This is a genomic window from Photobacterium sp., assembly GCF_033720175.1.
Lineage (GTDB): Bacteria > Pseudomonadota > Gammaproteobacteria > Enterobacterales > Vibrionaceae > Photobacterium.
In genome coordinates, this window is sequence record NZ_JAWWDA010000007.1 from 1 (window position 1) to 230,686 (window position 230,686).

General features: G+C 48.9%; 235 protein-coding genes and 5 tRNA genes (1 of these 240 cut by a window edge). 87 read left to right on the forward strand and 153 right to left on the reverse strand.

All coding sequences use genetic code 11. The features are described from left to right. Positions 1 to 778 precede the first annotated feature (778 nt). The 38 genes from rplQ to fkpA all read right to left on the reverse strand — a co-directional run bounded on the left by rplQ (position 779) and on the right by fkpA (position 22,926). Entirely contained in the window at positions 779 to 1,165 is a 387-nt protein-coding gene (gene rplQ, locus R3289_RS09360; RefSeq protein ID WP_107283383.1) for a 50S ribosomal protein L17, read from the reverse strand. A 33-nt stretch (positions 1,166 to 1,198) separates the two neighbouring features. Further along, a complete protein-coding gene (locus R3289_RS09365; RefSeq protein WP_318925261.1) occupies positions 1,199 to 2,188 on the reverse strand; it encodes a DNA-directed RNA polymerase subunit alpha in 990 nt (329 codons plus the stop codon). Between the two features lie 23 nt (positions 2,189 to 2,211). After that, complete coding sequence (gene rpsD / locus R3289_RS09370) at positions 2,212 to 2,832, reverse strand: 30S ribosomal protein S4 (protein WP_107283385.1); 621 nt, start codon at positions 2,830 to 2,832, stop codon at positions 2,212 to 2,214. Between the two features lie 27 nt (positions 2,833 to 2,859). Continuing rightward, positions 2,860 to 3,249 (reverse strand): 30S ribosomal protein S11, encoded by a 390-nt coding sequence (gene rpsK, locus R3289_RS09375; protein ID WP_005370963.1) that lies wholly within the window; start codon positions 3,247 to 3,249, stop codon positions 2,860 to 2,862. Positions 3,250 to 3,268: 19 nt separating this feature from the next. After that, positions 3,269 to 3,625: a 30S ribosomal protein S13 gene (gene rpsM / locus R3289_RS09380; protein ID WP_107283386.1), complete on the reverse strand. Its 357-nt coding sequence runs from the start codon at positions 3,623 to 3,625 to the stop codon at positions 3,269 to 3,271. A 145-nt stretch (positions 3,626 to 3,770) separates the two neighbouring features. Beyond that, positions 3,771 to 3,884, reverse strand: coding sequence for a 50S ribosomal protein L36 (rpmJ, locus tag R3289_RS09385; RefSeq protein ID WP_005417265.1), 114 nt, complete (start codon positions 3,882 to 3,884; stop codon positions 3,771 to 3,773). 25 nt (positions 3,885 to 3,909) lie between these two features. Continuing rightward, the gene (gene secY / locus R3289_RS09390; protein ID WP_107283387.1) at positions 3,910 to 5,235 is read right to left on the reverse strand and encodes a preprotein translocase subunit SecY; all 1,326 of its coding nucleotides are present in this window, start codon (positions 5,233 to 5,235) and stop codon (positions 3,910 to 3,912) included. A gap of 22 nt (positions 5,236 to 5,257) precedes the next feature. Then, positions 5,258 to 5,692, reverse strand: coding sequence for a 50S ribosomal protein L15 (gene rplO, locus R3289_RS09395; RefSeq protein WP_107283388.1), 435 nt, complete (start codon positions 5,690 to 5,692; stop codon positions 5,258 to 5,260). A 5-nt stretch (positions 5,693 to 5,697) separates the two neighbouring features. Further along, the gene (gene rpmD, locus R3289_RS09400) at positions 5,698 to 5,877 is read right to left on the reverse strand and encodes a 50S ribosomal protein L30 (protein WP_107283389.1); all 180 of its coding nucleotides are present in this window, start codon (positions 5,875 to 5,877) and stop codon (positions 5,698 to 5,700) included. Positions 5,878 to 5,882: 5 nt separating this feature from the next. Continuing rightward, entirely contained in the window at positions 5,883 to 6,380 is a 498-nt protein-coding gene (gene rpsE, locus R3289_RS09405; protein WP_318925262.1) for a 30S ribosomal protein S5, read from the reverse strand. A gap of 12 nt (positions 6,381 to 6,392) precedes the next feature. After that, positions 6,393 to 6,746 carry a 50S ribosomal protein L18 gene (rplR, locus tag R3289_RS09410; RefSeq protein WP_318925263.1) on the reverse strand — a complete coding sequence of 118 codons (354 nt, stop codon included), beginning with the start codon at positions 6,744 to 6,746 and terminating at the stop codon, positions 6,393 to 6,395. Positions 6,747 to 6,755: 9 nt separating this feature from the next. Continuing rightward, a complete protein-coding gene (rplF, locus tag R3289_RS09415; protein WP_318925264.1) occupies positions 6,756 to 7,289 on the reverse strand; it encodes a 50S ribosomal protein L6 in 534 nt (177 codons plus the stop codon). A 12-nt stretch (positions 7,290 to 7,301) separates the two neighbouring features. Next, entirely contained in the window at positions 7,302 to 7,694 is a 393-nt protein-coding gene (rpsH, locus tag R3289_RS09420; protein ID WP_107283393.1) for a 30S ribosomal protein S8, read from the reverse strand. Between the two features lie 35 nt (positions 7,695 to 7,729). Then, a complete protein-coding gene (gene rpsN, locus R3289_RS09425) occupies positions 7,730 to 8,035 on the reverse strand; it encodes a 30S ribosomal protein S14 (RefSeq protein WP_107283394.1) in 306 nt (101 codons plus the stop codon). Between the two features lie 15 nt (positions 8,036 to 8,050). Next, positions 8,051 to 8,590 (reverse strand): 50S ribosomal protein L5, encoded by a 540-nt coding sequence (gene rplE, locus R3289_RS09430; RefSeq protein ID WP_107283395.1) that lies wholly within the window; start codon positions 8,588 to 8,590, stop codon positions 8,051 to 8,053. 15 nt (positions 8,591 to 8,605) lie between these two features. Then, entirely contained in the window at positions 8,606 to 8,920 is a 315-nt protein-coding gene (rplX, locus tag R3289_RS09435; RefSeq protein ID WP_107283396.1) for a 50S ribosomal protein L24, read from the reverse strand. Positions 8,921 to 8,932: 12 nt separating this feature from the next. Next, positions 8,933 to 9,304, reverse strand: coding sequence for a 50S ribosomal protein L14 (rplN, locus tag R3289_RS09440; protein ID WP_075762918.1), 372 nt, complete (start codon positions 9,302 to 9,304; stop codon positions 8,933 to 8,935). Positions 9,305 to 9,467: 163 nt separating this feature from the next. Next, complete coding sequence (rpsQ, locus tag R3289_RS09445; protein WP_318925265.1) at positions 9,468 to 9,722, reverse strand: 30S ribosomal protein S17; 255 nt, start codon at positions 9,720 to 9,722, stop codon at positions 9,468 to 9,470. Continuing rightward, positions 9,722 to 9,913, reverse strand: a complete 192-nt coding sequence (rpmC, locus tag R3289_RS09450; protein WP_107283398.1) for a 50S ribosomal protein L29 — start codon at positions 9,911 to 9,913, stop codon at positions 9,722 to 9,724. Before rpmC ends, rpsQ begins: the two co-directional genes overlap by 1 nt. Next, on the reverse strand, positions 9,913 to 10,323 hold the full coding sequence (gene rplP / locus R3289_RS09455; protein ID WP_318925266.1) for a 50S ribosomal protein L16: 411 nt from the start codon (positions 10,321 to 10,323) through the stop codon (positions 9,913 to 9,915). Before rplP ends, rpmC begins: the two co-directional genes overlap by 1 nt. An 11-nt stretch (positions 10,324 to 10,334) precedes the next feature. Next, positions 10,335 to 11,024 (reverse strand): 30S ribosomal protein S3, encoded by a 690-nt coding sequence (rpsC, locus tag R3289_RS09460; protein ID WP_107283400.1) that lies wholly within the window; start codon positions 11,022 to 11,024, stop codon positions 10,335 to 10,337. Positions 11,025 to 11,043: 19 nt separating this feature from the next. Beyond that, complete coding sequence (rplV, locus tag R3289_RS09465) at positions 11,044 to 11,376, reverse strand: 50S ribosomal protein L22 (RefSeq protein ID WP_107283401.1); 333 nt, start codon at positions 11,374 to 11,376, stop codon at positions 11,044 to 11,046. Positions 11,377 to 11,386: 10 nt separating this feature from the next. Next, on the reverse strand, positions 11,387 to 11,665 hold the full coding sequence (gene rpsS, locus R3289_RS09470) for a 30S ribosomal protein S19 (protein ID WP_107283402.1): 279 nt from the start codon (positions 11,663 to 11,665) through the stop codon (positions 11,387 to 11,389). Between the two features lie 20 nt (positions 11,666 to 11,685). Then, positions 11,686 to 12,510 (reverse strand): 50S ribosomal protein L2, encoded by an 825-nt coding sequence (gene rplB, locus R3289_RS09475; RefSeq protein ID WP_318925267.1) that lies wholly within the window; start codon positions 12,508 to 12,510, stop codon positions 11,686 to 11,688. An 18-nt stretch (positions 12,511 to 12,528) separates the two neighbouring features. Further along, a complete protein-coding gene (gene rplW, locus R3289_RS09480; RefSeq protein ID WP_107283404.1) occupies positions 12,529 to 12,831 on the reverse strand; it encodes a 50S ribosomal protein L23 in 303 nt (100 codons plus the stop codon). Beyond that, positions 12,828 to 13,430 carry a 50S ribosomal protein L4 gene (gene rplD, locus R3289_RS09485; protein WP_107283405.1) on the reverse strand — a complete coding sequence of 201 codons (603 nt, stop codon included), beginning with the start codon at positions 13,428 to 13,430 and terminating at the stop codon, positions 12,828 to 12,830. The genes rplW and rplD overlap by 4 nt, the downstream gene beginning before the upstream one ends. A gap of 16 nt (positions 13,431 to 13,446) precedes the next feature. Then, the gene (rplC, locus tag R3289_RS09490) at positions 13,447 to 14,076 is read right to left on the reverse strand and encodes a 50S ribosomal protein L3 (protein ID WP_107283406.1); all 630 of its coding nucleotides are present in this window, start codon (positions 14,074 to 14,076) and stop codon (positions 13,447 to 13,449) included. A gap of 13 nt (positions 14,077 to 14,089) precedes the next feature. Beyond that, positions 14,090 to 14,401, reverse strand: coding sequence for a 30S ribosomal protein S10 (gene rpsJ, locus R3289_RS09495; RefSeq protein WP_005501283.1), 312 nt, complete (start codon positions 14,399 to 14,401; stop codon positions 14,090 to 14,092). Between the two features lie 389 nt (positions 14,402 to 14,790). Further along, positions 14,791 to 15,261 (reverse strand): bacterioferritin, encoded by a 471-nt coding sequence (bfr, locus tag R3289_RS09500; RefSeq protein WP_318925268.1) that lies wholly within the window; start codon positions 15,259 to 15,261, stop codon positions 14,791 to 14,793. A gap of 281 nt (positions 15,262 to 15,542) precedes the next feature. Then, entirely contained in the window at positions 15,543 to 16,727 is a 1,185-nt protein-coding gene (gene tuf, locus R3289_RS09505; RefSeq protein ID WP_318925269.1) for an elongation factor Tu, read from the reverse strand. Positions 16,728 to 16,830: 103 nt separating this feature from the next. Continuing rightward, entirely contained in the window at positions 16,831 to 18,927 is a 2,097-nt protein-coding gene (gene fusA / locus R3289_RS09510) for an elongation factor G (RefSeq protein WP_318925270.1), read from the reverse strand. Positions 18,928 to 19,005: 78 nt separating this feature from the next. After that, complete coding sequence (rpsG, locus tag R3289_RS09515; protein WP_318925271.1) at positions 19,006 to 19,476, reverse strand: 30S ribosomal protein S7; 471 nt, start codon at positions 19,474 to 19,476, stop codon at positions 19,006 to 19,008. A 91-nt stretch (positions 19,477 to 19,567) separates the two neighbouring features. Continuing rightward, positions 19,568 to 19,942, reverse strand: coding sequence for a 30S ribosomal protein S12 (gene rpsL / locus R3289_RS09520; protein WP_107283411.1), 375 nt, complete (start codon positions 19,940 to 19,942; stop codon positions 19,568 to 19,570). A gap of 179 nt (positions 19,943 to 20,121) precedes the next feature. Next, positions 20,122 to 20,415, reverse strand: coding sequence for a sulfurtransferase complex subunit TusB (gene tusB, locus R3289_RS09525; protein ID WP_318925272.1), 294 nt, complete (start codon positions 20,413 to 20,415; stop codon positions 20,122 to 20,124). 7 nt (positions 20,416 to 20,422) lie between these two features. Beyond that, positions 20,423 to 20,779, reverse strand: coding sequence for a sulfurtransferase complex subunit TusC (gene tusC, locus R3289_RS09530; protein ID WP_318925273.1), 357 nt, complete (start codon positions 20,777 to 20,779; stop codon positions 20,423 to 20,425). Between the two features lie 23 nt (positions 20,780 to 20,802). Next, positions 20,803 to 21,195 carry a sulfurtransferase complex subunit TusD gene (gene tusD, locus R3289_RS09535; protein ID WP_318925274.1) on the reverse strand — a complete coding sequence of 131 codons (393 nt, stop codon included), beginning with the start codon at positions 21,193 to 21,195 and terminating at the stop codon, positions 20,803 to 20,805. Next, positions 21,192 to 21,881: a transcriptional regulator gene (locus R3289_RS09540; protein WP_413466693.1), complete on the reverse strand. Its 690-nt coding sequence runs from the start codon at positions 21,879 to 21,881 to the stop codon at positions 21,192 to 21,194. The genes tusD and R3289_RS09540 overlap by 4 nt, the downstream gene beginning before the upstream one ends. 223 nt (positions 21,882 to 22,104) lie before the next feature. Then, positions 22,105 to 22,926 (reverse strand): FKBP-type peptidyl-prolyl cis-trans isomerase, encoded by an 822-nt coding sequence (gene fkpA, locus R3289_RS09545; RefSeq protein ID WP_318925276.1) that lies wholly within the window; start codon positions 22,924 to 22,926, stop codon positions 22,105 to 22,107. A 194-nt stretch (positions 22,927 to 23,120) separates the two neighbouring features. Between fkpA and R3289_RS09550 the strand changes: the two genes are divergently transcribed. Next, a complete protein-coding gene (locus R3289_RS09550; RefSeq protein WP_318925277.1) occupies positions 23,121 to 24,098 on the forward strand; it encodes a hypothetical protein in 978 nt (325 codons plus the stop codon). A gap of 52 nt (positions 24,099 to 24,150) precedes the next feature. Further along, complete coding sequence (locus R3289_RS09555; protein WP_318925278.1) at positions 24,151 to 24,372, forward strand: SlyX family protein; 222 nt, start codon at positions 24,151 to 24,153, stop codon at positions 24,370 to 24,372. 141 nt (positions 24,373 to 24,513) lie between these two features. Here the strand turns inward: R3289_RS09555 and slyD are convergent, their stop codons facing one another. The 4 genes from slyD to kefG all read right to left on the reverse strand — a co-directional run bounded on the left by slyD (position 24,514) and on the right by kefG (position 27,815). Further along, positions 24,514 to 25,092, reverse strand: a complete 579-nt coding sequence (slyD, locus tag R3289_RS09560) for a peptidylprolyl isomerase (protein WP_318925279.1) — start codon at positions 25,090 to 25,092, stop codon at positions 24,514 to 24,516. An 85-nt stretch (positions 25,093 to 25,177) separates the two neighbouring features. Then, positions 25,178 to 25,384 (reverse strand): YheV family putative zinc ribbon protein, encoded by a 207-nt coding sequence (locus R3289_RS09565; protein WP_318925280.1) that lies wholly within the window; start codon positions 25,382 to 25,384, stop codon positions 25,178 to 25,180. 39 nt (positions 25,385 to 25,423) lie between these two features. After that, positions 25,424 to 27,226 (reverse strand): glutathione-regulated potassium-efflux system protein KefB, encoded by a 1,803-nt coding sequence (kefB, locus tag R3289_RS09570; RefSeq protein ID WP_318925281.1) that lies wholly within the window; start codon positions 27,224 to 27,226, stop codon positions 25,424 to 25,426. Then, entirely contained in the window at positions 27,216 to 27,815 is a 600-nt protein-coding gene (kefG, locus tag R3289_RS09575) for a glutathione-regulated potassium-efflux system ancillary protein KefG (RefSeq protein ID WP_318925282.1), read from the reverse strand. Before kefG ends, kefB begins: the two co-directional genes overlap by 11 nt. A 232-nt stretch (positions 27,816 to 28,047) precedes the next feature. Between kefG and R3289_RS09580 the strand changes: the two genes are divergently transcribed. From R3289_RS09580 to R3289_RS09600, 5 genes are all read left to right on the forward strand, one after another. Further along, on the forward strand, positions 28,048 to 29,976 hold the full coding sequence (locus R3289_RS09580; RefSeq protein WP_318925283.1) for an ABC transporter ATP-binding protein: 1,929 nt from the start codon (positions 28,048 to 28,050) through the stop codon (positions 29,974 to 29,976). Positions 29,977 to 29,994: 18 nt separating this feature from the next. Then, positions 29,995 to 30,465: a TIGR02444 family protein gene (locus R3289_RS09585; protein WP_318925284.1), complete on the forward strand. Its 471-nt coding sequence runs from the start codon at positions 29,995 to 29,997 to the stop codon at positions 30,463 to 30,465. Positions 30,466 to 30,645: 180 nt separating this feature from the next. Next, positions 30,646 to 31,623, forward strand: coding sequence for a hydrolase (locus R3289_RS09590; protein ID WP_318925285.1), 978 nt, complete (start codon positions 30,646 to 30,648; stop codon positions 31,621 to 31,623). Positions 31,624 to 31,711: 88 nt separating this feature from the next. Then, on the forward strand, positions 31,712 to 31,927 hold the full coding sequence (locus R3289_RS09595; RefSeq protein WP_318925286.1) for a YheU family protein: 216 nt from the start codon (positions 31,712 to 31,714) through the stop codon (positions 31,925 to 31,927). A 95-nt stretch (positions 31,928 to 32,022) separates the two neighbouring features. Beyond that, positions 32,023 to 32,892, forward strand: a complete 870-nt coding sequence (locus R3289_RS09600; protein ID WP_318925287.1) for a phosphoribulokinase — start codon at positions 32,023 to 32,025, stop codon at positions 32,890 to 32,892. Between the two features lie 230 nt (positions 32,893 to 33,122). On the opposite strand, the gene R3289_RS09605 is transcribed toward R3289_RS09600, so the two are convergent. Then, positions 33,123 to 33,527, reverse strand: a complete 405-nt coding sequence (locus tag R3289_RS09605) for an OsmC family protein (protein WP_318925288.1) — start codon at positions 33,525 to 33,527, stop codon at positions 33,123 to 33,125. A 272-nt stretch (positions 33,528 to 33,799) separates the two neighbouring features. Here R3289_RS09605 and crp point away from each other — a divergent pair, with 272 nt between their 5' ends. Both crp and R3289_RS09615 read left to right on the forward strand, forming a co-directional pair. Continuing rightward, positions 33,800 to 34,432 carry a cAMP-activated global transcriptional regulator CRP gene (crp, locus tag R3289_RS09610; protein WP_107283429.1) on the forward strand — a complete coding sequence of 211 codons (633 nt, stop codon included), beginning with the start codon at positions 33,800 to 33,802 and terminating at the stop codon, positions 34,430 to 34,432. A gap of 194 nt (positions 34,433 to 34,626) precedes the next feature. Further along, positions 34,627 to 34,830, forward strand: a complete 204-nt coding sequence (locus R3289_RS09615) for a hypothetical protein (protein WP_318925289.1) — start codon at positions 34,627 to 34,629, stop codon at positions 34,828 to 34,830. A gap of 66 nt (positions 34,831 to 34,896) precedes the next feature. On the opposite strand, the gene R3289_RS09620 is transcribed toward R3289_RS09615, so the two are convergent. The 8 genes from R3289_RS09620 to rpe all read right to left on the reverse strand — a co-directional run bounded on the left by R3289_RS09620 (position 34,897) and on the right by rpe (position 43,153). Next, entirely contained in the window at positions 34,897 to 35,691 is a 795-nt protein-coding gene (locus R3289_RS09620) for a DUF1338 domain-containing protein (protein WP_318925290.1), read from the reverse strand. Between the two features lie 54 nt (positions 35,692 to 35,745). After that, entirely contained in the window at positions 35,746 to 37,203 is a 1,458-nt protein-coding gene (gene astD, locus R3289_RS09625) for a succinylglutamate-semialdehyde dehydrogenase (protein ID WP_318925291.1), read from the reverse strand. Positions 37,204 to 37,229: 26 nt separating this feature from the next. After that, entirely contained in the window at positions 37,230 to 38,246 is a 1,017-nt protein-coding gene (gene astA / locus R3289_RS09630) for an arginine N-succinyltransferase (protein WP_318925292.1), read from the reverse strand. 200 nt (positions 38,247 to 38,446) lie between these two features. Next, positions 38,447 to 39,664, reverse strand: coding sequence for an aspartate aminotransferase family protein (locus R3289_RS09635; protein WP_318925293.1), 1,218 nt, complete (start codon positions 39,662 to 39,664; stop codon positions 38,447 to 38,449). Between the two features lie 328 nt (positions 39,665 to 39,992). Then, positions 39,993 to 40,577 carry an aminodeoxychorismate/anthranilate synthase component II gene (locus tag R3289_RS09640; RefSeq protein ID WP_318925294.1) on the reverse strand — a complete coding sequence of 195 codons (585 nt, stop codon included), beginning with the start codon at positions 40,575 to 40,577 and terminating at the stop codon, positions 39,993 to 39,995. A 129-nt stretch (positions 40,578 to 40,706) separates the two neighbouring features. Continuing rightward, positions 40,707 to 41,711 (reverse strand): tryptophan--tRNA ligase, encoded by a 1,005-nt coding sequence (gene trpS / locus R3289_RS09645; RefSeq protein ID WP_318925295.1) that lies wholly within the window; start codon positions 41,709 to 41,711, stop codon positions 40,707 to 40,709. A gap of 84 nt (positions 41,712 to 41,795) precedes the next feature. After that, the gene (locus R3289_RS09650; protein ID WP_318925296.1) at positions 41,796 to 42,479 is read right to left on the reverse strand and encodes a phosphoglycolate phosphatase; all 684 of its coding nucleotides are present in this window, start codon (positions 42,477 to 42,479) and stop codon (positions 41,796 to 41,798) included. 2 nt (positions 42,480 to 42,481) lie between these two features. Then, positions 42,482 to 43,153 (reverse strand): ribulose-phosphate 3-epimerase, encoded by a 672-nt coding sequence (gene rpe / locus R3289_RS09655; RefSeq protein ID WP_318925297.1) that lies wholly within the window; start codon positions 43,151 to 43,153, stop codon positions 42,482 to 42,484. Positions 43,154 to 43,323: 170 nt separating this feature from the next. Here rpe and R3289_RS09660 point away from each other — a divergent pair, with 170 nt between their 5' ends. Further along, positions 43,324 to 43,548 (forward strand): DUF2970 domain-containing protein, encoded by a 225-nt coding sequence (locus R3289_RS09660; RefSeq protein ID WP_318925298.1) that lies wholly within the window; start codon positions 43,324 to 43,326, stop codon positions 43,546 to 43,548. Here R3289_RS09660 and dam read toward each other — a convergent pair. The 9 genes from dam to pilM all read right to left on the reverse strand — a co-directional run bounded on the left by dam (position 43,545) and on the right by pilM (position 52,323). Further along, positions 43,545 to 44,381, reverse strand: coding sequence for an adenine-specific DNA-methyltransferase (gene dam, locus R3289_RS09665; RefSeq protein ID WP_318925299.1), 837 nt, complete (start codon positions 44,379 to 44,381; stop codon positions 43,545 to 43,547). The two genes, R3289_RS09660 and dam, sit on opposite strands and share 4 nt — an antisense overlap. A 121-nt stretch (positions 44,382 to 44,502) precedes the next feature. Beyond that, positions 44,503 to 46,035: an SPOR domain-containing protein gene (locus tag R3289_RS09670; protein WP_318925300.1), complete on the reverse strand. Its 1,533-nt coding sequence runs from the start codon at positions 46,033 to 46,035 to the stop codon at positions 44,503 to 44,505. A gap of 12 nt (positions 46,036 to 46,047) precedes the next feature. Beyond that, positions 46,048 to 47,127: a 3-dehydroquinate synthase gene (gene aroB, locus R3289_RS09675; protein ID WP_318925301.1), complete on the reverse strand. Its 1,080-nt coding sequence runs from the start codon at positions 47,125 to 47,127 to the stop codon at positions 46,048 to 46,050. A 20-nt stretch (positions 47,128 to 47,147) separates the two neighbouring features. Then, on the reverse strand, positions 47,148 to 47,666 hold the full coding sequence (gene aroK, locus R3289_RS09680; protein ID WP_107283445.1) for a shikimate kinase AroK: 519 nt from the start codon (positions 47,664 to 47,666) through the stop codon (positions 47,148 to 47,150). 161 nt (positions 47,667 to 47,827) lie between these two features. Then, on the reverse strand, positions 47,828 to 49,543 hold the full coding sequence (locus R3289_RS09685; RefSeq protein WP_413466692.1) for a type IV pilus secretin PilQ: 1,716 nt from the start codon (positions 49,541 to 49,543) through the stop codon (positions 47,828 to 47,830). A 25-nt stretch (positions 49,544 to 49,568) separates the two neighbouring features. Then, positions 49,569 to 50,087 (reverse strand): pilus assembly protein PilP, encoded by a 519-nt coding sequence (locus R3289_RS09690; RefSeq protein ID WP_318925302.1) that lies wholly within the window; start codon positions 50,085 to 50,087, stop codon positions 49,569 to 49,571. Between the two features lie 15 nt (positions 50,088 to 50,102). Further along, the gene (locus R3289_RS09695) at positions 50,103 to 50,687 is read right to left on the reverse strand and encodes a type 4a pilus biogenesis protein PilO (RefSeq protein ID WP_318925303.1); all 585 of its coding nucleotides are present in this window, start codon (positions 50,685 to 50,687) and stop codon (positions 50,103 to 50,105) included. Further along, positions 50,684 to 51,298 carry a PilN domain-containing protein gene (locus R3289_RS09700; RefSeq protein ID WP_318925304.1) on the reverse strand — a complete coding sequence of 205 codons (615 nt, stop codon included), beginning with the start codon at positions 51,296 to 51,298 and terminating at the stop codon, positions 50,684 to 50,686. Before R3289_RS09700 ends, R3289_RS09695 begins: the two co-directional genes overlap by 4 nt. Next, the gene (gene pilM, locus R3289_RS09705) at positions 51,295 to 52,323 is read right to left on the reverse strand and encodes a type IV pilus assembly protein PilM (RefSeq protein WP_318925305.1); all 1,029 of its coding nucleotides are present in this window, start codon (positions 52,321 to 52,323) and stop codon (positions 51,295 to 51,297) included. Before pilM ends, R3289_RS09700 begins: the two co-directional genes overlap by 4 nt. A 151-nt stretch (positions 52,324 to 52,474) precedes the next feature. Here pilM and R3289_RS09710 point away from each other — a divergent pair, with 151 nt between their 5' ends. After that, positions 52,475 to 55,048 (forward strand): PBP1A family penicillin-binding protein, encoded by a 2,574-nt coding sequence (locus R3289_RS09710; RefSeq protein ID WP_318925306.1) that lies wholly within the window; start codon positions 52,475 to 52,477, stop codon positions 55,046 to 55,048. A gap of 60 nt (positions 55,049 to 55,108) precedes the next feature. On the opposite strand, the gene oxyR is transcribed toward R3289_RS09710, so the two are convergent. Further along, the gene (oxyR, locus tag R3289_RS09715) at positions 55,109 to 56,008 is read right to left on the reverse strand and encodes a DNA-binding transcriptional regulator OxyR (protein WP_318925307.1); all 900 of its coding nucleotides are present in this window, start codon (positions 56,006 to 56,008) and stop codon (positions 55,109 to 55,111) included. A gap of 160 nt (positions 56,009 to 56,168) precedes the next feature. Between oxyR and R3289_RS09720 the strand changes: the two genes are divergently transcribed. From R3289_RS09720 to R3289_RS09730, 3 genes are all read left to right on the forward strand, one after another. Next, entirely contained in the window at positions 56,169 to 56,897 is a 729-nt protein-coding gene (locus R3289_RS09720; RefSeq protein ID WP_318925308.1) for a glutathione peroxidase, read from the forward strand. A gap of 98 nt (positions 56,898 to 56,995) precedes the next feature. Then, positions 56,996 to 58,447, forward strand: a complete 1,452-nt coding sequence (locus tag R3289_RS09725) for a dihydrolipoyl dehydrogenase (RefSeq protein ID WP_318925309.1) — start codon at positions 56,996 to 56,998, stop codon at positions 58,445 to 58,447. A gap of 143 nt (positions 58,448 to 58,590) precedes the next feature. After that, positions 58,591 to 58,857, forward strand: a complete 267-nt coding sequence (locus R3289_RS09730; RefSeq protein ID WP_318925310.1) for a DUF3624 domain-containing protein — start codon at positions 58,591 to 58,593, stop codon at positions 58,855 to 58,857. 92 nt (positions 58,858 to 58,949) lie between these two features. Here the strand turns inward: R3289_RS09730 and argH are convergent, their stop codons facing one another. The 4 genes from argH to argC all read right to left on the reverse strand — a co-directional run bounded on the left by argH (position 58,950) and on the right by argC (position 64,033). Then, positions 58,950 to 60,827, reverse strand: coding sequence for an argininosuccinate lyase (gene argH, locus R3289_RS09735; protein ID WP_318925311.1), 1,878 nt, complete (start codon positions 60,825 to 60,827; stop codon positions 58,950 to 58,952). A gap of 50 nt (positions 60,828 to 60,877) precedes the next feature. Continuing rightward, the gene (locus R3289_RS09740) at positions 60,878 to 62,092 is read right to left on the reverse strand and encodes an argininosuccinate synthase (protein ID WP_318925312.1); all 1,215 of its coding nucleotides are present in this window, start codon (positions 62,090 to 62,092) and stop codon (positions 60,878 to 60,880) included. 136 nt (positions 62,093 to 62,228) lie between these two features. Beyond that, on the reverse strand, positions 62,229 to 63,008 hold the full coding sequence (gene argB, locus R3289_RS09745; protein WP_318925313.1) for an acetylglutamate kinase: 780 nt from the start codon (positions 63,006 to 63,008) through the stop codon (positions 62,229 to 62,231). Between the two features lie 11 nt (positions 63,009 to 63,019). Beyond that, a complete protein-coding gene (gene argC / locus R3289_RS09750; RefSeq protein WP_318925314.1) occupies positions 63,020 to 64,033 on the reverse strand; it encodes an N-acetyl-gamma-glutamyl-phosphate reductase in 1,014 nt (337 codons plus the stop codon). Between the two features lie 678 nt (positions 64,034 to 64,711). Between argC and ppc the strand changes: the two genes are divergently transcribed. Together ppc and R3289_RS09760 are read left to right on the forward strand one after the other, a co-directional pair. Next, complete coding sequence (gene ppc, locus R3289_RS09755) at positions 64,712 to 67,342, forward strand: phosphoenolpyruvate carboxylase (RefSeq protein ID WP_318925315.1); 2,631 nt, start codon at positions 64,712 to 64,714, stop codon at positions 67,340 to 67,342. Between the two features lie 427 nt (positions 67,343 to 67,769). Beyond that, positions 67,770 to 68,339 carry a PadR family transcriptional regulator gene (locus R3289_RS09760; RefSeq protein WP_318925316.1) on the forward strand — a complete coding sequence of 190 codons (570 nt, stop codon included), beginning with the start codon at positions 67,770 to 67,772 and terminating at the stop codon, positions 68,337 to 68,339. 86 nt (positions 68,340 to 68,425) lie between these two features. Here R3289_RS09760 and metF read toward each other — a convergent pair whose 3' ends face one another. From metF to R3289_RS09775, 3 genes are all read right to left on the reverse strand, one after another. Continuing rightward, positions 68,426 to 69,322, reverse strand: a complete 897-nt coding sequence (gene metF, locus R3289_RS09765) for a methylenetetrahydrofolate reductase (RefSeq protein ID WP_318925317.1) — start codon at positions 69,320 to 69,322, stop codon at positions 68,426 to 68,428. 286 nt (positions 69,323 to 69,608) lie between these two features. Then, entirely contained in the window at positions 69,609 to 72,026 is a 2,418-nt protein-coding gene (locus tag R3289_RS09770) for a bifunctional aspartate kinase/homoserine dehydrogenase II (RefSeq protein ID WP_318925473.1), read from the reverse strand. Further along, positions 72,026 to 73,195 carry an O-succinylhomoserine (thiol)-lyase gene (locus R3289_RS09775; RefSeq protein WP_318925318.1) on the reverse strand — a complete coding sequence of 390 codons (1,170 nt, stop codon included), beginning with the start codon at positions 73,193 to 73,195 and terminating at the stop codon, positions 72,026 to 72,028. The genes R3289_RS09770 and R3289_RS09775 overlap by 1 nt, the downstream gene beginning before the upstream one ends. Positions 73,196 to 73,377: 182 nt before the next feature. Here R3289_RS09775 and metJ point away from each other — a divergent pair, with 182 nt between their 5' ends. Beyond that, complete coding sequence (gene metJ / locus R3289_RS09780) at positions 73,378 to 73,695, forward strand: met regulon transcriptional regulator MetJ (protein ID WP_107283464.1); 318 nt, start codon at positions 73,378 to 73,380, stop codon at positions 73,693 to 73,695. Between the two features lie 149 nt (positions 73,696 to 73,844). Here the strand turns inward: metJ and R3289_RS09785 are convergent, their stop codons facing one another. Both R3289_RS09785 and rpmE read right to left on the reverse strand, forming a co-directional pair. Continuing rightward, positions 73,845 to 75,095, reverse strand: a complete 1,251-nt coding sequence (locus R3289_RS09785; RefSeq protein ID WP_318925319.1) for a malic enzyme-like NAD(P)-binding protein — start codon at positions 75,093 to 75,095, stop codon at positions 73,845 to 73,847. A 303-nt stretch (positions 75,096 to 75,398) separates the two neighbouring features. Beyond that, on the reverse strand, positions 75,399 to 75,611 hold the full coding sequence (rpmE, locus tag R3289_RS09790) for a 50S ribosomal protein L31 (RefSeq protein ID WP_318925320.1): 213 nt from the start codon (positions 75,609 to 75,611) through the stop codon (positions 75,399 to 75,401). Positions 75,612 to 76,026: 415 nt separating this feature from the next. Between rpmE and priA the strand changes: the two genes are divergently transcribed. The 7 genes from priA (at position 76,027) to rraA (ending at position 83,967) form a co-directional block, all read left to right on the forward strand. Beyond that, complete coding sequence (gene priA / locus R3289_RS09795) at positions 76,027 to 78,243, forward strand: primosomal protein N' (protein WP_318925321.1); 2,217 nt, start codon at positions 76,027 to 76,029, stop codon at positions 78,241 to 78,243. 171 nt (positions 78,244 to 78,414) lie between these two features. Next, positions 78,415 to 79,419 (forward strand): DNA-binding transcriptional regulator CytR, encoded by a 1,005-nt coding sequence (gene cytR, locus R3289_RS09800; protein WP_318925322.1) that lies wholly within the window; start codon positions 78,415 to 78,417, stop codon positions 79,417 to 79,419. Between the two features lie 162 nt (positions 79,420 to 79,581). Continuing rightward, positions 79,582 to 80,157, forward strand: coding sequence for an SPOR domain-containing protein (locus R3289_RS09805; RefSeq protein ID WP_318925323.1), 576 nt, complete (start codon positions 79,582 to 79,584; stop codon positions 80,155 to 80,157). A 206-nt stretch (positions 80,158 to 80,363) separates the two neighbouring features. Further along, on the forward strand, positions 80,364 to 80,891 hold the full coding sequence (gene hslV, locus R3289_RS09810) for an ATP-dependent protease subunit HslV (protein ID WP_318925324.1): 528 nt from the start codon (positions 80,364 to 80,366) through the stop codon (positions 80,889 to 80,891). A 10-nt stretch (positions 80,892 to 80,901) separates the two neighbouring features. Then, positions 80,902 to 82,233 (forward strand): HslU--HslV peptidase ATPase subunit, encoded by a 1,332-nt coding sequence (gene hslU, locus R3289_RS09815; protein ID WP_318925325.1) that lies wholly within the window; start codon positions 80,902 to 80,904, stop codon positions 82,231 to 82,233. A 151-nt stretch (positions 82,234 to 82,384) separates the two neighbouring features. Further along, the gene (locus tag R3289_RS09820) at positions 82,385 to 83,290 is read left to right on the forward strand and encodes a 1,4-dihydroxy-2-naphthoate polyprenyltransferase (RefSeq protein ID WP_318925326.1); all 906 of its coding nucleotides are present in this window, start codon (positions 82,385 to 82,387) and stop codon (positions 83,288 to 83,290) included. A 191-nt stretch (positions 83,291 to 83,481) separates the two neighbouring features. Beyond that, positions 83,482 to 83,967, forward strand: coding sequence for a ribonuclease E activity regulator RraA (rraA, locus tag R3289_RS09825; RefSeq protein WP_318925327.1), 486 nt, complete (start codon positions 83,482 to 83,484; stop codon positions 83,965 to 83,967). A gap of 74 nt (positions 83,968 to 84,041) precedes the next feature. Here the strand turns inward: rraA and zapB are convergent, their stop codons facing one another. Then, positions 84,042 to 84,284 (reverse strand): cell division protein ZapB, encoded by a 243-nt coding sequence (gene zapB, locus R3289_RS09830; protein ID WP_318925328.1) that lies wholly within the window; start codon positions 84,282 to 84,284, stop codon positions 84,042 to 84,044. A gap of 757 nt (positions 84,285 to 85,041) precedes the next feature. On the opposite strand from zapB, the gene R3289_RS09835 reads away from it, so the two are divergent. From R3289_RS09835 to R3289_RS09860, 6 genes are all read left to right on the forward strand, one after another. Further along, the gene (locus R3289_RS09835) at positions 85,042 to 85,893 is read left to right on the forward strand and encodes an MIP/aquaporin family protein (RefSeq protein ID WP_318925329.1); all 852 of its coding nucleotides are present in this window, start codon (positions 85,042 to 85,044) and stop codon (positions 85,891 to 85,893) included. Positions 85,894 to 85,935: 42 nt separating this feature from the next. Beyond that, positions 85,936 to 87,447, forward strand: coding sequence for a glycerol kinase GlpK (gene glpK / locus R3289_RS09840; RefSeq protein ID WP_318925330.1), 1,512 nt, complete (start codon positions 85,936 to 85,938; stop codon positions 87,445 to 87,447). A 294-nt stretch (positions 87,448 to 87,741) separates the two neighbouring features. Then, positions 87,742 to 88,749, forward strand: a complete 1,008-nt coding sequence (gene glpX, locus R3289_RS09845) for a class II fructose-bisphosphatase (protein WP_318925331.1) — start codon at positions 87,742 to 87,744, stop codon at positions 88,747 to 88,749. A 184-nt stretch (positions 88,750 to 88,933) separates the two neighbouring features. After that, positions 88,934 to 89,554 (forward strand): metalloregulator ArsR/SmtB family transcription factor, encoded by a 621-nt coding sequence (locus tag R3289_RS09850; protein WP_318925332.1) that lies wholly within the window; start codon positions 88,934 to 88,936, stop codon positions 89,552 to 89,554. Positions 89,555 to 89,567: 13 nt separating this feature from the next. Next, entirely contained in the window at positions 89,568 to 90,311 is a 744-nt protein-coding gene (locus R3289_RS09855) for a ferredoxin--NADP reductase (protein ID WP_318925333.1), read from the forward strand. A 165-nt stretch (positions 90,312 to 90,476) separates the two neighbouring features. Further along, on the forward strand, positions 90,477 to 90,800 hold the full coding sequence (locus R3289_RS09860; protein WP_318925334.1) for a DUF3135 domain-containing protein: 324 nt from the start codon (positions 90,477 to 90,479) through the stop codon (positions 90,798 to 90,800). 58 nt (positions 90,801 to 90,858) lie between these two features. Here R3289_RS09860 and R3289_RS09865 read toward each other — a convergent pair whose 3' ends face one another. Beyond that, entirely contained in the window at positions 90,859 to 91,206 is a 348-nt protein-coding gene (locus R3289_RS09865) for a 5-carboxymethyl-2-hydroxymuconate Delta-isomerase (RefSeq protein WP_318925335.1), read from the reverse strand. Positions 91,207 to 91,624: 418 nt separating this feature from the next. Here R3289_RS09865 and tpiA point away from each other — a divergent pair, with 418 nt between their 5' ends. Next, positions 91,625 to 92,395: a triose-phosphate isomerase gene (gene tpiA, locus R3289_RS09870; RefSeq protein WP_318925336.1), complete on the forward strand. Its 771-nt coding sequence runs from the start codon at positions 91,625 to 91,627 to the stop codon at positions 92,393 to 92,395. Positions 92,396 to 92,555: 160 nt separating this feature from the next. Here the strand turns inward: tpiA and pfkA are convergent, their stop codons facing one another. Together pfkA and R3289_RS09880 are read right to left on the reverse strand one after the other, a co-directional pair. Next, complete coding sequence (pfkA, locus tag R3289_RS09875) at positions 92,556 to 93,518, reverse strand: 6-phosphofructokinase (RefSeq protein WP_318925337.1); 963 nt, start codon at positions 93,516 to 93,518, stop codon at positions 92,556 to 92,558. Between the two features lie 554 nt (positions 93,519 to 94,072). Then, entirely contained in the window at positions 94,073 to 94,558 is a 486-nt protein-coding gene (locus R3289_RS09880; protein WP_318925338.1) for a CpxP family protein, read from the reverse strand. A 196-nt stretch (positions 94,559 to 94,754) separates the two neighbouring features. Here R3289_RS09880 and R3289_RS09885 point away from each other — a divergent pair, with 196 nt between their 5' ends. The 3 genes from R3289_RS09885 (at position 94,755) to trmL (ending at position 97,388) form a co-directional block, all read left to right on the forward strand. Continuing rightward, complete coding sequence (locus R3289_RS09885) at positions 94,755 to 95,450, forward strand: response regulator (protein ID WP_318925339.1); 696 nt, start codon at positions 94,755 to 94,757, stop codon at positions 95,448 to 95,450. After that, entirely contained in the window at positions 95,450 to 96,811 is a 1,362-nt protein-coding gene (gene cpxA, locus R3289_RS09890; protein WP_318925340.1) for an envelope stress sensor histidine kinase CpxA, read from the forward strand. Before R3289_RS09885 ends, cpxA begins: the two co-directional genes overlap by 1 nt. A 112-nt stretch (positions 96,812 to 96,923) precedes the next feature. Next, positions 96,924 to 97,388: a tRNA (uridine(34)/cytosine(34)/5-carboxymethylaminomethyluridine(34)-2'-O)-methyltransferase TrmL gene (gene trmL, locus R3289_RS09895; protein ID WP_318925341.1), complete on the forward strand. Its 465-nt coding sequence runs from the start codon at positions 96,924 to 96,926 to the stop codon at positions 97,386 to 97,388. Between the two features lie 54 nt (positions 97,389 to 97,442). On the opposite strand, the gene cysE is transcribed toward trmL, so the two are convergent. The 4 genes from cysE to R3289_RS09915 all read right to left on the reverse strand — a co-directional run bounded on the left by cysE (position 97,443) and on the right by R3289_RS09915 (position 100,544). Continuing rightward, a complete protein-coding gene (gene cysE / locus R3289_RS09900) occupies positions 97,443 to 98,264 on the reverse strand; it encodes a serine O-acetyltransferase (protein ID WP_318925342.1) in 822 nt (273 codons plus the stop codon). Positions 98,265 to 98,456: 192 nt separating this feature from the next. Continuing rightward, positions 98,457 to 99,476, reverse strand: coding sequence for an NAD(P)H-dependent glycerol-3-phosphate dehydrogenase (gene gpsA / locus R3289_RS09905; RefSeq protein WP_318925343.1), 1,020 nt, complete (start codon positions 99,474 to 99,476; stop codon positions 98,457 to 98,459). 18 nt (positions 99,477 to 99,494) lie between these two features. Beyond that, complete coding sequence (secB, locus tag R3289_RS09910; protein ID WP_318925344.1) at positions 99,495 to 99,980, reverse strand: protein-export chaperone SecB; 486 nt, start codon at positions 99,978 to 99,980, stop codon at positions 99,495 to 99,497. 123 nt (positions 99,981 to 100,103) lie between these two features. Further along, the gene (locus R3289_RS09915) at positions 100,104 to 100,544 is read right to left on the reverse strand and encodes a rhodanese-like domain-containing protein (RefSeq protein WP_318925345.1); all 441 of its coding nucleotides are present in this window, start codon (positions 100,542 to 100,544) and stop codon (positions 100,104 to 100,106) included. Positions 100,545 to 101,205: 661 nt separating this feature from the next. On the opposite strand from R3289_RS09915, the gene gpmM reads away from it, so the two are divergent. From gpmM to R3289_RS09930, 3 genes are all read left to right on the forward strand, one after another. Further along, positions 101,206 to 102,747: a 2,3-bisphosphoglycerate-independent phosphoglycerate mutase gene (gene gpmM, locus R3289_RS09920; protein WP_318925346.1), complete on the forward strand. Its 1,542-nt coding sequence runs from the start codon at positions 101,206 to 101,208 to the stop codon at positions 102,745 to 102,747. Between the two features lie 16 nt (positions 102,748 to 102,763). Next, on the forward strand, positions 102,764 to 103,912 hold the full coding sequence (locus R3289_RS09925) for a peptidoglycan DD-metalloendopeptidase family protein (protein ID WP_318925347.1): 1,149 nt from the start codon (positions 102,764 to 102,766) through the stop codon (positions 103,910 to 103,912). 72 nt (positions 103,913 to 103,984) lie between these two features. Continuing rightward, a complete protein-coding gene (locus R3289_RS09930; RefSeq protein ID WP_318925348.1) occupies positions 103,985 to 104,707 on the forward strand; it encodes a divergent polysaccharide deacetylase family protein in 723 nt (240 codons plus the stop codon). Positions 104,708 to 104,776: 69 nt separating this feature from the next. Here the strand turns inward: R3289_RS09930 and R3289_RS09935 are convergent, their stop codons facing one another. Next, on the reverse strand, positions 104,777 to 105,424 hold the full coding sequence (locus R3289_RS09935) for a TetR/AcrR family transcriptional regulator (RefSeq protein WP_318925349.1): 648 nt from the start codon (positions 105,422 to 105,424) through the stop codon (positions 104,777 to 104,779). Between the two features lie 119 nt (positions 105,425 to 105,543). Between R3289_RS09935 and rfaD the strand changes: the two genes are divergently transcribed. From rfaD to R3289_RS09965, 6 genes are all read left to right on the forward strand, one after another. After that, positions 105,544 to 106,488, forward strand: coding sequence for an ADP-glyceromanno-heptose 6-epimerase (gene rfaD, locus R3289_RS09940; protein WP_318925350.1), 945 nt, complete (start codon positions 105,544 to 105,546; stop codon positions 106,486 to 106,488). A 15-nt stretch (positions 106,489 to 106,503) separates the two neighbouring features. Beyond that, complete coding sequence (gene lpxM / locus R3289_RS09945; RefSeq protein ID WP_318925351.1) at positions 106,504 to 107,460, forward strand: lauroyl-Kdo(2)-lipid IV(A) myristoyltransferase; 957 nt, start codon at positions 106,504 to 106,506, stop codon at positions 107,458 to 107,460. Between the two features lies 1 nt (position 107,461). Then, entirely contained in the window at positions 107,462 to 108,643 is a 1,182-nt protein-coding gene (locus R3289_RS09950) for an O-antigen ligase family protein (protein ID WP_318925352.1), read from the forward strand. A gap of 6 nt (positions 108,644 to 108,649) precedes the next feature. Beyond that, positions 108,650 to 109,396 (forward strand): glycosyltransferase family 25 protein, encoded by a 747-nt coding sequence (locus R3289_RS09955; RefSeq protein ID WP_318925353.1) that lies wholly within the window; start codon positions 108,650 to 108,652, stop codon positions 109,394 to 109,396. A 5-nt stretch (positions 109,397 to 109,401) separates the two neighbouring features. Next, complete coding sequence (locus R3289_RS09960) at positions 109,402 to 110,484, forward strand: glycosyltransferase family 4 protein (protein WP_318925354.1); 1,083 nt, start codon at positions 109,402 to 109,404, stop codon at positions 110,482 to 110,484. 123 nt (positions 110,485 to 110,607) lie between these two features. Then, positions 110,608 to 111,333 (forward strand): glycosyltransferase family 25 protein, encoded by a 726-nt coding sequence (locus R3289_RS09965; protein WP_318925355.1) that lies wholly within the window; start codon positions 110,608 to 110,610, stop codon positions 111,331 to 111,333. Between the two features lie 146 nt (positions 111,334 to 111,479). On the opposite strand, the gene R3289_RS09970 is transcribed toward R3289_RS09965, so the two are convergent. Together R3289_RS09970 and R3289_RS09975 are read right to left on the reverse strand one after the other, a co-directional pair. Further along, on the reverse strand, positions 111,480 to 112,256 hold the full coding sequence (locus tag R3289_RS09970) for a glycosyltransferase family 2 protein (RefSeq protein WP_318925356.1): 777 nt from the start codon (positions 112,254 to 112,256) through the stop codon (positions 111,480 to 111,482). Between the two features lie 4 nt (positions 112,257 to 112,260). After that, complete coding sequence (locus R3289_RS09975; protein ID WP_318925357.1) at positions 112,261 to 113,313, reverse strand: CDP-glycerol glycerophosphotransferase family protein; 1,053 nt, start codon at positions 113,311 to 113,313, stop codon at positions 112,261 to 112,263. 283 nt (positions 113,314 to 113,596) lie between these two features. On the opposite strand from R3289_RS09975, the gene waaA reads away from it, so the two are divergent. Further along, on the forward strand, positions 113,597 to 114,895 hold the full coding sequence (gene waaA, locus R3289_RS09980; protein WP_318925358.1) for a lipid IV(A) 3-deoxy-D-manno-octulosonic acid transferase: 1,299 nt from the start codon (positions 113,597 to 113,599) through the stop codon (positions 114,893 to 114,895). On the opposite strand, the gene R3289_RS09985 is transcribed toward waaA, so the two are convergent. After that, a complete protein-coding gene (locus R3289_RS09985) occupies positions 114,880 to 115,584 on the reverse strand; it encodes a 3-deoxy-D-manno-octulosonic acid kinase (RefSeq protein ID WP_318925359.1) in 705 nt (234 codons plus the stop codon). The two genes, waaA and R3289_RS09985, sit on opposite strands and share 16 nt — an antisense overlap. Before the next feature lie 92 nt (positions 115,585 to 115,676). Here R3289_RS09985 and R3289_RS09990 point away from each other — a divergent pair, with 92 nt between their 5' ends. After that, the gene (locus tag R3289_RS09990; RefSeq protein ID WP_318925360.1) at positions 115,677 to 116,723 is read left to right on the forward strand and encodes a glycosyltransferase family 9 protein; all 1,047 of its coding nucleotides are present in this window, start codon (positions 115,677 to 115,679) and stop codon (positions 116,721 to 116,723) included. Positions 116,724 to 116,760: 37 nt separating this feature from the next. Continuing rightward, a complete protein-coding gene (gene coaD / locus R3289_RS09995) occupies positions 116,761 to 117,246 on the forward strand; it encodes a pantetheine-phosphate adenylyltransferase (RefSeq protein ID WP_318925361.1) in 486 nt (161 codons plus the stop codon). A 68-nt stretch (positions 117,247 to 117,314) separates the two neighbouring features. Here the strand turns inward: coaD and R3289_RS10000 are convergent, their stop codons facing one another. The 7 genes from R3289_RS10000 to radC all read right to left on the reverse strand — a co-directional run bounded on the left by R3289_RS10000 (position 117,315) and on the right by radC (position 122,598). Next, the gene (locus tag R3289_RS10000) at positions 117,315 to 118,319 is read right to left on the reverse strand and encodes an NAD-dependent epimerase (RefSeq protein WP_318925362.1); all 1,005 of its coding nucleotides are present in this window, start codon (positions 118,317 to 118,319) and stop codon (positions 117,315 to 117,317) included. Positions 118,320 to 118,396: 77 nt separating this feature from the next. Next, positions 118,397 to 119,740, reverse strand: a complete 1,344-nt coding sequence (locus tag R3289_RS10005; protein WP_318925363.1) for a UDP-glucose/GDP-mannose dehydrogenase family protein — start codon at positions 119,738 to 119,740, stop codon at positions 118,397 to 118,399. Positions 119,741 to 119,854: 114 nt separating this feature from the next. Beyond that, complete coding sequence (mutM, locus tag R3289_RS10010) at positions 119,855 to 120,664, reverse strand: bifunctional DNA-formamidopyrimidine glycosylase/DNA-(apurinic or apyrimidinic site) lyase (protein WP_318925364.1); 810 nt, start codon at positions 120,662 to 120,664, stop codon at positions 119,855 to 119,857. 23 nt (positions 120,665 to 120,687) lie between these two features. Next, positions 120,688 to 121,176: a hypothetical protein gene (locus R3289_RS10015; RefSeq protein WP_318925365.1), complete on the reverse strand. Its 489-nt coding sequence runs from the start codon at positions 121,174 to 121,176 to the stop codon at positions 120,688 to 120,690. A 153-nt stretch (positions 121,177 to 121,329) separates the two neighbouring features. Next, positions 121,330 to 121,497, reverse strand: a complete 168-nt coding sequence (gene rpmG, locus R3289_RS10020; protein WP_002535344.1) for a 50S ribosomal protein L33 — start codon at positions 121,495 to 121,497, stop codon at positions 121,330 to 121,332. 16 nt (positions 121,498 to 121,513) lie between these two features. Next, positions 121,514 to 121,750 carry a 50S ribosomal protein L28 gene (gene rpmB / locus R3289_RS10025; protein ID WP_107283510.1) on the reverse strand — a complete coding sequence of 79 codons (237 nt, stop codon included), beginning with the start codon at positions 121,748 to 121,750 and terminating at the stop codon, positions 121,514 to 121,516. 173 nt (positions 121,751 to 121,923) lie between these two features. Further along, complete coding sequence (gene radC, locus R3289_RS10030) at positions 121,924 to 122,598, reverse strand: RadC family protein (RefSeq protein WP_318925366.1); 675 nt, start codon at positions 122,596 to 122,598, stop codon at positions 121,924 to 121,926. Positions 122,599 to 122,935: 337 nt separating this feature from the next. On the opposite strand from radC, the gene coaBC reads away from it, so the two are divergent. The 3 genes from coaBC to slmA all read left to right on the forward strand — a co-directional run bounded on the left by coaBC (position 122,936) and on the right by slmA (position 125,405). After that, positions 122,936 to 124,159 carry a bifunctional phosphopantothenoylcysteine decarboxylase/phosphopantothenate--cysteine ligase CoaBC gene (gene coaBC, locus R3289_RS10035; protein WP_318925367.1) on the forward strand — a complete coding sequence of 408 codons (1,224 nt, stop codon included), beginning with the start codon at positions 122,936 to 122,938 and terminating at the stop codon, positions 124,157 to 124,159. Further along, positions 124,146 to 124,601 carry a dUTP diphosphatase gene (gene dut, locus R3289_RS10040; protein ID WP_318925368.1) on the forward strand — a complete coding sequence of 152 codons (456 nt, stop codon included), beginning with the start codon at positions 124,146 to 124,148 and terminating at the stop codon, positions 124,599 to 124,601. Before coaBC ends, dut begins: the two co-directional genes overlap by 14 nt. A 213-nt stretch (positions 124,602 to 124,814) precedes the next feature. After that, positions 124,815 to 125,405, forward strand: coding sequence for a nucleoid occlusion factor SlmA (gene slmA, locus R3289_RS10045; RefSeq protein ID WP_318925369.1), 591 nt, complete (start codon positions 124,815 to 124,817; stop codon positions 125,403 to 125,405). Between the two features lie 151 nt (positions 125,406 to 125,556). Here the strand turns inward: slmA and pyrE are convergent, their stop codons facing one another. Beyond that, positions 125,557 to 126,198: an orotate phosphoribosyltransferase gene (gene pyrE / locus R3289_RS10050; protein WP_318925370.1), complete on the reverse strand. Its 642-nt coding sequence runs from the start codon at positions 126,196 to 126,198 to the stop codon at positions 125,557 to 125,559. Between the two features lie 115 nt (positions 126,199 to 126,313). Next, entirely contained in the window at positions 126,314 to 127,030 is a 717-nt protein-coding gene (gene rph / locus R3289_RS10055) for a ribonuclease PH (RefSeq protein ID WP_318925371.1), read from the reverse strand. Between the two features lie 304 nt (positions 127,031 to 127,334). Between rph and R3289_RS10060 the strand changes: the two genes are divergently transcribed. Further along, complete coding sequence (locus R3289_RS10060; RefSeq protein WP_318925372.1) at positions 127,335 to 128,198, forward strand: YicC/YloC family endoribonuclease; 864 nt, start codon at positions 127,335 to 127,337, stop codon at positions 128,196 to 128,198. A 298-nt stretch (positions 128,199 to 128,496) separates the two neighbouring features. Here the strand turns inward: R3289_RS10060 and R3289_RS10065 are convergent, their stop codons facing one another. Continuing rightward, on the reverse strand, positions 128,497 to 129,132 hold the full coding sequence (locus R3289_RS10065; RefSeq protein ID WP_318925373.1) for a response regulator transcription factor: 636 nt from the start codon (positions 129,130 to 129,132) through the stop codon (positions 128,497 to 128,499). Then, the gene (locus R3289_RS10070) at positions 129,126 to 130,916 is read right to left on the reverse strand and encodes an ATP-binding protein (protein WP_318925374.1); all 1,791 of its coding nucleotides are present in this window, start codon (positions 130,914 to 130,916) and stop codon (positions 129,126 to 129,128) included. Before R3289_RS10070 ends, R3289_RS10065 begins: the two co-directional genes overlap by 7 nt. 422 nt (positions 130,917 to 131,338) lie before the next feature. Between R3289_RS10070 and R3289_RS10075 the strand changes: the two genes are divergently transcribed. From R3289_RS10075 to R3289_RS10115, 9 genes are all read left to right on the forward strand, one after another. Then, positions 131,339 to 132,937 carry an FAD-binding protein gene (locus tag R3289_RS10075; RefSeq protein ID WP_318925375.1) on the forward strand — a complete coding sequence of 533 codons (1,599 nt, stop codon included), beginning with the start codon at positions 131,339 to 131,341 and terminating at the stop codon, positions 132,935 to 132,937. 8 nt (positions 132,938 to 132,945) lie between these two features. Then, positions 132,946 to 133,395, forward strand: a complete 450-nt coding sequence (locus R3289_RS10080; RefSeq protein ID WP_318925376.1) for a cytochrome c3 family protein — start codon at positions 132,946 to 132,948, stop codon at positions 133,393 to 133,395. 9 nt (positions 133,396 to 133,404) lie between these two features. After that, complete coding sequence (locus R3289_RS10085; RefSeq protein WP_318925377.1) at positions 133,405 to 133,974, forward strand: cytochrome c3 family protein; 570 nt, start codon at positions 133,405 to 133,407, stop codon at positions 133,972 to 133,974. 545 nt (positions 133,975 to 134,519) lie between these two features. Beyond that, entirely contained in the window at positions 134,520 to 135,146 is a 627-nt protein-coding gene (gmk, locus tag R3289_RS10090; RefSeq protein ID WP_318925378.1) for a guanylate kinase, read from the forward strand. Positions 135,147 to 135,195: 49 nt separating this feature from the next. Beyond that, a complete protein-coding gene (gene rpoZ / locus R3289_RS10095) occupies positions 135,196 to 135,471 on the forward strand; it encodes a DNA-directed RNA polymerase subunit omega (protein WP_107283518.1) in 276 nt (91 codons plus the stop codon). Positions 135,472 to 135,489: 18 nt separating this feature from the next. After that, on the forward strand, positions 135,490 to 137,595 hold the full coding sequence (spoT, locus tag R3289_RS10100; protein ID WP_318925379.1) for a bifunctional GTP diphosphokinase/guanosine-3',5'-bis pyrophosphate 3'-pyrophosphohydrolase: 2,106 nt from the start codon (positions 135,490 to 135,492) through the stop codon (positions 137,593 to 137,595). 86 nt (positions 137,596 to 137,681) lie between these two features. Beyond that, positions 137,682 to 138,389 carry a tRNA (guanosine(18)-2'-O)-methyltransferase TrmH gene (gene trmH, locus R3289_RS10105; RefSeq protein WP_318925380.1) on the forward strand — a complete coding sequence of 236 codons (708 nt, stop codon included), beginning with the start codon at positions 137,682 to 137,684 and terminating at the stop codon, positions 138,387 to 138,389. Positions 138,390 to 138,404: 15 nt separating this feature from the next. Beyond that, positions 138,405 to 140,486, forward strand: coding sequence for an ATP-dependent DNA helicase RecG (gene recG / locus R3289_RS10110; RefSeq protein ID WP_318925381.1), 2,082 nt, complete (start codon positions 138,405 to 138,407; stop codon positions 140,484 to 140,486). A gap of 407 nt (positions 140,487 to 140,893) precedes the next feature. Further along, positions 140,894 to 142,264, forward strand: coding sequence for a uracil-xanthine permease family protein (locus R3289_RS10115; RefSeq protein ID WP_318925382.1), 1,371 nt, complete (start codon positions 140,894 to 140,896; stop codon positions 142,262 to 142,264). 161 nt (positions 142,265 to 142,425) lie between these two features. On the opposite strand, the gene envZ is transcribed toward R3289_RS10115, so the two are convergent. Together envZ and ompR are read right to left on the reverse strand one after the other, a co-directional pair. Further along, entirely contained in the window at positions 142,426 to 143,757 is a 1,332-nt protein-coding gene (gene envZ / locus R3289_RS10120; RefSeq protein ID WP_318925383.1) for a two-component system sensor histidine kinase EnvZ, read from the reverse strand. A gap of 3 nt (positions 143,758 to 143,760) precedes the next feature. Continuing rightward, the gene (gene ompR, locus R3289_RS10125) at positions 143,761 to 144,480 is read right to left on the reverse strand and encodes a two-component system response regulator OmpR (RefSeq protein ID WP_318925384.1); all 720 of its coding nucleotides are present in this window, start codon (positions 144,478 to 144,480) and stop codon (positions 143,761 to 143,763) included. A 426-nt stretch (positions 144,481 to 144,906) separates the two neighbouring features. Here ompR and R3289_RS10130 point away from each other — a divergent pair, with 426 nt between their 5' ends. The 4 genes from R3289_RS10130 to R3289_RS10145 all read left to right on the forward strand — a co-directional run bounded on the left by R3289_RS10130 (position 144,907) and on the right by R3289_RS10145 (position 151,144). Beyond that, positions 144,907 to 145,950 (forward strand): SGNH/GDSL hydrolase family protein, encoded by a 1,044-nt coding sequence (locus R3289_RS10130; RefSeq protein WP_318925385.1) that lies wholly within the window; start codon positions 144,907 to 144,909, stop codon positions 145,948 to 145,950. Next, positions 145,947 to 148,049 (forward strand): methyl-accepting chemotaxis protein, encoded by a 2,103-nt coding sequence (locus R3289_RS10135; protein ID WP_318925386.1) that lies wholly within the window; start codon positions 145,947 to 145,949, stop codon positions 148,047 to 148,049. Before R3289_RS10130 ends, R3289_RS10135 begins: the two co-directional genes overlap by 4 nt. Before the next feature lie 120 nt (positions 148,050 to 148,169). Next, positions 148,170 to 148,640: a transcription elongation factor GreB gene (greB, locus tag R3289_RS10140; protein WP_318925387.1), complete on the forward strand. Its 471-nt coding sequence runs from the start codon at positions 148,170 to 148,172 to the stop codon at positions 148,638 to 148,640. 152 nt (positions 148,641 to 148,792) lie between these two features. Continuing rightward, positions 148,793 to 151,144 (forward strand): Tex family protein, encoded by a 2,352-nt coding sequence (locus R3289_RS10145; RefSeq protein WP_318925388.1) that lies wholly within the window; start codon positions 148,793 to 148,795, stop codon positions 151,142 to 151,144. Between the two features lie 151 nt (positions 151,145 to 151,295). Here R3289_RS10145 and R3289_RS10150 read toward each other — a convergent pair whose 3' ends face one another. The 3 genes from R3289_RS10150 to bioH form a co-directional block, all read right to left on the reverse strand. Then, complete coding sequence (locus R3289_RS10150) at positions 151,296 to 151,760, reverse strand: ATP-dependent Lon protease (protein ID WP_318925389.1); 465 nt, start codon at positions 151,758 to 151,760, stop codon at positions 151,296 to 151,298. Between the two features lie 33 nt (positions 151,761 to 151,793). Further along, on the reverse strand, positions 151,794 to 152,168 hold the full coding sequence (locus tag R3289_RS10155; protein WP_318925390.1) for a hypothetical protein: 375 nt from the start codon (positions 152,166 to 152,168) through the stop codon (positions 151,794 to 151,796). A gap of 114 nt (positions 152,169 to 152,282) precedes the next feature. Further along, the gene (gene bioH, locus R3289_RS10160; RefSeq protein WP_318925391.1) at positions 152,283 to 153,047 is read right to left on the reverse strand and encodes a pimeloyl-ACP methyl ester esterase BioH; all 765 of its coding nucleotides are present in this window, start codon (positions 153,045 to 153,047) and stop codon (positions 152,283 to 152,285) included. A gap of 36 nt (positions 153,048 to 153,083) precedes the next feature. Between bioH and R3289_RS10165 the strand changes: the two genes are divergently transcribed. Further along, positions 153,084 to 153,788 (forward strand): ComF family protein, encoded by a 705-nt coding sequence (locus R3289_RS10165; protein WP_318925392.1) that lies wholly within the window; start codon positions 153,084 to 153,086, stop codon positions 153,786 to 153,788. A gap of 124 nt (positions 153,789 to 153,912) precedes the next feature. Further along, on the forward strand, positions 153,913 to 154,491 hold the full coding sequence (gene nfuA / locus R3289_RS10170) for a Fe-S biogenesis protein NfuA (RefSeq protein ID WP_318925474.1): 579 nt from the start codon (positions 153,913 to 153,915) through the stop codon (positions 154,489 to 154,491). Positions 154,492 to 154,595: 104 nt separating this feature from the next. Here the strand turns inward: nfuA and R3289_RS10175 are convergent, their stop codons facing one another. The 6 genes from R3289_RS10175 to R3289_RS10200 form a co-directional block, all read right to left on the reverse strand. Continuing rightward, on the reverse strand, positions 154,596 to 154,985 hold the full coding sequence (locus R3289_RS10175) for a hypothetical protein (RefSeq protein ID WP_318925393.1): 390 nt from the start codon (positions 154,983 to 154,985) through the stop codon (positions 154,596 to 154,598). Positions 154,986 to 155,089: 104 nt separating this feature from the next. Next, positions 155,090 to 156,439, reverse strand: a complete 1,350-nt coding sequence (gene dinF, locus R3289_RS10180; RefSeq protein WP_318925394.1) for an MATE family efflux transporter DinF — start codon at positions 156,437 to 156,439, stop codon at positions 155,090 to 155,092. 128 nt (positions 156,440 to 156,567) lie between these two features. Continuing rightward, the gene (gene cyoE, locus R3289_RS10185) at positions 156,568 to 157,527 is read right to left on the reverse strand and encodes a heme o synthase (protein ID WP_318925395.1); all 960 of its coding nucleotides are present in this window, start codon (positions 157,525 to 157,527) and stop codon (positions 156,568 to 156,570) included. Next, entirely contained in the window at positions 157,520 to 158,590 is a 1,071-nt protein-coding gene (locus R3289_RS10190) for a COX15/CtaA family protein (protein WP_318925396.1), read from the reverse strand. Before R3289_RS10190 ends, cyoE begins: the two co-directional genes overlap by 8 nt. Positions 158,591 to 158,594: 4 nt before the next feature. Further along, positions 158,595 to 159,203 (reverse strand): cytochrome oxidase, encoded by a 609-nt coding sequence (locus R3289_RS10195; RefSeq protein WP_318925397.1) that lies wholly within the window; start codon positions 159,201 to 159,203, stop codon positions 158,595 to 158,597. Beyond that, positions 159,200 to 159,877, reverse strand: coding sequence for an SURF1 family protein (locus R3289_RS10200; RefSeq protein ID WP_318925398.1), 678 nt, complete (start codon positions 159,875 to 159,877; stop codon positions 159,200 to 159,202). Before R3289_RS10200 ends, R3289_RS10195 begins: the two co-directional genes overlap by 4 nt. A 26-nt stretch (positions 159,878 to 159,903) precedes the next feature. On the opposite strand from R3289_RS10200, the gene R3289_RS10205 reads away from it, so the two are divergent. Continuing rightward, complete coding sequence (locus R3289_RS10205; protein WP_318925399.1) at positions 159,904 to 160,113, forward strand: DUF2909 domain-containing protein; 210 nt, start codon at positions 159,904 to 159,906, stop codon at positions 160,111 to 160,113. A gap of 52 nt (positions 160,114 to 160,165) precedes the next feature. On the opposite strand, the gene R3289_RS10210 is transcribed toward R3289_RS10205, so the two are convergent. From R3289_RS10210 to lexA, 6 genes are all read right to left on the reverse strand, one after another. Further along, a complete protein-coding gene (locus tag R3289_RS10210; protein ID WP_318925400.1) occupies positions 160,166 to 161,068 on the reverse strand; it encodes a cytochrome c oxidase subunit 3 in 903 nt (300 codons plus the stop codon). 8 nt (positions 161,069 to 161,076) lie between these two features. After that, positions 161,077 to 161,571 carry a cytochrome c oxidase assembly protein gene (locus R3289_RS10215; protein ID WP_318925475.1) on the reverse strand — a complete coding sequence of 165 codons (495 nt, stop codon included), beginning with the start codon at positions 161,569 to 161,571 and terminating at the stop codon, positions 161,077 to 161,079. Between the two features lie 108 nt (positions 161,572 to 161,679). Beyond that, the gene (gene ctaD, locus R3289_RS10220; protein ID WP_318925401.1) at positions 161,680 to 163,284 is read right to left on the reverse strand and encodes a cytochrome c oxidase subunit I; all 1,605 of its coding nucleotides are present in this window, start codon (positions 163,282 to 163,284) and stop codon (positions 161,680 to 161,682) included. Positions 163,285 to 163,297: 13 nt separating this feature from the next. Continuing rightward, positions 163,298 to 164,446 carry a cytochrome c oxidase subunit II gene (coxB, locus tag R3289_RS10225; protein ID WP_318925402.1) on the reverse strand — a complete coding sequence of 383 codons (1,149 nt, stop codon included), beginning with the start codon at positions 164,444 to 164,446 and terminating at the stop codon, positions 163,298 to 163,300. A gap of 249 nt (positions 164,447 to 164,695) precedes the next feature. Continuing rightward, positions 164,696 to 165,493, reverse strand: a complete 798-nt coding sequence (locus R3289_RS10230) for a class I SAM-dependent methyltransferase (protein ID WP_318925403.1) — start codon at positions 165,491 to 165,493, stop codon at positions 164,696 to 164,698. Between the two features lie 157 nt (positions 165,494 to 165,650). Beyond that, positions 165,651 to 166,271, reverse strand: coding sequence for a transcriptional repressor LexA (gene lexA, locus R3289_RS10235; RefSeq protein ID WP_318925404.1), 621 nt, complete (start codon positions 166,269 to 166,271; stop codon positions 165,651 to 165,653). Between the two features lie 324 nt (positions 166,272 to 166,595). Here lexA and plsB point away from each other — a divergent pair, with 324 nt between their 5' ends. After that, positions 166,596 to 169,037, forward strand: a complete 2,442-nt coding sequence (gene plsB, locus R3289_RS10240) for a glycerol-3-phosphate 1-O-acyltransferase PlsB (protein ID WP_318925405.1) — start codon at positions 166,596 to 166,598, stop codon at positions 169,035 to 169,037. Between the two features lie 277 nt (positions 169,038 to 169,314). Here the strand turns inward: plsB and ubiA are convergent, their stop codons facing one another. Together ubiA and R3289_RS10250 are read right to left on the reverse strand one after the other, a co-directional pair. Beyond that, a complete protein-coding gene (ubiA, locus tag R3289_RS10245) occupies positions 169,315 to 170,178 on the reverse strand; it encodes a 4-hydroxybenzoate octaprenyltransferase (protein WP_318925406.1) in 864 nt (287 codons plus the stop codon). After that, on the reverse strand, positions 170,172 to 170,714 hold the full coding sequence (locus tag R3289_RS10250) for a chorismate--pyruvate lyase family protein (protein ID WP_318925407.1): 543 nt from the start codon (positions 170,712 to 170,714) through the stop codon (positions 170,172 to 170,174). The genes ubiA and R3289_RS10250 overlap by 7 nt, the downstream gene beginning before the upstream one ends. Before the next feature lie 168 nt (positions 170,715 to 170,882). Between R3289_RS10250 and R3289_RS10255 the strand changes: the two genes are divergently transcribed. Further along, on the forward strand, positions 170,883 to 171,299 hold the full coding sequence (locus R3289_RS10255) for a flagellar basal body-associated protein FliL (protein WP_318925476.1): 417 nt from the start codon (positions 170,883 to 170,885) through the stop codon (positions 171,297 to 171,299). A 106-nt stretch (positions 171,300 to 171,405) separates the two neighbouring features. Here the strand turns inward: R3289_RS10255 and glpD are convergent, their stop codons facing one another. The 9 genes from glpD to ftsY form a co-directional block, all read right to left on the reverse strand. Next, positions 171,406 to 172,947, reverse strand: coding sequence for a glycerol-3-phosphate dehydrogenase (glpD, locus tag R3289_RS10260; RefSeq protein ID WP_318925408.1), 1,542 nt, complete (start codon positions 172,945 to 172,947; stop codon positions 171,406 to 171,408). A 275-nt stretch (positions 172,948 to 173,222) separates the two neighbouring features. Continuing rightward, complete coding sequence (locus R3289_RS10265; RefSeq protein ID WP_318925477.1) at positions 173,223 to 173,984, reverse strand: DeoR/GlpR family transcriptional regulator; 762 nt, start codon at positions 173,982 to 173,984, stop codon at positions 173,223 to 173,225. A 97-nt stretch (positions 173,985 to 174,081) separates the two neighbouring features. Further along, a complete protein-coding gene (gene glpT, locus R3289_RS10270) occupies positions 174,082 to 175,452 on the reverse strand; it encodes a glycerol-3-phosphate transporter (RefSeq protein ID WP_318925409.1) in 1,371 nt (456 codons plus the stop codon). 327 nt (positions 175,453 to 175,779) lie between these two features. Then, positions 175,780 to 176,616, reverse strand: coding sequence for a rhomboid family intramembrane serine protease GlpG (glpG, locus tag R3289_RS10275; protein ID WP_318925410.1), 837 nt, complete (start codon positions 176,614 to 176,616; stop codon positions 175,780 to 175,782). A 3-nt stretch (positions 176,617 to 176,619) separates the two neighbouring features. Continuing rightward, complete coding sequence (gene glpE, locus R3289_RS10280) at positions 176,620 to 176,946, reverse strand: thiosulfate sulfurtransferase GlpE (protein WP_318925478.1); 327 nt, start codon at positions 176,944 to 176,946, stop codon at positions 176,620 to 176,622. A gap of 472 nt (positions 176,947 to 177,418) precedes the next feature. Continuing rightward, a complete protein-coding gene (gene rpoH, locus R3289_RS10285) occupies positions 177,419 to 178,279 on the reverse strand; it encodes an RNA polymerase sigma factor RpoH (RefSeq protein ID WP_318925411.1) in 861 nt (286 codons plus the stop codon). Between the two features lie 141 nt (positions 178,280 to 178,420). Beyond that, positions 178,421 to 179,347, reverse strand: a complete 927-nt coding sequence (gene ftsX, locus R3289_RS10290; RefSeq protein WP_318925412.1) for a permease-like cell division protein FtsX — start codon at positions 179,345 to 179,347, stop codon at positions 178,421 to 178,423. Further along, on the reverse strand, positions 179,337 to 180,005 hold the full coding sequence (gene ftsE / locus R3289_RS10295; protein ID WP_318925413.1) for a cell division ATP-binding protein FtsE: 669 nt from the start codon (positions 180,003 to 180,005) through the stop codon (positions 179,337 to 179,339). Before ftsE ends, ftsX begins: the two co-directional genes overlap by 11 nt. A gap of 3 nt (positions 180,006 to 180,008) precedes the next feature. Further along, entirely contained in the window at positions 180,009 to 181,373 is a 1,365-nt protein-coding gene (ftsY, locus tag R3289_RS10300; RefSeq protein WP_318925414.1) for a signal recognition particle-docking protein FtsY, read from the reverse strand. A gap of 84 nt (positions 181,374 to 181,457) precedes the next feature. Here ftsY and rsmD point away from each other — a divergent pair, with 84 nt between their 5' ends. Then, entirely contained in the window at positions 181,458 to 182,063 is a 606-nt protein-coding gene (rsmD, locus tag R3289_RS10305; RefSeq protein WP_318925415.1) for a 16S rRNA (guanine(966)-N(2))-methyltransferase RsmD, read from the forward strand. Next, positions 182,060 to 182,326 carry a DUF1145 domain-containing protein gene (locus tag R3289_RS10310; RefSeq protein WP_318925416.1) on the forward strand — a complete coding sequence of 89 codons (267 nt, stop codon included), beginning with the start codon at positions 182,060 to 182,062 and terminating at the stop codon, positions 182,324 to 182,326. The genes rsmD and R3289_RS10310 overlap by 4 nt, the downstream gene beginning before the upstream one ends. Positions 182,327 to 182,385: 59 nt before the next feature. On the opposite strand, the gene R3289_RS10315 is transcribed toward R3289_RS10310, so the two are convergent. The 5 genes from R3289_RS10315 to R3289_RS10335 all read right to left on the reverse strand — a co-directional run bounded on the left by R3289_RS10315 (position 182,386) and on the right by R3289_RS10335 (position 186,037). Then, on the reverse strand, positions 182,386 to 182,979 hold the full coding sequence (locus tag R3289_RS10315; RefSeq protein ID WP_318925417.1) for a YhgN family NAAT transporter: 594 nt from the start codon (positions 182,977 to 182,979) through the stop codon (positions 182,386 to 182,388). Positions 182,980 to 183,146: 167 nt separating this feature from the next. Continuing rightward, positions 183,147 to 183,389, reverse strand: coding sequence for a YecH family metal-binding protein (locus tag R3289_RS10320; RefSeq protein ID WP_318925418.1), 243 nt, complete (start codon positions 183,387 to 183,389; stop codon positions 183,147 to 183,149). A 103-nt stretch (positions 183,390 to 183,492) separates the two neighbouring features. Next, entirely contained in the window at positions 183,493 to 183,825 is a 333-nt protein-coding gene (locus R3289_RS10325; RefSeq protein ID WP_318925419.1) for a putative signal transducing protein, read from the reverse strand. 89 nt (positions 183,826 to 183,914) lie between these two features. After that, positions 183,915 to 184,538 carry a lysoplasmalogenase gene (locus R3289_RS10330; RefSeq protein WP_318925420.1) on the reverse strand — a complete coding sequence of 208 codons (624 nt, stop codon included), beginning with the start codon at positions 184,536 to 184,538 and terminating at the stop codon, positions 183,915 to 183,917. Positions 184,539 to 185,668: 1,130 nt separating this feature from the next. Beyond that, positions 185,669 to 186,037 carry a DUF4145 domain-containing protein gene (locus R3289_RS10335; protein WP_318925421.1) on the reverse strand — a complete coding sequence of 123 codons (369 nt, stop codon included), beginning with the start codon at positions 186,035 to 186,037 and terminating at the stop codon, positions 185,669 to 185,671. A gap of 257 nt (positions 186,038 to 186,294) precedes the next feature. Between R3289_RS10335 and R3289_RS10340 the strand changes: the two genes are divergently transcribed. After that, complete coding sequence (locus R3289_RS10340) at positions 186,295 to 186,627, forward strand: DUF2500 domain-containing protein (protein ID WP_318925422.1); 333 nt, start codon at positions 186,295 to 186,297, stop codon at positions 186,625 to 186,627. 33 nt (positions 186,628 to 186,660) lie between these two features. Here the strand turns inward: R3289_RS10340 and R3289_RS10345 are convergent, their stop codons facing one another. From R3289_RS10345 to rhtB, 3 genes are all read right to left on the reverse strand, one after another. Continuing rightward, on the reverse strand, positions 186,661 to 187,665 hold the full coding sequence (locus R3289_RS10345) for an acyltransferase (protein ID WP_318925423.1): 1,005 nt from the start codon (positions 187,663 to 187,665) through the stop codon (positions 186,661 to 186,663). 159 nt (positions 187,666 to 187,824) lie between these two features. Further along, positions 187,825 to 189,045 (reverse strand): EAL and HDOD domain-containing protein, encoded by a 1,221-nt coding sequence (locus R3289_RS10350; RefSeq protein WP_318925424.1) that lies wholly within the window; start codon positions 189,043 to 189,045, stop codon positions 187,825 to 187,827. 107 nt (positions 189,046 to 189,152) lie between these two features. Next, positions 189,153 to 189,770 carry a homoserine/homoserine lactone efflux protein gene (gene rhtB, locus R3289_RS10355; RefSeq protein ID WP_318925425.1) on the reverse strand — a complete coding sequence of 206 codons (618 nt, stop codon included), beginning with the start codon at positions 189,768 to 189,770 and terminating at the stop codon, positions 189,153 to 189,155. Positions 189,771 to 190,019: 249 nt separating this feature from the next. On the opposite strand from rhtB, the gene R3289_RS10360 reads away from it, so the two are divergent. From R3289_RS10360 to R3289_RS10385, 6 genes are all read left to right on the forward strand, one after another. Beyond that, on the forward strand, positions 190,020 to 191,048 hold the full coding sequence (locus R3289_RS10360) for an alpha/beta fold hydrolase (RefSeq protein ID WP_318925426.1): 1,029 nt from the start codon (positions 190,020 to 190,022) through the stop codon (positions 191,046 to 191,048). Positions 191,049 to 191,162: 114 nt separating this feature from the next. Next, positions 191,163 to 191,960: a Cof-type HAD-IIB family hydrolase gene (locus R3289_RS10365; protein WP_318925427.1), complete on the forward strand. Its 798-nt coding sequence runs from the start codon at positions 191,163 to 191,165 to the stop codon at positions 191,958 to 191,960. Between the two features lie 79 nt (positions 191,961 to 192,039). Further along, a complete protein-coding gene (locus R3289_RS10370) occupies positions 192,040 to 193,086 on the forward strand; it encodes a hypothetical protein (protein ID WP_318925428.1) in 1,047 nt (348 codons plus the stop codon). Positions 193,087 to 193,183: 97 nt separating this feature from the next. Then, complete coding sequence (locus R3289_RS10375; RefSeq protein WP_318925429.1) at positions 193,184 to 193,762, forward strand: tRNA-uridine aminocarboxypropyltransferase; 579 nt, start codon at positions 193,184 to 193,186, stop codon at positions 193,760 to 193,762. A gap of 138 nt (positions 193,763 to 193,900) precedes the next feature. Continuing rightward, positions 193,901 to 195,334, forward strand: coding sequence for a coniferyl aldehyde dehydrogenase (locus R3289_RS10380; protein ID WP_318925430.1), 1,434 nt, complete (start codon positions 193,901 to 193,903; stop codon positions 195,332 to 195,334). A gap of 90 nt (positions 195,335 to 195,424) precedes the next feature. Further along, positions 195,425 to 196,006 (forward strand): TetR/AcrR family transcriptional regulator, encoded by a 582-nt coding sequence (locus R3289_RS10385; protein WP_318925431.1) that lies wholly within the window; start codon positions 195,425 to 195,427, stop codon positions 196,004 to 196,006. A gap of 48 nt (positions 196,007 to 196,054) precedes the next feature. Here the strand turns inward: R3289_RS10385 and R3289_RS10390 are convergent, their stop codons facing one another. The 4 genes from R3289_RS10390 to ftnA all read right to left on the reverse strand — a co-directional run bounded on the left by R3289_RS10390 (position 196,055) and on the right by ftnA (position 199,639). After that, positions 196,055 to 197,242 (reverse strand): NAD(P)/FAD-dependent oxidoreductase, encoded by a 1,188-nt coding sequence (locus R3289_RS10390; protein ID WP_318925432.1) that lies wholly within the window; start codon positions 197,240 to 197,242, stop codon positions 196,055 to 196,057. A 169-nt stretch (positions 197,243 to 197,411) separates the two neighbouring features. Then, positions 197,412 to 198,527, reverse strand: coding sequence for a mechanosensitive ion channel family protein (locus R3289_RS10395; RefSeq protein WP_318925433.1), 1,116 nt, complete (start codon positions 198,525 to 198,527; stop codon positions 197,412 to 197,414). A gap of 174 nt (positions 198,528 to 198,701) precedes the next feature. Further along, positions 198,702 to 199,040 carry a universal stress protein UspB gene (gene uspB, locus R3289_RS10400; protein ID WP_318925434.1) on the reverse strand — a complete coding sequence of 113 codons (339 nt, stop codon included), beginning with the start codon at positions 199,038 to 199,040 and terminating at the stop codon, positions 198,702 to 198,704. A 71-nt stretch (positions 199,041 to 199,111) separates the two neighbouring features. Further along, complete coding sequence (ftnA, locus tag R3289_RS10405) at positions 199,112 to 199,639, reverse strand: non-heme ferritin (RefSeq protein ID WP_318925435.1); 528 nt, start codon at positions 199,637 to 199,639, stop codon at positions 199,112 to 199,114. A 263-nt stretch (positions 199,640 to 199,902) separates the two neighbouring features. Here ftnA and R3289_RS10410 point away from each other — a divergent pair, with 263 nt between their 5' ends. Both R3289_RS10410 and R3289_RS10415 read left to right on the forward strand, forming a co-directional pair. Then, on the forward strand, positions 199,903 to 200,325 hold the full coding sequence (locus R3289_RS10410) for a universal stress protein (protein WP_318925436.1): 423 nt from the start codon (positions 199,903 to 199,905) through the stop codon (positions 200,323 to 200,325). Between the two features lie 139 nt (positions 200,326 to 200,464). After that, positions 200,465 to 201,340, forward strand: coding sequence for a carboxylate/amino acid/amine transporter (locus R3289_RS10415; RefSeq protein ID WP_318925437.1), 876 nt, complete (start codon positions 200,465 to 200,467; stop codon positions 201,338 to 201,340). A 122-nt stretch (positions 201,341 to 201,462) separates the two neighbouring features. Here R3289_RS10415 and fre read toward each other — a convergent pair whose 3' ends face one another. The 6 genes from fre to trxA form a co-directional block, all read right to left on the reverse strand. Then, positions 201,463 to 202,173 (reverse strand): NAD(P)H-flavin reductase, encoded by a 711-nt coding sequence (gene fre / locus R3289_RS10420; RefSeq protein ID WP_318925438.1) that lies wholly within the window; start codon positions 202,171 to 202,173, stop codon positions 201,463 to 201,465. Between the two features lie 9 nt (positions 202,174 to 202,182). Further along, complete coding sequence (locus tag R3289_RS10425) at positions 202,183 to 202,464, reverse strand: 2Fe-2S iron-sulfur cluster-binding protein (RefSeq protein WP_318925439.1); 282 nt, start codon at positions 202,462 to 202,464, stop codon at positions 202,183 to 202,185. Between the two features lie 20 nt (positions 202,465 to 202,484). Then, entirely contained in the window at positions 202,485 to 204,365 is a 1,881-nt protein-coding gene (gene ubiD / locus R3289_RS10430) for a 4-hydroxy-3-polyprenylbenzoate decarboxylase (RefSeq protein ID WP_318925440.1), read from the reverse strand. A gap of 165 nt (positions 204,366 to 204,530) precedes the next feature. Further along, complete coding sequence (locus R3289_RS10435; RefSeq protein ID WP_318925441.1) at positions 204,531 to 205,526, reverse strand: hypothetical protein; 996 nt, start codon at positions 205,524 to 205,526, stop codon at positions 204,531 to 204,533. A 238-nt stretch (positions 205,527 to 205,764) separates the two neighbouring features. Further along, positions 205,765 to 207,030 (reverse strand): transcription termination factor Rho, encoded by a 1,266-nt coding sequence (rho, locus tag R3289_RS10440; RefSeq protein WP_318925442.1) that lies wholly within the window; start codon positions 207,028 to 207,030, stop codon positions 205,765 to 205,767. Between the two features lie 195 nt (positions 207,031 to 207,225). Further along, positions 207,226 to 207,552 carry a thioredoxin TrxA gene (gene trxA, locus R3289_RS10445; RefSeq protein WP_318925443.1) on the reverse strand — a complete coding sequence of 109 codons (327 nt, stop codon included), beginning with the start codon at positions 207,550 to 207,552 and terminating at the stop codon, positions 207,226 to 207,228. Between the two features lie 113 nt (positions 207,553 to 207,665). Here trxA and rhlB point away from each other — a divergent pair, with 113 nt between their 5' ends. Together rhlB and gppA are read left to right on the forward strand one after the other, a co-directional pair. Next, on the forward strand, positions 207,666 to 208,982 hold the full coding sequence (gene rhlB, locus R3289_RS10450) for an ATP-dependent RNA helicase RhlB (RefSeq protein ID WP_318925479.1): 1,317 nt from the start codon (positions 207,666 to 207,668) through the stop codon (positions 208,980 to 208,982). 9 nt (positions 208,983 to 208,991) lie between these two features. Next, positions 208,992 to 210,485 (forward strand): guanosine-5'-triphosphate,3'-diphosphate diphosphatase, encoded by a 1,494-nt coding sequence (gppA, locus tag R3289_RS10455; RefSeq protein ID WP_318925444.1) that lies wholly within the window; start codon positions 208,992 to 208,994, stop codon positions 210,483 to 210,485. A 60-nt stretch (positions 210,486 to 210,545) separates the two neighbouring features. Here the strand turns inward: gppA and prlC are convergent, their stop codons facing one another. Beyond that, positions 210,546 to 212,588, reverse strand: coding sequence for an oligopeptidase A (gene prlC / locus R3289_RS10460; protein ID WP_318925445.1), 2,043 nt, complete (start codon positions 212,586 to 212,588; stop codon positions 210,546 to 210,548). A 224-nt stretch (positions 212,589 to 212,812) separates the two neighbouring features. Here prlC and R3289_RS10465 point away from each other — a divergent pair, with 224 nt between their 5' ends. The 4 genes from R3289_RS10465 to R3289_RS10480 all read left to right on the forward strand — a co-directional run bounded on the left by R3289_RS10465 (position 212,813) and on the right by R3289_RS10480 (position 219,028). Continuing rightward, positions 212,813 to 213,652, forward strand: coding sequence for a 23S rRNA (adenine(2030)-N(6))-methyltransferase RlmJ (locus tag R3289_RS10465; RefSeq protein ID WP_318925446.1), 840 nt, complete (start codon positions 212,813 to 212,815; stop codon positions 213,650 to 213,652). 169 nt (positions 213,653 to 213,821) lie between these two features. After that, positions 213,822 to 215,192 carry a glutathione-disulfide reductase gene (gorA, locus tag R3289_RS10470; protein ID WP_318925447.1) on the forward strand — a complete coding sequence of 457 codons (1,371 nt, stop codon included), beginning with the start codon at positions 213,822 to 213,824 and terminating at the stop codon, positions 215,190 to 215,192. Between the two features lie 350 nt (positions 215,193 to 215,542). Further along, the gene (locus R3289_RS10475; protein ID WP_318925448.1) at positions 215,543 to 216,910 is read left to right on the forward strand and encodes a YjiH family protein; all 1,368 of its coding nucleotides are present in this window, start codon (positions 215,543 to 215,545) and stop codon (positions 216,908 to 216,910) included. A 351-nt stretch (positions 216,911 to 217,261) separates the two neighbouring features. Then, positions 217,262 to 219,028, forward strand: a complete 1,767-nt coding sequence (locus R3289_RS10480) for a hypothetical protein (protein WP_318925449.1) — start codon at positions 217,262 to 217,264, stop codon at positions 219,026 to 219,028. Positions 219,029 to 219,103: 75 nt separating this feature from the next. Here the strand turns inward: R3289_RS10480 and R3289_RS10485 are convergent, their stop codons facing one another. The 9 genes from R3289_RS10485 to R3289_RS10525 all read right to left on the reverse strand — a co-directional run bounded on the left by R3289_RS10485 (position 219,104) and on the right by R3289_RS10525 (position 226,016). Further along, a complete protein-coding gene (locus R3289_RS10485; RefSeq protein WP_318925450.1) occupies positions 219,104 to 220,045 on the reverse strand; it encodes an ABC transporter permease in 942 nt (313 codons plus the stop codon). A gap of 3 nt (positions 220,046 to 220,048) precedes the next feature. Next, the gene (locus R3289_RS10490) at positions 220,049 to 221,026 is read right to left on the reverse strand and encodes an ABC transporter permease (RefSeq protein WP_318925451.1); all 978 of its coding nucleotides are present in this window, start codon (positions 221,024 to 221,026) and stop codon (positions 220,049 to 220,051) included. A gap of 151 nt (positions 221,027 to 221,177) precedes the next feature. Then, positions 221,178 to 222,737: an ABC transporter substrate-binding protein gene (locus R3289_RS10495; RefSeq protein ID WP_318925452.1), complete on the reverse strand. Its 1,560-nt coding sequence runs from the start codon at positions 222,735 to 222,737 to the stop codon at positions 221,178 to 221,180. Positions 222,738 to 222,841: 104 nt separating this feature from the next. Continuing rightward, complete coding sequence (locus tag R3289_RS10500) at positions 222,842 to 224,560, reverse strand: ABC transporter ATP-binding protein (RefSeq protein WP_318925480.1); 1,719 nt, start codon at positions 224,558 to 224,560, stop codon at positions 222,842 to 222,844. Positions 224,561 to 225,194: 634 nt separating this feature from the next. After that, a tRNA-Pro gene (locus tag R3289_RS10505) sits at positions 225,195 to 225,271 on the reverse strand. A 47-nt stretch (positions 225,272 to 225,318) separates the two neighbouring features. Next, a tRNA-His gene (locus tag R3289_RS10510) sits at positions 225,319 to 225,394 on the reverse strand. Between the two features lie 9 nt (positions 225,395 to 225,403). Next, positions 225,404 to 225,480: transfer RNA gene (locus tag R3289_RS10515), tRNA-Pro, on the reverse strand. 194 nt (positions 225,481 to 225,674) lie between these two features. Further along, positions 225,675 to 225,751: transfer RNA gene (locus R3289_RS10520), tRNA-Pro, on the reverse strand. Positions 225,752 to 225,939: 188 nt separating this feature from the next. Further along, positions 225,940 to 226,016, reverse strand: a tRNA-Pro gene (locus R3289_RS10525). A gap of 356 nt (positions 226,017 to 226,372) precedes the next feature. Here R3289_RS10525 and R3289_RS10530 point away from each other — a divergent pair. Together R3289_RS10530 and smrA are read left to right on the forward strand one after the other, a co-directional pair. Further along, on the forward strand, positions 226,373 to 226,513 hold the full coding sequence (locus tag R3289_RS10530) for a DUF3149 domain-containing protein (protein WP_318925453.1): 141 nt from the start codon (positions 226,373 to 226,375) through the stop codon (positions 226,511 to 226,513). A gap of 126 nt (positions 226,514 to 226,639) precedes the next feature. Further along, entirely contained in the window at positions 226,640 to 227,221 is a 582-nt protein-coding gene (gene smrA / locus R3289_RS10535; RefSeq protein ID WP_318925454.1) for a DNA endonuclease SmrA, read from the forward strand. Positions 227,222 to 227,229: 8 nt separating this feature from the next. On the opposite strand, the gene R3289_RS10540 is transcribed toward smrA, so the two are convergent. The 4 genes from R3289_RS10540 to R3289_RS10555 form a co-directional block, all read right to left on the reverse strand. Next, a complete protein-coding gene (locus R3289_RS10540; RefSeq protein ID WP_318925455.1) occupies positions 227,230 to 227,844 on the reverse strand; it encodes a LysE family translocator in 615 nt (204 codons plus the stop codon). A gap of 94 nt (positions 227,845 to 227,938) precedes the next feature. Continuing rightward, positions 227,939 to 228,421 (reverse strand): Cys-tRNA(Pro) deacylase, encoded by a 483-nt coding sequence (gene ybaK / locus R3289_RS10545; RefSeq protein ID WP_318925456.1) that lies wholly within the window; start codon positions 228,419 to 228,421, stop codon positions 227,939 to 227,941. A 145-nt stretch (positions 228,422 to 228,566) separates the two neighbouring features. Beyond that, the gene (gene ushA, locus R3289_RS10550; protein WP_318925457.1) at positions 228,567 to 230,240 is read right to left on the reverse strand and encodes a bifunctional UDP-sugar hydrolase/5'-nucleotidase UshA; all 1,674 of its coding nucleotides are present in this window, start codon (positions 230,238 to 230,240) and stop codon (positions 228,567 to 228,569) included. A gap of 303 nt (positions 230,241 to 230,543) precedes the next feature. After that, on the reverse strand, positions 230,544 to 230,686 hold the end of the coding sequence (locus tag R3289_RS10555) for a Na+/H+ antiporter NhaC family protein (protein WP_318925458.1). Its footprint extends 1,213 nt past the window's final position; 143 of the gene's 1,356 nt are visible here — the last part of the coding sequence; the start codon falls outside the window, past its right edge — the gene reads right to left on this strand; its stop codon occupies positions 230,544 to 230,546.

Genomic DNA, 230,686 nt, shown 5'->3' on the forward strand with positions numbered 1-230,686 from the left:
GTTGAAGCATAAATTGACTGTGCCAATATCATTCCTCTGCAGGAATCATACTGTTCGGTCACTCAGTTCATTGATAAATCTTTCGACTTAACTTTTTCACGAGTGCCCACACAGATTGCATGGTCAAATTGTTAAAGAACAAACTTAACTAGGAAGCTAATACAATTCAGTATCGCACTCCATCATTAAGTGGACGGTCATTCTAGCGAATTAAGTTAACGTGTCAAACACTTTTTAAAACTTAATTTTCACTGGACTTTCATCCTACCGAAGGCTTGCAAACTTCTTATAAGAAGAAGGCGCTATCCGTATCGGTGAGGCGGCATTATAGGGGGTCATTTGACATTGGCAAGGGAAAATATAAAAATAAACACCAAGTGACCGAATAGCAACCATATAACGACTTTTAGGCTACTTTAACAACAATAGCCTACAGAGATCATTACCTCCGTCTTTTACACGACGGTAAGAGTCAATTTCTACTGTGTGATAGTATTGATCATAATTGATCGTGTTACAGCAAAATAATGTAGGACGGTATAGCACACAAAGCGAAGGGCTCACCAAGTCTTCATACTCTAAATATGGTCTGATTAAACTTGCTGATTTCGTTTCTAAATGATCTGTATATTCTGAATATATACACGGACAGGTGGATATTTCCGCTCAATATTATGAATGGTTTCAATTGTTGGCCATTGGAAATAATATGTCAGGATATTCAGGAAAAAAAAAGCCGAGTCTAAGACTCGGCTTTTTTAATTTAACGCGCTTTTGCTTATTCAGCAGCAGCTTCTTCCTGTGCTTCAGGACGATCTACAAGCTCGATGAAAGCCATTGGGGCTTTATCGCCAGTACGGAAACCGCATTTCATAATGCGAGTGTAACCACCTGGACGCTTAGTGAAGCGTGGACCTAATTCGTTAAATAGTTTCGCTACCACTTCGTTATCACGAGTGCGTGCGAATGCAAGACGACGGTTAGCAACACTGTCTGTCTTAGCTAGGGTAATCAATGGCTCAATTACGCGACGTAGCTCTTTTGCTTTTGGCAAGGTAGTCTTGATAATTTCGTGACGTACCAGAGAGCTAGCCATGTTGCTGAACATCGCTTTACGATGACTGCTGTTGCGGTTGAGTTGACGACCACTCTTACGATGGCGCATGACCTAATCCTTCTAACTAGATATCAGTAACTATTAATCTTCAGCGATTGATGCTGGCGGCCAGTTTTCAAGGCGCATGCCCAGAGAAAGACCACGCGATGCCAGCACGTCTTTGATTTCAGTCAAAGACTTCTTACCAAGGTTTGGCGTTTTAAGAAGCTCAACCTCAGTACGCTGAACAAGATCACCGATGTAATGGATCGCTTCTGCTTTCAAACAGTTAGCAGAGCGAACAGTTAGTTCAAGATCGTCTACAGGACGCAGTAGGATCGGATCGAACTCTGGCTTCTCTTCTTTCTCTTCAGGAACTCGTACATCACGAAGATCTACGAATGCATCCAGTTGTTCAGCAAGAATAGTTGCTGCACGACGGATAGCTTCCTCAGGATCAAGCGTACCGTTAGTTTCCATATCTATCACAAGCTTATCAAGATCAGTACGCTGTTCAACACGTGCTGCCTCTACGGCGTATGAGATACGGTCCACAGGGCTGTAAGTTGCATCAACTAACAGACGACCAATTGGACGCTCGTCTTCTTCAGTGTGAATTCGAGCAGAAGCCGGTACATAGCCACGACCACGTTCTACCTTGATGCGCATGCTAATTTCAGCATTGTCATCAGTTAGGTGGCAGATTACGTGCTCTGGGTTCGCAATCTCAACATCACCATCATGGGTGATGTCACCTGCAACAACAGGGCCTGCACCAGATTTGTTCAGAGTAAGGATAACTTCATCTTTACCCTCAACCTTAACGGCTAGACCTTTAAGGTTTAAAAGGATTTCGAGAACATCTTCCTGAACTCCCTCTTTGGTGCTGTACTCATGTAACACACCGTCGATTTCAACTTCACTTACAGCACAACCTGGCATTGAAGATAATAAAATGCGACGAAGAGCGTTACCTAGAGTGTGGCCAAAACCACGCTCTAGTGGCTCTAGAGTTACTTTTGCATGCGTCGAGCTAACTTGTTCGATATCAACAAGACGCGGCTTAAGAAATTCTGTTACAGAACCCTGCATTGTGTCCTCTCTTAACTATAGCCTTACTTAGAGTAAAGCTCGACGATCAGGTGTTCGTTGATGTCGGCAGACAAATCAGAACGTTCTGGAAGACGTTTGAACGTACCTTCCAGTTTGCTGCTGTCTACTTCGACCCAAGTCGGTAGTTCACGCTGAGTAGCAACTTCAAGAGCTGCTTTAATGCGTGCTTGGTTCTTAGCTTTCTCACGAATGCTAACAACGTCGTTTGCCGCTACCTTGAAAGAAGGAACGTTTACGACTGTACCGTTAACTAGGATCGCTTTGTGGCTTACCAACTGACGTGATTCAGCGCGTGTAGCACCAAAACCCATGCGGTAAACAACATTATCAAGACGACCTTCAAGAAGCTGAAGCAGGTTTTCACCTGTGTTGCCTTTAAGGCGTGCAGCTGCTTTATAGTAGTTACGGAATTGTTTTTCTAATACGCCATATGTACGACGAACTTTCTGCTTCTCACGAAGCTGAACACCGTAGTCAGACAGACGACCACGACGAGCACCATGTTGGCCCGGCGCGTTATCAATTTTACACTTGGTATCAATCGCACGTACGCCTGACTTAAGGAATAAGTCAGTGCCTTCGCGACGGCTAAGCTTCAGCTTAGGACCCAAATATCTTGCCATGTTCTTTCTCCAATATTCCTAGAAACGTTATACGCGACGTTTCTTAGGTGGACGACAACCGTTATGAGGGATCGGAGTCGCATCAACAATGTTAGTGATACGGAAACCCGCTGCATTTAATGCACGGATTGTAGACTCACGACCAGGACCAGGTCCCTTAACCATAACTTCCAGGTTCTTAACGCCATATTCTTTGGCCATTTCACCACAACGCTCAGCAGCAACCTGTGCAGCGAACGGAGTAGATTTACGAGAACCGCGGAAACCTGAACCACCTGCAGTAGCCCAAGAAAGAGCATTACCTTGACGGTCTGTAATGGTTACGATTGTGTTATTAAAAGAAGCATGGATGTGCGCTACGCCATCAGCTACTTGCTTGCGTACGCGCTTACGAGCGCGAGTTGGTTGCTTTGCCATTGTACTCTACCTTATCCGATTATTTTTTGATCGGCTTGCGCGGACCTTTACGGGTACGTGCGTTGGTTTTAGTACGCTGTCCACGTAGAGGTAGACTGCGACGGTGACGGATTCCACGGTAACAACCAAGGTCCATAAGACGCTTGATGTTCATAGAAACTTCACGACGTAGATCACCTTCTACTGTGTATTTAGCTACACCATCACGCAGTAGATCGATCTGTTCTTCAGATAATTCGCTGATCTTAACATCTTCAGCAATACCCGCTTCAGCTAAAACAGCCTTCGAACGAGTTTTACCAATTCCGTAAATCGCAGTAAGTGCGATTACAGAGTGTTTCTGATCAGGAATGTTAATGCCTGCAATACGGGCCACTATTCACTCCTAGTACTTTACAAGAATAACCACTGCAGAGCCCGTTTAGGATACGCAGTGGTGGTACAATTCTTTTGCACACACAAAAGATTGGTTGGCTAATTTAGCCAACCTACCTTCAATTTGCAAGAAATATTTCTGCTAATTAGCCTTGGCGCTGTTTATGCTTAGGCTCAACGCAAATTACACGCACAACACCGTTGCGCTTGATAACTTTGCAGTTGCGGCAGATTTTCTTAACGGAAGCACGAACTTTCATTGCTAAACTCCGTAAATGGATGATCTTAACGGCCATAGCCTTTAAGATTAGCCTTTTTCAATACTGACTCATATTGTTGAGACATCATATGTGTCTGAACTTGAGCCATGAAGTCCATGATTACAACGACTACGATAAGTAGTGATGTACCGCCAAAATAGAAGCGGACATTCCATGCAATCATCATGAACTCGGGGATCAGACAAATAAAGGTAATATACAACGCACCCGCTAGGGTTAAACGTGTCATCACTTTATCAATATACTTCGAGGTCTGTTCACCCGGGCGAATACCAGGTACGAATGCACCAGACTTCTTCAAGTTATCAGCTGTCTCGCGAGGGTTAAACACCAACGCGGTATAGAAGAAACAGAAGAAAATAATCGCAGTCGCATAAAGCATTACATAAAGCGGCTGACCTGGGCTTAGTGCAAGTGAAATATCACTTAACCAACCTAGGTTTTCGTTCTGACCAAACCACTGAGCCAGTGTGCCTGGAAACAGAATAATGCTTGATGCAAAAATCGCTGGAATTACCCCTGCCATATTAATTTTCAATGGCAAGTGAGTGCTTTGCGCGGCAAAAACACGACGGCCTTGCTGACGCTTGGCATAGTTAACGACGATACGACGCTGACCACGCTCCATAAACACTACGAAATAAATCACAGCGAAAGAAATTACTGCAATTAACAGTAGAAGAAGTACGTGCAATTCACCTTGACGTGCTTGCTCTACGGTCTGTCCAATAGCCGGTGGCAAACCTGCAACGATACCAGTGAAAATAATCACCGATATACCATTACCAATGCCGCGTTCTGTAATTTGCTCACCTAACCACATTAAGAACATGGTACCAGTAACCAAACTCACAACTGCAACAAAGTAGAATCCAAGGCCCGGATTAATGACCAGGCCAGGGATCATACTTGGTAACCCCGTCGCAATACCAATTGCTTGGAAGGTTGCCAAAACAAGCGTGCCGTAGCGAGTGTACTGGCTGATCTTACGACGACCAGATTCACCCTCTTTCTTCAATTCGGCCAAGGCCGGATGAACTACCGTTAGCAGTTGGACAATAATAGAAGCCGAAATATACGGCATAATGCCCAACGCTAAGATAGAAGCACGCTCAAGTGCACCACCAGAGAACATGTTAAACAGTTCAATGACGGTACCCTTTTGCTGTTCGAACAGATCGGCAAGTACAGCAGCGTCAATACCAGGAATAGGCACAAAAGAGCCTGCTCGGAAAATCAAGATAGCACCTAATACGAATAAAAGGCGAGTCTTAAGCTCTGCTAGGCCACCTTGTGCGCTACGAAAATCTTGTCCTGGTTGTTTAGCCATCTGTACCTCATCCTCGAGTTAATTATTCCTCGATTTTACCGCCGGCAGCTTCGATTGCAGCTTTAGCGCCTTTAGTCACGCGAAGACCTTTAACTGTCACTGAACGTGCAATTTCACCAGAAAGAACAATTTTTACAAATTTAATGTTCTTAGTGATAATGTTTGCATCTTTCAATGTAGCTAGATCAATCACGTCACCTTCAAGTTTCGCTAGTTCTGCTAGACGAACTTCAGCTGTTACCAAGCTCTTACGAGAAGTAAAACCGAATTTTGGTAGACGCTGTTTCAAAGGCATTTGACCGCCTTCAAAGCCTGGACGCACAGAACCACCTGAACGTGATTTCTGACCTTTGTGACCACGGCCACAAGTTTTGCCCAGACCAGAACCGATACCACGACCTACGCGCTTCGCAGAAGGCTTAGAACCCGCAGCCGGTGATAGAGTATTCAAACGCATTCTGATTACTCCTCAATTTTAACCATGTAGTGAACTTTGTTGATCATGCCGCGTACGCAGGCAGTATCTTCAAGCTCAACAGTGTGGTTGATACGACGAAGGCCTAAGCCACGCAAAGATGCTTTATGCTTCGGTAAACGACCGATAGAGCTCTTTGTCTGTGTTACTTTAATTGTCTTAGCCATGTCTATCACTCCAGAATTTCTTTAACAGAAAGACCACGCTTCGCAGCGATCATTTCTGGAGAGTTCATACCACTCAAACCATCAATTGTTGCGCGAACAACGTTGATTGGGTTTGTAGAACCGTATGCTTTAGCTAGTACGTTACGGATACCCGCAACCTCTAGCACTGCACGCATAGCACCACCGGCGATGATACCTGTACCTTCTGATGCAGGTTGCATATACACTTTAGAACCAGTGTGGCGACCTTTAACAGCGTGGTGTAGAGTACCGTCGTTAAGCGCGACAGTAACCATGTTACGGCGTGCTTTTTCCATTGATTTTTGGATTGCAGCAGGTACTTCACGTGCCTTACCGTAACCAAAACCGATGCGACCGTTACCGTCACCAACTACTGTTAGTGCAGTAAAGCTGAAAATGCGTCCGCCTTTAACCGTCTTTGATACACGGTTAACAGCGATCAGCTTTTCATGCAAATCTGATTGTGTTTTTTCGTTAGCCATCTTCCGCCTACCTTAGAATTTCAGACCAGCTTCACGAGCAGCTTCTGCTAGTGCAGCTACACGGCCGTGGTATTGGAAACCAGAACGATCGAATGCAACGCTAGAGACGCCTTTTTCAATCGCGCGCTCAGCAATAGCTTTACCTACAGCTGAAGCAGCGTCTTTGTTACCGGTGCTCTTAACTTGCTCACGGATCGCTTTTTCTACGGTAGAAGCTGAAGCGATAACCTCAGAGCCATTCGGGGCGATTACCTGAGCATACACGTGACGTGGAGTACGGTGTATAACCAGACGAGTCGCGCCAAGTTCAGCAATCTTACGACGTGCACGGGTCGCACGACGGATACGAGAAACTTTCTTATCCATAGTGTTACCTTACTTCTTCTTAGCTTCTTTAGTACGCACGACTTCGTCGGCGTAACGAACACCTTTGCCTTTATAAGGCTCAGGGCTACGGTAAGCGCGAATTTCAGCCGCTACCTGACCAACAATCTGCTTATCGGTACCCGTAAGTACGATTTCAGTTTGTGAAGGACATTCAGCTTTCATACCGGCTGGCAATTCATGCGCAACTGGATGCGAGAAGCCCAAAGTAAGGTTAACAGTGCTACCAGCAACGTTCGCACGGTAACCGACACCTTTAAGGGTTAGCTTCTTAGTAAAGCCTTCAGTAACACCAACAACCATGTTGTTAACTAGTGCACGAGCAGTACCTGCTTGTGCCCAAGCGTTAGCAACACCTTCGCGTGGACCGAAAGTAAGTGTGTTTTCTTCCTGAGAAAAAACTACTGCCGGGTTAAAAGTGCGAACTAGTTCGCCCTTAGGACCTTTAACAGTAACTTCCTGGCCGTTGAGTTTAACTTCTACGCCGGCAGGAATAACTACAGGTGCTTTTGCAACACGAGACATGTCCTACTCCTATTAAGCTACGTAGCAGATAATCTCACCGCCAAGGCCGGCTTTACGAGCAGCACGGTCGGTCATAAGACCCTTGGAAGTGGAAACAACAGCAATACCCAAACCACCCATCACTGATGGTAACGCACCTTTTTTCTTGTAGATGCGCAGACCTGGACGTGATACACGTTGGATTTGCTCGATAACTGGGTTAGCTTCGAAGTACTTAAGAGTAACTTCTAGCTCAGGCTTAACTTCACCAGTAACAGTGTAGTCAGCCACAAAACCTTCTTCTTTCAAAAGAGTTGCAATAGCAACTTTCAGTTTAGAAGATGGCATTTTAACAGCAACTTTTTTCGCTGCCTGACCGTTACGAAGACGGGTCAGCATATCCGAGATCGGATCTTGCATGCTCATAAGTCAATACTCCGTGATTCTAAATTGGCAGCTGATTACCAGCTAGCCTTACGCAGACCCGGAATCTCGCCTTTCATGCAAGCTTCACGAACCTTGATACGGCTAAGACCAAACTTACGTAGGTAGCCGTGTGGACGTCCAGTCTGGTTACAGCGGTTACGCTGACGAGACGAACTAGAATCGCGTGGTAGAGACTGAAGCTTAAGCACTGCATTCCAGCGATCTTCTTCAGACGCATTCACGTCACTAATAATAGCTTTTAGCGCCGAACGCTTTTCAGCGAACTTAGCTACAAGCTTGGCACGTTTAACTTCACGCGCCTTCATTGATTCTTTAGCCATTAGTAACCCTTACTTTTACTTACGGAATGGGAAGTTAAAAGCAGATAACAGAGCTTGAGCTTCTTCATCAGAACTAGCAGAAGTTGTAATCGTGATATCAAGACCACGGATACGATCTACTTTATCGTAATCGATTTCTGGGAAGATGATCTGCTCACGAACGCCCATGCTATAGTTACCACGACCGTCAAATGATTTCGGGTTTAGACCACGGAAATCACGGATACGAGGAACAGCAATTGAAATTAGACGCTCGAAGAAATCCCACATGCGTTCGCCACGTAGAGTTACTTTACAGCCAATAGGGTAGCCCTCTCGGATCTTAAAGCCAGCAACAGACTTACGAGCTTTAGTGATTAGCGGCTTCTGACCTGCAATAGCAGTCATGTCAGCAGCAGCATTCTCTAAAAGCTTCTTGTCGTTGATCGCTTCACCCACACCCATGTTCAGTGTGATTTTTTCGATCCTTGGGACTTGCATGATACTCTTGTATTCGAACTTGTCAGCAAGCTCTTTTACAACAGTCTCTTTGTAGTAATCATGCAGTTTCGCCATAGTACTACTCCAAACTTACTTAATAGTTACGCTATTAGACTTAAAGAAACGAACTTTTTTGTCGTCTTCAAATCGGAAGCCTACACGGTCTGCTTTACCGGTTTCAGCATTGAAGATTGCAACGTTAGAAACATCAATAGCTGCTTCTTGTTCAACGATGCCACCTTGTACACCCATTGCCGGTACAGGCTTCTGGTGTTTTTTAACAAGGTTAATACCTTCAACGATAACTTTACCGGTTGCTAGAACCTTAGTTACTTTACCTTTCTTACCTTTATCTTTACCGGTAAGAACGATAACTTCGTCGTTGCGACGGATTTTAGCTGCCATTTTAGTTACTCCTTACAGCACTTCAGGCGCTAGTGAAACGATTTTCATGAATTTCGCATTGCGAAGTTCACGCGTCACTGGGCCAAAAATACGAGTACCGATTGGTTGCTCTGTAGTATCGTTCAACAATACACAAGCATTACGGTCGAAGCGAATGACAGAGCCGTCCGGGCGACGAACGCCTTTACGGGTGCGTACAACCACCGCCTTCAGAACATCACCTTTTTTAACTTTACCGCGAGGAATTGCTTCTTTCACAGTAATCTTGATGATATCACCGATGTGTGCGTAACGGCGGTGAGAACCACCCAGAACCTTAATACACATTACGCGACGAGCGCCGGAGTTATCGGCTGCGTCAAGCGTACTTTGCATTTGGATCATGTTAGTGCTCCGCTTATTTTAAACATCTAGACCCATCGCGGGTCGGAATGCCTTTACTTCAAAGGCGGCGAATAATAACACCATTTTCGACCGATGGGTAGACAAAAAATAAACGACCCTAAATTTATTCAGGGCCGCTTGATCATTTCGTTGTCAAATTCGCTTAAATGCGAGCTTTTTCAACGACGCGTACCAGAGTCCAAGACTTAGTCTTAGACAGTGGACGACATTCACGAACTTCAACTGTGTCGCCTAGGCCACATTCGTTGTTTTCATCGTGTGCATGAAGCTTAGTCGTACGTTTGATGAACTTACCATAAATCGGATGTTTCACCATGCGTTCGATAGCAACAACGATAGACTTGTCCATCTTGTCACTAACTACACGACCGAGCTGAATACGGGTTTCTTCGCTCATTATGCGCCAGCCTTTTCAGTCAGAACGGTTTTAACACGTGCGATATCACGGCGTACAGCTTTCAGATTGTGAGTCTGCTGTAACTGACCAGTTGCAGCTTGCATACGCAAGTTGAACTGTTCACGTAGTAGGCCCACAAGTTCAGCATTCAGTTCTTCAACGCTTTTTGCGCGTAGATCTACAGCGTTCATCACATTACCGCCTTAATTACAAATGTTGTCTTGATAGGTAGCTTACGTGCAGCAAGTTCAAATGCGTCACGTGCTAGTGCTTCAGGAACACCATCCATTTCATAAAGAACTTTACCTGGTTGGATTTGGGCTACCCAGTACTCAACGTTACCTTTACCCTTACCCTGACGAACTTCCAACGGCTTGCTTGTAATAGGCTTGTCGGGGAAAACTCGAATCCAGATTTGGCCTTGACGTTTAACATGACGAGTCATAGCACGACGTGCAGCTTCAATTTGGCGTGCAGTCAAACGACCACGGCCAACAGCTTTAAGACCAAAAGTACCGAAGCTTACATCAGTACCGTTCGCTAGACCGCGGTTACGACCTTTAAAAGTCTTGCGGAATTTAGTGCGTTTAGGTTGCAGCATCAATAAACTCCTTATTTACGGCCTTTGCGTTGCTTCTTAGGCTTGTCAGCCTTTGGCTCTGCAACTGGCATACCGCCTAGAACTTCACCTTTGAAGATCCAAACTTTAACGCCGATTACACCGTATTGGGTGTGAGCCGAAGAAGTTGCGTAATCAATGTCAGCACGAAGAGTGTGTAGAGGTACACGACCTTCACGGTACCACTCAGAACGTGCGATTTCAGCGCCGCCTAAACGACCACCTACTTGAACTTTGATACCCTTAGCGCCAAGACGCATTGCGTTCTGAACTGCACGCTTCATAGCGCGACGGAACATAACGCGACGCTCTAGCTGAGACGAAATGCTGTCTGCAACCAGTTGACCGTCTAACTCAGGCTTACGTACTTCTGCGATGTTGATCTGAGCTGGAACACCAGCGATCTTAGACACGCGAGCGCGTAGCTTTTCAACGTCTTCACCTTTCTTACCGATAACGATGCCTGGACGAGCAGTGTGAATAGTCACACGGATGCTCTTAGCAGGACGCTCGATAACGATACGTGATAAAGACGCTTTTTTCAGTTCTTTAGTAAGAAACTGACGTACCTTGAAGTCGCCGTCTAGGTTGTCAGCGAACTCTTGGCTATTAGCAAACCAAGTGGTATTCCAAGGCTTAACGATGCCTAGACGAATACCATTAGGATGTACTTTCTGACCCATTGCTTTCTCTCCTAGTCTCTTAGCGGTCTGCTACAACAACAGTGATGTGGCTAGAACGCTTCAAGATGCGATCGGCACGGCCTTTAGCACGAGGCATAATACGCTTCATGGTAGGACCTTCGTCAACGAAGATTTTAGCAACATTAAGATCATCAATGTCTGCGCCTTCGTTGTGTTCTGCGTTAGCGATAGCTGAATCTAGAACTTTCTTGATTAGTTCAGCAGCTTTTTTGTTGCTGAACTGAAGAATTTCTAGAGCTTGAGCAACTGGCTTACCGCGCAGTTGATCTGCAACCAAACGAGCTTTCTGCGGCGAAATGCGAGCAAAGCGATGTTTAGCGATAGCTTCCATTACCTACTCCTTAGCGCTTCTTAGCTTTCTTATCTGCAGCATGGCCGCGATAAGTACGTGTTGGTGCAAATTCGCCTAGCTTGTGACCGATCATTTCTTCAGAAACGAAAACAGGAACGTGCTGACGACCATTATGGACAGCGATGGTCAAATTGATCATCTGTGGGATGATCATTGAGCGACGGGACCAAGTCTTAACAGGCTTCTTGTCTCCGCTTTCCACCGCTTTCTCTACCTTCTTCAGCAAGTGCAGGTCAATGAAAGGACCTTTCTTGAGAGAACGTGGCATGGCTTATCCTCTGATAATTATTACTTATTACGACGACGTACGATGTACTTGTCGGTACGTTTGTTCTTACGAGTTTTGTAACCCTTCGTAGGAACACCCCAAGGTGTAACTGGGTGACGGCCACCAGATGTACGACCTTCACCACCACCGTGTGGGTGGTCAACTGGGTTCATTACAACACCACGTACAGTTGGACGAACACCGCGCCAGCGTGAAGCACCAGCTTTACCTAGCTCACGTAGCATGTGTTCTGCGTTACCAACTTCACCTAGGGTCGCACGACCTTCAGAAAGAACCTTACGCATTTCACCAGAACGCAGACGTAGAGTCACATATGTGCCTGAACGTGCAATGATCTGAGCGTATGCACCAGCTGAACGAGCCAGCTGAGCACCTTTACCAGGCTTAAGCTCAACACAGTGTACAGTTGAACCTACTGGGATGTTGCGCATTGGTAACGTGTTACCAACTTTGATCGCAGCATCAGCGCCAGACTGGATTGGATCACCAGCTTGGATGCCTTTTGGTGCAATGATGTAACGGCGTTCACCGTCAGCGTAAAGCACTAGCGCGATGTTCGCACTACGGTTTGGATCATATTCCAAACGCTCAACTTTCGCTGGGATACCATCTTTAGTACGTTTAAAGTCGATCATACGGTAGTGTTGCTTGTTACCACCACCGATGTGACGTACTGTGATACGACCGTTATTGTTACGACCACCAGACTTAGATTTTTTCTCTAGTAGTGGTGCGTACGGCTTACCCTTATGCAGGTCAGAGTTAACCACTTTAACTACGTGGCGACGACCCGGGGAAGTCGGCTTACATTTAACAATAGCCATTCTTCTTTGCTCCTAGCCTTACTCTGCACTACCAGCGAAGTCGATGTCTTGACCTTCTTTCAAGATAACATACGCTTTTTTCCAGTCATTACGACGGCCTTCACGTGCACCTTGACGTTTGGTCTTACCCTTAGCAACAAGAGTATTTACAGACTTAACTTCAACCTCGAACAGTTTTTCAACTGCCGCTTTGATCTCTTTCTTCGTTGCATTAATTGCTACTTTGAACACGATTGTATTCGCGTTTTCAGCAGCAGTCGTTGCTTTTTCAGAAATGTGCGGAGCACGGAGAACTTTTAAAATACGCTCTTCAGTGATCATGCTAGCATCTCCTCAACTTGTTTAACTGCTGCTGCAGTCATCACGATTTTGTCGAAAGCGATCAAGCTAACTGGGTCGATTGTCGCTGCATCACGAACGTCTACCTTGTAAAGGTTACGTGCTGCAAGGAATAGATTCTCATCTAATTCGCCAGTTACGATTAGAACATCAGTCAGATCAAGCTCTTTAAGCTTTGCTGCTAGTTCTTTTGTTTTTGGTGCTTCTACAGAGAAATTATCAACAACGATTAGACGCTCTTGACGAACTAGCTCAGAAAGAATGCTCTTCATAGCACCGCGGTACATTTTTTTGTTAACTTTCTGGCTGTGGTCCTGTGGACGAGCTGCGAAAGTTACACCACCTGTGCGCCATAGCGGACTACGAATAGTACCTGCACGTGCACGGCCTGTACCTTTCTGGCGCCATGGTTTAGCACCACCGCCAGAAACGTCAGAACGAGTTTTCTGAGCACGAGTACCTTGACGAGCACCTGCTGCATAAGCAACAACCACTTGATGTACTAGAGCTTCATTGAAATCACGTCCAAAAGTAGTTTCGGAGACAGTGAGCGCATCAGCGCCTTTGACTACCAATTCCATTACTAACTCCTCGACCTTACGCTTTAACAGCTGGTTTAACGATCACGTTGCCACCTGTTGAGCCCGGTACCGCACCTTTAATAAGAAGCAGATTGCGCTCAGCGTCAACACGTACGATCTCTAGGTTTTGAGTCGTTACACGCTCAGCACCCATGTGACCAGCCATTTTCTTGCCTTTAAATACACGACCTGGAGTTTGACATTGGCCAATTGAACCCGGAGCGCGGTGAGACAAGGAGTTACCGTGGGTCATATCTTGAGTACGGAAGTTCCAACGCTTAATTGCGCCTTGGAAGCCCTTACCTTTAGATGTGCCAGTAACGTCTACTTTTTTAACTTCGTTGAACAGTTCAACATTTAGCTCAGCGCCAACTGCAAACTCTTCACCATTATCTAGACGGAATTCCCAAAGACCGCGACCAGCTTCAACACCCGCTTTTGCGAAGTGACCTGCTTCTGGCTTAGATACACGGTTAGCTTTCTTAGCACCAGTAGTGATCTGAATTGCATTGTAACCGTCAGTTTCAAGTGTTTTAACTTGAGTTACACGGTTAGCTTCAACTTCAACCACTGTTACTGGGATAGAAACGCCATCTTCGGTAAAGATGCGGGTCATGCCCACTTTACGACCGATTAGACCAATCATTTCTTATCTCCCCTTAACCTAGGCTGATCTGGACGTCAACGCCAGCAGCTAGATCTAGACGCATTAGAGCATCAACAGTTTTATCTGTAGGCTCAACGATGTCGATAAGACGCTTGTGAGTACGGATTTCGTACTGATCACGTGCATCTTTATTGACGTGTGGAGAAATAAGAACAGTGAAGCGCTCTTTGCGAGTCGGTAGTGGAATAGGACCACGAACCTGCGCGCCAGTACGCTTAGCTGTTTCAACGATTTCCGCAGTAGACTGGTCGATCAAACGGTGATCGAACGCCTTTAGGCGGATACGAATACGTTGGTTCTGCATGAGACAGAGCTCCAGTAAAATTTACACAAACAATATCGCCATTCACGCTCAGTTAAACGAGGGAATGTCGATTGATTTATGTGAAACCGTAGTACCCCTTTTGGGTACGTTGTCAGTCAATTTAATGACTGCGAACATAAGTCAGAGTATACATTACCAAGTCGTTTATGAGCGACTTCTTCCTCAACGCTTATTGGTTCACAACTATCTTTAACGAGACAGTGGCGTGCATTATACAGATCACACTTTTAAGCGCAAGCCTTGATCGATAAATAATCGTTCGAGTTACGAAAACCGATCTGATCTGAAAGGAAGTCCATCATTAGGCTTCCCTATCTTATTTCATCAATACGTTGTTAGGGTATCGACACTGAACTTGTACGCTGGCTTTAACCTGAAATTTGTGTCTGGCTATAATTCGCATTCCCTATTTTTTCAATCAGGTCTAGCTGGGTTTCAAACCAATCAGCATGCTCTTTTTCTTTTTGCTGGATATCCCGAAACAAGTCACAGGTAACGTAATCATGAACTTTTTCAGCATAAGCAATAGCATCATTTAGATCGAGCATCGCAGCCATCTCCAACGCTAAATCGCACTCCAGCATATCCTGGGGATCTTCACCAATATTGAGCTTGCCTAAATCGGGCAGATCCGGCAATCCACCTAACAACAGGATGCGTTTAATCAAGTGCTCGGCATGCTTCCTGTCATCTCGCGATTCATGCGATTCCTTGTTGGCAAGACGCGTTAAGCCCCATTCCTTATATATTCTTGCATGCAGGGCGTATTGGTTGATGGCGACTAATTCATTGGCCAGCACTTCGTTGAGGTATTTAATGATTTTCGGGTCGGTTTTCATGAGAAGGGGGATACTTTTTTTTCAGGTCTTTTAATAGTAGAACCAATTTCAAGAGTGTCAAAAGAGAGAGAGCCAAGATTGACTCGATTTTTGTCGCTTATGATAAATACCGGCTCGATGACCTTCTGGACCATACCGATACAGTTCCCGAATTTCGATCTCAAAGTGGGTCGATATCAGTCAGGTTCGAGCAATTAACTCCTTACTACACAGTACTAATTTACAGGCATAAAAAAAGGGAGCCCTTAGGCTCCCTTTCTGTGTCGTTCAATTATTGCAAATTAAGCAACGATTGTAGCAACAACACCAGCACCAACTGTACGGCCACCTTCACGGATAGCAAAACGTAGACCTTCGTCCATCGCGATAGGCGCGATTAGAGTAACAGTCATAGAGATGTTATCACCAGGCATTACCATTTCAACGCCTTCTGGCAGTTCAATAGTACCCGTTACGTCAGTTGTACGGAAGTAGAACTGTGGACGGTAACCTTTGAAGAAAGGAGTGTGACGACCGCCTTCATCTTTAGAAAGAACATAGATTTCTGAAGTGAAAGTAGTGTGTGGAGTGATTGAACCTGGCTTAGCAAGAACCTGACCACGTTCAACTTCGTCACGCTTAGTACCACGTAGAAGAACACCAACGTTCTCACCAGCACGGCCTTCGTCAAGAAGCTTACGGAACATCTCAACACCAGTACATGTAGTAGTGATAGTGTCTTTGATACCGATGATTGCAACTTCGTCACCTACGCGAACGATACCTTGCTCAACACGACCCGTTACAACAGTACCACGGCCCTGGATTGAGAATACATCTTCGATAGGAAGGATGAATGGTAGATCGATTGCACGCTCTGGCTCTGGGATGTAGTTATCTAGAGCTTCAGCTAGTTCAATGATCTTCTCTTCCCACTGAGCTTCACCGTTAAGTGCGCCTAGTGCAGAACCCATGATTACTGGGCAGTCATCACCTGGGAAATCGTACTCAGAAAGAAGTTCACGAACTTCCATTTCTACTAGTTCTAGTAGCTCTTCATCATCAACCATGTCACATTTGTTCATGAATACGATGATGTAAGGGATACCAACCTGACGACCAAGAAGGATGTGCTCACGCGTCTGAGGCATAGGGCCATCAGTTGCAGCAACAACTAGGATACCACCATCCATTTGAGCAGCACCTGTGATCATGTTTTTAACATAATCGGCGTGTCCTGGGCAGTCAACGTGTGCGTAGTGACGGCTTGGAGTATCGTACTCTACGTGAGAAGTAGAGATTGTGATACCGCGCTCGCGCTCTTCTGGAGCGTTATCGATAGATGCGAAATCTTTAGCAACACCGCCGTAAACTTTTGCAAGAGTAGTACAGATAGCTGCAGTTAGAGTTGTTTTACCGTGATCGACGTGGCCAATGGTACCAACGTTAACGTGCGGTTTTACGCGTTCAAATTTTTCTTTAGACACAATCGTGTTCCTTCCTAGTTAAGATACGCCCCCTACTAGGTTAGGGGACGCGTCCGAAGTTTGTATTTTAATGCGCCAACCGCAGTTGACGCAAATAATTCAATTATGTGCGCTCTGCGATGATGCCATCTGCAATGTTCTTAGGAACTTCAAAGTACTCATGAAATTCCATCGAGTAAGACGCACGGCCTTGAGTTGCAGAACGTAAGTCAGTTGCATAACCAAACATTGAAGACAGAGGGACCTTAGCATGAATGATTTTAAGGCCCGCGAGGCCATCATCCATACCTTCGATCATGCCGCGGCGACGGTTAAGATCGCCAACCACATCACCCATCCAGTCTTCAGGAGTCGTTACTTCAACTTTCATCATGGGTTCAAGAATAACAGGGTTTGCTTCTAGCGCACCTTTCCTGAATGCCATTGAACCTGCGATTTTAAACGCCATTTCGCTGGAGTCAACATCGTGATAAGAGCCATCGAACAGCGTCGCTTTCACGTCAAGAACAGGGTAGCCCGCAAGCACACCATTCTTCATTTGCTCTTCGATACCCTTAGATACTGAACCAATAAACTCTTTTGGTACAGCACCGCCGACGATTTCATCAACGAAGACGAAACCTTCACCAGGTTCAGACGGTTCAATCTTAAGCCAAACATGACCAAACTGACCACGGCCACCGGATTGACGTACAAACTTGCCTTCAACTTCTGTTTTACCACGAATAGTTTCGCGATAAGCAACCTGAGGTTTACCCACGTTACAGTCAACGCTGAATTCACGCTTCATACGGTCAACGATGATATCAAGGTGAAGTTCACCCATACCAGAAATTAACGTCTGGCCTGATTCATCATCGGTTTCCACTCGGAAAGATGGGTCTTCTGCCGCCAGCTTACTCAGCGCGACACCCATCTTTTCTTGATCAGCTTGCGATCTTGGCTCAACCGCGATCTGAATTACTGGCTCAGGAAACTCCATCCGCTCAAGAATAACTTTGTCATTCAGGTCGCACAGAGTATCACCAGTAGTTACGCTTTTAAGACCAATTGCCGCAGCGATATCACCGGCACGGATTTCTTTGATCTCTTCGCGTTTGTTCGCGTGCATCTGAACGATACGACCAAAACGCTCACGTTTCTCTTTCACAGAGTTGAAGACGGTATCACCAGTGTTTACAACACCTGAATAAACACGCATGAACGTCAATGTACCAACGAACGGGTCGGTTGCGATTTTAAACGCAAGTGCTGAGAAAGGTTCGTCATCGCTTGAATGACGCTCAACAGCATTACCTCGTTCGTCTTCACCTTTGATAGCTTTCACTTCGGTTGGTGAAGGGAGGTAATCGATAACTGCATCCAGTACTGCCTGAACACCTTTGTTCTTAAAAGCAGAACCACACGTTGCCAGCACGATTTCATTGTTCAGGGTACGATGACGAAGACCTGCCTTAATTTCTTCTTCAGACAGCTCACCTTCTTCAAGGTATTTATCCATTAGTTCTTCAGTAGCTTCTGCCGCTGACTCAACTAAGTTCATGCGCCATTCATCAGCAAGGTCTTGCAGCTCTGCTGGGATGTCTTCATGGGTGAAAGTCATACCTTGATCTTCTTCCGACCAATTAATGGTCTTCATTTTGATCAGGTCGATTACACCTTTAAATTCTTCTTCAGCACCAATGTTAAGCTGGATTGGCACTGGGTTCGCACCAAGACGGTTCTTAATCTGGTCAACAACCCGAAGGAAGTCTGCACCAGCACGGTCCATCTTGTTGACGAAAACCATACGCGGCACTTCATACTTATCAGCTTGACGCCATACGGTCTCAGACTGCGGCTCAACACCGGAAGCACCACAGAAAACTACAACAGCACCATCGAGTACGCGCAAAGAACGTTCAACTTCAATAGTGAAGTCAACGTGTCCCGGGGTATCAATAATGTTTACGCGATGCTCTGGAAACTGACCGTCCATACCACGCCAGAACGTAGTAGTCGCAGCGGATGTGATAGTGATACCACGCTCCTGCTCCTGCTCCATCCAGTCCATAGTAGCAGCGCCGTCGTGTACTTCACCGATCTTGTGAGATAGGCCTGTATAAAACAGGATACGCTCGGTAGTCGTTGTTTTACCGGCGTCGACGTGAGCACAGATACCGATATTACGGTAGCGCTCGATAGGCGTTTTACGAGCCACGGTTGTATCCTCTTACTAAGGTTAACCTTAGAGTATGGTTTAGACACAGCAGGAATCGCCTGCTGTGTCCATTTGCTATTACCAGCGGTAATGTGCGAACGCTTTGTTCGCGTCTGCCATACGGTGAACGTCTTCACGTTTCTTAACAGCAGTACCTTTGTTGTCAGCCGCATCAAGCATTTCGCCTGCTAGACGCTGAGCCATAGATTTTTCACCACGCTTACGCGCAGCATCAACTAACCAGCGCATAGCCAGTGCGTTGCGACGTACTGGACGTACTTCTACAGGCACCTGGTAAGTTGAACCACCCACACGGCGAGATTTAACTTCTACCGATGGACGTACATTTTCAAGAGCTTTTTCGAATACAGATAAACATTCTTCACCAGAACGCTCAGCCATAGTATCTAGTGCAGTGTAAACGATTTTTTCTGCAGTAGATTTCTTTCCGTCAACCATAAGGATGTTAACGAATTTTGCCAGCAGATCAGATCCGAACTTAGGATCTGAAAGAATTTTACGCTGACCGATTACGCGACGACGTGGCATGGATATATCTCCGTTGTCTTCTTCAGGTTATCCAAAACTTTTCAGTTTTTTCAAAATAATTTAAATGTTTGGCCTTACTTAACGGAATCCATTAAGACTTAGGACGCTTAACACCGTACTTAGAACGACCTTTCTTACGGTCGTTAACGCCTGCACAGTCAAGTGCACCACGAACGGTGTGGTAACGCACACCTGGTAAATCTTTAACACGACCACCACGGATAAGAACAACTGAGTGCTCCTGAAGGTTGTGACCTTCACCGCCGATGTATGAAGTAACTTCAAAGCCGTTAGTCAGACGAACACGACATACTTTACGTAGTGCGGAGTTCGGTTTTTTAGGTGTAGTAGTGTAAACACGAGTACATACACCACGCTTTTGCGGGCACGCTGCTAGCGCAGGCACGTTGCTTTTTACAACTTGCTTTACACGTGGCTTGCGAACCAGCTGGTTAATAGTTGCCATTAAATAGCTCCTGAAATATTACTTTCGTAAAATGTGAAAAATCTGCCTCCCAACAACAGGAGGACGCGAAATTTTAGGCGTCGCACAATAGGGTGTCAAGATGTATACAACGATCAATGATGTGATCATTTCTTAAACAATCATAAAAATTGACAGGCCATGCCGTATAAAGCGCGATTTCAGGCCCAATTCATCTGTGTTTCATGCTTGACGGAAAGCGATACAAAACCTTTGTAATCAATAACTTCAAAACAACAATCTACTTTTTCAATAATTCCTCGCGCCGAGAGATCTTCTTTCAGTAAATAAATTTTTACACCTGAATTTTTTATTGCCTCACACCAGAAATTTTCTCTTAATCCGGCGATTACTGCATCTTGGAGCAATAAAATCTCATCATCTTGGCTTATATAGCGTAGACAGCTTTGCAAAGACTGGGTATGAAAAGGGGATGTTGTGATGGTATGTAGCATGTCGCCCTCAGAAGCTTAGTATGCGTTGGCAATGTTGCAATTTTATCGTTATTTCGGCTTCATCCAGGACGGCCGCATCAATGATCAATTCTTCTTTTGCCATCCTCCGCTCCGCCATTGAGCGCCGACACACATAAATATTCTCAATATCGTATAAATCGAGCATTTTGAATGTTGCGATATAATCGCGGGATAGAATGGCGGCAGGCTGCTGCTTGTTCAGGAGCTGAAAAACCCCGTCGTCAAGAAAGAACAAATGTAAATCTTCACTGTAGGCTGATGTGGCCAATACCGCATCAAGACCTTCCCGACCACAGCTCTTACCATGCGGGGCACTTCGGAATACAAAGCCTAACGGTTTCATGTTGCTCTCTTAAAATAGGGCACTTAAAATTGAATCACACGATCAGCAGTCAGCAGCGCTTCCGCCAAACCGCCCAGTCCTGCCGATTCAAATCCTGCCGCCAGATTATTGCCCGGCAGCTGATTCTGTTCAGCCTCTTGCGCACTCACAATGCCACGACGCAATGCCGCTGCAACGCAGGTTTGCAACTCAATATTATGTTCTGCGGACAGCTGTTGCCAGGCGGCAACCAGATCAAATTCATCCGACGCGGGAGCTGTCAGCGCAGAACCATTATAAACACCGTCTTGATAAAAAAAGATCCGGGACAGTCGATGCCCCTGATCGATTACCGCCAGCGCAAATTGATAGGCTGAACGAGCCGATTGGCGGCCATATGCCGGACCATCAACCACCAAGACATAATTCAAGGTCATTTTTCGCCATCCTCAGTTTTTCGCTGACGAATATAGAGGTACACGGTGTGTTTGGAGATATTCAAGCGGTCAGCAACCCGATTAATGGCATCTTTAATATCGAAAATGCCCTTATCGTACAACTCCATCACAATTTGCCGGTTTTTGGCGTTGTTCGATACGCCTTTATCAGCATTAATTTCTTCAATCGTACGTTCGACAGTCTGATCCACCAACTCATCAACATCGCTGGCAAAGTTGACCGTTGAAGCCGCATGCTTCGCCTCATCGGTAGGCATGAAAGATTGCAGAATTTGTGAGAAAGGAGCATCGAGGTTGATGTTAATACACAACAAACCGATGATCCGCTTTTCACCGTTACGAATGGCAATGGTGATTGACTTCATCAAATCACCGCCTTTTGCCCGCGTGAAATAAGCACGAGAAAAATTACGTTCTGACCCTTCAATATCCCGTAACATCCGCAGCGCCAAATCGGTAATTGGCGATCCGACCTTACGCCCGGTATTTTCACCGTTGGCAATCTTGATTGCCGACGTATTCAGATCCGCTAATGAATGCAATACGATCTCACAAAACGGACCGATCAATGCCGCCAGGCCATCAACCACTGCTTCATAAGAGTGTAAAACAATATAGTCGTGCTCAGTGAAAGCGCGACTTTCAACCAAGTCACTTTCAATCATGACATCAGAACCAAAGTTATCTGTAGAGACCACTGTTCACATCTTCCTTGCAAATACCCATTACATTCATTATCAGCTCAACTTAGCGTCAATAGATAATCAATAGAATGGACATAAATTCAAACTTTGTTGCAAGTTTATCAGAATATCGATAAAAAAAGACCCGACACAAGCCGGGTCTTATCAAACTATTTGCAAAATTTATCTGTGATAAACACGTAAATTACTGCGTTTTAGCTTCCGCAGCGGGTTGTTCCGCTTTTACGATGTCTAGCAACTCAACTTCAAACACTAGCGTTGAGTTGGCAGGAATGCTTGGGTTGGCCTGAGATCCGTACGCCAGCTCTGGCGGGATAACAAACTTAAATTTAGAACCTACCGGCATTAACTGTACACCTTCTGTCCAGCCAGGGATCACTTGATTTAGCGGGAATGTCGCAGGCTGGTCACGCTTGTAAGAGCTATCAAACTCAGTACCGTCAGTCAGCATGCCTTTGTAGTGTACTTTGACCGTATCTGTTGCCGCGGGCTTTTCGCCTTCACCTTGCTTTTCGACTTGGTACAAAAGACCTGACTCAGTCTTTGCTACGCCGTCCTGCTTTTCAAATTCAGTCCGGAAGTCTTCGCCTGCTTTGAGGTTTTTGTCAGATTCCACTTTCGATTTTTCTGCTGCGATATCAGAAATACGCTTATCAAGCTCCTGCAGCGCCTGCTGTGTTTCTTCAGGCGTCATGCGGCTCTTGTTCGCAAAGACGTCACTCACGCCTGCTAGTACGTCATCACGGTTCAGTTCCAGGCCGAGCTCTTTTTGCTGGTCCAGGTTCGCCGCAAGGTATTGCGCAAGAGAGGCACCGATTGCATAAGCTGATTTTTGATCTTCAGAGGCAAACGCTTCTTTTGCTTGTTCAGCGGTTGCTGTATCTGCTGCTACCTGCTCTACTTTTGCAGGCTCAGCGGATTGTGTTTCCGCCGCTTTTTCATCTTGGCAGCCAACGGCCAGTAGGATTGTTGCAGCCAGAACAGACATCTTTAGAACAGGTTTCATGTATTTCTCCATCAGTCGATGAGGTAATGCCTCATTTTTTAGCTTTGCTTTCCACTGTAGGTGTGAAAAACATGCCATATCAATATACTACTACCAGTTTTATTAAGTAACTGCCTAACAATTGTGTTTGTTCAGTTATTTAATACGATTGATAGCATTCTTTACTTAGCAAAACAAACCGGAACCAGACCTTAATGCGTAAGATATTCCACAGAATTAGCATCATTTTGGTACTGATATTACTCAGTGGCTGTTTTTTTTCTGGTTCGGAAATCAAACGCTGGGTTTTAGCTCCTGAAGGCGCAACCAGTTTCAGCCTGAGCAGAGACGGACGATTTGCCCTTTTCAATTCAGCCCAACAAGGTATCGTGCTATGGGACCTACAGCAAAACAAAAGGTTAGCAGATTTTGGTTCTCAAGATCCACATCACAATACCGTCCTTTCCAGCACAATTTCTGACAACAACCGCTACGCTATTACCGCCACAGCACAGAACTTTGCGGTGTGGGATTTGGCCTGGGGGCAATCAGACGGTTTATGGTCCATTTCTGATGGCGTTATTCGCGATGTCGCTATTGCCAATAACGGTCAGCATATTGTCCTGGCGCTCTCTAACAGCAAAGCACTTTATATCGACTTGGGCACTGGACGTCGTCTAGAGTTCCTTGCACACAGAGAAAAAGTTAATTCTGTTGCTATTTCTGCCAACGGACAGTATGCCTTGTCTGGCGGCAATGATTATTTTGCGTATTTATGGGAAACCCGAACAGGCCAGATCATTTATCGTTTCGAACACACTTCCCGGATCAGCCGGGTCGCTCTGCAGCGTCATGGAAAATTGGCGCTAACGGCCGATGGGACCAATGATGTGTTTGTCTGGGATCTGACCAGCGGCAAGAAACAGGCAGAGCTTGCCGTACGCTTACGCCAACAGAATTTATCCAGCGCCCGTTTCTCCGAAGATGGAACACAGTTAGTCACAGGCACCCCTTCGCGACGCGTAGAGCTCTGGGATAGCGCGACGGGCAAGAATCTGGGACGCTGGGAAGCAGCCCCCCTACAAGATGCTAGACCACCGTCAGCAGTGGTGTATGATGTGGCCATTACAGCTTCCGGACAGGTGATCTCTGGTACCTCTGCGGGTATTGCCCAGGCTTGGACAACAGAATAAAACCAATCAGAGTCAGCTCTGGTTAGTATAACGTTTATTGGTATATAACCTCATGACTGATATTAAAAAACTACAGGCTCAGATTGATGAGCTGGAAATGAAGCAGGCTTTTCAGGAACAAACTATTGACGAGCTGAACCAGGCGTTAACCGATCAGCAATTCCAGTTTGACAAGATGCAGGTTCAGCTTAAATTCCTGGTTGGGAAGGTGAAAGGCTTTGAGACATCAAACATGGCCGAAGAATCTGAAGAAACCCCGCCACCGCATTATTGATCATCAGCAGAAGCGCGGTTCAAGCAACGAGGAATAAGGCTATCTTCTCGTAAACTGAATCTGATCCATAAAAACGGGAAGCCAAGGCTTCCCGTTTTTTATATGTTCTTAATTAAGACCCGCTCTTAACAAGCGTGCTTGTTAGTGAGAGCAGCCACAGCCGCCTTTTTCTTCGCCGCCGCAACAACCACCTTCTTCACCGTGGTCGTGATCATGGTCGTGGTCGCCGCAGCCACCGCCACCACAACAGCCGCCATCCTGATGGATGTGACCATGCTCGATCTCTTCTTCTGTCGCAGCACGCAATGCAACAACTTCCGCCGTGAACGTCAGCGTCTGACCGGCAAGCATGTGGTTACCGTCAACCACCACTTCATCGCCGTCGACTTCAGTGACTTCGACCGGGATTGGACCCTGATCAGTATCTGCCAGGAAACGCATCCCAACCGTAATTTCATCAACACCCTGGAATACGTCGGCTGGTACGCGCTGAACCATTTCCTCAACGTGCTCACCGTATGCATCTTCAGGAGCCACAGTCACTTCAAACTTGTCGCCGGCTTCACGACCTTCTAGCGCTTTCTCTAGGCCAACAATCAGATTGTTGTGACCGTGCAGATAATCAAGTGGTGCATCAGTAGTTGATTGATCGACTACGATGCCTTCTTCAGTTTTCACTTGATATGCCAAACTTACTACGATGTCTTTAACGACTTTCATGTTTACTCCGAAATTTGAGCCAGGTGTTGAGTTTGGTGTTAAGACGCTATAATACCTATCTTGGCACCATGATACTAGAGCCTGTTTATTCAGGTTTGAAAATGCCAATCACTTGCTGTTTTTTGTCTTTTCCATGCTGTTCGCTTTGCTCTACCGACTGGGGAAGACGACGGTCTGTATGCTGGCATTCAACACACTCGACGGTCTCAATATCATTTTCTCTCCACCAGCGTAAGGTGTCTTGTTTTTGACAAGCAGGACACTCCGCTCCAGCAATAAATCGTTTTTTCATAACCACTTCCATTTGCAAATCCAAACCACACAGTCTGAATTAATCCCAACCATTATGCCGATCACGCTCACCGCGCATCTCGCGATCAAAAATATCTTCCAGCTCTTTACGGGCCTCTTTCGACCGTGATGCCAGGTGAACATCTTCCGAGTGCTGTGGCAATAAATCCCGCAGCGCTGTAGTGTCAAGTTTACGGAAGTGTGCTTCTGCCCGTTTAGCTTTGTACGGGTGCATACCTAAAGATATGAGGGTTTGACGGCCTAAATCAAGCGCGCTGGCAAATGTTTCACGTGAAAAATTCTCGACCCCGAGGCTCAGTAACTGGTGTGCCTCGACCCGGCTCCGTGCACGCGCCAGCACTTTCAAGTTCGGAAAATAACGCTGGCACAGGGTGACGATCTCCATCACCTCGTCAGGTCCATCGGCGCAGATAATAATGGCTTCGGCTTTATCGGCCCCGGCCGCACGTAATAAATCCAGCTGTGTCGCATCGCCGTAATACACCTGGTAGCCGAATTTACGCAAAAACTGTATCTGGCTGGGATCCCGCTCCAGTACTGTCACCCTGATTTTATTGGCAAACAATAACCGCCCTACCACCTGGCCAAAACGACCGAAGCCGGTAATGATCACTCGCGGATCACGGTCAATAACATCGCTTTCCAGCGTCTCTGCGTCGGCTTTAAAAGTATGAATGAACCACTTCTTTTGCAGCAGCAGTATCAACGGAGTGGTCATCATGGAAATACTGACGACCACCAGAAGAAATGCGGTTAACGATTCACCCAGCAATCCATCCCCTTTCGCGGCGGTAAACAAGACAAACGCAAATTCACCGCCCTGGCTGAGTATTGCGGCCATCTGACTCCGTGACTTAGCTCGGATACCAAACAGTCGTGCCAGGCCATAAAGCAACAGTCCCTTGACGGTGACCAGCGCCACCACCGCCACTAAAATCAGCAGCGGAAATTCCAGTAACAAACCAAGGTTGACCGCCATCCCGACGGAAATAAAGAACAGCCCCAGCAACAAGCCCTTGAACGGTTCAATGGCAATTTCTAGCTCATGGCGATATTCACTCTCGGCCAGCAGCACACCTGCCAGGAATGTGCCCAGTGCCATTGACAGTCCGAGCGACTGCATCCCCAAACCAATGCCAATCACAAGCAGCAGGGCCGCAACATTAAACAGTTCGCGCACCCCGCTAAGAACCACCCAGCGAAACAACGGCCGTAGTAAATAGTGGCCGCCGACTAATAAGGCACCGATCCCACCGATCATCCAGGCAAAATCAAGCCAACTGCCGCCGCCGCCGCCAGCCAGCACCGGCAGGATAGCCAGCATAGGGATCACCGCGATATCCTGAAACAGCAATACCGCAAAACCGGATTGTCCGCTTTCACTGCCATCAAGATTTTGCTCTTCAATCACCCGCAATGCGATGGCCGTCGATGACAGCGCCAGCCCCATACCGACCACCAGCGCATCACGCCAGCTGATCTCAGGCAAAAACAGGCTGCCGGCCATGACAATCGCGGTGATCACAACGCTGGTCAGCACCACCTGACTACCGCCAAGACCGAGGATAGGCTTGCGCATCTGCCACAGTTTTTTGGGGTTTAGCTCTAAACCAATGAGAAACAACAGCAGCACAACACCAAACTCAGAAAAATGAAGGATGGCATCAACATCGGTGATCAGGCTCAGCCCCCACGGACCAATTGCGATTCCCGCCAGCAGGTAACCCAGAACCGATCCCAGGCCAAGGCGCTGGGCAATTGGCACCGCTACGACTGCCGCCGCAAGAAAAACCACACTGACGGATAACACATCATTCACCATTCGAATTCCCCTTATCCACGGTATAGGCATGTGTTCCTTGCTCGCTGTCAGCAAAAGGATCTGCCAACCAGGATCGGTAGGCCTGTGCATGTTGCTGACGTTCGCTAACGGGGATCCGCCGTGCCCAGTGCAGTACCAATGGCTCGATCCAGTTCATTTGGCACAAATCAGCGGTCAGCTCAAAGGGCTTAAGAATCTCAGCAATACTGCACCGGTTATAGCCATCCGGGGTATACGCCTCTGCCGCCCCTCCCGTTGTGACAACCGAACGCCAGTACTTACCTTTGGTAGATACCCCTTCGCCGTGGGCATAACCTTTGCTCAGTACCACATCAATCCATTCTTTGAGCAACGCCGGGCATGAATACATATAGAGGGGGTGTTGAAAAACGATGATGTCGTACTGTTCAATGAGTCGCTGCTCTTGCCCGACATCAATAAAAAAGTCAGGATAAGCACCATAAAGATCATGAATGGTAACATGAGGCAAGTCGGCAATACTTGCCAGCATCTCCCGGCTAGCAACCGATTCTTGCGGATCCGGGTGAGCAAATATTACCAGAATGTTAAGCTGGTCTTGTGTGGTCATATCTTTCCTTACCCCCTGCTTCCGGCGATCCTTTCAGGTATAACATTACCTTTATATACACATCATACATAATTGTTACTCGTGCAGATCGGATGAATCCAAATTCATAACCGCTTCTTTCTCATCATGCCGCATAATTACCACTGGGTTAGCAGTCATTGGCGGTTTGGTATAGACTGCCGCTCATTTCGTGCACTTTTTTTTGCGGAGCGGGCTACCCCCGACACTATCGATGATTACCTTTTCGGACATGCAACTTTTACGAGGCGGTAAAGTCCTTCTCGATAACGCCACTGCTACTATTCACCCCGGCGACAAAGTCGGGCTCGTTGGTAAGAACGGCTGTGGTAAATCTACCTTATTTGCTTTATTAAAAAATGAATTGAGTCTAGATGCCGGAAATTGCCAATTTCCGTCTAACTGGGAATTAGCATGGGTAGCACAGGAAACACCAGCACTTGAACGCAACGCCATTGAATATGTCATTGATGGCGACCGTGAATATCGTCAACTCGAACGTGATTTAGCAGCCGCAGAAGAGAGCAACGATGGAACGAAAGTCGCCGAACTTCATGGCAAGCTAGAGACCATTGGCGGCTACACGATCAATGCACGCGCCGCTGAATTGCTCGACGGTCTTGGTTTTTCCCAAGACCAAATGCAATGGCACCTAACCCAGTTTTCGGGTGGCTGGCGTATGCGTTTGAACCTGGCTCAAGCACTGTTATGCCGCTCCGATCTACTTCTGCTCGATGAACCGACTAACCACTTAGATCTCGATGCCGTTATGTGGCTGGAAAAATGGTTACAGAGCTACCGTGGTACCTTAGTACTGATTTCTCATGACCGCGACTTTCTTGATCCTGTGGTTAACCGCATCATTCATGTCGAGAACCAGACACTCAACAGCTACACCGGTAACTATTCATCGTTTGAAGTGCAACGCGCTGAAAAGTTAGTGCTGCAACAAGCGATGTATCAGAAACAGCAGAAGCAAGTTTCTCACATGCAATCGTATATTGACCGCTTCCGTTATAAAGCGAGCAAAGCACGCCAGGCACAAAGCCGAATTAAAGCACTCGACCGAATGGAAAAAGTGCTGCCAGCACAGCTTGATAACCCGTTTCTTTTTGAGTTCCGAGAGCCGCAAGCATTACCGAATCCGATCATGATGATGGATCAGGTAGCGGCGGGTTATAGCAATAATCTCATATTAGAAAAGATCCGCCTTAACCTGGTACCTGGTAGCCGGATTGGTTTGCTGGGTCGTAACGGGGCCGGTAAATCGACACTGATCAAGCTGTTATCTGGTGAGCTTCCAGCACAAGCCGGCGATTTAACCTACTCGCAAGGGGTGAAAATTGGTTACTTTGCCCAGCATCAGTTGGAAACATTGCGCCTTGACGATACGCCACTGCAGCATTTAGCACGGCTTGCCCCACAATCAACCGAGCAGCAGCTTCGCGATTACCTTGGTAGCTTTGGTTTCAACGGTGAAAAAGCCCTTGATAAAGTCGGGCCATTTTCTGGCGGCGAGAAAGCCCGATTAGTATTAGCACTGCTGGTATGGCAACGTCCTAACTTATTGTTGCTCGATGAACCGACTAACCACCTTGATTTGGATATGCGCCAGGCATTAACCTTTGCGCTGCAATCTTATGAAGGCGCCATGGTTATCGTGAGTCACGACCGTTATCTCTTAAGAGCAACGACGGATGACCTGTATCTGGTTCATGATCGTCAAGTTACCCCATTTGATGGCGACCTGACGGACTATCATAAATGGCTCGCCGAGCAGCAGCGTAATGAGCGTCGGGAGTTACAGGCCGCCAAACCTGACGTAACCAAAGAAAACAGCGCCGCATCACGTAAAGAACAAAAACGGCTGGAAGCAGAATTTCGCAAACAGACCGCGCCGTTGCGCAAGAAAATCACCAAGCTTGATCAGCAGATGGAAAAGCTGGGTGCTGATATTGCTGAGGCCGAAAACCAGCTCGCGGATCAGGCGATCTATGAAGCCGACAACAAGGCCCGGCTCCATGAGCAGCTAAGACGCCAGAGCGATGCTAAATCAGCGCTGGAAGAGGTCGAGATGGAGTGGATGGATCTGCAAGAGCAGGTGGAATCGATGGAGCAGGAATTTAACATTGGCGATCTTTAAGCCCGGCTATCTAACGCCATGACCTCGGAGTCATTACGCTTTTATCACCAGGATTTCTGGCAGTTCAGCCTGAGCCATTATGCTCAGGCTGGCGTCCAGTCAGCCTGTCTCTGCCTGCAAAATTGCTATCAGGGCAATGTTAACCTGGCCCTGCTGTTACACTGGCTCGACTGTCAGCATCAAAGCCTGTCGGACTATTGCCGACAACAACTCATCACCTGTCTAGGCCCCAGTGACAATCTACTGCAGCAGTATCGCACTATGCGTGATCAGTTAAAGCCACAACTGGGTGAAGCGGGATACAAGCAGCTACTGGCGTTCGAGCTGAAGCTGGAAAAAGGCCAGCAGCAGGCGCTTATCGCTCAGCTCAACCTCTGCATATTGCACTCTATGCCTCACCATGGCACCACCGATAACTTAAAAAGATATTGCAAACAGCTCGGTGCAAGCCAGTTATTCCCTCAGCTGACGGCAGTCACTCGCACCTAGGGCCAAGAACTGGAGTTTACCGCTCGATTCAGTCGCTATAAACTGGGGCCAGGCTTGCAGATACTGGCGAAAGTGTTAGAGAAAAGTCCAATAAATGATTTTCCCCTATAATGCCGGTGTAGTGCCAGACTAAAGTAACCAGCATAAGTTGAAAACATCACTTCAAACATGAGTGGAGCCATGATGCCTTTTAAGCCAGCGAACGGGCTGCGCAACGCCCATTTACAAACCCTGATCCCGCGATTCATCCGCCGCAAGCCTCTGTTTACCCCGGTGATTCAGCGCATTGAGACGCCTGACGGCGATTTCCTCGATCTGGCCTGGACAGCCCCTCCTGCTGAGCATCCCCGGAATAAACCGCTGATGATTCTGTTCCACGGCTTAGAAGGCAGTTTTAGCAGCCCCTATGCCAATGGCTTGCTCCATGCCGCCAGGCAACAAGGCTGGCTGGGGGTGATAATGCATTTTCGCGGTTGCAGCGGTGAGATCAACCGTCAGGCCCGCGGTTACCATTCGGGAGAAACCAGTGATGCCCGATTTTTTATTGACTGGCTGAAACAACAGTTCCCCGATGCCCCCTTATATGCTGTCGGGGTCTCGCTGGGCGGTAACATGCTGGTTAACTACCTGGCAGAAACAGGGGATGAATCTGGATTAACCGCTGCGCAGGTAATCTCCCCCCCGTTGGATTTAGAAGCTTGCTCAGAGCGAATCCAACAAGGTTTTTCCAGGATCTATCAACAGTACCTGCTTCACTCACTGAAAAGCACCTTAGCCAAGAAAATTATTGCCCTGCCTAATGCCATGCCCGTGGCAGCCGAGCAAGTACAGCATATTCAGTCATTGTGGCAATTTGACGATCAGGTTACAGCCCCCCTGCATGGCTTTAAAGATGCCGCAGACTACTACCAACAATGTAGCGGACTCAGTAAACTCCATCAGGTCAAAATTCCATTACGGATCATTCATGCGAAAGACGACCCTTTTATGACGCAGCGCGTTATTCCCCTGCAACCCTTGCCGGCGAATATTGACTATCACTTAACGGCAAATGGCGGTCATGTGGGATTTGTCTCCGGTTCCTGGCGCAATCCTGATTTCTGGTTGGAAAAGACGGTACCGGCATGGTTTAAGACGTTACCAGATCCCAGAGACTAGACTCGAGTCACGAATGTTGAGTACCGCTCTACAATCGATGAAATTAACAATATAATCAGCAGTCCAGTCAAGAACAGATGCAGTAACTATGATTATTCCCTGGCAAGATATCGACTCTGACACCCTAAATAATATGATTGAACACTTTGTGCTGCGCGAAGGCACTGACTACGGTGAGACCGAGCTCAACATGGAACACAAGGTGCAATATGTCCGAAAGCAGCTTGAATCCGGTGATGCGGTGATCGTCTTTTCTGAACTGCATGAATCTGTTGATATTAAACTCCGCAGAGATCTCAATTAGCGGATATCCTGCCCGCTTAAGGCCAACTTCTCCTTGACCCTGGCGCAACACCCTGTTAATAACTTTCATCGTAAACATTAACGACAGGGTATGTCATGTCTGCAAAACATCCGATTATTGCAGTAACAGGGTCTTCTGGTGCTGGCACCTCCACCACCTCAGAAGCATTTCGCAAAATGTTCAATATGATGAACTTCAATGCCGCCTTGCTGGAGGGAGACAGTTTCCATCGCTTCAGCCGTCCGGAAATGGATGTCGAAATTCGTAAAGCCAAAGAGCAAGGCCGCCATGTCAGTTATTTTGGCCCGCAAGCTAACGACTTCGCCCAACTTGAAGCCTTTTTCCGCCAGTATGGTGACGATGGCAGTGGTCAATTCCGTCGCTACCTGCATACTTTTGATGAAGCGGTTCCCTATAACCAGATGCCGGGATCCTTCACTCCCTGGCAGGAGCTGCCTGAAAATACGGATGTGCTCTTTTACGAAGGTTTACATGGCGGTGTTGTTGACGGTGAGATCAATGCTGCACAACATGTCGATTTGCTGATTGGGATGGTACCGATTGTCAATTTGGAATGGATTCAGAAGATCGTCCGCGACACACGTGACCGCGGCCATTCCCGAGAAGCTGTCATGGAGTCTATCGTCCGCTCGATGGACGATTACCTCAATTATATTACGCCGCAGTTTTCGCGCACCCATATCAACTTCCAGCGGGTGCCGACCATCGATACATCCAACCCATTCAGTGCCAAAGGCATTCCGAGTCTGGATGAAAGCTTTGTGGTCATTCGCTTTCGCGGCATTAAAAATGTCGATTTCCCCTATCTGCTCTCAATGATCCAGGGCTCGTTTATGTCAAGCCATAACACCCTGGTGGTACCGGGCGGGAAAATGAGCTTTGCGATGGAGTTGATCATGCGCCCGTTGATCCAGATGTTAATCGAAACCGGAAAGATCGGGTAAACCTGAGGCGAGTGGCGAGTAACGAGATGTGGGCTTCCCGTTACCCGACAGATATCTCCTGTGGTCCTGTGGTCCTGTGGTCCTGTGGTCCTGTGGTCCTGTGGTCCTGTGGTCCTGTGGTCCTGTGGTCCTGTGGTCCTGCAAGCAGGCTCTCCGAGCCATAGTTGGGGTCAAGTTGTGGTTCTTTCTCGAAACTCGAACCTAATGACTCGAAACTGTTTATTCGAAACTTAGCCCTTAACTATTTCATACGAATGCGTCATCTCTACCCCTTCGCCCAGCATCAGGCACACAGAGCAGTATTTCTGCAGTGAATCTGCGACGACGCTGGCAACCTTGGCCTCGTCCAGATCATAGCCAGTAACCACGAAATGCAGGTTAGCCGAGGTGAAAATACGCGGTGCCTGTTCACGGCGAACAGAAGAGATCTGCGCCTCACAGCCGGTGATTTTTTGCCCGGCAGACTGCAAACCGTCGACAACATCAACGGAACTACAGCCACCAGCAGCCATCAACACCATTTCCATCGGACTGGGGGCTTTTTCGCCCCCATTGCCATCCATAACGACACTGTGACCAGAATCTGTCTGGCCCAGAAAGGTCATCCCTTCTACCCATTTCACTCGTGATTGCATTGCTTTCTCCTTACTTTAAACAGGGTAATTATGCATTAACTAACAACTGTGTGATCATGTGCACACTTATGAGTACCAAATGGCCATATCTGATAGATCAATATCAAGAAAAAGGCGCCGAAAAAAGATAAACTCTCAAGTAAATATTCAAGTGAACTTGCAGCCTAGCGGCTGAATGAATATCCTAATCAGCGAACAATTCTATTGTTAGGCCCAGCCTTGAATTATATGGATGTCGTTGTTGGGCAACAAACGCAGAGGAAGTTAGAAATATGGTTCCAGGTAAACCTCAAACAGATCCAACTCTAGAGTGGTTTCTTTCCCATTGCCACATTCACAAATATCCGTCAAAGAGTACTTTGATCCATGCGGGAGAGAAAGCAGAAACTCTCTACTACATTGTGAAAGGTTCTGTTGCCGTATTGATCAAGGATGAAGAAGGCAAAGAAATGATCCTGTCTTACCTTAACCAGGGTGACTTCATCGGTGAGCTAGGCTTATTTGAAGAAGAGCAGGAACGTACCGCATGGGTACGTGCCAAGAGCCCTTGTGAAGTGGCAGAGATTTCTTTCAAAAAATTCCGCCAGCTTATTCAGGTCAACCCAGATATTCTGATGCGCCTTTCTGCACAGATGGCCAGCCGTTTGCAAATCACCAGCCAGAAAGTCGGCGATCTTGCATTCCTTGACGTCACAGGCCGTATTGCACAGACATTGCTAAATCTTGCAAAACAACCTGATGCAATGACTCACCCAGACGGTATGCAAATCAAGATCACCCGTCAGGAAATTGGTCAGATTGTGGGCTGCTCGCGTGAAACGGTAGGTCGTATCCTTAAGATGCTGGAAGAGCAGAATCTGATTTCTGCCCACGGCAAAACTATCGTGGTTTACGGCACTCGCTAACCGGCCTGCGAATAGGTTGATAAAAAGCCGCTGAATGCGGCTTTTTTTGTAACTGCGAAATATATAATTATCACCACAAGGCATAAAGAGATCGCAAAACGTATATTCTTTCGTACCCTTCACTGTTTATTCACTTGCCAATAATAACACCAGTGCTACATTGTGCATATTGACTACTTCAGAGGTGTCTTGATATGGATATCGAACGCTTTTCTCCACACACTCAGGTTCCTGCCCAGGCTGTCATTGCAGCCTTACCCGCGACTATTGAAATGACTGGCTTTAGCGGTCCTCGTCATTATCTTGAACAGCAAACCCTGTTCAGCCAGCGTCAACGCACCGTGCACGGTAAGGAGTTGTGGAGCCCTCCTTTAGATTGCCATCAAGCTAACCAATAACGGCAACAAAAAACAGCGGCCAAGACCGCTGTTTTCCCCTCGGTTTACTTTTACTGTCGCAATGCCTTACTCACTCGTACTTTCAAAGATCTTATCCGCCGACGCTTCAACAAACCCGCGGAACAGTTCACCATTCGCCTGAGGATAGCGCTTAGCAAACTCATAGAAGCCGCCCGGGATTATTTTTTCACCGTCAAGAAAATCGACCGCGACCTTGTCAGCCATCGTGGCCGACTGTTCCAGCATCACCTCTGGCCCCCCTTTCACTTCACCGCCCGCCTCATTAATTGCAAAACCATTGTGGCGCAGCAGATGGTTCACTTCACGGATCTCAGTGAACTGCTCAAGCTGGTTAATGCTGACGGTAAAATGATTGGCCCCGAAGCCATGTGCGGCGACCCAGCCCGCATACTCGCTTTCAGCCGATAACATCTCATACGTCGCCGAATCGATATCCCACAAACGGCCACAGCAAACAAACTCAGGATCATGAATTGCCAGCTCCGGTATTTGGTCAACCAGTCCGCGTACCGTCTCCTGCAACAGAGAAGAACACTGTCCCAGCAGCAGCTCGCTGATAAAGACTTTTGGTGCTAATGGGTTCGGATGCTCAAAATGCTCCGCATACAACTTTTTGGCTTCAAAATGATACTTACCACATGGCTTATAGCCAATGGCTATGAAAGGGGCGGCCAGCTTATCCAACCCCACTTTCGGCAGATTAAAGGTCCGCAGTGCGATGTGATCATTGAGCAGGGGTTCATCTTCGGTTAACAGATCATGTACCTTTGCTGCCGAAGGGCACAGACGTTGCGTATAGTCTTGCCACAGGGCATTAAACAATTGCTCCACTCTTTCCATGATGAATATCTCCCCTTGCTGATAATAATTGCCGTCATAAACGGGTATCGGTGATTACAGCTGAACCCCGGGTGACAGCTGTGCCGGCAGCTCTGTTTGTTCACCTTCCATCGATGCCATAGGGTAAGCACAATAGTCGGCGGCGTAATAAGCACTCGGACGCAGGTTGCCTGATGCACCTGGGCCACCAAACGGCGCATCACCGCTGGCTCCTGTCAACTGACGGTTGCGGTTTACAATACCGGCACGGATATGATCAATAAAATACTGCCATTCTGCATCATCGGTAGAAACCAGGCCGGCAGACAAGCCATAGCGAGTATCATTCGCCATCGCGACGGCCTGCGGCAGATCCTGATAACGGGCAACCTGAAGTAATGGGCCAAAGTATTCTTCATCTGGCAGCTCAGCAATCTGGCTCACTTCAATAATAGCAGGTGTGACTATCGCTCCCTGACCACGTTTCGCTTCAAGTAATAGCTTCCCGCCTAAACTTACCAGATTTGCTTGTGCGGCAATGATCCCGTCAGCCGCTCGCTCTGAAATTTGCGGCCCCATAAACGGTTGCGGTTCGGCAAATGGCCCATCAATTTTCAGCTGACCTGTCGCTTGAACCAGACGGTTCAGAATCGCGTCGCCTTCCGATCCTTGCGGCAGGTACAACCGGCGAGCACAAGTACAGCGCTGGCCGGCACTGATAAAGGCTGACTGGATAATCGTGTAGACCGTCGCATCAAGCTCGCCATAGGCTTTCGAGATCACCATCGGGTTATTGCCGCCCATTTCCAGCGCCAGCATCTTGCCGGGCTGTCCGGCAAACTGACGGTGCAGGATGTGGCCGGTATTGGCACTCCCGGTAAACAGCAAGCCATCAATCCCTTTCGAGTTCGCTAACGCCTCGCCCGTTGCACGTGCTCCCTGAACCATATTCATCACCCCTGCTGGCAAGCCCGCCTGTTGCCACAGCTTCATGGTTTCTTCTGCCACTTTTGGCGTCAGCTCTGAAGGCTTAAAGACCACAGTATTACCTGATATCAGGGCCGGCACGATATGACCGTTGGGTAGATGGCCGGGGAAATTATACGGGCCAAATACAGCCATCACGCCAAGCGGACGATGACGCAAAACTGCCGCCGTACCGGCGATATCTTTTTGCCTTTCACCGGTTCGCTCATGGTAAGCCCGCAGTGAAATGGCTATTTTACCGACCATGGCAGCAGCTTCCGTACGGGTTTCCCACAATGGCTTACCGGTCTCTTCAGCTATCGTACGGGCAATATGCTCACTGTGTTCTTTTACCAGCTCAGCAAATTTTTCCACAATAGCCTGGCGGTCAGCTAAACCTGTTTTACGCCAGCTCACCAGCGCTTCACGGGCACAGGTTACAGCCTGTTCAACCTGTTCCGGGGTTGCAGCCTGCCCTTGCCAAATCACTTCGCCACTAAAAGGGTTCAGTGACTGCATCGGCTCACCCAGCCCTGCCACCCATTTTCCCGCAATCCATTGAGTCATTATGTTCTCCTTTCTCTGCCCGTTATTTACTGGGCGATCAACCGCACCGGATCGCCGTTCTTAACCTGTAATGCTGCCGCCATTTCCGGGGTGACCAGCGCTACATTACGCTCACCATCGACCGCGATTTTGCCGACAGCAGCCCGGAAATTCGCAAACGAGGTATTACTCACCAGATAGTCATGCGAACTGCTGTGTGTACCGATTTCGACAGTACAACGCTGCGAATGGCGTACCGTTTCAATGTTGCGCACATCACACTCAACCGTCGGCCCGGCATCAAAAATATCGACATAACCACGGCAGCAGAATCCTTCGTTTTCAAGCAAACGCAGAGCCGGCCGGGTTTTCTCATGTACCTGACCAATCACCGCTTGTGCTTCCGGACTCAGCAGATTGACGTAAATAGGCAGTTTAGGCATCAAGTCGGCGATAAAGCCTTTTGCACCAATGCCGGTAAGGTAATCAGCATGGGTGAAATCGATCGAGAAAAAATGCTCTCTAAGCCATTCCCAGAAAGGCGAATGCCCCTCTTCATCTGACACCCCGCGCATTTCCGCCAGCACAGTTTCAGAAAAACGGTGCTTGTGCTCAGCCAACATTAAGAACCGGCACTTGGATAACAGGCGGCCATTCAAACCATGGCGCCATTCCGGCCGTAAAAACAACGTACAAAGCTCACTATTACCCGTGTAATTATTACCAAAAGTCAGTACTTTAACTACATTATGGACGCCAAGACGGCGTGAGGCATGTACGACCGTGCTGATGTGGTAGGTATAGAAAGGGATATCTAAGCCAATGGCGGCTTCTATTCCCGTCGTCCCTGCGATTTCTCCTGTTTCTGTGTCTTCAGCAACCATCAGGTAGCCTTCTGTGCCCGGCTCGGTAACGTCTTTGGCAAAGCTCTCGACTGAGTGGGAAATCCTGTTACGCAGAATTTCTTCGTTAACAGGCAGTGAAGTAAAACCATGACCTGACTCTTCTGCGCAGCGCATCAGCGCCGGATAGTCAGCTTCGGTAATAGGACGAATAACCAGCATCAAATTCCCTCCAGATGCAGGTGGCGGCAGGTGCCGCCAACCATAAATTATTGTAACGACATGCCTTGTTCTAACCACATGAATTGTTGTTACGACAGAATGTACTGTCTTCCTTCCCTTAATTTATGGGAAAGCGCATGGGAAAGGGGCAGTGCCAGGCTTTCCTGCCCATCACTGCCTGAGCAAATATCTTGACGATGTTACTGTGTATGAAGTTTAGCAATTGCGCGCTCTAAACGCGCCATTCCTTCATCTACGTCGGCTTTGTCTATCACCAGTGATGGCGTAAAGCGCACCACATTGGCACCAGCGACCAGCACCATCAAACCTTCTTCACCCGCGGCAAGCAGAATATCGCGAGCCCGGCCCTGCCATTTTTCATTCAGAGCGGCACCTAATAGCAGGCCTTTACCACGGATCTCCTCAAAGGTTGGGTACTTGGCATTTATTTTCGCCAGTCCATCACGAAACCATTGTTCGCGCTCTTTCACACCGGCCAGTACTTCCGGTTTGGTCACTTCATCAATCACGGCTTCTGCAACCGCACACGCCAATGGATTACCGCCATAGGTTGAACCATGCGTGCCGACTTTCATGTGTGACGCAAGCTCTGAGGTAGTCAGCATTGCACCAATAGGGAACCCCCCACCCAGCGATTTAGCAGTACTCAGAATATCCGGTGTGACACCCAACCCCTGGTAAGCATAAAAATCCCCGGTACGGCCGTTACCGGTTTGCACTTCATCAAAAATCAACAGTGCATTGTGTTTATCACACAACTCTCTGACCCCCTGAATAAACTCGGGGGTCGGGGAAATAATCCCCCCTTCTCCTTGCAACGGCTCCATCATCACCGCACAGGTGCGATCAGACATCAGCCCAGCTAAGGCTGCTAAGTCATTATAAGGGATGTGGGAGACGGCCTGTGGTTTAGGGCCGAAGCCGTCAGAGTAGGCCGCCTGCCCCCCCACCGTTACCGTAAAGAACGTACGGCCATGGAAACCCTGCTCGAAGGCAATAATTTCTGATTTCTCAGGGCCAAATTTATCCGCGGCGTAACGACGAGCCAGTTTCAGTGCCGCCTCATTGGCTTCAGCACCAGAGTTCGCAAAGAACACCTTTTCAGCAAAGCTGTGCTCTGTGAGCTTTTTCGCCAGACGTAAAGCCGGTTCGTTGGTCATCACATTGCTGAGGTGCCATAACTTATCGGCTTGCGATTTTAGAGCATTCACCATAGCAGGATGACAATGCCCCAGGCAGCTCACCGCAATACCACCGGCAAAGTCGATATATTCGCGATCGTCCTGATCCCAGACACGTGACCCCTGCCCCTTCACCGGAATAATCTGCATCGGGGAATAACAAGGAACCATGACCTCATCAAATAATTTACGTTCTACTTTTTGATCCGTTGCCATCACATTATCCTTCTGTGCACGCCGTCTTAAGCATAGTATTTACATTTTATTAACCAATTCCAATAGCAGAATATATTTTTTGTCTGACAAAGAAATTGCTTACACCCAGTTTATGTACATATTTATGCGGGATAAAGGAAAAGTTATTAAGTGGGGATTAGATAAAGCTGTTTTTCCACCTAGGAAACAAAGCGTGACGGAAAATAGGCGAGTGAATAAGATTGCTCGCAGTATTCAGCAAGAAAAGATAATAAAATGTTACAAATAGTGATAAAGATCGCGATTGTGAGGCCGATAAAAAACAGAAAAATGGCCATTCCTGCCTAAATCAAGTTATTTCACGCTGGAGAAAGTTCGCTAATAGCTGATGACCTTGCTCGGTCAGAATACTTTCAGGATGAAATTGCACACCTTCAATCGGCAATGTTTTATGGGCAATACCCATGATCTCATCAAACTGGCCGTCTTTTTCCGTCCAGGCCGTCACATCGAAACACTCAGGCAGGGTATCGGCTTTCACCACCAGAGAGTGATAGCGAGTGACCGTCAACGGGTTATTGAGCGAGTGGAAGACACTGCGGTCGGTATGGATCACCGGTGATGTCTTACCGTGCATAACCTGACGGGCACGTACCACTTCGGCGCCGAATACCTGAGCAATAGCCTGATGGCCTAAACAAACCCCGAGGATAGGTAGCCGGCCCGAAAAATGTTCAACCGCCTGGAGCGAAATACCCGCATCATCAGGGGTACAAGGCCCGGGGGAGATCACCAAATGAGTCGGATTGAGCGCAGCAATGCCGGCAATATCGATTTCATCATTACGCACCACTTTCACCGTCGCACCTAACTCGCAAAAGTACTGGTACAGGTTGTAGGTAAAAGAGTCGTAGTTGTCGATAATTAGCAGCATTGATCCATCAGCCCCGGGTGATTTGGCGGTCTATTTTGCTATAGGAAATAAGAAAGGCAAGCTTTACCAGACAACAGCGCTAAAAAAGGCCAGCATATGCTGGCCCCAATAATTACAGAATGCCCGTTATTACGGACGGGGAACGAACCCTACCGCTTCATACACTTTTTTCAGGACAACAGATGCGCGTGCTGACGCTTTCTCAGCACCTGCACTCATCACCTGATCTAAGAATGCGCGGTCTTCACGGTACTCTTTGTAACGGGCTTGCAGAGGCTCAACCATCGCCACAACGGCTTCTGCCGTATCTTTTTTCAGGTGACCGTACATCTTGTCTGCGTATTCTGCCTCGATCTGATCCAGACTCTTGCCTGTCACACCCGACATAATACCCATGAGGTTAGACACGCCCGGCTTGTTAGCAATATCAAACACGATACGCGCGGGATCTTCAGAATCGGTAACTGCACGTTTGATTTTCTTGGTGATCGATTTCGGGTCTTCAAGCAGGCCAATAACATTATTGCGGTTATCGTCTGACTTGGACATTTTCTTCAGCGGATCTTGCAGGCTCATGACGCGCGCACCAACCGGTGGAATATACGGTTCCGGAACCACAAACGTGTCGCCATACAGGTTGTTAAAACGGTTCGCAATGTCACGAGCCAGCTCTAGGTGCTGTTTCTGATCGTCACCCACAGGCACCTGGTTTGCACCGTAAAGCAGAATGTCTCCCGCCATTAATACCGGGTAGCTAAACAGCCCGCAATTGATATTATCAGCGTTACGCTGCGATTTATCTTTAAACTGGGTCATACGATTAAGCTCACCCATCTGGGTGTAGCAGCTTAGAATCCAGCCAAGCTGAGCATGCTCAGGCACATGGGACTGTACGAACAACGTGCTCTTTTCCGGGGTAACACCTACCGCAAGGCAAAGTGCCAGTGCGTCAAGTGTCGCTTCATAAAGTGCGGCCGGATCCTGACGTACGGTGATGGCATGAAGGTCAACCACACAGTATTGGCAATTGTAATCATCCTGCATCTGTTCCCACTGACGCAGCGCACCCATGTAGTTACCAATACTCAATTCGCCGGAAGGCTGCACGCCACTTAAAACAATGGGTTTACTCATGATGGGATTTTCCTATCTAACCTGACTAAGCCGCGACTCTATCGCCGCTGGCAGACATATCAAAAAAAGGCTTATTTCTAGAATCTAGATTCTAACCACTTCAGTCAGCTGGCTAAAGTGATCTAACACAATATCTGGCTCACTGGCACTGATTGGCTGGCCATAATTGTAACCATATGTGAGACCTACAACATAACATGTTGCTGCTTTAGCTGCCAAAATATCATTGCGGGAATCACCGACCATCAGCATCTCCGAGGCGGTCAGCTGATGTTTTTCCATCAACCAGTGCAACGCATAAGGATCCGGTTTCTTCAACGGAAAAGTATCGCCACCGACAACATCCGAAAAGTAATCACTGATACCATGTTGTTCCAGCAGGTGAGGAACAAACTGAGCAGGTTTGTTCGTCACAATTGCCATCGGGATCTTAGCCTGGTGGAAGGCAGACAATGTCTCTTTCACTCCGGGGTACAGGGCACTTTTGTGGTGGCCGCCCTCATCATAGAAGCGATCAAATAAAGCCCGGGCTTGTTGATGCAAGGCGGGATCAAGATCCGGCGCGACCTCATGGCTCAAGCTTAACGCCCTGCCAATCAGAATATCGGCACCGTTGCCGATCCAGAGGGTAACCTGCTCGACCGAGACGCCGGGACGGCCTAACGCTTGCATGGCCTTATCTGCCGCATCCGCCAGATCGGGAACGCTGTCGAGCAGCGTTCCGTCCAGATCAAAAGCAATAAATTTTATGCCTTCAAACAATTTCATTATCACTCAACCTTAGCCAGCTCTTCACGCATTGCATCGATCGCCGCTTTATAATCAGGTTGATTAAAAATGGCAGAGCCGGCAACAAACATATCGGCGCCCGCTTCTGCAATTTCGCGAATATTATCTACTTTTACACCGCCATCAATTTCTAGACGAATATTTCGACCTGATTCATCTATACGCTTACGTACTTCACGTAATTTATCCAGCGTGTTCGGAATAAAAGACTGACCACCAAAGCCAGGATTCACTGACATCAGTAGGATCATATCGACTTTATCCATGATGTGATCAAGAGAATGAAGTGGCGTGGCGGGGTTTAATACCACGCCGGCCTGACAGCCGTGTTCTTTAATTAGCTGCAGGGTACGATCCAGGTGTTCAGTTGCTTCGACATGGAAGGTGATCATCGTAGCGCCTGCCTTAGCGAAATCCGGAATAATTCGGTCAACCGGTTTCACCATCAGGTGCACATCGATCGGGGCTGTTATGCCATAATCACGCAATGCCTGACAGATTGGCGCACCAAACGTCAGGTTTGGTACATAGTGATTATCCATCACATCAAAGTGCACCACATCCGCACCCGCAGCCAATACTTTCTCAACATCTTCACCAAGACGTGCGAAATCTGCAGACAAGATAGATGGTGCAATCAAAAAATCCTTCATGTTCAGCCTCTATACGATACCAATGGTCACGGTTAAAATCGCCGCAATTCTACCCGATCCGGTTAACAATGTCTTAATAGATATATTCAAACGACGGTGATTCAGCATTAAGTGATGGTTTAGGTAGTAAGCTAAAAAGACCAGAACGAACGACTGGAAGGGAGAGAAAAATGCCGGAACAGAATGAAAACTCACCACCACAGAAAAGAAAAACAAAAAGAAGGCTGGCACTTAGCGTAGCTGCGGCTTTATTTGGTGTACAGTCAGATAAAAACCGCCAGCAGGACTTTAATCAGCGAAGTCCCTGGCCGTTTATTATTGGCGGTGTCATCGCCATTGTGGTTTTTGTCGCCTTGTTAATCGCGGTTACCCTCTCGGTCACCGCAATCCATTAATCGTTGTGCTGACAGTCTGTCGGTTTGAACAGGGCCAGTAACTCATCAACCTTATTACGCCCCGCACCATTACGACTGATCGTTCGCTTTACCTTCACCACCGACAAATCGGCGCCATGGTATAAACGCCGGGTCAGGGTGGTATCATGATTGGAAATCAATACCGGAATATCACGCTCGGTTGCCGCTTTTTCTGCCGCATCTGCCAGTGCAGCCTGATCATCCAGACTAAAGCCATTGCCCGCATACGACGTGAAATTAGCGGTAGTCGACAGCGGCGCATAAGGTGGATCGCAGTAAACCACACTGCCTTTGCGCGCTCGCGAAAATGTCTGGTGGTAACCCTCACAGACAAACGTGGCACGTTTCGCTTTATTGGCGAAATAATACATTTCATCTTCAGGGAAGTAAGGCTTTTTATAGGAACCAAACGGCACATTAAAGCCGCCTTTTTTGTTATAACGGCATAATCCATTAAAACCATGGCGGTTCATATAGAGAAAATACAGCGACCGCTGATAGGGATCCTGAGTCTGATTGAAAACATCACGAATTTCCAGGTATGCCCCTTTCTGGTTGTATTCAGGGGTGAACAGGGTTCTGACATCTTTAACATACTGATCTGGATTTTCTTTGAGGATATTATAGAGATTGATCAAATCCGGGTTTATGTCCGCCAGTAAATACTGTTCAAAGTCAGTATTCAGAAACACCGAACCCGCCCCGACAAAAGGCTCAATTAACTTACGCGCGGGTGGCAGGTGGCGTTGGATTTCCTCAACCAGAGAATACTTACCCCCAGCCCATTTCAGAAATGCACGATGCTTTTTCATTCAGCTAAACCTACCACCAATACCAAGACCCCTCGAAAGGTGGCGGATTGTACCTTATTTATCACCTTGTCTGATACCAATTACCGGAAATATCTACCACCAAACCGCAAGGATATTAAGATTATTTTACCCGTTCAATTTCGCGATGGATCTGGGCATAAGATTTTACCCAAGGCTGTACGGCCTGAACGCTTGTGGGCAGCTTGGTTTCAGCCCGGCGTGCGGTCACGATATCCAGGTAATCTCCGGTGATCACGATAAACCACGACTCACCATTACGGCGGGTTTCATACAGTGTGGTTATTTCACTGATATCATGTTCCGTGACAAACTTTTTTGCCGCCGCTAACGACTTCAATGCCGCCAACTGCAGCGTATAGTGACGACTGTCAATCGCCTTTAGCTCGCTGCCAAGCACGCTTACCGGCCGAAAGCCAGTTTCAGTCGCTGAAACCGCCGCAGGCTCTACCGTTTCAACCAGAGGCTCTGCTAACGTCGTCATTGCGGTTTCATTCGGTCGCTCTTGCTGATCGATGGTTTGCTGAGTAATGGCCTGTTCTCCACTGCCGCCGAGCGCTTGCTCCGATATCATGGCATCAACAACCTGTGATGGCACCACCACACGTTTGCTCTCATCATTACGCCCAACAGTTAAGCCTTCAAGCGACAGTTCAGGTGGCAATACATGAGAATCATTATTGATCCCATCTTGCGGTGACACAGGCTTAACGGTCGCCGGATCGCGTTTATCAGCTTCGACCAGTTCGGGTTCATCAAAACGGCCGGTGTTCAGGCTCGCAGATGATTCTTCTACCGCTGCCACATTGTCCGTATTAACGGCTGTTCTCATGCTTGTATTGGCTGTTGTCTCGTCATCGGCCGGGAACAGCCAAAAGACGAGACCCGCAGCAACAACCGCAAGCAGTACAATAAATAATGCGGCGGGTGAAAGAATACGCGATGACGAGTGGGTCATGTCTTTACTCTCTGTATGATCTAATTGCATTAAAGCACCCGGGCGAGCAGCCATGGTGGCGGCCTTTTCTCTGAGTACACGTCTTCCATTTGCATCCAGCTGATCGCCAGAAAGCATAACTTCGACAAAGCTTTGTACTTCTTGTTCAGTTAAATCAGAAATTTCTAACTCTAGCGGCAATTGCCCCTGACCATGAGAGACCTGATCTAAATATTTATTGAGCCGCCCGGGCTGACTCAACAGCAATACATTGATCTGCCACAGAGGTTCATTTTGCGCTTTTAGCACTAAAGCCCATAATTCAGCGATCATGGTAGGGCTGAGTAACTGGGCGTCATCAATCACTAGCAACACATGGCAGCGATTACCTTCCAGCATGCGTTCAAGGCTTTGCTCCAGGGGATCCTGGTCGTTAAACAATGGCTTGGCTACTAGCTGCTTCAATAAAATTGAGCGGTGCTGGCTATCTGTCTGGGTCGGATAACACGTCAGCAGTGCCTGATTGGTGTCGGCGGCACAATGCTCCAGATAGCGTTGTGCCAGCCAGGTTTTTCCTGCACCGTCACCACCAGTGACCTGAATGAGATTAGAACTAAAACGGGTTAAGAATTGAATTCGGGAAAGCAATTGGATCTGGCTGTCCAGATCCAATGTTCTAGCATTACTGTCGCTTGTCATTTCGGTTACAACTTAAGCATCAATCACACGACGCAGAACGTCGTGTGATACATCCGATACCACCTCTGCTGTACCAATTGATGTTGGTAATACCAGCCTCAACTGCCCTGATAATACTTTTTTATCTCGCATCATATGCTTGATAAAACTGTCAAAGTTCATCGAGTCCGGCGCATGAACAGGCAACTGTGCACGCTCATGCAGGCGGATAATACGGGCCACGTCACCTTGGCTCAGCAACCCTTGCTCGCAAGCAGTCTTTGCAGCTAACACGGTACCGGCCGATACAGCCTCACCATGCAACCACTGACCATAGCCCATTTCCGCTTCAATCGCGTGACCGAACGTATGGCCTAAATTGAGTAAAGCGCGGACGCCAGACTCTTTTTCATCGGCGGCAACCACATCGGCCTTGATCTGACAACAACGACCAATGGCATAACACAGCGCATCGTTATCCAATGCCTGTAGTTTTTCAATGTTCTGCTCTAACCAGACAAAAAATTCATAATCGGCAATAATGCCATATTTAATGACTTCAGCCATGCCTGCCGCAAATTCGCGTGAGGGTAAGGTTTGCAGGCAATAATTATCAATCACTACCGCTTTAGGTTGATAAAAAGCCCCGACCATATTTTTGCCCAGCGGATGATTCACGGCGGTTTTACCACCAACCGATGAATCGACCTGAGACAATAATGTTGTCGGTACCTGAATAAAATCTACCCCTCGCTGATAACTTGCCGCAGCAAAACCGACCACATCACCAACCACCCCTCCACCTAGCGCGACAATCACCACATCACGGCCATAATTACCTTCCAGTAAGAAGGTCATGATTTGGTTAAACGTATCTAACGTCTTGTATTGCTCGCCATCGGGTAACTCTAGCAGCGCAACCTCACACTCTAATGAGCGGATGGTTGTCATCACCTGTTCAGCATAAAGCGGCGCGACTGTCTCGTTACTAACCACGACGACACGTCGACCTGCACTGATTACAGGCGAAAACAACGCCGGGTTATTAAATAACTCGGCGCCGATAGAGATAGGATAGCTTCTGTCACCTAAATTGACGTTGATCCGTTCCATGGTCAGCTTCTCTTGTGTTATTAACGCTCTTCAATCATTTTGATGATTTGGTTAGCGACCACTTTCGCACTTTGATCGTCAGTGCGAACAACATAGTCAGCTACCTCTTCATACATCGGGTTTCGTTCCGCCGCAAGTGCCTCCAGCACTTCGCGTGGCTTGTCAGTCTGCAGCAGTGGGCGTTTTTTATCACGTTGTGTACGTGCTAACTGTTTTTCAATAGTAGTTTCCAGATAAACCACCACACCACGTGCAGATAAGCGATTACGGTTCTCTTTACTTGTTACAGAGCCACCGCCTGTCGCTAACACAATACCTTGCTCTTGTGTCAGATCATCAATGACAGCTTCTTCGCGAACGCGGAAACCAGCTTCGCCTTCAACATCGAAGACCCAACTGATATCAGCACCGGTACGTTCTTCAATGACTGTATCAGAGTCAAAGAATTCCATATGCAGTTGCTGTGCAAGATGTCTACCAATAGTACTTTTGCCGGCACCCATTGGGCCGACTAGGAAAATATTTCGTTTTTCAGCCATTTTTAGCAATTTTACGCGCGGTTAAGAAAACGACACCGCCCGCAGGCTATGAATAAAAGCCCGAGGCGCCAACTTCCTCACATATAATTCGTGATAAGACCGAAAATTATCTCAGGACTCACGACCATTTGGCAATAGCTAGAGCCCATCAAAAGCGAAGTTTACTGAAAAACGATCGTTGGAGTGACAAAAATCAATAACTCACGCTTACCCATTTCTTCCAAACTATGACGGAAAAGGGCCCCTAAAACCGGCAAATCACCCAATAATGGTACTTTTTCGACGGAGTTATTGATTTGCTGTTCATAGATCCCGCCCAGAACAACCGTCTCTCCATTTTCAACCAATATCTGGGTGCTGATGCGCTGAGTATTGATTGCGACGGCCTCTCCGGTGCCAGTACTGATTGTAGCACCCGGCTTATCCTGGGTAACAACCAGATCAAGCACCAGCTTATTATCCGGTGTTATTTGCGGAGTAACCATTAAGCTCAGCACGGCCTTTTTGAAAGAAACCGAGACCGCGCCACTGGATGCAGCCTCCAGATAAGGTATTTCCGTTCCCTGCTCGATATAGGCTGTTTGCTTGTTGGTCGTCACTAAACGCGGACTGGAAATAATTTCTGCCTTAGATTCAGCCTGCAGCGCTGACAACTCCAAATCGAGCAAGATATCGCCAATTTTGGCAACCTGAAAAGCAATACTCGATGCCCCGGTTTTCACCGCCGCTAAATTAACATTAAGAAAGTTATCAACGGTTGAGTCACCATCCAATAATCCGACGGAATCAAGATTATGTTCAATGGATCCCCCAAGCGTGAAGTCACCCTTTCGCTTCGAAAGCCCCCAGCGAACCCCGATCTCATCGACATCACCTTCATCCACCGTCACAATACGCGCTTCAATCTGGACCTGTTTTACCGGCCTATCCAGGGCGGCAACAATCGCTTTGATACCGTCAACACTGTCATTAATATCTTTGATTATTAATGCGTTGGTTCTCTCATCCACATGCAGGGAACCACGCGGGGACAACATGCTGATCCCCCCTTCACTACCTTGCAATAAGCTGGCTAAATCCGAGGCTTTGGCATAGCTCACCTGAATAAGCTCCGAACGCAGTGACGCCAACTCTTCTTCTTTGCGCTTTGCCTCCAGCGCTTTCTGTTCATTCTGTGCCAGCTCAGCCTTTGGCGCGATCAGCACCACCGATCCCTGAACTCGCTTATCCAGCCCTTTGGCCTGCAGAATAATATCCAGTACTTGTGGCCACGGCACATCATCGAGGCGCAGAGTCACATTACCCTGTACGGTGTCAGAGACGACCAGGTTAAAATCATTATATTCAGCAATAAGCTGCAGCACATTACGTACCGGCACATCCTGAAAGTTAATCGATATTGGCTTGCCTTTATAAGCCAGCTTCTGCTGTTGTACTTCGTCTTCCCTTTTTTGTCTGGCGCTGACCAACACGTCAAGCCTGGTGCCCTTCAAGGTATAATCATAGTTAAAAGCCGAGGTCATCTTAAGCACCAGCTTGACACCTTTGCCCGTCCGGAAGGTCTCTATCGAACTCACTGCCGTGGCAAAATCAGCGACATCCAGCACATAGATCATCTCATCCGCAATGCTGGTATCGACTATTTCAACGTGCAACTGGTTACCCGATTTCCGTATATCCACCAAAGTCTGCACTTTTTCCAACTGCACACTTAAACGCCCCCGCCCCTCCTTGTCGCGTTTAAAATCAATCTTGGTAACCTGATTATCCATTTTGCTGGCTGCGGCAACTGTCCATGCCATAGGAGCAATGCACAAACAGAGAACAAGCAGACGCACAATTTTTGCTGTCATGACTGTCGGAACATTTATTTTCATTCGTTTTTGAGCCTCTTCCTTGTCTTTAGGGCTGAGTCAGAGTCAGCTTCATTGGCCTTGTCAGCCAACAACCAACGCCATCGGGCAACGTTTCTTCAATCTCAATACTACGGGAACTAACACGCTGGACCTTGCCATGGTTTAAGCCGAGATAATGCCCTTCCCGAATTTTTACCAGCTTTCCTTCCGGGGTATAAATTAATGCCCAGAGCAAGCTGTCATCGCCAAGCACACCTTTCATCGTCAGTTGGCCGAGCGGATAGTTTTCCAGGGATGTTCGGGTTCGTTGTAAGTCCGGCTGCCAGCAGTCTTTGTTACTGCCCTCTTCGCGATCCTGCTGCTCAGGCCGAGGACGAACAAAGGGGATCCGGTGGCTGGTCATCACAAATTCGTCAGCAACAAACACAAACGGTTCGGGTAGCGGCTCAACGTTAGCTTTCGCCTCGGTATAAGCTTGTGAGATAAACGCCTGGATCGGTTCTTCATTGGCTTGGCACCCCAAAAGCAATAACGTCAGCGGTACAGTAAGCCATAATTTATTCATGGTGATCCCTGATAATTACTCGGAAGCTTTAAAGCGATAGGTACTGGCAGAGACTTTCAGCGACAACGTCTCTTGCTGCCCAGTTTGTTCGACCACTTTTAAATCAAAGTCTTTCAGCGTGACAATACGGGATAGCTTGGCAATCGATGCTGCAAACTGACCGATTTCCTCATAACTGCCGGTTAATTGCATATTCAGCGGCAGCTCGTAATACCATTGCAGTTCAATGCGCGGCGCCCATTGAATACGCTGGAACTCCAGCCCGTTTCTGATCCCGATATCATTGATGCCTGACAATAAGCTCGCCAGCTCTTTTTCTACCGGCAGCTGGTTGATCACGGTGTGGTAACGCTGCTCCAGCTCCTCAATCTGTTTTTTCAGTGTCGGCAACTCAGCGACCTGGGCGGCTCGGTCAATCAGCTTGACCCGTAACGCCATCTCTTGCTGCTTAAGGCTTACCAGCTCATGTTGCAACGGGGTCAGCCAGTACCAGTAACCAACTGCGGCGACAACGAGTGCCAGAAAGAGTACGACAACCGACTGCGGAATAATCGGCCAATCCGTGATTTCATCTAAATCTAAATCATGCCAGTCACTCACCCTTTTTCTCCTTGCGGGCGCTTCGGTTTAGGTTGCTCTTGCGCGGCAGCCGGATCCTCATCCGTGGCCCTGACCATGTTGAAAGACGCTTTGAAACGAGTGAGCTCCTCTGCATTTTTTCCTTTGGTTGCAATAATCGAATGCATCGCCACATTTTCCAGCCAGACTGAATGCTCTGCATTCGATAGCAGCGATGCCAACCGGCCATTCGACTCACCCACGCCATTGAGCGATACGTTTCCCGCTTTTAACGTTAAATCTTCCAGATAAACACCGGGAGGCACTAGTGCCGGTAACAGACTGAAAAGTTGAGTCACCCGATTCCGCTCTTGCTGAATATCAACAATCACCTGCAAACGCTTGTTTAACGCATCACGCTGTTTATCGAGCTCGGGTAAAAATGCCCGTCGCCGCTCCAAAACCGCAATCTCTTGCTGTAACCGCTGATTTCGTGACTGCTGTAATGCCTTTTGCTCAACGATATAACTGGCAGCCAACCAATGAACCGCCACAACCGTGGCGACGGCAACCACCAGCAGGGCGACAAAACGTTGCTTGTGTTTTTTCCGCTTATCTTCACGCCATGGCAGCAGGTTTAATTTATCGATCATTCGGCAAGTCCGCGAAGTGCTAATCCCGCCGCAACGGCATACTGGCTGTACCTTCCCGTAGAGATAACATCAAGTTTTCGACTGCTGGAAAAGCAACTCAACGGATTCATCCATACCGCCTCAATGCCCAGCCAGCGGCTGAGTAACTCATCAGAGACCACATCCTGGCCCCCACCACACAGCCAGAGACCTTTCAGTGCTGCTCGTGGATGGGTGGAGTTATACAGCTGAAATTGACGTTTCAGGTGATTGGCCAGTTGCTTGGTAAAACTTTCCATCACATCTGACGGTAATGAAGAAGGTTGTTCTGGCAATGAGAGCATCCGCATGTTGTCACCCCCCCCGACACTGGTGTCCGGGATCTGGCTGGTACCAAAGGCGATTTCTCGATGATAGGCCGCCGCGCCAGTGGGTTTAATACAGAATCCGGTCTGGCGCTTACCTATATCAACGACGCACCAATGATCATTCATTCCCGACGTTGTCCTGTAATGGTCGGCCAGCCACAGCAAAGCATGGGTTTGTAGCTCCATCACTTTCGGGCTTAGACCGGCTTTTTTAATCGCGGCAATACGACTATCGATGGTGTCTTTGCGTGAGGCAAAAACCTGATACGGTACCGTCATTGCCGGTGAGGCAAACGAATCGGAGACCAAGGGAAAGAAATCCATCCAGAGTTCTTCGACCGGAAAGGGTGACGAGGCTCCAAGTGCCTGAGAAACGGCAAACTCGGCCTCTTCGTCACTCAGATCAGCATCGAGCTGAATGACTTTACTGATCACTGCGCTATCGGGTAGGGCCAGCGTCACTTTTCTTGCGCCAAAAGGTAAGCGCTTTTTTAATTTACGCATCACTGACAATAAGGCGGTGGTGTTCACGCTATGCTGATCATTAATAATTCCAGAAGTCAGAATGATTTCAGCAAAGCCAGATAATTTCAGTTGGTCTTTTTTTTGATTCAGCACAACCGCTTTAACGCTGTGGTTGCCAATATCTATTCCGACACTTAATGGGTTACGAAACATACCGTGTTATGCTCCCTGATAACGGAAAAGCAAACTATTTCTAATAAACACCATCCAGTGGCATTAATTTTATTTCTGTTTATCTTTATACTATTGGTTGAAAGATAATGGATAATGACCGGTTGGACGATGGCGTAACGGGAAATCTCAAGTGAAGTTCATAAAGCGATTACTTATACTTGCAATGATTTGCATAACTCTTGGAGTCAGTACAATCTTTGGCTTTTACTTCTATGTAAAACCAGAGCTCCCAGATGTTGCAACACTAAAAAATATCGAGCTGCAAACCCCCATGCAGGTATTTAGTGCTGATGGACAGCTGATCTCACAATTCGGTGAGAAGCGGCGTATCCCATTAGAACTGAAAGACATTCCACCTCAAATGCTAAACGCATTTATTGCTACCGAAGACAGCCGTTATTACGAGCATCCGGGAATTGACCCGATAGGTATTGCCCGTGCCGCATTTGTCGTTGCCACTTCTGGTTCAGCCAAGCAGGGAGCGAGTACGATTACCCAGCAGCTCGCGCGCAACTTCTTTCTCTCTAACGAGAAGAAAATCATGCGTAAGATCAAAGAGATCTTTATCGCTATTCATATCGAGCAGTTGCTGAGTAAAGATGAAATTCTGGAACTCTACCTCAATAAAATATATCTCGGTTATCGTTCTTATGGGGTCGGGGCGGCGGCACAAGTATATTTCGGCAAGGAGGTCGGTCAACTGACGCTCAGTGAAATTGCGGTGATTTCCGGCTTACCCAAAGCCCCGTCAACCATGAACCCAATTTACTCGCTGGATCGTGCAACAACACGCCGCAATGTCGTCTTGGGCCGGATGTTTGATGAAGGCTACATTACTCAAAACGAACTGAATCAGGCGCGCTCTGAACCTATCACTGCTCGTTACCATGGCGCAGAAATTGAGTTGAATGCACCGTATTTTGCTGAACGCGCCCGTGCCTGGATGCTTGAACGCTATGGTGAGGATGCATATGTCTCCGGGATGCGTATCTACACCACCGTGAATGCAACCTTACAAAGGGCGGCGGAACGTGCCGCCATCAGCAACTTGCTAAATTATGATCAGCGCCACGGCTATCGTGGTGCCGTGGCGACACTGTGGCAACCCGGCCAAGCCGCATGGGGTACCACTTCAATCACCGAGCACCTGAATAAACAGCCTGCCTACGGTGACTTAGTCGCAGCCGTTGTCACCAAAGTAAATAGCCAGTCTGCCGAGGTTGTGATCAAAAGCGGTGAACACGTTAGCATCGAATGGGATGGCATGAAGTGGGCTCGTCAATTTATCACCGATACCCGTCAGGGTCCCGCGCCAAAATCTGCCACCGAGATCCTGACAACCGGTGAGCAAATCTGGGTACAGCAACAAACTCGCACCAGTGAAGACAATACCGAAAGTCAAGCCTGGATACTGAGTCAGGTTCCCGATGCCAATACCGCTTTTGTGGCCGTTTCACCGCACAATGGCGCAGTCTCGGCAATGGTCGGCGGCTTTAATTTTGTCCACAGTAAGTTTAACCGTGCTACCCAGTCAGTGCGCCAGGTCGGCTCGAGTATCAAGCCCTTTATTTATTCTGCTGCTTTAGATAACGGTATGACACTGGCGACCTTAGTCAATGATGCCCCCGTTAACCGCTGGGATCAGAGTCAGGGAACCGCGTGGCGTCCGAAAAACTCACCGCCAACCTATAATGGTCCGACACGTCTGCGCCTGGGCTTAGCCCAATCGAAGAACGTAATGGCCGTTCGGGTATTGCGGAGTGTCGGCCTAGATCAAACCATCAGTTACCTGACCCGCTTTGGCTTTAAACGTGAAGACTTACCTCGCGCCGAGGCCATCGCTCTGGGCGCCGGTAACTTAACACCGATAGAAATGGCACAAGGTTTTTCTGTTTTCGCTAACGGTGGTTACTATGTTGAGCCTTACTTTATTGAACGAGTTGAAGATCCCTATGGCAACCTGATCTATCAGGCCAACCCAAACATTGTGTGCAATAGTAAATGTCAGCAGGAACAACAGCAAGCAGGGGATCCTGTCGCGACCAGCCGAGCGGTGCTGAACGATATTGCCATTAGTGAGCAGGAACTGAGTACTGCCGGCAGTGATCAGGAACTCGATCAGCAGCAGGTTAACTACGCGCCTCAAGTAATTTCAGAGCAAAATGCATTTCTGGTGCGTGAGATGATGGAAAGTAATATCTGGGGCGGTGGTGACTGGCGCTATGGTTCTGGCTGGAATGGCACCGGCTGGCGGGGTCAGGTACTGAAGCGACGCGATATCGGCGGCAAGACCGGTACCACTAACGGATCGAAAGATGCGTGGTACTCGGGTTTCGGACCGAACATTGTCGCGACGGCCTGGGTCGGCTTTGACAGCCATAGCCGCGAGCTTGGCAGAGCGTCCTGGAACAATAATCTGGACAAAGAGCAGATTTCCGGCGGTGAGGCGGGGGCAAAAACAGCTCAACCGGCATGGGTCGAGTTCATGAAGGCCGCGCTGGAAGATGTCCCGGTTCAACGTAAGCAACTGCCGAATGATATCGTGACGGTGCGTATTGACCGTGAAACCGGCAAATTATCCAACCGTGATGATTTTAGCTCAATGTTTGAATACTTCACCAAAGGCTCAGAGCCAACCGAGATGGTGACTGAGGGCGGATCATACGGCGTGTTTGAATCAGAGAGCTCTGATGAACTGTTCTGAGTAACATCGGCTAATCAAGACCCACACAAAAAGAGCGCCGGAATGGCGCTTTTTTTGTACCTACTCCGCCAGCGCCGCAGGTATCTGCTCTTTGATCAACCACGCTATTTTTTCATAACGCTCCCGCAGCGGTGAGCCTGGCCGGTAAGCTAAGGTGATCAATCGGGTCGGTGCCGGATCATAAGCCCTAATATAACTGACACCATCACGACTGTGCGCTTTTGGTGTCGCCAGCTTCGGCAACAACGTAATCCCACTGCCTGCCGCTACCATGTTACGCAGCGTCTCTAAACTGGTCGCTTTAAATTGGCCGTCTTCTTTGGCGCCGGCAGCAAAGCAAAATCCCATCGCCTGATCACGCAAGCAGTGGCCATCCCCTAACATCAGCAAAGTTTCACCACTGAGGCTGGCCATATCCAGCGACGTTTTCTCTGCCCAGGGATGAACATCGGGAACAGCAACAACCATAGGTTCGTCGTACAATGGCAGCTCAATAAAATGTTCGGTTTCTTTTACCGCAGCCAGAATAAGGCAGTCCAGCTTGCCAGTTTCAAGCTGATGCACCAGCTGATGGGTTTGAGCCTCATGCAGGAACAATTCCAAATCGGGAAATGACTGCTTGAGGGTTGGGATAATCAACGGCAACAGGTACGGACCAACCGTTGGAATAAAACCGATATGCAGCGGGCCAGCCATACTTTCACCTTGCTGGCTTGCCAATTCGGTCAGAACTTTCACTTCCACCAAGACCTTCTGTGCCTGCGCCACCAGACTCAGCCCGGCATCGGTAAATAACACCCGGCGACTGGTACGCTCTAGCAACGAGACCCCTAATTCGTCTTCCAGCTTGCGGATCTGCCCGCTCAGCGTCGGCTGACTGACAAAGCAGGCTTCTGCCGCCTTTCTGAAATGTTTGTGCTCAGATAAAGCAACCAGATATTCAAGATCACGGATGTTCATGTGGCTTTTGCTCAACGATAGGAATTAACTATCAAAACCATAGCAGCAAACGATTGGAGCTATCAAGCCAGAAATCGCATAATCATCACATCAAAACGGAGAGCAGATTGATACGCTCCAATTGAACCAGACAAACAATTAAAATTTAAGGAATACGATTATGTTTACATCTAAAGAAGGTCAGGCTGTACCACAAGTTACTTTCCCAACCCGCCAGGGCGACCAATGGGTAAACGTGACAACAGAAGAGTTATTCGCAAACAAAACGGTGGTGGTTTTCAGCCTGCCGGGGGCATTTACCCCGACTTGTTCTTCAAGCCACCTGCCGCGTTACAACGAGCTGGCATCCGTTTTTTCTGAGCACGGTGTTGACGACATTCTGTGTGTATCAGTAAACGATACCTTCGTAATGAACGCATGGAAAGCCGATCAGGAAGCAGAAAACATCACTTTCATCCCAGATGGTAACGGTGAGTTTTCACAGGGCATGGGTATGCTAGTCGACAAAAAAGAGATCGGTTTCGGCCCGCGTTCATGGCGCTACAGCATGCTGGTCAAGAACGGTGTAGTAACAAAAATGTTCATCGAAAATGACGAACCAGGCGACCCGTTCAAAGTCTCAGATGCCGACACCATGCTGAACTACGTTGCACCAAACCACAAGATGCAAGAGTCAATCACTGTATTCACTAAGCCGGGCTGTCCGTTCTGTGCCAAGGCAAAACAGAATCTTATCGATAAAGGTCTTCAGTATGAAGAGGTAATCCTAGGTAAAGATGCAACGACAGTGAGCCTGCGTGCCGTATCAGGCAAGAGCACAGTACCTCAGGTATTCATCGGTGGTAAACACATCGGTGGCAGCGAAGAACTAGAAGCGTACCTAGGCTAATCCGGCCAAAGCAATAATAAAGTGGGTGGGGTGAGCGTACCCCACCATGACGGAGATTTAGGCCGGATACTGGCAAGACTTGACTGGAGAGAACCGAAATGAAAACCCTGAATGTTGATGTTGCAGTTATTGGTGGTGGTACTGCAGGCCTGGGCGCATACCGTGCAGCCAAAGCCCATACAGATAATGTAGTAATAGTTGAAGGCGGCCCTTACGGCACCACTTGTGCACGTGTGGGTTGCATGCCATCGAAACTACTGATCGCCGCGGCGGAAAGCGTTCACCAGATCGAAAAAGCACCGGGCTTCGGTATTCATCCACAGGGAGAAATCGTGATTAACGGCCGTGAAGTCATGGACCGGGTAAAGCGTGAACGCGACCGCTTTGTTGGCTTTGTGCTGGAAGGGGTTGATGAGATCCCTGCGGAAGACAAAATTTCTGGCTATGCCACATTTATCGACAACACGACCCTGGCTGTTGATGACCATACCCAGATCACGGCCAAGCGTATTGTTATCGCTACCGGCTCTCGGCCGGCTTACCCTGCAGCGTGGAATGAGCTGGGGGATCGCCTGATCATCAATGACGATGTATTTGACTGGGACGACCTCCCCCGCTCAGTGGCCGTATTTGGTCCGGGCGTGATTGGCCTTGAACTTGGTCAGGCGCTAAAACGCCTTGGGGTTGAAGTGGTAATGTTTGGCCTTGGCGGCCAGGTTGGCCCGCTCACCGACCCAGCTGTGATGGCCTATGCCGATAAAACCTTCAACGAAGAGTTTTACCTCGATGCCGATGTCAAACTGGACAGCATGAAGCGCCAAGGAGACGTCATTGAAATCAAATATTGCGGCAAAGATGGCGAGCTCAAAGAGATCACCGTTGATTACGTACTGGCCGCAACCGGTCGTCGACCTAACGTCGACAAGCTGGCGATTGAAAACACCACGCTTGAGCTGGATGAACGCGGTGTACCTGCTGCCGATCACTTCACTCTGCAAACGTCCGTCGACAGCATTTTCATCGCCGGCGATGCCAGCAACCAGCTACCGCTGCTGCATGAAGCTGCCGATCAGGCACGGATTGCTGGCGATAATGCCGGACGCTTCCCGGATATCCGCGCCGGACTGCGCCGCTCCACGATCTCGGCGGTATTTTCCGACCCGCAAATCGCAATGGTTGGTGAAACCCACAAGGAAATCATCACCCGCCTTGGCAACTGCGGTTGCTTCGAAACCGGTGAGGTGTCATTTGAAAACCAAGGCCGCTCACGTGTCATGCTGCGCAACAAAGGGGTGCTGCATGTTTACGGCGAACACGGAACCGGACGCTTCCTGGGTGCCGAGATGATTGGCCCGAATGCCGAACATCTGGCGCACCTGCTGGCGTGGGCGCACCAGAACAAGATGACCGTTGCCGAGATGCTGGATATGCCTTTCTACCACCCGGTGATTGAAGAAGGTGTCCGTACCGCCCTGCGTGACCTGAACGCCAGGCTGCACCTGGGTCCGGCAATGATTAAACACTGCCTGGACTGCGGCCCGGGCTGCTAATCAATAGAATGTACTGGTACCAGTAATACCGGTAAAAATATGCCCTCACCTGGTGAGGGCTTTCCGTTAGCGCATAGCTGAAAGTGTTTGCGCCTAATTAAGCGTACAATGCAGGTGTCATGGGGTGATTTGAGAACTAAACAATGGGATGTAACCGCTGCCGCAGTCGTGCTTTCAGCCAACAGGCGTTCAAACAAAAGTTAGGCCGTTGTCGCCAATGCATGGGGCAGCTAACCATGCTAAGTGGATTAAGTTGGGCCGCGTGGTGGTATTTCTACCGTAGCCAACCTGCCATGGTTGAATCTATCGCCCTCATCTTTGCCGCCAGTGCATTTTCACTGTTGCTCGCGGCCCACCTGCTGGTCGCCTTCATTCGGCGCCTACGTATCAGACCAACCGGGATGAAATAGTCTGAAATTCTTGTTATTAAAGAAAAAACCGGCTAATAGACCGGTTTTTATCTTTTAAGTCGTTTTATCCAAAAAGGCCGATAAATTCAGATTTAAGCCACATTCACGGTCGGAATAGCCAGTTCCTGATCCAGCCGCACCTCCAGTGCCACTTCATCGCAGGCATGCTGACGCGGGCAACGATCGCAATCTTTCATCACCTTTTCCGGCAGCAATGATTTAGATGTCGGTATAAAGCCCTGCTTCATAAAGAATTCTGGCACCCGGGTTAGGACAAAGACATTCTTAATCGCCATCTGGCGGGCCTTCTCAAGCAAATACTCGACAACCGCCTTGCCCTGCCCCTGATGCTGCCAGCCGGCTTCTATACCCAGCGAGCGGATTTCAGCCAGACCTGAATCATAAACATAAAGCGAGGCACAGCCTGTTACAGTACCGTGGTGTTCGGCGACCGCAAAAGAGCCGATATCGCGCACCAGTTCATTGCGTTTACGCGGCAGATTTTCACCCAGGCCAGCCCAGTAAACCACCATGCCTTCAATCGCGTCGAGATCAGTGAGACGAGCGCCGCGTACTTTCACCTCGGGTGAATAACGCTTCTCTAACCGCTTCTCAACCTGCCCAATCGCATAGTCGACCTGATTAGGCGCCACGCCTCCTAGCGCGCAACGCTTATCTAAGCATGACTCAATAGTCAGGATCGGATAGACATCCTCTTCAATTACCGCAGAAAATGCTTTCATCTCATCAAGTGACAGCTCTTCTAAGGCACATCCTTTAGCAATAGCGGCCACAACCGCTACCCCCACAATGTGGTGCGCCTCGCGGAACGGAATGCCTTTTGCCACCAGGTAATCCGCCAGCTCTGTGGCATTCGAATAGCCTTGCATGGCAGCTTCGAGAGTACGCTCTTTGTTAACCTGAATACCGTCAAAACAGAGTGCTGCCATTTCCATGCAGTCATTCCAGCTGTCTAGCGCATCAAAAAGACCTTCTTTATCTTCCTGCATGTCTTTGTTGTAAGCCAGTGGTAACGCTTTAACGGTCATCATCATACCCGTCATGGCCCCGTAGACCCGGCCACATTTACCTCGGATAAGTTCAAGAGCATCCGGATTTTTCTTTTGTGGCATCAGTGACGATCCTGATGTCACGGTATCCGCTAACTCAATGAAATTCGATTCACCCGAGTTATAGAAGATTAAGTCTTCCGCCATCCGTGACAGGTGCAGCATCGAAATTGACGCCGTCGATAGCAATTCCATCACATGATCGCGGTCAGAGACTGAATCTAAGCTGTTACGAGTCGCCCGTTGAAAACCAAGGCTATGGGCCAGCATTTCACGATCAATCGGATATGCCGTACCCGCCAGTGCGCCAGAGCCCAGAGGACAGGTATCAAGGCGATTTAACGCATCATGCAAACGCGAGTAATCACGCTCAAACATTTCAACGTAAGCCAGACACCAATGGGCAAACGTGACGGGCTGAGCACGTTGCAAATGGGTATAACCAGGCAGGACGGTGGCTTGATGCTCACGCGCCACCGACACTAGCTGATTTTGCAATTTATCAAGCATAAGAAGAAGCTCTTGCCCCTGCTGACGGCACCAAAGTTTCAGATCAGTCGCGACCTGGTCGTTACGAGAACGTCCCGTGTGCAGCTTCTTACCTAAATCACCGACTTTGCCGATTAGCTGTTGCTCAACCCAGCTGTGAATGTCTTCGGCATCAGAATGTAAAATCTGCTCCGGATCTTCCATCACGGCTAGTTTCAGCTCATTCAGCGCCAGCTCTAACCGCTGCTGCTCACCTTCCGTCAACACATCAACCTGGTGCAGTGCTTTTGACCATGCTATAGAACCAACGATGTCCTGCTCCGCCAAACGGTAATCAAAACGTAGTGAATCGTTGAACTGCTTAAACCGTGTGTCAGCTGCCTGACTAAAACGTCCGCCCCATAATGCCATGGTACTTCTCCTATGCTTCGCGACTCGACTTGCTCATTGCTTCAATGAAATTATTTTTGTTTTTTCAGTTCGTTCAACGCACGAATACGACTTGCCAGCGAGTAAAGACGAATAAAGCCGCCGGCATGACTGTGGTCATACACCTCATCTTCCCCGAAGGTCGCAAACTCTTCTGAGTACAAGCTGTTCAGCGAGCGTTTCTGAACCACAGTCGCCTGACCTTTATACAGTTTTACCACAACTTCGCCACTCACATCTTTAGCAAGTTCCTCGGCGGCGGCTAAAATCGATTTACACAGAGGGGTAAACCAGCGGCCATCGTAGATGAGGTGCGAGGCTTTCAAGCCGACCGTTTCACGGAACTCGTACGATTCTTTATCCAGCACGAGTTGCTCAACGGCACGCAGGGCTTCGTTCATGATGGTGCCACCCGGCGTTTCATAACAACCACGGGACTTCATGCCAACCAGACGGTTTTCAACGATATCGATACGACCGACACCGTGCTCGGCACCTTTTTCATTGAGATATGTCAGGGCATTAAATGGTGACATTGCCTTGCCGTCAACCGCAACGACTTCGCCTTTCTCGACCAGAATTGACACTGTTTCCGGGGTGTTTGGTGCGTCTTCCGGATCTTTTGTCCATACCCAGCATAGTTCATTCGGCTGGTTCCACGTATCTTCCAGCACACCGCCTTCGGTAGAGATATGCCATGCATTGGCGTCACGCGAATAGATTTTTTCCAATGTTGAAGTGCAAGGGATATCACGCTCTGCCAGGTAATCCAGCAGGGCTTCACGGCTACGCAGATCCCATTCACGCCAAGGTGCAATCACAGTAAGGTGCGGAGCCAGAGCAGCGAAGGCTCCTTCAAAACGAACCTGGTCGTTGCCTTTACCTGTACAGCCATGGCACAGTGCATCCGCCCCCACTTTCAGGGCACACTCGACCTGCGCTTTGGCAATGATTGGACGCGCCATGGACGTACCCAGGAGGTATTTCCCCTCATAAATCGCACCGGTTTTCAAGCTTGGGTAGATATAGTCTGCCACCATCTCTTCTTTCAGATCGGCGATATAACAAGATGATGCACCTGATGCGATGGCCTTCTCTTCAATGCCTTCAAGCTCTGCTGCGCCCTGGCCAACATCGGCAACGAACGCAACCACTTCACAGTCATAGTTCTCTTTCAGCCATGGAATGATTGCTGATGTATCCAGACCGCCGGAATAGGCTAATACGACTTTAGTTACCTTGCTCATGATGCTCTCCTCGTGCCCGCTCGACGGTCATCCCGTTCAGGCTGCTTTAAAATGTTCTGAAATAAATTGTTCTACAACTGTTTTTGTTAAAACCCCATTTCGACTGTACTGTTGGCAGTGACAGTGAATACAGGCTTTACACCGAAAATTTAGTACCGATACTCTGGCCATCAAATAATGCTGCCAGCCTGTCGGGATAACGCCAGGTGGCGACTTCAATCGGACGGCCTAAGGCTTTTGCCGCTTCAAAAGCCGCACGAACTTTTACGATCATGCCGTCAGTGATCACCGCTTGAGTGATCAAGGCTTCAGCTTGTTGCTCTGTTAGGCTCGGGATCAGGTGTCCCTTGCCATCTAATACGCCGCTGACATCCGACAGCAGTACCAATTCCGCATCGAGAGCGGCGGCGACAGCAACAGCCGCCTGATCGGCATTCACATTCATCAGTTCACCGTTGGCATTAAGGCCAATTGAACTGACGATAGGCAAATAACCCGACGCCATGATTTGGCTTACCAGGTCGCAGTTACCCGGCGCGGCCTTACCCACCGCCCCTAAGTCCGGATCCAATTCGGTGACCTGACACAGCCCGCCATCAGCCAGACTCAGCCCCACCGCCGAAACACCGGCTTTCATCGCTTGTCCTTGGAGTATTTTGTTCGCGGTTCCCGCCAATGCGCCGGCAATAAATGGGATCAGCTCTTTCGGCGTTACCCGAAGCCCTTCTTTCTTAACGGTCTCCAGTTGTAATTTCTTCATCAAATCATCAACCAGGTAACCGCCGCCATGTACGATCAGTAATGGACGCTGGGCGCTTTCCTGATAGTGATGAATGGCATCAAACAACTTTTCCAGCGTTTCATCACACGACAGCGCTGCACCGCCTAATTTAATAACCAAAGGGATCTGACTCATGGTGACGGCTCCTATACCAACGCAGTTAATTGCGCGAAGTCATTTCGAATATTTATGCACTGCACCGCCTGACTGGAGGCGCCTTTCCATAAATTATCAATCGCAGATGTTAAAATAATGTGCTGACCCTGTACTTTCCAGCCAATATCGCAGAAGCAGGTATTGACAACATTCTGGATACTGGCCGTTTGCTCACCCAGCAGCCTGACTGCATGGCCACCAGCAATCCCCGGATAGGCCATCGCCATTGCCTGCCCGACCTGCTCAGCCTCGACACCCGCCGCTAGCTTCGCGGTAATCGTCGCCAGAATACCGCGCTTGAAGCTGCCTAGGTGGGGAGTGAAAATCACTTCACTGCCGAGGTGGTTGGCAATTTCCGGTTGGTGGCGGTGACTGAACAGGCCATAAGCCTGTAAACTCACCTCACAAAAACTATTGATCATGGATGCTTTACGCCCTGCCCCCGACACCCCGCTCACCGCATTGATAACAGGCCATTGATTTACATCGAGCAAGTCAGCTTCAATCAGGGGTTTAAGCGCCAACTGAGAAGCCGTTGGATAACAGCCGGGCACCGCAATTAACTGGGCATGTTTAATCGCCTTGCTGTTCCATTCCGCTAAACCATAAACGGCCTGTTCCAGCCATTGAGGGTGCTGATGGACAAAGCCGTAATACTGATTATAGAACTCATCATCCTTTACTCTGAATGCACCAGATAAATCAAACACCTGACAACCGGCGGCCAGAAAAATCGGAGCCAGGTCATGGCTCACTTCATGGGCTGTTGCCAGTAAAACAATGTCCGCCTGCTCGGCAACCGCAGCCGGTTCAGATAAAGGTTGCAGCGGCAGATCCACGATACCCTTGAGCTGGCCATGCAGATCGCTGATGGGCTTATTGGCATCCAGGCTATTGGCCGAGACAAACAGGCCTGCCAATTGAAGATGCGGATGGACATGCACCATTTTTGCCAGCTCAGCGCCGGTATAGCCGCTGGCACCGATAATGAAGGTGTTCAACATAAGAAATTCCGTTTTATCTGCTTTGGTTTTTTGTAAAGCATTAGGTTTTGAAACAGTGCTGTTAACACAGCGAGTGATGGGGTGCACGAGAGGCACCAAGCGAATCAGACTTAGCGTCGTCGGAGGGAGTTCTGATTGTTGATCTTCGCTTGGTTCATGTTAATTTTTTCCTACTTCTGGCTTAAGAGCCCGGTTGCATTTGTTATCAATCAGCGCAAGAAAATACAAATAAATACTTATTCATCTTGCTTGCATTTATATTTTTACCGTCTAATCCTTAGGCTGTCAACAACAGAAGTAGAAAAAATGGTCATTTCAGGCTTTAGCTATGCTTATAAAGAGCGGATTTACCAATCGGTTCCTCGCTCTGCCAATATACGGTTCGAAGCAAAGCAATGAGACGGGCATATCTCTGGTCATCAAAAACGACAGTATTGCCGGAGGAAATTTTGCCGGCTTGCCATTTCACTGACAGTAAAATGACACAAATAATGTGCCACATGACACATATTGACGAAATAAACTTTCAGGACGAAAAGCAGAGTATGACCAAAATCAAGGTAGACTCGATTTATCGCCCGCAAATGCAATCACGGTTGACCTGAAAGTGGGATCGCGGATAGATTGTCACAATACTGTTGCAGATTGGATGTAACAAAATTACGAGATGGATACGATATGAAGGAAAAATACAGCGCGTTAAGAAGTAACGTAAGTATGCTCGGCCACATGCTGGGTAATACCATTAAGGATGCACATGGCGAGCCTCTGTTTGAGAAGGTGGAAACCATACGTAAGCTGTCAAAATCGGCTCGGGCAGGTAATGACGACGATCGCGCGAGACTGATCGATGAATTACAAAACCTCCCTGATGATCAGCTTCTTCCTGTTGCTCGTGCCTTCAGTCAGTTTCTTAACCTGACCAATATCGCCGAACAGTACCATACGATCTCACGCCACTGTGAAGAGCACATTTGCAGTCCGGATTCTATCGATTCCCTGTTTGGTAAGCTCAACGCCAATAATGTCAGTCAGCTTGACTCTATTCAGGCGGTGCGTGATCTGAACATTGAGCTGGTACTGACGGCTCATCCGACAGAGATTGCCCGTCGCACCATGATCCACAAACTGGTACAGATCAACAAGTGCCTGTCGAGCCTTGAGCTGAGCGAACTTTCTCACAGTGAACGCCTGCGCGTGGAGCAACGCCTAGAGCAGTTGATTGCCCAGGCCTGGCACTCTGACGTCATCCGCAAACAGCGACCGACGCCGCTCGATGAGGCCAAGTGGGGATATGCGGTGGTAGAAAACTCGCTGTGGCAAGCGGTGCCTGAATTCCTGCGTCAGTTTGACGAGAAACTGGTTCACCATCTGGGCGAAGGCCTGCCTCTTGATGCCTCACCGGTTAAATTTACCTCATGGATGGGAGGAGACCGCGACGGTAACCCGTTCGTGACCTCAGAAGTCACCCGAGAAGTGCTGTTGCTGTCCCGCTGGAAAGCCGCCGATCTGTACCTGGGGGATATCCAGGAACTGGTTAGCGAGCTGTCAATGGTCATATGCAACGATCAGGTTCGCGAGCTCGCCGGCGATGAGCATGAACCCTACCGTGCCATCCTGAAAAAATTACGCACCGAGCTGACCAACACCCGCGACGTGCTGGATGCCAAAATTCAGGGCCATGACGCGCCTAACCTTAAAGTGATCACTCATGTTGATCAGCTGTGGGATCCTCTGCACGCTTGTTACCAGTCTCTGCACGCTTGCGGCATGGGGATTATTGCAGACGGTCTGCTGCTTGACGTTCTGCGCCGTATTAAGTGCTTCGGCATTCACCTGGTCCGTCTTGATATCCGCCAGGAAAGTACCCGCCACTCTGATGTTATTTCAGAGCTGACCCGTTATCTGGGGATCGGCGATTACGATCAGTGGAGCGAACAAGATAAGGTGGCGTTCCTGATCCGCGAACTGGCGTCAAAACGTCCGCTGTTACCACGCGACTGGCAGCCCTCAGCAGAGGTCCAGGAAGTCATCGATACCTGTAACACCGTGGCCGAACAACCCCGCGAAGCGCTGGGCGCCTATGTGATATCAATGGCACGTACCGCTTCTGATGTATTAGCGGTGCACCTGCTGCTGAAAGAAGCAGGCTGTCCGTTCCGCATGGATGTCTGCCCGCTGTTTGAAACACTGGAAGATTTAAACAATGGCGCCGCCGTCATCAGGCAATTGATGAACATTGACTGGTACCGCGGCTTCATTCAGAACTACCAAATGGTGATGATCGGCTATTCTGACTCAGCGAAAGATGCCGGGGTGATGGCGGCAGGCTGGGCACAGTACCGCGCAATGGAAGAGCTGGTTGAGGTCTGTGAAGAGGCGGGGGTTGAACTGACTCTATTCCATGGCCGCGGCGGCTCTATCGGCCGTGGTGGTGCACCGGCACATGCCGCACTGCTCTCTCAGCCTCCTCGCAGCCTGAAAGGCGGCCTGCGTGTTACCGAGCAAGGGGAAATGATCCGCTTTAAGCTGGGCCTGCCGGATGTGGCAGTCAACAGCCTGAGCCTTTACACCAGTGCCATTCTTGAAGCAAACCTGCTACCGCCACCCGCACCAAAACAAGACTGGCGCGATCTGATGGACGTGCTGTCTGAAGTTTCCTGCGAAGCATACCGCAACGTGGTGCGTGGCAATGAGCAATTCGTGCCTTATTTCCGCGCCGCGACGCCAGAGTTAGAGCTGGGCAAACTGCCATTAGGCTCCCGTCCGGCGAAGCGAAACCCGAACGGCGGGGTCGAAAGCTTACGTGCGATCCCTTGGATTTTTGCCTGGAGCCAGAACCGCTTGCTGCTACCTGCCTGGCTAGGTGCCGGTGAGGCGATCCAGTACTCAATCGACAAGGGCCATGCCCAGCTACTCGAAGATATGTGCCGTGAATGGCCCTTCTTCTCGACCCGCCTGGGCATGCTGGAGATGGTGTACAGCAAAACCAATGTCGGCATTGCACAGTACTATGATCAGCGCCTGACAGATAAGTCATTGTGGCCGCTGGGTCAGCAACTGCGCGATCAGTTGCAACAAGACATTAAGACGGTGCTGAATGTTGAAAACAACGCGCACCTGATGGAGCAGGATCCGTGGGGTGCCGAAGCCATTCGCTTACGTAATATCTATGTCGAGCCACTCAACATGCTGCAGGCTGAATTGCTGTACCGGACGCGCCAGCAAGAAGAAATATCACCGATACTGGAAGAGGCGCTGATGGTCAGTATCGCGGGTATCGCAACGGGAATGAGAAACACGGGTTAATTTGCCGCACCGGAGAAAAAATCAGATAAAGGTCACTTCGTGTGACCTTTATTTTATCCTACCTGAACCGCCGTATCCCTGTTGAACACCATGATCTTATCGCCCAGCGTTTATTTTATTCTGACGCAATATTGAGACAAACGCCCAGCAATGTCTTGCACTAGAGTAAATGATGAACCTTGTGAAAGCAGGTGATGCAAAACCGATTGCAATGCCAGTCTGGATAAAGGTCACATGATGAGTAATTGACAGCCTAAGTGAATAAATTATTTATTCTGTCAGGTATCAGTATTGAGCATATTGATGATATCCTATGTGATCTCGATCAGGCAGTGCAACATGACGATTATAACAAACGCCAAAGAGCGAAGGGTAACGTCCGGTTGATTGTATTTTTTACTTTGCAGTATTTTATCGGATAGAAGAGATGTCACTACCACACGTAATTTTAACCGTGCTAAGCAATCGCGACGCAACCGGTTACGATATCACCAAAGAATTTTCACACAGCATCGGTTATTTCTGGAAAGCGAGCCACCAGCAGGTGTATCGCGAACTGAATAAAATGGCCGGCAATAACCAAGTAACCTGTCAGCTTGAACCTCAGGAAGGTAAACCGGACCGTAAGGTCTACTCGATTACCGATCTAGGCCGTCAGGCATTATTTGAATGGTTCCAGGAACCCGCTCGCAATCCAACGATCCGCGATGAGTTCTCGGCCAAGCTACTGGTTTGCGGTGTTCATAATTCAGAGCCAATGCAACAACAGCTTGAGGCGCTCATTGAAGAGTCTCACTCGCTAATGAACAACTATGAGGAGCTGGAAAAAGTCCACTTTGCTAACTACAAAGAAATGGATCGCCAGTCTCGTCTTGACCGCCTGACTCTTCGCCGCGGCATGCATAACCGCCAGGCGTGGATTAACTGGGCAGAAGAAGTTCTGGCTGAGCTGAAAGATCTGGATAGCGAAACAAGCAAGGTTGCGATCACCAAGTAACGGAATATCGCTATTTCGCCATACCGACTAAAAAAGCCGCTCAGAGCGGCTTTTTTATTGGCACCGATAGCATGTCCCTATTGGGATTAAGCCTCGACTCCTGGCTTTACGCCCAGGGTATGACAAATGGCATAAGTCAGTTCTGCCCGGTTAAGGGTATAGAAGTGAAAGTCTTTAACCCCTTCGCGGCTCAGAATTCGCACCATATCGATCGCATTGCTGGCACCAACCATCTGGCGGCTAAGCAGATCGTCATCCAGCCCCTGATATTGCTTCTCTAACCAGCCTGGAATTTTAACGTTGTTCGCCAGTGCAAATCGCTTGGCTTGCGTCATGTTGGAGACAGGCAGGATACCCGGCACAATTTCGACATCGATACCCGAGGCTGCACAACGGTCGCGGAAACGCAGATAACTTTCGACATCAAAAAAGAACTGAGTGATCGCACGGTTCGCCCCCGCATCGACTTTGCGCCTGAGGTTGATCAAGTCGGACTGAGCACTTTTCGCCTCTGGATGCACTTCCGGATAGGCAGCCACCGAAATATCAAAATCGGCCTCCTTACGTAGCAACTCAACCAGATCTGCAGCATACATATCAGGCTTTACGCCTTGTTGGGGTAAGTCTCCGCGTAATGCCACGATGTCGCGGATCCCATTGTTCCAGTAATCACGGGCAATGGTACGCAGCTCATCGCGGGTGGCATCAATACACGTCAGGTGAGGGGCCGCGATAAGCCCGGTTTGATCCTTAATCTCTTTAATAATGCTGTGAGTTCGATCCCGCTCACCCGAGTTGGCTCCATAAGTCACTGAGACAAATTTCGGCTTCAGCGTTTTCAGACGATGAATAGAATTCCATAGGGTTTCTTCCATTTTCTCACTGCTTGGCGGAAAAAATTCAAACGAAACATTAATGTCACCATTAAGATCTGCAATATTTTGATTTAACGAATCTAAGTGACTTGCGTGAGAATACCCCATAGTCAATCCCTTCCTATTCTGGCCTGCCCTCGGCCTATTCAGCAACAAATGTGACGTCTGAGAAATAACCGTTTAGACGTCTATATGTCTACAGAATGTCTTGTAACCAAATTAATGTCAACAAAGTGATCATGAATTTTTCTCAACTTCACATTGCATAAACTTCAACATCCCTTAAACACAAAAGCCCGCTACGGGCGGGCTTTTGATGGATATCTGGTGATTAATTCCATATTTGCGTTATACAGCGCTATATCCAGCCGAACAGGTCGCCGTTTGGCATACTCTATAACATCGCAGCCAGACGGTTAATATCAGATAACAATGCGCCGGCGGTAACATCACGCCCGGCTCCGGGTCCGCGGATCACCAACGGATTATCACGATACCAGCGGCTTTCAATGGCAAAAATATTGTCGCAAGGCAGTAAGTTGGCCAAGGCATGCTCTGCCGGCAACGCTTCCACCCCTACATGTGCTTTGCCATGCTTATCCAGACGCGCAACATAACGCAGCACTTTATCTTCTTTCTGGGCTTTGTTCAGACGTTCGAACAACAGCTCGTCAAGCAGATCGATCTGCTCAAAGAATCCGTCAAGCGTCAGCTCCGCCAGTTCTGCAGGCACTAGCGAGTCCACCTTGACCTGCTCCGGCTCTAACGCCAGCCCTGACTCACGAGCCAGGATCACCAGCTTGCGCATCACGTCGCTGCCGTCGAGATCATGCCGTGGATCCGGTTCGGTCAGCCCTTGCTGCCACGCCTGCTCCAGCAGTTGAGAAAAAGGCTGCGAGCCATCGAACTGCTGGAACAGCCAGGATAACGTTCCGGAAAAGATCCCCGATACCGCAATAATTTCATCCCCACTTTCACGCAAGTCCCGTACCGTGTGATTCACGGGCAGGCCCGCACCGACGGTGGCGTTATATAGCCAATGACGGCTGGTTTTGGCAAAGGCATCCTGCACCGCATGGTAATCGTCGCTCGAGGCTGAGCCCGCGACTTTATTCGCTGAAATCAGATGCAACCCATTTTCAGCCACACTGGGGTATTTGGCCGCCAGTTCAGCACTGGCCGTCACATCCAGCACCACCACGTCATCATAAGGGTTAGAGGCGAAGGTCGCGAGCAGCTCCCCGTCGGCGTACTCCACGGCTTCATCCTCGAACGCGCTAAGTGCACGCGTCGGTTCAATGCCCTGAAAATCAACCCAGTAACGGCAACTGTCAGCAACCCCGATTAAGGTAAAACTCATACCATGGCGCTTCTCGAGCTGTTCTTTCTCGGCAGCAAACAACTCAAGCCAGCGGCTACCAATATTGCCTTTGCCGCACAACACCAGGCCAATACGTTTCTGAGCCTGAAACAGGCTCTGATGAATACCGGCAATCACGTTTTCAGTATCGACCTTACGCAGCACCGCAACCAGGCTCAGGCCGGATTCCGCTTCTTCCATAAACTCCACCGGCAGCCTTTTCAACTGCTGATAGAAGCCGTGGCAATGCACGGGGTTATTGACCACACCCGCCCCTACCGCGGCAACCATTGAGAAGCCTTCTCGCAACCTCAACTCGGCAGCAATCCCACTGTCTTGCAGCAGTGCCAATACGCCATTCACCACCTCGCTGGTATATGCCAGCAAAATACGTCCCTGATCGGCCTCAGTGCTCTGTGCCAGCGGTAACAGTTGCGCCCGCAGCAAGGTACGAACCAGCTCGGCCTTTACGGGTTCAAGTTCATGTGAACGCGGGACATCTATTTCAATCAGGCATATCTCGTCTAACGAGGTGACAATTTTGGCACCACGCCCGGAAGCTAATATCCGCTCTACTCGGGTCGAACCGGATTCCGGTTGATGGCTGCTGCGCAAGGTTAAACCAATCGCACTCTGGGCAACCGGCTGTAAGGTTCGGCTATGCAGCACGGGGGCCGCCAGGCGGGCCAGTTCATTGGCTTCATCCAGGCGCAGCAGAGGCAGCAGGCAGGCATCACCGACTTTGCGCGGATCTGCGCTGTATACGCCAGCCACATCGCTCCAGATAGTCACCCGCGACACCTCCGCCAGGGCACCGATCACCGTGGCGGAATAGTCAGAACCATTACGCCCCAGCAACACCGTTTCTTGCTGCTGATTACGCGCCATGAAGCCGGTGATCACAATACGATGCAAGCTGTGCTGGGCCAGCTGCTCTTTCAGCAACGGCCAGGATTGAGCACGATCCACTTCCGGTTGAGCCACCCGCTCTGCGCGGAGGAAGCTTCGCGAATCAAGGTAAGTCGCCTGCATCTCATGGTGATTGAGTAAGGCGGCCAGCAATCGGGCAGACCACAGTTCGCCATGGCCTAAAATTGCCGCGTATACCGGTTCTGTCATATCCTGCTCATTGAGCTTAGCCAGGTTACTCAGTTCTAGATGCAGCTGGGTCAATAGCGCATCAGCAACAGAGCCGGTCACCAGCGCTTCGATTAATCCTTGCTGATACTGGCGCAAGCTCTGCAACGTCTCATGGGCCTGCCGCCCGTCTTTGCCGAGTTGTTCAATCCACTCAATCAGCTTATTCGTTGTTTTTCCGGCTGCTGAAACCACAATCAGATCTTCAACATCGGAATACTCTTGCAGGATCGCGGCGACCCGACGATAGCAGTCCGGATCGGCCAGGCTACTGCCGCCAAATTTATGGAGCTGGCGATGGGCTGGCTGTGTCATCATGCCCCAACCTCCGCCGTTTGCTTAAATGCCTGCTCAAGATCTGCGATCAGGTCGCGAGGATCTTCCAGGCCAACCGACAGCCGTAACAGGGAGGGCTTAATACCGGCTTCGGCCTGCGCTTCATCGGACATCGCACGGTGAGTCATACTGGCAGGATGGGCAATCAGGCTTTCCGTGCCCCCGAGAGATTCTGCCAGTGAAAAACAGTTAAGAGCCGCGACAAATACTTCCAGCTGACGCGGGCTGCCTGCCAGTTCAAAGCTGAGCATTGAACCAAACCCCTGCTGCTGGTGAACGGCAATATCATGACCCGGATGATCCGGTAACGCCGGGTGATAAATCTGCCCGACCAGCGCCTGAGTTTGCAGGTATGCCAGCACCTGGGCTGCATTTTCTTCATGCATTCTCATCCGGGGCACTAAGGTTCTTAACCCTCGCAGGGTTAAATACGCATCAAACGGCGCGCCTGTTGCCCCGATGCAGTTCGCCCACCAGGCAATATTCTCGGCTTGCTCCGGATCTTTGGCAATCAGGATCCCCCCCACCACATCAGAATGACCGTTGATATATTTCGTGGTGGAGTGGACCACAAAATCAGCCCCCAATTTTATCGGCTGCTGCAAGACCGGCGATAAAAAGGTGTTGTCAACCGCAACCAGCGCACCAGCCTGTGCTGCATGCCGGCACAAGGCTTCAACATCAAGCACCCGTAACAGCGGGTTTGACGGGGTTTCAACCCAGATAATTTTAGGTTTTTTCGCCAGTGCCGCCGCAAGTGCGGCCGGATCGGACTGATCGACAAACTCAACCTTGAAATCACCTTTATTGGCACGGGTATTAAACAAACGGTAGGTTCCGCCGTAGCAGTCATGCGGGGCAACAATTAAATCTTCCGGGCCTAACAGCGCTGAAACCAATAAGTTGATGGCTGCGGTGCCGCAACTGGTGACCACGCCTCCGGCCCCCCCTTCCAGTTCTGACAAGGCATCGGCTAACATATTGCGGGTCGGGTTACCCGAGCGTGAATAATCGTATTGGGGAGGCTCACCGAGCTCTGGAAAGCTATAGGTGGAAGTAAGATAAATAGGTGGAACAACGGCATGGTGTTGGCTGTCTGATTCAATACCGGCACGTACGGCGATGGTGGCAAACTGCTTGTCACTCATAATAACCTTCCTTGTCTCGGGCTAAGCCCTGTTCCCGAATAAAATTGCAGCAATCACATTAACTACATTTAATTGAGCCGTCAACACTTCTAGACGTCTATATGTCTTTCCTTATGGCAGTAAATCCCGCTAAAATTCGGAGATATAGTTATTTGATCCCAACATCGCTGAGAAGGTATAACATGGCAGAGTGGAATGGCGAATACATCAGCCCATACGCGGAACACGGTAAAAAAAATGAGCAAGTTAAGAAAATTACTGTTTCGATTCCATTAAAGGTTTTAAAAATACTGACGGATGAGCGTACTCGTCGTCAGGTAAATAACCTGCGTCACGCAACGAACAGTGAATTGCTTTGTGAAGCATTCCTGCACGCTTATACAGGTCAGCCGTTACCAACCGATGACGACATCCGTAAAGATTGCCCTGATGATCTGCCAGCAGAAGCCAAAGCCCTGATGGACGAAATGGGGATCAAATACGAAGACATCAATGAATAATCGCACAGCTACGCGATCGTAAGCCACCCGCTATCTCTATTTACCGATGATAGACTGATATAAAAAAACCAGCCAATCGGCTGGTTTTTTGTTATCGGCATAAAGCGATCTGTCGGTATTCAGTTTGCCGCTCTATTTCAAGAGCACTTTTATTTGTCTTCCATGTAGCCAACAGGCATCTCAATCTGGGCAACGCCCGAATCAATCGCCGCCTGGGCGACAGCTTTGGCCACACGAGGAAGCAAACGTGGATCCATTGGCTTGGGAATAATGTATTCCATACCAAATGCCAGCTTGTCGACGCCGGCGGCTTTTAATACTTCCGCAGGAACCGGCTCTTTGGTCAGTTCACGAATGGCTTTAACTGCGGCCAGTTTCATTTCGTCATTAATTTTGCTCGCGCGTACATCCAGGGCACCGCGGAAAATGAATGGAAAACAGATAACATTATTGACCTGGTTAGGATAATCAGAGCGGCCAGTCCCCATGATAAGATCATCGCGTACCGCATGTGCCAGCTCTGGCTTGATTTCCGGATCCGGATTGGAACAAGCGAAAACAACAGGCTTATCAGCCATCAATTTAAGTGCTTCAGGCTCCAATAAATTCGGACCCGATACCCCGACAAAGATATCAGCGCCTTCGATAACATCTTCCAGTGTACGTTTATCGGTATTATTCGCGAACAGCTGCTTATATTCGTTAATGTCATCACGGCGCGTATGGATGACCCCTTTGCGGTCAAGCATGTAGATCTTCTCGCGCTGGGCACCCGACTTGATCAGCAGTTCCATACATGCCACCGCCGCCGCACCGGCACCTAAACAGACAATAACAGATTCACTGATCTCTTTACCTTGCAGTTCAAGGGCATTCAGCATTCCGGCGGCTGTGACAATCGCGGTACCATGCTGATCATCGTGGAAAACCGGGACGCTACAGCGTTCAATCAGACGTTTTTCAATTTCAAAACAGTCTGGCGCTTTGATATCTTCCAGGTTGATCCCGCCAAAGGTATCAGCGATGTTGGCCACTGTATCAACAAACTCATCAATCGTGCGGTGCTTCACTTCAATATCAATAGAATCGAGACCCGCAAAACGCTTAAATAGCAGTGACTTACCTTCCATTACCGGCTTCGAGGCCAGAGGACCGAGGTTACCTAAACCCAGAATTGCCGTGCCGTTAGTAATGACCGCAACCATATTGCCTTTACCCGTGTATTTATACACATTCTCTGGATTTTTGGCGATTTCTCGAACAGGCTCAGCGACACCCGGGCTATACGCCAGCGCCAGATCTTCAACCGTATCTGCCGGCTTAGTAAGTGCTACTGCAATTTTTCCTGGTACTGGGTAAGCATGATAATCAAGTGCTTGTTGGCGAAAATCTTCAGACATAGTGTTCTGGGTCCTAAGTAAAAAGGAGAGCTTGATCCTAAATGAAAATGATGTTCAGTTCGATCTTGAGAGGCAGATCATATTCTATCGCGATAGAAAATCCTAGTTCAGTACAACAGGTCCAGCCAATTGGATGCTCATTTAGGATACTTATGCCGAAAAGCGGGTGGGAATTGTGCTACACAGGAAGAAAGGAGAGATAACGCAGCCAGGATGACTTAATAAAACGGTCGAAAACTCGTGAGCAAAATGAAAAAAAGGGATGCATATGCATCCCTTTTTTCGGAATTCATCTGGCTAATATTATTTAGCAGAAAGAGCACCGAAACGCTTGTTGAACTTGTCGATACGACCACCAGAGCTAACTTCACGCTGCTTACCAGTGTAGAATGGGTGACATTTGTCACACACATCAAGGTTAACATCTTTACGCATAGTTGACTGGAATACGAAGTTGTTGCCGCAAGAACAACGAGCGTTCACTGCTGAGTAATCTGGGTGGATACCTTGTTTCATGGGATAACCTCAAGCTAAGGCCGTGTCGCTCTCCCGATCCAAAGCCGGGCACCACACGTCGTTAAATACAGTATGCCGCAAATGCGACAAATTAGGCGGCGTATAGTAATCAATCATGCAGCCTAGATCAACCAACTCGCTACTTTTTTCATCACATTATTCATCGCCTGCTTGCTATGGCTCGATTTATACCCAAACGACGTCAAAATAGATCAACCCTGCCTGTTGCAATTGCCGGGAGAACTGCTTGTTACTGACAACATATGCCGGGCTACCTCCGTTTATTTATCCGTTTGGGATAAAGCGCCGGGCAAGGTACACTTCCCTGATAACATAAAAGTCTTCCTTCATTATAGATCCTGCAGCCGTTCAGCTCTCTCGAACTGGATAGCTACAGCTTTTTCAGCGGTTAGTTATGACACCCAAGATTGCCAAAGTGGCCCTTCCAGTTCCACTGGATAAAGCCTTTGATTACCTGGTCAAACCCGGCACATTCCCAGTCGTGGGTGGTCGGGTACGCGTTCCATTCGGGCGGCAGCAGCTGGTTGGACTGGTCATCGCCCTGACAGATCACTCTGATTTCCCGCTTAACCAGTTAAAACCTCTTAATACGGTGATCGATACCGCACCATTGTGGCAACCCCCGCTGTTCAGTTTGCTATCTTGGGCCAGCAGTTATTATCAGTATCCATTAGGGGATACCCTGGCCAACGCCATGCCGGCGTTACTGCGCAAAGGACGGAGTGCCTCTCCTGCCACCCTGAAATTCTGGACGCTGACCGAAGCCGGCCGGGATCAACCGCTAACGGCACTCAAGCGTGCGCCGCGACAGGCACAAGTGCTGAATATTTTGCGCCACGGCAACACCAGCCATGAAGCCTTACTGGCCGAGGAAGTCAGCTCTGCAACGCTGAAAAACTTGACGGAAAAAGGCTGGATTGCAGAGCAACAGGAAAAACCGCGCCAGAACAACTGGCACAACGATTTTGCCCTGACCGAAGAAAAACCCCGCTTGCATGAAGAGCAGGCCCTGGCCGTCGCCACCGTCAATGCCAATCCCGATTTTGGCTGTTATTTACTGGAAGGCGTCACCGGATCCGGCAAAACGGAAGTCTACCTCAATCTGTTAGAGCCGGTATTAGCCGCTGGCAAGCAGGCACTGATCCTGGTGCCCGAAATCGGCCTGACCCCGCAAACCATAAACCGTTTTCGCCGCCGTTTTAATGTTCCGCTGGAGACCGTGCATTCTGGCCTCAATGATACCGAGCGCCTCTCTTCCTGGCTCGCGGGGCGCGATAACCAGGCAGGGATCATTATCGGTACCCGCTCAGCCTTATTCACCCCCTTTAAGCACCTCGGCATCATCATTGTTGATGAAGAGCATGATGCCTCGTATAAGCAGCAAGACAGCTTGCGTTATCATGCCCGAGATCTGGCCGTCATGAGGGCCAATAAAGAAAATATACCCATCGTATTGGGATCGGCCACGCCGGCGCTGGAAAGCTTGCATAACGCCAAAACCGGTAAATACCACCACCTGCAGTTAACCCGGCGGGCAGGCAATGCACAGGTCGCCCGGCACGGCGTCTTAGATGTCAAAGGATTGTATTTGGAAGCCGGGCTATCCGCCCCTTTAGTGGCGCAAATGCGCAAACATTTAACCGCGGGTAACCAGGTCATTCTGTTTCTCAACCGCCGCGGTTATTCGCCGGCGATGATCTGCCATGAATGTGGCTGGCTGGCTGAATGTGACCGTTGTGATGCCTACTACACCCTGCATCAGCAGTCGGGGCAGTTACGCTGCCACCACTGTGCCACCCAACGTCCGATCATGCATCAATGCGAGAGCTGTGGCTCGACCCAGCTTCATGCGGTCGGGGTCGGAACCGAGCAGCTGGAACAACAGCTGGCGACATTGTTCCCTGAATACAAAACCGTGCGTATCGATCGCGACAGTACCCGCCGCAAAGGGGCGCTGGAAAATTACCTCGAGGCCATCAAGAATAATGAATTCCAGATCCTGATCGGCACCCAGATGCTGGCCAAGGGTCACCATTTTCCCAATGTGACCTTAGTATCGTTGATTGATGTCGACAGTGCGCTGTTCAGCAATGACTTCCGGGCATCAGAACGCCTTGCCCAACTGTTTATTCAGGTTGCAGGCCGTGCCGGACGCGCCAGTAAACCGGGTGAAGTTCTGCTGCAAACTCACCACCCGGAGCATGCCTTGCTGCAAGCTTTGTTGCACAAAGGATATGATCATTTTGCCGATAACGCGCTGCTTGAACGCAAACAAGCCTTGCTGCCACCTTATACTCATTTGGCACTGTTTCGCTCAGAAGCCAATAATAGCGACCATAATGTCCAGTTTTTGCAGCAAGTTCGCAGTATTTTCGAGTCAAACCCGCTATTTAGCCAGACCGATGAACACCATAAAAGCTATGTCATGGGGCCAAATCCCGCCCCTCTGGCACGCCGTGCTGGTCGTTATCGCTGGCAGTTGTTACTGCAAGCCCCTGATCGTAAAACCCTGCAACGCATGTTGACCATTGCCAAACCCGCGATTCAATTACTGCCTCTTGCCAAGAAGGTTCGCTGGTCAATTGATGTCGAGCCACAGGATTTAACTTAAAACAAGCAATGCGATACAGATCACATTGTTAATGTAATTTATGCTATTGAGGGCATGTTTAATCGCACTCTTAGCGCCTACAATAACAGCCTTGTCGGCATAGGTATCAGCTCTATTTGGCTAGGGTCCTCCGGCAATATTATGAGAGAAATAATAGGAGGAACTGCAATTATGGCGACAATGAAGGATGTTGCCCAGCTTGCCGGTGTCTCAACAGCCACGGTTTCCCGTGCCCTGATGAACCCGGAAAAAGTCTCGGCCTCGACCCGGAAAAAGGTCGAACAAGCCGTTATGGAAGCTGGCTATTCGCCCAATTCACTAGCTCGGAATCTTCGCCGCAACGAATCAAAAACCATTGTGACAATTGTCCCTGATATCTGTGATCCCTACTTCACAGAAATCATTCGCGGCATTGAAGAAGCCGCGATGGAACATGGCTATCTGGTTTTACTTGGTGACAGTGGGCAGCAAAAGGTCCGCGAAAATTCCTTTGTTAACCTGGTGTTTACCAAACAAGCGGACGGCATGTTATTGCTCGGCTCCGATTTACCCTTTGATGTCAGTAAACCCGAGCAGAAAAATCTACCGCCTTTGGTAATGGCGTGCGAATACGCACCAGAGCTGGAATTACCCACCGTTCATATCGATAATTTAACCGCCGCGTATGAGGCCGTTAACTATCTGACTCAGATGGGCCACAAGCGTATTGCCCAAATATCCGGTCCGGATCAAGCGCCACTATGCCAGTTCCGATCTCAGGGATATCAGCAAGCACTCCGCCGGGCTGGCATTGAACTCAACCCGGCCTACACCATCAAGGGTGACTTCACCTTTGCCGCTGGTGCCCGTGCAGTCACGGCCCTGCTATCACTGCCTGAGCCACCGACGGCCCTGTTTTCCCACAGTGACGTCATGGCTATCGGGGCAATGCAGCAAGCAAAGCGCCTGGGATTGCGTGTACCGCATGATCTGTCAATTGTCGGATTCGATGACATTCAATTCGCAGAATACTGCGATCCACCGCTTACTACCGTTTCCCAGCCACGTTATGAAATCGGCCGTCAGTCGATGTTAATGCTGCTGGAGCTCTTAAAAGGTAAGGAAGTACAGGCAGGTTCTCGCTTACTGGATGCCAAGTTGGTCATACGGGAAAGTGCCGCACCGCCCGCACATTAAGTGGCAGTCAGATATACGGTGAGCTTATGAGTTTTGGCATAAGCTCACAAATATCTGCAACAGACCGACGTTTGCCCTCATCCAACGCCACAGAAACACTGGTCAGCCACCGTCCAAGTTTGTAACATAGGGTTATTATTTTGCCGTTATATTGTCATCATTGTGGCCACTAAAGATTATGTAAAACGCGGACGCTCGCCCAAAAAGCCAGCCCGCCACAATCGTAAAGCGCCAGTATCCAATGGCTTCCCTATTAAATGGGCCATCATTGCCCTGATCCTTGTCAGTGCTCTCGGTTATGGCTTGTATTTCCTATCTAGCTCACCGGCTCCCAAGCCAGCCCCTGAGCCAACAAAACCGGTAGCAGTGAAACCAAAGCCTAAACCACTGACTAAAGCCAAAGAGACGGCTTTACCGCCCAAACCAGAGGAAAAATGGCGCTATATTGAAGAGCTGGAAAATAAAGAAGTCCAGGTTGAATCAAAGCAAGCCCAGAAGCCAAGTCGGCCGTACCTGATGCAATGCGGAGCGTACCGCAGCAAAGATCAGGCAGAACAGCGCAAGGCGATGATTGCTTTTCAGGGGCTTGAGAGCCAGGTGAAAACCAGCCAGGGTGAAAAAGGCAACTGGTATCGCGTCATTCTTGGCCCATACCCACAAAAGCGTAAAGCCGAAAGCGATCGCAACATGTTACGCCGCGCGGGAATTGAGCCATGTGCTATCTGGTTTTGGGAGTGATCGCCGATCAGGCATAAGCCTGACCACCCCAAGCGCGACTTAATATCTTTACCAAAAGGATGCCTGAGCATCCTTTTTTGTTATCTGCGACCTCCAATTGACAACATCGTTTATCACTTTTGGCTTGAAAAATTATTCTTTCATCCCAACTATAGTAATAACATCGATACCGGCGCTGCGCCGGAGAGAACCAAAGAGGTTAGACCGTGACAACAATCGTATCTGTACGTCGAAACGGTAAAGTCGTTATTGCCGGTGATGGCCAGGTTTCCCTGGGCAACACTGTGATGAAAGGTAACGCGCGCAAAGTACGCCGTTTATACAACAACAAAGTTCTGGCTGGCTTTGCTGGCGGCACTGCCGATGCCTTCACTCTATTCGAGCGTTTTGAGCGTAAGCTTGAAATGCACCAGGGCCATCTTCTTAAAGCGGCGGTGGAACTGGCCAAAGACTGGCGCACCGACCGCATGCTGCGTAAACTCGAGGCCCTGCTGGTAGTCGCTGATGAAACCGGCTCATTGATCATTACCGGCAATGGTGATGTAATTCAGCCAGAAAACGACCTGATTGCTATCGGCTCAGGGGGGAATTTTGCCCAGGCGGCAGCAACCGCCCTGTTGGAAAACACCGATTTAAGTGCCCGCGAAATTGCCGAGAAAGCACTGTATATCGCTGGCGACATCTGTGTGTTCACCAACCACAATCATACCATTGAAGAGCTCGATACTAAGTAAGGAAGCCGCTATGTCTGAAATGACTCCTCGCGAAATTGTTCATGAGCTTGATCGCCACATTATCGGTCAGGACAAAGCCAAGCGTGCCGTTGCTATTGCACTGCGCAACCGCTGGCGTCGGATGCAGCTTCCTGAAGAGCTGCGGGTCGAAGTAACACCAAAAAATATTCTGATGATTGGCCCGACAGGCGTCGGTAAAACCGAAATTGCCCGCCGTCTGGCAAAATTAGCCAATGCGCCTTTCATTAAAGTAGAAGCGACTAAGTTCACCGAAGTCGGCTATGTTGGTAAAGAAGTCGAAACCATTATTCGCGATCTGACCGATGTTGCGGTAAAAATGACTCATCAGCAGGCGATGGAAAAAGTCCGTTTCCGCGCTGAAGAGCTGGCCGAAGATCGTATTCTTGACATCCTGCTACCTCCGGCACGTGATGCCTGGGGCAAAAATGAAGAAGCTGACAATAGTTCTGCGACTCGCCAATCATTCCGCAAGAAGTTGCGCGAAGGCAAGCTGGACGACAAAGAGATCGAAATCGATGTCGCAGCACCGCAGATGGGCGTTGAGATCATGGCGCCTCCTGGCATGGAAGACATGACCAACCAACTGCAGGGCATGTTCCAGAATCTTGCCGGTAATACCACCAAAAAGCGTACGATGAAAATCAAAGACGCAATCAAGGCGGCAACCGAGGAAGAAGCGGCAAAACTGGTTAATCATGAAGAGCTGAAAGAGCATGCGATCTACGCGGTAGAGAACAACGGTATTGTCTTCCTTGATGAGATTGACAAGATCTGCAAACGCGGTGAAGCATCCGGCCCGGACGTTTCTCGCGAAGGCGTCCAGCGCGATCTACTTCCTTTAGTTGAAGGCAGCACGGTATCGACCAAACATGGGATGGTAAAAACTGACCATATCCTGTTTATCGCTTCCGGCGCGTTCCAGATGGCAAAACCTTCAGATCTGATCCCGGAACTGCAAGGCCGACTGCCTATTCGGGTGGAACTTGAAGCCCTGACCAGCGGTGACTTCAAACGTATCCTGACAGAGCCCAATGCATCGCTGACAGAGCAGTACATCGCGCTGATGGCAACGGAATCGGTTAATATCGACTTTACTGAAGACGGTATCAACAAAATTGCGGATGCGGCATGGCAAGTTAACGAGCGCACAGAAAACATTGGTGCCCGCAGACTGCACACCGTCATGGAACGCCTGATGGAAGAGCTGTCTTTCGACGCGACAGAAAAGTCGGGTGATAAGTTCATTATCGACGAAACCTATGTTATCGACCGTTTGGGTGAGCTGGTTGAAGACGAGGATCTGAGCCGCTTTATCCTTTAGATCTGATCCATAAAGCTGCGATTGAAAATGCAGAAAACGGCGTCATTCGACGCCGTTTTTTTGTTCTTAAACAAACATTATGGCGATAAAGTTGCCCATCTCTGTGTTTTCGCCATAATACCCTTTCAACAATTCGCTAAGTAACGACATTATGAAATCATCTTCACTCGCAATCTGGCTTGATGCCGCAAGGCCCAAAACCTTGCCATTGGCCGTCGCATCGATTCTATGCGGCAGCGCAGTGGCAGGATGGCAAGGACGTTTTTCTGCATCAATCACAGGCCTCGCCCTGCTCACCGCTCTTTTACTCCAGATTTTATCAAACCTGGCCAATGACTATGGTGATGCTGTTAAAGGCACGGATAATGATGCCCGTCTTGGCCCGCAACGGGCTGTTCAGTCCGGCTTAGTGACGCCTGGTGCAATGCGTAATGCCATGGTACTGAATATTATCCTGACGATAGCCAGTGGATTGAGCCTGATTTTCCTTGCCTGTAATAATTTACAGGACATGTTTGGCTTTATGTTATTAGGTTTGATGGCGATTGCAGGCTCTATTGCCTACACCGTCGGCAATAAACCTTATGGTTACCGAGGCCTGGGCGATCTGTCCGTGCTGATGTTCTTCGGCTGGCTAGGTGTTGCCGGCACGTATTATCTGCAGGCCGGTTCGATTGATTCGATCATTATGCTACCCGCCACCGCGTGTGGCCTCTTGGCTGTCGGTGTACTTAACATCAATAACTTGAGAGATATCGAGAATGACCGAGCCTGTGGAAAGTTAACGTTAGCGGTACGCATGGGGCCGGACTGGGGACGCAAGTACCACCTGTTCCTGTTAGCCGGTAGCGTCGTCTGCTTAACCCTGTTTGCACTCCTGGAGCTGCACTCACCGTTTGGCTGGTTATTTATTTTCAGCTTTCCGCTGCTGTTCCAACACGGCAAACAGGTATTTCAATCAGCAGATGGCGCAGCACTGCGCCCGATGATGGCGACGATGGTGAAATGCGCGTTACTGACCAATCTCCTGTTTGCTGCGGGCGTCATTCTGGCTTAAGCGCCGTATTCATCACAAACGATCGCTGACACCGCACATACACTCAGGCAAGAATCAGTCATTAAGAATGGACGCCGGTTACCATTACATCCTTGTTGCAATGCAAGCACAGCTGGTTATAATTCCACCAGGCCAATGATGTTAAGTTAACCAATCTCCCCTTTTCTTTTGCCACAACAAGAAGCTAGCTTATGGAATATAATACCTCCGAACTATGCGATATTTACCTGGAACAGGTGGATGTCGTTGAGCCAATGTTCAGTTCTTACGGCGGGCGAAGTTCCTTCGGCGGCCAGATTTCTACAGTAAAATGCTTTGAAGATAATGCATTGATCCGCTCGGTACTGGAGCAATCCGGCATTGGCCGCATATTATTGATTGACGGTGGTGGCTCGTTACGGCGTGCATTGATTGATGCTGACATTGCCCAGCTTGCTGCTGACAATGAATGGGAGGGGTTAGTTGTCTACGGCTGCGTGCGCCATGTCGATGATCTCGATGAGCTCGACATTGGTATTCAGGCTCTGGCTTCAATACCGGTAGGGGCCGATAAACAAGGTGTAGGAGAAGCCGATGTTGCCGTCAATTTTGGTGGTGTCACTTTCTTGCCGGAAGACCACCTCTATGCTGATAACACTGGGGTGATCTTATCGCCTGAACCGCTCGATATTGAGTGACCCGCAGTGCCATCAAGGTACAAGATACCATCATGTACCTGAGATAAAAAAACAGAGCCAATCGGCTCTGTTTTTTATTCTACGTGATCCATCTTACCCAGCAGTGTGCGAACGCGCTCTTGCCATGCTTGATGATCATTCTGTAGTTTCTGGTTATCCTGCTCTAATACTTCACGGTTTGAACGTAGTTCTTGCGTTTCTGCAGTCAGGCTTTCGTTTGTTTCTTTTAATTCTTCAATTTCCATTTGTAGCAGAGAAATTGTATCAACAGCCATTTGTACTTTGGCTTCCAGCTTTTCCAACATTTCTAAAGACATATTGTTCACCTGATCTAAGCCCATATCATTCCCTTAAACCGTTAAGGTAATACCACACGAGCATGGTTTATATTCGTTGCTGCGCCTATTCTAGCGAGGCAGCCGCCATCTGGCATCCTCTAATCCATCCCTTTTTTGCAAATGGATGAATTTCACCCAATCTTGATAGAAATTGTACCTTGTTCTTCAAATCAAATTGCCTAAAAAAAAGCTTTGAGCTTCGCTGCCTTTGCCATTGTAACGGCCTCAGTAACAAAACAAGTTAATTCTCTGTTATAAAATTTCTATTTTTCTCTCCGCTCCAGTCTGTTGATCCCCCCGTGACTGGAAACTGGCCACAGCGCTAAAAATAACACCACCTCAGTTACAGAATGCTTGAAATTGCGATCTAACTCAATTTTCATGCAGCGCTTGCGTGCTAATTTTTATCGTGATCGTATCTCTCTTGGAGAAATCCAAGAACTTGCCCTCTTGGCATATCCGACCTAATTAAGGTCGGATTTTTTATTTTATCCAGTCATTTATACCAAAAAAAACCCCACCCCAGCCCTAAAACTCACATTCCATTAATACATATCAGCGTCAACTCACCAAAAGCGCAAACGATTGGCTTTCGCTCGGAATAACCCTCTTTTTATGCTCGAACGCACATTTTTAGTTCAATTTTATTCCAATAATAGATATATGCGGTACATTAACGCTCGAATAACAACTATAAAGCAATCCCCCTACAATCTATCGACAAAAGGACTGAGAAATGGCTAACTCGAAACAACACACGCTACTCGGTGAGTGTCTCGCCGAGTTTATAGGAACCGGTTTATTGATCTTCTTTGGTGTCGGCTGCGTTGCGGCACTGGTGCTGACTGGAGCAGAATTTGGCCAATGGGAAATAAGCATCATGTGGGGCTTAGGCGTCGCAATTGCCATCTACTGCACGGCGGGCGTATCAGGCGCACACATCAACCCCGCAGTCACTATCGCTTTAGCCCTGTTCCATGGGTTTGATAAGCGTAAGGTTGCCCCTTATATCGTGGCGCAACTATTTGGTGCGTTCTGCTCCGCAGCTTTAATTTACGCCCTTTACAGCAACCTCTTTACGGAATATGAAGCTACCCACCAAATTGTACGCGGCACCCAAGCCAGTCTGGCCACTGCCGGTATTTTCTCAACTTATCCGCATCCCGCGCTTTCATTCAGCGGTGCTTTTGCGGTTGAGTTCGTTATTACGGCAGTACTGATGTTCGCTATTTTAGCCATCGGCGATGAGAAAAACGGTGCGCCACGCGGCGCGATGGGTCCGCTGCTTATCGGTATCTTAATCGCTGTCATTGGTGGCTCTTTAGGTCCGCTGACTGGTTTTGCAATGAACCCAGCCCGTGACTTCGGCCCTAAATTCTTTGCCTTCCTGGCAGGCTGGGATGAAATGGCACTAACCGGAGGCAAAGACATCCCCTACCTGATTGTGCCGATCCTTGCACCAATCTGCGGTGCAGCCTTCGGGGGCTGGCTCTACCCTAAAGCCATCGAGCTTTACCTTCCTGGCAACAGATGCACCATTCCGAACCAGTGTGAAGGTGCTGACGGTCAAGAAACAGCCAACGCTTAATTACCTCTATACCCTATAATAAAAAGTTAAAGGACATTCATTATGACTGAACAAAAGTATATTGTTGCGCTTGATCAGGGTACCACCAGCTCCCGCGCCGTTGTGCTGGATCACGACGCCAATATTGTTTGTACGTCACAACGCGAATTCACCCAGATCTACCCTAAAGCCGGTTGGGTGGAACATGATCCTCTAGAAATCTATGCGACCCAAAGCTCGACTCTGGTTGAAGTTCTGGCTAAGGCGGGGATTCGTTCTGATCAGGTCGCTGGTATCGGTATTACCAACCAGCGTGAAACCACTATTGTCTGGGATAAGAACACCGGAAAACCCGTTTACAACGCCATTGTCTGGCAGTGCCGCCGTACCGCAAGCATTTGCGAAACCCTGAAAGAGCAAGGGCTGGAAGAGTATATTCGTGAGAACACCGGCCTGGTTGTTGACCCATACTTCTCAGGTACCAAAGTCAAATGGATCCTCGACAATGTTGAGGGCGCTCGCGAAGAAGCGGAAGCCGGCAACCTGTTGTTTGGTACTGTCGATACCTGGCTGATCTGGAAAATGACTCAGGGGCGCGTACATGTCACTGACTTCACCAACGCCTCACGTACCATGCTGTTTAACATCAACACCCTGCAGTGGGATGAAAAACTTCTGACGGCAATGGATATTCCGCTATCTATGATGCCGGAAGTAAAATCCTCTTCTGAAATCTACGGCCAGACCAATATCGGCGGTAAAGGCGGGACCCGTATTCCAATCTCTGGGATTGCCGGCGATCAGCAGGCGGCTCTGTTCGGCCAGATGTGTGTTGAAGCCGGTCAGGCAAAGAATACCTATGGTACCGGCTGCTTCCTGCTAATGAATACCGGTAAAGAGAAAGTCACCTCACACAACGGACTGCTGACGACCCTTGCCTGTGGCCCTAAAGGCGACGTCGCTTATGCCCTTGAAGGTGCGGTGTTTATGGGCGGTGCATCCGTTCAGTGGCTGCGTGACGAAGTTAAGCTGCTGGGTGATGCCAACGACTCTGAGTATTTCGCAGAAAAAGTGGGCAGTGCTAACGGTGTCTATGTTGTACCGGCCTTTACGGGCCTCGGCGCACCATACTGGGACCCGTATGCGCGTGGCGCCATTGTTGGCCTGACGCGTGGCGTGAATGCTAACCATATCATTCGTGCAACGCTTGAAAGCGTCGCCTACCAGACTCGTGATGTCTTAGATGCCATGCAGGCAGACTCCGGTATTAAGCTTGCGGAGCTGCGTGTTGATGGGGGCGCGGTAGCCAATAACTTCCTGATGCAGTTCCAGTCAGACGTACTGAACACTGAGGTTGATCGACCCGTCGTAACCGAAGTGACTGCGCTGGGCGCGGCTTATCTGGCTGGTCTGGCTGTTGGTTTCTGGGACAGTCTTGACGAACTGCAAGACAAAGCTAAGTTAGATCGCAAGTTCCTACCATGTGCAGATGATCAGAAACGTAACCGTCGTTACCGCGGCTGGAAACGTGCGGTTGAATGCGCGAAAGGCTGGGCACTGGAAGACGAAGAGTGATCCCGTGTTAGGGTTTTATTTAACAACGCGTTACTCAATAAAGCCTAGCCAGATCCATTAACCGGCCCATTTACGGTTCCGTTTAAAGCAAGGCCTGCAACTGCAGGCCTTTTCTTTGCACTGCTTTTTCGCCCTTCCCCCGCGGCGCAAAACAGTCGCTAAAATGCCTCGCTGTATTCGATTTGAAGAAACGCAAACGTTTCACTGTGAGCTATGATAAAATCGCCGCCAGTTGAAACACCAATCAAAGATACCTAAATATCCAAACCCACTGATTCTATTTCTGGAGTAACCATGAAGCGCGATTTAGCGATGGCATTTTCTCGTGTAACTGAAGGCGCAGCCCTGGCTGGCTACAAATGGCTTGGCCGCGGCGATAAAAACGCTGCTGACGGCGCGGCGGTAGAAGTAATGCGCACCCTTCTGAACCAAACCGAGATTGAAGGTGAAATTGTTATTGGTGAAGGTGAGATCGATGAAGCCCCTATGCTTTACATCGGTGAAAAAGTCGGAACCGGTGGTGATGCTGTCGATATCGCGGTTGACCCGATTGAAGGGACTCGCATGACGGCGATGGGACAAAATAACGCACTGGCAGTACTGGCTGCAGGTGAAAAAGGTTCATTCCTTAAAGCGCCTGATATGTACATGGAAAAGATCGTTGTAGGTCCTGGCGCTAAAGGGTGTATCGATTTGGCCTTGCCACTGATTGACAACCTGAAAAATATTGCCGACGCATTAGGTAAGACACTGGACACCCTGGTTGTTACCACACTGGCTAAACCACGCCACGACGAGACGATTGCCCATATGCAAGAGATGGGAGTACGCGTTTTTGCTTTCCCTGATGGTGATGTGGCAGCCTCTATCCTGACTTGTATGCCAGACAGCGAAGTTGACGTGATGTACTGCATTGGTGGTGCACCGGAGGGCGTGGTATCTGCCGCTGCCATTCGTGCGCTGGGCGGTGACATGAATGGCCGCCTGCTGCCTCGTCATCAGGTAAAGGGTGATAACGAGGAAAACCGCCGCTTAGGCCAAATCGAAATCGATCGCTGCCATGAAATGGGGATTGAGCCAAATATCGTGCTACGTATGGAAGACATGGCACAGAGTGACAATGTGATTTTTGCCGGTACCGGTATCACGAAAGGCGATCTGCTTGAGGGTATCAGCCGTCAGGGCAACATCGCGACCACCGAAACGCTGTTAATTCGTGGTAAGTGCCGTACGATCCGTCGTATTAAATCGACTCACTACCTGGATCGTAAAGACGAGGCGATCAAAGGGCATATTCTGTAATATCCCCCTCCAGATTACCAAGGGCGTGCTCAGGCGCGCCTTTTTTGATCCAGCAAAATATGGCAAGTTACTCTATTCTTACTAAGTAAAGCCGTTGCTTTATTTACCATGCTGGTTACATAATATAACAAACCTCCCCTCGGTGGTTTGGGTATAGCGGCAAGCAAGGAATAGACAGGTTGACATGAAAACTATAGATAAAATCCTCTATCATATGAAACGGGAAGGGGCTGTAACCGCCAAGGTGCTGGCACAGGAATTCAGCCTCACCACGATGGGGGTACGGCAGCATCTTCAGGGACTGGAGGATGACGGTTTGGTTGATTTTCAAGACGTAAAAGTCAAAGTTGGCCGGCCAACTCGACACTGGAACTTGACCGCCAAGGGACATCGCCGCTTTGCCGATCGCCATGGCGAACTCATTATTCAAATGATTGATTCTGTCGAAGATATCTTTGGCACCCAAGGCTTAAACCAAATCATAGAGCGTCGAGCGAATCAAACTTTTGAACAATACCAAAAGGCATTAGCAAGCCGTTCAACTTTAAAAGAAAAATTAGAAATACTGACTACACTGAGGGAGCAGGAAGGTTACATGGCTGAACTTCAGCAAGACGGTAACGATTTTATTTTGGTGGAAAACCACTGCCCGATTTGCCATGCCGCACTCCGCTGTCCTTCGTTATGTAAAACAGAACTCTCTGTGTTCCAGCGCCTGTTGGGTGATGAATATCAGATCGTAAGAAGTGAACACATTATTGCCGGAGAGAGACGCTGCGCTTATCGAATTCTTAGTTCTAAATAGTGAGGAGAATATTATGGCTGACTGGATCCCTGCAGAGGTAATAAACAACCGTCATTGGAACAATGACCTGTTTAGCCTGGTCTTACACGCTAACATCGAACCCTTTAAAGCCGGCCAGTTCACCAAGCTCGGCTTAGAAATCAATGGCAAAATGATCCAGCGCGCGTACTCCTTTGTCAACCCGCCGAGCGACAACCAAATCGAAATCTATGCCACCCGGGTAGCCGACGGCCTGCTCTCCCCTCGTCTTCATGCGCTTAAAGCCGGCGACACTGTATTTATTTCCGCCCGTGCCAGCGGCTATTTTACCCTCAATGAAATACCCGAGAGCGAGCACCTATGGATGCTTGCAACGGGAACCGCCATTGGCCCTTACCTGTCCATTTTACGTGAACAGGAAGTCTGGAAACGCTTCCGTAAAATTGTGTTAATCCATGCCGTTCGCTTTGCCTCTGACCTCAGCTACCAGGCTGAAATTAATGCCCTTAAAGAGCAGCATCCCGATCAGTTCATCGTCCAGCCTTTTGTCAGCCGAGAACCGGCTCCGCTGAGCTTGCCGGGACGAATTCCGCTGGCGATTGCTGATGGCATGTTAGAACGTCATGTGGGCCTTTCCCTTGAGCCAACACGCAGTCAGGTAATGCTGTGCGGCAACCCGGAAATGGTCAGAGACACCAAAGCGGCCCTGGAGGCAAGAGGACTGGTAAAAAACCTCCGTAGCAAACCCGGCCAGATCACCATGGAGCATTACTGGTAACGATCTCAAGTTATCCTGCCGTCTCATCTTGGTCCCATCTGAAATTCTCATAAATGAGTCAGCCTTGCACCCGCAGGCTGATCTACCTTAAATAAAAGAGAACAACCGCAACGATCAGCACTAAGATTAATAGTACCTGAGAGGATAACAGGCAGGGAAATCGCGATGCAGACATTACCGTCTTTTGATGAACTCAAAATAATGGCAGAAAGCAAACCAGAAGAATTGGAAGCATTACGGTTGCGCATGAGCGAAGAGATCATTGTCGGATCCAGCCCGTTGATGCAGCCTCGACTACGGGCGCAAATGAGCCATATCAACCAGGTAATAAACCGAGGTAAAAACCCCAATCACACCAATGTGCTATTGATGTCGGAGTTACAGCAGCATCTCAAGCGCTTTGCCCAGGCGCTCAATGCACCTGAAACCCTGACTGAACACCTGGCTGAAGTGAAGCCCTTCAATCGCCCCTCTCAGCCAAAGAACTGAACGTCAGCTGGTCCGGAAGATCTCCGGGGTGTATATTTATCAAACACCTAAAGCTCCGTTATACACTGACTTTCAAAAAGCACTCAGGATCCATATCTCGAATATCGATGGTTAAGCTATTAATCATACTGGCATGCTGCTCCAGAACCGACATTAAGTCCCGAGACAATTGCCGCTTCTGCTCAGGATGGCGACCCGCCAGCATGCTCAGCCCGAGATGAATAAAGGTTTTGCGATCGCCTTCTTCACCGAGCTGCCAGCTATGACAAGGATAAGAGCGGGACTTTACCGAATCCGGCTCAAACAACCCGCTGATTAACAGCGCCCGATGCAAATCTTCCAGTAACCCTTGTATATTGACACGCTCCGCAACCGGATCGGAATACTCCATCACCAAATTAGGCACAATTTCTCCTCCATGATCCCTCATCTGCTCACCACCGACGGCATAAGCTTACACGGCAAATACCTTACGTTGTGCAAAGTTTCACCTGCCAACTTACCCGATACCGAATCGATAAGCTAAGCTATTGGATGGAAACTCAGCCCGTGATCACTCTCTTTTTTGTCTGGAATAACCAGATAAAATAGTTTATTGAGGAAAAATTCGGCTTCAGGAGTTCACTTTTTAGCGGGAAAAAGGTACAACCAAACACATTAATGATTTTGAACAGTAAAAATTTCAACCAAAACTGTTATATTATTACGTAATAGTCTTTCCCAGTCCGATTAAATAACCACACATTCCGCACGTTATCGGGGTGTATCGTTACTTAATAAGATTGGTCTTAATTATTTACATTAAATTGATTTGGAGAAAAGCTATGCGCCATCCTGTAGTTATGGGTAACTGGAAGCTAAACGGTAGCAAGGAAATGGTCTCTAACCTACTTAAGGACCTTAACGCTGAACTTGAAGGCGTTACGGGTGTTGACGTTGCCGTTGCTCCACCTGCACTTTATATCGATCTTGCTGAGCGTGTGATCGCTGAAGGCGGTAACAAGATCATTCTTGGTGCCCAAAATACTGACCTGAACAACAGCGGTGCATTCACCGGTGATATGTCTCCTGCGATGCTTAAAGATTTCGGTGCAAGCCACATCATCATCGGTCACTCTGAGCGTCGTGAATACCACGCTGAGTCTGACGAGTTTGTTGCTAAGAAATTCGCATTCCTAAAAGAAAACGGCCTGACTCCTGTACTATGTATTGGTGAGTCTGAAGCACAGAACGAAGCGGGCGAAACCGTTGCCGTATGTTCACGTCAACTTGACGCTGTGATCAAAACTCAAGGCGTTGAAGCTCTTGAAGGCGCAATCATCGCTTATGAACCAATCTGGGCAATCGGAACGGGTAAAGCGGCAACAGCTGAAGATGCACAGCGTATCCACGCTCAAATCCGTGCTCACATCGCAGAGCAAAGCGAAGAAGTTGCTAAGAATGTTGTTATCCAGTACGGCGGTTCTGTTAAACCAGAAAACGCAGCAGCATACTTCGCACAGCCAGACATCGACGGAGCTCTGGTTGGCGGTGCCGCTCTTGACGCGAAAAGCTTTGCAGCTATTGCAAAAGCAGCAGCTGAAGCCAAAAAATAATACCGCTTTTAAGCGATAGTTATTTTCAAAGGCCACCTTCGGGTGGTCTTTTTGTCTCCGTATCGAGTGTCGCGGCTCGCGTTACTCGGCTCTGAGCCTAAAAAAAGCCGACTCGGTGAGTCGGTTTTTTATATATCAGCTTAAGCGATTAAATGCTTGCTTAGAACAGCTTATCCGCGAGTTCGTAAAGATCTTTACGGACCGGACGCTTCATATTTTCAATCGCATCGATGATGTCGTGGTGAACCATTTTTTCGTTCTGGATCCCCACACAACGACCACCTTCGCCTTTAATTAACAGCTCAACAGCATAAGCTCCCATACGAGAAGCTAGGATACGGTCAAATGCCGTAGGCTGACCACCACGCTGAATATGACCCAGTACGGTGGCACGGGTTTCACGGCCAGTTTCATCTTCAATGTACTTAGCCAGTTCATTCGCGTCAGTCATCAGCTCTGTGATCGCGATGATGGCGTGCTTCTTACCTTTGTAGATACCTTCTTTGATCTTCGCCAGCAACTGCTCTTTATGCAGGCCAGTTTCAGGCGTGATGATGTATTCACAACCACCCGCAATCGCAGACATCAGAGTCAAATCACCACAGTGACGCCCCATTACCTCAACAATAGAGATACGCTGGTGAGAAGACGATGTATCACGCAGACGGTCAATCGCGTCGATTACCGTATTAAGAGCCGTCAGATAACCGATTGTGTAATCAGTACCGGCAACATCGTTATCAATGGTACCCGGGATGCCGATGCATGGGTAACCCATCTCTGTCAGCTTCTTCGCCCCCATATAAGAGCCATCACCACCGATAACAACCAAGGCATCGATACCGTGAATCTTCAGGTTTTCGATCGCCTGAGCACGTACTTTTTCATCTTTAAACTCAGGAAAACGTGCTGAACCAAGGAAAGTCCCTCCCTTGTTGATCACGTCTGATACACTTGTGCGAGTTAGCTTTTGGATACGGTTCTGGTGGAGGCCCTGATAGCCGTCATAGACACCGTAAACTTCCAGGCCTTCTGATAACGCAACACGTACCACACCGCGAACCGCTGCATTCATACCAGGTGCGTCACCACCACTGGTCAAAACACCAATCTTCTTAATCATGGTTACCCTCTGACTTTGGGAATTGAAAAATCAAATCCGGCACGAGTTACCGAGGTTCCCCCTCTCGGCACCATAAGCGGTTTGACCGACTCATGCTCGCGTAAACTGTAACTTTCCTACTAATGTAGGAGTATTACAATTTTGATAATAAATTTTGTTGATTCATATCACGATCACTTCGGACTGAGGTCAATTGCAATATGAAATAAAACCGCCAGCAGTAGGATTGACAACTAACCTAAAAAACGCGATCCAACCGGATGGCTGGTTTCTTAAGTATATATTCTGTCGCCAAAGCCACCAGTAAAGCGTTAACAACAGGCGGTAACCGTGGGTACATCCATGCTCACCACACAATATTGACAAGCGCTTACGGGACAAACCTATGCGTATCTACTGCTTAATATCCCGCAGTATAGCTGTTTTGTGATGAAAATTAATAACAAAAAAAGTTTGTTGTGGTAATTAAGATAAACAAAAAAGACATTTGATAAACACAAAAAAGCCGCAACACGGGTTGCAGCTTCATTATCAGTATGGACCCACTTTCGTTTTTACTGGTTTTTTTCTGCCCAGCGCGCTTCACATTTAGCCCTGCGTTCTGACTGCAGCTGCTTATATTTTTCTTTCTGCTCTGGGGTCAGAATATTCAGCATTTTGTGACGATTTTCTAACATCGCCATACGCTGCTCTGCTTGTTCGCCAGACATCTTTTCGGCCAACTCCCGCACCGCGACATCATCAAAATTGTCAGCCAGCAGCAAAGCTTGCATTTGATCATGATTCGCCTGCATTGCCGCCCGCAGGCCCTGACGCTGCGTCATCATCGCGGATCTATTTGCTCCACGAAGTGATTTCACTTCATCTTGCTGGGCATCGGTCAGAGCCAGCGCGCGGAAAACTTGTCGCCCACCTTGTATATCACAAGCGTTATGTTTACCGCCGTTATGACCACTACCGCCGTACGCCAGTACTGACGCAGAGCCAAGTGTCAGTGGCAGTGCAATCGCCATGACCAGTGCTTTTTTGAATGTCATCATAATGTTCTTCTCCAAGTGACCTTAACCGGTATGTCATTAGCGTACGCCTTGTAAGGTAAAGTGCTGTCGAATGAACGTAAAACTGCGTAAAGCTTACTCACATTAACTTGGCTGTTAGTGAGAGTTCAGAGATACTGTCATTAAGCGTGTCACGTCATTAATGGCATGTATTTATAGCGAAACGAAAGGCGTAAGTATGGCAAAGATTCTATTGGTCGATGACGATACCGAGCTCACCTCTCTGTTAACCGACATCCTGGAAATGGAAGGTTTTGAGGTCATTGAGGCCAATAATGGCGAAGAAGGCTTGTTAAAAGCAGATAGCAGCGTCGATCTTATCTTGCTCGATGTGATGATGCCGAAAATGAACGGTACTGAAATGCTGCGAAAATTAAGAGAAAGCCATACCACACCGGTATTAATGCTGACAGCAAAGGGCGAAGAGATCGATCGGGTCATCGGGCTGGAGCTGGGGGCTGATGACTATTTGCCGAAACCGTTCAGTGATCGGGAACTGCTGGCACGAATGCGTGCGATTTTACGCCGATCTCAAAGCGCCGCCAATGACACCCGCTCTAGCGCACCGGAATGTTTACTCTATCAGGATATTAAGATCTATCCGGGCCGACAGGAAGTCTTCTGCCGTGAACGTTCGATTGAGATGACAGGCACTGAGCTTGCCTTACTCAGTTATTTTATCCAGCATCCGGGGAAAATCATTGCCAAAACGGAACTCAGTATTGAGGTGCTGGGTAAACGTCTTGCACAATTTGACCGTGCCCTGGATATGCATGTCTCCAATCTGAGAAGGAAACTCCCCGAGCGGGCTGACGGCAAACCGCGGATTAAAACCTTGCGGGGAAAAGGCTACCTGCTGGTTGAGGAGATTTAATGCGATTACCGGGCTTTTCGAGTTTATACGGCCGTATCTTTGCTGTTTTCTGGCTGACACTGTTGATTGTCGTGGTAACGATTGTGCTGCTACCCAACCTGGACCCCCGGGCGCAGCATACCATTGGGGAACGGCATCTTGGACGGATGCAAAGCTCGGCACAAGAGATCTCTCAACAGCTACGTAATGAAAACGGCCCGCTGCAAAGTAAACTGCAGCGCTTTACCGAGCGGGATCGCCACCAAGGCCTTCAGATCTATTTCACCACCACCGACGGCGAAATTATTACCCCTCACGGCCATAATAAGGCTCTGCGAAATTTTATTACCATTGCCGATGATCCCGCCAGCCCCAAACAAAGGTTGTACGGCCGCAGAATGATAGCGGGCCCCTTTGCGGTTACTGACCAACAACAAACCGCCCTGATGTATGTCGCCCGAATCTGGCGTCAGCCTCCTCCCTTTTTCGTCCAGATCCTGGATAAACCCTTCCCGCTCCTGCTGGTGACCATGCTGGTCAGCACCCCGTTGCTGCTATGGCTGGCATGGGCGATCAGTATTCCGGCCCGGCGCTTACAGCAAGCTGCTGAGCGCGTGGCGACGGGGCAGTTTAAAGCCGATCCGACGCTGGAAACCGGCCCGACAGAATTTAAGCAGGCCGGGGCGAGCTTTAACCAGATGGTGCAGGCCATTAACCAGATGATCAATGGCCAGCAACGCCTGCTCTCAGATATCTCACATGAACTTCGATCGCCTCTGACCCGCCTGCGCATGGCCACCGCACTGGCCCAGCGCAAGCAAGGGAAAAGCAAAGAGCTGAGCCGTGTTGATACGGAGGCAGAGCGACTGGAAAAAATGATCAGTGAATTGCTGGAGCTGTCCCGTATGCAGCTCACCAGCCATGAACATCAGCAAGCCACTGATGCCAGCAGCCTGTGGGATGAGATGCTGGAAGATGCCCGCTTTGAAGCTGAACAGAACCACAAAACATTTACCTGCGACACGCTTGAGAAGTGGCCGCTCAGTGGCAGTCCGAACTTGCTGATCAGTGCCTTGGAAAATGTCGTTCGTAATGCGATAAAGTACTGCAATGATGAGGTCACCGTCCATTTCAGCGAACAAAACGACATGCTACATATCGTCATTGACGATAATGGCGAAGGCGTGCCAGACGATGAACTGGATCGCATCTTCCGCCCCTTCTATCGGGTTTCAACCGCCCGAGACCGCAGCAGTGGAGGGACGGGGTTAGGACTGGCTATCACTGAAAGTGCTATTCGGCTGCATAACGGCACCATCACTGCCTGCCGCAGCCCATTCGGCGGATTGCAAGTAACCATCAGACTGCCACTGAACCGCTAGCGTGTGACTAAGCTCGAACTTGGTGAATAAGAGTAACAAGTAAACAATTTGCTTGTTACTCCCACCCTTGTCACAATAACCCAAATTTCCAGCAGCGCGCCTTCTAAAAAATATGTTTAATATTGCCCTTTACGAACCTGAGATCGCCCCTAACACCGGGAATATTATCCGGTTATGCGCAAATTGCGGTGCAAACCTACACCTGATTGAGCCTTTAGGTTTTGATTTGGAAGAGAAAAAATTGCGTCGTGCCGGTCTGGACTATCATGATCTGGCCCATGTCCATCGACATAAGGATTTTACCGCGTTCATGGCAGCGATGGCTGGCCGCCGGTTGTTTGCGTGTACCACGAAAACCACTAACTACCATACCAATGCCCAATTTTCAGAAGGCGACGTCTTGATCTTCGGCCCTGAAACCCGTGGATTGCCGGCAGAATTTATTGCAAGCTTGCCGCTTGAACAGCGTCTGCGTATTCCCATGCACCCTGACAGCCGTAGCCTGAACCTGTCCAATGCAGCGGCCATCATTGGCTATGAGGCATGGCGCCAATTGGGATTTAAAGGTTCGGTCTAAAAGGGGCGTGTATGAGTGACGAGAAGCGAGCGTAACTCGCCTCTCGTCTCTGGTTTATATCCCGTCACCCGCAATAAAGGTCTTGTCACTGCCATTAAATTGTTGGTCCATATCCATCGATGGCTTAGCACTGCTCGGGCGCCCCACAATTTTGGCCGGCACACCCGCGACCGTGGTGTGTGGCGGCACCGGATTGAGAACCACAGAACAGGAGCCGATTTTGGCCCCTTCCCCGACTTCGATATTTCCCAGTACTTTGGCGCCGGCACCAATCATCACCCCTTCACGGATCTTCGGATGACGGTCGCCACTTTCTTTACCGGTACCGCCGAGTGTGACGCCCTGAAGGATCGAGACATCATTTTCGATCACTGCGGTTTCACCCACTACGATACCGGTAGCATGGTCAAACATAATGCCCTGACCAATCGTCGCCGCCGGGTGCACGTCGACCTGACAGGTCACTGAGATCTGGTTTTGCAAATACACGGCCAAGGCGACACGATCATGCTTCCACAACCAGTTCGCAACACGGTAGCCCTGCAAGGCGTGATACCCTTTAAGATACAACAGAGGGATTGAATACATGTCTATCGCAGGGTCACGCTCGACCACCGCCCGGATATCACAGGCGGCCGATTCTGTGATCATGCAATCGGCCGCGAAGGCTTCCTCAATCACCTCACGAACAGCCATCGCCGGCATCGATGGGGTGGCCAGTTTATTGGCCAGAATATAACTCAGTGCTGAGGCTAAGTTATCATGCTTAATAATCGTCGCATGATAAAAGCTGGCTAACATCGGCTCTTGTTCTGACTGCTCTCTCGCTTCTTGCTTGATGGCCTGCCAGACCTCATGTTGTTGACATTCCCTCACATCGCCCTCTGCTTATCTATTTAATAATCTCGTAATAACTCATACTGTCAGCATAATCATCTGAACAAACAGAGAATGGTGCTGATTGGTGTCACCATGACCTTTTAACTTTAACGGGCTTAGAAAAAAAAACAACGCGTGCTTTTCAGCCCACGTTGCTTTTACTAACGAAGTAGCGATGCAAAATAGCCGCTATTCGAATTTTTTCTCACGAGCCAGCAAGTCTTTCGCGGCTTCCCGGGCATCTTTACCTTGATACAGTACCTGATATATCTGCTCGGAAATCGGCATCTCAACACCATAACGCTGAGCGAGGGCCCAGACTTCTTTGGTGTTGCGGTACCCTTCGACGACCTGACCAATATCGATTTGAGCCTGCTCGACCGACTTACCCTGCCCCAGCGCCAGCCCAAAGCGGCGGTTACGGGATTGGTTATCGGTACAAGTCAGTACCAAATCGCCGAGTCCCGCCATCCCCATAAAGGTTTCCGGCTGGGCACCCAGCGCAGCACCAAGACGACACATCTCCGCCAGGCCGCGGGTGATCAACGCAGTACGGGCATTGGCACCAAAGCCGATGCCGTCAGACATACCGGCACCAATTGCAATGACGTTTTTGACGGCGCCACCCAACTGCATACCAATAAAATCGGAATTGCTGTAGACACGAAACGTTTTGCTGCAGTGGATCTTCTCCTGAAGATCACGCACAAACGCATCATCCGGAGATGAAACCGCAATCGCGGTCGGCATACCCGCCGCCAGCTCTTTCGCAAAGGTCGGACCGGATAAAACGGCTAATGGCACCTTATCACCCAGCACCTCAACCGCAACGTCCTTCAGCAGGCGTCCGGTTTCAGGCTCCAGTCCCTTGGTGGCCCAACAGATACGTGAATCATCACGCAGGAAAGGTTTTACGTTAGTCAGTACCTCGCCAAAGACATGGCTGGGTACGACAACCAGTAAATCACGGCTTGCCTGTACGGCAGCTTCCAAGTCCGCTGAGATAATCAGCGACTCAGGAAACGGTACACCTGGCAAAAACGCTTCATTGGCACGATCCATTTCCAGCTGTGCCATGTGCTCCGGCTCATGCCCCCATAAGATGATATTGGCACCATTACGGGCAAGAGAAATGGCCAGCGAGGTACCGTACGAGCCGGCACCGAGTACGGTCATTGTGATCGCATTGTTCGTCGCGTTCTGATTCATATCGGCTTATAGTCGTGATTAAGCTTCAGTGCTTGTGGTATTAGGCTCAGCTTTATTGGCTTCAGCCTGATTTTGCAGGTAGTTCATGAACAGTGCGTCAAAGTTAACCGGCGCCAGGTTCAATTGTGGGAACGTCCCTTTCACAACAAGGCTGGAAATGGTTTCACGTGCATACGGGAACAGGATATTCGGGCAGAATGCACCCAGGCAATGTGCTAGCTGAGATGCTTCCATGCCTGCTACAGTGAAAATACCGGCCTGCTGAACTTCACATAGGAACGCCGTATCTTCAGCATTCTTCACAGTTACAGTAAGACGTAACACAACTTCGAAAGTACCTTCGCCTAATTCACGGCTTTGGGTATCAAGATCCAGTTTCACATCCGGCTTCCACTCTTTCTGGAACATGTCCGGTGAGTTAGGTGCCTCGAAAGAAACATCTTTCAGGAATACACGCTGGATCTGGAAGTTTTGTTGTGCTTCGTTGTTTGCTGCTTCAGCCATCTTTGAGTCCTTTTATCTTTACAATCTCATCACATGAGATGATTCATACATTCGCAACGGTGGCCTGAAAGCATCACAAGCTGCGAAAATTATTAACGATAACCTGATGTTACTTCCTGCCAGTTACTTCTTACCTTTGCTGCGGATAAGTGGCAGATTGGCTTCATTCCAGGAAATCAGACCGTCTTTTAGCAGGTTAACGTTTTCAAAACCGGCTTTACTCAGCAGATTTGCGCTCTCTTGCCCTGTCTGACCTGTTTTACATACCACAATGATTGGGGCCGATTTGTATTTTTCAAGATCAGTAATATTCTGTTCTTTAATTTGGCTTGGCAAAATGTGAAGTGCGCCAGCAATATGGCCCTGGCGATACTCGTCTCGAGAGCGAATATCGATAAACACACCATTTTCGCGATTGACCAATACCGTCGCCTCGTTAGGCGCCACCACGGTGTAGCTAGCGGCCTTTTGCTTCACAACTGACGCAATGATCGCCACAACCAGGCCAACCCAGGCAAGGGATAAAATAGGATTACTTGTAACAAAATCTATATATTGCTGCATGACTTTCGCTCTATATACCTAAAACTAAACATCCAAGAGTAGGGCTAAACTCGGCTCAAAAAGGAATCTGAGTATACCTGCGTCGCCTGCCTTGTAACAGCAGCAGTCCACAATTCCGCGCACTGGCTCACTTGCTCCCGTGCTCATATACCCAAACCACGCCAAGTTGCAGGATTCATTGGCTTTTAGGCAAGGCAGGCATTTTTATGAAGAGTGGTTCCTTTAAAAAACACCTAACGAATAATAAAAGCCAGTGATACTCGCCCTTCGGGCGCTTGTCTGGAAATGAAGTCAGTGTTAAACGAGATTGGCATAGAGGGCTAGACCTTTACTCGCTTACCTTGAACATCATCCCCTGAGGTAGCTCTGAACCAAGCAACCTGAGGCAGTTTGGGTATAGTATAAGAGGTAAACAAGCTCCTACCAATCAATGAAATAGAAAAAACTGTGACGCAGGGCTTACACTCAGAGCAATAAATGAATATATTTTATGTAGGAAGATAACAATTTATTGACAACATTGTTTGATCTTACCCTACAGTTTATGGCAATAGTTGTAGTAAAATTACAATCTTCCATACCCATTGCCTGAAACATTTTCCGTAACATCAGATGTTTAATGTAATTGGTATCAGATTTTTAACTTATGAGAGGACAACCTATGTCTGCTAAAAAGCCACTGGCTTTAGTGATCCTGGATGGCTGGGGCTATCGCGAAGACAATGAAAACAATGCAATTGCAAACGCTCAGACACCAGTAATGGACGCTCTGATTGCAAACGAAGCAAACACACTGATCTCAGCCTCCGGCTTGGATGTCGGTCTTCCTGATGGTCAGATGGGTAACTCTGAAGTTGGTCATACTAACATCGGTGCCGGTCGCGTGGTTTATCAAGATCTGACTCGTATTACTAAGTCTATTGCTGACGGTGACTTCTTCGAAAACGAAGCGCTGGTTAATGCCATGGATAAAGCAATTCAGGCCGGAAAAGCGGTTCACATCATGGGCCTGATGTCGCCGGGTGGCGTTCACAGCCACGAAGACCACATTGCCGCAGCTATCGAAATGGCCGCAAAGCGCGGGGCAGAAAAAATCTATCTGCATAGCTTCCTGGATGGTCGTGATACTCCGCCGCGTAGCGCACAGGCATCACTGGAGCGTTTCGATGCACTATTTGCAAAGCTGGGCAAAGGTCGTACGGCTTCCCTGATTGGCCGTTACTACGCCATGGACCGCGACAACAACTGGGATCGTGTCGAGGTTGCCTATAATCTGCTAACAGCAGCGAAAGCTGAGTTCACGGTTGATTCTGCGGTTGCGGGCCTGACAGATGCTTACACCCGTGATGAAAATGATGAGTTCGTTAAAGCAACTGAAATCCGTGCTAAAGGCCAGGAAGCGGCAATCATGGCGGATGGCGATGCGGTTATCTTCATGAACTACCGTGCTGACCGTGCTCGTGAAATCACCCGTGCTTTTGAAGCCGATTTTACCAGCTTTGAACGTGCACAAACGCCGGCATTGGCTGATTTCGTGATGCTGACTCAGTACGCTGCAAACATTAACCTTCCAGCAGCGTTTCCACCGGCAAGCCTGGAAAACACTTTGGGTGAATGGCTGTCGAAGAAAGGCAAAAAGCAGCTACGTATTTCAGAAACAGAGAAATACGCTCACGTGACTTTCTTCTTCAACGGCGGTGTGGAAGACGAATTTGACGGTGAGACACGCTCACTGGTCGCTTCACCAAAAGTTGCCACCTACGATCTCCAGCCAGAAATGAGTTCGCCAGAGCTGACCGAGAAGCTGGTTGCCGCAATCAAAAGCGGCGAATTCGATACCATTATCTGTAACTACCCGAATGGCGACATGGTTGGCCACACGGGCGTATACGACGCGGCAGTTAAAGCCTGTGAAGCGCTTGATAGCTGTATTGGTCAGGTTGTCGAAGCGATTAAATCTGTCGATGGCCAGCTGTTAATCACCGCGGATCACGGTAACGCTGAAATGATGATCAACCCTGAGACCGGTGGTATTCATACCGCGCATACCAGCCTGCCGGTACCGCTGATTTATGTGGGCAACAAAGACCTGACTCTGAAAGACGGCGGAAAACTGTCTGACTTAGCACCAACCATGCTTAGCCTGTCAGATCTCGAAATCCCAGCAGAGATGACTGGTCAGGTTCTGTTTGATCTGAAATAATCCCCCCATGCGGGATATGATCACACACCTAAACCATACTATCCGCGCCAGTGCATTATGCACTGGCGCTTTATTATGCCTGATGTTTTCTCAGCCAAGCGTCGCAACCAGTAAAAATCAGCTGGATGGCGTCAAACAGGAAATCTCACGCCAGCAGAACCAACTTGGCAGTAAGCAGACCCAGTTCAACACCCTGCAAAAAGAGCTCAGACAACAAGAGCTGGACATTGCACAAACGGCGAAGAAAATTCACCAGGCAGACAACCAGCTCAACACGCTCAACCGCTCCATCAACCAGCTTGAGCGCGATCAGACTAAGCTCCAGCAGTTACAGGTCGGCCAGCAGGAAATGCTGAAAGAATTGCTCGATACCCAATATCGGCAAGGAAAAAACGATCAACTGGCGAGCCTGCTAAGTGGCCAGCAAAGTACGGAGCTCGATCGGATGTCGGTTTACGCCGAGCGGTTAAGCCAGGCGCGGAGCCAGGCACTTAATGAGTTAGCGGCGACCAATACCGAGTTACAGCTCAAGCACCATGAATTAGCCCAGCAACGCCAGCAACAGCAGATCTTACTTACTCAGCTGAAAACCGAAAAAAGCACCTTAGAATCGAGGCAAAAGCACCGCAAGAAGACCCTTACCAGCATTAAAAATCAGATTAACTCCGATAACCACTACCTCACTGAGCTGCACGCCAACGAAAAACGCCTGCTGGCAGAAATTGCCAAGGCAAAAGCCGAAGCGAAAGCTGCCCGGCAAATCCCGATGGACGGTCTGGCCCAACATCAGGGTAAGCTGCCATGGCCGGTGAAAGGCGCCGTACTCCATACTTACGGTTCGGTTCAGAAAGGCGAATTACACTGGAAAGGGATGGTGCTCAGTAAACCTTCCGGCAGTCAGGTCAAGGCCGTGTATTCCGGAAAGGTGGTTTTTGCCGATTGGCTGCGCGGCTACGGCTTAATGCTCGCTATCGATCACGGTAAAGGTGATATGAGTTTTTATGGCTATAACCAAACCCTGCTGAAAAAAGTCGGCGACACCGTACAGGCAAGCGAAGCCATCGCCTTGGTGGGTGTCAGCGGCGGTCAGGAACGTTCGGGCCTGTACTTTGAGATCCGCCGTAAAGGGACCCCGACAAATCCAAGAAACTGGCTAACAAAATAACCCTAACAGCCTATCCTGATTGCAAAATCAGGGAGCCTAAGCTCAACCACAAAGATTACCAGGAACGACGACATGCGACGGAACGCAATTTGTTTCTCTTTTTTGATCATTCTACTTATGGCAAGGCCCGTCCCGGCGGCCAGGTTAGCGATCGTGATCGATGATTTAGGCTATCAGGCCATGCCGCTCCAGCTCTCTGCGTTACCACCTGAAATCAGCATCTCCATTCTGCCCGATACTCCTTTTGATTTGGCCACCGCGCATCAGGCCGCACGAGAAAACCGGGATACGTTACTGCATATGCCCATGCAGCCACAACGGCAGGCCCCGTTAGAACTGACAACACTGACCGCCGGTATGCTCCGGGAAGAACTACAGCAAACGTTGCGCCATGCTCTCAGCCGCGTCCCCAATGCGATAGCCATCAATAATCACATGGGAAGCGGACTGACCCAGAATACCCAAGCGATGGACTGGGTGATGACGGTGCTCGCAGAACAAGGCCTCTCTTTTTTGGATAGCCGAACCACCAGCCAGACCGTGGCATTCGACCGGGCGCAAGCCAACGGTGTGCCCGCACTGCGCCGCCATATTTTTCTCGATCACTTCCGCACCCGGGAATTTATCCGACAACAGTTAGCATCAGCCCTGAAACGGGCCCGGAAGGAGGGTTATGTGGTAGCCATTGGCCACCCCTATCCCGAGACTCTGGAGACGCTGCAACAGTGGTTGCCTGAAGTAGAGAAGCAGCAGGTCAGACTGGTGCGGCTATCAGAGCTGTATCTGCAGATGTAGCACCAATTTGACTCTTTACCATACTGTCAGCGGCGGGATATTAAAGGCCGACGACAGAGAAACCGGCTATTACGATACGTCACGCTGTACCTGATCACAATAATGCGACTCGAGCTGGAGCACCCGCTGTTTTCCTTCACTCGTCGTCAGAGGACGGACAATACTTAGCATCTGTAATACCCCTTGATAAATCACCCCTTTGGTGATTTTAGCGCCCGGGACTTGAGTGGTCTGATAACAAATCCAGCTCGATGCCACTAATTTTAGCGTGTTAGCCAGGCTTAACAGCTCATTTTCGTCCAGATCCAGCAGTCCACTCTCTTTGAAGCTGCTCATCAATGCCATGATATTGCTGTGTAATTCTTCCTGAGCTTGTAAATACTTCCTCTGCAACTCCTGATCACGGCTAAGAATATCTGGCAGGTTGGCGTAAAAAAAACGATAGCGCCACATCAACATAAACACGGCATCCAGGTAGGCCAGCAAACTTTCTGCCGTCGCATCAAATGCTGCCTGGGGCTGAAAACGAATACTCAGATCGCGGGCGTATTCATCAAAGATACAGTGTATAATCTCTTCCTTATTGCGAAAGTGATAATAGAGATTGCCGGGGCTGATCCCCAAATGAGCAGCTATATGGTTGGTGGTAACGTTAGGCTCACCACTCTCATTAAAGAGTTCCAGTGCGGCCTGAATAATTCTGTCGCGGGTTTTCATGCGCTTCTCACTTCCTTCACCCAATGGCTATCGCTTGATATTATCATAACTCATAACCGATATTTGTAACGGTGGCTAACGAAAGCCGTTCGATCAATGTATTAGCATTAGGATAACCCATGATTGTTGTAACTGGCGGCGCCGGCATGATCGGCAGCAATATCGTTAAGGCCCTGAATGAACAAGGTCATAACGATATTCTAGTGGTTGATGACCTCAAAGACGGCACTAAATTTGTTAACTTAGTTGACCTCGATATCGCTGATTACATGGATAAGGAAGATTTCATCACCCAGATCATGGCTGGCGATGAATTCGGCCCAATCGACGCCATCTTCCACCATGGGGCTTGCTCGGCAACTACCGAGTGGGACGGCAAATACATGATGCTGAACAATTATGAGTACTCTAAAGAGCTGCTGCATTTTTGCTTAGAGCGCCAGATCCCATTTCTGTACGCCTCTTCTGCTGCCACCTATGGCGGTCGCGATCACGGCTTCATTGAAGAAAAACAGTATGAAGGTGCCCTGAACGTCTACGGTTATTCAAAACAGCAGTTTGATAATTATGTTCGCCGCATCTGGCAGGATGCAGAAGTCCATGGCGAAACACTGTCTCAAATTACAGGCTTTCGCTACTTCAATGTGTATGGCCCGCGCGAACAGCACAAAGGCAGCATGGCGTCTGTGGCTTATCATCTGAACAGTCAGATTAAAGCCGGTGAAAACCCAAAGCTGTTCGAAGGTTCCGAGACCTTCAAACGTGATTTCGTCTATGTGGGTGACGTGTGTAAAGTCAACCTGTGGTTCCTTGAAAAAGGCGTGTCGGGTATCTTCAACTGCGGCACCGGCCATGCCGAATCATTCCAGGCCGTCGCCGATGCGGTGATCAAACACCATGGCAAAGGCGAAGTAGTCACAGTCCCATTCCCAGAGCACCTGAAAGGTCGTTACCAAACATTTACTCAGGCAGATTTGACCAAGCTTCGTGCGGCGGGTTATAACCAGCCGTTCAAGTCAGTTGCCGAAGGCGTGGCTGAGTACATGGCCATTTTTAATAAGTAACGTTGAACTATCCCGATGACAGAACATGATGACAAGCAAGCTTATAACCCGGCGTTTTCCTGGTCTTTCTTGCACCCTAAATACTGGGGAACCTGGCTGGCGGTAGCTCTCGCGACCCTGATCTGCCTGTTTCCTCATTCAGTCCGCCGGGCACTTGCCTCCGGATTTGCGAAACAAGCCGTGAAGCTAAACAGCAAAGCCAACCGCCGTGCCCGGGTAAACCTGCAAATGTGCTTCCCTGAAAAATCAGAACAAGAACGTGAGGCGATACTGCTGCAGAGCATTATCACCGCAGGTACCTTCCTGATGGGGTTTCCCTCGCTGTCGGTACGTAATCGCCAGTGGCTGGAGAACAACACCATTATTCGTGGTGAAGAGCACCTGACAGCATTAAAAGACCAAGGTCAAAATGCTATCTTGCTCGCTCCCCATACCTGGGCCATTGATGTGCCCGCAGTACTGCTTGCCTCTCGCGGCCTGCCCGTGGTGGGAATGATAAAAAAACAGAAAAACCAGGTTTCTGACTGGCTAATGCATAAACAGCGAGTGCAATATGGCGGGCGCGTGTATGAACGAAGCGCGGGGATTAAGCCCTTTATCCGCTCGATCAAGGAGGGCTACTTCGGCTATTACCTGCCAGATGAAGATCTCGGCCCGGAACACAGTGTGTTTGTCGATTTTTTTGCCACCACCAAGGCAACCATTTCGGGTCTGGGACGGCTGTCAAAACTAAGTAGAGCAAAGATTGTCCCACTGTTTGCCGTGTACAATAATGACACTGGCAAATACGAAATAGACATCAAGCCAGCACTCGCCCCCTTCCCGAGCGAGAGCGAAGAGCAAGACGCCCGTATCATGAACGCCTGTATCGAAGATTACGTTAGCGTTAAGCCCGAGCAATACATGTGGATTTTACGGTTACTGAAAACCCGCCCGAACGGTGGGGAAAATCCTTATCAGGTGACAAAGTAGTATGAATAAAAAAGCTATAACCCACTTTCTGATCCTGCTGCCTTTTATTTGGCTGTTCAGCGGAATGCTTGTGATGAGAAGCGGTGATAAACCCATGATCGCTATGATCGTCATTTCTATCATTGCAACATTAATAAGCCATGGTCTGGACTCGATTAAAGAGAACTTGAAGCGCGATAAAACACTGTGGGTAGTGTTAATCACGACCGGGTATGCTCTTTTCAGCTATCACTATCACGGACTAAGTTCACGGGAAATACGCTCATTGCTCGGCGCTTCACTATTGTTGCTCTGTTTCCCAAGACATTTACTAACACCCAGGCTCTTGCAAGGTTTAACCCTAATAGGTGCTATTGCATGTGCTGGTTTTGCCATTTATTACAGCCAAGTTGCTGAGTTGATTAGAAGCAACTGGCCAATAAATGCCATTCCACAGGCAACACTGAGTGCCTCTATTGGCATCATCGCCCTTGCGCAGGTCATGAAGCACAGCAATAGAACGGAGCTTGTTCTCTCAATTATTTCGTTAATATTTAGCCTTACTGCCATTATATTCAGTCAAACCCGCGGGATTTGGTTGGGATTTGGGATAGCTTCTGGCTTAATGTTACTGCTTCACTTCAGAAGTAAACAAATAAACTGGAAGTTTATTACAGTCGGACTGGCCATGACCTTTACGGCTGGTTTTGCATTAAAACCTCAGCTAGAGCAGCGTATAGAACAAACACAACATGAGGCAAAGCAGATAATTGCCGGCAACCTCAATACGTCGATTGGATTAAGGCTACAAATGTGGCAACTCAGCCCATACCTGTTGAGTAATGACTGGTTGCTCGGCACCGGCGATTCTCAAAGCGATAAATTTCAATCTTTGTACAAAAAGGAGTTAGTTTCCGAAACATTATACCGTTTTAAGCCTGCACACTATCACAACCAATATTTAGACCGCCTGATCAAAAATGGCGTGATTGGTCTGGCTTTAATGCTATTGATACTCGTTGTGCCCTTGACTCAGCTCAACAAGCAGCCATCAAGTAAACGCTATAAAATTATCGGTCTGGTAGTATTATTCGCGATAGCAGCCTTAACCGATGTCCCGCTAAACCATGGACAAACTCTGTTTATGTATCTGTTATTGGTTTGTGGTCTCGCCACATATTCATCAAAAGCTGAAGAAAATTAATTTATTATGATCGATATTTTTGTCATCAATTTAGAATCATCCACTGATCGCAGAGCTCATATATCTAAGCAGCTTGATGAACTTGGCGTTAATTATCATATTTTTTCTGCCATCAATGGACACAAAGGCCACCACCCATTGTTCGATATGTACGATGACGGTCTCAGTCAACTGTACCGAGGTAAATCATTGAGCAAAGGCCAAATTGGCTGTTATGCCAGTCATTACCAACTTTGGCAACAGTGTATTGAGCTCAATAAGCCTATTATTGTAATTGAAGATGATGCTCTGATTTATCCTAAGGCATTTAAGGCGTTCATCCAGCACCTTCCTCAATTAGAGGATAACTATGAATGTATACGTCTGTTTGATAACAAAAGAAAATGCTTTAGTTTCAATCCGGTTAAACAACTCGATTCAATAACGATTTGCAAGTTTAGCAAAGGTCATATGAGCGCAACAGGCTACTTCATCACACCAGCCGGGGCAACAAAGATGCTAAAGCACTCGACACGCTGGTACATGGCTGTGGATATCTATATGGATCGCTTCTGGATTAATGACGTGGAATGTTATGGTACGTCACCAGCTTGCCTGACCAATGATCCGATCTTTGAATCGGATATTGGCTATGGCAAAAAAGCCCCGAGAAGCTTCTTAACCCGCTGTAAACGCGAATGGTTTAACCTCACTGAGCTGATTAAACGCGAAATCCATAACTTACGATTCAAAATCAATAACAATAATAAGTGAGTGCTATGAAAATCCTAATTGCCAGCTCATATAATCATGCTTGGAACAGCGTACGCCCTGAAGCCGAAATGTTCATCGAAATGGTTAAGCAGGGTCATGAAGTGACGGTCTTAACCCAAGGCAATGCGCCATATGTTGAACGGTTTAATGCGCATGGAGTTAAAACCATTGACTGCTATCCAAAAAGAAAGGTCTGTTTAGACACCATTAAGAAAATGCGTAAAGAGCTGGTAGAGGGCCAATATGATATTTTCTACGCGTTTAACTCAAAAACCATTCCCAATGCAATTTTGGCAAGCATCGGAACCAAGGCAAAGGTTATTACCTACCGCGGAACGACGGGAGGATTATATCGTCATGATCCAAGTGCCTACCTGACCCACCTGAATCCTCGTGTAGACGGTATTATTTGTGTATCAGATGCGGTTCGGCGAGATGTAGCCAAACGGGTCTGGAAAATCAAAGATAATGTGATCACGATCTATAAAGGCCACCAACTGGATTGGTATCAGGTGCCGGCAACACAAAGAAGTGAGTTCGGATTAACTGACGATCATATTATTGCGGTGTGTGCCGCTCATGTCAGACCTAGCAAAGGCATCTCAGTTTTAATTAAAGCAACATACGCGATTAAAAATGAAAACTTCCATCTTTTATTGGTGGGCAGCGGCTTTGAACCTCATTTAGAAGAAATCGCACAAAGCCCGATGGCGGATCGCATTCACTTAGTTGGCCACCGCAAAGATGTCCCTTCAATTATGACTATGGCCGATTTTCAGGTTCAGCCTTCAATCAGCGGCGAAGGCCTGCCGCGCACCATCATTGAAGCCATGGCCAACGGTACGACTTCGGTTGTGACCACTACGGGAGGCTCACCGGAGCTGGTCGATGATGGCAAAACCGGCTTTGTTGTCCCTGCCGGCGATGCCGATGCTTTCGCTGATGCGATGAATAAACTCATTGCCGATAAAAATAAAATTTCTCAATTCAGTGCCGCCGCTAAGCAAAAACTGGATAAAGAATTCAATGCCGCACAGACCGTGAATAAGCACATCGCATACTTTGAAAAACTGTGTAATAAAGGCTAACAAAATCAAAAGCCGTAAGTACCGTTGCGGCGAGCCAGTAATAATTCAGTCTATTATACGAATAACTAAAAAGACTAAATAACAACTTTAAATACACAAATAATAACTTTCGGAAAAGAAAACATGGAAGCTTTTGTGATAAGCCTTGCAGATAACCTAAGGCGACGTAAAAAGGTAACAGATACCCTTGATAAACATCATATTAATTTTAATTTTATAGATGGCGTTGATGGCAGAAAAGGAAATCATCCTTATCTGGAAAGATACAATGAAAAAGAATTTCTATTCAATTATGGCAGAAAAGCAGCACCGGGTGAAATAGGCTGCTACGCGAGCCACATGCTGGCATGGCAGAAATGCGTTGATTTGAACCAGTCTATTCTGGTGTTTGAAGATGATCTATCGATTAAAGATGGCGTGCTTGAGGCTTTCAGTGCCTGTGAGAAACTCATCGATAAATACGGTTTTATCCGGATGGAAACAACCAATAAAAAACCTCAGTACAAAGTCGCTACAGTTGATGGTATGACATTATCTAATTTCCTGAAAGTACCACAATGTGCCACTTGTTATGCCATTTCTCCAGCGACGGCAAAGGCGTTTCTTGATAACAGCCAGGAACTTTGTCTTCCCGTTGATGTGTTTATCCGCAATGTCTGGATGCATAAACAAGCCATCTACGGATTAGAACCCTATTTTGTATCAGCCAGCGGAGAAGACTCAATCATTGGAAAAAGAAATAGAAGTCAGAAGAAGTCCATTAGCACTAGGGTTATCTGCCTGGCGTATAAATTAAGAAATATGGCAGGTAATTTCATCAGCCAGATTTCGTTTTACCTATCTCGATAAAATAAACCGGCTTCAGCATTTCCCGTACCCTTGCATTGACATACGATATACTTGGAGTTTGGCGGTTACTCTCTCCAAGTATACCTTAATGCCCATCCAAACAATGATACCGCAAGGCTTTCTATTGCTCTTCAAGAATGGTGGCACTATTTTTTAGTTTTGCTCTCTTGCTCAAGCAGCCATAGCCCAACATACTTATTAAAGTTCACTTGGGCATAGGTCATCGCGATAATAAAACCCACACTACCATCGAGGAACCCTCGGCGAATTATATAAATATGGAAGAAGGTCCAGATAGCACGCAGCAGTGCCAATACCAAACCATGGGACTTCTTGCCCTTGCGGTTATATTTTTGGGCACCTAGCCAAGCATACTGAGCCGCTTTATCTAGGCCGTGGCCGTAATCTCGATGAGTGTAGTGCAACAGAAAACCAGGCATGACACCTTTATCGCCAGAAGCCGGAACCACCGTTTCATGCACTTCATCTAAGGTATAGCGTGCGCCCTCACGCTTGAACAAACGTAACACGGAGCGGGCACTGCGCCCATATTTCAACGTCTTGCCATAAAGGGTCACTCCCCAAGGCAGACGATAAGCTGTTTTATCGATCGTCTCCTGCTTAAGTAACGCAACTAACGCATTTTGCATGTCGCTATCGAGCGCTTCGTCGGCATCTATCGACAAGACCCAGTCACCAGTTGCTTTATCTAAAGCTCGTTGCTTTTGCTTACCAAAACCAGGCCAGTCCGTCACTGTGACGTTATCAGTAAAACGCTGGCAAATTTCTACCGTTTCATCTGTCGAACCACTATCCAGGACAATGATTTCATCGGCTACGGATGCGACGGATCGCAAGCAGTTCTCGACCCGATCGGCTTCATTTTTTGTAATTAAAATAACTGACAGTGTATGTTTTTGCATGTGATTACCACTTCCAATAGCCCATTTTCTTGCGCACTTTAAGGTTGCGAAAAATATTCGCCGGCTTTTTATCCTGCCAACCCTCAGTCAGCATTTCAGTGACTGCAGCCAAAACACGATGAGCCGACTGGCCATCAAGATAAGGCGTAATACCTGGGCCATAATGTTTAATATGAGTTTGTAATTCTTTACTTGGGGCCAATGCATCACTTATCGCTGACGCAAGGTTTTCTGGCTCAGTAATATTAATAAAACAAGGTTGAACCTCACGGTTATTCACGGTGACAACAGGTTTATTAAGCAACAAGAACTCCTGGAATATCGAGGAGTTATCACAAACCATCACGTCAGCTCGGTGAAGCAGTTCAATCACTTTATCATTATCGAAAAAGGTTAAATTATCACTTTCAAGCTGACGATATTTCTCAACCGTTTGCGGATCCATCTTCGGATGTAAGGTGATTAACCAATGCCAGTCACCTTGCTGGCTTAGCGCCTTAATTTCGTCATATACGGATTCAGCACAGGACAAACTCGGGGTGAATGTCGAGGCAAACAGGATCTGAGGTCTTGAGTATGCTGTCTCTGACTTGAAGTTAAATAAACTATCCAGTTTTAGCCAGCCGGTCTCTTTAACTCTGAAATAGCCTCGCTTTTCAGCTAACGGTTCCAGCATACCAGTTCGTTCATGGCCTTCGGTACAATACAGATCGAACATCCCCCGCTCAGGGTATACATTGCCTCGCTTGCTTTCGTTTAAACCATGAAACACTTCCACTTTCAGGCCGGGAATAAATGACGGCACCCGGTCCCCCGGTACAAAAACAGCGTTGGGGCTATAAGCTACGGCCTCTTTGATGGTGAGAAGCTCTTCTTCATCGTCAGCAAGAAAATCTTTCGACACCTCACCGCCTGCCAGCAACCACTTAACCTGATGGCCAGCAGCAATCGCGACAGCTTGCAGTGGACGCAAAATAGCAAAGGAATAATTTTGTTCGACATAAAATAAAAAACGATATGATGGCGTATCATTCAAGCTATTAGTGGTTTGCTGCATGTATAAAAGTCCCGGTGTAAACAAGCGCCTTGATAAAACAAGCCTAAGTACAAAAGCATGATCTCGTTGAGCGGTAATCATATCAGAAAATGGCTGTTAACCCTTGCATGGTTGTAGCAATAGTAAAACGTCATTAAGACCCTTCGCAACATCATTGCTACCCCTTAAAATGCAGGACTCACTGAAATTTGAATTCCCATATCTAACTCTGAATCTCGCATCTTGGGGTAGTTTGGGTATACTCCGTCAAGAAAACTGTCCGACTGATATCAAGGAACATGCCATGCTCATCCGCTGGTTTTACACCTTATTACTTTCCCTCGCCTCCCCTTTTCTGCTTTATGGCCTGTATAAGAAAAAACCAGGAAAGCCGTCATTCGGCAAGCGCTGGAAAGAGCATTTTGGCTTTACGCCACTGCTTAGCTACCAAAACACTGCCATTCGCCCTATCTGGATCCATGCCGTATCGGTGGGTGAATCTATTGCTGCAATTCCAGTGATTAAAGCCTTGAAAGCGCAAAACCCGGAGCAACCCATCGTCGTCACAACGACAACGAGCACAGGCGCAGAGCAAGTGGCTAAACTGGGCGATCTGGTTGAACACCGCTACATGCCACTTGATTTTTCATGGTGTGTTAAAGGTTTTTTAAAAACGATACACCCTTCTGCAATGCTGATTATGGAAACCGAACTGTGGCCAAATACCCTCGCGACGGTTCACGACTCAGGCGTTCCGATCATGATTATGAACGCCCGCCTGTCCGCCCGCTCAGCGGCTCGCTATCGCCAGTTTCAGCCAATCTTCAATCTTCTCGCCCGCAACATTGACCATGTTTTATGCCTACATCATGATGATGCGGAGCGCTTTAAAGCGTTAGGAATGAAAGAGCAGAATGTCACCGTGACAGGCTCAATAAAGTATGACATCGAGATTTCCGCTTCAATTGAGCAGCAAGCAAGAGATCTTCGCAGCCAGTTAGGTGCGCAGCGGCCGGTATGGGTCGCGGCCAGCACCCACAAGGGGGAAGATGAGCAAGTATTGGAAGCGTTCAGGTTAGTGCTGAAGAAGTACCCGGACAGTTTATTGATTCTCGTGCCGCGTCATCCTGAGCGTTTCAATCAGGTTGAACAGCTGTGTGCGGACACCGGATTTAGCTGTGTGCGCCGCACAGCCAATGCAGAGGTTTCAACCGACACTCAGATCTATTTGGCCGATACGATGGGAGAAATGCTGCTCTTCCAGGGCGCTGCTGATATCACCTTTATGGGCGGCAGTTTGATCGGGGCGGCGGTCGGCGGGCATAACCTGTTAGAACCTGCCGCCTTGGGCAAACCCGCGCTCACCGGGCCAAGCTTTTACAATTTTACCGACATTACTGAGCAGTTATGCTCCGCCGATGCGGTCTGGATCTGTGCCGATGCCCGGGAGCTGGGACAGATGCTAACGCAACTCTTTGCGAGCCCTGAGCAATGCCAGGCCATGGGAGCTGCCGCTTTGAAGGTGGTCAAACAAAATCAGGGCGCAGTGGCCAAAACATTAACCGCTCTCAACCACCAGCTTTCGATTCAGGCCCCGGCGTAACCTTGCAATAGACATTGCCAACAGGTTTGCTGAAACCGGATACCACGCTTACCCTGCTCTTTAACAAAAGAGCGGTGTAAGCGGGCCAGATTCTTCTCTTTCCACTTAGAGCCCGGCTGCTCATAGCACTTATCAAAATCAATCAGCCAAACCTGCTCGTCACCATCCAGCAAAATATTGTGAGCGTTTAGATCGGTATGGCAAACCTGTAAATCATGCATTTTTCGGACTGTCGCCCCGATCTGCCGCCACACAGAGTCGGGAAGGCTGTTTTTTTGCAACAACGCTACCAGATCTCTGGCGTTATCAATCTTCTCGACCAGAATATCGGCACGGTAGGTTAACCCTGAGCGGATCGCCCTCGCCGCAACGGGGCGGGGAACACGCACCCCACCTTGCGCCAGCTTATGCAGCAATAACGTTTCTTCTGCGCAGCGCGTTTTGCTCCAGCCAAGAAACCAATATGAGTCTTCTACCAGCTTACCAAACAGCCCGCCACGGCGATAATGCCGCAGTGCCATCGGTAACGTCTTCCCCTCAACAAACCAAGTTGTGCCCCGGCCTTGTGCCGAACCAATCACTTTTGATCCTTGCTGCCAGAATGCCGGGTCAAAACATTTATCCGGCTCTTCCTGCAACAAATTCGGGTCAAACCAGATGCGCTGGTTAGCAAAACACAATTCTTTCACGGTGAAACTCCTGACAGGTTACGCTTCGTTATTTTACAATCACCGGAGTGAACTGCATAATTCCATCTTCAAATCATTATTGGGTATCAGCAATGGCGCTATTTTCAACTTCGCCGAAATCTTTGTGTATTCTGCGATTATCTGCAATTGGTGATGTCTGCCACGCCATTGCCGTGGTGCAAGCAATCCAAAGCCACTGGCCACAAACAGAGATCACTTGGGTTACCGGGAAAATAGAAGCCCAGCTCATCGGTGACTTACCGGGGATAACCGTCGTCAGCTTTGATAAAAAAGCCGGTCTTGCCGGCATGCAGGCGGTATGGCGTGCATTAAAAGGGCAAAAGTTTGATGCCCTGATCCATATGCAGGCAGCACTGCGAGCAAGTGTACTATCATTGGGCATTAAAGCTAAATACCGCGTCGGATTTAGCCGCAACCGCACCAAAGAAGGACAATGGCTGTTTACTAACAAGCACCTGCCAGAAACCGAAGCCTTCCATGTCCTGGACAACTTCGCGGACTTTGCCCGTTACCTCGGGGTTCCGTTTTCTACGCCAAGCTGGAATATTCCGCTGGCGGAAGCAGACGTCCGGTTTACTCAGCAATACACGGCGGGAAAACAGACCCTGCTGATCTCGCCCGCAGCCAGCAAAGACGAGCGTAACTGGCTCACTGAGCGATATGCTGAAATTGCCGATTACGCTAACAGCAAAGGAATGCAGGTACTGCTATGCGGTTCACCGGCTCCCAGAGAAATAGCGCTGGGTAAAAAAATAGAACAACACTGCCGGCAGCCTGTCGTTAACTTGATTGGCAAGACCAGCTTGAAGCAGTTAACGGCCTTATTAGGGCAAGCTGATGTTGTCTTGGCCCCGGATACCGGTCCTGCTCACCTGGCTACCACCCAGGGAACACCGGTTATTGGCCTGTATGCTCACAGTGATCCGAACCGGACCGGGCCTTACAATAGCCTGGATCACGTGGCGAGCGTGTACGATCAACATGCCGAACAGCAACATGGTAAACCTGTTGCGGCCCTGCCTTGGGGCACTCGAGTAAAGGGCGATGACTTAATGCAAGACATCAGTGTCGAACAAGTCAAGTCCCGACTCGACAATCTGATCTCGCCATCGGTTTAGCACTAAACAAATTATTTTTATTTAACGGAAGATCACCATGACAACACGCGTTATCTACCCGGGTACTTTTGATCCAATTACCAATGGCCATCTTGACTTAATTGAGCGTGCAGCCGCAATGTTTGATCATGTCGTGGTCGGTATTGCAGCCAGTCCCAGTAAGCAACCCCTGTTTGATCTGCAAGAGCGTGTCACGCTCACGCAGGCCATCACCAAGCATTTATCCAACGTTGAAGTTGTTGGTTTTTCTGGTCTGCTGGTTGATTTCGCCAAGGAATCCAATGCTAACATCTTAGTCCGCGGCCTACGCGCGGTCTCTGACTTTGAGTATGAATTCCAGCTGGCGAACATGAATCGCCGTCTGATGCCAGAACTGGAAACCGTCTTTCTTACCCCATCCGAAGAAAACTCTTTTCTCTCTTCAACCATGGTTAAAGAAGTCGCACTGCACAAAGGCGATGTAAGTCAGTTCGTCGCCCCTCAAATTACCGCAGCGCTTAACGCCAAGTTTCATCAAAAGTAACCCTTAATCAATCCGCCAGCAAAAAGGAGGCCGCAGCCTCCTTTTTTGCCGTTCAGGTAATTAGATCATCAACACTGATAAAACGCTCGATACCAGTCAACAAACGCCTTAACGCCTTCTTTCACTTTCACCGCGGGCTGATAACCGGTAGCGTTAAATAAGTCGTCAGTATCGGCATAGGTTGCATACACATCGCCGGGCTGCATTGGCATGAAGTTTTTCTTCGCTTCAATCCCTAACGCCTCTTCCAGTGCTTCAATAAAGTCCATCAGCTTCACCGGGCTGCCATGGCCGATGTTATACACCTTATAAGGTGCCGAGCTGGTTGCAGGCGACCCCGCCTCGACCGTCCAGTCTTTGTTCTGTTCCGGGATCACATCCTGAATACGGATAATGCCTTCAACAATATCATCGATGTAAGTGAAATCACGGCGCATGTCGCCATTGTTATACACATCGATGCCCTGACCTTTGACAATCGCATTGGTAAATTTGAATAAGGCCATATCAGGACGGCCCCAGGGGCCATAGACAGTGAAGAAACGCAATCCGGTGGTCGGAACACCATACAAATGCGAATATGTATGGGCCATCAACTCATTGGATTTCTTCGTTGCGGCATACAATGAAATCGGATGATCCACACTGTCACTGGTATTAAACGGCATCTTTTGGTTGAGGCCGTATACCGAGCTTGAAGACGCATAGACCAGGTGCTTGACGTTATTATGGCGACACCCTTCGAGCACGGCTAAATGGCCGACTAAGTTACTGTCGGCATAGGCCATCGGGTTATCAATCGAGTAACGTACTCCGGCCTGGGCTGCCAGATGAATAACGCGATCAAACTGCTGCTCGGCAAACAAAGCCGCCATGCCGTCACGATCGGCTAAATCGAGCTCGATAAAGGTGAATCTTTCATGAGCCACACGTTCAAGACGCGCATGCTTGAGCGAGACATCGTAGTAATCATTCAGGTTATCGATACCAATGACGTCATGGCCCTGGTCGCAAAGGCGTTCCGTTACCGCACTACCAATAAAACCTGCTGCACCTGTTACGAGATATTTCATACTTTGCCTGTTTTTTATCGCCGTTCACCTCATCGCTATGTCATCGACAGCAAAGAGACGAACAGCGGCATTTGTCTTTAAATCACGGGACGAATACTGTCGCCGCGGCCAATCGCGTAATAATTGAAACCGCGCTCTTGCATTAATGCCGGCTCAAATAAGTTACGCCCGTCAACAATCACTTTTTCTTTTAACGTCGTCGCAATAAAATCAAAATCAGGGGCACGGAAATTCGTCCACTCGGTACAGATCACCAGCGCGTCGGCGCCTTGCAATGCCGCTTCTTTGGTCCCCATGAGCAACAGATCGTCACGATTACCATAAATACGCTGACACTCTTCCATCGCTTCGGGATCAAAGGCCTGAACCTTGGCTCCCGCCTGCCACAGTGACTCCATTAATACCCGGCTGGACGCCTCACGCATATCATCGGTATTGGGTTTAAAGGAAAGTCCCCAAACCGCAATCGTTTTGTCTTTAAGATCAGAGTTAAAGTGGTGGTCCAGATTCGCCATTAGCTTATCTTTCTGACGATAGTTGACACGTTCTACCGCCTCCAGCAATTCAGAACGGTAGCCAATTCCCTGAGACGTGCGCACCAATGCCTGCACATCTTTCGGGAAGCACGAACCTCCGTAACCACACCCCGGATAAATAAAGTGATAGCCAATGCGGGGATCAGAACCGATCCCCTTGCGCACCTGCTCAATATCCGCTCCCAGCTTTTCTGCCAGGTTCGACATTTCGTTCATAAACGAGATCTTGGTCGCCAACATGCAGTTTGCGGCATACTTGGTCAGTTCGGCAGAGCGAACATCCATAAAGATGATCTTGTCATGGTTGCGATTAAAAGGCGCATACAACTCGCGCATCAGCTTTCTAACCCGCTCTGAATCCGTACCAATGACAATACGATCAGGCCTGCGACAATCTGCAACGGCCGCGCCTTCCTTTAAAAATTCAGGGTTTGAGGCCACATCAAACTCAATCTCAGCCCCACGCTCTGCAAGCGCTTTTGCCATATGATCTTGTACTTTGTCGGCGGTACCGACCGGGACTGTCGATTTATCGATGATCACTTTGTAATCATCCATATACTGGGCAATCGTGCCTGCAACCGCTAGCACATATTGCAGATCGGCAGAGCCATCTTCATCTGGCGGTGTACCGACAGCTATAAACTGCATTTGACCATGTTTGACGCCCAGCTCAGCATCGGTGGTGAAGGTGATCCGGCCTGATTCGTAGTTTTCTTTGACCAGCGGTGTCAGACCCGGCTCATAGATAGGAATAATACCCTGTTTCAGGTTCTCAACCTTATTCTGATCCACATCGACACACACCACCTCATGGCCAACTTCCGCCAGAACGGCAGCCTGAACTAGGCCAACATACCCAATACCAAAAACTGTAACTTTCATGCTCTGTTCCCAAAATAATTAAAGCGGTTTTGCACCAACTCCGCTAATGGCGAGTATACGGCGCTGACACCATGAAGATAACGCTGATTCGCTCTCTTCATACTATCTTGAATTCTATTTTTGACAGTGACTACAATACACCGTAGCACGCTGGCCAATTTTCATGTCACTCAATATGTTGTCGCATCGCGGGCAAGGCTCGCCGCCTTTGCCGTAGACTTGTAATTCTTGGGCAAAATAGCCCGGCTTGCCGTCCGCATTTTTAAAGTCTTTTAAGGTGGTCCCGCCCTGCTTGATGGCAAACGCCAACACGGCTTTGATTTCAGCCACCAAGATTGCCATACGTTGCGACGAGATATTGCCGGCCGCACGCTTCGGATGAATACCCGCGCTGAACAGTGATTCATTGGCATAGATATTACCCACCCCGACCACAATCTGATTATCCATAATCAATTGCTTGACCGCGGTGCGCTTACCTTTCGCCCGCTCAAGCAGGTACTCGGCAGTAAATCCATCACTCAATGGCTCCGGTCCCAGCTTACTGAGTACCGGATGCTGTCGCTCCGGCTGCTCCCATAACCAGGCACCGAAACGGCGTGGATCGTTATAACGCAGCACTTCACCATTTGAGAGAACCAGATCTACGTGATCATGTTTTCCTGCTGGTAGGGATGCCGGTAAAATCCGTAAACTGCCTGACATACCTAAATGAATAATCGCGTATCCCGCATCTGTCTGTAGCAACAGATACTTCGCCCGGCGGCTGATACTGCGGATCACCTGCCCCTCAATCTGCTGAATATCTTCAGGGATCGGCCAGCGTAAACGTGAATTCCGAATAACAATTTTTGTCACCATCTGGCCTACCACATGAGGCGTGATCCCCATCCGGCTAACTTCTACTTCAGGTAATTCAGGCATAGAGATCCTCGTACTGCCTTCTGTCAGTTAGGAAATAAATAAGTCTCATCGACAGAAATTGCCAGCCATCGTCCTTCCCAGCCTTGCAACAACCAGAACTGGGGCAAGTGGTACACAGTCACACGTACCGGCTCTTCTGTCATCGTCAGCCAAATTTCGACGGTACGCGGCGCTGCTAACTGAGGTTTTAACTGCGTTATGGTCTCGTTATCGACGGCAGTACCCGCAATAGCTTGCCAGCGATTGACAACAGCCGGCAGATCCGACTGCATAGACGGCTCAGCGGCCCACTGACCACCTTGTAACATAAGCTGATAGTCTGGCAGCACCAACTGAGTGATCACCGCCTGTTCGGGCAGCAAGCGCCGCAGAGCCGCTGAAGGCGTCGTCGATGAAGACGATGATGCATTTGAAAAACGCTCTTTTATCAGCTCAGGAAGCTGCACCATTGCAATAAAACCAACAACGGCAGCAATGATTACATTATTCCATCCGCGGCGTGATAGTTTCATTCAGGCACTCCTTGGCCCCAGTAATATCATAAGCTTGAATCATAACATTATAGCAATTGTATAAAAGTAGAGATAAAAAGGAAGGGAGCGGGGAATTTCAGATATAAAAAAACCCAGTCTAAACTGGGTTTTTATCAAAGAATTTCAAATCAATTACTTGATTTTAGCTTCTTTGTACATAACGTGCTGGCGAACTACTGGATCAAATTTCTTGATCTCAAATTTGCCTGGCATGTTACGTTTGTTCTTATCGGTAGTGTAGAAGTGTCCTGTACCAGCAGATGATACTAGGCGGATCTTCTCACGAATGCCTTTAGCCATTTTTTAAACTCTCTCTTTAAACGTTCTCGCCGCGAACACGCATCTCTGCAAGAACGATATCAATACCTTTCTTGTCGATGATACGCATACCTTTCGCAGAAAGACGCAGTTTAACGAAGCGTTTTTCGCCTTCTACCCAGAAACGATGAGTTTGCAGGTTCGGCAGAAAACGACGCTTGGTGGCATTACGTGCGTGTGAACGGTTGTTACCCGTTACAGGACGCTTGCCAGTTACTTGGCATACTCGGGACATTGCTGTCTTCTCCAAATCGTTTCAGCTCGATATCTACCGTGGTTAATTCAATGTGAAAACGCGTTTTCACATATAACCACAGCTATCAAAGGTCGCGCATTATACTAAGTCAAAACCAGTTGCTCAAGTCCCGAGCGATCCTTTCTCATCTTTTTCCGCAAATTTAGCTTAATTTATAGCCAACCTCGCTCTGCGAAAGAGACAATCTCTCCATCACCGACAACAAAATGATCCAGGACACGAATATCGACTAAACCTAGCGCATCGCTGATTCTTCGAGTAATTCGACGGTCTGCCTGACTAGGTTCAGCTACGCCTGATGGGTGATTATGCGCTAAAATGAGTGCGGCTGCATTAAATTCTAACGATCTTTTTACCACTTCCCTTGGATACACAGACGCAGAATCAATCGTTCCTTCGAATAAAACCTCGCCGGAAATGACCCGATGCTGGTTATCAAGAAACAAAACAAAGAAGGCTTCGCGATGCCGATCTCGCAATAACTGGCTTAAATAGTGCCTAGTCTGTTGCGGGCTAGTCAGCGCATCACCTTTCGTCAGCGTCTCTTCCAAATGACGGTGACTCATTTCTAATACCGCCTGCAGCTGAGCGTATTTTGCCGGGCCCAGCCCCTTGTGACAGCAAAACGCTTTTTTATCGGCGGCTAATAAGGCCCGAAGTGAGCCAAACTCGTTAAGCAGGTAAGTCGCCAGCTCGATCGCATTCATCCCTGGCATACCGGTACGTAAGAAAATGGCGAGCAGCTCGGCATCTGATAAGGCCCTGGCTCCCCGAGATAATAGCTTTTCCCGCGGTCGAGATTCAGCTGGCAGTAGCTTTAGTGACATAAACACCTCTTCGGCAATCGCCTCAGAAGATGTGTTTTCATGATCAAATTCAACTTGCGCATTCTGTTGTGGGAAAATCCTCGCAGTTTATTGTCACGCTTACATTGCACTTGCCCCCAATCTACGATCTTGCCCGCTCATTGGTTCTTAAAATACCGGGGGTCTTGGCAAGCCCATTTTCAGAACCTTCTCTAACGATGAATCAGCCCTCCTTTAATGTTATCTTGTGCTGCAGTATTGGGTAAGCTTGCCTTTCATCATTGCAACCGAAAGATAAACAGACCCTGGTTTTAAGCAAAGCTTTTTGGTTTAGATACATTTTGATTTGGGTAAAACAATGCAAACACTGGCAGGAAAAAAAATACTTCTGGGTATCAGTGGCGGAATTGCCGCTTATAAGTGCGCAGAGCTGACGCGTCGCCTGATTGAGCGTGGTGCCGAAGTACGCGTCGTCATGACTAAAGCGGCACAAGAGTTTATCACGCCGCTGACCATGCAGGCCGTTTCCGGCAAACCGGTTTCCGATAGTTTGTTCGATCCCGCGGCAGAAGCGTCAATGGGACATATCGAGCTGGCAAAGTGGGCAGATCTAGTGCTCTTGGCACCCGCTACTGCAGACTTAATGGCGCGGATCAGTGCCGGTATGGGTAATGATTTATTAACCACCCTATGCCTTGCGACAGATTCTCCGGTCGCCGTTGCGCCCGCGATGAATCAGCAGATGTACGGCAACATCGCCACCCAGGAGAATATTGCCACCTTAAAACGCCGGGGGTTCTATCTCTGGGGACCCGCCAGTGGCGAGCAAGCCTGTGGTGATGTTGGCCCGGGTCGCATGCTGGAACCCATGCAATTAGTCCATCTGGCTGAAGATTTTTTCCAGCCCGCCGATTTAGCTGGCCTGAAAATTGCCATTACCGCAGGCCCGACCCGCGAGGCGATTGATCCGGTCCGTTACCTGACCAACCACAGCTCGGGAAAAATGGGGTATGCCATTGCCGCCGCCGCCGCTCAGCGCGGCGCTCAGGTCACTCTGATCAGCGGCCCGGTTAATCTGGCCACACCTGCCGGTGTCACCCGTATTGATATCAACAGTGCCGAACAAATGCATCAGACGGCAGTCAAGCACGCCGTTGAGCATGATATTTTCATCTCTTGCGCTGCCGTTGCCGACTTCCGCCCAGCAGAGGTTGCCGAGCAGAAGATGAAGAAGCAATCAGATAGCAATGAAATGGTACTGCGGTTAGTCAAGAATCCGGATATTGTGGCCAGCATCGCCGCACTGGCGCACCAGCGGCCCTTTACCGTCGGGTTTGCGGCTGAAACCCAGGATGTGGAACAATACGCCCGCGACAAATTAATCCGTAAAAATTTAGATTTAATCTGCGCCAATGATGTCGCCCGACAGGGCCAGGGCTTTAACAGTGACAGCAATGCACTGCACCTGTACTGGCCTGCTGGCGACAAGGCCCTGCCACTGAGCTCAAAAAGTGAACTGGGACAACAACTGATAACAGAAATCACTGCGCTGTATAAAGAGAAAAAGCATGAAAAAAATTGATCTGAAAATCCTCGACCCACGTGTCGGTAACGAATTCCCTCTGCCAGCCTATGCGACCGAAGGCTCTGCAGGCCTGGATCTGCGTGCTTGCCTGGATGAAGCGCTGGTTGTCGAACCGGGACAGACCCATCTAGTGCCAACCGGCCTGGCAATCCACATTGCCGACCAGAGCCTGGCTGCAACCATTCTGCCGCGTTCAGGTCTGGGCCATAAGCACGGTATCGTACTGGGCAACCTGGTTGGGCTGATCGACTCAGACTATCAGGGCCAACTTATGGTCTCGGTATGGAACCGAGGCCACAGCACATTTACCATCGAAGCTGGCGACCGTATTGCCCAATTGGTTTTCGTCCCTGTGGTACAGGCTGAATTTAATATTGTCTCAGACTTCGATTGCAGCGAACGCGGCGAAGGCGGCTTTGGCCATTCAGGCCGCAGCTAGCAAACCAGATCAGGGCAAAAAAGCATTCATAAAGTGTTTAGCGATTAAGCGATTGATATCAAATATAAAGCGCAACCCTACAGGTTGCGCTTTTTTTGTCGATAAAGAGATCACTATCTGCAGCTTGCGCTTTTCACAACGCAGCAGCATCGCTAAGATAGACGGGTTTCACGATGTTCTAAGACAGTATCATTCGAAAAGGAACGGTTACTCATGGCTGGCAACAAAAAAAACAATCGTCGCGAAGAGATCCTGCAAGCCCTAGCGCAAATGCTGGAATCGACCCAAGGCAGCCAACGCATTACAACAGCAAAACTGGCGGCACAAGTCGGCGTATCTGAAGCCGCGCTGTATCGACATTTTCCAAGTAAAGCTCGCATGTTTGAAGGCTTGATTGAGTTTATTGAAGATTCCATCACGACCCGCATAAACCGTATCCTGGATGAAGAAAAAGATACCATGAACCGCTTGCGCATGATGCTGCAGCTCATTCTGGTCTTTGCGGAACGCAATCCGGGACTGACCCGCATTATGACCGGCCATGCCCTGATGTTTGAGCAAGACCGCCTGCAATCGCGGATCAACCAGTTATTCGAGCGGATTGAAACCCAGATACGTCAGGTCCTGCGCGAACGAAAACTGCGTGAAGGAAAAGGCTTTCCGGTCGATGAGATCATTCTAGCCGCTCAGCTGCTAGGTCAGGTTGAAGGCAGCCTGAACCGCTATGTTCGCTCCAGCTTCAAATACAAGCCAACCGAAAACTTTGACGACTACTGGCAACTGCTTAGTGCGCAGTTGGGGTAAGGACAGGGGCGAGAGCCTAGGCGCGAGTTTCGGGTTTCAGCAAAAAAGCGACAGGTGAATACCTCTCGCTTTTTTTTCGCCACTCGAACCTCATTACCTGAAACTTCTTATTCCCTAGGATTTCAGGGCCATCGTAGCGCTCTTCCCGCTTTTATACCCCGTATTCAGCACGGTAGGCTTTCACTGCGGCTAGGTGGGCATCCATCCCCTCTTGCTCAGACAAGTAGGTAACTACGTCGCCCAGAGACACAATCGAAATCACCGCGCAGCCGAAATCGCGTTCCACTTCCTGAATCGCAGACAATTCGCCTGTGCCTTTTTCCTGACGGTCAATCGCCACTAACACACCGGCCAGATCCGCACCGTTGGCCTTAATGATTTCCATCGACTCACGAATTGCCGTCCCGGCCGTGATCACATCATCAACCAGCATAATGCGCCCTTCCAGCGGGCTACCGACCAGGTTGCCACCTTCACCGTGGTTCTTCGCTTCTTTACGGTTGAAGCAATATGGTGTGTCGACATCGTGGTGATCCGCCAGCGCAACGGCCGTGGTCGTCGCAATTGGGATCCCCTTGTACGCAGGGCCGAACAGCACATCATAATCGATACCCGCATCCACCAAGGCTTCTGCGTAAAAACGGCCAAGGCGTGCTAAATCACGGCCGGTATTGAACAGACCCGCATTGAAAAAATACGGACTCCGGCGGCCAGACTTCAGAGTAAACTCACCAAACTTCAATACCCCTTTTTCCAGGGCAAATTCGATGAACTGACGCTGATATGCTTTCATGGTATCTCCTTAACATTGCTATATAGGTATTTCGATTTACGCGCTAACTTTATCGGATTCATTGATTCGACAAATTTTAGACAAAAAAAAGCGACTCAATCGAGCCGCTCAATAATTAGCTTGCCAATGCCGTTTTCTGCATCGTGATAATGTCGGCAATGCCGTCTTTCGCCAGGGCGAGCATGGCCAGCAACTCTTCGTGGCTGAAGGCTTCTCCTTCTGCCGTCCCTTGGATCTCGATCATCTTGCCTTCTTCGGTCATGACCACATTCATGTCGGTTTCTGCCGCTGCGTCTTCAAGATACTCAAGATCGCAAATAGCTTCGCCGTTATAGATACCGACAGAAACAGCAGCCACCATGCCTTTTAACGGGCTTTTTTTCAGGCTGCCTTTTTCAATCATGTAATTGATCGCATCAACCAGCGCAACCATTGCACCGGTAATAGAAGCCGTACGCGTGCCGCCATCAGCCTGGATAACATCACAGTCTACCGTGATCATCTGCTCACCCAGCGCTTCCAGATCAACCGCCGCACGCAGGCTACGGGCAATCAGACGCTGGATTTCCATGGTGCGACCGCCCTGCTTACCACTGGATGCTTCACGGCGGTTACGGGTATGAGTTGCTCGTGGCAGCATGCCGTATTCTGCAGTAACCCAACCTTGGCCTTTGCCTTTTAACCAGCGAGGTACATTTTCTTCCACACTTGCGGTACAGATCACTTTGGTATCGCCGAATTCGACTAATACTGAACCTTCAGCATGTGCTGTGAAGTTACGGGTGATCGTAATTGGACGTACTTGACTGGTGCTTCTTCCGCTTGGACGCATCGACGCTTTACCTTTCGCAGGGCTACATTGACCGGCGATTATAGCTACATCCGAGTTCGAAGTGTAGAGCGATATAGCCAAACCGCCCCAAGAGACTGGATCACGCAGTAGAAGTTGCTCGGTAATATAGAGACATAGTCAGGATTTTAGAAGCTACGGCCTGTTGATTTCTTTTATAATCAATGGTGGGTATAATCCGTGCTATCTGGTAACTACACACCTATTCTTTCTGTTACGCTTCCTGCTGCATGTCAGTAAGCTTAATAAGTAGTTATATTCCACCTTATAAAAAGGCCAATAGCCAATGATCCATAGCATGACCGCCTATGCCCGCCGCGAAGTAAAAGGCGACTGGGGCACTGCCATTTGGGAAATCCGCTCTGTTAATCAACGTTATCTGGAAACGTATTTACGTATGCCTGAGCAATTCCGTAGTTTAGAACCGGTATTGCGCGAGCGCTTTCGCCAGCGTCTGGCCCGCGGTAAAGTTGAATGTAACTTGCGTTACGAAGCCAATCAGGCTGCAACCAGTGAACTCTCCATCAATGAAGATTTGGCTAAACAGGTCATCAATGCCGCCAAATGGGTAAAAGAGACGGCAGGCGAAGGCAATATTGGTCCTTTCCAGGTACTGAACTGGCCTGGCGTGATGGAAGCACCGGAGCAAGATCTGGATGCCATCAATAAAGATCTGCTAGCGGGTTTTGATGCGGCCATTACCGACTTCATCGCTGCACGTGCCAGTGAAGGCGAAAACATGAAAGAGCTGATCGTGCAGCGTCTTGACGCTATCTCGCTTGAAGCCGGAAAAGTGCGCCAACGGATGCCTGAAATCATTAACTGGCAGCGCGAACGTCTGACGACCCGCTTTGAAGACGCAAAAGTTGAACTGGATCCTAGCCGCATTGAGCAAGAGCTGGTTATGATGGCACAAAAAAGTGATGTCGCAGAAGAGCTGGACCGCCTCGATTCTCACGTTAAAGAGACTCAGAAGATCATGAAGAAAGGGGGCGCGTGTGGCCGCCGTCTGGATTTCATGATGCAGGAATTTAACCGTGAAGCGAACACCCTGGCTTCAAAGTCGATCAGCACCGACATCACCGCATCGGCGGTTGAGCTGAAAGTACTGATTGAGCAGATGCGAGAGCAGATCCAGAATATTGAATAAGGTTCACTTCGTCTCATAAAGATGCTGACACGCTGAACAACAAATTTTTTGATTGTTTAAGTTTCAATATATTGTCGCAAACCGAAGTGGTGGATTATGATCGTCATCAGAATCCATCACTTCCAGCATTATGTCGCTAAACTCGCCAGCCGTTATTTTCCTCCTGATATGATACTTCAATCCATCCATGACTCTCTTTCTGCAAGCTGAATTACCGTGAAATTGAAGAGAGATTGGCAGAGCGGTGGCCTAACGGATAGAAGTTAGGAACATACATTTTCCGTTAACTAATTTAAAGCTAGGACTTATGGGCGGGCTGGTTTAGTAAAACCATTAAACTTTTACCATAATAGGCAAGTTGTGCACTACATGATACATCCATTTTTTTAAATAAATTACTACGATGTATTTCAGTTGTTCTCAGTGAGATATGTAATTTATCTGCAATGATTTTATTAGGAACACCTTGGATAATTAATGGTATTAAACTTTTTTCCCTTGGCGTCAACGTGTTAAACTTATTGATGATGTTTTGTTCTTCTAAATTAGATGATTTCTTAATATTACACTTACCATAGACCTCTAAAATACTCTCGATCAACTCCTCCGCATTAATGGGTTTTTGTAATAAATCATAAGCATTTAATTTAAAAGCCTGTTTGGTTAGATTAACATCAGCATGACCGGTTAAAAAAATAACACCTAATTGAGTGTTTATTTTATTTAATTGACGAAGTAATGTGATCCCATCCATTTCTGGCATATTAATATCTAATATAGCGACACCATGCTTAATAGGATTGACTTCAGATAAAAAACAAGCAGGCGATGAAAAAGAGAAAATGTTAGCGCCTTCATTTTCAAGCAACCATGTTAATGCATCTAATATGTTTTTTTCATCATCAACTAAATAAATATCAATTCCATCTAACATGAGTTACTCTCCACATACTTAGGTAATTTTATTTCAATTAATGCTCCCTGCGGTTGATAGACTGCATGGATCTGACCATTATGTTCATTAATGATCTTTTTACAGATAACCATTCCTAATCCAATACCATTTTTTTTAGTGCTATTAAATGGCATAAACAGTTTTTTTATCTGCTGCTCTGTTAATCCAAAACCATTATCTAGTATATGAACAATAATATATTGACTGCTTTGTGAAGTGATTACATTGATCTTCTTATGGTCATGTTCCATCATAGAAAACGAATCTATTGCATTTTTTAAAATATTTGTTATTACTTGAGTTAATAATACATTATCACCGAAAACATAACTTTCGCAACTATAACGGTGGTCAATAGCGATAGCTTTTCTCGTTGCCTCATTATTGAATAGTTTTAATGACTGTTCAATAATTTCATTAATATCTACTTTCTTTCGATTATCGTCATTAACAGACATAAAGCCACGCATTCTCTGAATGATCTCTTTGGCATTATTTGTTTGATTCTCTATTTGTAATAACACTTGGCTCAGTTTATTAGCATCTAACGCGTTACTGTCGAGCTGCCGTCTACAACCTGAAGCATAAATAGAGATTGTTGTTAAAGGCTGGGTTATCTCATGAGCTAATCCAGAAGCCATTTCACCGGCCAATAATACTCTTTGTGCTTGAAAAAGTTGATGGGTCTCCTGCTCTAATTTAAGGCTAGTCTGCTGGTGTTTCAATGACTCATCCTGCAACTGTTTTGTTCGTTGATAGACTTTTCTTTCGATAGTTAAATGATAAATAAAAAAAAGTAATAAACTTAAAGTGATGGCGATGATCCATTTATCATATTTTTGCCAATAGATTGTAATCCAAAAAGGCGAGATATCTACTTTCAATGCATTAACGAGAGAGTAGACACTTGAGTCATCGACTGGTGCACTCCATGATTTATACTCTCCTGCCTTAGCTATAGGGTTATCTTGCTGGATACTTAGCAGCAATTTAACCGTAATATTTGATATCTTGCTTGGTACTGTATGGCTAACGGATAAGCCAATATTAGGGTACAGTTTTGAAGAACTCACGCATGAAAAATCATCCTGAGTTTTTAATATATATTTAGCCGAAACTGCCAGTGCATTCTTATTTTCTTTTGCTTGTTCTTTCTCTAACAGACAGGTAGGGATAATACCGAAGTCGGCCTTGTTTTTAGCGACCATCTCGATAACATTACTTTGCGGTATACCAACAAAAGAGACATTATTCAATACCACATGAGTGCCACTATCATATAGATCTTTCATCATAATTTGAAACCCACCAAAAGCAGCGGGTGATGATGAGATGATTCGGCTTCTCTCCAGCATTTTCCAATCATTAATCATAGCACGGTCTTTTTTACCAATAATGACCGAACCGATTGCATGTTGACTATCTCCAGTCAATGGAGAAAGGTTTAATACTTTACTGTATCTGTATTGATGTTTTATTTTTAAAAATTGAACACCATTACTAATAATAAAATCAACAATGTTTTTTTTTGCCAACTCAGTAATAGTTACAATATCTGCTAATATCAATGAGTAATGTAACTCCGTACTATGGCTATTTAGGTAGTCTATCGTAGGCTGCCATCGTTGTAGAGAGACTTCATTACTATCAAAGTTTAATACTGCAATTCGTACTTGTTTTTTGGCATAGACAGGGAAAGAACAAAGAGCAAAAAGAGCAATGAGTAGGAAAATAGTGAGATGATTTTTTACTTCATTTATCATAATGAACCTATAGCCGAGATTCCACAGCTAATTTTAAACGAAGATAGCTACATTTCATTGCAAACAGTCAAACTTGCGAAGTTTAAAATAGTTAATTTTAATTACCGTACAAGTTGGGAATTCATGTTGCCACAGCCGGATACTGATATCATAATTCGCATTAGCATTCTACATTTTCTTCGATAGCCTATCTCAAACCCTAAGATAGCTCACAAAACCAAACGTCAGAATCAGCTGAGGAATAGCTAATACAGTCTATCTGTTTTACCGGAAAATAATTTTTATATTATTTTAAGTCCACTTTTCTATCTTGATTTAGATCAAGGTTATATTCGGACTGCGGTTTACCACTATACCGCTCTCAGCATGGGGTGAATATCTTATGATGCATGATTTTACTACTAGTGATTAGGTAATTAGGTATGAGTGGCTTAGATAATAAACGAAGGGATTTTATAAAAAAAAGCTTAGGTATGGCATCGCTTATACCACTATCGTCCGCGGTGTTATCGACAACGGCATTTGCAGCAACTGATCCTGACACCATTCAATGGGATGAGGAGATGGATGTATTGGTTGTCGGCAGTGGTTTAAGTGGACTGGCTGCGGCAATCAGCGCTGCAGATATTGATGCTACCGCTAAAATAGTTGTCGCCGATAAGATGTCTCGCTTAGGTGGTTCTTCATTGATATCTGGCCTTAATATGGCTGTTGTCGGATCTCAAATGCAAAAAGACATTGGTGTAACGGATGATAACTGGGAGCTGTTATATCAAGATATTGAAAAAGAAGCACGTGGTTATAATCACCCTGAATTAACAAAAGTTTTGGCCCAAAACACTTTAAATCTATATAACTTTTTAACCGACCATGGCGTTGAATATGATATGTCTATCGGTGGTGGAACTGGCATTAAGAAGCTCGGTGGACATAACCGTGCTCGTGCCGTATGGCCAAAGCATGGTGGAACTGGGGTCATTAAAAACCTATTAAAGTACTGCGATAACAACCTAGCTAATGTTGAAATTCGCAAAAAAGTATTAATTACCGATATTCTTCGTAACAATGAAGGACGTGTCATTGGCGTAAAAGTACGTGAGGGGTATTGGTTTAATCGTAATACCGACGATATGGGTAATAATGATAAGACATCATTTAATAATACCGGTGATGTTAAATATTATAAAGTGAAGCGTGGGTTGGTAATGAGTAGTGGTGGTTTCAACCAAGACCGTCAATTCCGTGCTGGTGAAATTCCTGTCATGTATAATGCCGCAGCAACAACCCAACCAGGAGCGACGGCGAGTGGCATTAAGCCGATGATTAACGCGGGTTATAAACCTGCCCATATGACGCTGTTCCGCTTTGCTTTCCCAATTCCAACAGAAGATATTTTATGGGGTGTGCTATTAAACCCTCGTACTTGTGAACGTTTTGTTGATGAGTTTAACCATAATGATCGTCAAGCTATTGGTATGGCAATCTTAAGCGAAAGAGCAAAGATTGATAATGAAAATGCCGTATTAATTTACGATCAAAAAGGCATTGATAACTATCACGATAAGCAACGGCTAACATTATCTTTAGAAGGTAAAAACGGCACGGGTGGCGACATTTGGAAATTTGAAACCCTTGAAGAGCTAGCTTCTTATTTCAAAATGGATATTTCAAAACTGAAATTATCATTACAGAAATATAATGAGAATATGGCCAAAGATCAGGATGAGTTCGGTAAACCTAAAAGTATTATGTCGACATCTACATCGCTTGATACAGCACCTTATTATGCTATGCAGTTAAATCCTCGTTATAACTATTCACAAGGTGGGGCTTTAATTACACCAAAAGCACAGGCAATTGATATTACAACAGATGAGCCAATTCCGGGTGCATTTGTTTGTGGTGAGGCTGCAGCAGGCACCTTTGGTTATATTCGCCTAACGGCTTGTTCATCATTGGATTGTGGTATTTTTGGTATGATTGCAGGTCAAAATGTAATCAAAGAGATCCCTTGGGCTTAGGACTGAATATGTTTAAAAAACTCCTTATATTATTTGCGATGGTAAGTTGTTTTTCAGTTTATGCCGAAGCTGATAAATCAACAGAGTCATCTGACCCACTCTTTTCATCAACAGAGTTGGTAAAAGCTTATTCCACTAAGCAAGTGGCATCAAAAGAAGATTTTGGATTAAAATCCCATCATGAAAAACTGCAGTTGGAGTGCTCTGATTGTCATGTTAATTCAGACAAAGGTGAGTATAAACGTTTAGAGACAAACGACTGCCTACAGTGCCATAACTCAACAGAGACCGTGGCAAAACGTACCCAATTTATGGATGCCAACCATACTAATCCACATAATTCACTTCATGATGGCTTGGATCTTGATTGTTATGAGTGTCATGCAGAACATAAGCCATCACAGAACTTATGCTCATTCTGCCACAACACCACAACATGGATGGGACAGGTGCCTTAGGGATTAATCATGAAAAAATATAAATTAATAATAATATTGATCGTTCTTGGTGGGATCCTAGGATTAGGGGCTTCACTGATCACAGCAGAAGTGGTCAAGCATACCAGTGGTGAAGAGTTTTGTGGTAGCTGCCATTCGATGGAACCGATGGCAAAAACCTTCAAACTTGATATTCATGGTGGGCAGAATGAGCATGGATTCGTTGCAGAATGTGTGGATTGTCACTTACCCCACGATTCAGTTTTCAATTATATGGTCGCTAAAACAGCCCATGGTATTAATGATGTCTTCAAAGAGACCTTTACCGATACCAGTAAAATTGACTGGTTAAGTCGACGCAAAAATCGTGAAGAGTTTGTGTATGACGATGGTTGCTTAGAGTGTCATCGACAACTATTAGATAAGACAACCGCTGCTAATCCTAAGTCTCTCGTTTTGCATGCTAAATATAAAACGCTAAAAGAGACAGAAGAGCCTCTATATTGTGTTTCATGCCACGTGACAATTGGCCATGATGGACAATTAAGAAGCGAATTAAATAAAACCAGCCCTGAATATACTTTTGGTGTTGAGCAATAGCAGATGCCAACGAACAAAGAAGCCTCCAAATAAGGAGGCTTCTTTGTAATAAGAGAAGGGCATCGTCATGCTAAGACCATTGGTGGATTTTCGAAAGCCTGCGGAGTTCGCGGTACGAGCCGATCGCGGGAGGACTCATTAAGCCTTTCCAGGACTTAAAAGCACCAATAGGCTCACCAGATAGTTCGTCAGCGTAACAGGTGAAATAATCGCTCAACCCTGTTAACAGGAAAAACATAAGCAACTGAAAAATAAATAAATAAAAATGACATCTATATTCATACCCAGAACATCAAACTACCAATAGCCATCATACTCACTCTCTTAACCGTGAATAAGACAGGCTGATACAATACCTTTTTTATTATTGCTGATAACTTTGAAATTAAAGTAAAAGCCAGCCAAGCTTAAGCTGTTAGGTATATGTCGTCGGCTAATATCGTATTGACGACAAAAAAGATGAAATTTCAAGCAATCAGCTAATTTCAATTCTGCGCAGTTCGTGATAATCTGCGCGCCCTTCTAGCACTGAGTGAAAACAGGCAATGAGCAAAGGTACTCTATACATCGTGTCGGCCCCGAGTGGCGCTGGTAAATCAAGTTTGATTAATGCACTCCTTGAAACTAACCCGACCTATGACATGAAAGTATCCGTCTCCCACACCACACGCGGTATGCGCCCAGGTGAGGAACATGGTGTTCATTACAATTTCATCAGCGTTGAAGAATTTACTGATCTGGCAAATAAAGGTTTATTCCTTGAACATGCAGAAGTATTTGGCAATCACTACGGTACGTCTCGTCTCTGGATCGAAGATCAGCTTAATAAAGGTATTGATGTCTTCTTAGATATCGATTGGCAGGGCGCGCGACAAATTCGCAAGCAGATGCCAGCCGCGAAAAGCCTCTTCATTCTGCCTCCTTCAAAAGAGGAGCTGGAACGCCGCCTTAACACTCGCGGTCAGGACAGCGAAGCGGTAATTGCACGCCGCATGCAAGAAGCGCGTTCAGAAATTTCGCACTATAACGAATACGATTATGTGATTGTTAACGATGATTTCGATGCCGCGCTGATGGACTTTAAGTCCATTATCCGTGCAGAACGATTGAAGCAAGACAAGCAAACTGCTAAATATAACAGTATGCTGAATAGCCTACTGGCAGAACAGTAAGTATTTTTGTACAATTTTTACTCTTTTTATATAACCACTGGAGCCCTCCATGGCACGCGTAACCGTTCAAGACGCAGTTGATAAAATTGGCAACCGTTTCGATCTGATCCAAGTAGCTTCTCGCCGCGCTCGTCAAATGCAAACTGGCGGTAAGGATCCACTGGTTCCGGAAGAAAACGACAAGTATACAGTGATTGCCCTTCGCGAAATCGAAGAAGGCCTGATCACTAAAAACATTCTCGATGCTCGTGAGCGTCAGGAAGTTCAAGAGCAAGAAGCAGCAGAGCTAGCCGCTGTTAGCGCTATTGCAGGCGACCACCGTTAATTCAGGGAACCGGGCGAATTGTATCTTTTTGATAGCCTGAAAGAAGTCGCAATTGATTACCTGCCAGAGTCTCAGATAGAGGCTCTTCGGCAGGCGTATCTCGTTGCGCGTGATGCTCACGAAGGGCAAACCCGCTCAAGTGGCGAACCCTACATTATCCATCCGATAGCCGTCGCCCGTATTCTTGCCGAAATGCGCCTCGACTACGAGACGTTAATGGCAGCCCTGCTCCATGACGTTATTGAAGATACTGAAGTCACCAAGGACGATCTCGACAGCCGCTTTGGCTCGACCGTCGCGGAACTGGTTGACGGGGTATCGAAGCTGGATAAGCTGAAGTTCCGCGATCGTAAAGAAGCGCAGGCTGAAAACTTCCGCAAAATGATCATGGCCATGGCCCATGATATTCGCGTTATTCTGATCAAGCTGGCTGACCGCACGCACAACATGCGTACCTTAGGTGCCCTGCGTCCGGACAAACGCCGCCGTATTGCCCGTGAAACCCTAGAGATCTTCTCTCCCCTTGCCCACCGCCTAGGTATCCATAATATTAAAACCGAACTCGAAGAGTTAGGTTTTGAAGCACTTTATCCTAATCGCTACCGGGTATTGAAAGAAGTCGTTGCTTCTGCACGGGGCAACCGCAAAGAAATGATTAACAAGATCCACGCTGAAATCGAGGGACGTCTCATTGACGCGGGGATCGAAGGCAAAGTCTTAGGCCGCGAGAAAAACCTGTATTCCATCTATAACAAGATGAAAAACAAAGAACAGCGTTTCCATACGATTATGGACATCTACGCTTTTCGGATCTTAGTGAAAGATTTGGACACCAGTTATCGCGTATTGGGCCAGGTCCATAACCTGTACAAACCTCGCCCGAGCCGGATGAAAGACTATATTGCCATTCCGAAGGCCAATGGCTACCAGTCACTGCATACCTCCTTAGTCGGCCCTCACGGGGTGCCGGTTGAAGTCCAGATCCGTACTGAAGATATGGATCAGATGGCGGATAAAGGAGTGGCGGCTCACTGGGCGTATAAAGACGGTGAAAATCCCGGCACCACCGCCCAGGTTAAAGCCCAGCGCTGGATGCAAAGCTTGCTGGAATTGCAGCAAAGTGCCGGCAGCTCCTTTGAATTCATTGAAAATGTTAAATCCGATCTGTTCCCGGATGAAATTTACGTCTTTACCCCGAAAGGGCGCATTGTGGAGCTCCCCGTCGGTGCCACAGCCGTCGATTTTGCGTATGCGGTACATACCGATGTAGGCAATGCCTGTGTCGGTGCGCGCGTTGATCGCCAACCGTACCCGCTGAGTAAGCCGCTAAAAAACGGTCAGACTATCGATATTATCAGTGCCCCCGGTGCTCGTCCGAATGCTGCATGGCTGAACTATGTGGTGACCTCTCGTGCCCGTACCAAGATCCGCCAGGTACTGAAAACCATGCGTCGAACAGAGTCAGTGACTTTAGGTCGTCGCCTGCTCAACCATGCCCTTGGTGAGCTCAGTATTGATCAAGTCGCCCCTGATACAATGGCTAAGTTGCTGGCAGATCAACGCCTCGCGAGTATTGATGACTTATTAGCCGATATCGGTTTAGGCGAGTTAATGAGCGTGGTCGTTGCCCGCCGTTTGCTCGATAATAACAGTGACATCAGCCGAACCAACGAAACCGGCAGACGGATGGCCATTCGTGGTGCTGATGGTATTTTGCTGACCTTTGCCAATTGCTGCCATCCCATCCATGGTGATCCGATCATGGCTCACGTCAGCCCGGGTAAAGGCTTGGTTATTCATCGCGAAGAGTGCGCGAATATCCGAGGTTATCAGCGCGAACCTGATAAGTACATGCCAGCTGAATGGAGCGAAGAATTCGATCAAGAATTCATCACCGTTTTAAAAGTCGACATGCAAAACCATCAGGGTGCACTGGCCGCGTTAACCAATACTATTGCTGCAACCGGCTCCAACATTCAAGGCCTTGCGACCGAAGAAAAAGATGGTCGCCTGTACACTGTAAAGGTACGCCTGACCACCAAGGGGCGTATTCATTTAGCCAACATCATGCGCCGTATTCGTGTGATGCCGAATGTGGTTCGCGTATCACGCCAGAAAAATTAACGTCCGGGAGCGAGTTTCTAGCGAAACTCGCCTCTAGAAACTGAACAACTCAACCCTCGCCCTTCAAACAAAACACTAGACTGCTTATGACTCCTGATCGTTACCAGCGAATCCACTCAGTACTGGCGACCCGCCAGCCCGATTTAACCGTATGCATGGAAGAAGTGCATAAGCCGAATAACGTATCAGCCATTATTCGTACGGCTGATGCGGTCGGGGTTCACAAAGTCCACGCCGTCTGGCCGAAAGACAATATGCGGGTACTCAGCCATACCTCTGCCGGGGCACGTAACTGGGTCGAACTAGAAACCCACGACAACATGGTTGCAGCCGTCAGCCAGCTGAAAGCCCAGGGCATGCAGGTACTGGCGACCCATTTGTCAGACGCCGCAATTGATTTTCGTGACGTCGATTACACCAAACCGACCGCAATTATTTTAGGCGGCGAGAAAAACGGGATCACCGCTGAAGCACTGGCAATGGCGGATCAGGACATCATCATTCCGATGGTGGGTATGGTACAGTCGCTTAACGTCTCGGTGGCCAGCGCCCTGATCCTGTATGAAGCACAGCGTCAGCGTCAGCTTGCCGGCATGTATGAACGAGAAGCGACCCTGTTGCCAGACGACGTTGTTCATCGCATTCTGTTTGAGCGCGGTCATCCGGTATTAGCCAAAGTCGCCCGGCGCAAAGGCTTGCCTTATCCGCCGCTCGATAGCGAAGGCCAAATCGTCGCCGATGAGGCATGGTGGGCAACCATGCAGGCCATTGAGCCGAAGAAGAAAACCAAATAAGGATCAGCAACAGCAATGAGCGGAAAGTTATTAGAGACCATCACCCTGACCGAGCTGTCCGGGGTTGGCGCTAAAATGGCAGAAAAATTAGAAAAAGTGGGCCTGGTTACGGTTCAGGATCTGCTTTTCCATCTGCCGCTCCGCTATGAAGATCGTACCCGCATCTGGCCTATCGCCAGCGTCATGCCGGGTCAGCACCTTGCCGTTCAGGGCACCGTGGTCAATAACAGTATTACCTTGGGTAAACGTCGCATGCTGATGGTCAAAATTGCTGATGACACCGGCTCAGCGACCTTGCGTTTTTTCAATTTCAATGCGGCAATGAAAAACAGTTTATCGGAAGGTAAACAAGTCAAAGCCTATGGTGAGATAAAACGCGGTAAATACGGGTTGGAAATCATCCATCCTGACTACTCAGTTTTTTCTGAGCCGACCAAGCTGACCGTGGAAGAAACGCTGACCCCGGTTTACCCTACCACGGAAGGATTACGCCAGCTGACCTTGCGTAATCTGACCGATCAAGCGCTGAATTTACTTGATAAGGCCGCCGTCACGGAACTGTTGCCGGATGGTTTGTACGATCGCCAGATGACCATGGCACAAGCGCTTCATGTGATGCACCGGCCAACACCGGATGTCTCGCTGGATCAGCTGGAAGAAGGCAAGCACCCCGCCCAGCACCGGCTGATTTTAGAAGAGCTGCTGGCTCAGAACCTGTCGATGCTGGCACTGCGCTCGAAAAGCCAGCAACATAATGCTTGGCCGCTCGCCCCAAGCGACAACCTAAAAAGCCGGCTCCTTGCCAGCCTGCCATTCAGCCCGACCGGCGCCCAGCAGCGCGTTGTCGCCGACATCGAAACCGATCTGGGACAGGCCAAACCGATGATGCGCCTAGTGCAGGGGGACGTGGGGTCAGGGAAAACCCTGGTCGCTGCACTGGCCGCCCTACGGGCAATCGAACACGGCTTTCAGGTTGCCTTAATGGCACCGACAGAACTCCTGGCCGAGCAACATGCGCAAAACTTTGCCCAGTGGCTGAATCCGATGGATATTCAGGTTGGCTGGTTAGCCGGTAAACTCAAGGGCAAAGCCCGCGAAGCAGAACTGGCGCGGATTGAAAACGGCGAAGCCAAAATGGTGGTCGGTACCCATGCCCTGTTCCAGGAACAGGTGGTGTTTAATAACCTGGCCCTGGTGATTATCGATGAGCAACACCGTTTTGGTGTCCACCAGCGATTAGAGCTACGGGAAAAAGGCGCGAATGAAGGACGTTATCCTCACCAGCTGATCATGACTGCAACCCCAATCCCCCGGACGCTTGCCATGACCGCTTATGCCGATCTTGAAACCTCAGTAATAGACGAATTACCACCGGGCCGAACACCGATCCAGACCGTGGCCCTGCCGGATTCTCGTCGCGCTGAAATCGTTGAGCGAATTCGCTCCGCTTGCCTTAACGAAGGCCGCCAGGCGTATTGGGTCTGTACCCTTATCGACGAGTCAGAAGTGCTAGAAGCGCAAGCCGCTTCCGATACCGCTGATGAGCTCACGGCATTACTGCCAGAGCTAACCGTGGGTTTAGTCCATGGCCGCATGAAGGCGACAGAAAAACAGGCCGTGATGCAGCGCTTCAAAGCCGGTGAACTGCATTTACTCGTCGCCACCACCGTCATTGAAGTTGGTGTGGATGTGCCCAATGCCAGCCTGATGGTTATTGAAAACCCCGAGCGTTTAGGCCTGGCCCAGCTCCACCAGCTCCGCGGCCGTGTCGGTCGGGGAAAAGTAGCCAGCCACTGCGTATTGCTCTATCACGCCCCGCTATCGAAGACAGCCCAAAAGCGCCTTGGTGTGTTGCGCGAGAGCAGCGATGGATTTGTTATCGCCCAGCGTGACTTAGAAATCCGTGGCCCGGGGGAACTGTTAGGGACAAAGCAGACGGGTATCGCCAATTTTAAGATCGCCGATCTGGTTCGTGACCAGCACCTCATTCCGCAAGTACAGAAAATGGCTCGCTATCTTCACGATCAATACCCGAGCAATGCCAAAGCCATTGTTCAGCGCTGGCTGGGACAGCGGGAAAACTATTCGAATGCTTAACGAAGGCCGGCGACCTCATATTAAGCCGGCTTGATTTGAAAACCTGCTTGAAAACAGGAAAACATCTTGTTTCTGGCCAGTATTCAGTCCCAAATAAGCAACATTAATCCTCAGTGTGATCTGCATTGCCCAGTAATCATAAGTACTCCGGCACATCTGTGCCCCTTTCCTCCGCTCTGCCCTAATCGTCCATCAAGTGAAATTTTATCGCCACAAAACAACCGCAATCGTTTGCTATTTACGGAAAGATAATTAAAATAGCGCACAAATTTCACCCACATTCGCTTCTCCTTGTGTTGGCCTGGATCTGAGTAACAGCAATCACAGAACTATCCGGCTTTCACGTATTGATGCCCATTCAGCGCATCCGATCGGGATACAGAAGTAAACTTAGGATTAACACGGCCATGACCCGCCAGCATAGCAACATTGAAACACCACACCATTCTGATCTGATCTACCGCTTAGAAGACCGGCCGCCACTGCCGGAAACACTCTTTGCTGCCACCCAGCACCTGTTGGCGATGTTTGTGGCGGTGATCACTCCGTCGCTGATCATTTGCCAGGCACTCGGCTTACCCGCCAGTGACACCAACACCATTGTCAGTATGTCCCTGTTCGCCTCCGGGATTGCCTCGTTTATCCAAATCCGCACCTTTGGTCCGGTGGGCTCTGGCTTGCTGTCGATTCAAGGCACCAGTTTCAACTTTCTCGGCCCGATCATTGGCGCCGGCTTGGCACTAAAAGCAGGCGGTGCCGATATTCCAACCATGATGGCGGCTATCTTCGGCACAATTCTGGTCGCCTCACTCACTGAAGTATTCATTTCACGCGTATTGCAACACGCCCAGCGTATTATCACTCCGCTAGTTTCAGGCATTGTGGTTACCCTGATCGGTCTCACTCTGATCCAGATTGGCTTAACGTCTATGGGTGGCGGTTATGCTGCGATTGAAAACGGCAGCTTTGGCAGCCTGGATAACCTCATGCTTGCGGGTACCGTCTTGGGCTTCATCGTCTTGTTGAACCGAGTAAAGAATCCCTACCTGCGCGTATCATCAATCGTGATTGCGATGGCTGCGGGTACATTGCTGGCATGGTTTACCGGTATGCTGGACACTTCCCGCGCCACAGAAAGTGCTCTGATTGCGATTCCGATGCCGATGCAATACGGCTTAGGGTTTGACTGGGGGCTGCTGATCCCGCTGGTTATTGTTTTCGCCATCACCTCGCTGGAAGCCATCGGCGATATCACGGCAACATCAGAAACCTCAGAGCAACCGGTGGCAGGCCCTGTCTACCTCAAGCGCATCAAGGGCGGTGTACTGGCCGACGGTATTAACTCGGCGCTGGCATCGGTACTGAACAGCTTCCCTAATTCAACCTTCAGCCAGAACAACGGTATTATCCAGCTGACGGGCGTGGCCAGCCGCTATATCGGTTACTTCGTGGCAGGTATGCTGGTACTTCTCGGCCTGTTTCCGGGTGTTGCGAACTTAGTGCAGCTGATCCCTGAGCCGGTATTGGGCGGTGCTACCATTGTGATGTTCGGTACTATTGCCGCTTCCGGGGTCCGTATTATCTCGCGCTGTGAACTCGACCGCCGCGCCATTCTGATCATGGCGCTGTCATTTTCGATGGGGCTGGGTATTGCTCAGAAGCCTGAAATTCTGCAGTTCATGCCCGACTGGGTGAAAGGCATTTTATCTTCCGGCATGGCTGCCGGCGGGATCACGGCGATTATCCTGAATCTGGTGTTACCAGAAGATAAAAAATAACGTGAGTAACGTAACTGACGGCAATAACAAAAAGTAAGAACGAAAAAGCGAGAGCCAAGGCTCTCGCTTTTTGTCTTCTGGTTCCGGCAAGCCTAAAAGATGAATCAAGCTATTGCTCTTCCTCTAGACACTAGGTTCTAGAAACTCGCACCTTCAACTCACTACTTCTTTGCTATCAGCGGCAGGCTGATTTGCACTTTCAGCCCCCCTTCACTGCGATTACTCACCACAATGCTACCGTCATGCTGATCAACAATGCGCTGCACAATGGCTAAGCCCAGTCCGGTTCCTTCCGCCTCACTGCCGCGGGCAGAATCGCCGCGGGTCAGCGGCTGGAACATCCGTGAAACCTGATCCGGTTCAATCCCCGGGCCATCATCTTCAACACTGTACCAGACTGATTTACGATCAGCAGAAGTACCGCTGGTGATCTTAGCCCAGCCATTACCATAACGGAGCGCGTTGACCACCAGGTTAGCGGCCAATCGCTTCATCGCAACACTATTGGCTTCAACGATGCCGGGAATATCGCCCAGTTCAAGCTCAATTTCGCACTCGTAGCCGCCTTCGCTTTCCGCCACTTCCTGCAGCAAGTGATTTAAGTCAATCACTTCAACTGCCTGCTTTTTAGTGGATTTCAGATACTCCATAAACTGACTGATGATTTCATTACACTCTTCGGTGTCTTTGATCATGCTGTCGGCAAGATAGCTATCTTCGGTCGACATCATTTCCGTGGCCAGACGAATACGGGTCAACGGCGTACGTAAATCATGGCTGACCCCGGCCAGTAGCAAGGCGCGATCATCTTCCAGCTGTTTAATCCCTTCCGCCATCCGGTTAAAGGCCTTGGTCACGGCACGGATCTCCGACGCGCCTTTCACCGGCAAATGTGGCGGGCTCTCCCCTCGCGCGACTTGCAACGCCGCATTTTCCAGCGCCACCAGCGGTCGGTTCTGCATCCGAATAAACAGCCAGCCACCGGCAATCACCATAAAGGCAATCATCAGGCTGTAACGAAACAGTGGCGAGAAATCCTCTTCCTGCAATTCCGAGAGCGGGATCCGCATCAGAAAGCCCGGCATCGCATCACACTTCATCCACAGCACATAACTGTCAGCACCCAGCACTAAGCGTACTTCGGTCGGCGAATTCAGTTCGCGGCTCATCTCTTCACTCAGGTATTCCACTTCGGTCGCCTGATGGTACTCAGCATTATCTGGTCCATCGACAGGATGCAGGGTTACCCCGAGCTGCTCCAGCAACTGCCGCCGCACCGGCGTATCAAGGTGGAAGGTATGACCGTCGGCCAAATCCAGATCTTCTTTAAGCATCAGTCGCACTTCATAGGCCAGAATGCGATTGAACTGCTGCAGACTGGGCAGCAACGCGTAGTTTACTACCGCAAGGTAAGAGAAAATCTGGCTTGCGATAAGCAAGCCGGTAAGCAAAATAATGGTACGGGCCAAGGTACTGCGGGGAGACATCCGCATCAATTACGCCTCGTCACCATCAGGAACGAAAACATAGCCTAGGCCCCATACGGTCTGAATATAACGCGGACGACTCGGGTCTTCTTCAACCATTCGCCGCAGGCGTGAAATCTGGACGTCAATCGAGCGCTCCATAGCTGAGTATTCACGACCACGCGCCATGTTCATCAGCTTATCACGCGACATCGGCTCACGCGCATTGGTGACCAGTGCCTTCAGTACCGCGAATTCGCCCGAGGTGAGAGGCATGGATTCGTCGCCACGGAACATTTCACGCGTGCCAAGATTCAACCGGAAGTCGCCAAATTCAATGACTTTACTGTCAACACTTGGCGCACCCGGCGCTTCAATCGTCTGACGGCGCAGTACCGCACGAATACGCGCCAGCAGTTCACGCGGGTTAAACGGTTTCGGCAGGTAATCATCCGCCCCGACTTCAAGCCCGACAATACGGTCAACCTCGTCACCTTTCGCGGTTAACATCAGGATAGGCAACGTATTATTAGCATTACGCAGACGGCGACAAATCGACAGGCCATCTTCACCCGGCAACATTAAGTCAAGCACCATCAAGTGGAAGGTTTCACGGGATAACAAACGATCCATTTGTTCACTGTTCGCTACGCTGCGCACCTGGAACCCCTGTTCCGACAAGTAACGCTCCAGCAATGCCCGTAAACGCATGTCATCATCAACAACCAGAATCTTATAATTTTCCTGCATATTTCACCTTACCTGCATCGATCTTGTTATCGAGCTCAGCGACTATTTTACTCAACTCCCGCGCCTTGGTGCTGAATAGGTCACCAAATCACGGTCAAAAATTGTTACGGGTTATGTCGAATGCTTACCAATCAAGCTTTAACACCGATATTGGTTCTTATTTCAGTCAATATGAATAGCATTCCTCCCACAAAACGAGTCAAATTCAACTCATTAAAACCAAACACGAATCATTATTCACTGATAGATTTAATAACAAATATTCTTGCCATATAATCCCTACTACTCAATTGATTGCATTGAAATATACTGCTCAGGCCATGTCAGCAGTACAACTATTTTGCCATCACTTCGAGCGACAAAACGATTCACACCTAACATCGTGCGAATAATTCTTCTTTAATTACATTAATCAATAAGTAAAACATGAATAAATTCACATTAGCGACTCTTCTTACTCTTGTATCTCTTGGCACTCACGCCGCAGACTTCAATACCATTTCAAACTTCGGTGACAGTTTGTCCGATATCGGCAACAAACACCTGATCACCATTGATATGAATGATAAAACTTCAGGAAAAATTGGCGTTCGCGCATCAGAACCTAATTTCAACGGCCACTTCAGCAATGGTCCGGTCTGGACCGAATATCTGGCCGGATTTCTTGCAATGCCAGCGCCAACCCGTGCCCATGGCAAAATCGAGAGCAAGCTAATTCTTCAAAACCAAGACGGAAAACGTGTCACCTATCACTATAACGATAAGCCCCTGTTAGGCACCAACTGGGCGGTTGGCGGTGCGATGTCTGGTCTGGGTCATTTCATCGATATTGATGCCTCCAATGGTTTTAGCGCCGAATCTGGCCTTGATGTACTGGCAAACAGCGGTCAGCAAATTAAACAACGTATTGCCAACAAAGGCCAGTTCAATGGCAGCGAGCTGGTTAGCTACATGAGTGGCACTAACAATCTGTGGTTCACCCTATTCGGCGATCTCAACCAATCCGGTGACAAAGCGGCCTTCTATGCCCTTGCGGATGTGAAAGCCTTAATTGATGCTGGCGCAAAACAGATCTTAGCCGCAAATATTCCAAATTTTGTTGACGCACCATGGTTTGCAGGCCAGCAAGACAAAACGATCCAGTTTATCCAGTCACACAACCTGGCCTTAAAAACAGGGTTAGAAAGCCTGGCAGCAACCCATCCCGATATCGAAATCTTCTACTTTGATACTTTCGCCGTGTTTAATAAAGTTATTGATGATGTGAAAAATAAGGGCCAGTACCGAGATGCCGATCTGGCTGTCACCATCACTGATGTGACAAGTGAGGCATATAGTTATGCTACTGGAGAAGTTATCGCCCAGCCAAACCATAACCTGTTTTGGGATGGTCTTCACCCGACAACTGCAATGCACAAAATTATCGCTAAAGATGCTGCAGATCTCATCAAAGCCGGACGGGCATTATGATTTCACTCAAATCCATACGCCATCAAATCATCATCGGTGCAGCAAGCTGCCTCTTAATTTCGCTCATCGCGGTGCTGCTTGTCGGCCTGAAATACTCTAATCAGCTTGAAGAGATGGTCTACAACAAAACGCATACCTTTGCCAATCAAGAACAGACCCAGCGGCTGGAAGATACCAGCAAATACCGGTCAGAGCAGATCCAAAACCAGCTGTCTGTTGCGATGAACTCCGTTGAGGCTCTGGGCAGTGTCTTATCTGGAATGGCGAGCAGCGATGACGGCCAAACCAAGCTCAGCCGTGAAGATCTTTCACTGGTAGTACGCGATCTGCTGGCAGGCAACAAGAAGTTTCTCGGGGCCTATATCGCTTTCGAACCCAATGCCTGGGATGGAAAAGATGCGCTTTACGAAGCTATCGACGGTAAAGGCCAGTTCAACGTGTACTGGACCCGTGGTAGCGACAACCAACTGAAGCCCTCATCGGTAGATTCCGATCGATTTTATCTCCAAGATAAGACCAAAATAGGTACCCGTGTCAGTGAATGGTACCTCTGTCCGCTTGAGACCGGCCGCAGCTGCCTGATCGACCCCTGGGCATACAATGTTCAGGGCAAACAGGTGTTAATGGCTAATCTTGTCACCCCGATCAAAGCCAATGGCCGCACCATCGGCATGATAGGTATCGATTTGTCGGTAAACTTTATCAATGAGTTGGCACTCAGTCTCAAACAGAACCAGTTTGGTCAAAACTCCCATGTCAGCATTATCACCTACAACGGTGTGGTTGCGGGTGATACCGATCCGGTCTCTCCGCTCGGTGAAGTACTGTCAGACTGGAACCAGCGCAAATCCCAGTTTCAAGCCGGCAAACAGTTATGGAACTCTACTGATGAATTCTCCAGCCTGGTAACCCCTATTAAGGTGGGAAACACCAACACCCCATGGATGTTATGGATTGCTATTCCTAAGGCCGATCTGTTAGAAGACATCAATGCGTTACAAGGTGAGTTAAAAACATCGTTCAGTGATTTTCTCAACGCCCAATTAATAGCAGGTCTGTTGATTTCTGTCTTAGCACTCGCCGTGCTCTATATCCTGGCTAAACGTATTTCCACCCCGATCCAGCAAGTGGTGAACATTGTTCAACAGCTCGGCCGAGCTGGTGGTGATCTGACCAGCCGGCTAGATGTAACGAGAAAAGATGAAACCGGCGCTCTGATGAACGGCCTTAATATTCTGATGGCCTCGTTGCAGAGTATGATCCGCGATATCGCTAGTTCAGTCGATCATTTAAAACTATCGGCAAATCGATCTGCCGGTATTGCTGAAGCATCGCATCAAGATGTACAACAGCAACGTCAGGAACTGGAACAAGTTGCTACCGCCATTAATGAAATGGCCTCTGCAGCAAGCGAAGTGGCCAGCAATGTAGCTAACACAGCCAGCTCGGTAGAAGAGGTAAATCAGGCCATTACGCGTTGCGGTGACGTGGTCAATGACAGCGCCAGCAGCATCAACCAGTTAGGTCTGGAAATGGAACGTTCCTCAACGACGATTATTGAACTAGAAACTCAGAGCCACCAGATCAGCAGCATTCTAGAAGTAATTCGGAGTATTTCAGATCAAACCAACTTACTGGCCTTAAATGCTGCGATTGAAGCGGCGCGGGCGGGGGAACATGGTCGTGGATTTGCAGTTGTTGCCGACGAAGTGCGTCAGTTGGCATCCAAAACCCAAAACTCCACTGAAGAGATTCAGCAGATGATCAACCAGTTCCAAAATCAAATTAAGCTGACAGTAGAGACGATTTCAACTGGCAGAACCTTTACCCATAACAGTATCGAAAGCAGTAAAACGGCAGTCTTGGAGTTAGAGTCGATAGTCGCTGCCACAGCAACCATTCAAGAAATGATGTGCCAGATAGCAACAGCTTCAGAAGAACAACATCAGGTGACTGAAGATATTAATCGCAATATCAATGCGATTACCGACATCACCATCAAAGCCGCTCAAGGGGCTGAAACATCAAACCACGAAGCACAAGGGATGTTGACGCAAACCAGTGAGGTTGAAAATAAGCTGAATAAATTCAAATATTAAAATTAATTCAGTCTGTTTCATCGGCGACTCTGTCGCCGATTTTTTCAGTCGCAATGATTGACGCCTTCTGCAATCCGTTACACTATCTATTCAGGAAAAACAGCGACTCAGGATCAGACAATGAAAACCAACCTAATCACCCGCGAAGGGTACGACAAGCTGAGACAAGAGCTGGACTACCTGTGGCAGGAAAAACGTCCTGAGATCACCAAAAAAGTTACTTGGGCAGCCAGCCTGGGTGACCGTAGTGAAAACGCAGATTACAAATATAACAAGCAGTTATTACGAGAAATAGACCGCCGCGTACGTTACCTGCGCAAGCGCCTCGATATCGTCAAAGTGGTTGATTACTCCCCCCAGCAAGACGGCAAAGTGTTCTTTGGCGCCTGGGTTGAAATTGAAAATGAAGACGGCGACAGCAAAGCATTCCGGATCGTCGGCCCCGATGAAATCTATGGCCGAAATGACTATATCTCGATCGACTCGCCGATGGCTCGCGCGTTGTTAAAAAAAGAAGTCGATGAAGAGGCCGAAGTGATGACCCCGCAAGGGAAAAAGCAGTGGTTCGTCAACCGTATTACATATCGCTAAGCTGTTCCTTGGCTCAGGCGGCGTTTCGCTACTCGCCTTCCATTGTCATCATAATCAGCCGCCACCGACACACTCTTAACACACCGCATCTTGTCACCACCAGAATCCTCCGTAGAATGGAACGGTTAACGACAACCAAGAGATACCAACGGATGAGCAACTCTATCAATCAGATAATTGCCAGCGAACTGAATGTTCGTCATGAGCAAGTTACCGCGGCAGTGACTCTGTTGGATGACGGTAATACCGTTCCTTTCATTGCCCGTTACCGTAAGGAAGTCACCAACGGGCTGGATGATACCCAGTTACGTAATCTGGAATCCCGTCTGGGCTACCTGCGTGAGATGGATGACCGCCGTAAGGTCATCCTGAAATCCATTACCGAGCAAGGGAAGCTGACCCCGCAGCTAGAAGCGGACATTTATTCTGCCGACAGCAAAACCCGGCTGGAAGATCTGTACCTGCCTTACAAACAAAAGCGTCGCACTAAGGGACAGATAGCCATTGAGGCGGGACTGGAGCCGCTGGCAGAGACCTTATGGCAACAACCAGAAAAGGACCCGGCAACAACCGCCGAGCAATATATCAGTGCCGACAAGGGCATTAGCGACACCAAAGCCGCCCTGGATGGCGCCCGTGCCATCCTGATGGAGCGCTTTGCTGAAGATGCCGGCCTGCTGGACAAGATCCGTCGCCACCTGCTGGCCAATGCCGAACTCACTTCACGCATGGTCGATGGCAAAGAGCAGGAAGGTGCGAAGTTTAAAGACTACTTCGAACATAACGAACGACTGACCAACGTCCCGTCGCACCGCGCACTGGCGATGTTCCGCGGCCGTAATGAAGGCTTCCTGCAGTTATCACTCAACGCCGATCCCAATCAGGACGAAGGCGTACGGAGCTCATACTGCGAAGTGATTATTGCCGATCACTACGGTGTGAATCTGGGCAACCAGCCGGCTGATGTCTGGCGCAAGCAGGTGATCAGCTGGGCATGGCGCATTAAAATCTTAATGCACATGGAGACCGAGCTGATGAGCGCGCTGCGCGAGAAAGCCGAAGAGGGCGCCATGCAGGTCTTTGCCGACAACCTCAAAGATCTGCTGATGTCGGCACCGGCCGGCCCCCGTACCACACTGGCACTCGATCCGGGCCTGCGTACCGGCTGTAAAATTGCAGTGATCGATACCACCGGCAAGCTGGTTGATACCGCGACCATTTATCCGCATCAGCCTCAGCGCCAGGTCGCGCAGTCAGAAGCGACGATACTGGCACTGCTTAACAAGCATCAGGTCAATCTGATTGCCATCGGTAACGGGACGGCTTCACGTGAGTCCGACAGCTTTATCGCCAAACTGCTAAAAGATAACGATCTGAAAATTCAGAGCGTGATGGTGAGCGAAGCCGGGGCATCGGTCTATTCCGCCTCCGAGCTGGCGGCAAACGAGTTCCCGAACCTCGATGTATCAATACGGGGGGCGGTCTCTATCGGCCGCCGCCTGCAAGACCCACTGGCTGAGCTGGTGAAAATCGATCCGAAATCGATCGGTGTCGGCCAATACCAGCACGACGTCAGCCAGAGCATGCTGGCAAAACGCCTTGATGCGGTGGTGGAAGACTGTGTCAACGCCGTCGGTGTAGATGTCAATACCGCCTCTGCGGCGCTGCTGACCCGGGTTGCAGGTTTAAGCAAAACCATGGCTCAGAACGTGGTCGATTATCGCGACGAACACGGCCGCTTTGAAGCCCGGACCACGCTGAAGAAAGTGGCTCGTTTAGGCCCTAAGGCCTTTGAACAGTGCGCAGGTTTCTTGCGTATCATGAACGGCAAGAACCCCCTCGACGGCTCTGCAGTACACCCGGAATCCTATGCGGTAGTCAAAACGATTGCAGCCAACAACAGCAAGCCGATAGAGGCCATTATCGGTAATACCGAGTTCCTGCGCAGCCTGAAAGCCGCTGATTACACCGATGATAAATTTGGTCTGCCGACCGTCACCGATATTATCAGCGAGCTGGATAAACCCGGCCGCGATCCACGTCCTGAGTTCAAAACCGCTACGTTTGCCGAGGGCGTCAATGAAGTGAAAGATCTGATCCCGGGAATGGTTCTGGAAGGGGTGATCACCAATGTCACCAACTTCGGTGCCTTTGTGGATGTCGGCGTCCATCAGGATGGTCTGGTCCATATTTCTGCACTATCAGACAAGTTCGTCTCTGATCCCCGCGAAGTGGTCAAAGCCGGTGACATCGTTAAAGTCAAAGTGATGGAAGTGGACTTGGCGCGTAAGCGCATTGCCATGTCGATGCGGATGAGCGATGAACCGGGACAAGAAAAACCGGCTCATAAACCGCAAGCTCAGCGTCAGGAGAACAATCGCTCGAAGCCAAACAATGGCAACCACAGCGGTAATAACAGTAACCGCAGTAATAACGCGAACAACGCCTCCGGCAATGCCATGGGCGGTGCCTTTGCGGCTGCATTTGCCAAAGCGAAGAAATAGTTCACAGTAACGAGGAGCTAGAGGCGAGGATTCTCGTCTCTAGATCTTTCTAGGCTCAGGTTTTAAATCTAGAAACTAGAATCTCGAACCTAAAAACTCGCCTCTTTAACCTAGATACTCGAATCTAAAAAAACTCGTCTCTATAACCTCTTTACAGCACCACTAGATAATCGGTCGGCGGGTTGGGCACCGTCGCCTGGGCATAACGATGGGCAATCACCCCGCGGGTACGTTCAGTCTGGTTAATTTTCTCTAGCTGTTCAAGCAATTCACGCGGTAATTTAATGTGCATCGAATAGCCGAGATCCGTGACTTCGGCCAGGTAGCTATCAGCCGATAATGCTTTTACCAGCAGCTCAAATTCAGCCTGATAGCCATACTGTTTTTCTGCTGTCGGTGGCAACTCGCTGTAATCAGGGTGCTCACTCGGATCCCAGGAGGGCTTCTTTAGCTGCTTTTCTTCGCTGCTTAAGGGTTTTTCCCGGGGAGATTCGGGGCTTTGGCTCGGCGGGACAATTTTTTCACGCACGCGATTATCCCGAGCGGTCTGCTCGGTTGGTGGGTTAACAGAGGGAGCAATGATCGGTGCTCCCGCATTCACAGGTGAAAAAATCATGCTGATGTGGCTCTCCAAACATCAGCTAATGGTTTACACGATAGCGAGCAGCACAGCGCCAACCGTTCCTATCGCAGACAAAACTTGCCCTGCCGTATAGAAATCATCGGTATTGCTTTTCACTTCGTCGGGATGATCCATCCCCAATGCCCCATAGGTAAAAGACTCGGCCATACCAGCCGCTTCAGCCTTAGTGGTTCCATCAGCTTTTGTTGCCTGTGCACCTGCTTCAGCCGCTTGTTGACGTTTCGCTTGCTCTGAAATAGAGACCGTCGTTTGGGCTGCTTTACCGGTACTGTTTTTATCCGCCGCTTGATTCCCTTCTTCAGTTTTCACTGAGACCGCAGCCGACCCGTGTAATGATGCTGGCGAATAAGTTGAATTATTGCCAACGCTTCCTATTGTCATTATGGCCTCTCTAGTCGAATAAACCGAGCAACTCCATGTTTTTATTATCGGCAACCGCTGTAGAAAGTTTAAACAATAATTGCCGATACCCTACACACATGACAAAAATCAGGCCTAGTCGATGAATTTACGCAACGCTTGCACAAACTCCTCAGGATGAGAAATAAACGGTGCATGCGATGCCGAGGCAAAGACTTGCCGCTCTGACCGCGGTGCCAGTCGATCTAATTCCGTCGCAATTTTGACCGGCACCAAGCTGTCTAACCGCCCGTACAGCCGTAGCCAGGGCTGGGAGATCTGCTCGACCTGTTCCCGTAAATCGACTTCAGCCAGCAGCCGAAGACCAACCGATAAGGCTTCCGGATTCGGCTGCGGACGTGACAGCACCGCTTGTTTAAGCAGCTTAATATCCTGCCTGGCCGTTGGACTCCCCATGGCCTGCAGCGCCATGAAACGCTCTACCGTTAACCGAAAGTCTTTTCCTAACTGCTGCCGAAAATCATCCAATACCTGAGGCTTGATCCCTCGCCATCTGTTCTCTGCCGCAAACCTCGGGGAACTCGCGACCGTAATTAAACGCGAGACCCGCTCCGGGGCTAACAAGGCGGCCTGAGTTGCTACCAAACCGCCCAGTGACCACCCCAACCAGGTTGCCGACACTGGTGATTTATTAAGCAATAGGTGTGCCATTTCTTCAATACTATCGACCTGCATCTCATGGCTGTGGCCATAGCCCGGTAAATCAAGCCAGTGCACCCGAAAATGCGGCGTCAGCAGCGGCAGAACCTGTTGCCAGACGGCACCGTTCATTCCCCAGCCATGAATGAGAACCAGATCCGAACCTTGCCCTTCCGTTTGCCAATGTAGCGTAGTTGTCATTTACACTTCCTTTCTTCGACTGTAATGACACATAGGATGGCAAGGATGTTATCCCCTTCATCGCTAAGATCAATCTTTCAATGGATCAATCAGCAATGTCAGCTGTGCCACCTGCCATTATCATCCGGTGAACGGGTATGGTGCCATCATTGCCTGGCCAGTTTCCCCCAGCCGCCTTATTGCTCGCATTGCGGTGCCACGACCCTTGCTCCCGCTAACCATTGCGGCCAGTGCCTCGCATCGCCGCCTCCATGGCAGCGCTTATACCGACTGGGCGAATATGGTTTTCCGTTGAGCCAGCTGATCCACCAGCTGAAGTTCGGCAAAAAATTCTGGCTGGCACAACCTTTAGGCCAGCTGCTAGCACAGCAAATCGATCAGCCGGCACCGCTTCTCTTGCCGGTACCGCTGCACCCTTTGCGCCGCTTTTCCCGAGGTTTCAACCAGAGCAGTGATTTAGCCCGGGCTATTGCCGACAATACCCATAGCCGATGTCTGCCCGATGGCTTTTGCCGCATACGCCACACTAAAGTTCAGAAACAGCTGACGAAAAAGGAGCGCGAGAAAAACCTGCACCAAGCCTTTATACTTAATGCAAAGCCGTTGCCTGATCATATCGCCATTGTCGATGATGTGGTGACCACCGGCAGCACGGTCACAGAGCTCACCCACCTGCTGCAAAACGAGGGGGTTAAGCGGGTTGATATCTACTGTATCTGCTACACGCCAACGATGAAATGATCACAAAAATCGTCCAAACCGGCGGTGAAATCATTGTTGCAAAGAATAAGGGGGTGATAGAAACTGCGTCTAAGAGTAGAATAGGTTAAATCTTACTAAATAAGTCAGGTATTACGTTGTGTCTATGATCACTATTTCTGAAAGCGCTCAGCAGCACTTCGGCAAGCTTCTTGCCCAGCAGCCTGAGGGTACCAATATCCGAGTTTTCGTGGTTAACCCCGGAACTCAAAATGCAGAGTGCGGTGTCTCTTATTGCCCGCCAGAAGCAATTGAAGCGAGCGATACTGAAATTAAGCTCGAACTGTTCTCAGCTTATATTGATGAGCTAAGTCTGCCTTTCCTGGATGATGCTGAAATTGATTTTGTTACTGACAAAATGGGTTCACAGCTGACGTTGAAAGCACCTAACGCCAAAGTACGTAAAGTGTCTGACGATGCCACCCTGATGGAACGTGTTGACTATGCTATCCAGACTCAGGTTAACCCGCAGCTAGCCGGCCACGGCGGTAACGTCTCCTTGGCAGAAATCACCGAAGACGGGGTAGCCATCCTGCAGTTCGGCGGTGGTTGTAATGGCTGCTCAATGGTTGATGTCACCCTCAAAGAAGGGATTGAGAAAGAACTGCTGGCTCAGTTTGACGGTGAGCTTACCGGTGTTCGTGATATTACCGAACACGCCCGTGGTGAGCATTCGTATTATTAAGTGCTTAGAAGCAGAAGCTAAAAGGTCTTCGACGTTTATATCTCTGTTTTTACCCACAAAAAAGCCGCATCATGCGGCTTTTTTATCATTCGATTTTATCTGCACTAGTCAATTAGGGTAATCGTCACTGAACGGCGTCCCCAGTTTCTGGCCGCCTGAATATCTTTGCCCATGTAGATATCAATCTTGCGTGACCAGCGCTTGTGCATTTTATCCAACACCACGTATTCCCCGGCCAGCCCTGAAATTTTCACTTTCGCGCCTCGGGTCAGTCCCATTGCCAGCAAATCGCGGGAGACGGCGATCGCTTTCATTCCGGGCTTTAACGTGTCACCCCAGGCCGCTCGGGTGGGGTTGGTATTCGTTTGGGCTCGTACCGAATTGTACGCTGTCGCAGTCACTTTAAGATTTTTTACTTGCCCGTGAGCCACTGCATTGGCCCCCCAGCCAAGTGCCATCACGGTCAGTAAAAAAACACATATCGTTCGTTTCATCTCAATTACCCACTCCACCATTGTGCGCATTTTAAACAGTTCGATAAGCGGATGGATAGCGCTTTTTGTCGTAGAAAGAATCAATAGCTGTTGAATCCTTCTAACTAATTGTTTGCACTGGCGGGCTCCAGGAAAATATTATTTTGCCATTGGTAAGCAAATATGACCGCCAGGCCAATTCCGCGCATCGCCATGAAACCGAGCATCGCCGCCCACAGGGCGTGGTTGCCAAAATCGCTCAACCCCCACCAGATAGCAAAGAAACAACATACCGCAACAAACATGCTATTGCGCATTTCTTTGCCCCGGGTGGCCCCGATGAAAATACCGTCCAGCAAGAAACACCACATCGACACTAACGGCACGGCCGCCAGCCACGGTAAATACTCCATCGCCTCTTGCTGTACCGCAGGAAGATCTGAAATTACCCCGATAATTTCACGGCCAAACACCGTGAAAGCCAGCGTCAGAAGAAGAGAGATGATCAGGCTCCAGAACGTGGTACCAATCAGGAATCGTCCCAGAGCGTTGCGGTCTTTCGCCCCGATCGCTTTGCCCACCAAGGCTTCCATGGCGTAAGCAAAACCGTCCATCGCATACGACACCAGCATCAGAAAGCTCATCAGTACCGCATTGGCCGCCACCACATTGTCACCCAGCGTGGCTCCCTGAAACGTCATAAAGACAAATGTCAGCTGCAAACACAAACTGCGCAGAAAAATATCCCGATTCAGTTTCATCAGCCGTCCCATACCATGGCGCACACTGCTGATTTTATCTCTGAGCGAGGGCAACATCTGCGCCAGCCAATGCCGGGAGACAAACCACAGCCCGAGCAACAACCCGCTATAGTCAGCCATAACCGAAGCCGCCGCAGCGCCTTGCACCTTCCAGCCAAATCCGAGTACAAACAAGACATCGAGGACAATATTCACCAGGTTGGTGGCGATCAGCAGCCACATCGGGGAGCGGGCATTCTGCGTTCCCAGCAGCCAGCCCATGATGACAAAGTTAGCGAGTGCGGCCGGCGCGCCCCAGATACGAATAGAGAAGTACTGCTCAGCGTAAAACTTCACCTCTTCACTGGCACTGCTGAGGTGAAACACCAGCGAGGCAACCGGCTGATGGAACACAATCAGCACCAATGCCAGCAACCAGGCCATAGCAATGCCCTGAACGAACACCCCGGCTTGCGCATCCTTATCACTGGCGCCATAGGCCTGAGCACATAATCCGGTCGTGGCCATCCGTAAAAAACCGAGCAGCCAGAAGGTCATGTTAATCATCGTGCCCCCCACGGCCACCCCGCCCAGATACCAGGACTGATCCAGGTGGCCGATCACCGACGCATCAACCAGCCCCAGAAGCGGCACGGTAATATTGGATAACACCATAGGGATCGCCAGCGCAAAAACCTGACGATGTAATGAGACATTCTTTAACGCTGCTAGCACTGCAAACCCCAGCCTGATGACGACCGATTTCAACCGAGATCAGAAAATTAATATGACACCACAGTGTAGCGACTTGCTGCCGGTGACAAAAGCCACCGGCAGTGATTAGAGGAATAAATCTAATGCCATTACAGCAATGCCGTTAGCCAGTGATCCGCCAGCAGCACCACAAACAGCGCTAAGAGATGCCAGATTGAATACTTGAAGGTGGCCCAGGCGTGACCGACCGTATCGGCAAATTTCAGCTTCACCGCATAACCAATAAAACCGGCATTCAACAGGCTGCTGCCAATCAGATATAAGCCTCCGCTCATGCCTGTCAGCCAGGGCAGCAAGCCAACCACAAACAGGATCACGGTATAGAGCAGCACCATCGTTTTGGTAAATTCAATGCCGTGCGTCACCGGCAGCATCGGAATACCTGCTTTGGCGTAATCCTCTTTGCGATGGATAGCCAGCGCCCAGAAATGCGGCGGGGTCCAGGTAAAGACCAGCATCACCAGTAACAGGGCGTGCGGATCAAGCTGCCCGGTCACCGCCGTCCAGCCCAGCAACGGTGGCGCTGCCCCTGCCAAGCCGCCAATCACGATATTCTGCGGCGTGGCATGTTTTAGCCACACGGTATAAACCAGCGCATACCCCACCAGACTGGCCATGGTGAGCCAGGCCGTCAGAGCGTTTAGTGCCAGCAGCAGAGCAAACCCCAGCACCATTAAGCCGGAAGCAAATAACACCGCTTTATACGTCGCTACCCGGCCTTTGGCCAACGGGCGGTGATAAGTCCGCGCCATCTGAGCATCTAAACGGCGATCCAGTACATGGTTAAACACCGCCGCCGCCGCTGACTGAAAACCGATCCCCATCAGCCCGAGCACAACGACTTTGGCGGGAGGGATCCCCGGCACCGCCAGGCACATGCCGACCAGGGCAGTAAGCAGTAGCATTGCCACCACTTTCGGTTTGGTCATGGTGAGATAGTCACGCCATAACGCCGGTTTCCCCCTTTGCAGGGGGGCCGTGCTGGATTGAACGGTGGTTTTGCTGGCAGCAGTACTCGCGCCACTTCCTAACAGCTGAGATTTAGCCATGACTTCTGCCCTCCGGTGCCAATTTGTCGGTGTACCGCTGAACATCGCGCCAGCAGTAAAGATAATAATTAGTCGCGACCAGGATCTGTAACAGGATCACCCCGACCAGATTATGTCCGACGGCAACCAGCAGCGGCAGGCTCGCCACCACATTGGTGATCCCCAGACAAAGCTGCAGGGCAAGAACAGCGCCGATCCCCAAACTGTACCGACGCGGTACTGATTGCCGCCATAAACGCCACATCAACAGCACCAGAACGATGGTCGTCACCATCGCACCGATCCGGTGAGCGACATGGATCGAGACGCGCTGGTGGTAATGCAGAATCCCATATTGATAACTGTCATGCTCAGGCTGGATCAGATCAAAGGCGCTCAGATCAAAGTGCCGCTGCCAGTCCACCTCACAAATCGGCAATTGGGTACAGGCGACGGCGGCATAGTTTGCCGCTGTCCAGCCGCCCAGGGCGATCTGCCCTGCGACCACCAGCAACGCCGCCAGCGCCATAACTTGTAACGATGATAACGACTGTGGTGGCGAAAATGAGTGGCCTGATGAAGACGCTGTCGGTAAAGAGGGCTGGATCTCACGCTGACGGATTCTTAACGCCAGTAGCAGCAGTAAAGACGCGGTGGTAAAGCCGCCAAGCAGGTGTCCCATCACCACGACTGGCATCAGTACCAGAGTGACCGTCCACATTCCGAGCAAAGCCTGAAAAATGACGGTAACCAGCAGCAAGGCAGGCAACCGTTTTGGCGTCTCGGGACGTCGCCAGGCGATGATATTGATCACCAGGATCAGCAGGCCTAAACTGCCGGCAAAATAGCGATGAACCATTTCATTCCAGGCCTTGCTCACCTCAACGGGCGCATCAGGAAAGGCCTGCTGAGCCAGCAGTTGCTGCTCGCTGCCTTGCGGTACCGAAAGAAAACCATAACAGCCGGGCCAGTCAGGACAACCCAGCCCGGCTTCCGTTAAGCGGGTATACGCGCCCAAGGCGATAACGCACAAAGACAAGACAAAGGTCAGGTAGATAAGATGCTTGAAGCTGAATAATGGCATGGGCTTAACCTATCCTTGAGACTTTCAGCAGCCGTTTCAAATCGCGCAGCAGATCTTTTCCCTGCGCCAGAATAGCCGTTTTGCCTTGCGCTAACGGGTAGGCCATCATCACGTTCCCGAGGGGATCGGCAAGGTAAATCGCTGCAGTGCCATATTTCAGCGTCTCGATCTGAGCCACCACATGATCAGGTACCCGCATCAGCTGCAACCCCGCGGTGAGCGTCTGCATGTCTGTTGGACTGGGTATAATAACCGCCGGCTTTTGGAACGCAGCCTGAGATTGAACCGCGTTATCCGAGGCGAATGAGGCTGGCAGATCAACCACCAGTACTACACTGCTGACGCGCTGCTGATCCGCACCGATGGCCTGCGGCACCTGGCGCAAATTAAACAGTGCCCCCTGACATGGCTCATCACACGATGGTGGCAACAAATAGACCAGCTGCCATTTACCGGGTTCCGTCAGCCAGTCTGATGCCAGCGGGAAAGCCAGCAGCTGACCGCGATTGGTCACGCCCCCTTGGTACCAGTTAAGATCCAGGACTATTTTGGCCAGTAGCAAGGGCAGCAGGAAGACCCCGAGTAGCAGCAATAACATTCCATGTTTCTTCATACACGGCTCCTTTTTAGCCACCAGAACGCCAGCCCGGAGACCGCAACGGCCAGCAGAAACCACTGCAGAGCATAGGCATAGTGCTTTTGCGGTCCCATCACGACCGGTATCCAGGTTTGTTGTAATGCCACCGCATGGTCGGGATCGATCTGCAATATCCACGGTTGCAACGGCAGCTCCATCTGCTGTGAGAGTTGATCAAGATGAATATTCTGTACCCGCAGCGGCCAGCTTTCCCCTAACGGCTCTGCCGCCAGTTCAATGAGCTGTGAAGGCGGAGCAATGACACCGGAAATCTGTAACTCACCGTGATGCTCAGGCAAGACAGGCACTTGTTCACGGTAAACGGGTGCCGCAATCCAGCCCAGATTCACCAGCAGCCAGCCATCATCAACGGCAAATGGATACAGCAGGTGGTAACCGGGCTGACCGCGGTATAACTGATTATCAAGCAGGACGGCTTTGCTGTGATCGAACCGGCCAGGGAGGGTTAAGCCATACCACAGCGGATCATCCGGCAAGCTGGCCAAACTGTAATAAACCTGTTCGCTGCGACGCTCCAGCACGGTATTTAGCGCTTCTTTTTCCTCGCCGCGAGACATTTGCCACAGGCCTAACTTGACCAATACCAGCATTACCGCCACAGTAAAAAGTATGAATCCGATCCTTCGCATACTTATCCTTATGTTCCGGAGACGCCATGCTCATCAAAGCCATCATCGTCTGCCTGCTGATCTTCATTGTGCTTAATCTGTTCCGGGCCTTGTCTTTGATGCTCAAAAGCAACCCGGCTGAAAAACCTGCCTCGCATTACCTAGGCCGCCGAATCGTGTTCTCCGTGATCGTATTTGCCATTCTGCTGGTTGCAGTGGCCACCGGCGCTATCGAGCCAAACCCCAGGCCATATTGAGTTCAGCGTCGAGAAGCTAGTACCTAAAACCTAGAATCTCGCCGCCTCGCCCCTAAAGAATGTAAACAAACACAAACAGGCACAGCCACACCACGTCGACAAAGTGCCAGTACCAGGCACCGGCCTGAAAAGCAAAATGCTGCTGTGCTGAAAAATGGCCTTTCACTATCCGGCACCAGACAATGAATAAAATAATGGTGCCCAAAGTCACGTGCATGCCGTGGAAACCAGTCAGCAGAAAGAAAGTATTGCCGTAGATCCCGGCATCGAGGGTCAGCCCCATTTCATGGTAGGCATGGACATACTCGACCCCCTGCAGGTAAACAAATAAGCCGCCTAACAAGACCGTTAGCAATAAGAACAAGGTGACGCGGGGGCGTTTATCTTGCTCCAGGGCAGTATGCGCGATGTGGACGGTGACAGAGGAAGTAAGCAGGATCAGGGTATTGTACAACGGCAGCCCGAATGGCCCCATAGCCTGGGTTTGTGTGCCGCCCGGGGTGGTCAGCAACGGCCACTGAGCGATAAACTCCGGCCACAATACCGCGTTGGTCATCGCATTATTACCGGCCCCGCCAAGCCAGGGAACGGCAATCATCCGGGCATAGAACAACGCACCAAAAAAAGCGGCAAAGAACATCACTTCCGAAAAAATAAACCAGCTCATGCCCTGGCGAAACGAGCGATCCATCTGGGCACTGTACAGCCCGCCCATCGACTCCCGGATCACATCACGGAACCAGCCCGTTAGCATAAACAACAGTACACCCACCCCGGCCAGCAGGATCCATGGCCCCTGGCCACCAAACAGACCTCCAACCGTTGCCCCCGCGCCAAGGGCGATAAGAAACAGCGCCACCGCCCCGATGATTGGCCAGATACTCGCTGCCGGCACATAATATTGCTCATGGGGCTGATGGATGGATGGATCGTGCTCTGTGTATGGATTCGACATCTTCAACCTCATTGCGTTGGTGCCGTGCTCGCCGGCTGGGCGTTATACAGCGTGTAAGCCAGGGTCAGGGTATTTATCTCTTCCGGCAGTTCCGGGTCGATAAAAAAAACCAAGGGCAGCTCAGCCGATCCCCCCGCCGCCAGTGGCTGGTGATTAAAGCAAAAACACTCAATCTTATTGAAATAGCGGGCTGCCGGTCCGGGCGAGACCGAGGGGACGGCCTGACCGACGGAAGGGCTTGCCGTCAGATTACGGGCCGCATACTTAATCGTCTGAACCTGACCCGGGTTCACCACCACCCGGGTAACTTGCGGCTCGAATATCCAATCCATCCCCGGATTGATATAAGCGACAAATTCCACCGTGACTTCCCGCCCGCGATCAACTTCCCGGCTTTGGCTTGTTGGCGTATTTGCCGTTTTGCCGTTGATCCCGGTAATTTCGCAAAACACGTCATACAGCGGCACCAGGGCAAAGGCAAAACCAAACATCGCCACCGCCATTAGCACCAGAGACCACAGCGAGCGCTGTTTTGCGCGATGGCCTGATGGCCTGTCATGGCCCGGAGGGGTCTTCTGCTCTCGGTGCTGGCTCATCTCACGTTCCTTCACTTAATCGATTTTGGGCGGGGTCGAAAAAGTATGGTGCGGCGCAGGGGAATCCACCGTCCACTCGAGTCCTTCGGCGCCTTCCCAAGGCTTGGCTGCGGCGGGCTCTCCGCCCCTGACGCATTTGATCACCACCCATAAAAAGATCAGCTGCGACAAGCCAAACATAAAGCCGCCGATACTGACCACCGCATTCACATCGGCAAACTGCAATGCGTAATCAGGAATACGGCGCGGCATCCCCGCCAGCCCGAGGAAGTGCATCGGAAAGAACAGAATATTGACCGACACCACCGAGCACCAGAAATGCCACTTCGCCAGCCGTTCATCGAACATATGGCCGGTCCACTTCGGCAACCAGTAATAGGCCGCCGCCATGATCGAGAAGATGGCGCCCGATACCAGCACATAGTGGAAGTGGGCCACCACAAAATACGTATCGTGGTACTGGAAATCGACCGGTGTAATGGCCAGCATCAGGCCGGAAAAGCCCCCGATGGTAAACAGCACGATAAAAGCAATGGCAAACATCATCGGGATTTCAAAGGTCAGCGAGCCGCGCCACATCGTGGCGACCCAGTTGAAGACCTTGACCCCGGTCGGTACCGAGATCAGCATGGTGCAGTACATAAAGAACAACTCGGCAGCGACGGGCATACCGGTGGTAAACATATGGTGCGCCCAGACCAGGAAGCTCAGCCCGGCAATCGAGGCAGTGGCATACACCATCGAACTGTAACCAAAGAGTTTCTTACGGGAAAAGGCCGGTACAATCGCCGAAATGATGCCGAAGCTCGGTAAAATCATGATGTAGACTTCCGGGTGACCGAAAAACCAGAAGATATGCTGGAACATTACCGGATCGCCCCCGCCCGCAGCATCAAAAAAACTGGTTCCGAAGAACTTATCGGTCAGTACCATGGTCACCGCACCGGCCAGTACCGGCATCACCGCAATCAGCAGAAACGCGGTGATCAGCCAGGTCCAGACAAACAGCGGCATTTTCATGTAGGTCATGCCCGGTGCCCGCAAATTGATAATAGTGACAATCACATTGATTGCCCCCATGATCGAGCTGATCCCCATAATATGGATAGAGAACACAAACAGCCCGGTACTTTGCGGACTGAATGTCGTCGACAGCGGGGCATAGAAGGTCCAGCCGAAGTTGGGCCCGCCCCCTTCAAGAAACAGCGACGACAGTAACATCGCAAAGGCAAAGGGCAGGATCCAGAAGCTCCAGTTATTCATCCGTGGCAGGGCCATATCCGGCGCGCCAATCATCAGCGGGATCATCCAGTTTGCCAGCCCGGTAAAAGCCGGCATTACCGCCCCGAATACCATGATCAGGCCATGCATAGTGGTCATCTGGTTAAAGAAGTTAGGCTCAATCAGCTGCAGGCCCGGCTGGAATAACTCGGCCCTTATCACCATCGCCATCACCCCGCCAGTCAGGAACATGGCAAAGCTGAACATCAGGTAAAGTGAACCAATATCTTTGTGGTTGGTGGTAAACAGCCAGCGCTTAAGACCGGTCTGGTGAGGGGCGTGGGTGTGATCCGTTTCCGTCTCTTCACCTTCCGTCTGCTCGCGTAACATATCCGTCATCGATCATCGCCCCTTATAAATCTTCACCGTTAAGCACGGCCTGCACTTCTGCTGCCTGTACCGTATCGCCCGTATTATTACCCCAGGCATTACGCTCGTATGTGATCACCGCAGCCAGCTCCTTCAGACTTAATTGCGGACCAAAAGCCTGCATCGCGGTACCGGCACGGCCATGGACCACCACACTGATATGTTCTAATTGCCCGCCTGGATCGGCCGCCACCCCCACTCCTGCCAATGCAGGGAAGGCACCGGGAATACCCTGGCCATTGGGCTGATGGCACATGGCACAACGCGCGAGATAGGTTTTTTCACCCAACCCCATCAGCTCATCCATCGACATTTCCATCGCCAGCAAACGCTGCTCTTCTTCACGGGCCTGCTGCTGAGCCACCTTAGTCATCTGCAGCCACTCTTGATACTCAGCCAGAGGTTTTGCAATCACCACAATCGGCATAAAGCCATGGTCTTTACCGCACAACTCTGCACATTGGCCACGATAAATACCCGGCTTATCAATCCGGGTCCAGGCTTCGTTGATAAAGCCGGGGTTGGCATCTTTCTTAACGGCAAAATCCGGGACCCACCAAGAATGGATCACATCTTGCGAGGTGATCAGGAAGCGCACCTTCTGGCCAACCGGCAACACGAGCGGACGATCCACTTCCAGCAAATAATTTTCGCGTTTCTCTCGGGTATTATCGATTTGCGCCGGAGATGTGGCGAGAAGAGAATAAAAATCAACATCTTCGTTGAAATAGCGGTAATGCCACTTCCATTGAGAACCGGTTATTTGAACGGTGAGATCAGATTGGGAGATATCTTCCATGGCGAGCAAGGTCTTCGTTGCCGGCACAGCCATCATGATCAGAATGACGAAAGGAATGATGGTCCAGATGATCTCGACCTTAGTGCTTTCGTGGAACGAAGCCGCAACCGCACCGCGTGATTTACGATGATGAAGAATGGCCCAGAACATCGCACCAAAAACCACAATCCCAATCACGACGCAGATGTAAAAAATAGTCATATGCAAATCAAACACCCGCTGGCTAACCTGAGTTACCCCTTGCGTCATGTTCAATCGCATACTTTCTGTTTCGGCAGCCGCGGGTAGTGCCCAGACTCCTGCCATCATTGCGCTGATCAGTTGGCGAATCATCCCCCTGCCCCTCCCTCTGTCATCCTGACATTCATCAATAACTGGTAAATAACATTCATCCCAAAAGCACCATGAACAAATACGTGCAGCAGTACACCGAGTGACATTTAACACTTTATTTACATTCAACTTAGGACAAGATCAGAGAAATGAGCAAAGAATTGCCGGCAAATAATAAAAAGGGGTAACAGAGATATGCTGGTGCTAACCAATGGAAAAACAGAGAAAAATAAATGGAGCGAGGGAGATCTACAGACGAATATGGATCAGTACGGGTGTAATGCGGTATTTAAATTTGGGCATTTTTGCGATCCAACGCTGCCACGAACGCCAGCGGGGACAATGGCTATCCAGCGGACTGTAGCAGCTCACCAATTCAGCCCAGGGTAACCAGTTAAGCACTTGCCGAGTCGGATCTTTGAAGCCGTGGCTATATTGCTCAGCGCCCATCTTGTTCGCTAACACCGTTCCACAGCGATCACCTGCAATAACAAAACAGGCTTCTATTTTACTAAAATGGTAACCGATACCTTGAACAAACTGCGCCAGCTCCTCGCTATTGCATGCCAGTAAAGCGTGATCACACAGTAATAATACCGGGGCGTTATTGGTCATTGGCAATGACTTGAGCCAGGACAGCTCCGTTACCGAACCGCTACGCATGGTGTAACGCTCGCTTCGGTGAAACAATCGTTCGCGCCATAACAAATTTTCATCCGTATCCAGTTCAAACCAACGGCAACGACCATTATCTAACCGGTAAAAACGGGTATCGAGTCCGGCACCAACATTAATAATAAAACCGTTGGGATGACGCCGGAGAAATGTCAGCACCTGTTTGTCACATTGCAGGGTCAGTGTGGAATATAATAACTGACGCTCGGTAACATTACCGCTTAAGCAGTCAGGTACCAGCTGGCACCGGCTACAGGCTGAAGCAGCAACGGGATCATAGATAAGGCCGTTATCAGCTAAACTTTCCCTACTCCGAAGCCAAAGTGGCTGCAGTAAGGCGGAGGGAATGTTGTAGCGGGAAGGATTAGTCATTAGCAACTCCATATGAACCACAGGAGATGGTAATGACTATCATTAAGATTTGCAAGACATTCTACGTCAGACGGCAACCGTCCTCGAGGTTAGACGCGCTCTTTTACCGCAGGTATCGCAACGAACTATATTCAGTACCAACTATATTCAGTACCAACTACATCCAGTCGGCGTTACGTATAACACCGACGGCAATGCCTTCGATCGTTAGCTGCTGGTGCTCGAGATCGACAACAATCGGCTCGAACTCTTTATTCTCGGCGTGCAACAATACCTGAGCCCCTTGCTTATCCAGCCGTTTTACGGTGACATCATCGTCAACACGGGCAACCACCACCTGACCGTTACGGACGTCCTGGGTTTTATGCACGGCCAGTAAATCACCATCCATAATACCGATGTCTTTCATGCTCATTCCATTGACCCGCAACAGAAAGTCGGCGCGAGGTTTGAACAAGGCCGGGTCGACATTGTAATGGGTTTCAACATGCTCCTGAGCCAGGATCGGCTCACCGGCGGCAACACGGCCAATCAAAGGCAATCCTTGCTCTTGTGGCTCATCACTGTTGACCAGGACCCGAATCCCCCGGGAAGCGCCCGGAATGATTTCAATCACTTCTTTACGGGCTAAGGCTTTTAAATGCTCTTCAGCAGCATTAGCAGAACGAAAGCCAAGTTCACGAGCAATTTCAGCACGTGTTGGCGGCATCCCACTATCTTCAATTTTTGCTTTGATTAAATCAAAGACTTCTTGTTGGCGCGGCGTTAACGGCTTCATGGCTTACCTGTTTGTTTATACAGTTCACTGTGAGTATATCCAGTGTTTATGGGCTTGAAAAGGCAATTGTTTACGAAAAGAACAATTTGCCGAAGAAGCATCAATCATTGTCCGGCCCCTAGCTGCAGGCGCACTTGGGATCTCCCCCCTTGCTCACCTCGTCATGCCCCCGCCCGGGATGAGTTGATTAACGGAAGAAAAAATTCACCGGAAACATCATTCAAATTGATAACTTTGCGATGATATCTTGCATTTTCGCTGCATGAGCGCCACTATTTTCTGCTATCCTAGCCACGCATTAAGAATTCGAGGCTAGTAAAAGACATGTCCAGTTGGCAGAAAATCTATCAAAAATTACTGAATTTGCCGCTTTCCCTGCTGGTTAAAACCAATTCAATTCCTTCTGATCCGGTCAAAGATCTGGAGTTGGATTTAGAGCAACCAATTATCTATATCTTACCATTTCGGTCTAACACCGATCTGATGACTCTGCGCAGCAGCACCCAGGAACTGGGATTACCGGATCCGCTATCTCCGCTGGTCATTGGCAATCGCCAGTTTCCCCGCCATGCGTATGTCGCCAACGGACCCAGTATTTTTGGCACCAAAGGCGAGTTACCGCAAGAATATATCGATCTGTTTATCGAGTTGCTGGAACAGCACAAACAGGATTCAGAGCTGAATATCCAACTGGTGCCGGCATCTATTTTATGGGGGCGTAAACCCGGTAAAGAAAGTAATCGTGGTCCGATCCTCCATCCGCTTAACGGGCCGGAAAAATTAGCGGCTATTCTCGGCCACGGCCGCGATTGCCTGGTACGCCTGAGTACGCCGGTATCACTGCGTTACATGGCTGACAACCACGGTACCGATGACGCCATTGCCCATAAACTGGCGCGGGTGGCTAAAATTCATTTCTCGCGTCAGAAAATTGCAGCTTCAGGCCCCCGACTGCCTGATCGCCAGGCACTGTTTAAGCGCTTGCTGGCCTCAAAAGCCATCGACAAGGTCGTCAGAGAAGAAGCCCAGAGCCGGGATGTGCCGATTGAAAAGGTACGCAAAGAAGCCATCGACATGATGGAAGAGATTGCGGCCGACTTTTCTTATTCCCTGATCAAAAAAGGCGAACGTTTCCTTGGCTGGCTATGGAACAGACTGTATCAGGGGCTTAACGTTAACAATGCCCAGCGGGTGCGTAAACTGGCACAAGACGGCCATGAGATCGTCTATGTTCCTTGTCACCGCAGCCATATGGATTATCTGTTGTTGTCTTACGTTTTGTATGAGGAGGGGTTGGTTCCTCCGCACATTGCGGCAGGCATTAACCTGAACTTCTTCCCGGCGGGTCCTATTTTCCGCCGTGGTGGTGCATTCTTTATTCGCCGCAGCTTTAAAGGTAATCGCCTCTATTCCACGGTGTTCCGCGAGTATCTGGCTGAACTTTTTGCCAAAGGTTACTCGGTCGAGTATTTCAGTGAAGGCGGCCGTTCCCGTACCGGTCGATTGCTGCCTGCTAAAACCGGCATGCTGTCAATGACGATTCAGGCCATGCTGCGCGGTCTGAACCGTCCGGTCACCTTAGTGCCGGTCTATATCGGTTACGAACATGTGATGGAAGTGGCAACCTACGCCAATGAGCTGCGTGGTAAACGCAAAGAAAAAGAAAATATCGGTCAGGTTCTGCGCACCTTGCGTAAGCTGCGTAATCTGGGCCAGGGCTATGTAAACTTTGGTGAGCCTATCCCGCTTAACCAGTATCTCAATGATTTCGTCCCTGAATGGCACAAAGACATTGACCCGATCGAGCCGCAAAAACCAGCCTGGATGAACCCTGTGGTCAATCAGCTGGCAACAAAGATGATGACCCATATCAACGATGCCGCAGCAACCAATGCCCTGACCCTGTGTGCACTGGCACTGTTGTCATCGCGCCAACGCGCACTCAGTCGTGAAGAGTTGGAACAGCAGATCGACAGTTATTTGCAAATTCTGCGCAATACGCCGTATTCCAGCCAGAGCACCGTTCCCGATAACGATGCCAAAGAACTGGTCGAGCATGCTATCGCGATGGATAAATTCATTGTTGAGCGTGACAGTCTGGGAGATGTCGTCTCGCTCAACCGTCAGCAATCAATATTGATGACCTATTACCGCAATAACATCATTCACCTGTTTGCGCTGCCGTCACTGATTGCCCATATCGTGATCCAGTATCAAAGTCTGACGGTTGATGAAATCCGTCAGCAGGTTGGACGACTGTACCCGTTCCTCAAAGCGGAATTGTTCCTGCGCTATGAAACAGAGGAACTCAACGAGGTGATTGATTCGCTGATCCAGGAGCTGGTTCGCCAGCGTCTGCTATTAAGTGATGGCCTGACGATTTCACTCAATAGTGCCCGTATCGGACCACTGCAACTGTTAGCCCGTACGATCACCGAGACGCTGCAGCGCTATAGCATTACCCTGACCCTGCTATGTGCCGAGCCGCAGATGATGAAGAGCGAACTGGAACAGCAAAGCCAGATGATGGCCCAGCGTCTGAGCCGATTGCACGGCATCAATGCTCCCGAGTTTTTTGACAAAGGGGTATTTGCTATTCTGGTGAAGACCCTGCGCCGTGAAGGTTACCTCAACGACGAGTGCCATGCGGTATCGCGCCCCGTGGAAAACCTTGCCGATCAGTTAGCGGCACTGGTCTCGCCGGAGGTGAAGCTCACAATCCAGGCCGTTATGAACCGGGATGATAAGCCAGTAAATAACGTCTGACGGGTATCTCGAATCGAGCAACTCGATTCGGCCCCCCCCCCTTCAAAGCTGGCTCAGTGCCAGCTTTTTTGTTGCCCCAATAGCCGTTGTTTTTAGCTTTGGACTTACCGGTACCCCGAAGCTCTATAAGGTGTACAGCTATATAAGCTTTTAAACCACCGGTAACCCAAAGCTCTATAAGGTGTACAACTATATAAGCTTTTGACTGGCCTTTGTGCCAATACCCCTGACACAAAAAAAGCGCCATAAGGCGCTTCTTCACTACGTAAATTGGCGATCAGCCGAGGTATACGCTGATCCCCATACCGCCGCAAATCAGCATACCCACGTAATTGTTGTTCAAGAACGCTTTGAAGCATAACTCTCTCTCACGACTGCGGATCAGCATCTGCTGGTAAACAAACAGCGCAGCGGCAGCCAGCAGGCACCAATAATAAGTCTGATTCAACGCCAGCATCTGACCAATAGCAATCAGCACCACCAAGGTGCTTAGCTGTAATAAGCCAATGATGATTTTGTCAAAACGTCCGAACAATATAGCGGTCGATTTGATCCCGACATGGATATCGTCATCACGATCAACCATCGCATATTGCGTATCGTAAGCTATGGTCCAGAGAATATTGGCAATGAACAGCAACCACGCTGCAGCAGGTAATTCACCGGCTTGCGCGGCATAAGCCATAGGGATCGACCAGCCAAAAGCCATCCCCAGGATAAGTTGTGGCAGGTGGGTATATCGCTTCATAAACGGATAAGCCGCCGCCAGCAATAGTCCGACCACCGACAGCATAATAGTCAGGGTATTCATGGTCAGCACTAACAGGAACGACACTAATACCAGCAGACCAAACAGGCTTAATGCCTCACGCTCTGACACTTTGCCCGACGGCATCGGCCGGTTGACCGTACGCTTTACATGACCATCAAAATGGCGGTCGGCAAAATCATTGATCACGCAGCCTGCGGCACGCATAAAAACCACCCCGAGCACAAAGACTACCAGCACCGGCAGATCCGGTAATCCATCGGCAGCCAGAAACAAGGCCCAGAGTGTTGGCCAAAGCAGCAACAAACTCCCGATCGGGCGATCAAATCGTGCAAGCTGCCAAAATGCTCTCGCCTTGGTCATCGCTAACATTGGCTCTCCTTTGAGTATACCGGTGCCTGCATCAGAAATAATTCGGCCACCAGCAAAGGTTTATCATTTATCCATAAGCGCGAACGCCGTGCCCACAAAGGCTTATCCTCTGTGCCAACATTGGCTACCACAAGCGCATCACGACGCGCACTGCGATCAGTAAAAACTCTGAATCCTAATGGCGTCTCACCTAACTGTTCTAAATCACGTTCCTGCCCTGTCAGGGTTGATAACGGGATTAAGGTACGGGCAAACACCCACGGCTGGCCATCGCCGCGCAATAGCACCTTGCGCATCAGGCACCCGGTATCCCCGAGCAGGGCTCGCTCATCTTCTGATAACAAAGATTTATCTATTTTCTGCAGCTCGAGCAGAGAAACCGTAAATGTGTCACAATGCCGTTCAAAACGACGTGATAATGAATCAGGTTCAAGCAGCCAACGCCCAAACTCTGTCCCCTCGAGTGCCACAGCCTCTGGCGGTTGCCAACAGGCGCTATCCAATAAAGGGTTATACAACTGTTTGAATTTCGACATCTTTCCAATACAAATTCTACCAGCCGAACATGAAAAGAACTTGGTAGAATGCGGTTAATTTATTACCATAAAGAAACACTATTGTAGCAAGCTGTAACGGATACGAATATCGTTCCGGTCGAAAGATAGTAATTCATTGCGTAAAATTAAGATAACCCTATGAGTGTAATGATGAAATCAAAAGTCTTTGGCTTAACCCTGCTGCTTGCCGGCCCCCTGGCTTCTCATCATGCGGCGGCGGAAGATGCGGCGCCACTAATGCCACAATACAGCTATTACACGTTATCACCTGACATCACGACCAACTACGTGACTCAGGGCAAGAGGCTCGGTTACCTGCGCCTACAAATTGATTTGATGGTGTCAGATCCGGATCTCATCACCAAAGTGGAGCACCATTCCCCCCTGATCCGCGATGCCATCATTAACATTATCGGCCAGCAGCCTGAAGTAAAAGTGAAATCTTTGGCTGGACGCGAAGAGATCCGCCAGCTGTGCCTGAGCAAGGTCAATGAACTGTTGATCCGCGAGACGAACCAGAAGCTCCTGACCGAATTACTGTTTACAAAATACCTCTACCAGTAGCATTGTCGGTCTTCAATATACCGTAAAGGCACAAAAAGCGCTCGATGAGCGCTTTTTGTTATGATGGAAATACATGGCCATCGCTGCGAGACTATCCCCGCAATAGCTAGGCCGCCGCTTCAGGCCGAATTCTACCCTTTGCCCTGCAATCCCGGACTTTCTCCGCAATATATTGTGTCACCGCACCTACCTGCCCTTCATTGAGATACAGGCCAAGTTTGCTCCGGCGCCATAACGCATCGATTTCAGATAATACAAATTCATGCTCAATCATGTAATCAAGCTCTTTGGCATATAAGCCTTCCCCGAAGTGCTGTCCCATCTCCGCTTCGCAGCTCACTCCTTCCAGTAATACTGATACGCGGGTACCGTAGTTAGTTGCCATCCGCTCGCGGGTGAATGACGTTAGCCATGGATATTGCTGCTCCAGCTGACGGGCCAGCTGCTGACCATCAAAAGCTGCTTCGCCCCCCGGCAAATAGGCATTTTCAGTCCAGGCTTGCCCTATTTGCGGGAAGAACGGGGTCAGTTTGGTCATTGCCGCTTCAGCCAACTTACGATATGTCGTCAGCTTGCCGCCGAAGATTGACAGTAATGGCGCATTGCCCCCTTCCTGATCTAATTCCAGCGTGTAGTCACGGGTAATCGCTTGCGGCGAGTCGGATTCATCATCGCACAACGGACGCACACCGCTGTAGGTCCACACCACATCATCTCGGTTTAATCGCTTCACGAAATGTGCGTTATAGACCTTCAGTAAATAGTCGATTTCGCTGTCATCAATCGCAACCTGACGCGGATCGCCCTGATATTCCACATCAGTGGTACCAATGATCGAGAACCGATCCAGATACGGGATCACAAAGACAATACGGTTATCTTCGTTCTGCAGAATATAAGCCTGAGGTTCATCATGGACACGCGGTACGACGATATGCGAGCCTTTAATCAAACGGATATTGCGCGGAGAATTTTCTTCCAGGCTCTGGTCAAAGAAAGCTTTCACCCAAGGACCCGCCGCATTCACCAGAGCGTGTGCTTTACGAACAAAAGTCTGGTTGGTCAGCACATCGCGCACGGTCACTATCCATAAGTCGCCTTCACGTACCGCTTTTTCAACTTTACAGCGGTTACGCACTTCCCCGCCTTTCTCCGCGACTTCCATCGCGTTCAGTACCACTAACCGCGCATCATCAACCCAGCAGTCTGAATATTCAAAGCCTTTGGTGATGGCCGGTATTAAGACCGAGTCCTGACCAAACCTCAAGCCGTGACTGCCAGGCAAGGTCGTACGTTTGCCGAGGTGATCATAAAGAAACAGGCCAGCACGGATCATCCAGGCCGGGCGAAGATGAGGACGGTGTGGCAAACGGAAACGCATTGGGCGAGCGATATGCGGGACTTTACGTAATAGTACTTCGCGCTCAGCCAGGGCTTCCCCGACCAAGCGAAACTCATAGTGCTCTAAATAGCGCAAACCACCATGGATCAACTTAGAACTGGCAGACGACGTGGCAGACGCGAAGTCATCAGCCTCATATAAGCCGACATCCAGCCCCCGGCCTGCTGCATCGGCAGCAATACCAGCACCATTGATACCACCACCCACAACAATTACATCTAAGATATGTTCGTTTTCTGCCGCCATGCCGTTCCCTTCCTCATTACGCCTATAATTCGAAACTAAACGAGCACCGACAGCTCAATTAAGTTCTCATTCGCTCATAATAGCGAACATGCCATCAAAAATCATCCTTTTTTGTTTTCGATTTGTTACATGAACGTGACGGGCCGCCATTTCCATTATAGTGGTTAGGTATTGATCTTGACCGGAAGAGGTATTGCCGAAAAAAAACAGGCCACCATTTCTGGTAGCCCGTATCTTCACCAATATCGCTCGTCGTTCAGACTGGCATTGACTCGTTAGCCAACAATTTCAGTATGGACGTCATTGTCCTGCAGGTGCTTGACCAGCTCTTCCGGCGGTTGAGCATCGGTGAACAGCATATCAATCTGGCTGATATCCCCCAGATTCACCATTGCATTACGCCCAAACTTAGTATGATCCACCCCCAGCATGACACAGCGGCTGTTTTCAATGATTGCTTGTTTGACACGTACTTCGTGGTAATCAAAGTCCAGCAATGACCCATCAAGATCGATACCGCTGATCCCCATAATGCCGAAATCAAGACGGAACTGAGAAATAAAATCCAGTGTCGCTTCACCGACAATACCACCATCCCGGTTGCGCACTTCACCACCCGCCAGAATAACCCGGAAATCTGCCTTGCCGGTCAGCACACTGGCGACATTAAGGTTATTGGTCACAATGCGGAGGTCATTATGATTGAGCAAGGCACGCGCGACGGCTTCCGGGGTGGTACCAATATCAATAAACAGTGTCGCCCCGTCAGGGATATGTTTAACCATTGCCATCGCGATGCGATCTTTCTCCGCCAACTGCATGACTTTACGGGTTGTATAGGAGGTGTTTTCGGAACTGGATGGGATCGTTGCTCCGCCATGGTGGCGGCGAATTTTATTTTCCGAAGCCAGATCATTGAGATCGCGGCGAATAGTTTGAGGGCTTACCTTAAAACGTTCAACTAGGTCGTCAGTGCTGACATAGCCTTGGGTTTTAACAATATCGATGATTTCCTGATGACGTTTGCTCTGCTTCACGGCTAACGCAGCTCCTGGTTGCAACAAGGCTCCGCGAATGCGAAGCCCTGTCATATTACCTACAGCGTTAGCAAGATGCCAATGACGGCGATCTCAATCATGCATTTTGCTGTGCACTATCAAGTGCCCGTTGTGCATGAACGCTGTTTTCGCCAACCATTGCCAGCACCAGGAAGAAGATGGATAAGCCGCATGCTGACGTCAGCACCATGAAGCCACCATCCCAGCCAAAGTGGTCGACGGTGTAACCCAAAATAGCATTTGCGGCTACGGCGCCACCCAAGTAACCGAACAGCCCCGTCAGACCCGCTGCGGTACCTGCCGCTTTTTTCGGTGCCAGCTCGAGCGCATACAGACCGATAAGCATAACCGGGCCGTAGATCAGAAAGCCGATCGCAACCAGTGCCATCATATCAACCATAGGGTTACCGGCCGGGTTGAACCAATAAATCAATACCGCAATAGTCACCAGTGACATAAACAGAATACCGGCAGGTGCACGGCGCCCCTTGAAGAACTTATCCGACATCCAGCCGCACAATAATGTGCCGGGAATACCCGCCCACTCGTATAAGAAGTAGGCCCACGATGATTTATCGACCGAGAAGTCTTTGACTTCGCTCAGATAGACCGGCGCCCAGTCCAACACGCCATAGCGGATCAGGTAAACAAAGGCATTCGCAATCGCAATGAACCACAATAGCTTGTTGTTAAACACATACTTGAAGAAGATTTCCTTTGCGGTCATCTCTTTCTCATGGGACTCATCATAGTTATCAGGATAATCGTCTTTATGCTCTTCGATAGAAGGGAGACCACAAGACTGCGGCGTATCGCGCATGGCGATTAATGTGAAAGCCGCAACCAGCAATGCGAAGAACGCAGGCACGTAAAACGCAGTGCGCCAGTCATCGTTGAAGGCCCATAACCCCAGCAGGAACATCGGGCCAATCAAACCACCGCCCACGTTATGCGCGACGTTCCAGACCGACACTAATTCACCACGCTCTTTACGTGACCACCAGTGCACCATGGTACGGCCACAGGCCGGCCATCCCATCCCCTGGAACCAGCCGTTCAGGAACAACAGAATAAACATGGCGGTAATACTGCTTGTGGCCCAAGGCATGAAACCAAAGCACAGCATCACCAGGGCCGACATGGTCAAACCGGCAGCAAGGAAATACCGCGGATTGGAACGGTCTGACACGCTACCCATTAAGAATTTCGATAAGCCATAAGCGATCGACACGGCCGCCAGTGCGACCCCCAGATCACCGCGGCTATAACCGTACTCTTCAATTAAGAAAGGCATGGCCAGACTGAAATTTTTACGGACCAGGTAGTAACCGGCGTAGCCAAAGAAAATACCGATAAAGAGTTGCCAGCGCAGGCGCTTATATACAGAGTCTGTCTGCTCGTCAGGCAGACGCTCTATATGAACCGCGGGACGAAATATGCCAAACATAAGATGTTCCTTAAAAGGTTGTTGTTTTTAGCGATAGTTTGCGCGAACGCATAATGTAGGGCGAGGGAAACAATCGATTTCGCTCAATACAGGCAAATTATTGCGCGAATGGGGATGAAATAATGTGAAAACAATCAAAAACGAAGATTTATTTATCAGAAATAGATGTTTTACTCTAGGTTTTCGGAAAAAAATGCCTTCCAGATAACCCATTCCGTAACTTAAGTGAATATCCACCGTCTTCAATCATACCAATCGACGTCATTATCCCGATTGGTATATAGGCAAACCATCTCAAGATGCGAGATGGTTTGGCTCTAAGATCACTCAACGGGTCTTGATAAGCTTAGTATCGACCAGCGCCAGCGCACAGCCACTGATCAAACCAAACAAGTGGGCCATATTGGCCACTGACATACCCAAAGGCCCGGCAAAGCCAATCACCAGCCAGACCAGCATGAAAACGACATAGGGTTGAGGAATCGACAGGCCCCGCTGCGGCGCTAACCACCCTGACCACCAGATATACCCAAGCAAGGCATACACGACCCCAGACAAACCGCCAAAATTAGCACCATGGAGCCAGAACTGCGCAACCCCCGAAATGAGTGCCGACACCAGAAAAACCTGCACCAGTTTGCCGCTACCGCTGTGCCGTTCCAGCTGCCCCGCTAAAATCCACCACCACAGGCAGTTAAAGACAATATGCAAGGTCGAGAAATGGATCATAGCGTGGGAGAAAAAACGCCAGGCTTGCCACTGATCACCGTCCATCAGCGGAAAGTGGAGTGCATCGAATATCGGTTGCTGCAGCCCAAAGAACCACAGCAGATAAATACCGATGACCACCACCATTATCGACAGGCTGAAAGGGCCTGCCTGGGATTTGATCATGGCCAGCAAACTCGGACTGCCATAATGAAACCTGGCCGTGCGGCTTTCAGCGACTTGCCACGATGCAGCCTGATATTTTGCGTTATCAGGGTTCGCCAGAAACGCCGTTAATTCCGCTTCCGCTTCTATCAGGTGTTGTGAGTCCGTTAACCAGAGTGCAAACACCCCCTCAGGTTCAGACGCTAACGTTAACGCGATACCACGTGAGGCCATGTAATCGATAAAAGCCTGTGCTTGGCGAGGGTTATTAAATCCGGCTAACCGATGCATCTGTTACTCCGCTGAATATGGCAACGCCTGTCGGCGCCAGCCTTCAAAACCACCTTCAAGACTATACACTGTTTCATAACCTTGATTAATCAGATATTGTGCCGCACCCTGACTACTTACTCCGTGATAACACATCACAATCACAGGTTGCTCGAAATCAACCCGATCCATGAATTCAACCATTGTATCATTGGTCAGATGAAACGCCTGTTCAGGATGAGCCAAAGCAAATGACTGCGGATCCCTGATATCAACCAGTACGGCTTCAGAACCTGCCTGTTGTAATAAAATGTACGCCTGCTCTGCCGAAATATGTTCAAACTGCTCCATTGACTGCCTCATCTGTTGTTGATCTGTCTGCGTCATCATTACCGCAAAAATGTGATGATCATCCACTATGGGATCCTATCGCTTTTAAAGCGGCACCTTTTATACCCCGCTTATTATACCTCACTCACTTACTCACAACCTTGCACAGAATGTAAGGTCTTATCCACACTTGAAACTCGCACTGAAACTCAACAATTACAGGGCCTAGCGATCACCCGTTCCCTCTCCCACCCTGACCGCTGATCATAATTCAACCAGCTGTGGAAAAGCCTGTGGATTGCGTTGATAATGTGTCCAGCTCAAATAGGATCCACTACATATAGATTAGATCCGTCACAAGCTGTGGATAACTACCAGGGTCATTCACAGTGATACTCACAAATGTGAGTTATCTCTCAATATTCAAGCATAAAAAAACCGACTCTAGGCCGGTTTCTCATCATCATTCATTGTGGATAGCTGAGCAGGATCCTCAGAACACGTCACCCACTGCCAGCTTCAGTTTTTTCATGGCGTTTTTCTCTAACTGCCGGATCCTTTCCGCAGACACTCCATAGTGATCAGCCAGATCCTGCAACGTGGACTTATCATCGTCTAACCAGCGAGAACGAACAATGTGCTGGCTACGATCGTCCAACTCCGCCAAGGCATTAGACAAACGGTTATTGGCGTGGCTTTCCCAGTTATTTTCTTCATAACTAAGGGCAACATCAGAAGATTTATCTTCAAGGAAGTACACCGGAGCGGTATAGCTGACATCTCGGTCATCATCTTCCGCCGGCATCTCAAATGCCGGATCCTGTGCCGCCAGGCGAGATTCCATCTCGCGTACTTCAGAGGGATTCACGCCAAGTTGCTCTGCAACCATTTCAACTTCGGCATTGTTAAACCAACCCAGGCGTTTCTTCGCCTTGCGCAGGTTAAAAAACAGTTTACGCTGGGCTTTGGTCGTCGCAACTTTTACGATACGCCAATTGCGTAACACGTATTCATGAATTTCAGCTTTAATCCAATGCACCGCAAAAGAGACCAGCCGTACCCCAACTTCAGGGTTGAAGCGTTTTACCGCTTTCATCAGGCCAATGTTGCCTTCCTGCACCAGATCGGCCATTGGCAAGCCATAGCCGGAATACCCACGGGCAACATGCACAACAAAACGCAGATGAGACATCACTAAGTTTTTTGCAGAGTCAATATCACCCTCATAATGCAGACGTTCCGCTAACTCTTTCTCTCGCTCCGCTGACAACATCGGGTAGCGGTTGACGGTCTGGATATAACTATCCAGGCTATCTGCAGAAACCAGAGCCATTGAAGACATCGCTTTTGTCATGCAAAAACCTCATGTGTTTTTTTATACCAATGCAACGCTATGCAAATCTCCATAACGTCATGTAACTTACAATAATGCCAAGAAAATGGGTCACTTTGCAAGCGGGCCGCATAATCTACACCATTTGTAGACTCGAAAATGTCAGACAGGTTCAATTTCTTTCAAGTGACGTCCGGCAGAAAGTCGCGCCGCTAACAAACCAAGAAAAGCCGCGGTCATCAGTAAAATCAAGCTTTCATCCCAGCTCAGGCCGACTAACCGGAAGCTGTTATCATAAAGCGCAGCCAGTTTAGCAACGGCGCCGTCAAGAAGTATAGTCACTATCGCCGTCAGTACCCACGCGATAATCGCCCCAATTAATCCGTACCACACCCCGACATACAGATAAGGCCGGAGAATAAAGCTGTCTGTCGCCCCGACCATTTTCATCACTTGTATTTCATCTTTCTGATTCAGCACTTGCAGGCGCAAGGTGTTACCGACAATTAAGAACACGGCAAACAGCATTAGGCCTGACATTAATAATGCTAAGGTGATGGCCAGCTGTTTTATTGCAGCCAGACGTTGCAGCCAGTCACTGTCGAGCCGGACTTCATCAACGCGTGGCTGGGTTCGAATTTTTGCTGCCAGCTCAGTGGCTTTCTCACTGCTCTGCCACGCGGGAACCGGGCGCACTATCACCACCGCCGGCAACGGATTTTCATCTAACAGGCTTAGCGCCTGTTCAAAGCCGGCATGCGCGCGGAAATCCAGCAAGCCTTGCTGCGGAGAAACATAAGTGACGGCCTCAATTTCAGGCCAGTCCTGAATTTTTTCCGCAAAGCTTATGGCCACGGGCTCTGCCACACCGCTTTCTAAATACAGCGTCAGCTGCGTGGGGTTCTGCCAGGGCTGTGCCACCAGCGTGATGTTTTTCGCCAGCAAATAAAAGCTGGCCGGCAGAGTTAAGGCAACCGCCAGCACAGCCAGGGTTAATATATTGCCCAAAGGCCGCTTCATCAGATCGTTGAGCGCTTCGATACCCTGCTGCTTATGGATAGCAAAAAAGCCAATCTTATTACGCGCCATGTGCCATCTCCCTCAGGTGACCTTGCTGTAAGTCTAATCGACGGTAATTACGGCTCGATAACAATGAGGTATCGTGAGTCGCCATCAACACACAGACGCCGACCCGATTAAATTCTTCGAACAGACGCATCACTTGCTGTGAGAGCGCGGCATCAAGGTTTCCGGTGGGTTCATCAGCCAGTAGCAGCATCGGTTTATTGACCACGGCCCGGGCAATCCCTACCCGCTGCTGCTCCCCACCCGATAGCTGGATCGGCAGGCAGCGCGCCTTGTCAAGCAGGCCGACCTTATCAAGCGCGGCAGATACCCGGCGCTTAATATCATTTTCAGGCACTTGCTCTACCCGTAAAGGTAACGCCACATTGTCGTAAACCGTATGGTTCATCAGCAATTTATGATCCTGAAAAATAATACCGATATTACGTCGTAAAAACGGGATCTGTTTATTCTCGATCCGGGTGATGTCATGATCATTAAAATAGATGCGGCCATCACTTGGCCGCTCTATAGCGCAGATCAGTTTCAGCAAGGTACTTTTACCCGCACCTGAGTGCCCGGTTAAAAAGGCCATATCTGCCGACTGCAGATGAAAATCCACTTTTTGCAGGGCTTGCCTGCCGCCACGATAGGCTTTACTTACCTGCTGAAACCGAATCACACTCTATTCCTCGTCACTAAACAGCGCTTCAATAAACTCATCCGCGGCAAATGGGCGCAGATCATCAATCCCTTCGCCAATACCGATATAGCGAATGGGGATATTAAACTGATCAGCGACGGCAAAGATCACCCCGCCTTTGGCGGTACCATCCAGTTTAGAAATAGTAATCCCTGAAACCGGCGCCACTTCACTGAACAATTTGGCCTGACTGATCGCGTTTTGACCCGTGCCCGCATCAACTGTCAGCATAATTTCATGCGGCGCAGCAGGATCAACCTTTTTCATTACGCGGACAATTTTGCGTAACTCTTCCATCAGGTTGCCTTTGTTCTGCAGACGACCCGCAGTATCTGCGATCACGACATCGACATTGCGCGCTTGCGCCGATTCTATCGCATCATAGATAACAGACGCACTGTCCGCCCCGGTATGCTGGGCGATCACTGGCACATTATTGCGCTCACCCCAGACCTGAAGTTGCTCTACTGCCGCCGCACGGAACGTATCACCGGCAGCCAACATGACAGACTTGCCTTCAGCCTGAAACTGCTTCGCCAGCTTGCCGATCGTCGTCGTTTTACCGACCCCGTTTACCCCCACCATCAGAATAACAAAAGGTTTCTTGCTGGTATCGACAACCAGAGGCTGTTCCACCTGCGCCAGCATGCTGGCTAATTCTTCTTTGAGTAAACCATAGAGAGCTTCACCGTCTTTGAGTTCCTTACGGTTGGCTTTTTCTGTCAGGTTCTGGATGATTTTCAATGTGGTATCCATCCCCACATCGGCTATCAGTAGCTGCTCTTCCAGCTCTTCAAACAAATCATCATCAATTTTCTTGCCCCGAAACAGGCCCGAAAAGCCAGAACCGATATTGGTTTTGGTTTTCTTCAAGCCGCGCATTAAACGGGTAAAGAAACCTGCTGTTTTAGGTTTCTCCTGTTCGTGAACCACAGCGTCAGTTGTCACCTTGTCCGCCAGCGCTTCAGCTTCAGCTTCCTCTGCCGCCTTCGCCACAGCTAACGCTTCCGCCTCTTCTGCCGCCTTCGCCGCAGCTAACGCTTCCGCCTCTTCTGCCGCCTTCGCCGCAGCTAGCGCTTCCGCCTCTTCTGCCGCCTTCGCCGCAGCTAACGCTTCCGCCTCTTCTGCCGCCTTCGCCTTCGCCGCAGCTAGCGCTTCCGCCTCTTCTGCCGCCTTCGCCGCAGCTGACGCTTCCGCCTCTTTTTGCTCCTTTTGTTCAGTTGATTGCTGAGAATCAACCTCTGTTTCTACAGTTGGTTTTTCTGTCGTTTGGTCGGTTTGCTCGGCTTGTTCCTCAGAACCAAAACCCAGCCACGAAAATAATCCGCGTTTCTTTTTCTCTGCCATTGGCAAATCCTAGCCCTTGATTGGTACAATTTGCAGTCTAAAAACAGGTGTATACTATCATTTTCTAAACGGTCGAAAAAAGTTATGACGAGACACAGGCAACAAACGGGACGAAATGTGCAAAATAATCGCCGGGAAGGGTTCATCAGAATCATCAGTGGGCGCTTGCGCGGACGAAAGCTCCCGGTCCATGATGTCGACGGGCTCAGGCCGACAACCGACCGAGTAAAAGAGACTGTTTTCAACTGGTTAGCACGAGATATCCCCCAGGCAAAATGCCTCGATCTGTTTGCGGGCAGTGGCAGTTTAGGGTTTGAAGCCCTGTCGCGTGGTGCAGAAAACATCACCATGCTGGAATTAGATAAAAAAGCGGCCAATCAGCTGCAACAGAACCTTACAACGATCGGTGCAAGCAATGCTGAGGTGATTAATACTGACTGCCTGAAGTATTTAGCGCAGCCAGGTACACCTCATGATGTGGTGTTTATCGATCCGCCCTTCCGTAAAGATTTGATACAAAATGTCATCGATCTGCTGGAGGCCAACCACTGGCTCACTCCCCATGCAATGATTTATATTGAAGCAGAGAAAGAATTGGGTGCACTCACGACGCCGGCACACTGGCGTCTGCACCGTGAAAAAACAGCCGGTCAGGTCTGTTATCGTTTATTCGAAAGAGAGGAAGCATGAAGGCGCTGATTACATTAGCTAAAGCCGCTATCGGTTTTGTCTGGCTGATATTACTGATTAATATCTTTAACCCGTTCCCAGGGGTGGCTGCCATCGCGCTATACATCATGACTGGGTTCTTATTTATGATGCATGGTTTGCAGATGTTGATTTTCATCGGAGCATTTGGCGACAAGATCAATATGTCGAAATGGGAAAAGGGGTCAATTCTGATTTTTGGTATCTTTGCCCTGTTAGATATCCGTCGTAAGCATATGATGTAAAAAGATAGATACGAGAAGCGAGGTTACTAGATACTAGGATCTCGCCACTCGTAGCTCAGTTATAAACCGATTTCCAGGTACTTGCGTAACCCGTCTAAGAACATCTGGGTTGCTATCATGATCAGCAACAACCCCATCAGCCTCTCAACCGCTTTCAACCCTTTCTCGCCCAACAACCGGTTAAAGACCTCGTAGAACATCAGGATAACAAACGATGCCCCCCAGGCAAGTATGACCGCAAACGTCCAGTCCCAGATACGGGTTGGATCCTGATTGGACAACAATAATAGCGATGCCAGCACTGATGGTCCGGCAATCATCGGTATTGCCATTGGCACCAGAAAAGGTTCTTCACCTGCCGCCAACCCAGTCACACCACCCGGTTGCGGGAAAATCATCCGAATCGCAATCAGGAACAAAATAATCCCGCCGGAAATACTGACCGTTTCTGTCGAGACATGCAGGAACGTCAGCATCTGTTTACCGCCAAACAAAAACAGCAACAGAATAACCAGCGCAAAGCACAGCTCGCGAACCATGATAAATCGTCGACGTTTCGGCTCAATATGCCGCAGGATCGACAACATTACCGGTAAATTACCCAGCGGATCCATGATTAAAAATAACATGACCGCCGCAGACATTATTTCCACAGGGCAGACCTCAGACAGAGATTCGTAATACGAAGTAAGATGAAAAACAACAATATCAGCCGGACAGCTGATTAAGAGCTGGGGAGTATAACAAACGAACAAAAAGGTGGCGATGAAAACTGCCACCTCAATCAGAATTAAACCGCTATTTTTTATCCGTCAGCGAATTAGTGACTGCACATACGTTCACGATTCGCCGAGATTGTTTCACCCTCCTGAACGACTTTTTGGCGATCAAGTAAAAATGCTAACAACGCATCAAAGGTTAAGTCTTGCTGGCTACAGGTGTAGAAACGGACATCTTCACCATATTCAGCGACGATTGCTTGTTTTAACGAAGCTAAGGTATATGACGTATCTTCCGCAAGTAGCATATTCAACACAGTGTGACCATGGACTGATTGGCTCATCGTAGTACTCGCAACATAAGGGGCTTGACCATATTTAACCATGTTGACTGCGGGTCGTTTTGACTAGGAACAAATAAAGGCATTTAAAATGCAGGTTATAAGTTCAACCCGCTTTTATTGGCGGCGATGGCTTATCTTGTCCGCACTGCCAGCACAATTCAAATTGCCCTTCGTTCACTTCACGGCACTGCTGACACATCCATTGAGTATATTCGGCCTGCTCATAATCTTCTAGCTGTCGCCGCGCCGGTAATACTTGCTCAACGGATACCCATAACCCCACTTCCACGACATTAGCGGGCAGCTCTCCGGCAGCAGCCCCCAGATTCTCACCACTCAGCCGCACCGCGATGTGAGATCCCTCCAACATCCCTTTCAGGGTGTGAGCTTCCAGATTATTCGCCGCGCTGTAAACCTTGACCCATTGCCCTGTCATTACCAGCCCCTTACCGGGAAGAGCCCGTGCAATTCAATAACGGGAATAAAGCCCCTGATTCGCTTTGTTATTTTTTATCACAATGCCAATCAGAACAGTAACGTCGCCACGATCAGTGTCTGCGCCAGGTAGTAGGTTGACATAATAATACCGGTCGAGGGTTTAAATGGCCCCCGAAAACGGTCAACGGCCAGCATCGTATCGGAAGCCATAAAAATTAACGCCCCGACAAAGGCCAGCAGGCCGGTGGTGGAATGCGTTGTTAGCCAGAATTCCCCGGCCGCCCAGGTCATCTGGGCGATCATGACAATATAAACCGCCACAGGCAGCATCAGACGCCCCAGAGAAGGCAGCAATAATAAGAAAATAATGATCCCGCCACCCAACAACATCGCCGGCAACCACCACACCATACCTCCTGAAAGCTGACTCCAGAAAGCCACGGAATACGCGATATGAGCCAGAAGGAAGCAAGCCAGCCCATGGATAAAACGATCTTTAGGAAGCATTAAAAACACATCCCCAACCATCGAGAAGAGCAACCCCGTAAAAATCACCTGCTGATAAAAGCCAGTCAGCCCTGTCTGCCACGTAATACAGAGAAGCAAAAACAGGGTAAATGGCTTAAAGAAAAAAAACTGCCATTTAGGACCATGGTAGGCAGCATTAATATGTAGTAAACCGGATAAAAAAATGGCTAACCAAACCCACATAGGATCACCGTTGTTGTTATAAGCAGGGACAGTTTAAAAACCAAACCAGAATTGTCTAGCTTGGAACCTCGATAACAAGACCCCGATTGAAAAACAGTAACTAAATCTAGCAAGTTGCTATCCCGGTAGCGTTGATACTATTCAGGCATCACTGTTGGGCTATCTTGTTCCGGACCTGCGATGACAGCAAACAAAGGGGGAAACCCTCAGATACAGCGGCTCACTGAACCCAACTAGATTCTGATTCACTTTTATTTACCTTTACGGATCAGATACCAGGCAAATAACAGCGATATTACGACAAAAATCATAACAAATAATTATTTAATATTAATAACTTAACACCAAAAAACCCAGACTAACCACATTAAACCCTACCCGCCACCAAACGACCTCCTTTCCCCTACATTGTCTTTCATCTATAGCTTGTCAGCCTAAAAAATCCAACCAAATCGGAGACTTTATGCTGAATTCGACGATATACGCTGACTATGTTGATTCTCACCATACAACCAACCCCCATTAAAAACCCTTAAGCAGCCCCACGCCAAATTTGATCCTAAATTTCAAAAAAAACAAACACCCCTTCAACACCGCTCACTTACCAACCAAATATAAACATATAAAAACAAATACTTAAGTCAGAGGCGGTAAGGGAATGACCAATTCGAACGCTTTTAAATCACCAAGAAAAAACACAGCTTAACCACCAGATAAAGGCCAGTTAATGCCATGTAAATTGTTTTTATCAAACAAAAACAAGCCTAGCTATTGCCTAACCAACAAAAAAGATGCTATTGTTTTTAACACGATCAATTGAGCAGCAAGCAAAGGAGCCTACCAATGTTAACCCCTTCACAAAAACAAGGGCTTATGATGATCGCAGTTGTGGTTGGTCTGATGACACTGCCTGTGATCTATTAAGTCAAAATAAAAATTCATAGAAATGGCGCCTTTCGGAGCCATTTTTCTACCTGTAACAACCTCACATCTGCACTTTCTCAATCACTGAAAATGCTCTGCGATCAAGCAGATAACCGTAGTAATTCAGTCAATACAATAGATTGATAAACAAAAAGGCCCTGTTACAAAAACAGAGCCCAGGGCATATTGCGATAGAAGATTAAGAACTATTTCGGGGATAAGACAATATGATGCCAGTGAACGGAATAGAACCAGATAGCCAGCGCAGTAAAGCCCAGCACCAGTAACACAGCGGCGCTCCAGACAAAGCGTCCGCTCCGCGGAGTCAGTTCCTTTTCACAATCATGACAAGCACTGAGAAAACCTTGTTTGTCGTCTAACTGGTAGCCCTCTTCATGCACCGTTTTATTGCGCACTGAAGCAATAAAACGCAGCTTTGGCAGAATTTCATGAGGCAGACGCTCTTCGCAACTATTGATTAACTGGTGAAGTCCTTTTCCTTCTGCATGATAATGTTGACGAAGCAAATGCTCGATACGCCGCGAGCGTGTCACTACCATTTCGATATTTGCCATAGGCTTTCCTTCCTGACTGATCTTTGTTTTACCTTAGCGCGAGTCGACTGCCATGCAAAGCATGCTGACACTGATTTACAACCGAATCGTTGCTGTCCTGATATTACAATTATACTTCAGTGTCCGATTTCCTTGCGCTGTTCGCCCGAAAATCCTGCCAGGATCACGAATTCATCGCCTGCTGATATCGTTCTCAGGTTGAGCAGATAATAATGCTGTTTTACAAAACGTTACCGAGCCTGCTAAGGAGATAACTGGTGCCAATATGGATTATTCTGGCTATCGTCACGCTACTCATTGTTTCTGTTTTTTACTATGTGAGATTTTATCGTCGCCATATTCTGGGTGAAAGCGCTCCGGAAAAAAAAATTAAAGTCGAGATTTTAGATAAGCAGAATGTCCCCGTTATCGGTGCGCAGCCAGGCGAAGATAACGAAGACTATTGGATTTATGTCCAGCCCGAACAAGGGGGCCCTAAGCGTGAATTCATGGTGGGTATTCACTACTATCACGCCTTAAATCCCGGCGATAAAGGGATTATGACCTACAAAGGCCGCACTTTTGTTCACTTCGCTTTGCAAAGAGACTAACCCGGCCTTGGCATCTCTGGTCTTTCTGGCTGGTTAAGGCACCAGCCAGGCAGTCTTACTGCTTTTTGCTAACAGCCAGCTGGCTATCAGGGCAAGCCCGCCACAGATCAAGGTCCAGAACGGGATCATAATAATGGGATGGGCAAAATAGAGGCTAAACTCTCTGACTGGCCATAAAAATACCGGATGCAATAAGTAAATCCCTAAGCTGTAGCGACTCATAAACGCCAGTTTTTGCCGCCAGAATTCACCCGGCTGTTCACCATAGCGCTGGCATACGGCAAATATCATCGCGGCGATAAGCACTGTGTTCAACGTTTTATACGAGAGCCAGCGACCGACCGTGTACTCCCCGTTCATCAGGCTGTTGCTCACCACCATGTAGTCTGTTAACAGCAATGCCGCAATACCCAGCGGTAGTAACCATGGCAGTGAAGGCCAGCGAAACCGAAAAAGGCAGTAGCCTAACAGCAGGTAACCGCTGTAAAGGATCAGTTCATGGCTCCAAAATCCATCCACCTTGAACAGAAATAAGGTTGTCAGGGCTAACCAGACGCCGGTGATGCCAACCACACTGCCACGGTCATACTTTCGCACCAGCCATTGGAAGAACGGCACAACAAAATAGAGCGGAATAAAATAGTAGAAAAAGCCCAGATGGTAGTAGGTTTCATGTACCGGTAAGGCTTGCAGGGTTTGCAACGCCACGGCAGGATCAAAGCCGGCCCGGGTCAGTCCGGATAATACCGAATAGAACACTGACCAGACTAAAAAGGGCAGCAGCACTTTGCCCAAACGGCGTTTCACATAGTATTTGGCCTCAAAATCACGGGCATCACTCAGCATCAGGGCACCGGTGATCATAATAAATATCGGTACTGCCCAGCGGCTGAAGCTGTTAAAGCTGATGGCCGTGATCCATTCATTATCGGTGATCACCCCGAGCTGATCACGGTACGGCCCCAGCACATGGATCACTACCACCGCCACCGCTGCCAGACATCGCAACAGATCAAAAAACCACACTTTCTCTCTCACGATCTACACCTCCTGCCGGGCCCTTGCCGAAAGACGCTACGATCTCACCTCTCGCCTCTGAATATAGCAGTCAGCCCGTCAGGATGATCCGGAGAATAGGGATAAGATAATATGCTGTCTGCGCTGCTGCTCTTCGGCCATGTCTTTACTGAGAGGGAATTATAGTGATGAATACCGGCTATATTTCGCAGCCCAGATCACGGCCTGCCGATAACTGGTTGCAACCAAATCTTCTTTAATACCTAAGTCATGGCAACACTCAGTGACTCGCGGCCAGTCGGCATGGTCATAGGCATCTAACAGGTCGAGCACCTGACCCAGTAGCCCCTGATGGTTCAGCAACGCCACTTCCACCTCCTGCTCCAGCGGCAATAATGCCACCAGCTGTTCCAGAGAGTTATCCAGCAACGCATCAAGCAATGAAAACATCCCGATGAGAAAGGCCTGATCGGCTTTTGCGTTAAGGCTGCTATTTCTTGCCAGTACCTCACACATCCGCGCCCGCTGCAATGACTGCGAATATAGCTCTTTGGGCTTATCCAGCGCGGCATGTGCCGTGGCAACCACACCGACAAACATCCGGATTTTATCTTCTCCCAGATACACCAATGCCTGTTTGAACGAACTGATCGGCTCAATAGTGCGGGTACTTGCCGCATTCACGTAACGCAGTAACAGATAAGACAGTGAGACATCGCTACCGATGATCTGTTCTACCCGTTGAAAGTCAACCGGCTCACGGCAGATCTCCTGCAAGAGACGTACTGTGGTCAGCTTTTTGGGTTCTACCTGACGATTCTTCAGCAGCTCCGGCTTACTGAAGTAATACCCCTGGAAAAAATGGAACCCTGCCCGGTAGGCGGTTTCAAAATCTTGATGGGTTTCCACTTTTTCGGCCAGAAACTTCAGCTTATGCTTCTGATACCGAGCCACGAACTGACAGGCTTGATCCACCCCCAGTGTTATTAAATCCAGTTTGATAATGTGCACATACGGGAAGAAACGCAGCCACTGTTCAGACAGTTCGAAATCATCAAGGGCAATCACATAGCCAGTGCTGTGTAAAAATTTAATGGCCTCAAACAATTCGTCATCAGGTACACAGGTTTCCAGTACTTCAATGATGACCCGATTTTTCGGCAGCATCAGAGGCAGTGACTTAATCAGGCTCTCATGGGGGAAGTTGATAAAGGTGCGCTGACCGGAAGTGGCGAGGTTATCTCCCACGGCCATATAATTTTCTACCAACAGCCGGCAGGTTGCTTTATTGGCTTCAATTAACGGAAACGCATTATTCTCTCCATCACGAAATAGCAGCTCGTAACCGACAGTGCGTTGCTGACGGTTAAAAATAGGCTGACGAGCGACATAAGAATACATGAGTGACTGTAATTATCCTTTTAATCCATAATATGATGATCGAGCAACTGTTCAGATCATATCAGAATAACGGTAAACAACGAACGATAGCGTCTGACGCTCCATCATTAAGCACGAGCAGAAGCGAGTAAAGCACCACAGCCAATAAACATGGAACCAAAGACACGATTTAAGGTATCCATGACACGAGATGAGCGAATATACCCCGTTAATCTCGATGCCAACGTGACATAACACAACATTACACAAGTATCGATAACAACGGTGGTAATACCCAGCACGGTTATTTGCACCATTTGTGGTTCAGCCGGATTAAGGAACTGAGGGAATAAAGCGACCAGAAACACAATTGTTTTAGGATTAGTAATATTCACCATCACAGCCTGACGAAACAGCGAGCCGGCAGAAACGGGTTGCGCTGAACGATTCACATCAAAGGTCGCTTTTTCACGCCACTTCTGCACGCCAAGCCAGATAAGATACACCACACCGACCCATTTGATCACCGTAAACGCCAGTGCCGACTGCGCGACAATCGCCCCCAGCCCGACCCCCACCAAAATAATATGGAAAGCCAAGCCAATCTGCAGACCTAAAATAGACGCCAGGGACTTACGAAAACCATAAACCATACCATTACTGATAGAATTAACGGTGCCCGAACCCGGGGCAAAACTGAAAACCACAGCCGTCGCCAGATAGGCCAACCAAACGTCAATATTCACAACAACACTCCATACTAATTACAGCCAATAACCCGATCAATGGCACCAAAAAACGATTTATAGCAATCAGGTTTTAATTATTCTACCTGATCCTAACTTAAGCTCTGATAAATATCGCGCTGTTTGAACAATCGGGATAAGCATCTGAACCAATCCCTCAGGTATTGCTTAATACCAGAGGGATTGGGTTATACTTTTTAATATCAATCGCCAGTATCAACATTATGGTTTGCCAAACTAAGGGATTACATGACAGCCCAACCACCCCATTACTTTGATTTTACTCAGGAGTTCCAGTTCACCGAGACCATGGCAGGCCCGGTCGCTAGCATGTGGCAACATCGGCAGGAAGGCATGTTTCAGGGGGTCGATGATCTCAATATCGGCTGGGTCAGCCTGACCGGTTATAATCATGACAAAGCGATTATCGTGGTCAACGGCCGTGTCGAGAGTTACTGGAAATACCAGGAGCTATTTTACGATTTAATCAAGCAAGGTTATGACGTATATGCCCTGGATCACCGCGGTCAGGGTATTTCTGATCGTCTGACACCAGATACCGAGTTGGGCCATGTTGAAGAATTTGATGACTATGTCAGCGATCTCAAAACCTTTTTCGATACCGTGGTCAAACCGAAAGGTTACCTGCAACACTTCATGCTGGGCCACTCTATGGGCGGCACAATTGCCACCCTGTTTCTGGCTCAGTATCCGACGCTGATCGATAGCGCCGTCCTGAGTGCACCAATGCACGGTATCCGAGTGTCAAACTGGATGAAGCCTATTGCCTCACCGCTCGCCAGAGTCGTCGAGCAATTGCGGCGCCAGCCAGATTACGCACCGGGGCAGGTACCTTATTATCCTAAACCCTTCATCGGCAACCCGCTTTGTCAGAGCCAGGTCCGCTATGAGTGGTTCCGCGACCTGTATGAGAACAAACCGGAGCTGAAAATCGGCGGCCCGAGTGCCCGTTGGGTCTGGCAAGGTCTGGCTGCGGCTAACCGCTGTATTAAGCAGGCCGCGCAAATCACCACGCCCATTTTACTTCTCCAGGGTAGTGCCGATCATATTGTTGATAACCTGGCCCACCTGCGCTTTTATCGGGCCATGCTTCAGGCCGACCGTCCTTGCCAGCTGAAAATCATTGAAGGCGCCCGCCATGAACTGCTGTTTGAGCAAGACCAATACCGTAATCCGGTACTGGCAGCGACCCTCTTGCACCTGAACCAGAATACCCTTAAAAGGACAGCAGAGCCGGACAAAAAGGCGGAAGTGTAAAAACATAATAATAGCCTCTTTTTTCTGACGAGAAGTAGTTTAAAATTCATCATACTAATTAGGTACAGGCCAGACGACCTGCACCGTCCCCCGTTCCTATTATCGAGAGTTTCCATGTACAAAATTGTTGCTTCAGATCTAGACGGTACGCTGTTAACCCCGGACCATAAAATCACCCCATTCACCAAAGATGTGCTAAACCGCTTACACCAGCAAGGCAAAGACTTTGTTTTTGCCACCGGTCGTCATCACATCGATGTCGCGAACATGCGTGAGCAACTGGGGATCCCTGCCTATATGATCACCTCAAACGGTGCCCGGGTACACAACAGTCAGGGGGAGGTGGTATTCCAACAGGATGTTCCGGCAGAGGTTGTTAAAACACTCATTGAGATGACCAAAGACGATAATGAAATGAAAATCCATATTTATCGTAATGATGACTGGCTGCTCAGCGAAGAAGACGACAGTTTAAAAGATTTTCATGACAACTTTAGCTACCAGCTTTTTGACGTCAACAACCCGCCACTGGAAGGGGTTGCCAAGGTCTTCTTTATTCGCCATGACGCAGATCACGATAAACTGGTGACATGGGAAAACCGATTCAACGAGCAACTGGCTGGGCGGGCCAACATTGCGTTCTCAACCCCGTGGTGCTTGGAAGTAATGGATGCCGGCGTCTCCAAAGGCCATGCGCTGAAAGCGGTTGCCGAGGAAAAAGGCCATGCGCTGAATGATTGTATTGCTTTCGGTGACGGTATGAATGATGTCGAACTGTTAACCATGGCCGGTAAAGGGCTGGTGATGGGCACCTCCCACGAGAAAGTGAAAAAAGCCCTGCCAAATCATGAAGTCATCGGCTCTAGTAGTGATGAAGCGGTCGCCCATTACCTCGCTAACAACTTATTGTAATACGCCACCCTGCCCCAAAAAGCTGCTAAGTGCAGCTTTTTTGTGGTTAACGAACCGTTGATCGTGAAGAGGTATTTGAATGACACACCCATGGATTCGGCTAGCCTTACCCTTTGCTGCAATTGCCGTCTTAACGGGCTGCTCAACAGCCTCATCACCGGTGCCTTCAGACGCAATTGCTTCAAGCGCCCTCGAAACCACCCCCACATTGACAGACAAAACAGCTGATGGCACAACCATTCAGGCCTTTATGATGCGCGGTATGGTCATCCTCGGCCATGAAAGCAACAGCATCCAACCGTGTGGCAGCAGCCAGCAATACTGGCTCACTACGCCGATTTCCGATCGTGAAGCACTGGCCCAGAGCACCCCGCGAGGGTATCAGGCCATGTATGCCGAAGTGATCGGTTACTTAGAGCCCGCACCGACCCAAGGGTTCGCGGCCGACTATGACGGTCGTTTTAACACCAAACAGATCAACCTGATTTCAGCCGAAATGAGCGACGGGTGCAAGCAAGCCCCGCACACCACCCGCGCTTTTGGCAATGAGCCTGGCTGGGCCGCTGAAATTAAAGACAGTCAGGTTACCCTGCTGCAAATAGGACAGGATCGCCAGAGTCAAGCCATCACCAGCCAATCGGCCGTTGCCGGCAAACAGCAATACCATGGCAAAGGCTTCGATCTCACCTTAACCCAAGCACAATGTAACGACACCATGAGCGATACCCTGTTCGGTTGGCGGTCAGTGCTGCAATGGCAAGGCAAGCGGTATCAGGGCTGTGCGACCTTAGGCGCAACGGATGTCACCCAGCACTGGGCCGGCCAATACCGTAGCAAATCGCAGGGCACCTCAGGGCTGACCACCATTGTCACCCTTAACCCGGATCACTCCGCCATCACAACCTATGATTATCAGAATGAGGATCCCAGTATTGTGGAAACCGGCTTCTGGCAACAGGCGGGAGAAAATACCGTACAGGTGATGATGACCGAACATCAGGGGCGACGCCTCAACAGTGAGCGCCTGTTTACCCTCACCGGCAGGCATCTCAGTGTGTATGAAGAAAGGATCAACGGCCAGACCTACAGCTTAGGCCGTGAGGGGTTACAGTTAGACAAGCAATAATCACCGGCAGCCGCAATCCGCTCGCTTGCTCTTCTCACCGGGGATATGCCAGACTTCCCCCGGTGATATACTCCAACTTTTCCAGAGAAACCATATTATGTCTTGCCCGCGCTGTGGCTTTCACCATAACTGCATCTGTCATGTTGAGCCGCAACTGAGCTGCAGAGCTCACTTTATCCTGCTCACCCACCCCAAAGAATGCCATAAAGAGACCAATACCGGCGTTCTGTTAGAGCGCACTCTGCCGCATTGCCAACGTTACCGCTGGGATCGGGTCAATCCGCCGCAAGCATTATTGCAACAGCTCAGCGACAGTCAGTTTCAGCCCTGGCTGTTATTTCCCAGCGATGAACAGCACCCGGCCAGTCCTTTTCAACCCGCACCCGGCACAATCCCGCTGTTTGTGCTCCTCGATGCCACCTGGCAGGAAGCACGGAAAATGGTGCGCAAAAGCCCCTGGCTGGCAGCGCTGCCACGACTGGCCTTAACCCCGCAACAGACATCGGCCTACCAGCTAAGACGCAACCAGCAAGCCGGCAACCTGTGTACCTGTGAAGCCGGCATTGCGCTACTGGAACTTCTGGCGGAACCGCAACAAGCCGCACAGCTTCATCGCTATTTCACTGCATTTAACAACGTATTCCATGCCGATAAAAGCGGCCATACCAAGCAATAATCATTAATGCGACAACCAATGACGGCCAAATATGAATAAGGTTGCTTCTGCCTGTTTATCCACTACACTTTAACCGACCAATCAGTCGGTTTCATACCGTGTGTCCGGCATAACATGGAAAGCAGAGAGGGAACAGTGATGACAATGGCAGAACCGGTAGTCAGCAATTTAGATAATGCAGCCATGCAAAAGACATTAAAAGAGCAACGCAGCCGCTTTCAGGCCCAGCCGATGCCGGATCACGCGCTGCGGATCAGCCAGCTGAAAGCACTCAAACACGCCTTGCTCCAGCATAAAACCGCATTATGTGAAGCGCTCAATCAGGACTATGGCCAGCGCAGCCAGCAAGACAGCGTAATGGCCGATATCCTGCCTTGCGTGATGAATATCAATTATACCATCAGGCACCTGAAGAAATGGATGAAGCCGTCTAAGCGTCATGCCGGCTTATTGCTGGCCCCGGGAAAAGTCGAAGTGGTTTACCAGCCTCTCGGCGTCATCGGTATTGTGGTACCGTGGAACTTCCCGGTGATGCTGAGCATTGGCCCGTTAATTACCGCCCTGGCTGCCGGTAACCGCGCGATGATCAAACTCAGTGAATTCACCCCCCACACCAATAAAGTGTTGCGCGAATTACTGACTGAGATCTTCCAGCCCCAGCAAGTGGCCGTCTTTGAAGGTGAGGCCGATGTTGCCGCCGCCTTTAGCGCATTGCCGTTTGATCACCTGATTTTCACCGGCTCTACCGCCGTCGGCCGCCATGTCATGCACGCCGCCGCCGATAATCTCACCCCTGTCACCCTTGAGCTGGGCGGCAAATCACCGGCCTTTATTGCCCCGGATATGCCGGTTGATATTGCGGTCGAGCGGATGATTTATGGCAAAAGCCTCAATGCCGGCCAGATCTGCGTGGCACCGGATTATGTCTTGGTGCCGGAAGATAAAGTCGATAACTTTGTCGCGGAATACAAAAAACAGTTCAATAAGATGTATCCGAAGGGTGTTGCCAATCAAGACTTTGCTTCAATCATCAATGAGCGCCAGTACCAGCGCCTGAGCAGCTGGCTCGAAGAGGCAGAACACAAAGGGGCCACGGTGATCCCTTGCCATGAGCACAACCGCGATGATCTGCAACACCGGATGATCACCCACCTGGTGCTTGATACCAACGATGAAATGACGCTAATGCAGGAAGAGATTTTTGGCCCGTTACTGCCCGTTATCCCTTACCGTGAGGTAAATGATGCACTGGAATACATCCAGCAACGCCCCCGCCCGCTGGCCCTGTATCTGATGAGCTTCGATGCTGAGCTGCAGCAACGGGTTAAAACCACCAGCCATGCCGGTGGTATGTGCATCAATGAAACGGTATTCCATGTCGCGGCCGATGATGCTCCATTTGGCGGTGTCGGACCGTCAGGGATGGGGCACTACCATGGTAAAGAAGGCTTCCTGACTTTTTCTAAGGCCAAGACGGTACTCAGCCGGGGGAAAATCAATACCGCCAAGCTGGTTACGCCCCCTTACGGTGGCTGGCTGCAAAAACTGATGCTGGCTTTCTTTTTACGTTAAGCTTTGTCTTTACCCTAAAACTGTACCGCACCAGTCTGGCTCTGCCAGACTGGTTCCCTGTGTTAACAAACCAAACCGAAGCATCCCAATATGGCCACTGAAAAGAAACAGCAACTGTTAGACACCGCACTCCGCCTTTTTGTCGAGCAAGGTATTCAGGCTACCGCCACCGCCAAAATCGCCAAGCAGGCCAATGTCGCCACAGGCACCTTGTTTCACCACTTTGCCAATAAACAAGAACTGGTTATGACGCTATACCATGAAATCAAATCGGATCTCGGCCAGGCGATTGACCAGCCCGAGGCTCATGATGATTTGCATGCGCTCGTCCACCATTACTGGCAACATGCCCTGCAATGGGCCGTCGATAACCCGCAGAAATTGCAGTTTTTACAGCAAATTGCCAACAATCCGCAATTTGGCATCAGCCAGCAGCAAGAAGTGATGAGCGCTTCCATGGCCTTTCTGATTGATGTGATTAAACAGGGGCAACAGCAGGGGGAGCTGGCGAGCCTGCCACTCGATCTGGTACTCAACTATTGCCACTATCACTACCTGGCAACCGCAACCCTGTTTGTTGAACAACCGGAACTGGCGCGCCAGCAAGCCTATCAGGACGGGGCGTTTCAGATGTTCTGGCAAGGGTTGGCAGCCATCCGGGAGCTGGCATAAAAAACGGGAGCCATGCTCCCGTTTCTATTCAGCCCGCTAATTACATAATTACGCATGCTGACCGGCGACATAGCCGGAACTCCACGCCCACTGGAAGTTATAGCCGCCCAGCCAACCGCTGACGTCCATCACCTCGCCCGCAAAGAACAGACCCGGCACTTTCTTCGCTTCCATGGTTTTTGATGACAGCTCATCGGTATCGACGCCGCCCAGGGTCACTTCTGCCGTGCGGTAGCCTTCCGTGCCGTTTGGCGCGATAGCCCACTGATGGAAATATGCCGCCAGCGCGGTGATCTCTTTCTCGTTATACTGCTTCAACGGCTTGTCTGACAGATCCCCACGCTCAATCAGGGCCTCAATCAGGCGTTTTGGCAATAGCCGCGAGAGCGCGTTTTTCAGGCTCTGGTTCGGGTGTGTCTCGCGCATAACGTTGAGGGTTTCCGCCAGATCGAGATCCGGCAGTAAATCAATGGTCACCTTCTGCCCCGGCGTCCAGTAAGACGAGATCTGCAGAATCACCGGACCGGACAAGCCGCGGTGAGTAAAAAGCAGGTTTTCCTTAAAATGAGTGCCGTCTTCGGCGTCAACCGCCACCGGGATCGCTATGCCCGATAATTCAGCAAACGCCTCTTTTTCTTCTTTATGCAAAGTAAAGGGCACCAGTCCGGCCGTGGTCGGCACCATTTTCAGGCCAAACTGCTCAGCAACCTGATAGCCAAACGGGGTTGCACCCAGCTTGGGCATCGACAGCCCACCAGTGGCAATCACCAACGACTCACATTCGACGGTATTGGCGTTGAGCTTGAGGCTAAAGCCAGTTTCCGTCTTGCTGATACTGTGTACTTCACAGCGATAGCGCTGCTCTACCGTTGGCAGATCACACTCTGCCAGCAGCATGCTGACGATTTCTTTGGCAGAATCTTCGCAAAATAGCTGGCCGTGATCGCGCTCTTCATAGCCAATGTCATGCTTGGCAATCATCGCAATAAAGTCCCACTGGGTGTATTGCGACAGTGCCGATTTCACAAAGTGCGGGTTGCGGCAGACGAAATTATTCGCCGCCACATCATAGTTGGTAAAGTTACAGCGGCCACCGCCGGAGATCAGAATTTTCCGTCCCGGTTTTTTACCGTGATCGACCACCAGCACAGAGCGGCCACGTTTACCCGCTTCCGCCGCGCACATCAGCCCTGCCGCGCCTGCACCAATAATCACTACATCAAACTTGTCTGCCATCTCTGTACCTAAACCCTGAATCACCTTGCAATGAAAAAGGGATGCCCATACCTATCGGTCAGCATCCCTCTCAATAATTGCACTTATTTTAACCGCCTCGCCCGTGAATACCAAACGTAATTCTATCCCCGGAGGAAGTTACAGCTTGGGATGGCGTGGGCATCGGTAATTAAGAATACGGCGATGACTCCAGCTCGGAAAACGCATTCCCCATTGCTGCCATTGACGGCTCTGCCATATGCAGCGTCGTGGTCGGGAAGGCGAAATCAGCGCCATGACGATGTACCACGTCGACAATTTTAAGCATCACATCTTGCTGAACCTCTTTGTAAGTGATCCAGTCAATGGTGTGGGTAAAGGTATAAACCAGAATATCGAGCGATGACGGACCGTAATTATCAAAGCTGACAATCAGGGTCTGGCCAGTATCAATCTCCGGATGCTGGCGCAGCATGACTTTAATGTCGTTCACCACATCGCCGACTACCGCGGCATCGCGAAAGCGCAGGCCGATTTTCTGTTTTATCCGGCGATTGAACATCCGGGAGGGATTCTCAACCACAATAGAGCTGAACACCGAGTTCGGTACATAGAGCGGACGTTTATCAAAGGTACGGATCACGGTCACCCGGAAACCAATCCGTTCAACCGTTCCTTCAATCTCGCGATCCGGACTGCGGATCCAGTCACCCACTTTAAACGGGCGGTCTAGATAGATCATCATGCCGCCGAAGAAGTTAGCCAGTAAGTCCTTGGCAGCCATACCGACAACCAAGCCGCCGACACCACCAAAAGTGAGTACCCCGGACAGACTGAGGCCAAGATTCTGCATCATCACCAGGGCAGCGATCACCACCACTATCAGGCGCAATATTTTAGAAACCGCATGGATGGTGGTAGCGTCTTTCGCGGTGACCAACATGCCGGCTTCGACATTGCTGATCAGGCGGAGCAGCACCCAGGAAAACGTCCAGAGCAGTAACAACTGGCGGACCACAGCCAGAAAGGTCGTCGGATATTGACTGGTATTATCAATAATGATCCCGACAGAGAGCACGGCAGGCCACAGCCAGATCAACCAGCTGACCGGACGACGTACCGCTGCCACCAGTGCATCGTCCCATATTATCCGTGTTTTTTCCGCCATATGAGACAGGCGTCGGGTGATCAGTAACCAGGATCCCCATAAAATAACGCTTAACACCAGTAGCAGGCCAACATTAGACATCCAGTCGTGGCTGCCCCCTTGCTCCAGGGATAACCACCATTGCATCAATTTACTCATAAAAAACCGTTCGTTATTAGGGCCTGTCTATCTTTCAACATGATTGCTGCAATGTTGAAAGATAGACAGGCCCTTGTATCTGCGATACCTAGGATGAGCATTACGCTAAGCCGAGCGGCTCCCATAAGCAATCTGTAATTGTTCGTGATCGAACCAGGTTACAATTTTCTCCAGTTACATCCCTAGATAAGCCACCACAAAAATAGACACAAAAAAGACCATCAGAAAAGTACTGGCCAACACAAACAACTTACGTACTTTGACGCATTTGGCTATAAAGACAGGATCATGATGCTTTTGATATTGCTGACTACGAATATAGTGAAACAGGCGGATCTGTTTACTGACGTTCCCCTGAGAGGTGAAAAACCCCCGGCCGTCAACTTGCTGATAAAGTAGCGGATCGCATTCTCGCATCACCGCCAGCAGCGTCTTTAAGGTGCTGATATATCTGGAGACATTAATAACAGCAACTAAAAACAGTGCAAATAAAAAGGCATCACCACTAATCATAACAAACCCCCAAACAACTTCCGTCACAAGCTGGGGAGCGGAGAGGGCGCAAGGCTACGCCCTCAGAGCTGTTAGCCAGCCTGTGTATCCATCACAGATGTCGACTCAGCGTTGGCCATGGCTGCCAAATCTTTATCAATAAAGAACAGCGCTTTACCATCTTCACCCACCAGCTCAATCTTATCCAGAATCCCTTTGAACAATTTTTCTTCTTCATGTTGCTCTGAGACATACCACTGTAAGAAATTAAATGTGGAGTAGTCCTGGGTCGTAAATGCAACATGAGCCAGTTTATTAATTTTTTCCGTGATCAGCTGTTCGTGCTCATAGGTTTCACGAAAAACAGCACCCAACGAAGCAAACTCATGCTTTGGTGCCTCAATCGCACCAAGCAGCGGCATTGAACCGGTTTCACTCACATACGTGAACAAACGTTGCATGTGCGCCATTTCTTCAACAGCATGGGCACGAAGAAATTCTGCAGCACCTTCAAAGCCCTTATCTTCACACCATGCACTCATCTGCAAGTAAAGGTTTGAAGAGAAGAATTCCAGATTGATTTGCTCGTTCAGTTTCTCAACCATTGTTTGAGCTAACATTGCACTACTCCTATCTATTTCAGTGTAATAAACACATGGCTACTGTGCATAACTAAGTTTGCCATTCGCGCAAACAAAATAATCGCTTAACGTTCCCTAGTATCACATAACATACGCGCCAGATTAAAAAAAAGCTTAAATTTTAGAGTGATTTATTATCAGCATCACTTGGACCTCCTGCCATTAAGGATGCGATCCAGCCGATATTTTTCCCCTATACTCAATGCTAGCATGAGAAAAAACCATGATAAGGAATGCAAGGTATGGCTTATAAACACATTTTAGTCGCAATCGATCTCTCTGAAGACAGTTTCGTTCTGGTCGATAAAGCGGCCCAGCTCGCCAAATCTCTCGACGCAAAACTCTCCCTTATTCATATTGATGTCAATTATGCCGAACTCTATACCGGCCTGATTGATATCAACCTGGCTGATGCCCAGCACCGCATGGCTGACGATGCCCAAAAGCAGCTGCACCTGCTGGCCGATAAGGCTAACTACCCGGTTTCCCATACTCTGGTTGGCAGCGGTGATCTGAGTGACGAAATTTGTCTGGCCATCAATGATCTGGATGTAGAGCTGGTGGTCTGTGGCCACCACCAGGACTTTTGGAGCAAGATCCTCTCTTCCACCAAACAGCTGATGAACCATACCCCGGTCGATCTGCTGATCGTCCCTCTCAAATAAAAGGTATACCCGGCGAGCAGGATTCAAGCTGTTCGCCTCCTCTCTTTCCGAGGGATCTCCCCTTTGATTTTTTGATATTTCAACGAGGTAAATTCGGTTAAACTAGCGCCACCTTGAGAAATATAAAATTATCGGTCAAATGGGATATTTATCTGCTGTCACCCTGTTATGGGCTTTTTCCTTCAGCCTGATTGGCGTCTATCTGGCGGGACAGGTTGATGCCTGGTTTTCGGTTCTTACCCGAGTTGCACTGGCGGGACTGGTTTTTCTTCCCTTTCTGCGCAAGCAACATCTGCATGCAAAGCTGGCGCTGAAACTCATGGCCGTCGGGGCTTTTCAGCTCGGACTCATGTACTGCTTCTACTATCAGTCATTCCTCTATTTAAGCGTACCTGAAGTGCTGTTGTTTACCATCTTCACGCCCATTTATGTCACCCTTCTTTATGATTTTCTGCATAAGCAATTTTCTGCCTGGTATCTGTTGACCGCCGTGATTGCCGTTGTCGGTGCTGCGGTGATCAAGTTTTCCGGGATCAATGAGAACTTCATTATCGGCTTCCTGATAGTACAAGGTGCCAACCTCTGCTTTGCCATCGGCCAGGTCGGTTACAAGCACATCATGGAGCAGGAACAGGCCGATTTACCGCAGCATACGGTCTTTGGCCTGTTTTACTTAGGGGCTATTTGTGTCGCACTGCCGATGTTCCTGTTATTTGGCAATATCGACAAGCTGCCAACGACATCTACCCAGTGGGGCATTTTGATTTACCTGGGTACGGTCGCTTCCGGTCTGGGCTATTTTATCTGGAACAAAGGGGCGACAATGGTCAATGCCGGCGCACTGGCAATCATGAACAATGCCTTGGTGCCGGCAGGCTTAATCGTGAACATTGTGATTTGGAACCGTGATGTCGACTACCCGCGCCTGATCATCGGCGGTGTGATCATCATGGCATCGCTGTGGCTCAATGAAACCTGGGTAAAGCGAAAAGTCGAAATGGAAAGAACGGGATAAGAGCGGTTCTGTGGCCCTTGTGGACACCCCCTCCCTCCTATATAACAACAAAGCGAGAAGCATCTGCCTCTCGCTTTTGATTTTCCTAGGGCCTAGAACCTGCTCTTCCTAGGGCCTTTTCATCAAATAAATGCAAACGCGTCAGCAAACATACGCTCGCGATCAGCGCCTTTTTCTGCAGTGAACAGCTCGCGCGCTGCCCCTGCCATTTCAAACCGGCCGCACAGATAGATATCGTAAGCCGACAAGCTGATAAAGTCATTGCTCACCGCTTCCAGTACATTACCCACTTTACCTTGCCAATTTTCTGGTGCTGATTCGACAACGGGCACATAGGTCAAGTTGCTATGCTGGGCCGCTAGCGCTTGTAGTTCATCATCAGCATAAAGCTGGCACGCATCACGCCCCCCCCAGTAGATGAAAATCGGTTGCTTGATTTTCCGGCTCAGGCAATTATCAAGAATACTGCGAACATATGAAAAACCGGTACCACCGGCAATCAACAGCAAAGGCTTGTCGCTATCTTCACGCACCCATGCGTCACCGTACGGCGCTTCAATCTCGACAGGCTCACCAGACCCCAGTGCAGCCTTCATCGCCTCAACCACTTCGATGGCATAAGGGTTATGTTCAGCGGCACCAATATGCAGCTCCAGCTCATTTTCACGGCAAGGGCTGCTGGCAATCGAAAACGGGCGCTTATCTTTCTCACCCATGACTGCCAACAAGTATTGACCGGCCTTAAATTCAACGGGGTATTCAGGCTGTAATAAAATCTTAAATGTATTACAGGCTAATGACTCGACTGACTTTACTTCACATTTGATGGACATTCTTTTCCTCTAGTCTAGCTCTACTACCAAGTCACTCTTCACTACGGCCTGACAGGCAAAGATCCAACCTTCGGCTTGCTCGTTCTCAGTAAGCATAGGCTCTAGCTGGTAACTTATCTCGCCCATTTTTTTACGGCACATGCACATGGCACAAGCACCGACCTGACAGCGGTTAGGAAAAGCAATGCCTGCGTTGAGCGCAGCTTCCAATACGGTTTCCTGCTCGCTGGCAGTGAATACAATATCGTGCGGCAACAGGTGTATCTGATGCTTCGCGGTAGTTTCTGACATGGTTAATTAATCTAAAAAATTTACCCTAAAATACCCAGTTCATCCCAGATAGCGTCGATCTTGGCAACAATTTCGGGGTCTTTGGTGATCGGGGTTCCCCACTCACGATCGGTTTCCCCCTGCCATTTGTTAGTTGCATCGAGCCCCATTTTGGAGCTAAAGCCCACCGCAGATGAATCAATCGGTGTGCTACCGATCAGCAAAGTATCGCGGCTTGGATCCATTCGGGTGGTGATCGCCCAGATCACATCATTCCAGTCACGTACATTGACATCATCGTCACATACAATGACAAACTTGCCGTCCGTAAACTGACTAAGGAACGACCAGGTTCCCTCCATCACCCGAAGAGCATGGCCTGCAGCATCTTTTCTGATACTCACAATGGCCATGCTATTGGCGTCCGCTTCTGGTGGTAAATAGAAGTCGACAATCTCTGGAAATTGCTTAAGTAAGGTGCGGGTGCCCTCTTCAATATCGAAAGATGGTTTTGTCTGAGCGTTGACACATGGCGTGTTAACCGTTTCAGCTTCCCACTTAATGGTGACATCCAGTCCCATCTTAGAGCCAAGGCCTGCGACAGGAGACGCAAAGTCGAGCGAATCGATCGGTGTGTTCTCTATCATCACAGTATCACGAACCGGATCCATTCTGGTTGTCAGCGCCTGAATAACACTGTTCCAGTCACGTGCGTTGACATCATCGTCGCACACAACCACAAACTTGGTATACATGAACTGACGTAAGAATGACCACACGCCCATCATCACACGCTTGGCATGACCTGGGTATTGCTTCTTCATCGTCACCACGGCCATGCGGTACGAACAACCTTCCGGCGGCAAGTAGAAATCTTCGATTTCTGGGAACTGCTTCTGCAAAATCGGCACAAACACTTCGTTCAGGGCAACACCTAATACTGCAGGCTCATCGGGCGGACGGCCTGTATAGGTGCTGTGATAAATCGGGTCTTTACGCATCGTCACATGGGTAATGGTAAACACATGGTGACGCTCAACTTCGTTGTAGTAGCCGGTATGATCGCCATAAGGGCCTTCATCGGCAAACTCGTTCGGATTAATGTAGCCTTCGAGCACAATTTCGGCGCTGGCGGGTACTTCCAGCTCATTACTAAGGCTCTTCACCACTTCCGTCTTACTGCCACGCAGCAAACCGGCAAACGCATATTCCGATAACGTATCAGGCACTGGGGTTACCGCACCCAGAATGGTGGCCGGATCGGCACCAAAGGCCACCGTGACAGGGAACGGTTCGCCCGGATGGGTTTCCATCCAGTCTCGTAAGTCTAACGCACCGCCACGATGGGCCAACCAGCGCATGATGATCTTGTTCTTGGCTATTTTCTGCTGACGGTAGATACCGAGGTTCTGGCGTTTTTTATTCGGCCCCTTGGTGATGGTCAGGCCCCAGGTCAACAATGGAGCAACATCGCCCGGCCAACAACTCATGACAGGGATTTTATCGAGATCAACCTCGTCGCCTTCCCATACCACTTGCTGACAAGGAGCTTTACGTAAACGCTTGACCGGCATATTCAGCACTTGCTTGAACACGGGCAGCTTGTCAATCGCATCGCGAAAACCGCGCGGTGGCTCGGGTTCTTTCAGGTACGCCAGCAATTCGCCGACTTCACGCAGTTCTTTGACCTCTTTCCGGCCCATCCCCATGGCAACACGCTCCGGGGTACCAAACAGGTTAGCCAGTACCGGCATGTCATAACCGACAGGGTTTTCAAATAACAATGCCGGGCCACCCGCACGCAAGGTACGGTCGCAAATGTCGGTCATTTCCTGATTTGGATCGATCGGCTGCTGAATACGCTTTAATTGACCCTCTTGTTCGAGGTAATCAATAAAATCTCGCAGATCCTTGAATTTCATAGGTTCTACCCGTTGCCAATAATAAAGCAGCAAGACTCAAAGGGTTGCTGCTATCTGCTCTCAAGTTCGCGACATTATAACGATTTGTTAACCTGAACACACTGCAAAAACCAAGCAATCACCGGCAACAGAAGGATAAGTTGTCTTCACCACTGAAGTGCGCAGCTACGGCAACTCCGTCAGCGCCAGCTGCAGGTTTTTCTGCAACACCTGATTGCGGCTCGATGCTGCAATTTGCTTTAACCAGCTGGCATAACCTTGCTGAGCAAGTTGCGTCGCGACCACATGGCCGTCATCGACTTCGTTAAGTTTATCCACCAGAAACTCACGGGTCTGCGGTGACATCGGTTTCTGCACCGCCAGTGCACGGTATGCCTGTTGCTTGAGGGAAGGGTTTATTGTCGCAGCCATCAACTGCTCAACAGCCTGTGACGATGGCGCCAGATCAGCCAAACGATTCAGTTCAGCCAGACTATATTGATCGGTACGGCGGCGCCACAGCAGGTGATACAAGGACTGATCACCGGATAATGCCGCCAGGCTGGCAATAATGGCATTATCTGGCAGCCACATAAGATGCGAGTCGGAAGAGAATTGCGCCACCAGCTTTGCGATCGCACCGGATGATAAATTGGGTAACTGTTCGAGGAAAATATTACGCCGTTGTTTCTGAGTATGGCTCCCCCCCGTCAGCCATTTGGACAGGATCAAGGAACCGGCTTCGGCCTGCTCCACCATCTCTTGGGCCTGCAGAATTTGCTGCCAGTGCAACACTAAAGCGCGTGACTGGGCGCCATAGTGAAAGGCTGATTTCGTGACCAGGTAGCCATCTCCCTGCTCAACCACGGTAAAAGCAGGTTTACGCTCGGCCTGAGTTTGCAGCCAGTTTGCTTTCATTTGATCGAGCCGGCCAAACTCAGCCGCATGTTGTACCAGTTGTGCCCGCACCGCTTCCTGCTGTAACGGTGCCAACTGAGACAAGTTAAACTCTAAGGCACGAAAATCACCGTTGTTGTATAAGCGGGTTAATGCCGCGACCCGACTCACCACTTGTGATGATACTGCAGCCTGTTGGACCTCTTGCTCTGTTACTTCAATTGCCAGTGCAGAGTGAACGCCTCCGGCAAATAGCAAGAGTGCCATGCACATTCCTTGTCGCATGCCGTCTCCTTACGGTAAGTAAATCCATTCTGTTTTTTATCGTCGAGGTGTTGCCGTCGTCGAGTGTGATCGCGCACTGCCTACTCGCCTTCCTGGTCAAGTATCGCCGTGATGGCATGTTAACGATTCACCGCTAAAAAACATTAATCGAATGCTGTTTTTAGTATGCCGTAATTGTAACCCATAAAAAACGCCACACTAGGTGGCGTTTATTATTTTGTGACTTAAGCAGTCTTGATTAAGACTTCTGACGGCGCATCGCGTCAAAGAATTCATTATTCGTCTTAGTCATCGATAGCTTGTCGATCAAAAACTCCATGCTATCGGTTTCATTCATTGGGTGAACGATCTTACGCAGAATCCACATTTTCTGCAGCTCATCCGCTTTCGCCAATAGCTCTTCACGACGGGTACCAGAGCGGTTGAAGTCAATCGCAGGGAAAACACGTTTCTCAGCAATCTTACGGGACAGGATCAGTTCCATGTTACCTGTACCTTTAAATTCTTCGTAGATAACTTCATCCATCTTAGAACCCGTATCAACCAGCGCTGTTGCGATGATGGTTAAACTACCACCTTCTTCAACGTTACGTGCTGCACCGAAGAAGCGCTTAGGACGGTGGAGTGCGTTGGCATCAACACCACCGGTCAGCACCTTGCCCGATGAAGGAACAACGGTATTGTATGCACGCGCCAGACGGGTGATGGAATCAAGCAGGATAACCACGTCTTTTTTGTGTTCAACCAGACGCTTCGCTTTCTCGATAACCATTTCTGCCACTTGAACGTGGCGCGATGCTGGCTCATCAAACGTTGATGCAATCACTTCACCTTTCACCAGGCGTTGCATCTCGGTCACTTCTTCCGGACGTTCATCGATAAGCAATACCATCAACTCACACTCAGGGTGGTTGTGGGCAATACTTTGCGCGATATTCTGCAGCAACATGGTCTTACCCGCTTTAGGCGGAGCAACAATCAGGCCACGCTGACCTTTACCAATCGGTGATGCTAAATCAAGAACACGAGCGGTGATGTCTTCTGTCGAACCATTACCACGCTCCATGCGCATACGATCGTTCGCGTGCAGCGGCGTCAGGTTTTCAAACAAAATCTTGTTACGGGCGTTATCCGGTTTATCGTAGTTAACTTCGTTTACTTTTAATAACGCGAAATAACGTTCACCGTCTTTGGGAGGACGAATCTTTCCGGAGACAGTGTCACCAGTACGAAGATTGAAACGGCGGATTTGGCTAGGAGAAACGTAGATGTCGTCGGGGCCGGCAAGGTATGAACTGTCTGAGGAGCGGAGGAAGCCGAAGCCATCTTGGAGAATCTCTAGAACACCATCGCCAAAAATGTCCTCACCACCTTTTGCGTGCTGTTTGAGAATGGAAAATATGATGTCCTGCTTTCTCAAACGCGCCAGATTTTCTAATCCTAAGCTTTCGCCAAGCGCAACCAATTTTGGAATAGGTTGGTTCTTCAGTTCTGTAAGATTCATAGTGGTGGGTTTCTTGTCTGTCAAAATGGGGGTTCTATATTAGTTTGGATAGAATTGACCAATGGGCTGGTCAAGAAATGAACGATACAACAGTATACGAGCAACACGTTATCACTAAACATTCCTTCCGTCTAGCATAGTCGGAAGACAAACTGTGCACAACTGAGAAATTGCACACAGTTCGCGTATGATAGCTTATAGGTTCGCGTCCAGGAACTCTTTAAGCTGGGTCTTAGACAGCGCACCAACCTTCGTTGCCGCTACTCCGCCATCTTTAAACAATAACAATGTCGGAATACCACGGATACCAAACTTAGGCGGGGTTGCTGAATTCTGATCGATATTCAATTTACCGATAGTCAGTTTACCCTGATACTCGTTTGCGATCTCGTCAAGAATTGGGGCAATCATTTTACAAGGACCACACCATTCAGCCCAAAAATCGACTAGTACCGGACCCGCAGCATTAACTACATCACTGTCAAAACTTGCGTCCGTAAGCTGGACAATCTTGTCGCTCATCTTCCACTCCAATGGTTGATTTTTTTAGCTGATTTTATTTTAACCAGCAAATCGATGCCCTATTTGAATGGAATCCGTTTCGTATTGCAACCCTAAGCTGATATTCTATGCGAATGAAGACGACTCACATCACAGAGCAGAAATTTGCCGACCTAGGTTTACACCCTACGGTTTTAGCAGGACTGGAAGCTAAAGGGTATCATTATTGTACCCCTATCCAGGCCTTGGCATTGCCGGTAGTGCTCGCCGGCCAAGACATTGCAGGTCAAGCGCAAACAGGGACAGGTAAAACCCTGGCATTCCTGACTGCGACTTTTAACCATTTGATCCTTAACCCTGCATCAGAAGATCACAAAGCTAACCACCCGCGGGCAATTATCCTTGCCCCTACGCGTGAATTGGCGATCCAGATTTTCAATGATGCTCAACCGTTACTCGAAAGCACTGGCCTCAAAGCAGGTCTTGCCTACGGTGGCGAAGCCTACGAGAAGCAGCAAAAAACCCTGGAAGCGGGTGTCGATATCTTGATCGGTACTTGCGGCCGTGTTATCGATTTCTATAAGCAACGTGTTATTGATCTGGCGTCAATCCAGGCTGTGGTTCTTGATGAAGCGGATCGCATGTTCGATTTGGGCTTTATTAAAGATATCCGTTTCTTATTCCGCCGCATGCCTGCGCCTAAAGCACGCTTAAACATGTTGTTCTCTGCAACATTGTCTTACCGTGTGAAAGAGCTGGCATTCGAGCACATGAACAGCCCGGAAAGTGTGGTTGTCGAGCCTGATCAGAAAACAGGTCATCGCATCCAGGAAGAGTTGTTCTACCCATCCAATCAGGACAAAATGCGTCTGTTACAGACCCTGATTGAAGAAGAATGGCCCGATCGCGCGATTATCTTTGCCAATACCAAGCACCGCTGTGAAGATATCTGGGCACACCTTGCCGCAGATCAACACCGTGTTGGCTTGCTAACCGGTGATGTACCGCAGAAAAAACGTATCAATATTCTGGAACAATTCACTCAGGGTGAACTCGATATTCTGGTCGCGACTGATGTGGCGGCACGGGGCCTGCATATTCCCCAGGTGACACACGTCTTTAATTATGATCTGCCAGATGATGCTGAAGACTATGTACACCGTATCGGCCGTACCGGTCGTGCCGGTGAAAGCGGTCACTCGATCAGCTTTGCCTGTGAAGGGTATGCAATCAACCTGCCTGCCATTGAAACCTATATCGGACACGCTATTCCGCAGTCGAAGTACGATGCCGAGGCATTGCTAGATGACCTGCCTGCCGCTGTTCGCGTCCATCGTGCGCCGCGCCAGGGTGGTAACCGTCGCAATAGTTCACAACGTCAAGGTCAGGGACAGGGCCAGTCGCGTCAACGTAATAACCGCCGACGCACACAACCACAGAAATCACAGTAAGAAATGCCGATGGAAAGAAGTTCAGTATCACCTCTGTACGCCGCAATTGACTTAGGCTCCAATAGCTTTCATATGTGGATTGTTCGCGAAGTTGCCGGCAGTGTGCAAACATTGGCTAAAATTAAGCGCAAAGTACGCCTGGCTGCAGGGCTGAATGCCCACAGCGAACTGAGTGAAGAGGCGATGCAACGTGGCTGGGAGTGCCTGAGCCTGTTCGCAGAACGGTTGCAGGATATTCCGGCCAAACGCATCCGGATTGTCGGAACGGCAGCGTTACGTACTGCGGTTAATGCTGAGACCTTTCTTTCCAAAGCAAAAGACATTCTTGGCTACGATATCGAGCTCATTCCCGGCGAAGAAGAAGCCCGAATTATCTATCAGGGCGTCGCCCATACCTCCGGGGGAAGCGACAAGCGTTTAGTGGTCGATATCGGCGGTGCCAGTACCGAGGTCATTATCGGTGAAGGCTTTGATGCCAGCGCATTAACCAGCCTGAAGATCGGCTGTGTGACCTGGTTAGAGCGCTATTTTAAAGATCGCTACTTAACGGCTGAAAATTTTGCGGCGGCCATCAATGCAGCTAAACATACCATTGAACCGATTGTCGAGCATTACACCCAGTTAGGCTGGGAAACCTGTGTCGGTGCCAGCGGTACCGTGCAAGCCCTGCAGGAGATTATGCTGGCGCAAGGGATGGATGAAATTATCACCCTGCAAAAGCTAAAGCGCATGCAACGTCAGGCAATGCAATATGAACGCCTGGAAGATCTTGATATTGAAGGGCTGACCCTGGAACGTGCACTGGTGTTTCCAAGCGGTTTATCCATTTTAATCGCCGTGTTTGAGTCACTGAATATTCAGTCTATGACTCTGGCCGGAGGCGCCTTACGTGAAGGTATGGTGTATGAAATGATGAGCCAGATGCGCCACCATGATGTACGCGAACGCACACTTATCAGTGTTCAGGAGCGGTTTCAGCTTGATACCCGGCATGCCAATGCGGTGACCCATTGTGCAATGGCGTTGCTGACAGCTTGTGAGCAAGAATGGCAACTGGAGCCTCAGGCTAAATCTCTGCTGCATGCCAGTGCCACCCTGCATGAAATTGGTACCAGCATTGAGTTCAAGAAAAGTAGTGAACATGCTGCGTACCTGATCAATCACATTGATTTACCAGGATTTACCCGGGCCCAGAAGCACCTGATCGCCGAGCTGTTACGTCGTTTCCGCGAACAGTTGACCAGCCTGCCGGAACAACACGCGCTGTCTGCCCATAGTGCGGCCCGTCTGTTACGTCTGTTACGGTTAGCGGTCATTCTCTGCCATCGCCGCGACGATACCCAGCAGCCGCCATTTAACTTATCGGTTGCTGATAACACCCTGATCCTTGCACTTCCTGCCGGCTGGCTTGCCGCCAACCCGCTAACCTGTGCTGAACTACAGCAAGAAGCCACCCGCCAAACCGACATGGGCTGGCCACTGGTGATTGAAGAAAGCAAATAAACGCTTAACTTCCATCCCCATCCGATCAAAAAAGGCTCCCTCGGGAGCCTTTTTTATTTATTAACCGGCGATGCCAGAGTGACGTAATAACGCGTCAATTTTGGGCTCGCGGCCACGAAAGCGCTTGAACAGCACCATCGGCTCTTCACTGCCCCCGCGCTCTAAGATGCAATCTAAGAAATCTGCGCCAGTCTCAGCATTGAAAATACCTTCCTCTTCAAAACGTGAGAACGCGTCTGATGACAGCACTTCCGCCCACAGATAGCTGTAGTATCCCGCACTGTAACCACCGGCAAAAATATGGCTGAAGCCGTGCGGAAAACGCCCCCACTCAGGGCTAGGTAACACGGACACGCGAGCTTTCACCTCAGACAGGGTTTCAAGCACCTGTGCGCCCACTTCCGGATCGTAGTGAGTGTAGAGGCTGAAATCAAACAAACCGAATTCCAGCTGACGCAAAATCCCCATCGCAGACTGGAAGTTCTTCGCAGCCAGCATCTTATCTAACATCTCTTTTGGCAACGGCTCACCGCTCTCGAAATGGCCCGAGATGAATGCCAGCGCCTCTTCCTCCCAGCACCAGTTTTCCAGGAACTGGCTTGGCAGCTCTACCGCATCCCAGGGCACACCATTGATCCCGGAGACAGCGGGCGTATCAACTTTCGTCAGCATATGATGAATACCATGGCCCGTTTCATGGAACAGGGTGACCACTTCATCATGGGTAAACAGCGCCGGCTTATCACCAAGCGGCTTATTGAAGTTGCAGGTCAGGTACGCTACCGGTTTTTGCAGGCTTCCGTCAATACGGGTACGGCGAACCATACACTCATCCATCCAGGCGCCGCCATTTTTGTGCTCGCGGGCATAAAGGTCGAGGTAGAAGCTGCCGCGCAGTTCGCCCGAGGCATCAAAAATATCGTAAAAGGTGACGCTATCGTCCCAGACATCAACCCCTTCACGCTGTTGTACATCCATTCCGAAAACACGTTTAAGGACTTCGAACAGACCTGCGACCACCTTATTTTCAGGGAAGTAAGGGCGCAGCAGCTCATCAGAAATACTGTAGCGATGCTGCTTCAGTTTTTCGGCATAAAAGCCAAAATCCCACGGTTCCAGCTCATCAGCCCCGCATTCACTCTTGGCGTAGTCACGCAACTCAGCCACTTCACGCTCACCCTGAGGTTTCACATGGATCGCGAGATCGTTTAAGAAACTCAGCACCTGCTCCGGGGTTTCGGCCATTTTGGTTGCCAGTGACTTTTCGCTGTAGCAATTAAAACCAAGCAGGCGGGCCAGTTCATGGCTCAGTTTCAGTTTCTCGGCAATGATGTCGCTGTTATCCCATTTACCGGCATTCGGACCGCGATCGGAGGCCCGGGTCACAAAGGCTTCATACATTTCCCGGCGTAACGCCCGGTTCTCACAGTATGTCATCACGGGTAAATAAGACGGAATATCGAGGGTAAACAGGTAGCCATCGAGCTCTTTTGCTTCAGCAGCGGCTTTGGCCGCTTGCAGCGCTGAGTCCGGTAAGCCGGATAACTGGGCCTGATCGGGGATCTGCTTGCTCCATCCCATGGTGGCATCCAGAACATTGTTGCTAAATGACGACGCCAGCTCTGACAGGCGCTTGCTGATCTCGCCATAGCGATGCTGCTCATTAGCGGGCAAACCAATACCTGATAGTTCAAATTCTTTCAGCGCATCGGTGACCGATTTTTGTTGCGCTTGGCTTAACTGTTCAAAGTCATCACTGGCTTTAATCGTTTTATAAGCGTCATACAGGCCTTTATGCTGGCCGACCCAGGTCCCGTAATCAGACAGCAGCGGCAGACAGCTCTCATAGGCTTCGCGCAGTTCCGGGCTGTTTTTCACCCCGTTCAGATGACCGATCGGCGACCAGATACGACTCAGACGATCATCGGTTTCAGCCAGTGGTGCACAAATCGTCTCCCAACTTGGTACTGCCTCGCCGGCCAGCACTTCGTCAACGTTGCGACGGCAGTCAGCAATGGCTTGTTCAACCGCGGGTTTTACGTGCTCTGGCTTAATTTGAGAAAACGGAGGCAGATCCGTCATGGTTAATAATGGGTTAGACATGTGCATATCCTTAATTCATTCTTCCTTCATTAAATGTGTCTTCGGGTACATCAATTCAATCCCTTGCCCCGAATTATGGGCGAATTTTCTCAGTCAGCTCTATTATTTTAATCTCAAATCCACATCTCGCTTTACTAAAGTTCCAGCCGCTGTCTGGCTATTCACGGACAATTCGCCATAATAGCCACCAACAGACATCACTTAATACTCATAGAGACCGATTCATGCTGAGTTACCGCCACAGCTTCCACGCCGGCAACCATGCCGATGTGGTTAAACACATCGTCCAAAGCCTGATCCTGGATGCACTCAAGCAAAAAGATAAGCCTTTCGTGTATCACGACACTCACTCCGGCGTTGGCCGCTACGATCTGCAAGATGAGCGCAGTGAAAAAACCGGTGAGTTCAAACAAGGCATTGCCCGTATCTGGTCTCGTGATGATATTCCCGCTGAAATCGCGTCATACATTAATGCGATCAAAGTGCTCAATGACAGTGATGAATTGCGTTATTACCCAGGTTCACCTCGCGTCGCCCGCGCCCAGCTTCGCGAACAAGACCGGATGGTGCTGACTGAACTGCACCCGTCAGACTTCCCGCTGCTGCTGCAGGAATTCCGGGGCGATCGCCAGGTGCGGATGTATAAAGAAGATGCTTTCCTGCGCTTAAAAGGCAGCTTGCCGCCGAAAGAGCGCCGGGGTGTGGTGCTAATCGACCCGCCTTATGAGCTCAAGCATGAGTACATGGATGTGGTCAACGCGATCGCTGATAGCTACAAGCGCTGGGCAACCGGTACCTATGCGATCTGGTACCCGGTGGTATATCGTGAGAACATCGATAAGATGCTTAAAGGGCTGGAAAAAAGCGGCATTCGTAAGGTTTTGCAGATTGAGCTAGGGGTTGAACCCGACACGACCGAACGCGGCATGACGGCATCGGGCATGATTGTGATCAATCCTCCGTGGAAATTAGAAAACCAGATGAAGGCGATTCTACCCTGGCTGCAACAAGCCATTGCCCCCGCTCACGGACACCACAAAGTAGAATGGATCGTACCGGAATAACCTCCCGACGACCCAATAACTTTGCAGGCGGGTGCATGCCCGCCTTATTATCACCTCTAATAAGTTATTCCCTTCCCGCCCGACTTTCTCGATCCCCGCCGCTCGTAACTCTCAACGTTCTTGATTACACTAGGTCAGCGAATAAATTCTACAATAAGCGGAGAAAGTCATGGCAAAGCATTTTGATTACATTTGTATCGGCGGTGGTAGTGGCGGGATTGCCTCGGCAAACCGGGCGGCCATGTATGGCGCTAAAGTCGCTCTGATTGAAGCCAAAGCGCTTGGCGGTACTTGTGTCAACGTGGGTTGTGTTCCGAAGAAAGTGATGTGGCACGGCGCGCAAATTGCGGAAGCTATGCACCTTTATGCCAAAGATTATGGCTTTGATGTAGACGTGAAAAGTTTTAACTGGAGCAAGCTGGTAGAAAACCGCGAAGCGTATATCAGCCGCATCCATAAAGCTTATGATAATGTTCTAGGCAACAACAAAATCGAAGTGATCAATGGTTTTGCTACCTTTGTTGAGACTAATGGCGGTGATGTTAAGACCATCGAAGTAAACGGCGAGCATTATACCGCCGATCATATCTTGATTGCCGTCGGTGGCGAACCAACTATCCCTGACATTCCTGGCGCAGAGCACGGTATCGATTCAAACGGTTTCTTCGATTTGAACGAGCAACCTAAACGTACAGCGGTTATTGGCGCCGGTTACATTGCGGTCGAAATCGCCGGTGTACTGAGTGCCCTGGGTACCGATACCCACCTGTTCGTCCGTAAAGAGTCACCGCTACGCAGTTTCGACCCGATGATCATCGAAACGTTGGTAGAAGTGATGGATGCAGAAGGCCCGACGCTTCATACCCATTCAATCCCGAAAGAAGTGGTTAAAGAGGCCGATGGCACAACCACCCTGCACTTTGAAAACGGCGAGTCGCACAATACCGACCTGCTGATCTGGGCCATCGGCCGAAACCCGACCACAGACAAAATCAATCTGGCGGCAACGGGCGTAGAGACTACCGAATATGGCTACATCAAGGTTGATGAATATCAGCAAACCAATGTTGAAGGCATCTACTGTGTGGGCGACATCATGGCAGGCGGTATCGAGCTGACTCCTGTGGCCGTAAAAGCCGGTCGTCAGCTCTCTGAACGCCTGTTCAACGGCAAAACAGATGCCAAAATGGACTACAAACTGGTTCCGACCGTGGTCTTCAGCCACCCCCCGATCGGCACCATCGGCCTGACCGAGCCTGAAGCGATTGCCGAATACGGCGCAGATAACGTCAAAGTGTACAAATCGGGCTTCACCGCGATGTATACGGCCGTAACCTCACACCGCCAGCCATGCAAGATGAAACTGGTTTGTGCCGGCCCGGAGGAGACAGTGGTCGGCCTGCACGGCATCGGCTTTACCGTTGATGAGATGATCCAGGGGTTTGGTGTTGCAATCAAAATGGGCGCAACCAAAGCAGACTTCGACAGCGTTGTCGCTATCCACCCGACCGGGTCTGAAGAGTTTGTTACCATGAGATAACCAATCGGTTATCAAGCTAAAATGCTGCCTGAGTGGCAGCATTTTTTACCGGCCAACATCATCAACGCTATCTTTCAGCCCGCTCTCACCTTTCAGCATAAGCAACCACAGACTATGCACTACACGTCATTACCTTATCACGCCTTCAAACAGTGACAACCACCACAAACAGAATAAAACGCAGGATAAATAGCATAGATATCCAAATAAAAGTGGGATACCATTCCAAACCCTGAATAAAAAAGGTAATCTTCACCGACTAGATTATGGATGATCAGTGAATAGTTATTATCGGCAAATACAATGCCGTTACTTACTCTTAATCAGAACAGCACGTTAAAAGGTCGACCATGCAGGATCAAGCCATTTCAGCCTCTCCGAACAGCAAAGCCAACTGGCTGATGTTCCTTCTTCCTTCTCTATTAGGTGTTTTCCTCTTTATGGCACCTATCGAGTACCAAGGCACAATCACCATTCCGATTGCTGTGCTGGCAAAATCCGTGCAGACCGTTTTTGATGGTATGTTAACGGCAATGGTAACCTTCATCATCAGCCTGACATCTGTGATGTCAGTATTCACTAAGCTGGCGAAGCCTGGTTTTATCACCAGCAACCGTTTCCTAAACGGCCTGCTCAACCCAACTCTGCCATGGTTTGTTGTCCAGCAGATGGGGGCGGTATTTGTGCTGATGACCTATTTCGAATTCGGTCCGGAAATGATCCATAATGGCGCAACCGGTGGCTTAGTACTAAACGATTTATTACCTGTTCTCTTCTCTGTTTTCATTTTTGCGGGTATGTTGCTACCACTACTGCTAAATTTTGGTCTGCTTGAGTTTTTCGGCACCCTCTTTACTAAAATAATGCGTCCGATATTTGGTCTGCCGGGACGCTCATCCGTTAACTGTATCGCTTCCTGGCTGGGTGATGGCAGTGTTGGGGTATTGCTGACCAGCAAACAGTACGAAACCGGTCTTTACACTCAGCGTGAAGCCGCGGTTATTGGCACAACGTTCTCTGCGGTCTCTATTACCTTCAGCCTGGTTGTGATTTCTCAGGTTAACCTTGAGCATATGTTTGCCCAGTTCTATCTGACCGTCTGCCTGGCCGGTCTGGTTGCCGCAATCATCGTGCCGCGTCTGCCACCACTGTCAAACAAGAAAAACGTTTACATTGATGGTTCTGAAATCTCTGCCGACAGCGAGGCCGTACCTGCTGGCCATAATGTTTTCTCTTATGGTTTAGAACAAGCGCTAAACAAGGCTAAAGAAGTTAAAAGCCTGCGTGCAATCGCTCTAGATGGCGTAAAAAATGCCGTCGACATGGTCTTTGGTGTATTGCCTGTCGTTATGGCTATCGGTACGGTGGCGCTGGTCATTGCCGAAAACACCCCCGTCTTTGATTACCTGGGCATGCCATTCATTCCGTTCCTGGAACTGCTCCAGATCCCGGAAGCAACAGCTGCTTCGAAAACCATTGTGGTGGGTTTTGCCGATATGTTCCTGCCATCAATTCTGGCATCAGGTATTGAAAGTGACCTGACCCGCTTTGTCATTGCGGCAATGTCGGTCACCCAGCTTATCTATATGTCTGAGATTGGTGCCCTGCTGATTGGCAGTAAAGTGCCGGTCAAAGCGTGGGAACTGTTCGTGATCTTTATTCTGCGTACCTTGGTGACACTGCCCGTCATCGCATTGATGGCACATATTTTTTTCTAGGTCACTGTTACTAAAATTTAAACTTAAAAAAGCCAGCTGTTATTTCAGCTGGCTTTTTTTGTACCCTGCATTGATTTAACCTCAACACCGCATATAAATTCACTTACTTTACCTATGGCCTTTCCCGTCAATAATTTATAAGCGACTAATAAATAAGCACAAATAATTTTAACCCACCTGATAATAAAGTATTTACTCAAAAAAACCGCCTAACATCACAGTTATCAATGTGTGATATTGCTCTCATAACACCGCCATTATATACGCACGATGGATAAAGTTTAACTTTATCAACAACAATAATACCAATCACAGTGCAGCTGCATTTGCATGCACTGAAAAGGATAGAAAATGCAATTCAAATATTCTGTTTTAACATTGTCGTTGGCGGCAGCTCTTACACTTTCAGGCTGTGGTAGCGACAGCAACTCTAATACCACCCCGGCAACACCAGATGCTGAAGCAACGTTAACCCAAGGGCAGTTTATTGATGCCCCTGTGCAAAACCTCTACTACGTAACATCTTCAGGCAAGTCAGGACAAACCAATGACAAAGGCGAGTTCAGCTATAACGAAGGCGATAGCGTCAGCTTTTATTTAGGTGAGCCTACATCGGATAATGCCATTCTGTTGGGTACAGTAAGTGCTGACAAGCATATTACCCCTTATCACTTAGCCTCAGGCTCTGACCGCACAATTGGCCTGACGCGCCTGCTGCTTTCAGAGTCTGGCGATAATACAGATTTGATCAATGCTTCAGCAATCGATCTTGCTAAAGCAAAAGGCATTATTGAGAGCGATTTTAAAGACAAATCATTAACTGTTTCTGATTATGCTGCGAAAGAGCACTTGGATCAGAGCCGACAAAAATACCTGAGTAACGACGAGATCGTCCTCAAAGGCGCTGACGTTAAAAAAGTCATTTACAGCAGCGTGTCACTGCGCTCCAATGTCGGCCCTAGCAATAACAAGCAAACCTGCTTAACCTTCGACAACACCTTAGATACGCTGAACCTTCCAGCTAAGTACGAAGAAACGCTAGATGATGGTAGTAAGGTATTGAAAAATGTCTTCCTGGCACAAGGCCTGTATCCGGCAACATTTGAATTCTTGACACAAAACGGCGAAAAGATGGTCAGAGAGACGATGACTGACAATGGTATTAGCGCCGTACCAAGCACTATGGGCTGGAACCAATCCGTAGAAGACAAATATGCTGATCAATATAAAAATGGTGACTTTGTTCTTTGCGGCACTAAGCTGAAAAATGAAAATGGTGCTCCCGTTTTTGATGAGCCAGAAATAATGACCCTCACAAAATGGCTTGAGGACGCACCAACAACAACCGGGCTGTTTTCATGCCTGACTACGCAATGTAGGGCTGACCAGCTTAACGGGTTTTACTTTAACAAAGCCCATGTGGATATTGAACAAGATGAATACTCAGAGACAGGTAATGCAACTCAAACTTTCTGGGATAAAGATGGCAATATACACAATCTGATCAAATTGCCTGATGATGCTAGCGTTCGCCAGGAAGCCAACCAGTATTCATTTATCAAGTCTGCCAACCTGGCAATTGAAGCGCGCAGTAAAAAGGCTGTTCTGTCTGAAGATGCTGTACTGCTGAAGGCAAACTCTGGTGACTCATACTATTCAAATGCACTGCATGAAGCAAATGGTAATGAGTATGCCGCCTCGTACTACAGTGCGGTCGACAGCACGCAAATTGACTTTACGGCCATCAATGCCATGCCTGTGGTTGATATGAACGGTGAATGGAAAGTGGTGAGCAGCAATAGCGCAGAGATTGAAAAAGGTGTGACTGTCACCTTCGACAGCAATACGCTGGCAGCGCAAGACTTCTGGTGGGCTAAAGCCGAGTTCAGCAAAGACAAGAAAACCAACGAAGCCACAGTGCCGCAACTTAACAGTACCGTTCGCTGGAAAGACAGCAACGACAGCTACTGGGTAACGCAGTGGGAATATGTGCCTGCAGGCAAAGCGCATGACCAGGGCACTCTGTTTAAAACTCAGTCTCCGCTTGCTGGTGCAGATACAACTAAAATTGACGACACCAAAACGACAATTCGTATTCAATACAAGAAACAAGGTTAAGTTGATTGTATAAACCCAAAGGCGGCCTCCCGGCCGCCTTTTCCAATCTCGCCTCTCTAACCTTGCTACTCGCCCCTAGCCCTTATAAATCTTCGGGTTAAACACATCACGCAGCCAGTCACCCAGCAGGTTAATCACCAGGACTAACGTAACCAGTACCAGACCCGGGAAGGCGGTGATCCACCACGAACCGGAGAAGATATAATTGAAGCCGATGCTGATCAGCGAGCCCAGCGAGGGCTGATCAACCGGCAGACCTAAGCCAAGGAATGACAGGGCCGCTTCCGACATAATGGCGTTCGCCACCTGTACCGTTGAGATCACCAAAATCGGCGACAAGCAGTTCGGTAAGATATGACGGAACATAATACGGAATGATTTAAAGCCCATCACCCGTGCCGCTTCCACATACTCTTTCTTCTTCTCGGCCAGTACCGAAGCACGCACCGTACGCGCATACTGCGGCCACTCGGCAATACCGATGATCACCACCAGCATGACCACCGCATACTGGGCAAACATCTCAGCGCCCAACGCGGTACGGAAGATAGCGGAGACAATAATCGCCACCATCATGGTTGAAAATGAGAGCTGTACATCGGCAAAGCGCATTAGAAAGCTGTCGATACGCCCGCCAAAGTAACCGGCACTCAAACCAATAGAAACCCCGAGGAGCAGCTGCAGGCCCACGGCTAACAAGCCGATTGTCAGGGATAAACGCGAGCCGTATAAAATGGTCGAAAAGATATCTCGACCCTGGTCATCGGTACCCAAGACGAAACGGCTATCCCCGTCTTCCATCCATGCAGGCGGCAGCTCTGAATCCATAATGTCGATCAAAGACAGATCATAGGGGTCAGTAGGTGCAATAAACGGCGCCAGCACCGAGGCGGTCACAAAGGTCAGGAAGAGGGCAAAACTGAACATCGCGACTTTATCTTTCAGGAAATAGTAGACGATGTCAGAGTTTTTAAAACGCTTCCAACGGCTTGGCATTGCTACTGTCGTTGTATTCATGACTTACTCTCCCTTGCCAGTCAGATTAACAGTCGGGTTGACCAGGCCATATAACAGATCAACGATTGTGTTGGTTACCACGAAGATTAGACCAACAAAAATAACATAAGCGGTGATCAACGGTGTATCAACACGGTTAATTGCATCAAGGAACAACAAGCCTGTACCCGGCCACTGGAAGACGGTTTCGGTTAAAATGGTGTAGGCAACCATGGTACCAATCTGCACCCCACCCACCGTCAGTACCGGTAACATGGTATTTTTCAGTGCATGCTGATAGTAAATTTTATTCATTGCCAAACCCTTGGCTCTGGCAAATTTAATGTACTCAGAGCTTAGCGCTTCAAGCATTTCGGAGCGTACCAGACGAATAAAAAGCGGCATCATAATAGAAGACAGTGCAATACAAGGCAAAACAAGGTGCTTAAGGCCGTCGAGTGTAAAGTAGCCAGACTTCCAGCCCAATAAGTTCATGGTTTCACCACGGCCATAGGAAGGCAGCCAGCCAAACTCAATGGAAAAGACATACATCAGCATGATGGCGGTCAGAAATACCGGAATGGAGATCCCGATGCTACTTAAGGCCATTACTGTTTTAGTAAATATACTATTGGGGTGAATAGCCGTGTAAACCCCCAGAGGAATTGCAACCACAATAATAATCAGCGTTGCCCCGAAAACAAGTTCAAGGGTCGCTGGCAGTTTATCCAGGATCACATCTGCAGCCGGCCGCTTAAATGAATACGACGTGCCTAGATCCCCTTGGACCGCATTGCCGAGAAAACGGCTATATTTAGTTATAAACGGGTCGTTAAGCCCTAAGTCATCGCGTAATTGTTGACGTTCAGCTTCTGATACAGACTGCCCCACCAGCTCGCGCAATGGGTCGCCAAGGTTATCCTGAATGGCAAAGGCCACCAGACTGATCACAAACATCACTATCAGTGCCTGAAACAGGCGCTTGACCAGAAACGTAAACATTCCTTGCCCCTTTTATCATCCTTAAATTATACCCATCTCAATCATTGCGATTAGCAAATGGCTAAGATGGGTATCAGTGCCGAAAAACGGTTTTCGGCACTGCGCTTACTTTCTACTGCTATTTTTCTTGGTGACTTAACGTCTGTCTCGATTATTCCTCGTCGACAACAAGATCACCGAAGTATGGCATTACCATTGGGTTAACAATGTCTGCGGCATGAACGGTTGATTTAGCACCCCATGCCTCACTCTGCCAGTGTAATGGCACAAACGCGGCCTCGTTGTATAGCGTCGCTTCTACTTTCTGCAACATCTTGGCACGTTTTACCGGATCGGTTTCAACGTTCGAATCCTCGACCAACTTGTCGACTTCTGGATTTGAGTAATAACCACAGTTGTACTGGCCTTTACCGGTCTCTTCGTTACGCGTCATGGTCAAAAATTCAGTGAAGTTCGCTGAATCTTCTGTATCGGAATGCCAGCCAATCATCATCATGTCAGCAGAACACAAATCAAACTCTGGCCAGTACTGTGCTTTTGGCAGGGTTTTCAGATCCACCTTGATGCCAATTTTTGACAACATTGCCGCCGCAGCCTGGGCCACCTTGGCATCATTCACATAACGGTTATTCGGCGCCATCATGGTTAACTTGAAGCCTTTCTCGTAACCTGCTTCTTTCATTAATGCTTTGGCTTTTTTCAAATCATACCGCGGCACCAATGCTTCATCATACCCGACATAACCTGATGGTCCCTGCTGACCCGCTGCGGTAGCAAAGCCCTTCATGATTTTCTTCACGATGCCTTCGTTGTTGATGGCATGAACAATCGCCTGACGGACACGGACGTCTTTCAGCGCTTCATTACTATTCTGGTTCATCTGGAAAGTAATAATACGCGTACCCGGCAGGGTCACCAAGTCGATACCTTCTGCGCTCTGAACACGCTGATGATCGTTCGGTGCTACAGGGTGGATCATATCAACACCGCCGGAAAGCAGTGCCGCTACCCGGGTGGCATCTTCTTTGATTGGTACCAGCGTTAACTTGTCGACGTTGCCTTTCGATGCCTTATCCCAGTAATCGTTGAAACGTTCAAATTCAACTTTTACGCCCTGTTCACGCTCAGTAACGATGAACGGGCCGGTACCGGAAAGATGAGTAGAGGCATAAGAGTTGCCGTGCTTAACCAGCTCAGCTTTATCTTTACCGTCGTCTGTTTTACCGCTATAGAACTTGCTATCCATTGGGAAGATATAAGTAGCCGTTTGCAGCACCAGCGGATAAGGACCGGCAGAGATCAGATCGACAGTGTAGTCATCCACCTTCTTCAGTTCGCTATACGGTTCAAAGATCGCTTTAAAGTCTGGCGAATTCTTCAGGCGATTGAACGTCCATACGACGTCATCCGCACTCATGGTGTTACCCGAGTGGAACTTCACGCCCTGGCGAAGTTTGAAGCGGAAAGTAGTGTCATCAATACGCTCCCAGCTTTGTGCCAGGCGTGGCTCGAAATCCATATCCTGGGTAAAGCGTACCAGTGGATCAAAGACCATGTGGGACAATTGCAGCGTACCACCGGAAAGTTGCTCATGTGGGTCCAGTGAAACAGGGTCAGCACTGTAGGCAACCTTGATGTCAGCTGCTGCTGCGCTAAAGCTCAGACCTGCGGCTATTAAAGCGACTGCCAGCTTGCTCTTAATGGTTTTCATTGCATAGCTCCTTTATGCGGGGGAGGAAACTCCCTTGCTGTTGTGTTTGCTTGTTATTAGTTTTGAATCCAACCAAGAAATCATCCTCAGTCAGAAACCAACGGTTAAGCTAACTTCAATCCTTCCTGACTCATGCCCTTAAATTCAGGCATTAGTGAAATCAGGTGCTTGCTGTATTCATGCTGAGGTGCCGTGAACAGTTGCTCGGTAGGCGAGACTTCCAGCAGGGTTCCCATTTGCATGACACCGATACGGTCACACATCTGGCGGATAACCGGCAGATCATGGCTGATAAACAGCATGGTTAGATTGAGTTCATCCTGCAGATCTTTTAGCAGATTAAGAATTTGTGCCTGGACCGATACATCCAGTGCCGATGTCGGTTCGTCACAAATCAGCAGGCGGGGACGGGTTGCCAGCGCACGGGCGATTGAAATACGCTGGCGCTGACCACCGGAGAATTCATGGGGATATTTCACACTGGCTGCATGGCCTAAGCCAACATGATCCAGCAAATCATGTACAATCTGACGGGTTTGTGTTTCATTTTCAGTTAATTGATGGAAACGAATAGGCTCGGCGATGATGTCAAATATCTTCATTCGCGGGTTCATTGAAGAATAAGGATTCTGAAACACCATCTGCATCTGACGACGCAAAGGACGGCGCTCTTTCTCGCTCTTCAATGCGGTCAGATCAATCCCTTCAAAAGTAACCTTACCTGAGTTTGGCGGATACAGGCCGGCAATTACCCGGGCAATCGTCGATTTACCCGAACCCGACTCACCAACCAAACCAAATGTTTCCCCTTCGAAGATTTCGAAGCTGACATTGTTAGAGGCTTGAACATACTCACGGCGGCTTTCAAAGAATGAATCTTTGGTCACAAAACGTAAATTGACGTTTTCCACTTGCAATAATGCCCCGGTGTAGCTGCGCTGATCTTGACTCTGTCCCAGCCAGTGATTTTTTACATCCAGCTTAGTCAGCTCTTTTGCTTCTTCGATATAGCTCACCAGTGGAAAACGTTTTAATTTCACATCAGAGCGTGGTACCGCTGAAATCAGGCTTTGGGTATAAGGGTGATTTGGACGACGGAGGACTTGCTCTGTGGTGCCGATTTCAACCAGATCGCCACGATACATCACCGCAACGCGATCGGTAACATTTGCAACCACGCCCATGTCGTGAGTTACCAGCATGCAGCCGACATTTTTCTTAATACAAAGGTCACGAATTAAGGTCAGGATCTGATCCTGAATCGAGACATCCAGTGCTGTCGTCGGCTCATCAGCAATGATCAGATCAGGCTCACCAGACAGTGCAATAGCAATAACCACACGCTGCCGCATACCACCGGAAAACTGATGCGGATATTGTTTTATACGCAGCTCTGGTTCAGGGATCCCCACCTGCTCCATCAGACCGATGGCACGAGAGTAGGCTTCTGCTTTACTCACCTTCAGATTCGTTAAGATGGTTTCTGTCAGCTGCTGCTCAACCGTAAACAGCGGATTAAGTGACGTCATCGGATCCTGGAAGATAAAACCGATTTTAGAGCCGCGAATTTTCCGCATCTTTTCAGGCGAGAGACCCGAAATCTTTTCACCATCCAGATACACTTCACCGGCGGGAATTTGTCCCGGCGGGCTCAGCAAATCAATTACCGCATTCCCCACGGTTGATTTTCCCGCTCCCGACTCACCAACCACGCCGACAATTTCACCGCGCTCAATCGAAAACGACAGCGATTTTACCGCCGCATGCGTACCGTGACGTGACGGATATTCTATACGGAGATTTTTTACTTCTAATAATGGCATTACCAGACCCCAACTGCTCGGCAGCGTTCTGCCCTGTCTGAAAAACTGAATCCTTTCGCTTCCAGCATAAATGGCTGGAACTTTGCTCATCCAACAATCTGTCAAAAATTTCACAGAAAATCAACAAAACAATGTGAAAAACTGAAAAATAGAGAATAAAACGAATAAATAGTCACTATATTTTTTAAGAGGAGCGAACATGCCAAGTATTAAAGCTGCTCTGACCTCACCTCAAACACGCCATAATAGCAGTGTTTCGCACTGATACCTGAGTTATAAGTGATTATTTAATATAAACAAAGAGTGCATAAAACAGCACAAGGAAAATTATCACAGATTAACAAACCATAAACAATCGGCCAAAAAACAGGCCGTTTATGGTGATTTCCATTAGGTATAAAGTACCGTGCAATATATACATCTGATTTCTAGTAGGGTGGTCAGTGAATACCACTACATAAATTGCGTGTTATTAATAGAGATCGAGGCCGTCGGCTAAAGGCTTAGCTAACACAAGTAAGGGAGGTGGGCTACAAAAGCAGATATCAAAAGCCGGAGATGCGCCACCAAGCGGTGCTATTCGCTGAATTTTGATCGAAAAAAAGCCCCGTCTTTCGACGGGGCTTTCTTAATGTGGTCGGTGAAGAGGGATTCGAACCCCCGACCCTCTGGTCCCAAACCAGATGCGCTACCAAACTGCGCTATTCACCGAACAGTTTTAGGCTTATAGCCAAGGAAATGCATGCATTACCTGAATATGGGGTGGCTAACGAGGCTTGAACTCGCGACAACCGGAATCACAATCCGGGACTCTACCAACTGAGCTATAGCCACCATTGTAAGTGGTCGGTGAAGAGGGATTCGAACCCCCGACCCTCTGGTCCCAAACCAGATGCGCTACCAAACTGCGCTATTCACCGAACTAATTTTTACTGTTGGTGCCCTTACCGAGGGTCGCCCTCTGGTCCGCTACTCCCAAAATCAGGATGCCCGACCAAACTGCGCTATTCACCGACATTAGTAGCGAGGTTCTAGGTTCTAGATACTCGACACTTTTTATATGTTTCAAATCTTACCAGATTATTCTGCCCGATTGTATCCAACAGAAGTAAAATGGTCGGTGAAGAGGGATTCGAACCCCCGACCCTCTGGTCCCAAACCAGATGCGCTACCAAACTGCGCTATTCACCGAACTTTTTTGGCTTTTGATGCCCTTGCCGAGGGTCGCCCTCTGGTCCGCTATTCCCAAAAATCAGGATGCCCGACCAAACTGCGCTATTCACCGACATTAGAAGCGAGGTACTAGGTACTCGACACTTCTTTGTATGTTTTAAATCTTACCAGATTGTTCTGCCCGATTGTATCCAACAGAAGTAAAGTGGTCGGTGAAGAGGGATTCGAACCCCCGACCCTCTGGTCCCAAACCAGATGCGCTACCAAACTGCGCTATTCACCGAACTTTTTGGCTTTTGGTGCCCTTGCCGAGGGTCGCCCTCTGGTCCGCTACTCCCAAAATCAGGATGCCCGACCAAACTGCGCTATTCACCGACATCATCAACAGTCTCGCCGTTGAGGCCGCCTATATTACTCAGCAATTTATTTTAAGCAAGTTTTACAATGCATTTTTTCCTATTCAGGAATCAGTTGCTCATCAAACAATCAAAGAAGAGAAAACACCGTAACTTAAGTGATCTCAAACGCATCATTTGGGACACTAATCAAACAATTATCGAACCATTGATCCAGATCATCATAACAATTTCATTCCATTGGTTATCTTGTGACCACTATTCCACGACTTAAGGACAGAGCATGGATTTTTGGCTAGATCTTCTATTTGGTAATGCCATAGGACTCTCTTCAATGATCGTCATCTTTGGGGCGTTGGGATTAATGATATTTTTCGGTGGTTACTTTGTCTACAAAGTACTATCAGCACCCTCTCCTCACTAGAGCCATTTAGCAAAGTCATTTGCTTACCAGGGTCAAACTGTCGGTCTTGACCCTGGATTTCTTTTTCTTTATGCCTGAGTACATGACTCGTATAATAACAATATCGTCCCCTAACTCCGAGCTATCATGTCAGATAACGATGAATCAGATCTCTTCCGAGAGATGATGGCCGATGTATCGCCGCTCAAACAAGACCAAGTCGAAACGCAACATAAATACCAGGTTACCGAAGCACACATCGCCAGACAAATTGCAGCACAATCACTTACCGATAGCGATCCAGAATACCTGTCACTTGATTACGCTAATATGCTAAAACCTGAAGACATGGTCGAATTTAAACGCGACGGTGTACAGGAAGGTGTTTTCAGAAAGCTGCGTCTTGGTAAATACGAGATCCAGGCTCGTTTAGATCTGCATCGTAAAACCTTACAGCAAGCCCGTGATGAAATACTGCAATTTTTAAAGCAATGCCAGCGTATGGATGTACGTACAGTAATGATTGTGCATGGCAAGGGTGAACGTTCTAATCCACCCGCGATGATGAAAAGCTATGTCACCACCTGGCTAGAACAAATTTCAGATATCATGTGCTTCCATTCTGCCCAGCGACAACACGGTGGGACTGGAGCCACTTACGTCATGCTCAAAAAAAGTGCAGAACGAAAAATGGAAAATCGCGAACGTCATCAAAAACGCCAACGATAGCCTCTAGCCTAAGCTTGCCATACCACTCTAAAAGCCAATAATATCAACACAATGCCAGACAATCGATCAATCATTTGTGCTTTGGTTCGTAACTTATCCAGCACGTTGGGATTGGAGAGGACAATTGCAATAAAGGTGTACCATAAGCCGTCCACCAACAAAGGGGTCGCGACAATGATCGCACGGCTCGAGACTTCTGTTCCCACGGCAACAAACTGACTGAAAAGAGCTAAAAAGAACAGAGCCAGTTTCGGGTTCAATAACGAAATCATTAAGCCATCACGCGCCGCCTCACTGAAGCTCGCTTGTTCCCCGGCCGCCAATTTGGCCGCAACTCCCCCTTTGGAGCGTAATGCATTTACCCCCAGATAGGCTAGGTAGGCCGCCCCCGCGTAAGAGATAAACATAAATAGCGTCGGTGACTGCTTTAATACCACCGCAAGCCCCAACAAGGTCAGCAAAGCATAGCCTCCCACACCTAAGGCATGCGCCCACGATGTGGCAATACCGTGACGTCTCCCACCGGCCAGACTGTGTTTGGCAACAACCGCTAAACTGGGTCCCGGAGACATCGCTCCTAATAAACAAATCATCAATAATGAAAGCCAAATACTCAGTGTCATGCCTTACTCCGTGTCTCGGGGATACGTTCATATACTGACATCCAGCAGCACATCTGTATAGTTATCAGTACAAACGGATATCGCTAATTTACTTCTAGCTCTTAGGTTTTGAAAGCGGTGCAATCCGCCCTTGGGTTAGCGACAGCAAATCTTTCGGTGCTAACTCAATTTCCAAGCCCCGGCGTCCGGCACTGACACAAATTGTCTCAAATTGTTGTGCTGAAGCATCAAGGAAAGTCGGCAAACGCTTCTTCTGCCCCAGAGGGCTGATCCCGCCCACAATATAACCTGTCGTTTTTTCAGCTATTTGAGGGTCAGCCATATCCGCTTTCTTTCCTCCCGCCGCCTTTGCGGCAGCTTTGAGATCAAGCATGCCAGATACCGGCACTATTGCCACGGCCAGTTTTTTGGCATCGCCATTGAGGGAAAACAATAATGTTTTAAACACAAGGTTGGGGTTGTGGCCCAGAACTTCTGCGGCCTCTAAGCCGAAGTTAGTATTTGCCGGATCATGCTCATATTGATGAACGGTAAAAGTGATCCCCTGTTTTTTAGCAAGCTTAATCGCTGGAGTCATTGTTATTTTACGCCTTAGATCGAGTGGTAATGAATGGTTCATTTAAGGACATTGTTTAAGCACTATACCAACTCTGATAAATACCGGCGAAAAAAAACGGCACCCAGAACGCTGGATGCCGCTTCTAAATTAACGCATAAGCCGATTATTTGTAAGCAATCTCGCCTTTGGGAGCGTAGGCATTTACATCAATTGGGCTGTTTGCCTGAAGGAACTCTTTCAGCACTTCTGCATCAACAAAACCCGTGTTTACGTGGCCAGGATGACCAGCAACCTTCGGATAGCCATCACCACCAGCAGCGTTGAAGCTTGGAATTGTAAAACGGTATGTCGCTTTTGGATCCAGCACTTTACCGCCAATTTTCACATCACGAACAGCACCATTTTCAATAACCATTGAAATGCCGTAGAACTGAGCGTAAGCACCAGAATCTACTGGTTTAGTTGCTACTACATTTAGATAATCGGTGACTTCAGCACCCGTCATATCAGTGTAAGTCACGATGTTTGCGAACGGCTGTACCGTCAGTACGTCTTTATAGGTGATATCACCACCGGCGATAGAATCACGCACACCGCCAGAATTCATTACCGCAAAGTCAGCTTTAGCGCGTTGCATGTGTGAGGCTGCAATCAGGCGGCCCAGGTTAGTCTGCTGGAAACGAACGACATTACGATCACCTTCCAGCTTACCATTGGATTGGGCAACTTTAATATTCAGTTGCTCCTGCCCTTTCTCCTGATAAGGCGTCAGGAAGGACAATACTTCCTCATCCTGAGTAATTTCATCCTCAATAAAGACGCGCTTCTTGGAGCCGTCAGCCATCTTGACTTTTTTCTTCAGGTTAACCGGGATCAAATCATAGCTGACCATCTGCAGTTCGCCGTTCTGGAACTCAAAGTCAGCACGGCCGACATATTTGCCCCATTCGTGCGCCTGAACAATCCAGGTACCATTTTGCTGATCGGGCTGACAGGCTTCACCTGGATTAAAGTTCTTGTTGTACATGTTAGGACCTTCCATGCAGACCGGCTCTTGTGAGTGGCCGCCGACAATCATGTCCAAATCACCTTCAGTGACATAGCGCGCTAACGCTACATCACCCGGAGCATTAACACCGCGGTTGCCATTTTCGTAATGGCCCATGTGTGTTGCTGCAATGATAACATCCGGGTTTTCTGTCTCTTTCAGTTCAGCGATGATCTTTTTCGCTTCTTCTTTTGGATCACGGAAATCAATACCACCGATAAATTCCGGGTTACCGATTTTCGCTGTATCTTCCGTTGTTAAACCGATAACGGCGATTTTAATCCCTTGTTGCTCGAAGATCTGGTACGGCTGGAACAAGCGTTTACCGGTTGTCTTATCATAAATATTGGCCGACAGCATCGGAAACTCCGCCCACGCTTCCTGCTTACGCAGGACTTCCAGCGGGTTGTCAAATTCATGGTTACCTAATGCCATTGCATCATAACCCAGCATGTTCATACCTTTAAAGTCAGGTTCAGCATCTTGCAGATCTGATTCAGGAACGCCGGTATTAATATCACCACCAGAAAGAAGCAACGATGTGCCACCTTCGGCGGCGACCTCTGTACGAATTTGTTCTAACAGTGTTTTACGTGCTGCCATCCCATATTCACCATTCCTATTTTGCCAGAAACGGCCATGGTGATCGTTGGTATGAATAATCGTTATTTTATACGTCTTATCTGCATCCCATGCTGGAGAAACGTTTTCTGCTTGACTCGCACAACCAGAAAGGGCGGCAAGTAAAGCTGCGCTTAATGCTGCTTTAGTAAATAGGTGTTGCTTCATGTTTTTCACCTTAATCATATATTTTTTATTTATTTTTATACCCAAGGTATACACCACTGACTGCATTCCTTGCCGTTAAGTCTGACCTATGAAATGCAGATACAAACAGGCCTCAGTTTAAGTTAATTAAATACCAGTTGCGGGTTCATTTCATCAATCTGTTGACCAGATCACTTTACAGAAAATCCAATTACGCCAAACACCTATAACAAGCACAAAAAAGCCCCGTCAGTGCGGGGCTTTTGATAGCATTGTTAGTTATCTTGGATATCAATCAAGCAGTTATATTGGTATAGGCCAATATTAAGCGCAAACCAATTTACGGCTCGGATGCTTCAATAGCACAGCGACCACAGCCGCAACGGCCAGGAAGAAACAGTAATAAGAGTGGCTTACAACTTCCAGAGGCGATAAGCCAAAGACGGAGCCCAGCAGTAAGGCTTGTG

Bases quoted from the DNA above. Each gene is read 5' to 3' on its own strand.
- rplQ (WP_107283383.1), bottom strand. From the start codon at position 1,165: ATGCGCCATCGTAAGAGTGGTCGTCAACTCAACCGCAACAGCAGTCAT.
- R3289_RS09365 (WP_318925261.1), bottom strand. From the start codon at position 2,188: ATGCAGGGTTCTGTAACAGAATTTCTTAAGCCGCGTCTTGTTGATATC.
- rpsD (WP_107283385.1), bottom strand. From the start codon at position 2,832: ATGGCAAGATATTTGGGTCCTAAGCTGAAGCTTAGCCGTCGCGAAGGC.
- rpsK (WP_005370963.1), bottom strand. From the start codon at position 3,249: ATGGCAAAGCAACCAACTCGCGCTCGTAAGCGCGTACGCAAGCAAGTA.
- rpmJ (WP_005417265.1), bottom strand. From the start codon at position 3,884: ATGAAAGTTCGTGCTTCCGTTAAGAAAATCTGCCGCAACTGCAAAGTT.
- secY (WP_107283387.1), bottom strand. From the start codon at position 5,235: ATGGCTAAACAACCAGGACAAGATTTTCGTAGCGCACAAGGTGGCCTA.
- rplO (WP_107283388.1), bottom strand. From the start codon at position 5,692: ATGCGTTTGAATACTCTATCACCGGCTGCGGGTTCTAAGCCTTCTGCG.
- rpmD (WP_107283389.1), bottom strand. From the start codon at position 5,877: ATGGCTAAGACAATTAAAGTAACACAGACAAAGAGCTCTATCGGTCGT.
- rpsE (WP_318925262.1), bottom strand. From the start codon at position 6,380: ATGGCTAACGAAAAAACACAATCAGATTTGCATGAAAAGCTGATCGCT.
- rplR (WP_318925263.1), bottom strand. From the start codon at position 6,746: ATGGATAAGAAAGTTTCTCGTATCCGTCGTGCGACCCGTGCACGTCGT.
- rplF (WP_318925264.1), bottom strand. From the start codon at position 7,289: ATGTCTCGTGTTGCAAAAGCACCTGTAGTTATTCCTGCCGGCGTAGAA.
- rpsH (WP_107283393.1), bottom strand. From the start codon at position 7,694: ATGAGCATGCAAGATCCGATCTCGGATATGCTGACCCGTCTTCGTAAC.
- rpsN (WP_107283394.1), bottom strand. From the start codon at position 8,035: ATGGCTAAAGAATCAATGAAGGCGCGTGAAGTTAAACGTGCCAAGCTT.
- rplE (WP_107283395.1), bottom strand. From the start codon at position 8,590: ATGGCGAAACTGCATGATTACTACAAAGAGACTGTTGTAAAAGAGCTT.
- rplX (WP_107283396.1), bottom strand. From the start codon at position 8,920: ATGGCAGCTAAAATCCGTCGCAACGACGAAGTTATCGTTCTTACCGGT.
- rplN (WP_075762918.1), bottom strand. From the start codon at position 9,304: ATGATCCAAATGCAAAGTACGCTTGACGCAGCCGATAACTCCGGCGCT.
- rpsQ (WP_318925265.1), bottom strand. From the start codon at position 9,722: ATGAGCGAAGAAACCCGTATTCAGCTCGGTCGTGTAGTTAGTGACAAG.
- rpmC (WP_107283398.1), bottom strand. From the start codon at position 9,913: ATGAACGCTGTAGATCTACGCGCAAAAAGCGTTGAAGAACTGAATGCT.
- rplP (WP_318925266.1), bottom strand. From the start codon at position 10,323: ATGCTGCAACCTAAACGCACTAAATTCCGCAAGACTTTTAAAGGTCGT.
- rpsC (WP_107283400.1), bottom strand. From the start codon at position 11,024: ATGGGTCAGAAAGTACATCCTAATGGTATTCGTCTAGGCATCGTTAAG.
- rplV (WP_107283401.1), bottom strand. From the start codon at position 11,376: ATGGAAGCTATCGCTAAACATCGCTTTGCTCGCATTTCGCCGCAGAAA.
- rpsS (WP_107283402.1), bottom strand. From the start codon at position 11,665: ATGCCACGTTCTCTCAAGAAAGGTCCTTTCATTGACCTGCACTTGCTG.
- rplB (WP_318925267.1), bottom strand. From the start codon at position 12,510: ATGGCTATTGTTAAATGTAAGCCGACTTCCCCGGGTCGTCGCCACGTA.
- rplW (WP_107283404.1), bottom strand. From the start codon at position 12,831: ATGATCACTGAAGAGCGTATTTTAAAAGTTCTCCGTGCTCCGCACATT.
- rplD (WP_107283405.1), bottom strand. From the start codon at position 13,430: ATGGAATTGGTAGTCAAAGGCGCTGATGCGCTCACTGTCTCCGAAACT.
- rplC (WP_107283406.1), bottom strand. From the start codon at position 14,076: ATGATTGGTCTAATCGGTCGTAAAGTGGGCATGACCCGCATCTTTACC.
- rpsJ (WP_005501283.1), bottom strand. From the start codon at position 14,401: ATGCAGAACCAACGTATTCGTATCCGCCTAAAGGCGTTCGATCACCGT.
- bfr (WP_318925268.1), bottom strand. From the start codon at position 15,261: ATGAAAACCGACCCGAAAATCATTAAATACCTCAACGAAGTGCTGGCC.
- rpsG (WP_318925271.1), bottom strand. From the start codon at position 19,476: ATGCCACGTCGTCGCGTAATCGGTCAGCGTAAAATTCTTTCAGATCCT.
- rpsL (WP_107283411.1), bottom strand. From the start codon at position 19,942: ATGGCAACTATTAACCAGCTGGTTCGCAAGCCACGTGTAAAGCAAGTT.
- tusB (WP_318925272.1), bottom strand. From the start codon at position 20,415: ATGCTACATACCATCACAACATCCCCTTTTCATACCCAGTCTTTGCAA.
- tusC (WP_318925273.1), bottom strand. From the start codon at position 20,779: ATGAAACCGTTAGGCTTTGTATTCCGAAGTGCCCCGCATGGTAAGAGC.
- tusD (WP_318925274.1), bottom strand. From the start codon at position 21,195: ATGACCTTGAATTATGTCTTGGTGGTTGATGGTCCGGCATATGGCCGC.
- R3289_RS09540 (WP_413466693.1), bottom strand. From the start codon at position 21,881: ATGATTGAAAGTGACTTGGTTGAAAGTCGCGCTTTCACTGAGCACGAC.
- fkpA (WP_318925276.1), bottom strand. From the start codon at position 22,926: ATGAAACCTGTTCTAAAGATGTCTGTTCTGGCTGCAACAATCCTACTG.
- R3289_RS09550 (WP_318925277.1), top strand. From the start codon at position 23,121: ATGCGTAAGATATTCCACAGAATTAGCATCATTTTGGTACTGATATTA.
- R3289_RS09555 (WP_318925278.1), top strand. From the start codon at position 24,151: ATGACTGATATTAAAAAACTACAGGCTCAGATTGATGAGCTGGAAATG.
- slyD (WP_318925279.1), bottom strand. From the start codon at position 25,092: ATGAAAGTCGTTAAAGACATCGTAGTAAGTTTGGCATATCAAGTGAAA.
- R3289_RS09565 (WP_318925280.1), bottom strand. From the start codon at position 25,384: ATGAAAAAACGATTTATTGCTGGAGCGGAGTGTCCTGCTTGTCAAAAA.
- kefB (WP_318925281.1), bottom strand. From the start codon at position 27,226: ATGGTGAATGATGTGTTATCCGTCAGTGTGGTTTTTCTTGCGGCGGCA.
- kefG (WP_318925282.1), bottom strand. From the start codon at position 27,815: ATGACCACACAAGACCAGCTTAACATTCTGGTAATATTTGCTCACCCG.
- R3289_RS09580 (WP_318925283.1), top strand. From the start codon at position 28,048: ATGATTACCTTTTCGGACATGCAACTTTTACGAGGCGGTAAAGTCCTT.
- R3289_RS09585 (WP_318925284.1), top strand. From the start codon at position 29,995: ATGACCTCGGAGTCATTACGCTTTTATCACCAGGATTTCTGGCAGTTC.
- R3289_RS09590 (WP_318925285.1), top strand. From the start codon at position 30,646: ATGATGCCTTTTAAGCCAGCGAACGGGCTGCGCAACGCCCATTTACAA.
- R3289_RS09595 (WP_318925286.1), top strand. From the start codon at position 31,712: ATGATTATTCCCTGGCAAGATATCGACTCTGACACCCTAAATAATATG.
- R3289_RS09600 (WP_318925287.1), top strand. From the start codon at position 32,023: ATGTCTGCAAAACATCCGATTATTGCAGTAACAGGGTCTTCTGGTGCT.
- R3289_RS09605 (WP_318925288.1), bottom strand. From the start codon at position 33,527: ATGCAATCACGAGTGAAATGGGTAGAAGGGATGACCTTTCTGGGCCAG.
- crp (WP_107283429.1), top strand. From the start codon at position 33,800: ATGGTTCCAGGTAAACCTCAAACAGATCCAACTCTAGAGTGGTTTCTT.
- R3289_RS09615 (WP_318925289.1), top strand. From the start codon at position 34,627: ATGGATATCGAACGCTTTTCTCCACACACTCAGGTTCCTGCCCAGGCT.
- R3289_RS09620 (WP_318925290.1), bottom strand. From the start codon at position 35,691: ATGGAAAGAGTGGAGCAATTGTTTAATGCCCTGTGGCAAGACTATACG.
- astD (WP_318925291.1), bottom strand. From the start codon at position 37,203: ATGACTCAATGGATTGCGGGAAAATGGGTGGCAGGGCTGGGTGAGCCG.
- astA (WP_318925292.1), bottom strand. From the start codon at position 38,246: ATGCTGGTTATTCGTCCTATTACCGAAGCTGACTATCCGGCGCTGATG.
- R3289_RS09635 (WP_318925293.1), bottom strand. From the start codon at position 39,664: ATGGCAACGGATCAAAAAGTAGAACGTAAATTATTTGATGAGGTCATG.
- R3289_RS09640 (WP_318925294.1), bottom strand. From the start codon at position 40,577: ATGCTGCTAATTATCGACAACTACGACTCTTTTACCTACAACCTGTAC.
- trpS (WP_318925295.1), bottom strand. From the start codon at position 41,711: ATGAGTAAACCCATTGTTTTAAGTGGCGTGCAGCCTTCCGGCGAATTG.
- R3289_RS09650 (WP_318925296.1), bottom strand. From the start codon at position 42,479: ATGAAATTGTTTGAAGGCATAAAATTTATTGCTTTTGATCTGGACGGA.
- rpe (WP_318925297.1), bottom strand. From the start codon at position 43,153: ATGAAGGATTTTTTGATTGCACCATCTATCTTGTCTGCAGATTTCGCA.
- R3289_RS09660 (WP_318925298.1), top strand. From the start codon at position 43,324: ATGCCGGAACAGAATGAAAACTCACCACCACAGAAAAGAAAAACAAAA.
- dam (WP_318925299.1), bottom strand. From the start codon at position 44,381: ATGAAAAAGCATCGTGCATTTCTGAAATGGGCTGGGGGTAAGTATTCT.
- R3289_RS09670 (WP_318925300.1), bottom strand. From the start codon at position 46,035: ATGACAAGCGACAGTAATGCTAGAACATTGGATCTGGACAGCCAGATC.
- aroB (WP_318925301.1), bottom strand. From the start codon at position 47,127: ATGGAACGGATCAACGTCAATTTAGGTGACAGAAGCTATCCTATCTCT.
- aroK (WP_107283445.1), bottom strand. From the start codon at position 47,666: ATGGCTGAAAAACGAAATATTTTCCTAGTCGGCCCAATGGGTGCCGGC.
- R3289_RS09685 (WP_413466692.1), bottom strand. From the start codon at position 49,543: ATGAAAATAAATGTTCCGACAGTCATGACAGCAAAAATTGTGCGTCTG.
- R3289_RS09690 (WP_318925302.1), bottom strand. From the start codon at position 50,087: ATGAATAAATTATGGCTTACTGTACCGCTGACGTTATTGCTTTTGGGG.
- R3289_RS09700 (WP_318925304.1), bottom strand. From the start codon at position 51,298: ATGATCGATAAATTAAACCTGCTGCCATGGCGTGAAGATAAGCGGAAA.
- pilM (WP_318925305.1), bottom strand. From the start codon at position 52,323: ATGTTTCGTAACCCATTAAGTGTCGGAATAGATATTGGCAACCACAGC.
- oxyR (WP_318925307.1), bottom strand. From the start codon at position 56,008: ATGAACATCCGTGATCTTGAATATCTGGTTGCTTTATCTGAGCACAAA.
- R3289_RS09720 (WP_318925308.1), top strand. From the start codon at position 56,169: ATGTTTACATCTAAAGAAGGTCAGGCTGTACCACAAGTTACTTTCCCA.
- R3289_RS09725 (WP_318925309.1), top strand. From the start codon at position 56,996: ATGAAAACCCTGAATGTTGATGTTGCAGTTATTGGTGGTGGTACTGCA.
- R3289_RS09730 (WP_318925310.1), top strand. From the start codon at position 58,591: ATGGGATGTAACCGCTGCCGCAGTCGTGCTTTCAGCCAACAGGCGTTC.
- argH (WP_318925311.1), bottom strand. From the start codon at position 60,827: ATGGCATTATGGGGCGGACGTTTTAGTCAGGCAGCTGACACACGGTTT.
- R3289_RS09740 (WP_318925312.1), bottom strand. From the start codon at position 62,092: ATGAGCAAGGTAACTAAAGTCGTATTAGCCTATTCCGGCGGTCTGGAT.
- argB (WP_318925313.1), bottom strand. From the start codon at position 63,008: ATGAGTCAGATCCCTTTGGTTATTAAATTAGGCGGTGCAGCGCTGTCG.
- argC (WP_318925314.1), bottom strand. From the start codon at position 64,033: ATGTTGAACACCTTCATTATCGGTGCCAGCGGCTATACCGGCGCTGAG.
- ppc (WP_318925315.1), top strand. From the start codon at position 64,712: ATGAAGGAAAAATACAGCGCGTTAAGAAGTAACGTAAGTATGCTCGGC.
- R3289_RS09760 (WP_318925316.1), top strand. From the start codon at position 67,770: ATGTCACTACCACACGTAATTTTAACCGTGCTAAGCAATCGCGACGCA.
- metF (WP_318925317.1), bottom strand. From the start codon at position 69,322: ATGGGGTATTCTCACGCAAGTCACTTAGATTCGTTAAATCAAAATATT.
- R3289_RS09770 (WP_318925473.1), bottom strand. From the start codon at position 72,026: ATGACACAGCCAGCCCATCGCCAGCTCCATAAATTTGGCGGCAGTAGC.
- R3289_RS09775 (WP_318925318.1), bottom strand. From the start codon at position 73,195: ATGAGTGACAAGCAGTTTGCCACCATCGCCGTACGTGCCGGTATTGAA.
- metJ (WP_107283464.1), top strand. From the start codon at position 73,378: ATGGCAGAGTGGAATGGCGAATACATCAGCCCATACGCGGAACACGGT.
- R3289_RS09785 (WP_318925319.1), bottom strand. From the start codon at position 75,095: ATGTCTGAAGATTTTCGCCAACAAGCACTTGATTATCATGCTTACCCA.
- rpmE (WP_318925320.1), bottom strand. From the start codon at position 75,611: ATGAAACAAGGTATCCACCCAGATTACTCAGCAGTGAACGCTCGTTGT.
- priA (WP_318925321.1), top strand. From the start codon at position 76,027: ATGACACCCAAGATTGCCAAAGTGGCCCTTCCAGTTCCACTGGATAAA.
- cytR (WP_318925322.1), top strand. From the start codon at position 78,415: ATGGCGACAATGAAGGATGTTGCCCAGCTTGCCGGTGTCTCAACAGCC.
- hslU (WP_318925325.1), top strand. From the start codon at position 80,902: ATGTCTGAAATGACTCCTCGCGAAATTGTTCATGAGCTTGATCGCCAC.
- R3289_RS09820 (WP_318925326.1), top strand. From the start codon at position 82,385: ATGAAATCATCTTCACTCGCAATCTGGCTTGATGCCGCAAGGCCCAAA.
- rraA (WP_318925327.1), top strand. From the start codon at position 83,482: ATGGAATATAATACCTCCGAACTATGCGATATTTACCTGGAACAGGTG.
- zapB (WP_318925328.1), bottom strand. From the start codon at position 84,284: ATGTCTTTAGAAATGTTGGAAAAGCTGGAAGCCAAAGTACAAATGGCT.
- R3289_RS09835 (WP_318925329.1), top strand. From the start codon at position 85,042: ATGGCTAACTCGAAACAACACACGCTACTCGGTGAGTGTCTCGCCGAG.
- glpK (WP_318925330.1), top strand. From the start codon at position 85,936: ATGACTGAACAAAAGTATATTGTTGCGCTTGATCAGGGTACCACCAGC.
- glpX (WP_318925331.1), top strand. From the start codon at position 87,742: ATGAAGCGCGATTTAGCGATGGCATTTTCTCGTGTAACTGAAGGCGCA.
- R3289_RS09850 (WP_318925332.1), top strand. From the start codon at position 88,934: ATGAAAACTATAGATAAAATCCTCTATCATATGAAACGGGAAGGGGCT.
- R3289_RS09855 (WP_318925333.1), top strand. From the start codon at position 89,568: ATGGCTGACTGGATCCCTGCAGAGGTAATAAACAACCGTCATTGGAAC.
- R3289_RS09860 (WP_318925334.1), top strand. From the start codon at position 90,477: ATGCAGACATTACCGTCTTTTGATGAACTCAAAATAATGGCAGAAAGC.
- tpiA (WP_318925336.1), top strand. From the start codon at position 91,625: ATGCGCCATCCTGTAGTTATGGGTAACTGGAAGCTAAACGGTAGCAAG.
- pfkA (WP_318925337.1), bottom strand. From the start codon at position 93,518: ATGATTAAGAAGATTGGTGTTTTGACCAGTGGTGGTGACGCACCTGGT.
- R3289_RS09880 (WP_318925338.1), bottom strand. From the start codon at position 94,558: ATGATGACATTCAAAAAAGCACTGGTCATGGCGATTGCACTGCCACTG.
- R3289_RS09885 (WP_318925339.1), top strand. From the start codon at position 94,755: ATGGCAAAGATTCTATTGGTCGATGACGATACCGAGCTCACCTCTCTG.
- cpxA (WP_318925340.1), top strand. From the start codon at position 95,450: ATGCGATTACCGGGCTTTTCGAGTTTATACGGCCGTATCTTTGCTGTT.
- trmL (WP_318925341.1), top strand. From the start codon at position 96,924: ATGTTTAATATTGCCCTTTACGAACCTGAGATCGCCCCTAACACCGGG.
- gpsA (WP_318925343.1), bottom strand. From the start codon at position 99,476: ATGAATCAGAACGCGACGAACAATGCGATCACAATGACCGTACTCGGT.
- secB (WP_318925344.1), bottom strand. From the start codon at position 99,980: ATGGCTGAAGCAGCAAACAACGAAGCACAACAAAACTTCCAGATCCAG.
- R3289_RS09915 (WP_318925345.1), bottom strand. From the start codon at position 100,544: ATGCAGCAATATATAGATTTTGTTACAAGTAATCCTATTTTATCCCTT.
- gpmM (WP_318925346.1), top strand. From the start codon at position 101,206: ATGTCTGCTAAAAAGCCACTGGCTTTAGTGATCCTGGATGGCTGGGGC.
- R3289_RS09925 (WP_318925347.1), top strand. From the start codon at position 102,764: ATGATCACACACCTAAACCATACTATCCGCGCCAGTGCATTATGCACT.
- R3289_RS09930 (WP_318925348.1), top strand. From the start codon at position 103,985: ATGCGACGGAACGCAATTTGTTTCTCTTTTTTGATCATTCTACTTATG.
- R3289_RS09935 (WP_318925349.1), bottom strand. From the start codon at position 105,424: ATGAAAACCCGCGACAGAATTATTCAGGCCGCACTGGAACTCTTTAAT.
- rfaD (WP_318925350.1), top strand. From the start codon at position 105,544: ATGATTGTTGTAACTGGCGGCGCCGGCATGATCGGCAGCAATATCGTT.
- lpxM (WP_318925351.1), top strand. From the start codon at position 106,504: ATGACAGAACATGATGACAAGCAAGCTTATAACCCGGCGTTTTCCTGG.
- R3289_RS09950 (WP_318925352.1), top strand. From the start codon at position 107,462: ATGAATAAAAAAGCTATAACCCACTTTCTGATCCTGCTGCCTTTTATT.
- R3289_RS09955 (WP_318925353.1), top strand. From the start codon at position 108,650: ATGATCGATATTTTTGTCATCAATTTAGAATCATCCACTGATCGCAGA.
- R3289_RS09960 (WP_318925354.1), top strand. From the start codon at position 109,402: ATGAAAATCCTAATTGCCAGCTCATATAATCATGCTTGGAACAGCGTA.
- R3289_RS09965 (WP_318925355.1), top strand. From the start codon at position 110,608: ATGGAAGCTTTTGTGATAAGCCTTGCAGATAACCTAAGGCGACGTAAA.
- R3289_RS09970 (WP_318925356.1), bottom strand. From the start codon at position 112,256: ATGCAAAAACATACACTGTCAGTTATTTTAATTACAAAAAATGAAGCC.
- R3289_RS09975 (WP_318925357.1), bottom strand. From the start codon at position 113,313: ATGCAGCAAACCACTAATAGCTTGAATGATACGCCATCATATCGTTTT.
- waaA (WP_318925358.1), top strand. From the start codon at position 113,597: ATGCTCATCCGCTGGTTTTACACCTTATTACTTTCCCTCGCCTCCCCT.
- R3289_RS09990 (WP_318925360.1), top strand. From the start codon at position 115,677: ATGGCGCTATTTTCAACTTCGCCGAAATCTTTGTGTATTCTGCGATTA.
- coaD (WP_318925361.1), top strand. From the start codon at position 116,761: ATGACAACACGCGTTATCTACCCGGGTACTTTTGATCCAATTACCAAT.
- R3289_RS10000 (WP_318925362.1), bottom strand. From the start codon at position 118,319: ATGAAATATCTCGTAACAGGTGCAGCAGGTTTTATTGGTAGTGCGGTA.
- R3289_RS10005 (WP_318925363.1), bottom strand. From the start codon at position 119,740: ATGAAAGTTACAGTTTTTGGTATTGGGTATGTTGGCCTAGTTCAGGCT.
- mutM (WP_318925364.1), bottom strand. From the start codon at position 120,664: ATGCCTGAATTACCTGAAGTAGAAGTTAGCCGGATGGGGATCACGCCT.
- R3289_RS10015 (WP_318925365.1), bottom strand. From the start codon at position 121,176: ATGAAACTATCACGCCGCGGATGGAATAATGTAATCATTGCTGCCGTT.
- rpmG (WP_002535344.1), bottom strand. From the start codon at position 121,497: ATGGCTAAAGGCATTCGTGAGAAGATCCGCCTAGTATCATCTGCTGGT.
- rpmB (WP_107283510.1), bottom strand. From the start codon at position 121,750: ATGTCCCGAGTATGCCAAGTAACTGGCAAGCGTCCTGTAACGGGTAAC.
- radC (WP_318925366.1), bottom strand. From the start codon at position 122,598: ATGTCACTAAAGCTACTGCCAGCTGAATCTCGACCGCGGGAAAAGCTA.
- coaBC (WP_318925367.1), top strand. From the start codon at position 122,936: ATGCAAACACTGGCAGGAAAAAAAATACTTCTGGGTATCAGTGGCGGA.
- dut (WP_318925368.1), top strand. From the start codon at position 124,146: ATGAAAAAAATTGATCTGAAAATCCTCGACCCACGTGTCGGTAACGAA.
- slmA (WP_318925369.1), top strand. From the start codon at position 124,815: ATGGCTGGCAACAAAAAAAACAATCGTCGCGAAGAGATCCTGCAAGCC.
- pyrE (WP_318925370.1), bottom strand. From the start codon at position 126,198: ATGAAAGCATATCAGCGTCAGTTCATCGAATTTGCCCTGGAAAAAGGG.
- rph (WP_318925371.1), bottom strand. From the start codon at position 127,030: ATGCGTCCAAGCGGAAGAAGCACCAGTCAAGTACGTCCAATTACGATC.
- R3289_RS10060 (WP_318925372.1), top strand. From the start codon at position 127,335: ATGATCCATAGCATGACCGCCTATGCCCGCCGCGAAGTAAAAGGCGAC.
- R3289_RS10065 (WP_318925373.1), bottom strand. From the start codon at position 129,132: ATGTTAGATGGAATTGATATTTATTTAGTTGATGATGAAAAAAACATA.
- R3289_RS10070 (WP_318925374.1), bottom strand. From the start codon at position 130,916: ATGATAAATGAAGTAAAAAATCATCTCACTATTTTCCTACTCATTGCT.
- R3289_RS10075 (WP_318925375.1), top strand. From the start codon at position 131,339: ATGAGTGGCTTAGATAATAAACGAAGGGATTTTATAAAAAAAAGCTTA.
- R3289_RS10080 (WP_318925376.1), top strand. From the start codon at position 132,946: ATGTTTAAAAAACTCCTTATATTATTTGCGATGGTAAGTTGTTTTTCA.
- R3289_RS10085 (WP_318925377.1), top strand. From the start codon at position 133,405: ATGAAAAAATATAAATTAATAATAATATTGATCGTTCTTGGTGGGATC.
- gmk (WP_318925378.1), top strand. From the start codon at position 134,520: ATGAGCAAAGGTACTCTATACATCGTGTCGGCCCCGAGTGGCGCTGGT.
- rpoZ (WP_107283518.1), top strand. From the start codon at position 135,196: ATGGCACGCGTAACCGTTCAAGACGCAGTTGATAAAATTGGCAACCGT.
- trmH (WP_318925380.1), top strand. From the start codon at position 137,682: ATGACTCCTGATCGTTACCAGCGAATCCACTCAGTACTGGCGACCCGC.
- recG (WP_318925381.1), top strand. From the start codon at position 138,405: ATGAGCGGAAAGTTATTAGAGACCATCACCCTGACCGAGCTGTCCGGG.
- R3289_RS10115 (WP_318925382.1), top strand. From the start codon at position 140,894: ATGACCCGCCAGCATAGCAACATTGAAACACCACACCATTCTGATCTG.
- envZ (WP_318925383.1), bottom strand. From the start codon at position 143,757: ATGCGGATGTCTCCCCGCAGTACCTTGGCCCGTACCATTATTTTGCTT.
- ompR (WP_318925384.1), bottom strand. From the start codon at position 144,480: ATGCAGGAAAATTATAAGATTCTGGTTGTTGATGATGACATGCGTTTA.
- R3289_RS10130 (WP_318925385.1), top strand. From the start codon at position 144,907: ATGAATAAATTCACATTAGCGACTCTTCTTACTCTTGTATCTCTTGGC.
- R3289_RS10135 (WP_318925386.1), top strand. From the start codon at position 145,947: ATGATTTCACTCAAATCCATACGCCATCAAATCATCATCGGTGCAGCA.
- greB (WP_318925387.1), top strand. From the start codon at position 148,170: ATGAAAACCAACCTAATCACCCGCGAAGGGTACGACAAGCTGAGACAA.
- R3289_RS10145 (WP_318925388.1), top strand. From the start codon at position 148,793: ATGAGCAACTCTATCAATCAGATAATTGCCAGCGAACTGAATGTTCGT.
- R3289_RS10150 (WP_318925389.1), bottom strand. From the start codon at position 151,760: ATGATTTTTTCACCTGTGAATGCGGGAGCACCGATCATTGCTCCCTCT.
- R3289_RS10155 (WP_318925390.1), bottom strand. From the start codon at position 152,168: ATGACAATAGGAAGCGTTGGCAATAATTCAACTTATTCGCCAGCATCA.
- bioH (WP_318925391.1), bottom strand. From the start codon at position 153,047: ATGACAACTACGCTACATTGGCAAACGGAAGGGCAAGGTTCGGATCTG.
- R3289_RS10165 (WP_318925392.1), top strand. From the start codon at position 153,084: ATGGCAAGGATGTTATCCCCTTCATCGCTAAGATCAATCTTTCAATGG.
- nfuA (WP_318925474.1), top strand. From the start codon at position 153,913: ATGATCACTATTTCTGAAAGCGCTCAGCAGCACTTCGGCAAGCTTCTT.
- R3289_RS10175 (WP_318925393.1), bottom strand. From the start codon at position 154,985: ATGAAACGAACGATATGTGTTTTTTTACTGACCGTGATGGCACTTGGC.
- cyoE (WP_318925395.1), bottom strand. From the start codon at position 157,527: ATGGCTAAATCTCAGCTGTTAGGAAGTGGCGCGAGTACTGCTGCCAGC.
- R3289_RS10190 (WP_318925396.1), bottom strand. From the start codon at position 158,590: ATGCCATTATTCAGCTTCAAGCATCTTATCTACCTGACCTTTGTCTTG.
- R3289_RS10195 (WP_318925397.1), bottom strand. From the start codon at position 159,203: ATGAAGAAACATGGAATGTTATTGCTGCTACTCGGGGTCTTCCTGCTG.
- R3289_RS10200 (WP_318925398.1), bottom strand. From the start codon at position 159,877: ATGCGAAGGATCGGATTCATACTTTTTACTGTGGCGGTAATGCTGGTA.
- R3289_RS10205 (WP_318925399.1), top strand. From the start codon at position 159,904: ATGCTCATCAAAGCCATCATCGTCTGCCTGCTGATCTTCATTGTGCTT.
- R3289_RS10210 (WP_318925400.1), bottom strand. From the start codon at position 161,068: ATGTCGAATCCATACACAGAGCACGATCCATCCATCCATCAGCCCCAT.
- R3289_RS10215 (WP_318925475.1), bottom strand. From the start codon at position 161,571: ATGGCGGTGGCGATGTTTGGTTTTGCCTTTGCCCTGGTGCCGCTGTAT.
- ctaD (WP_318925401.1), bottom strand. From the start codon at position 163,284: ATGACGGATATGTTACGCGAGCAGACGGAAGGTGAAGAGACGGAAACG.
- coxB (WP_318925402.1), bottom strand. From the start codon at position 164,446: ATGATTCGCCAACTGATCAGCGCAATGATGGCAGGAGTCTGGGCACTA.
- R3289_RS10230 (WP_318925403.1), bottom strand. From the start codon at position 165,493: ATGACTAATCCTTCCCGCTACAACATTCCCTCCGCCTTACTGCAGCCA.
- lexA (WP_318925404.1), bottom strand. From the start codon at position 166,271: ATGAAGCCGTTAACGCCGCGCCAACAAGAAGTCTTTGATTTAATCAAA.
- plsB (WP_318925405.1), top strand. From the start codon at position 166,596: ATGTCCAGTTGGCAGAAAATCTATCAAAAATTACTGAATTTGCCGCTT.
- ubiA (WP_318925406.1), bottom strand. From the start codon at position 170,178: ATGTTAGCGATGACCAAGGCGAGAGCATTTTGGCAGCTTGCACGATTT.
- R3289_RS10250 (WP_318925407.1), bottom strand. From the start codon at position 170,714: ATGTCGAAATTCAAACAGTTGTATAACCCTTTATTGGATAGCGCCTGT.
- R3289_RS10255 (WP_318925476.1), top strand. From the start codon at position 170,883: ATGATGAAATCAAAAGTCTTTGGCTTAACCCTGCTGCTTGCCGGCCCC.
- glpD (WP_318925408.1), bottom strand. From the start codon at position 172,947: ATGGCGGCAGAAAACGAACATATCTTAGATGTAATTGTTGTGGGTGGT.
- glpT (WP_318925409.1), bottom strand. From the start codon at position 175,452: ATGTTTGGCATATTTCGTCCCGCGGTTCATATAGAGCGTCTGCCTGAC.
- glpG (WP_318925410.1), bottom strand. From the start codon at position 176,616: ATGCATCGGTTAGCCGGATTTAATAACCCTCGCCAAGCACAGGCTTTT.
- glpE (WP_318925478.1), bottom strand. From the start codon at position 176,946: ATGGAGCAGTTTGAACATATTTCGGCAGAGCAGGCGTACATTTTATTA.
- rpoH (WP_318925411.1), bottom strand. From the start codon at position 178,279: ATGACAAAAGCGATGTCTTCAATGGCTCTGGTTTCTGCAGATAGCCTG.
- ftsX (WP_318925412.1), bottom strand. From the start codon at position 179,347: ATGGCGCGTAATAAGATTGGCTTTTTTGCTATCCATAAGCAGCAGGGT.
- ftsY (WP_318925414.1), bottom strand. From the start codon at position 181,373: ATGGCAGAGAAAAAGAAACGCGGATTATTTTCGTGGCTGGGTTTTGGT.
- rsmD (WP_318925415.1), top strand. From the start codon at position 181,458: ATGACGAGACACAGGCAACAAACGGGACGAAATGTGCAAAATAATCGC.
- R3289_RS10310 (WP_318925416.1), top strand. From the start codon at position 182,060: ATGAAGGCGCTGATTACATTAGCTAAAGCCGCTATCGGTTTTGTCTGG.
- R3289_RS10320 (WP_318925418.1), bottom strand. From the start codon at position 183,389: ATGAGCCAATCAGTCCATGGTCACACTGTGTTGAATATGCTACTTGCG.
- R3289_RS10325 (WP_318925419.1), bottom strand. From the start codon at position 183,825: ATGACAGGGCAATGGGTCAAGGTTTACAGCGCGGCGAATAATCTGGAA.
- R3289_RS10330 (WP_318925420.1), bottom strand. From the start codon at position 184,538: ATGTGGGTTTGGTTAGCCATTTTTTTATCCGGTTTACTACATATTAAT.
- R3289_RS10335 (WP_318925421.1), bottom strand. From the start codon at position 186,037: ATGGCAAATATCGAAATGGTAGTGACACGCTCGCGGCGTATCGAGCAT.
- R3289_RS10350 (WP_318925424.1), bottom strand. From the start codon at position 189,045: ATGTATTCTTATGTCGCTCGTCAGCCTATTTTTAACCGTCAGCAACGC.
- R3289_RS10360 (WP_318925426.1), top strand. From the start codon at position 190,020: ATGACAGCCCAACCACCCCATTACTTTGATTTTACTCAGGAGTTCCAG.
- R3289_RS10365 (WP_318925427.1), top strand. From the start codon at position 191,163: ATGTACAAAATTGTTGCTTCAGATCTAGACGGTACGCTGTTAACCCCG.
- R3289_RS10370 (WP_318925428.1), top strand. From the start codon at position 192,040: ATGACACACCCATGGATTCGGCTAGCCTTACCCTTTGCTGCAATTGCC.
- R3289_RS10375 (WP_318925429.1), top strand. From the start codon at position 193,184: ATGTCTTGCCCGCGCTGTGGCTTTCACCATAACTGCATCTGTCATGTT.
- R3289_RS10380 (WP_318925430.1), top strand. From the start codon at position 193,901: ATGACAATGGCAGAACCGGTAGTCAGCAATTTAGATAATGCAGCCATG.
- R3289_RS10385 (WP_318925431.1), top strand. From the start codon at position 195,425: ATGGCCACTGAAAAGAAACAGCAACTGTTAGACACCGCACTCCGCCTT.
- R3289_RS10390 (WP_318925432.1), bottom strand. From the start codon at position 197,242: ATGGCAGACAAGTTTGATGTAGTGATTATTGGTGCAGGCGCGGCAGGG.
- R3289_RS10395 (WP_318925433.1), bottom strand. From the start codon at position 198,527: ATGAGTAAATTGATGCAATGGTGGTTATCCCTGGAGCAAGGGGGCAGC.
- uspB (WP_318925434.1), bottom strand. From the start codon at position 199,040: ATGATTAGTGGTGATGCCTTTTTATTTGCACTGTTTTTAGTTGCTGTT.
- ftnA (WP_318925435.1), bottom strand. From the start codon at position 199,639: ATGTTAGCTCAAACAATGGTTGAGAAACTGAACGAGCAAATCAATCTG.
- R3289_RS10410 (WP_318925436.1), top strand. From the start codon at position 199,903: ATGGCTTATAAACACATTTTAGTCGCAATCGATCTCTCTGAAGACAGT.
- R3289_RS10415 (WP_318925437.1), top strand. From the start codon at position 200,465: ATGGGATATTTATCTGCTGTCACCCTGTTATGGGCTTTTTCCTTCAGC.
- fre (WP_318925438.1), bottom strand. From the start codon at position 202,173: ATGTCCATCAAATGTGAAGTAAAGTCAGTCGAGTCATTAGCCTGTAAT.
- R3289_RS10425 (WP_318925439.1), bottom strand. From the start codon at position 202,464: ATGTCAGAAACTACCGCGAAGCATCAGATACACCTGTTGCCGCACGAT.
- ubiD (WP_318925440.1), bottom strand. From the start codon at position 204,365: ATGAAATTCAAGGATCTGCGAGATTTTATTGATTACCTCGAACAAGAG.
- R3289_RS10435 (WP_318925441.1), bottom strand. From the start codon at position 205,526: ATGCGACAAGGAATGTGCATGGCACTCTTGCTATTTGCCGGAGGCGTT.
- rho (WP_318925442.1), bottom strand. From the start codon at position 207,030: ATGAATCTTACAGAACTGAAGAACCAACCTATTCCAAAATTGGTTGCG.
- trxA (WP_318925443.1), bottom strand. From the start codon at position 207,552: ATGAGCGACAAGATTGTCCAGCTTACGGACGCAAGTTTTGACAGTGAT.
- rhlB (WP_318925479.1), top strand. From the start codon at position 207,666: ATGAAGACGACTCACATCACAGAGCAGAAATTTGCCGACCTAGGTTTA.
- gppA (WP_318925444.1), top strand. From the start codon at position 208,992: ATGGAAAGAAGTTCAGTATCACCTCTGTACGCCGCAATTGACTTAGGC.
- prlC (WP_318925445.1), bottom strand. From the start codon at position 212,588: ATGTCTAACCCATTATTAACCATGACGGATCTGCCTCCGTTTTCTCAA.
- R3289_RS10465 (WP_318925446.1), top strand. From the start codon at position 212,813: ATGCTGAGTTACCGCCACAGCTTCCACGCCGGCAACCATGCCGATGTG.
- gorA (WP_318925447.1), top strand. From the start codon at position 213,822: ATGGCAAAGCATTTTGATTACATTTGTATCGGCGGTGGTAGTGGCGGG.
- R3289_RS10475 (WP_318925448.1), top strand. From the start codon at position 215,543: ATGCAGGATCAAGCCATTTCAGCCTCTCCGAACAGCAAAGCCAACTGG.
- R3289_RS10480 (WP_318925449.1), top strand. From the start codon at position 217,262: ATGCAATTCAAATATTCTGTTTTAACATTGTCGTTGGCGGCAGCTCTT.
- R3289_RS10485 (WP_318925450.1), bottom strand. From the start codon at position 220,045: ATGAATACAACGACAGTAGCAATGCCAAGCCGTTGGAAGCGTTTTAAA.
- R3289_RS10490 (WP_318925451.1), bottom strand. From the start codon at position 221,026: ATGTTTACGTTTCTGGTCAAGCGCCTGTTTCAGGCACTGATAGTGATG.
- R3289_RS10495 (WP_318925452.1), bottom strand. From the start codon at position 222,737: ATGAAAACCATTAAGAGCAAGCTGGCAGTCGCTTTAATAGCCGCAGGT.
- R3289_RS10500 (WP_318925480.1), bottom strand. From the start codon at position 224,560: ATGCCATTATTAGAAGTAAAAAATCTCCGTATAGAATATCCGTCACGT.
- R3289_RS10530 (WP_318925453.1), top strand. From the start codon at position 226,373: ATGGATTTTTGGCTAGATCTTCTATTTGGTAATGCCATAGGACTCTCT.
- smrA (WP_318925454.1), top strand. From the start codon at position 226,640: ATGTCAGATAACGATGAATCAGATCTCTTCCGAGAGATGATGGCCGAT.
- R3289_RS10540 (WP_318925455.1), bottom strand. From the start codon at position 227,844: ATGACACTGAGTATTTGGCTTTCATTATTGATGATTTGTTTATTAGGA.
- ybaK (WP_318925456.1), bottom strand. From the start codon at position 228,421: ATGACTCCAGCGATTAAGCTTGCTAAAAAACAGGGGATCACTTTTACC.
- ushA (WP_318925457.1), bottom strand. From the start codon at position 230,240: ATGAAGCAACACCTATTTACTAAAGCAGCATTAAGCGCAGCTTTACTT.